This is a genomic window from Streptomyces sp. NPDC088762, assembly GCF_044750905.1.
Classification (GTDB): domain Bacteria; phylum Actinomycetota; class Actinomycetes; order Streptomycetales; family Streptomycetaceae; genus Streptomyces.
Genome location: NZ_JBIVKT010000001.1, coordinates 337968 through 565716, shown reverse-complemented (window position 1 = coordinate 565716; position 227749 = coordinate 337968). Strand labels below are relative to the sequence as shown.

Sequence of the window (227749 nt, the reverse complement as noted above, 5' to 3'; positions counted from 1 at the left end):
GGCCTTGGCAGACCGCCGAAGTTGGCCGCCAGCGCGGATCGCAGACGTGTTGAACTGCTCATTTCGCATCCTTGGGTGGAGTGACCGAGTCCGCCTCGCCACAGTGCCCCAGCCGTTCGGGCCGGGGCCAGGCACGGCCCGGTGGGGAGAAGTGCGATCCGACTTGTCCGCAGTGGCCGGCTGCAACCGCCACCGCGTGCCCGCCGGGACTCGGCACGGGCACGCGGTGGCAGGGCACGCGGTGGCAGGGCACGCGGTGGCAGGGCACGCGGGAGGGGCGGGTCGCGGCGGGCCGGGCCGGGCGGGGATCAGTAGTGCAGCACGCCCGCGGTGCGGGTGTTCTTGTACGCGGTGACCCCGATGACCGGGCTCTCGAAGGCCGGCACGGCCCGCGCGTACGCGCCCGCGTAGCCGCCCGGCGTGTAGAAGAGCCCCCAGGCCGCCTGCCAGGCCTCCTCCTCGCCCGTCTCCGGGTTGACCACCGGCTCCGAGCGGGGCACGACGCGCTCCTGCACGATGGCGCCCTCGGCGACCCCCCGCTCCAGGGCCGCCGCCCACTCCTCGTCCGTGCTGGTCCATCCGGCGATGACGCCGACCCCGCCGTAGAAGGCGTTCGGCTTGAGGATCAGCTGCTCGCGGTGCGCACGGGCGTGGGCGAGCAGTTCCTCGTGCTCGGGCGAGGGATCGGCCTTCAGCGAGCGGGTCCACGGGAGCACCCGGTCGATGAGTTCCAGCTCGGCCTCCGTGAAGCTCGAGCGGTGCGCCGGGTCGGACAGCAGCGCCAGGCACGCCTTGTTGGCGAAGAGGTTGCTCTCCATCGGGGTGAAGAGGAAGACCGTGCCCGCCTCGTGGGCCTTGAAGATCGGCTCGACCAGGTCGGAGCCGTCCTCGGCCTCGATGATCTCCTCGACGGTGAAGCAGCGCAGGATCACGTCGACCGGAAGCTCACCGAGGTGCAGCTTGCCGTCCCGGTCCTCGACGTCGCCGACCTCCGCGACGTGGAAGTCCACGTCGAAGCCCCGCATCACGTCACGGAAGGTGTTCCAGTGGCTCGCGTAGTTGGCCAGCCCGCCCGGGCCTTCGAGCAGCGCCACCACGGGCCGGCGACCGGGCGCGGCGATCCCCTCGCCGGCCGCGACCAGGGTCTTGGCCACCTCGGCGCCGGTGTGGGTGTAGCCGAGGCCGTGCTCGCGGGCGAAGGCCGCGAAGGGCGCGGAGTCCAGCAGCGCCCGGGGGATCTCGCCCGCCCGGTCGGCGCCGCCGACCTCGCTGGCGATCCCGATCTCCAGCAGTTTGAAGGACGTGCCGTTGTGGTACATGTCGGCGCGTCCGTACCGGGGCGGGGTGATCCCGCCGAGGCGGATGATCAGCTTCTTGCGCTGCTCGTCGATGCCCAGCGCGTCGCAGTAGCGGTCGAGGTCACCGTCGAAGAGCCGCTGCGGCAGCGAGGTGATCACGTCGAAGAGGGCGAGGACGTCGTCCGCGAACGCCTCGATCTGTGCCTTCTCGATGAACAGCGGCCGCGACAGGTACGAGCCGGTCCAGTTGGCGAGGGCCGGGTCGCGCTCGACCTCGGTGATGATCCCGGGGAGCGGGCTGCCCTGCGTCAGGCTCTCCTTGTTGTACAGCTCCGTGATGCGATCCGTCATGGCGGACCTCCCTTGTCTGCTCGGTCGTCGGCTGGGGTGCGGTGCGGCTGGTCGTCAGTCGACGACGTGCATGCGGGTGAGGTTCGGGACGAAGTACTGCGCGCTCAGGAACAGGCCGCCCACACGGGGGCCGAAGAGCGTGAACTGGCGCTTGTAGTAGACGGGGACGACCGGCGCGTGCTCCTCCATGAGGCGGCGGTCGAGCTCCGCGTACCCCTCGGCGACGGCCGCGCGGTCCGGCTCCTGGCCGAGCCGGGCGATCTCCCGGGTGATCTCGGGGTCGTCGAAGTACGAGAGGTTCATGTTGCCGCCGCCGGTGATCCGGTCACCGCGGAAGAGCACGTCGAAGACTCCGGAGGCGTCCGGGAAGTCCGGCCCCCAGACCCCGTAGATCAGGTCGCAGTCGTTGTCCGGGTCGCCCATGAGGCTGTAGAAGGCGCCCTTGTCGACCGGGCGCAGCACGATCTCGAAGCCGGCCTTCTCCAGGGCCTCCTTGACCGCCGGGGCCACCGGGGCGTTCGGGGCGGTGTCCGGGTAGGCGAAGACCAGCGGACGCAGCTCGGTGTCCTTGAGCAGTTCCTTGGCCTTGACCGGGTCGCCGTGCGGGCCCGAGGGGAAGACGTCGTGGTGGCGGTAGCCGGGGACCATCGGCGCCAGGATGGTGGTGGCGGGTTCGGCGGCCGCCCGGCCGCCCGCCAGCTCGACCAGCGTGGCGCGGTCGAAGGCGTGGTTCAGGGCGCGGCGCACGTTCAGGTCGGTGACCCGGCGGGTGTTGATGTAGGTGTACTGGAGGTAGGCGGTCGGGCCGGCGATGACCCGGGCCAGCAGCGCCGGGTCGGATTCCACCTGCCCCACCCGGTCCTCGGCGACGTCGAAGGTCGCCACCGACAGGGCGTCGTCCCCGGTGGGCTCCAGCAGCCGCTCGGTCTGCTCGTCGCGGGCGACGCCGAACTGCCAGAGGATCTCGTCGGGGTACTGGCTGCGGATCGGGTCGGTCGCCGGGTCCCAGTGCGGGTTGCGCTCCAGCAGGTAGTGATCGCCGGGCACGAACTCCTTGACCCGGTAGGGGCCGGTGGCCAGCCACGAGGTCTCGTACGCCTCCCGGGTGTCACGGTCGGCGGGGACGGGCGTGGTCGTGGTCGTCGTCGCGAGGAAGGGGAAGCCGGGCTGCGGCTCCGGCAGCGAGAAGACGATGGTGCGGTCGTCGGGGGTGGTGACGCCGGGAGCCGGCGTGCCGTCCTCGTAGGGGCCCTTGTACGTCCGCTGCGGGTCGAGGGCCTGCTGGATGAACTGGGGCCCGTAGACGCCGTTGGAGGAGAAGGACCGGGCCACGGCGTGCGCCACGTCGTGGGAGGTGATCGGGGTGCCGTCCTCGAAGCGGAGCCCTTCGCGCAGGGTGTACGTCCAGGTCAGACCGCCGTCTGTGGTCCGGCCGGTGTCGGTGGCGAGGTCACCGACCAGCTTGCGGGGGCCGCCGTCGTGGCTCTCGATGTAGCCGGTGAGGGTGCGGTGGAAGATCCCGGTGGCCACGCCCAGCGTGGTGCCGATGTACATCTGCGTGGGGTCCACGTGCTCCGGCGGCGCGTCGGCGAGCAGGATCACGCGGCCGCCGCGGCGGGCCCCGGGGACCGCGGGGGCCGGGGTGGGCGTCTGGCCCAGGTGGTCGATCTCGAACTGGTGGGACACGTCGGAACTCCCGTTGTGGGTAGGGCAATGAGGCAAAGGACAGGGGGTGGAGGGGGCCGTGCGGTACGGCGTACGGCGCTCAGGCCTTGAGGCACTCAGGCCTTGAGGCGCTCGGGCCTTGAGGCGCTCGGGCCTTGAGGCGCCCGGGCCTTGAGGCGCTCAGGCCGACAGCGCCGCATGGAGGTTCAGGGCGGACAGCACCGCCGGGAGGTCCAGGCCGAGTTGGCCCATCACCTCGTGGTGGTCACCGCCCTGGACGGGCCAGTCGTGGCCCGTGTTGACCCCGGTGACCCGGCACTGCGGCAGGAGCAGGGCGAGCGCCTCGGCGACCCCGCCCTCGGCCCGGTGCTCCTCCACGACCACGAAGTGCGAGTGCCGCTGCGCCAGTTCGGCGGCGGCCAGGGCCAGGTGCGCGTGGTCCAGGCGGACCAGGTGCGCGTGGGCCGTCTCCGGCCGCACCTCGCGGGCCGCCAGCGCGAGCCGGGTGCCCTCCTCGCCGACCGACACCAGGCAGGGTCCCCCCGGCTCGCCGGGGTGGTCCCAGTTGACGAGCGGGGGTTCCTCGCCGTCCCAGGGCAGGCTCGTGTAACCCGCGTTGCGCCCGGTGCGGATGTAGTGCGGCCGTCCGGACTCCACCGCGGTCCGGATGACCGCCCGCATCTCCGCCTCGCCGTACGGGGCCGCGATCGTGACGCCGGGGATGCTCCGCAGGACCGCGAGGTCCTCCAGACAGTGGTGCGTGGTGCCGAACCAGGCGCCGGACACCCCGGCGTACGGGGCCACCACCGTCACGCCCGCGCCGAGGTAGCCGAGCGTGAGCTTGAGGCTCTCGGCCGCCCGCAGCGCGGCGAAGGGGGCGAAGGTGCTGACGAAGGGCTTGTAGCCGGCGGCCGCCAGCCCGGTCGCCATGTCGACCATGGCGCCCTCGGCGATGCCGATGTTGAAGAACCGGTCGGGGTGCGCCGTCTGGAACGGATGCCCCTTGCCGCCCAGGTCCGCTTCGAGGCACACGATGGCGGGGTCGGTCTCGGCCAGCCGGGTCAGCTCGTCCCGGTAGGCGTCGCGCCCGGAGAGAACGGTCATCGGATCATCCGCTTCCACTTGGCGGCGCGCGCGGCGTCGATGCTGACGTAATGGGATCCGGCCTTCCCCTCCACCGGGGGTACGCCCTTGCCCTTGACGGTGTCGGCGATGACGGCCAGCGGCCGCGCGGCCCCCGCCCGGTCACCGCCCAGCACCTCGCCGAGCGCGGTCAGGTCGTGCCCGTCCACCTCGGCCGTCTCGAAGCCGAAGGCGGCGAACCGTTCGGCGAGGTTCGGCAGCGGCGAGATGTCCCGCACCAGGCCGTCGTTCTGGCCTCCGTTGCGGTCGACGACCAGGACGAAGTTGCCCAGCCGCTGCGCCGCCGCGACCTGGCAGGTCTCCCAGACCAGGCCCTCCTGGAGCTCGCCGTCCCCGGCGATCGCGATGCCCAGGCCGCCCTGCCCGCCGATCCGCCGGGCGAGCGCCCAGCCGGCCGCGTAGGGCACACCGTGCCCGAGGCTCCCGGTGGGAAAGCGCACACCGGGCACCTTCGGCCCGGGGTGACCGGTGTACGGGTGCCCGGGCTGCCCGTAGAAGGGCGCCGGGTTCTCCGCGAGGATGCCGCTGACGTGCAGGGCCGCGTACAGGCCGGCGGCGGCGTGGCCCTTGCTGAGGACCACTTCCGTACCGTCGTCCAGCGAGGCCCGGTGCAGGGCGGCGATCAGGATGTCGAGGACCGAGAGGCTGCCGCCGAGGTGGCAGCCGCGCGGGCTCGCGGCCATGTCGACGACGAGCTTGCGGGCCTCCACGGCCCGCCCGGCGAGGTCCGGGGCGGTCTCCAGCAGCGCGGTCACGACCGGCTCCCTTCGGTGAGCGCGAACCAGCGGGCGACGGCCTGCGCCAGCACGGCGCGGGCGGTGCGGTGGTCCTCGGCGCCGATCCGCTCCACGTCCGTGTGGTCGAGGGTGGAGTCGCCCGGTCCGTAGGCCACCATCGGGACGTCGCGCCAGGTGGTGGCGAGGGTGTTCATGTCCGAGGTGCCCTTCTTCACGACGTGGGTGGGACGGATACCCGCCTGCCCGAAGGCGCGGGTGAAGGCCTTCACCAGCGGACCGGTGCGCCCGCCGGCGTGGCCGGGGGTGGCGCGCAGCACCTCGATGGCGACCCCGGGGCCCGCCTGTGCGAGCGCGGCCCGGCGCAGGGCGTCCAGGTCGGCCAGGGGCGGGATGCGGAAGTTGAGGATGCCGGTCGCGCTCTGGGTCTCGCGGCCCGCCGCGCAGTGGATGTCGATGACCGCGCTGAGGGCGTCGGAGGCCTCCTTCAGGACCGCGCCGCGGATCTCCTCCAGGGTGCGGATCAGCGCGTCGGGCGCCGAGACGGCGTCCATGCCGGCCGAGTGTCCGCTGCTCACCGAGGCCGTCACCCGCAGTTTGAAGAGCCCGAAGTAGCCGAGCGTCAGCTTGTGCGAGCCGCTGGGCTCGCCGATCACGACGGCGTCGGCCGGGTAGTGGTCCCGGGCGTGGAAGGCGCCCTTGGAGGAGGAGATCTCCTCCTCCACCGCGCCGACCACCCGCAGTTGTCCGTCGGCGGGGATCTCCGCCGCGGCCAGGACCTCCAGGAAGTTCACCAGGCTGCCCTTGGCGTCCACGCTGCCGCGGCCGTGCAGTTCGCCGTCCCGCCACTCCGACGGCCAGCGGTGGGGCACGGTGTCCAGGTGGCCGAGGAGCAGCAGCCGGCGCCCACCCGTCCCGCGGGTGGCGACCAGATTGCCGGCTTCGTCGATCTCCGCGTCGATGCCGCGCTCCGCGCACCACTGCCGCAGGTACGCGGCGAGCTCGTGCTCGTCCCCGGAGACCGAGGGGATCGCGACCGCGCGGCCCAGCAGTTCCAGGTCCGGCGCGGGGGCCTCGGTGCGCCAGAAGCGCGTCCAGCCGTCGGGGTCCGCCATGGTGTGCGGCCCGGTGATCGCCACGTCCGCGGCGCCGTCCAGGGCCAGTTCGGCCGCCCGCACCTTCTGGCGCATCCTGCCGCCCGCGTACGCGGCCGCCTCGCCCCGGTGCGCGTGGCGCAGGGTCGAGCCGGGGACCCGCGGGTCGGTGAGGAGACCGGCGGTGCCGGTGACCAGCCGCAGGTGGTCGGCGTCCAGGGCGTTGGAGAGTGCCGCCGCCAGGACATCGGCGTCGACGTTGAGCGGGGAGCCGCCGTCCCGGTCGCGGACCGGCGGGGACAGGCACACCACGTCGTAGGCGTCGAGCAGCGCCGTCAGCCGTACGGTGTCCACCTCGTCGGGGGTCCCGGCCCGGTGGTCGCGGACCACCGTGGCCTTGCCCGTCGCGGAGACCGCCTTGAGCGGCCGGTTGGCCGTGCCGGTGACCAGGCCGCCGCGCGCCGCGACCGCCGTGAAGACCGTCAGGCCCAGCGCGCGCAGGCCCTCCTCCACCGCCGGGAGCGTCACCTTCTCGTACGCGTCCACGAGGTGCGGCATCTCCTCGGGCGGGCAGTAGCGCACCGCGTCCCCGTTGGCGAGCCGCAGTTCGGGCATCGGGCGGCCGATCGCGCCGTAGTGCCTCTCGATGCCGACCGCTCCGCCGGCGACCAGCAGCACCCGGGCGCCGCGCCGGACCAGCCCGGCCAGTTCGGCGTGGATCGCGCCCCGGTCCAGGGTGGCGCTGCCGACCTTGACCACGTACAGCGGCTTCACGGCGACACCGCCGTCCGCGGCAGGCCCGCGCTCTCGTCGAAGCCGCTGACCAGGTTCATCGCCTGGATCGCCTGCCCGGCCGCGCCCTTGATCAGGTTGTCGAGCGCGGTCACGGAGACGCACTGGTCGCCCTTGACGGCGATCGCCACCTCGGCGACGTTCGAGCCGACCACGGCCTTGAGCATCGGGAAGTCCTGCGGGGCCTTCGGCGCCGGGCGGACCCGTACGAAGGTCTTGCCGACGTAGGACTTGGCGAAGGCCCGCTTCACGTCCAGGGAGCCGACGCCCTCGCGCAGCGTGCTGTACGCGGTGACCATGATGCCCCGCGGCACGTCCAGGCTGTGGGTGGAGAACCGCAGGTCCGGGGCGGCTCCGGCGTACTCGGCCAGCGCCTGCCGGATCTCCGGGGTGTGCCGGTGGCCGTGCAGCTTGTGGACCCGGAAGTTCCCGGACCGCTCGGCGGGCTGCTCGCTGCCGCCGCGCCCGCCACCCGTCGAGCCGGTCTTGGCGTCCACCACCACGGCCGGATCCACCAGCCCGTGGGCGAACAGCGGGTACAGGGCGTAGACGGTGGCCACCGCCATGCAGCCGGGCAGGCTGATGAAGCGGCTCTCGGGCACGGTCGGCGACAACTCGGGTATGTAGTAGGCGAACTCGTCGGCCGGCGGGTTCGCCGCCGTCTTCGGGTAGTACTCCGCGAGTTCCCGGGCGTCCTTGAGCCGGAAGTCCCCGGCCAGGTTCAGCACCCGCTTGGCGCGCTCGGCCAGCAGCGGCATCTGCGCCGGCAGGGTGCCGGTGGGCAGGCAGCCGAAGGCGACGTCCACTTCCTCCAGCTCGGCCAGCGGACGGAACTTCAGCCCCGCCGCCCCCGGGTGGTTGCGCAGCCAGGGGTGGACGGCGCCGACCGGCGTACCGGCGCTGCGCTCGGCGGACAGGAAGGCCAGTTCCACCTGCGGGTGGTCCAGCAGCAGCCGGATCACCTCGCCGCCGGTGTAGCCGCTGGCCCCCGCGACCGCGACTCGGATCTTCTGCTCAGCCAAGGCGGGCCGCCTTCTCGTACGGGCGGCGGTACGAGCCGTCCGTGACCAGCTTGCGGATCGCGTCGGGCCGCCGGGCCACCTTCGTGAAGGCGTCGGCGTAGCGCAGCGCCCGCTCGTACTCGACGGGCGCGCGCAGCTCGCGGCAGAGCACCAGGGTGCTGTCCAGCATGCCGAGCGTGACCGGGAAGTCCTCGGGCCGGTGGTCGCGCGCCGCCTCCGGGTTGAGGGTGAAGGGGTAGCCGTTGCCGAAGCCGCCGCGGTGGCGGAAGGGCAGGTGGCAGGGGATCGGGGTGTTCTGCCACTCGCGGGCGGGGACGCCCTCGGCGACGAGCAGCTCGTGCACGGCCTCCTTGACCGCCCACACCGGAAGGTCGCCCAGGCCGATGGCCTCGGGGGTCAGGGTGATCCGGTACATGTTGTAGGCGTGGGTGTGCCCCTGCGGCACGTACGGCGCGTGGAAGAGGCCGGTCCCTTCCAGGGCCTCGCCGAGCAGCTTGGCGTTGCGGGCGCGGATCTCGTCGTAGTACGGGAGCCTCTTGAGCTGGCTCGCGCCGAACGCGGCGGCGACCCAGGACATCCCGTAGTCGATGCCGTGCCGCTCCAGGTAGTCGACGGCACGCTGGTACGACGCGCCGTCCTTGAAGAACGCGATGCCGCCCTCGCCGCCGAGTGGGAAGTTCTTGTCGGCCATCAGGCTCTGGCCGGCCGCGTCGCCGAAGGAGCCGGCGACCTGGTCGCCGATCTTCGCCGAGTGGGCGTGGGAGGCGTCCTCGACGAGCGCGATGCCGTGGCTGTCGGCCAGGGCCCGCAGGGCGGGGACGTCGGCGGGCAGGCCGTGCACGTGGACCGGCATGATCGCCCGGGTGCGGTCGGTGATCGCGGCGGCCGCGGCCGCCGGGTCCATGCAGTACGTCTTCGGGTCGATGTCGACGAAGACGGGGATGGCGTGGGCCGCGACGACGGCCTGCGCGGTGGCGATGAAGGTGAAGGCGGGCACGATGACCTCGTCGCCCGGCTGCACGCCCGCCCCGACCAGCGCCAGGTGCAGGCTGGAGGTCCCGCTCGCGGTGGGCAGCGCGTGGCCGGCGCCCACGTAGGAGCGGTACGCCTCGGCGAAGTCGGCCACGACCCGCTCGGGCTTCGCCCGCTGGGCGAGCATCAGGTTGAAGACGTCCTCCTTGGTGATGACGGGGAAGACGGTGCGGCGCAGTTCCTTCGGGATGAGCGCCCCGCCGCCGAACGCGGCGAGCTCGGCGCCGGTGTCGGCCGGGTCGGGCAGGGGCAGGGGCTTCGCGGGAAAGTCGGTGATCACGTCGTCGCTCCGGAAGGGGTGAGGGGCGGTGCCGCCTGGCTGAGCGCCATCCGGGCGCAGGCCGCCACCAGCGGGCTCAGCCGGTAGTTGAACTGGACGCCGGGCACCAGGTCGGCGGACTCTTCCTCCTGGGTCCACATGGTCCGCAGGTCGTAGGCGCCGAAGATCTTCAGCCGCTCGGCGCGGGCCCAGACGGCCGGGTCGTCGGTCAGTACGGCCGCGGCCGGTCCGAAGCCGAGCCCGGTGAGGTCCACGACGAGCGCGGGGGCCTGCGCGGCGCGGGCGAGTTCGCCCAGCCGGTGGGCGTTCTGCGCGTCGAGCGCGATGTGGTCGAAGGCGGCCGGGCCGTCCCCGTCCACGGTGATGCCCAGCCAGGCGAGGAACGCGAGGTCCCGCTCGCCCAGGCCCGGCCGGCTGATCCGGTCGCCGTGCCCGATGCCCTGGCCGGCCAGGGCGGCGTGCACCGCCGCGCTGCGGCTGTTGAGCAGGACCGCCTTGGCGTATCCGCTCCGCTTGGTCAGGAGCCGCTCCAGGCCGGGCAGTTCGCGGTCGCTCTTCTCGATGCTCATGACCACGCCGGAGGTCATGACCCGGGTGAGCACAGTGGCGGTGTCGAACAGTTCCATAGGTTTCCCTCCGTTTCACACGGTCTGCCGGGCGGTGATCCGCCCGTACTTCTCCGCCGCGTACGCCGCCAGCCGGCCGGCCACGTCCACTCCGTGCTTCGCCGAGGAACGGGCGAACTCCGGATTGGCGTTGACCTCCAGGACCATCAGCTCGCCGGTGGAGCGGTCCTCGATCAGGTCGACCCCGTAGAAGCCGTCACCCAGCGCGTCGACGACCTGTGCGCAGCGCTTCTCGATCTCGTCGGTGATCTCCACGCGGACGACCTCGGCCCCGAGGTGGGTGTTGGTGCGCCAGTCCGCGGAGACCCGCTGGATCGCGACGACCGGGGTCCGGCCCACGACCACGACCCGCAGGTCGTGGCCGGGCTTGTCGACGTAGGCCTGCACCAGCACCGGGAAGAGCTTGCCCGCCGCGTCGGCGGACTCGCGGCCGCCGACCCAGGCATCCACGCACTCCTCGTCCGTCATCCGGGTGACGCCCCGGCCCCAGGAGCCGCTGACCGGCTTGATCACCGCGGGCCAGCCGAGCTCCGAGACCGCCTCGCGGACCTGCTCGTAGCTGTACGCGTGCCGGGAAACCGGGTGCGGGATGCCGTGCTGGGCGAACAGCAGGGCCTGGAGGCCCTTGTCGTTGCAGGTCTCGATGGTCGCGGCCCGGTTGAGCGTCTCGACGCCCACGTACTCCAGGCGCCTGGCCACGCCGATGGCCTCGCGGTGGGACAGGTTCCTGATCAGGGCGAGGGCGGGCGGGGCCGTGCGCCCCGCCACCACCCGCCCCACGTCCTCCAGCAGGGCCGTACGGACGTTCAGGCCTTCGGCGCGCAGCGCCTCCAGCAGGAGCTTCTCGTCCGGCCGCAGCATGGTGACGCCGAGCAGTACCTCGGGTTCGGGGAGGGTCACTCGCCCCAGTCCTCTTCGACCTCGGGTGCGAGCTCGACCCGCACGGTCGCGTCGGTCTTCTCGACCACCTCGTGCTCCTGGCCGCAGGCCCCGCACTCGGCGATCTCGCCCTTCTCCCAGTCCTCCTGGACCTCGAACTCGGTGTCGCACACCAGGCACTTGGGCGCTTCGACGGCAGTGGTCATCTCTGTCTCTTCCTCTCTCGGTGGGTTCTGTGCCCTCGTCGCGGAACCGGGTTCACACCGGGTCCACGTCGAAGGTCACGAGCTCGACGGCCCGCTTGGTCACCAGGTCCGCATCGGTGTCCAGGGGGGCGTCGACGATCACGGACGCCGACCGGTGGCCGGAGTCCCGCTGGTCGCCCAGCAGGTCGCCGGGGAGCCGGCCGACCAGGACGGCGCGCGGCTGCGCCGGGGCCGCGGGTCCGACCGGGGCCAGCAGGGGCCAGCGGTCGTCGCGGCTGGGCCAGGACACCTCCACTCCGTCCGCGGTGACGTCCCGCAGGACGCCGTGCGGGTGGTCCAGGAAGTGCTGGCGGGCGCGGCGCCTCGGGGCGGGGTAGGAGGCCGGTACGCCGAGCGCGAGGTCGAGCATCACCGGCTCGAACGGCTCGCCGGTGGCCAGCTCCCACAGGAAGGTGATGGCGTCGCCGGGCAGCCGCGCGGCCACCTCCATCAGCACGACCCCGTCCGTCGTCAGCCGGTACTCGGCGTGCGTGATGCCGTCCCGTACGCCGACCCGGCGCAGGACCTCGGTGTTCGCCGCGATCAGCGCGGCCTCCTCCTCGGGCCCGATGGGCGCGGGGCTGGTGTGGGAGAGCTCGGTGAAGAAGTCGCTCTCGTGCTCGTTGGTCTCCTTGCCGGTGACCCCGGACCAGAAGACCTCGCCGCCCTGGACGAGGGCCTCGACGGAGAACTCCCGGCCCACCACCCGCGCTTCGACCAGGGAGATCTCCTCGTCGCCGAACACGCCCAGGGCTTCGGTCAGTTCGGCCTGGTCGTACACCTGGCGCACGCCCGAGCTGTAGAAGCGGCCGGCGGGCTTGACGACGGCCGGGAAGTGCTCGGCCGGCAGGGTGAAGCCGGCGCGCTCGGCGACCGGTACCACCTGCCAGCGCGGCGAGAACTCGGGGACGGCGGTGCGCTGGAGCAGCTTGTTGCGGCAGATCACGGCCGCGGCGGAGCCGGTGCCGGGCAGGCCGAGGCAGTCGGCGAGCACGCCCACCGGTTCCACGAACACCTCGCCGACCGAGATCACGCCCTGCACGTCGTAGGTGCGCAGCAGCGGCTGCACGGCCGGGATCACGGTGGCGATCCTGGCGTCGGTCACCTGGACCACGTCGGTCAGCCCGCTCAGCGCGTGGGAGGAATCGGCGCGGGCCGCGGCCAGCCGCTCGAGGTCGGTGTCGGTGCTGACCACGGCGAGGGCCGCGAGGCCGCGGCTCCTGGCCTCCTGGATCAGCCGGCCCTGGCGGGCGAGGACGACGAGGTCGCCCATGAAGAGGACGGCTCCGGGCAAAGGGGACGGTTCTGAGGGCACGTGCGGGCACTCCTTGGGTTCGTGGGCCGGTCCGGGGCATGGCGGAGCCCGTCGGCACGGCGGGGTGGTGGGGCCGCCCGGGGCAGTCGGGTCCGGCGGTCGGTCCGGGGTCAGCAGAAGGGCGCGTAGAGGTCGTGTTCCAGCGCCTTGGAGACCGCCGGGGAGAGGGCGGAGAGCCGGCTCAACTCGGCGGCGTTGTAGGCGCGGACCTCGTCGTCGCGGCCGAGCAGGACGCTCCGCTCCGACAGGTCGAGCAGCCACAGCGGGCGCAGCCGCGCCCCGCGCAGCGCCTTGGCGTCGGCGGATTCGATTCCCGGGGCCAGCCACCGCAGGCCATTCTCGGCGGCTATGCGGACGGCGGCGTAGTACACGAGGTTGAAATACTCCGCGGCACCGCGGATCAACCGTTCGTAGTCGAAGCCGACCGCTCGGACGAACAGCGCGTCGCCGTGGATATAGAAGAGACAGAAACCGACCGGAGGCTCACCGGAGCGGGCACAGAAGAGCACCTGCGCCTTGGCTCCCATGGCGGCGCCCTGAAGGCGGAAGGACTCGCTGAGCACATGCAAGTCGTAGGAATGCCCGTATCGCTTCTGCGTGCCGGCGAGCAAATCCGCGGCCTGCCGGTAGCAGTCCTCCAGCGGTTCTCGAGTGATGTCGTAGCCCGCCGCGGCGAACGCCTTGACCTCCTGCTTGACGGAGTCCCTGCGGCCCTTCGAGGGCAGCTGCCGGAGCCACTCCTCCCAGCCTCCCTCGGGGATGGAGACCCAGGCGTCCGTCGTGAGGAGGACCGGCAGGGTCCGTACGCCGGCCGCGCGGAGGGACCGGACGTCGGGGGTGCCGACGAAGCTCGCGACGCACGGGAGGGGGCCGTCAGCCCCGGCGGGACCGCCGAAGGCGCCGTCGAGCAGTTCACTTCCGGCCAGTTCGGCGGCGAGTGAGCGGACCCCGTCGAGCAGGGCCGGCGCCGCGCTGTCCGCGGTGACTCCGCCGGGGGTGAGCAGGTGGGTCTGGTAACCCCGGCGCTGGCCGACGAGCAGGCCGGCCGCATCGGGCGCGGGCAGTCCCCGCGCCGTGAGCTGGGTGTTCCACTGGTAGAAGGGGTTGGGCTCCTGCGCGACGGCGGTGACGCTGACGGCCGCGCCGGCCGCGTGCACCGCACCGGTGGCCGTCCGGCCGCCGATGTCGGTGGCGCAGAACCGCAGCCAGTCGTAGGAGGAGTAGAGCCGGTTTCCGGCCAGGGCGTCCCAGTCCTCGCGGGGCAGGCCGCCGCTGAGGCTGTCGAAGGCGGAGAGGGCGCTCACGGTCTGTCTCCACCACCGAGAAGCCGGGGTCCAGATCTTGAAACACCCTCGACTTTGTCCAGATATTGGGACAGACTTCCCCACGCGATCGAGCCGAAACGCTTATTCATCTCCCCGTCACTTTCTCTAGCCGGACTCTGCTATTCCCCTCCGTTGCGGACCCCGGGGCTAGTGCCAAATGATGTCGTCCGCGCCGGTCGTGACCGTCGCCCCCGTGTCCGCCGGAACGGCGGCGGAGGCGGGCGATGCGGTGAAGCCGAGGCCACCGACGGAAAGGAGCGAAATGAGCGACAGTGCGACGAACTTGAGCTTCACGGACGAACCCCTTTTAGTCTGCTGTAGCTTTCGGCGGCGCCCGTTTCCGGCCGCTGGTGCAACCGTGCCGGACTCGACGTACTACGCGCCAGGCAACCCCTGGTGACGAGAAGTGGTAAGTGACTAGCACTCACCCGCGAAGGGTACGAAGATGGACAAATCAACCTCGGAGGTAAGTGGCACCCCACCCCTCGGAGACCTGCACGTCGCCCTCTACCAATGGGCACTCGAGCAGGGCCGCCTGGACCCGGCCAAGGCCGCCATGCGCATGGGCGTCCCCCTGGCCGACGTCGACGCAGCCGTACGGGACTTGGCCCAACTCCACCTGTTGCGGCCGGAGTGGGTCGATCGGCAACCGGCCGAAGACCCCGCCGCGCCGGCCGGCCGGGACCACCCCGAGGGGCCCGACGCCCCCGGGTACCTGCCCGCGAGCCCGGACGCGGCGGCGGCCCACCTGGTCGGCCCGATCGAGGCCGACATCCAGAAGCGCCACCGGGAGGCCGAGCGGCTGCGCAACCATGTAATGACCATGAAGTCGGTATTCGAGGAATCCTGGCAGAGTCATTTCATGCGGAATCCGATCGAGCACCTCACTCTTCTGGACACCGTCCGCTCCACTTTGGAGCGGCTTTCCGCAGGAGTCCGCACGGAGGTCGCGGCCGCACATCCCCGGCTTCCCCCTCAGGAAGCACTCGAGGAGGGATTGGCGCGAACGGCGGAGGTAATAGACCGGGGAATTGTGATGCGCACGCTCTATCCGCATTCCGTGCTCGCCCACCAATACATGCAGCAGCACCTGACGAAAATGGTGGCCCTCGGGGCACAGGTCCGCACCACCGGTCACATCCCGGACCGAATTATTTTCTTCGACTGGGAGACCGCCATCATCGCGGACCGCCGCAATTCCGGGGGCGAGGCCGCCGTGGCCATTCGCGACCCCTCGCTGGTCGACCACCTCTACCGGGCCTGGGAGAGCACCTGGGACTCGGCCCGCCCCTTCACCTCCGCGCCGAGCGGCGTGGGCTACGGCTCCGCCAAGGACGAGCTGCGGCGCTCCATCGTCCGGCTGCTGGAGTCGGGGATGAAGGACGAGATGGCGGCCCGCCGGCTCTCCATGTCCACCAGCACCTACCGCCGGCACGTCACCGACCTGATGAACGAGCTGGGTGCGGAGAGCCGCTTCCAGGCCGGCAGCTACGCCCGCCGCTGCGGCTGGCTGGACGGCTGACGGGAGGCCCGTGCACACCCCCCTGCCCGCGTAGGCCGGTACCGGTCACGGCACCGGGTCAGGGGGGAAGACCCGGCTGTTATCGTCCGCACCATGCCCGAGCTCCTCACGCCCACCCCCCGCCTGCACGCCTCCTGGCTCGCGGCCCGGGCCGAATGGGGCGACGACGCGCACATGGACGGGGCCGGCCTCGGCTCCGACGACGACGTGGAGAGCCCCGGCGGGTTCGCGGCGTGGGTGGAGCGGCTCCACCGGTACGCCGACCGCACGGTGCCGGTCGAGCAGGGCCGCGTGCACGCGACGTACTGGTGGATCGCGGAGGACGACACCTTCCTCGGCGCCATCGACCTGCGCCACCACCTGAACGCCTTCCTGCTCGACGCGGGCGGCCACATCGGCTACAGCGTCCGCCCCTCGGCACGAGGGCACGGGCTGGCCACCTGGGCGCTGGGCGCGGTGCTCCACGAGGCACGGATCATGGGCATGGACCGGGTCCTGCTGACCTGCGACCCCGGCAACGCCGCGTCCGTGCGCACGATCGAGCGCAACGGCGGCGTCCTCGAGGACGTCCGCGACACCCTCATCGGTCCCAAGCGCCGCTACTGGATCGCCCTCTGAGACCACCGGAGCCGGGTCCCGCCGCGGCCGGCCCGGACCACCGGGACCACGAAAGAACCCCTCTGCCCTGCGTTTCCGCAGTTCAGAGGGGTTCATCTGTGGAGCCTAGGAGATTCGAACTCCTGACATCTGCCTTGCAAAGGCAGCGCTCTACCAACTGAGCTAAGGCCCCGTGGATCCGGACACGCCTGTCCCCCGTGCAGGGAACGGCCGTTCCGCAGAACAGAGTACCGGGTGTACCCCCTCATCCCGCAAAATGATAGGGACTCCCGCCCCGCGACCACTCTCCGTAAGATGCTCGCGAGGTTCGCACCAGCGAAGGGGAGTAGGAAGAGTGGACGCAGTACAACAAGAGGCCACGGCCAGAGCCAGAGAGCTTCAGCGCAGCTGGTACGGGGAGCCGCTGGGCGCGCTCTTCCGCCGGCTCATAGATGACCTCGGCTTGAACCAGGCTCGCCTCGCTGCCGTCCTCGGACTGTCGGCGCCCATGCTGTCCCAGCTGATGAGCGGCCAGCGCGCCAAGATCGGGAACCCGGCCGTGGTGCAGCGGGTCCAGGCCCTCCAGGACCTCGCCGGCCAGGTGGCCGACGGCAGCGTCAGCGCCGCGGAGGCCACCGACCGGATGGACGAGATCAAGAGGACCCAGGGAGGCTCCGTCCTCAGCAACAGCGGCCAGACCGCCACCGGCTCGGGCGCTCCCACCGTCAAGCGGGTCGTCCGCGAGATCCAGTCGCTGCTGCGCTCGGTCTCCGCTGCCGGCGACATCATCGACGCGGCGGACAGCCTCGCCCCCAGCCATCCGGAACTGGCAGAGTTCCTCCGGGTCTACGGCGCGGGCCGCACCGCCGAAGCGGTCGCCCACTACGAAGCCCACCAGAACTGACGCGCACGACACGGACAACGGGTGACGGGGGACGGGCACAGCGATGGGTGAGGTCTTCGCCGGTCGGTACGAGTTGATCGACCCGATCGGGCGCGGGGGCGCCGGCGCGGTGTGGCGCGCCTGGGACCACCGGCGCCGCCGTTACGTGGCGGCCAAGGTCCTCCTCCAGAGCGACGCCCACACGCTCCTGCGGTTCGTACGGGAACAGGCGCTGCGGATCGATCACCCGCACGTACTGGCCCCCGCCAGCTGGGCGGCCGACGACGACAAGGTCCTGTTCACCATGGACCTGGTCAGCGGCGGCTCCCTCGGCCACGTGATCGGGGACTACGGTCCCCTCCCGCCCCGCTTCGTCTGCACCCTGCTCGACCAGCTCCTGTCGGGCTTGGCGGCGGTGCACGCGGAAGGCGTCGTCCACCGCGACATCAAACCGGCCAACATCCTGATGGAGGCCACCGGAACCGGGCGGCCGCACCTGCGGCTGTCCGACTTCGGGATCTCCATGCGCAAGGGCGAGCCCCGGCTGACGGAGACCAACTACGTCGTCGGCACGCCCGGTTACTTCGCCCCCGAGCAACTGCTGGGCGCCGAGCCCGACTTCCCCGCCGACCTCTTCGCCGTCGGGCTGGTCGCCCTGTACCTCCTCCAGGGCCGCAAGCCCGACTCGCAGGCCCTCGTGGAGCACTTCCTCGCCCACGGCACCCCCGGCGCCCCCGAGGGCGTTCCCGCGCCGCTGTGGGACGTCATCGCGGGCCTGCTGCTGCCCGATCCCCAGAGCCGGTTCAAGACGGCCACAGGGGCGCGCAAGGCGCTCGCCGAGGCCGTGGAACTGCTGCCGCCGCCCGCCCCGGACGAGGATCCGGTGGAGGTGTTCGACCAACTCGGTCCGCTCCCGCCCGGCTTCGGCCCCCAGGGACCCCTGACGGCCGCCGCCGGGCTGCCGGACGGCAGTGCTCCGATCGGTTCCACGGCCCTCTCCGCCTCCGCCGCCGCCCCTCCCACGGTGGCGGTGTCGGCGGAGCCCACCCGCACCGACCCCCGCGGCCCGGCGGGCGCGGTGGCGGCTCCCGGCCACGGCGCCCCGGCCGCACCGCCCGCCCCGGCGGGCGCGCCGGCCCCGTACGGGACGGTCCCGGCCCAGGCGTCCCCGTACGGTCCCTCGTACGGGCCCTCGGAGACGGGCAGCTTCCACCTGCCGCCCCCCGTCGTGCCCGAGCAGGCGACGGCCGCGCTCCCCGCGGCCCGCGGCGGCGGACTGGCCCCGCCGCCCCCGAAGGTCACGGCCGGGATCCTCGCCGCGGCACTGCTCTGCTTCGCGGTCGGCGTCTGGGCCCTCACCCAGCTGTAGCCGCGCGGCCCCGCCGGGACGGCACCGGCGTTCCCGCCGGCGTCGGGGCCCTCAGCCGGCCGTGGCCCCGCGGCTGCGCCGGGCCAGCAGGAACCATCCGCCCAGCACGAGCAGCAGCAGCGTCCCGGTGCCGAAGCCGGCGCCCGCCACCACCCGCATCGCGGAGTGCCTCCCGGCCGCCTCCGCGGCCTCGGGGGCGGTGAGCCCCTGCTCGGCCGCGGCCCGGTCACCGTCCCCGACCCCGAAGCCGCCCGCGGCCAGGCCCTCCGCGTACGCGGGCGCCTTGGCCGGGGTGCCGGTGATCGCCATGCGCAGGGTCAGCGGCACGGGAGTCGCGTCCTCGGTGAACTCGGCGACCTTGCCGCCCATGGTCACGGCGATGTAGTACCAGCCGGCGATCCCGACGGGCTGCACGTCGCGGTCGCTCGCGTAGCGGTTCTCGTAGGCCACCGGCGGGGTCTTCTCCAGCGTGACCGCGGCCTGCTGCCCGTCGTAGGAGGTGTCCTTGGCCGCGACCGGACCGCGGTACGGGCTGTAGAGCGTGACCGCGAGACCGCCCGAGGCGGAGCCGAACTGCTTGGTCATCCTGGCCTTGGCCAGCTCCGCGCTGAGGCCCAGCTGCTGTCCCCAGTCCAGCGGCACCCGGTAGAACCGGGTCTGCCCGGGCCGCAGTTCGTCCCGCCACACGCCCGCGCCCAGCGCCCGGGCGTCGTTGAAGCCGGTCCCGCCGGCGCGGCCGACCGCCTCGGAGCCGGGAAGGGCGGCCGGGGTGCCCGAGGGCCAGGCGCTGGGCGCGGTGGTCGGGCCTCCCGTGGCACGGCCGGGTTCGCGCTGGACCCGAAGTTCGAGCGGCCAGGGGCTCTGGTCGGAGCCCTTGGCCGACGTACGGGTCACCTTGGCGTAGTAGACGCCGGCCGCGGCGCAGTCGTGGTCCTCGTCGCCCCGCCGGACGCCGGCGGCGCTGACGGGTGCCGGGTCGTAGCCGAGGCTCGCACGGCCGGCGCTGTCCGGGCAGGACTTGCCGGCGGTGGTCATGATCTCCACCTCGATGCCGTCGCCGTAGGAGACCTTGGTGCCCGGGCCGGGTCGGGCCACGGCGGAGACGTAGACGTGGGACCGGTCGTTCTTCAGGTTGAGCCGGTACACGCGCTCCCCGGGCGCCAGCGTGTCCTCGTAGGTGTTCCCCGCCTCCAGCAGCGGGGCGTCCGCCGTGGACTGCTTGCCCTCGACGGCCTTGGCGCCCGTGGCCGCTTGGTACGTCGGCACCGGCTGCGGCGCCGTCGGTCCGGCGTGAGCCACTGCCGGCAGCGCGGCGGCCGCCAGCGCGAGGGCCGCCGCCCCCGCGAGCGAAGTTCTCCGTACCCGACCCATTACGCCCACCCCGAGTTTGCTAGCGCAAGCCAAATCTTTGCATACCGTAAGTTTTTGTCACAGAACAGCACAAAGCCCCGACCGCAGCGGCAGCCGGGGCTCCATGTGATCAGCCTTCGGGTCTCACACGCCGGAACCAGAGGGCACGGAGTCGGTTGCCTCCGTCCACAGGTCCTGCTCGGCGCGGTCCGCCTGGATCTGGCGGTACACGAGGAGCCCGCCGATGGCGGCCAGTGCGACCAGGAGCAGCTTCTTCACCGCGCGACCTCGTCTTTCGTTGACGTAGGGGACTTCTGGCGCCCAACAATACACACCGACCGATACCGATCGGTGACCTGGCGACCCACCAACTGGCCCAACGGCGAAGACCCCCAGGCCTTGGGCCTGGGGGTCTTCGACACTGTGGGGCTAACAGGATTTGAACCTGTGGCCTCATCCTTATCAGGGATGCGCTCTAACCAACTGAGCTATAGCCCCATCCGCGCTGCGCGCTGACTCCTGAAGGTTAGCGCACAGACCCGGGAGGTCCAAAATCCGTTCCTGCCGAGCGTCTGCGCAGGTCACTCGTCCTCGGCGAGCGTCAGCTCCACACCGCCGACGAAGCCCGCCGACAGGTTGTAGATGAACGCGCCGAGCGTGGCCAGAGCGGTCGCCAGCACCACGTCGATCACGGCGATGACCGACGTGAAGATCAGGACGCGCGGCAGCGACAGGAACGACTGGAGGTCGAAGCCGTTGCTCTCGTTCGAGCCGGTCGCCTCGCTGATCGTGCCGCCGACGGTCGAGAAGACGCCCATCGCGTCCATGACCATCCACAGCACCGCCGCCGCCACGATCGTGCAGATGCCCAGCGCGATCGACAGCAGGAAGCTGACCTTCATCACCGACCACGGGTCGGCCTTGGCCACCCGCAGCCGCGCCTTGCGCGTCCTGGGGGTCATACGGGCCCCCGTACGCGGCTTGCGCTGGCCGGCAGCCTGTCCGCCGCCCCGGGGGGCCGCCGGGCCCGAGGGCGCCGGGTAGGCCTGCGGCGCTTGGTACGGCTGCGCGGGCGGCTGCGCCTGCGGGCCTCGGGTATCCGTCACGATTCCCCCTTGGGAGTCCGCGGCGGGGCCACGGGCACCGTTCTCTCCAGTCTCGGCCGGTCCGGCGCCCGTGGCTCCACTCACGACTTACTCCTCGTGCTCCCCAGCCGAGGGCTCGGTGCCCTCGGCGGCCTCGGCGGCCTGTCCCTCGGCTGCCTCGATCTCGTCGACCTCGTCAGCTTCCTGACCGGCCTCGGCGTTGCGGGCGATGCCGACCACGGCATCGCGCTTGCCCAGGTTGATCAGCTGGACGCCCATGGTGTCACGGCCGGTCTCCCTGACTTCGTTGACGCGCGTACGAATCACACCACCGCTGAGCGTGATGGCGAGAATCTCGTCCGTTTCGTCCACCACGAGCGCCCCGACGAGGGACCCGCGGTCCTCCACGATCTTGGCGGCCTTGATGCCCAGACCGCCGCGACCCTGGACGCGGTACTCGTCGACCGGCGTCCGCTTGGCGTAGCCGCCGTCGGTCGCGGTGAAGACGAACGTACCCGGCCGCACAACGCTCATGGAGAGCAGTTCGTCACCTTCGCGGAAACTCATGCCCTTCACGCCCGAGGTGGCGCGGCCCATCGGGCGCAGCGCGTCGTCGGTCGCCGTGAAGCGGATCGACTGCGCCTTCTTGCTGATCAGCAGCAGGTCGTCCTCGGCGGACACCAGCTCGGCGCCGATCAGCTCGTCGTCGCCGCCATCCTCGGTCTCCCGGAGGTTGATCGCGATGACGCCACCCGAACGGGGCGAGTCGTAGTCCTTGAGCGCCGTCTTCTTCACCAGGCCGCCCTTGGTGGCCAGGATCAGGTAGGGCGCCGCCTCGTAGTCGCGGATCGCGAGGATCTGGGCGATCTTCTCGTCCGGCTGGAAGGCCAGCAGGTTCGCCACGTGCTGCCCGCGTGCGTCCCGGCCGGCGTCCGGCAGCTCGTACGCCTTGGAGCGGTAGACCCGGCCCTTGTTCGTGAAGAACAGCAGCCAGTGGTGCGTGGTGGAGACGAAGAAGTGGTCGACCAGGTCGTCCTGCTTCAGCTTCGTGCCGCGCACGCCCTTGCCGCCGCGCTTCTGCGAGCGGTAGTCCTCGGTCTTGGTCCGCTTGACGTAGCCGCCGTGCGTGATCGTGACGACGATGTCCTCTTCGGCGATCAGGTCCTCGATGGACATGTCCCCGTCGAAGGGAACCAGCTTGGAACGCCGGTCGTCGCCGAACTTCTCGACGATCGCCGCCAGTTCCTCGCTCACGATGGAGCGCTGACGGTCCTCCGAGGCCAGGATCGCGTTGTACTCGTTGATCTTGGCCTGGAGCTCGTCGTGCTCGGCGACGATCTTCTGCCGCTCCAGGGCCGCGAGGCGGCGGAGCTGCATCTCGAGGATGGCGTTCGCCTGGATCTCGTCGATCTCCAGCAGGCCCATCAGGCCCTCGCGCGCGATCTCGACGGTGTTGCTGCGCCGGATCAGCGCGATGACCTCGTCGATCGCGTCCAGGGCCTTGAGCAGACCGCGCAGGATGTGGGCGCGCTCCTCCGCCTTGCGCAGGCGGAAGCGCGTGCGCCGGACGATGACCTCGATCTGGTGCTGTACCCAGTGGCGGATGAAGGCGTCGATCGACAGCGTGCGCGGCACGCCGTCCACCAGGGCCAGCATGTTCGCGCCGAAGTTCGTCTGCAGGTCGGTGTGCTTGTACAGGTTGTTCAGCACGACCTTGGCGACCGCGTCGCGCTTGAGGACGATCACCAGGCGCTGGCCGGTCCGCGACGAGGTCTCGTCGCGGACGTCGGCGATGCCGCCGATCTTGCCGTCCTTCACCAGGTCGGCGATCTTCTGCGCGAGGTTGTCCGGGTTGGTCTGGTACGGGAGTTCCGTGACCACCAGGCACTGGCGGTTCTGGATCTCCTCGACCTCCACCACCGCGCGCATCGTGATGGAGCCGCGACCGGTCCGGTACGCCTCCTCGATGCCCTTGCGGCCCACGACCAGGGCGCCCGAGGGGAAGTCCGGGCCCTTGATCCGCTCCAGGAGCGCGTCCAGCAGCTCCTCGTGCGTGGCCTCCGGGTGCTCCAGCGCCCACTGGGCGCCGGCCGCGACCTCGCGCAGGTTGTGCGGCGGGATGTTGGTGGCCATGCCGACGGCGATGCCGGCGGAGCCGTTGACGAGCAGGTTCGGGAAGCGCGCCGGCAGGACCGTCGGCTCCTGGTTGCGGCCGTCGTAGTTGTCCGTGAAGTCGACGGTCTCCTCGTCGATGTCCCGGAGCATCTCCATGGCCTGCGGCATGAGCTTGCACTCGGTGTAGCGCATCGCGGCCGCCGGGTCGTTGCCCGGAGAGCCGAAGTTGCCGTTCGAGTCCACCAGCGGCATGCGCATCGACCACGGCTGGGCCAGGCGGACCAGCGCGTCGTAGATCGAGGAGTCACCGTGCGGGTGGTAGGTGCCCATGACGTCGCCGACGACGCGGGCGCACTTGTAGAAGCCCTTCTCGGGCCGGTAGCCGCCGTCGTACATCGCGTACAGCACGCGGCGGTGCACCGGCTTGAGGCCGTCGCGCACGTCGGGCAGCGCACGCGAGACGATGACGGACATCGCGTAGTCGAGGTAGGAGCGCTGCATCTCCGTCTCGAGCCCGACGGGCTCGATGCGCAGCACGGGCTGCTCCTCCGCGGGGGTCTCTGCGGTGGGGGTGGTTTCGTCGGCCATTGCTGGTCAGAAGTCCTTTCAGGCGGCGGTCAGCGGAGCCGACTCAGATGTCGAGGAAGCGGACGTCCTTGGCGTTGCGCTGGATGAAGGAGCGACGTGCCTCGACGTCCTCGCCCATCAGCACCGAGAACAGGTCGTCGGCCTGCGCCGCGTCGTCCAGCGTGACCTGGCCGAGGACGCGGTGGTCCACGTCCATGGTGGTGACGCGCAGCTCCTCGGCGTTCATCTCGCCCAGACCCTTGAAGCGCTGGATCGAGTCTTCCTTGATCCGCTTGCCGTTCTGCTTGCCGAGCTCGACCAGGGCATCGCGCTCGCGGTCCGAGTACGCGTACTCGAAGTCGTCCCGGCCCCACTTGATCTTGTAGAGCGGCGGACGCGAGAGGTACACGTGCCCGGCCTCGACCAGCGGCCGCATGAAGCGGAAGAGGAAGGTCAGCAGCAGGGTGTTGATGTGCTGGCCGTCGACGTCGGCGTCCGCCATCAGGATGATCTTGTGATAGCGGAGCTTCTCGATGTCGAAGTCCTCGTGCACGCCGGTGCCGAAGGCGCTGATCAGCGCCTGGACCTCGGTGTTCTGGAGGATCTTGTCGATACGGGCCTTCTCGACGTTCAGGATCTTGCCGCGGATGGGCAGGATGGCCTGGTACATCGGGTTGCGGCCGGACTTCGCGCTGCCGCCGGCGGAGTCACCCTCGACGATGAAGATCTCGCACTTGGTCGGGTCGTTCGACTGGCAGTCGGACAGCTTGCCCGGCAGCGAGGCGCTCTCCAGCAGGCCCTTGCGGCGGGTCAGGTCGCGGGCCTTGCGGGCCGCGACGCGCGCCGTGGCGGCCTGGATGGCCTTGCGCACGATGTCCGCGGCCTCGACCGGGTTGCGGTCGAACCAGTCGTTGAGGTGCTCATGGACGACCTTCTGCACGAAGGTCTTGGCCTCCGTGTTGCCCAGCTTGGTCTTCGTCTGGCCCTCGAACTGCGGCTCGCCCAGCTTGACCGAGATGATCGCCGTCAGGCCCTCGCGGATGTCCTCGCCGGCGAGGTTGTCGTCCTTCTCGCGGAGCAGCTTCTTGTCGCGCGCGTAGCGGTTGACCAGACCGGTCAGCGCCGCGCGGAAGCCCTCCTCGTGGGTGCCGCCCTCGTGCGTGTGGATCGTGTTCGCGAAGGAGTAGACGCCCTCGGTGTACTGCGAGTTCCACTGCATCGCGATCTCGACCGAGAGCATGCGCTCCTTGTCCTCGGCCTCGACGTCGATGACGGTCGGGTGGATCAGCTCGCCCTTGCGCGAGTTGAGGTACTTCACGAAGTCGACGATGCCGCCCTCGTAGTAGTACTTCACCGTGCGGGCCGTGGGCTCGGCCACGTCCGCGTCGGGGTCGTCCGCGCCCACGGTGGCCTTCGCCGACTCGCGCTCGTCCGTCAGCGAGATCGTCAGGCCCTTGTTGAGGAAGGCCATCTCCTGGAAGCGCCGCGACAGCGTCTCGAAGGAGTACTCGGTCGTCTCGAAGATGTCCGGGTCGGCCCAGAACGTCACCGACGTGCCGTGCTCGTCGGTCTCCTCGTTCCGCGCCAGCGCCGCGGTCGGGACACCGAGCTTGTAGTCCTGGGTCCAGCGGTAGCCGTCGGTCTTGACCTCGACCGCGACCTTGGTCGACAGGGCGTTGACGACGGACACACCCACACCGTGCAGACCGCCGGAGACGGCGTAGCCGCCGCCGCCGAACTTGCCGCCCGCGTGCAGGACGGTCAGGACGACCTCGACGGCCGGCTTGCCCTCGGAGGGCACGATGCCGACCGGGATGCCGCGACCGTTGTCGACGACGCGGACGCCGCCGTCGGCGAGGATCGTGACGTCGATGGTGTCCGCGTGCCCGGCCATGGCCTCGTCGACGGAGTTGTCGACGACTTCCTGGACGAGGTGGTGCAGACCTCGCTCACCGGTCGAGCCGATGTACATGCCGGGCCGCTTGCGGACCGCGTCCAGGCCCTCGAGGACCTGGATCGCACTGGCGTCGTAATTCTTCTCGTTGGAGTCGCCGGAATCGGCCACGAAGCGCCCTTTCTGGCACAGCGCAGCCCGTACTCCCGGACCAGCGTGTGCGCCGGAGGAGCGGCCGCGTCGATCTGCGTTGTCTGCGTGATCCCGCGAACGGGCGGGATTTCCTCCAGTCTACCGGTACCACGGACATGAATGGGGGTTTGCCGGTACCTGAGTCCGCATGTGCCGCCCTGAACCGCCACTCTCCGACTCCCCATATCCGGGAAGGGGCTCAAAGAGGCTCACACGGGCACCCAGCCCCTCGGCCTGTCAACCTCCGACTACCGTGAGGGACACCACCCGCCCCACCCCCGCCGACAGGACCGAACGAGCCCCCCGGGACCGAACCACCCCAGTGAGACCAAGCCCACCCACGACGGCCCCAAACCCAGCCACGGCGGGGCCAAACCCAGCCACGACGGACCCCAACCCAGCCACGTCGCGGCCAACCCAGCCCCGCCGGCGCTTGAGGCGCGGGGCCCGGGGCGGAGCCCCGAATCCCTGAGCCGCACCAAACCAGCCAGACCGGCCACATCCAGCCCACCGCCCGACCCTCCCGGCTCCCCCCAAACCCAGATCCGGGCTCAGGGGGCCGAACCCAGCCACAGCAGGCCCCAACCCAGCCACGACGGGACCAAATCCAGCCTCGCCGGCGCTTGAGGCGCGGGGCCCGGGGCGGAGCCCCGAATCCTGGACCCGCACCAACCCAGCCAGACCGGCCCCATCCAGCCACGGCACGGCCAAACCCAGCCTCGCCGGCGCTTGAGGCGCGGGGCCCGGGGCGGAGCCCCGAATCCTGGACCCGCACCAACCCAGCCAGACCGGCCCCATCCAGCCCCTCCGGCGCTTGAGGAGCGGGGTCCGGGGCAGCCCCCGGGACCGGCACCGCCGGGGGCTACCCGTACGTGTCGCCCGGCCCCGAACCCCCCGGCGCCCGCCAGGGCCCGTACGGCTTGGGCCGCCCCCCAGGCCCCCGCACCTGGATCATCCGCACCGTCCCCTGCCCCAGCTCCGCGTTCAGCCGCGCCACCAACTGCGGAGCCAACAGCTTCAGCTGCGCCGCCCACGCCGAAGAGTCACACCGCACCACCAGCTCCCGGTCCTCGTACCGCTCCGGTACGCAGTGCGCCGCGATCTCCGGCCCCACGATCTCCGGCCAGCGCTCCATCACGCCCGCCACCGCCATCGGCATCTCCCAGCCGCGCTCCGTGCGCAACCGGTCCAGCGCCGCCATCAACGGCATCGGGTCCCGCCCGTCCGCCCGCGCCCCCGACCGCAGCCCGGGCTGCTGCTGCCGCCTGCGCCCGGCGCCCGCCGCGTTCCCCCGGGCCCGCGCCTGCTCCCGCGCCGCGGCCAGCGCCTGCCGCGCCAGGTCCACCCCCGAGGCCTCCGGCACCTTCCGGGGTTCCTTGCCCGGGCCGACGCCCTGACCCGCACCCTGGCCGCCGCCGCGACCGCCGCCACCCTGCTCGCTCACCGCCGGGTCACCTCACCGCCGGACACCCCGAACCGCGCCCCCACCAGCACACCCGGAACGTCATCGTCCACCGCCGCCGTCACCAGCACCTGCTCCGCCGGAGCCACCAGCTCGGCCAGCCGCTCCCGGCGCCGCGCGTCCAGCTCCGCGAACACGTCGTCCAGGATCAGCACCGGCTCGTTCCCCTCCGACCGCAGCAGCTCGTACGACGCCAGCCGCAGGGCCAGCGCGTACGACCACGACTCCCCGTGGCTCGCGTACCCCTTGGCCGGCAGCTCGCCCAGCCGCAGCAGCAGATCGTCCCGGTGCGGACCGACCAGGGTCACGCCCCGCTCGATCTCCTGCTTGCGCACCTCCGACAGCGCCGCCAGCAGCACCTCGTAGATCGCCTCGCGGCTGCGCGCCGCCCCGCTGTCCACCGGCTCGCCCGCGGAGGACTTGTACGAGAGCCCCAGCGGGCCGCCGCCCGGCGCGAGCTGCTCGTACGCCTTGTCCGCCAGCGGCAGCAGCGTCGCGATCAGATCCAGCCGCTGCGCCAGCAGCTCCGCGCCCGCGCGCGCGAGGTGCTGGTCCCACACGTCCAGGGTCGACAGGTCCATCGACCGCCCCCCGTGCCGGCGCGCCATCGCCGCCGACTTCAGCAGCGTGTTCCGCTGCTTCAGCACCCGCTCGTAGTCCGACCGGACCCCCGCCATCCGCGGCGACCGCGCCGTGACGAGCTCGTCCAGGAACCGCCGCCGCTCCCCCGGGTCCCCCTTCACCAGCGCCAGGTCCTCCGGTGCGAACAGCACCGTCCGTACGATCCCCAGCACATCCCGCGGTCTGACCTGCGAGGACCGGTTTATCCGGGCCCGGTTCGCCCGCCCGGGATTCAGCTCCAGCTCGACCAGCTGCTGCCGCTCGCCCTGGGTGACGGCCGCCCGGATGATCGCCCGGTCCGCCCCCATCCGTACGAGGGGGGCGTCCGAGGAAACCCGGTGGCTGCCCAGCGTCGCGAGGTATCCGATCGCCTCGACCAGGTTCGTCTTGCCCTGGCCGTTGGGGCCCACGAAAGCCGTGACGCCCGGGTCGAGGGGGACCTCGGCCCGGGTGTACGAGCGGAAGTCGGCCAATGAGAGATGCGAGACATGCATACGGCGCCGACCTCCCCCGGCTTCCTGCTGCTGTACTGCTCTACCGCTGTGCTGCTCTGTGTCGCCGTGAGGACGGCGAAGACCGCGCCGGAGCTACTTCTTCTCCACCGCGTGCCCGCCGAACTGGTTGCGCAGCGCGGCGATCATCTTCATCTGGGGGGAGTCCTCCTGACGGGACGCGAACCGCGCGAACAGCGAGGCCGTGATCGCGGGCAGCGGAACGGCGTTGTCGATCGCCGCCTCCACCGTCCAGCGGCCCTCGCCCGAGTCCTGGGCGAAGCCGCGCAGCTGCTCGAGGTGCTCGTCCTCGTCCAGCGCGTTCACGGCCAGGTCCAGCAGCCAGGAACGGATGACCGTGCCCTCCTGCCAGGAACGGAAGACCTCGCGGACGTCGGTGACCGAGTCCACCTTCTCCAGGAGCTCCCAGCCCTCGGCGTAGGCCTGCATCATGGCGTACTCGATGCCGTTGTGGACCATCTTCGCGAAGTGGCCCGCGCCGACCTTGCCGGCGTGCACGGCGCCGAACTCGCCCTCCGGCTTGAGGGCGTCGAAGACCGGCTGTACCGCAGCGACGTGCTCCTTGTCGCCGCCGTACATGAGGGCGTAGCCGTTCTCCAGGCCCCACACGCCGCCGGAGACACCGCAGTCGACGAAGCCGATGCCCTTGGCCTTCAGCTCCTCGGCGTGCTTCTCGTCGTCGGTCCAGCGCGAGTTGCCGCCGTCGACGACGATGTCGCCGGGCGAGAGCAGCTCCGCCAGTTCGTCGACGGTGGACTGCGTCGCCGCACCCGCCGGGACCATCACCCACACCACGCGGGGGGCCTGCAGGCTGTCCACAAGCTCCTGCAGGCTGTGGACATCGGCGAGGTCCGGGTTGCGGTCGTATCCGATGACGGTGTGGCCTGCGCGGCGGATGCGCTCGCGCATGTTGCCGCCCATCTTGCCGAGACCGACGAGACCAAGCTCCATCAGGTGGTTCCTTAAGCGTTGTGACCGTCTGTGCCGGATTCCCCGGTTCCGGGGGCACCCAGGCTCCGAGCCTACGCCGGGCGGCCCCCGCGGGCCCCACGGGCGCTCCCGCGGCAGGCCGTCGGCGTGGCCCGGCGCGGCGGGGAAAGCCGTCGGGCCCGGCCCGCAGCCTGCGAGACCGGGCCCGACGTACGAGGGCGTCAGCCGGACAGGCGGACCGGCATGATCAGGTACTTGTACGCCTCGTCGGCTTCCGCGTCGACGGCCGGGCGGCCGCTGAGCAGCGCCGGCTTGGTGGACGTGGTGAAGCTCAGCTGCGCGGCGGGCGAGTCGATCGCGCTCAGGCCGTCGAGCAGGAAGGTCGGGTTGAAGGCGATCGAGATGTCGTCGCCCTCCAGCTTGGCGTCCACACGCTCCACAGCCTGTGCATCGTCGCTGGAACCGGCCTCGAGGATCAGCACGCCCTGCTCGAAGCTGAGGCGGACCGGGGTGTTGCGCTCGGCGACGAGGGCCACGCGCTTGACGGCCTCGACGAACGGGGCGGTCTCGATCACGGCGATGGAGTTGAACTCCGTCGGGAAGAGCGTGCGGTACTTCGGCAGGTCGCCCTCGAGGAGGCGGGTGGTGGTGCGGCGGCCGGCGCCCTCGAAGCCGATGAGGCCCTCACCGGCGCCGGAGCCCGACAGCGCCAGGGTGACGGTGTCACCGCTGGTCAGGGACTTGGCGGTGTCCAGGAGCGTCTTCGCGGGCACCAGGGCCACGGCGGACGCGTCCGGGTTCTCCGGCTTCCACAGGAACTCGCGGACCGCGAAGCGGTAGCGGTCGGTGGAGGCGAGGGTGACGCGGTCGCCCTCGATCTCGATGCGGACACCGGTCAGCACGGGCAGCGTGTCGTCGCGGCCGGCGGCGATGGCGACCTGGGCGGCGGCGGAGGCGAAGACCTCACCGGGGACGGTGCCGGTCGCGGTCGGCATCTGCGGCAGCGCCGGGTATTCCTCCACAGGCAGGGTGTGGAGTGTGAACCGCGAGGAGCCGCAGACCACGACCGCCCGTACACCGTCTGTGGAAATCTCCACGGGGCGGTTGGGGAGGGCGCGGCAGATGTCGGCGAGCAGGCGGCCGGAGACGAGGACGGTGCCGTCCTCCTCGACGTCCGCCTCGACGGAGACGCGGGCCGAGACCTCGTAGTCGAAGCCGGAGAGGCTCAGCGTGCCGTCCTCGGCCTTGAGCAGCAGGCCCGCGAGAACGGGCACGGGCGGCCGGGCCGGGAGGCTGCGGGCAGCCCAGGCCACCGCCTCCGCGAGTACGTCGCGCTCCACCCGGATCTTCACCGGAACCGCCTCCTGCTGTTGCTCGCTCGTCTGCCGGCCTTCGTCGTCGGCTCGTCGATGCCTCGACCGATGCCGGGGACCAGTCTGACGTACGGCGCCGACAGTCGTGGCTGCCGGCGGTCAAGTCGGGAGCGAGGAGCCGGGGCGGCCGACCGACGAGTTGTGCACAGGGCCTGCTTGAAAACCGAAACCGGCCTAACTCTCCATAGGGGTAGTAGTAGGGCCTGTGGAAACGGTGGATAAGCCCGTTCTCGCAGGTCATCCCGCGTTTTTTATCCCCACACCCTGTGGGTGGCACCGGTGGACAACACGGTGTCCCTGTGGAGAACGAAAAGTTCTGCACAGGTCGTCCCCAGGAGGCCCCGACTACTCCACAGGTGTGTCCCCAGCTTTCCCCCGGTACTCCACAAGCCAAACGTCCACCTTGGTGTGACGGCTTTCACTCCGGGCGGTGAGGAGGGGTGGCGCGTTGCCGAACAGTGGACAACGGTGTGGAGAAGGGATCGGATCCTGTGCACAGGGTGCGGAAAACTGTGGGCAGCCGGTGGACAACGCGGTGGACAGTCCTGTGGACGAATTCTCTGTCCACAGCCTGTGGATGACGGTCGCGCACAATTCCACAGGGGGCTGACCTGCCCTGATGGTGCCTCACCCCGTACCCCTGTGGACAGATTGTGGGTGACGGATCGCGTCCCCAGGGTGTGGACGGAAGAAAGTCGGTGAATCTGTGGATGACTTGCCCATCAGGGGGCGTATTCGAACAGGTCAGGGGCGCGCGCATGAAGAAGGGCGCCCCCGTCATGACCCGGGAGCGCCCTCGGCGAGCGTGTGAAGGGGCTCTGGCGCAGCCGCCGAGCCCCCCGCTCAGGCGTTCTTGATGCGGTTGGTGAGCTCCGTGACCTGGTTGTAGATGGAGCGGCGCTCGGCCATCAGCGCGCGGATCTTGCGGTCCGCGTGCATGACGGTGGTGTGGTCGCGGCCGCCGAACTGCGCCCCGATCTTGGGCAGTGAGAGGTCGGTGAGCTCCCTGCACAGATACATGGCGATCTGGCGGGCGGTGACCAGCACCCGGCTGCGCGAGGAACCGCACAGGTCGTCCACCGTGAGGCCGAAGTAGTCGGCGGTGGCCGCCATGATGTCGCCGGCGGTGATCTCGGGCGCGCTGTCCTCGCCGCCGGGGATCAGGTTCTTGAGGACGTCCTCGGTCAAGCCCAGGTCGACCGGCTGCCGGTTGAGGCTCGCGAAGGCCGTGACGCGGATCAGCGCCCCCTCCAGCTCGCGGATGTTTCGCGAGATGCGGGAGGCGATGAACTCCAGTACCTCCGGCGGGGCGTTGAGCTGCTCCTGGACGGCCTTCTTGCGCAGGATCGCGATACGGGTCTCCAGCTCGGGCGGCTGGACGTCGGTGATCAGGCCCCACTCGAAGCGGTTGCGGAGCCGGTCCTCGAGGGTGACGAGCTGCTTGGGCGGCCGGTCGGAGGAGAGGACGATCTGCTTGTTGGCGTTGTGGAGCGTGTTGAAGGTGTGGAAGAACTCCTCCTGCGTCGACTCCTTGCTCGCGAGGAACTGGATGTCGTCGACGAGCAGGATGTCCATCTCGCGGTAGCGCTTGCGGAACGCGTCGCCCTTGCCGTCGCGGATGGAGTTGATGAACTCGTTGGTGAACTCCTCGGAGCTCACGTACCGCACGCGGGTGCCGGGGTAGAGGCTCCGCGCGTAGTGCCCGATGGCGTGCAGCAGGTGGGTCTTGCCCAGACCTGACTCCCCATAGATGAAGAGGGGGTTGTACGCCTTCGCGGGCGCCTCGGCGACGGCCACCGCTGCGGCGTGCGCGAAGCGGTTGGAGGCGCCGATGACGAAGGTGTCGAAGAGGTACTTGGGGTTCAGCCTCGCGGTCGGCTCGAGCGGCCCGGAGGTGGAGCCGCCGGAGGGGGCCGGGGGCGCTGCGGGCCGGCCGGGGGCCTGGCGCGGCGAGGGCTGCTCGTACTGCTGCTGCTCGTACTGGTGCTGATTGTGCTGCTGGTGCGACTGCTGGGAGTCGTACGGGGAGGGTTCGTACGGCTGCTCGTAGGACCCCTGCTCGTAGGCGGAGGGCTCGGACTGCTGGAGGTAGCCCGGCTGCGGGGAGGCGTAGGGGTCGCGCTCGGGGAAGCCGCCGAGGCGGGGCTGCTGCCAGCCGTAGTCGTCCTGCTGCCCGCCGCGGGGCCAGGCGCCGGGCTCGGGGCGCTGCTGCTGGTAGTCCGGATAGGCGGGACGCGCGGTGGGCAGCTGGTCGTCGGAGGACTGGCCCGGTCCGCCGGGACCGCCGCCGGTGCGCTGGCCGGCGTAGGGCTCGTAGTCACCGCGCTGCTGGACGGGCGGGGCGGGCGGTGCGGGCTCGCCGGCGGAGTCGTCCACGGTGATGGCGATCCGGATGGGGCGGCCGCACTCCCGGCTCAGGGCGTCGCTGATGAGGGGGGCGAGGCGGCCTTCGAGGACGCGCTTGCCCCATTCGTTGGGGACGGCCAGCAGCGCGGTGTCGGCGACGAGTGCCAGGGGCTGGCACCGCTCGACCCACTGCTTGTCCTTGGGTTCGACCCCGGGCTGTCCCTCCCCGAGGAGCTTTTCGAGCACCCTTGGCCACACTGCGGCAAGATCGGCAGGTACGTCAGCCACAGAGCACGCTCTCTCACAGGAGTCCCACGAATGTGTGGTTCTTTGGGACGGTCGGGACGAAAAATCCGGGATCAGACAACGGTAGTCAGGCCAGCGGGTACGGTTCAAGTCGTTGTCCACAGGCTGTGCACAGTGTGGGGCAGCCTCGGCTCGGTTTGACCGGATGGCGTAGCCGCGCGTACCGTAACGAGGTCGAGTTGTCGATGGCTGCTGCCGCCTGCCTACCGATGGGCGAAGATCACTTTTTGTGATCGTTTAGCGGTGCCACTCGGGCGAACACGCGAGTTTCCTCGTGGGCGCACGGTGACAGCCAGGCGATGTCCCGCCACAACGATTCATTCTCTGGAGCCCCCGAGTGAGCAAGCGCACCTTCCAGCCGAACAACCGCCGTCGTGCCAAGACCCACGGCTTCCGCCTGCGGATGCGTACCCGTGCCGGTCGCGCGATCCTCGCGAACCGCCGTGGCAAGGGCCGCGCCGCCCTTTCCGCGTAACAACACGCAGGTCGTGACGTCGTGCTGTCTCCCGAAAATCGGCTGAGGCGGCGCGAGGACTTCGCGAGCGCGGTACGCCGAGGGCGTCGGGCTGGTCGCCCGCTCCTCGTCGTCCACCTACGTACAAGCGGTGCAACGGACCCGCACGAGCCGGGGGAGATCGATCCCTCGACGCGTGCGGGTTTCGTCGTCAGCAAGGCTGTCGGCGGTGCCGTCGTCCGTAACCGGGTCAAGCGCCGTTTGCGGCATCTCGTCCGCGAGCGGCTGCCCCAGCTGCCCGCCGGTAGCCTGGTGGTGGTACGTGCGTTGCCCGGAGCGGGTGACGCCCGCCCCGACGAACTGGCCCGGGACCTGGACGCCGCTCTGACGCGGCTCCTGGGAGGCGTGGCTCGATGAAGTACCCGCTGCTCGCTTTGATCAAGCTGTACCAGTGGACGATCAGTCCGCTGCTCGGGCCGGTGTGCCGGTATTACCCGTCGTGTTCGCGCTACGGGTACACGGCCATCGACCGGCATGGTGCGGTGAAGGGGACGTTCCTGACCGCCTGGCGGATCCTCCGGTGCAATCCGTGGTCCCCGGGCGGCGTGGACCACGTCCCACCCCGTAAACGCCCGCGTTGGCACGAGCAGCTGCGCAGTGCGTTGCGTAGATCTCGCAATGCTCAAGGAGCCTGATTAGTGGACACGATTGCCAGTCTGTTCAGCTTTATCACCACACCCGTCTCGTGGATCATCGTCCAGTTCCACACGCTGTACGGGGCGATCTTCGGTGCGGACAGTGGGTGGGCCTGGGGCCTGTCCATCGTGTCCCTGGTGATCTTGATCCGTATCTGTCTGATCCCGCTCTTCGTGAAGCAGATCAAGGCGACGCGCGGCATGCAGGCGCTCCAGCCGAAGATGAAGGCGATCCAGGAGCGCTACAAGAACGACAAGCAGCGTCAGTCCGAAGAGATGATGAAGCTGTACAAGGAGACGGGTACCAACCCGCTCTCCTCGTGCCTTCCCATCCTGGCGCAGTCCCCGTTCTTCTTCGCGCTCTACCACGTGCTCGCGAGCATCGCCAACGGCAAGACCATCGGCGTGATCAACCAGTCGCTGCTGGAGAGTGCTCGTCAGGCGCACATCTTCGGGGCCCCTCTGGCGGCCAAGTTCACGGACAGCGCCGACAAGGTCGCAAGCCTCAACGCCTCGATCACCGACGTCCGCATCGTGACGGCGGTCATGATCGTCCTGATGTCGCTGTCGCAGTTCTACACCCAGCGTCAGCTGATGCAGAAGAACGTCGACCTCTCGGTCAAGACGCCGTTCATGCAGCAGCAGAAGATGCTGATGTACATCTTCCCGCTGATCTTCGCGGTCATGGGCATCAACTTCCCCGTCGGTGTCCTCGTCTACTGGCTGACCACGAACGTGTGGACCATGGGTCAGCAGATGTACGTGATCAACCAGAACCCGACGCCGGGCAGCAAGGCGCAGGACCAGTACCTGACCCGTCTGCTGAAGCACATCAGCTCGCACGGTGAGGTCAAGGGCCGGGGCAAGAAGAAGATCGTCGCGGCGATCGTGGCCAAGGGTCCGGACCGCAACGACAACGAGCGCAAGTTCATCACCGCCCTGACCAAGCAGGGGATGGCCGCCCAGGCGGACGGCTCCGTGATCAAGAGTTCCGAGGCCACGGCAGACGCGGATGCGGCGAGCGGCGGTGCCGCCAAGCGGCAGCAGCCGAAGCGGCAGACGAAGTCGAAGCGCCAGACGCCCAGCAAGCCCTCTCCCAAGAAGTAAGAAGGAGTCCCTCCCGTGACGGAAGGCACCACCACCGCCGCCGCTGAGGGCGGCGACACCCTGACCCGCCTCGAGCAGGAGGGTGAGATCGCGGCCGACTACCTCGAGGGTCTGCTGGACATCGCCGACCTGGACGGCGACATCGACATGGACGTCGAGGCCGACCGGGCCGCGGTGTCGATCGTCAGTGACTCGGCCAGCCGTGACCTGCAGAAGCTCGTGGGCCGCGACGGTGAGGTCCTGGAGGCTCTCCAGGAGCTGACCCGCCTCGCCGTGCACCGGGAGACCGGGGACCGGAGCCGGCTGATGCTGGACATCGCCGGGTTCCGCGCCAAGAAGCGCGAGGAGCTGGCGGCGCTGGGCGCCAAGGCCGCCGCGGACGTGAAGGCGTCCGGCGAGCCGCTGAAGCTGGCCCCGATGACTCCGTTCGAGCGCAAGGTCGTCCACGACGCCGTGGCGGCCGCGGGTCTGCGGAGCGAGTCCGAGGGCGAGGAGCCGCAGCGCTTCGTCGTTGTGCTTCCGGCCTGATCGGTAGCGTGAGTGTTCGGCCCCGTCTGTCTCGCAGGCGGGGCCGATGTTTGTCAGCCTGGCATGTGAACAACCATGCGGTACGGAAGGACGGTCCCCGTGACGGAGGCAGCTGAGCTTCCCCCGGCGCCTGAAGAGGCGCGCGCGGTGTTCGGTGAGTTTTTCCCGGAAGCTGTGCGGTACGCGGAGCTGCTCGCGGACGCGGGAGTCAAGCGGGGCCTGATCGGGCCGCGTGAGGTGCCGCGGCTGTGGGAGCGGCACCTGCTGAACTGCGCCGTGCTCTCGGAGGTGGTGCCCCAGGGCGTCACCGTGTGCGACGTGGGGTCGGGCGCGGGTCTGCCCGGGATCCCGCTGGCCCTGGTGCGTCGTGATCTCAAGATCACGCTGCTGGAGCCGCTGCTGCGGCGGACGACCTTCCTCCAGGAGGTCGTGGAGCTCCTGGGCCTGGACCACGTCACGGTGGTGCGCGGGCGGGCCGAGGAGGTCCTCGGCAAGCTGCAGCCGGTGCACGTGGTGACGGCGCGAGCGGTGGCTCCGCTGGACCGGCTGGCCGGCTGGGGTGTGCCCCTGCTGCGTCCGTACGGGGAGATGCTGGCGCTGAAGGGCGATACCGCGGAGGAAGAGCTGGTATCGGCCAAGACGGCGCTGACGAAGCTCGGTGTGGTGAAGACCTCAGTGCTGCAGGTCGGCGAGGGTGTGGTGGAACCGCTGTCGACGGTGGTGCGGGTCGAGGTCGGAGAAAGCCCCGGTGGGGTGAGATTCGCGGCCAAGCGGGCTAAGGCCGCCCGGGTGGGACGGACTCGACGGCGGCGCTGAGTCTCCTGATACTCGGGGTTCCCAAAGAGGTGAGGCCTGTGTCGGGCCCTCGTTGGGCCCTATAGGTATGGATTTCGGAGTGTCGTAGCGGCCGGAAGTCTCCCTCCGGGCATCGTGTTTCACGTGAAACATCGCTCCCTGCTGCACGGAATCATCGGCCGCGGTCGTGCGGCTGCGTCCCCTCGCTCCCGCAAGGATGCGAGGGGGACGGAGTTGTCCACATCGGTGGATTCATCCACAGGAGTACAGGCCCCGCTGGTTCGCGACCCCGGTGGCATGGCAGGCTCTGTGCATCGCGAGCCTGATGTCGAGGAGAGTGACACCGTGCGGTCCGACGCCAACCTCGCGGGGCCGATGGCCGACCCGGTCCCCGGTCCCCGCTCTGAATCGGCGGGCGAGGATGTTTCACGTGAAACATCGCCTCCGCCCCTTGTAGACAACGACACCCCCATCGGCCGAGCCGCCCAGCTGGCGGTCCAGGCGCTGGGGCGCGCCGGCGAGGGGCTGCCCCGACCGGAGCAGACCCGGGTCATCGTCGTCGCCAACCAGAAGGGCGGCGTCGGCAAGACCACGACGACCGTGAACCTGGCGGCCTCGCTGGCACTGCACGGTGCCCGAGTCCTGGTGGTCGACCTCGACCCGCAGGGCAATGCCTCCACGGCCCTGGGCATCGACCACCACGCGGACGTGCCCTCGATCTACGACGTGCTCGTCGACAGTCGGCCCCTCCTGGAGGTCGTCCAGCCCGTGGTGGACGTGGAGGGCCTCTTCTGTGCCCCGGCCACGATCGACCTGGCCGGTGCAGAGATCGAGCTGGTATCGCTGGTGGCCCGCGAGAGCCGGCTGCAGCGGGCGATCCAGGCGTACGAGCAGCCGCTCGACTACATCCTGATCGACTGCCCGCCCTCCCTGGGTCTGCTGACGGTCAACGCCCTGGTGGCCGGCGCGGAGGTGCTGATCCCGATCCAGTGCGAGTACTACGCGCTGGAGGGCCTCGGTCAGCTGCTGCGCAATGTCGATCTGGTGCGGGCCCACCTGAATCCGGCGCTGCATGTGTCGACGATCCTGCTGACGATGTACGACGGCAGGACCCGGCTGGCCTCGCAGGTGGCGGAGGAGGTGCGCAGTCACTTCGGCAAGGAGGTGCTGCGGACGAGCATCCCGCGGTCGGTGCGTATTTCCGAGGCACCGAGCTACGGGCAGACGGTGCTCACGTACGACCCGGGTTCCAGTGGTTCCCTCTCCTATCTGGAGGCTGCGCGGGAGATCGCGTATCGCGGGGTCGGAATGCAGTACGAGGCCCAGCACGCCCATCTGGGCGCGGGCATGAACAGCACGCAGAATGCGGCGGAGGGGATCCAGTGAGCGAGCGACGTAGGGGTCTGGGGCGGGGACTCGGTGCGCTGATTCCCGCAGCTCCTCAGGAGAAGACGCCGCCGGTGATCGGTGCCGGGTCGACGTCCCCGTCGGCGGTGCCGGTGCTGACGCCGGAGCGAGGGGTCGCGGCGGCGAAGCTTGCTTCGCTGGCGCAGGCCGATGTTTCACGTGAAACATCGCGTGTGGTGGCAGTCGGCCAGCCCGTGCCGGCAGCGCCCGAAGCTCAGGTGGTGGCGGGAGCGACCTTCGCGGAGCTTCCGATGGACGCGATCACGCCGAACCCGCGGCAGCCGCGTGAGGTGTTCGACGAGGACGCGCTCGCCGAGCTGGTGACCTCCATCCAGGAGGTGGGTCTGCTCCAGCCGGTGGTGGTGCGGCAGTCGAACCCGGGTCGCTATGAGCTCATCATGGGCGAGCGGCGCTGGCGGGCCTGCCGGGAGGCCGGTCTGGAGAGCATTCCGGCGATCATCCGGGCCACGGACGACGAGAAGCTTCTGCTGGACGCGCTCCTGGAGAACCTTCACCGGGCCCAGCTGAATCCGCTGGAGGAGGCTGCGGCGTACGACCAGCTGCTCCAGGACTTCAAGTGCACCCATGACCAACTGGCGGACCGTATCGGCCGGTCGCGTCCCCAGGTGTCGAACACGCTGCGACTGCTGAAGCTGTCGCCGTCGGTTCAGCGCCGTGTGGCCGCCGGTGTGCTGTCGGCGGGGCACGCGCGGGCGCTGCTGTCGGTCGAGGATTCCGAGGAGCAGGACCGTCTGGCCCACCGGATCGTGGCCGAGGGTCTGTCGGTGCGTGCGGTCGAGGAGATCGTGACGCTGATGGGGTCGGAGCCCACGAGCGCGGTGAAGCCGAAGGGTCCGCGTGCGGGTGCCCGGGTGGCTCCCGCGCTCAGCGAACTGGCGACGCGGCTGTCGGACCGGTTCGAGACGCGGGTGAAGGTGGACCTGGGCCAGAAGAAGGGCAAGATCACCGTCGAGTTCGCCTCGATGGAGGATCTGGAGCGGATTCTGGGGACGCTGGCACCGGGCGAGGGCCGGGTGCTGGAGCAGGGCCTTTCCGGGGAGTGATCCCCTTCCCCTGAAGGGCGGATCGTGCTGGTGCGAACCGGTATGGTCCGCCCTTTTGCTGTCGAAAGAGCGAGGGGCAGTGGATACGATGCGTTCATGGGTCGTCGGCTGGTACCGCTCACGCTGGACAACCTCCAGGACCTGCCCCGTCGTTGCCGGTCCTGTGTGTTCTGGGAACTGGACCCGGTCAGCGGTGAGGCTGCGGTGAAAGCGGGTACGCCCGCGCTGGAGAAGGAAGCCTGGATCTCCGCCGTCCTCTTGGAGTGGGGATCGTGCGGCCGCGTGGTCTACGTGGATGAGGTTCCGGTGGGGTTCGTGCTGTACGCGCCGCCGGCGTACGTGCCGCGTGCGACCGCCTTTCCGACCAGTCCCGTTTCACCCGATGCCGTCCAGCTGATCACCGCCTGGATCATGCCGGGGTATCAGGGGCAGGGTCTGGGGCGGGTGATGGTCCAGACGGTGGCGAAGGATCTGCTCCGGCGCGGGTTCCGTGCCATCGAGGCGTTCGGGGACGCGCGGTGGGAGGGACCGGCGTGCCTCCTGCCGGCGGACCACTTGCTGGCGGTGGGCTTCAAGACGGTGCGTCCCCACCCGGTGCATCCGAGGCTGCGGCTGGAGCTCCGGTCGACGCTGTCGTGGAAGGAAGACGTGGAGCTGGCGCTGGACCGGCTGTTGGGTGCGGCGCGAAAGGAGCCCGCCCTGCGCCCGCTGTGAGCCGGAACGGTGATTCACCCGCAACGTGAAACGGGGCCGCCCTCCAAGGGGCGGCCCCGTTTCACGTGAAACATCGAACGGGTCAGGCGGTCTTGACCTCGACGAAGTCCGCGAGGTCGCGCAGGATGGCGGCCTTGGGCTTGGCACCGACGATGGTCTTGGCGACCTCGCCGCCCTGGTAGACGTTCAGGGTCGGGATGGACATGACGCCGTACTTGGCAGCCGTCGCCGGGTTCTCGTCGATGTTCAGCTTGACGATTTCGATCTGGTCGCCGTACTCGGCGGCGATGGCCTCGAGGGACGGCGCGATCTGGCGGCACGGTCCGCACCAGGCGGCCCAGAAGTCCACCAGTACGGGCTTGTCGCTCCTGAGGACCTCGGCATCGAAGTCAGCGTCGGTCACGTTCTTGAGGGTGCCGGCCACAGCGGCCTCCTTCTTCTTCCTACGGGGTGTGGGCTGGGGGGCTGGTGCGAGGGTCAGACGGGTCAGACCGCTGCGTGGGCCTTCTCGGCGTCCGCGAGGGCGGCGAGGAAGCGCTCGGCGTCGAGGGCGGCGGAGCAGCCGGTGCCGGCGGCGGTGATGGCCTGACGGTAGGTGTGGTCCACGACGTCGCCGGCGCCGAACACACCGGGCACGTTGGTCCGGGTGGAGGGGGCGTCGACCTTGAGGTAGCCCTCGGCGTCGAGTTCCAGCTGGTCCTTGAACAGCTCGGTGCGCGGGTCGTGGCCGACGGCGATGAAGAGGCCGGTCACGGGCAGCTCGGAGGTCTCACCGGTCTTGGTGTTGCGCAGGGTGAGGCCCGAGAGCTTCTGGTCGCCGTGGATCTCGGCGACCTCGCTGTCCCAGGCGAACTTGATCTTCGGGTCGGCGAAGGCGCGGTCCTGCATGGCCTTCGAGGCGCGCAGGGTGTCACGGCGGTGGACGATCGTGACGGACTTGGCGAACCGGGAGAGGAAGGTGGCCTCCTCGATCGCGGTGTCGCCGCCGCCGACGACGGCGATGTCGTGGTCCTTGAAGAAGAACCCGTCGCACGTGGCGCACCAGGAGACACCGCGGCCGGACAGGGCGTCCTCGTTGGGCAGACCGAGCTTGCGGTGCTGGGAGCCGGTGGTGACGATGACGGCCTTGGCGCGGTGGACCGTGCCGGCGGTGTCGGTGACGGTCTTGATCTCACCGGTGAGGTCGACGGCGACCACGTCGTCCGGGACGAGCTCGGCACCGAAGCGCTCGGCCTGGCCACGCATGTTGTCCATCAGGTCCGGGCCCATGATGCCGTCCTGGAAGCCGGGGAAGTTCTCCACCTCGGTGGTGTTCATCAGGGCGCCACCGGCGGTGACGGCACCTTCGAAGACCAGCGGCTTGAGCGAAGCGCGTGCGGTGTACAGGGCGGCGGTGTAACCGGCCGGCCCGGAGCCGATGATGATCACGTTTCGGACGTCGCTCACGGGTTTCTTCCTCGTCTCTGCGGACTGCGTGCTGCCTACCGGGGGCCGGTGCGGACTCTCACCCCACCCAACGGATCCTACGGCGCCTGCATTCCCCGCCCGTCCCGGTGCCGCTCCCCACGGGTCAGCTCCGGGGGTAGGTGCTCGTCAGCAGGGGCTTTCCGGGGGCTCCCGAAGCGTCGTTCTCACAGCCGGTGTCGACCACATAGGCATCCACGCGGGAGGAGTCGCCGGGGTGCGGCAGGACGAGGAGGTAGACGGCCGCGCCCTGGTAGCGGCCGCGCTCGGTGGCGAGCGGGGCGTCGGGCCGCCCGGTTGCGGCCTGGACGCAGGACGGCACGGCGGCTGCCCGCCGGTCGCCGGGGGCGATCCCCTGGGCGGGAGGGGTGTTCTCCACCCCATAGGTGTTGTTCAGTTCTCCGGAGTCGGTCCCGCTGGTCTGCGCGGAGGACAGCAGCTGCTGGACGTTCTTCTGGAGGCCCTGCGCGGTGTAGGCACCGGCTTCGACGGAAGGCTGAGCCGCGGAACTCGGAGCCTCGCTGCGGGCCGTGGTCCGGGTGGCGGTGCCGGACAGGTCGCTGAACAGGAAGATCCCGAGCGCGCAGGCCGCGGCCCCGGCCAGGCCCGTGAGGACGGCGATCCGGCGGCGGGCGCGGCGACGGCCGGGTCCGCTTGGGCCGGTCGGGTGACCGGAGGGCCGGTGGACGCCGGATCCGCCGACTGCGGCCGGCTGGGGGCGGCCCGTTTCACGTGAAACATCGCCCTCGGCCGCGGGCGTCCGAGGAGCCGCCACGGCCGGGGCCCGGGGACTGGTGGAGTCGAGGAGTGCTTCCGCCGCCAGGGCCGCGTCGATGCGGCCCGCGATGTCGGCGGGCATGCGGGCCGGTCCGGGGAGGGTGCCCAGCAGGGAGCGGATCTCCTCCAGGGAGGCGCGGACGTCGGCGCACAGCGGGCACTCGCCGAGGTGGCGGCGGATTTCGGCGGTCCGGGACGGGGAGAGGAGTCCTTCGGTCAGGTCGGAGATCTCCGAGACGTCCGGGTGCCGGATCGTGCCGGTCGTGCCGGTTGTGGGGCTCACGGTCGTCCACCTCCGCCCTTCACTGCGTCTGGGTCTGGATGCCTGTCGGCTGCCGCTGGTGGGACGGCTGTGCCCGGCGTCCGGTTCCTTCCCCGCTCGGCGGCGGTGTTATCCCCGGCATTCGTGCGCAGATGAGTGAGCAGCGGGAGCAGTTTCGCCCGGCCACGTGCGCAGCGGCTCTTCACGGTCCCGGCGGGGACATCGAGGATCTGCGCGGCCTCGGCGACGGGGTACCCCTGCATGTCGACGAGGACCAGAGCGGCCCGCTGATCGGCAGGGAGGGTCCTGAGGGCGGCCAGGAGCTGGCGGTGGAGGTCCTGGCGCTCCGCGGGGGCCTCGGCGGACTCGTGGGGCTCCAGGAGGCGCTCCAGGCGGTCCGTGTCATCGAGGGGCGCGGTCCTGCGGGAGGCGGCCTTGCGGGCCCGGTCGAGGCAGGCGTTGACGGTGATGCGGTGCAGCCAGGTGGTGACGGCGGAGTCCCCGCGGAAGGTGTGGGCGGCCCGGTAGGCGGAGACGAGGGCGTCCTGCACCGCGTCGGCGGCCTCCTCGCGATCGCCCAGCGTCCGCAGCGCCACGGCCCACAGCCGGTCCCGGTGCCGCCGCACGACCTCACCGAAGGCATCGGGGTCCCCGGCGACGTGCCGGGCCAGGAGCTCTTGGTCCTTTGCCGCGCGGGGGTCGTCGGCCGCAGGGCTCATGATTCCCCTCCTGGGTGGAAGCCGTGCACGTACTGAACCGGGTTCATCCCAGAGCTGGACCGTGCGGCCCGGTCCGTGGGGCTGTGAGCATTCTGTCCCCACAGCCCCGCCGTCCTGGCATGCCCGGAGCGGGAAGTGCTAGGAGTTCCGGGAGAAGACCACGTTCGAGACGCCCTGCTTGTAGCCGGCGCCGCTGTACTCGGAGGGACCGGACTTCGGCATGGCGGTAAGCCAAAGGACCACGTAGCGCGTCTTGACCGGAGCCGGCGCGACGAGCTCGAGCTGCTTGTCGGAGGTGGAACCGGAAGCGATCTTCTGCATGCTGCCGACGTGGGTCGACGACGACATGCTGGGTGCTGCGTAGATCGTCGCGGTCGTGTGGTCACCGCTGTACTTGAGCGCTATCGAGGCGGCGCTCACGTCTTGCTCCGAGCCGAGATCGAATACGAGGCCCAGACCCTCCTTGTAAGCGCCCAAGTCGGGACCGTCGTCGAAGGCATAGGTCCGCCAGAACGTGTTCGGGTCGTCGTCGTGGCTGTTCGAGGCGCCGTCGGTGTTCTGGGGCCTGCCGTCCGGGTAGTACTCCTCCGCCTTCTTGATGGACAGAGGGACACGCTCCGGCTTCTTCGGGGCGTCGTTGTTCTTGGGCTGGGAGTGGTTGGGGCCGTTGTCGCCCTGGGTGCCGTGGTCCAGGAGGGTGTCGGCCAGCTGCCAGCTGCCGAGGCCGAGGGCGGCGATCAGCAGGGCGGCGACGCCCCACTTCAGGGCCCGGCCGGTGCGGCTCTGGAGCGGAGGCGGCGGGGGCACGACCGAGACGGTCTGGGAGGAGGGCACACCGGGGGGCGTGGGGCGGCCGTAGCTGCCCTGCTGGTAGGTGGTGTGCTGGTATTCCGGCGGGGCGGTGAAGGCGGGCTCCGGCGGCCGGATGCGCGGCATCGCGGCGACGGCCTTGGCCAGCTCCTCCGGGGTGGTGCAGGCGGGCTCCTGACGGGACGCCGTGGCCCCGTCGTTGGCGAGGGCGCGCATGGCGAGCTCGCCCAGGCCCCGGTGGACGCCGGCGCGCACCTGGTCGGGGGCGATCAGACCGACTCCCTTGGGCAGGCCGGTGAGGCCGTAGGCGTCGTTCTCGTACGGCCAGCGCTGGGTCAGGGCGGCGTACAGGAGTGCGCCGATGGCCTCGGTGTCGGCGCGCTGCGGCGTGTCACTGGTGATCCCGCGCAGGGCGGCGTTCACGGCGAGGCCGCGGATGCGGTACTGGCCGGTGGAGGTGCGCAGTATCGCGCTGGGTGTCAGGCGCAGGTGGGCGAGGCCCTCGCGGTGGGCGGCGGTCATGGCCTGGGAGACCTGGCTGACGAGCTGGTAGGCCTCGTGGGCCTCCAGCGGCCCCGCGGCGAGGAGCGCGGTGAGCTCGGTGGCGTCGGGCAGCCATTCGTGGACGACGTAGACGAGGTCGTTCTCCTCGACGGCGTCGAGGACCTGGACGAACCGGGGGTCGCCGAGCAGGGCGGAGGAGCGGGCCGCCGCCAGCACGGAGCGGGCCCGCGGGTGGTCGGCGGGCAGCAGGTGGACGCCCACGGCCCGGCGCAGCTTCTCGTCCATCGCGCGCCAGCTGCTGAATCCGTCCACACGGGTGACGCACTCTTCGAGCCGGTAGCGTCTGGCGAGCTTGTGGCCGCTGTGGAGCTCGGGTGCGGCCGAGGGGGCCGCTGTCGTGCGCTCGCCGTCCTTGTCGGGCATGGGTCCGTCCGCGGCTCGTCCGTTCTGGGTGTCCACCCCGTCGGCCGTGACCTTGTCCGCTTCTGCGGCCAGCGGCTGGTCGCCGCTGTTGTCGGCCACGTCGACGGCAGCCGTGCTACGTTCCGCCACCGTCGTTCCCGCCTCCCCATCCGTTGCGCGCTGTCGGCCAGTCTGCGAAGCCATGCCAATTGTGCCCACAGTCCGGCGCTATGCACGACACGCGAAGGGGGGTGACGGTTGTGCGCATCAGCGCCCCAGACGTCCGCGGACCATTCCGACCATCGAGTTGAGTTCCTCGATCCGCATCCGCTTGGCGGCGATGAGGAACACGGCGGCCAGGGCGATGCCGCCGGCGACGAGGGCGGCGGCGGAGCCGGCAACTCCGCTGCCCAGCCACTGGGTGACAGCGTAGGCGGCGCCACCGCCCACGGCGGCCGCGGGGACGCAGGCCCCGGTGAGGCGGGCGTAGGTCCGCATCACGTGTGCGCCGTCGAGGTCGCCGCCCAGGCGGGTGCGCAGGCGCCGCCAGGCGACGCCGACGCCGACGGTGTAGCCCAGGCCGTAGGCGGCTGCCATGCCCACCACGGCCCAGCGGGCGGGGAGCACGAAGAAGGAGCCCGCGGACACCGCCGCGTTGACGGCGGCGACGATGACGGTGTTGTAGAAGGGCGTGCGGGTGTCCTCGTAGGCGTAGAAGCCGCGCAGGACGACGTACTGCACCGAGTACGGGATGAGTCCGAGGCCGAAGGCCATCAGGACGTAGCCGATGTTCTGGGCGCCGGCGCCGGATCCGGCGTACAGCAGGGTGGCCATGGGGACGCCGAGCGCGAGGAACGCGAAGGCGCAGGGCACGATCGCCACGGCCGAGGTGCGCAGGCCGTAGGAGATGTCGTCCCGGACGGCGGCCGCGTCCCCGTCGTGCGCGGAGCGCGAGATGCGCGGCAGGACGGCCGTCATGACGGAGACGGTGATGATCGCCTGGGGCATCTGCCACAGCAGCAGCGCGTAGTTGTAGGCGGTGATGCCGGTGCCGGGGTGGCCCTGCTTCTCGGCGATGGAGCCGGCCCAGGTGGCGAACTGGGTGACGACGACGAGCCCGATCTGGTTGGCGAGGACGAAGAAGAACGTCCACTTGGCCAGGCGGGCGGCCTTGCCGAGGCCGTGGCCCTTCCAGTCGAAACGCAGGCGGGGCTTGAAGCCCGCGTCGCGCAGGTAGGGCAGCATCGCGAGGGCCTGGACGGTGAGGCCGAGAAGGGTGCCCACACCCAGCAGGCGGATGCCGTCGGCGGTGACGGTGGTGGCGTTGACGCCCGAGGTGGTGAAGCCGCCGAAGGCCCAGATGAAGGCGCCGAAGGTGGCGATGACGACGATGTTGTTGAGGACCGGGGTCCACATCATGGCGCCGAAACGGCCGCGGGCGTTGAGGATCTGACCCAGGACCACGTGCACGCCCATGAAGAACATGGTGGGCAGGCAGTAGCGGGCGAAGGCGACCGCGACGTCCATCTGGTGCGGGTCCGAGGCGATCTTCGGCGACATCATCGTGATGAACACCGGTGCGGCGAGCACACAGATGGTGGTGATGGCGGCCAGCAGCACCACGACGAGCGTCAGCAGCCGGTTGGCGTAGGCCTCTCCCCCGTCGCTGTCGTTCTTCATGGCCCGGACCAGCTGCGGGATGAAGACCGCGTTGAGGGCGCCGCCACCGACCAGCACGTAGATCATCGTGGGGAGCGTGTTGGCGATCTGGTACGTGTCGTTGAAGGTGCCGACGCCGATGGCACCGGCGATGACGAGGGTCCGCAGGAAGCCGGTGATGCGGGAGACGATCGTGCCGGCCGCCATCAGAGCGCTGGACTTCAGGAGGCTGGAGGCGCGGCCGGCCGGCTTGCTCGGCGCCGGGGCGGCGACGGGGGCTTCCTCGGCCGGGGTGCGGGGCGCCGCTTCCTGGTCCCGGTAGAGGTGGGCGAAGGCGTCGGGTTCGGGCTGTTCGTCCGCGGCCTTGGTGACGAGGGAGTCCACGCCGACGAACTCGGTGGTGGCGGCCTGGTCGCCGTACGGCAGGTGGCGGGACGGGCCGTCCGGCTCGGGCGGCGGGGTCTGGGCCCAGACCCGGGGGTCGGGGGAGTACGCGGGAGCGGCCGGGGCCCCGTAGAGCGGGCCGGGCTCCCGGAAGGTGCCGGGCGGCGGCGGGGGGTGCGCGGCCCGGTCGTAGAGGACCTCGGCTACGGGATCCTGCGCGGACAGGTCCTGCGACCGGTACGGGTCGTGGTCGTAGGCGTCCTGGACGTACGGGTCGTGGTCCGGCGCGGGCGCAGGCGCGGGGACCTGCCCGGGCACCGGGGTGCCCGGGGCAGTGCCCTGGGAGGGCGCGGGCCCACCAGTGCCCTGCGCGCGGTCACCCTCGTACGGCGCGTTCATCGAAACCCCACCTCATCGTCCCCAGGCCGGCCGGCCACGGCATCGCTCAACGGTCCACTGTCTCACCCGTGCCGGACCCCTCGGTGCTTTGCGGTCCGGTGTCCGGGGACTCGTCACTCTGCTGCGTGCCCTCCTCGGCGGCGGCGCGGGCCGCGACCCGCTTGCGGCTGGCGTACATCTTGATGCCCGCGAGCACGAGCAGGAGCACACCGCCGGCGATGACGAGCATGACGGTGGGGGTGATCTCGGTGGCCTCGACGGTGAACGTGCGGGGCTTGCCGTAGGCGACGCCGTCCTTGGTGAAGAGCTGGGCGGTGACCTCGACGGGGCCGCTCGCGGTGGCGTTCGCCGTGAACTTGACCGTCTGGGTGTGGTCGCCCTGGACGGTGACCTGCTGCTCGGCCTGGCCGCTGTCACCGAACATCAGGCGGGTCGGGTTGGCCGACCGTACCCGCAGGACCAGGTCGTGGACGTCCTGGACGAGGCTGTTCTGGACGCTGACCGGGATAGTGGCGCTGTGTCCCGACAGCGTGGCGTCGGACTTCGGGATGACCTTGACCTTCTCGGTGAGGTCGATCAGGTATTCCTGGACCTGGTCCCGGTAGACCCGGCCCTCGTCCGGGCGGCCGCGCCAGGACGCGGACATCTCCCGGTTGGTCGCGTTGCCGAAGGGGATCTCGACGCGGTCGGGTGCCGCGAGGATCACCTTGAAGTGGTCGAGGGTGTTCTGGGTGGTGCGGATCTTCTCGAAGGCTGCCACCGGCAGCTCCTGCTTGCGCAGCGCCTCGGGGTACAGCCCGGCGCCGGGGACCTGGGTGGCCGCCCGCGGGTCGGGCTTGGCCGCGGCCGCGGCTTCGAGGTCGCCGGGCTGGGTCCAGCGGCCGGCCTGGAGGGCGCGCAGGGCGGTGGCCATGGTGGTCGCCTGGCTGAGGGACGGCATCCGCTGCGGGGCCACGACGAAGCTGCGCTGCTCGTCGGTCTTCTGGAGGTTCAGGGCCAGGCTGTGCGCGAGGAACTGCTGGACCGCGAGGGTCGAGGTCCCGGCACTGAGCATGTCGCCCTCGAAGGCGGTGGAGAGTTCCTCGTCGGCGACGACGGCCGTGACGCCCGCGCCGATGGGGCGGGCCGCCGAGGGGGTGTAGCCGAGGCTTCCGGTCTCGCTCAGGCTGTCGCTCCGGGTGAGCACGTTGTGCGCGCCGGCCGAGGTGGCGACGTTGACGATCGAGGGGTCGATGGCACCGTCCACGGGCCAGGAGAAGTCGGTGGACGCCGGGACGTGCAGCACCGTCTCGACGGCCTGCTTCGCCTTGTCGGTGGCGGGCCGCAGCTGGCCGAGGGTGCCCGAGACGTCCTTGCCGTGGTGGGCGAGGGAGGCGAGATCGGGGTCGGCGAAGGGCAGCGCGACGACCTTCTTGCCCTGCACGGCCGTTTCGAGGGAGCTCAGCCACTGCTCCGCGACGGCCTTGTTCTTGCCTTGGACGGACTTCCCGTCCGGAGTGCGGACCCGGTAGCCCTTCGTCATGGCGTCCACGGTGTAGAGCAGGTCGGGGTCGATGACCCAGGTGATCGGAAGTTCCTTGCCGAGCGAGACCATCTGCCCGAGGCGGCCCTGTGGCTTGAGCTCCTCGGCGAGGGAGTCGTCGAGGAAGACGGGGGTCTGGGTCTCGTCCGAGCCGGTCTCGGCGGTCACGTGGGTGGTGGAGATCAGCGGCCACACGTAGGTGAGCTGGGCGCGCTTGGAGGCGGCTTCCGGCTGCCAGGGCAGGAAGGTCCGCTCGATGCCCAGGACCTGCTCGACGGGCCGGCTCTCGGTCGCCCCCGACAGGGAGACGCCGAGCTGGTAGACGCCGTCCTTGTCCAGCTCCAGCTTGTTCACCGGGACGGTCAGGGTGAACTCCTGGCGGACCTTCGACGGCAGCGAGGCGATCTTCACGGCGTAGGCCGGATCGATCTCGCCCGGGTCGGCGCCGGCGCGGAAGCCGCTGCGGTCGGCCACCTCGTCGATGGAGGACCGGTCCGCGAGCGCGGGCCCGACCCGCAGACCCACGTGCGCGTCGTTGATCGTCTCCGAGCCGGTGTTCACCACGGTGCCGGAGATGGTCAGGGTGTCGCCCTTGACCGGGGCGGCGGGGGTCATGGAGGTCAGCTGGACGTCCACGGCGGTCGCCTGGGCGGCCCGGGCCTCGGGGGCGGGAGAGTAGACCAGAGCGGCGAGCACGGGCGTCCCGGCCAGCAGGACCACCGCCCTCCGCAGCCATCGGCGCCGGACAGGGGCGGGGGACGCCCCCAGGATGTCTGCCGCCTCGGCCACGCGCTAGCCCGTCCCTCGAAGTGTCAGTGGTCGTCGTCTGTGCGTCCACGCATGGTAACGAGGCCCGCTGTGCGCGAGTGCCGCGCCTTGCTCCACATGATCGGCTCGGCCCCGGGGTGCCGGTGTACCGGGGTCGCCGGGAAACGGGGAAGCTCCGGCCGGGCGGGACACGTACCCTTTTCTGTTGTGCCGAACGCCAATGAAGACAATCCCAGTGCCCTGAGTCAGGTGCAGCGCCGCGCGGTCAGTGAACTGCTGCGGGTCGCACCCGTCGCCGACGAGCTCGGCCGCCGGTTCCAGGAGGCGGGCTTCCGCCTCGCCCTGGTCGGCGGGTCCGTCCGCGACGCGCTGCTCGGGCGTCTCGGCAACGACCTCGACTTCACCACCGATGCCCGGCCTGAGGAGGTCCTGAAGATCATCCGCCCGTGGGCGGACTCCGTGTGGGACATCGGGATCGCTTTCGGCACGGTCGGCGCGCAGAAGGCGGCCCGCGTCGCAGACGCCGACCGGACCTTCCAGATCGAGGTGACGACGTACCGCTCGGAGGCCTACGACCGTACGTCCCGCAAGCCCGAGGTCTCCTACGGCGACTCCATCGACGAGGACCTGGTCCGTCGTGACTTCACGGTCAACGCCATGGCGCTGGCCCTCCCGGAGCAGGAGTTCATCGACCCGCACGGCGGTCTGGAGGACCTGGCCGCCGGCGTCCTGCGCACGCCCGGCACACCGGAGGACTCCTTCTCCGACGATCCGCTGCGCATGATGCGGGCGGCGCGGTTCGCCGCGCAGCTGGACTTCGAGGTCGCCCCGGAGGTCGTGGCGGCCATGAAGGCCATGTCCGACCGGATCGAGATCGTCTCGGCGGAACGGGTCCAGGGCGAGCTGAACAAACTGATCCTCTCGGCCAACCCGCGCAAGGGCCTGGGCCTGCTCGTGGACACCGGGCTGGCCGACCGGGTCCTGCCCGAGCTGCCCGCGCTGCGGCTGGAGAGCGATGAGCACCACCGGCACAAGGACGTCTACGACCACTCGCTGATCGTGCTGGAGCAGGCCATCGCCCTGGAGGAGGAGGGCCCCGATCTGGTGCTGCGCCTCGCGGCCCTGCTGCACGACATCGGCAAGCCGCGCACCCGCCGCTTCGAGAGCGACGGACGGGTCTCCTTCCACCATCACGAGGTGGTGGGCGCGAAGATGACCAAGAAGCGGCTGACGGCCCTGAAGTACTCCAATGACATCGTCAAGGACGTGTCCCGGCTGGTGGAGCTGCACCTGCGCTTCCACGGCTACGGGGACGGGGAATGGACCGACTCCGCGGTGCGGCGTTACGTCCGTGACGCCGGGCCGCTGCTGGAGCGCCTGCACAAGCTGACCCGGTCCGACTGCACCACGCGCAACAAGCGCAAGGCCAACGCCCTCTCCCGTACGTATGACGGTCTTGAGGAGCGCATCGCCCAGCTCCAGCAGCAGGAGGAGCTGGACGCCATCCGGCCTGACCTGGACGGCAACGAGATCATGCAGGTTCTGGGCGTGGGCCCCGGCCCGGTGATCGGCAAGGCGTACGCGTTCCTGCTGGAGCTGCGGCTCGAGAACGGCCCCATGGGGCGCGACGCGGCTGTCGCCGCTCTCAAGGAGTGGTGGGCCGCTCAGGCCTGACGCGCGGGTGGCCGGGGCGATGTTTCACGTGAAACATCGCCCTTGCCGGCCCAGGAGCGCCGCGGTCGCGGCGTAGAGGGCGGCGACGCAGAGGATCAGGGTCACGGAGCGCCCGTCGGTGGGGAGCATGAGCGAGGCCACGGCCGCCGCGCCGACGAACGCGACGTTGAACAGCACGTCGTAGACGGAGAAGACGCGTCCGCGGTAGTCGTCTTCCACCCGGGACTGCACCACCGTGTCGGTGGAGATCTTGGCGCCCTGGGTGGCGAGCCCGAGGACGAATGCGGCGACCAGCATCGGTTCCGGTGCGAAGGACAGGCCGAGCGCCGGGACCAGGACGGCGGCGCCCGCAGAGCAGGCGGTGATCCAGCCCAGCCTGCCCAGCCGTCCCACCATCCAGGGTGTGACGACGGCGGCCGTGAAGAAGCCGGCCCCGGAGACCCCGACCGCGACGCCCAGGAGGGCCAGGCCGTCGGCCTCGTTGTCCGACCAGGCGTAGCGGCACAGCATGAGCAGGGTGACGAAGAGCGCCCCGTAGCAGAAGCGCATCGCGGTCATCGCGGTGAGCGCCCGGGCGGCCTCCCGGCGTGCGGCCAGGTGGCGCAGGCCTTCGGCCATGCCACGGACGGTGAGGGCGATCCCCTCGCCGACCGACGGGTGGATCACTCCGGGCGGATGGTCGGGCCCGAGGCGGCCGGGGGCCAGACGCAGCGAGACCAGCGCCGCGCACAGGTAGAGCCCCGCCCCGAGCAGGACGACGAGGGCGTCGGAGTCGGAGGCGAGCAGCCGGACCAGGAAGGCCAGACCTCCGCCGGCGGTCGCCGCGAGGGTTCCGGCGGTGGGAGACAGCGCGTTCGCGGTGACCAGCTGCCCGGGGTCGACCACGCGGGGCAGGGAGGCGGCCAGCCCGGCGAGGACGAAGCGGTTGACGGCGGTCACGGACAGCGCCGAGGCGTAGAAGAGCCAGTCGGGGACGTGCGCGACGATCAGCATGCCGGTGACGCAGGCGAGGAAGGCCCGCAGCAGGTTGCCGTAGAGGAAGACCTGGCGGCGGCGCCAGCGGTCGAGCAGCACGCCGGCGAAGGGGCCGATCGCCGAGTAGGGCAGCAGCAGGACCGCCATGGCCGAGGCGATCGCCGCGGGCGAGGTCTGCTTCTCCGGGGAGAAGACGACGTAGGTGGCGAGCGCGACCTGGTAGACGCCGTCAGCCGCCTGGGAGAGCAGCCGTACGGCGAGCAGGTTGCGGAAGTCCCGCAGGCGCAGGAGTACGCGCAGATCACGTACGACAGGCATGTGGGCAAGGGTCACATACGCGGAGGGTCCCCGGGCACATTGCCCGGGGACCCTCCGCGGAAGAACAGCCGAAGTCCCGGTGAAGCCGGGACCCTTGGGGTTCGGCTAGCGCTCGACCTCGCCCTTGATGAACTTCTCGACGTTCGCGTAGGCCTCGTCGTCGAAGTACTGGACCGGCGGGGACTTCATGAAGTAGCTGGACGCCGACAGGATCGGACCGCCGATGCCGCGGTCCTTGGCGATCTTCGCGGCGCGCAGGGCGTCGATGATGACACCGGCGGAGTTCGGGGAGTCCCACACCTCGAGCTTGTACTCGAGGTTCAGCGGGACGTCGCCGAAGGCGCGGCCTTCGAGGCGGACGTAGGCCCACTTGCGGTCGTCGAGCCACGCGACGTAGTCGGACGGGCCGATGTGGACGTTCTTCTCGCCGAGCTCCCGGTCGGGGATCTGCGAGGTGACGGCCTGCGTCTTGGAGATCTTCTTCGACTCGAGGCGGTCGCGCTCGAGCATGTTCTTGAAGTCCATGTTGCCGCCGACGTTGAGCTGCATGGTGCGCTCAAGACGGACACCGCGGTCCTCGAACAGCTTCGCCATCACGCGGTGCGTGATGGTGGCGCCGACCTGGGACTTGATGTCGTCGCCGACGATCGGGACACCGGCCTCGGTGAACTTGTCCGCCCACTCCTTGGTGCCGGCGATGAAGACCGGGAGGGCGTTGACGAAGGCGACCTTGGCGTCGATGGCGCACTGGGCGTAGAACTTCGCCGCGTCCTCGGAGCCGACGGGCAGGTAGCAGATCAGGACGTCGACCTGGCGGTCCTTGAGGACCTGCACCACGTCGACCGGAGCCTCGGCGGACTCCTCGATGGTCATGCGGTAGTACTTGCCCAGGCCGTCCAGGGTGTGGCCGCGCTGCACGGTCACGCCGGTGTTCGGGACGTCGCAGATCTTGATGGTGTTGTTCTCGCTGGCGCCGATGGCGTCCGAAAGGTCGAGGCCGACCTTCTTCGCGTCGACGTCGAACGCGGCGACGAACTCGATGTCACGCACGTGGTAGTCGCCGAACTGGACGTGCATCAGACCGGGGACCTTGGACGCCGGGTCGGCGTCCTTGTAGTACTCGACGCCCTGCACCAGCGAGGCGGCGCAGTTGCCCACGCCGACGATGGCTACGCGAACCGAACCCATTCCGGTTGCTCCCTGTTTGTTCTCGGACGAGGCATGCGAGATGCAGGCCTCATTTTGCGGTGTCGTCGGATGGGCCGGATCGTCTCTGATCCCTTCCCGCCCGCTCGCTCTCGATGAGCTCGTTCAGCCAGCGCACTTCGCGCTCCACGGACTCCATGCCGTGGCGCTGCAGCTCGAGCGTGTAGTCGTCCAGGCGCTCCCGCGTGCGGGCCAGTGAGGCGCGCATCTTCTCCAGGCGCTCCTCCAGCCGGCTGCGGCGGCCCTCCAGTACTCGCATGCGCACTTCTCGCTCGGTCTGACCGAAGAAGGCGAAGCGGGCGGCGAAGGACTCGTCCTCCCAGGTCTCGGGGCCCGTGTGGGAGAGGAGCTCCTCGAAGTGCTCCTTGCCCGCGGCCGTCAACCGGTAGACGATCTTGGCGCGGCGCCCTGCGAGTGAAGCGGCGAGGGCGTCTTCCGGGGCGTTGCCCGGCTCTTCGATCAACCAGCCGTTGGCGACCAGCGTCTTGAGGCAGGGGTAGAGCGTCCCGTAGCTGAAGGCCCTGAACACCCCCAGTGACGTGTTGAGCCGCTTGCGCAGCTCGTAGCCGTGCATGGGGGATTCGCGAAGCAGGCCGAGGACGGCGAATTCGAGGATGCCTGAGCGTCTGCTCATCCGCCTGCCTCTCCTCCGACTCTGTGTCTTTATACCGAGCTGATGTATCGGCTCGATACATCCAGACGATAGAACGGGCTGGGTCCGCCGACAAGTGGAGACGTGGTGACCGGCGTCACATCACCAATTCGTACGAGGCAAGTTGCCTGATTTGGGGTGAACTTCGGCACTGTTCGGGTTTTGACCGTGCGTAGTCTGTGCGCCATGACACCGGGGGAACCGGAATTCATCTGCCGCTTCCAGGCCACTCGCCTGCCCGAGGAGTAGTCGTTCGATGAGCGAGCACCGCCGTAAACCGCCGCAGCCCCAGGGTGGTGGGCGAGCCTCGGCCCGCCGGGCCGCCCAGCAGCGCCCCGGCCGGGGCGCCCAGGCCGGACGTGACGTCCCCACCGCGTCACCCAGCGGCCCCCATGCGGAACGTTCCGCGCAGGGGAGCAGAGCCGGGGCCCGCCGGGCCGCCCAGAGAGGTTCCACGGGCCGCGGACGCGGTTCCGCGAAGGCCGGCCGCGGCTCGGGCCGCCCGGACAAGCGGCTCATCAACTACCCGCGGTCCGACAGGGACGGCTGGAAGCGCTTCGTGCCGTCCTGGAAGTTCGTCGGCGGTACGGTCCTGGGCTTCTTCGCGATCATCACGGCCGGCACCGGTATCGGCATCGCCATGGTGAACACGCCCGACCCGAACAAGGCGGCCCAGGCGCAGAACAACGTCTTCTTCTGGGCGGACGGCAGCCAGATGGTCGCGACCGGCGGTTCGATGAACCGGCAGATCGTGACCATCGACAAGATCCCCCGGTCGATGAGGGACGCCGTGATCGCCGCGGAGAACCAGTCCTTCGAGACGGACAAGGGCGTCGACCCGATGGGCATCGCCCGCGCCGTGTGGAACATGGCCACGGGCGGCTCCACCCAGGGCGGCTCGACGATCACCCAGCAGTACGTGAAGAACAACTTCCTCGACTCGGACCAGACGCTCAAGCGCAAGGTCACCGAGCTCTTCATCGCGATCAAGCTGGGCGTGTCGGAAGAGAAGGACACGGTCCTCGCGGGCTACCTGAACACCGCCTACTACGGCCGTGACGCCTACGGGATCCAGGCCGCGGCCCGCGCCTACTTCGGCAAGGACTCCCAGGACCTGAACCCGTCCGAGTGCGCCTTCCTGGCGTCCGTGCTCAAGGGCCCCAACCTGTACAACCCGGACGGCGGCATCGGCGCGGCGGCCACCCCGGCCCTCAACGAGGACCGGGCCCGCAAGCGCTGGGCCTGGGTGCTGGACCGCGAGGTCGAGGTCGGCCGGATGTCCAAGGAGGAGCGGGCCAAGTACCAGCCCGGCGACTTCCCGGCCCGGGTGGAATCCGAGCAGGCCCGCGGTATGTCCGGCCAGATCGGCTACCTGGTCGAGACGGCCAAGCAGTACGTGATGAAGACCAAGAACATCACCGCCGAGCAGATGGCCCTGGGCGGATACCAGGTCCACACCACCTTCCAGAAGCCGAAGGTGGACGCGCTGGTCAAGGCCGTCGAAGACACCCGCAACGACTTCCTCGACGAGAAGAAGCGCCCCGACCTCGACACCTTCGTGCAGTTCGGCGCCGCCTCCGTCGACGTGAAGAGCGGCGCGATCGTCGCCCTGTACGGCGGGCCCGGCTGGGACAAGAAGCACTTCACCAACAACGCCAACACCATCGGCGTCCCGGTCGGCTCGACCTGGAAGCCGTACGTCCTGGCGGCGGCGATGCAGTACGGCACCCAGAACTCCAAGGGCCGGGGCATCTCGCCCGACAGCAAGTACATGGCCGACGACCTCACGGTGATCAAGAACCGTCAGGGCCAGCCGCTGATGGACAAGGACGGCAAGCCCTTCCGGCAGAAGAACGAGAGCCCGACGGCCTACGGCTACGTGACCCTCACCGAGGCGATGGAGAAGTCCATCAACGTCCCGTTCGCCCAGCTCGTCTTCGACGTCGGCCACGCCAAGGTGCGCGAGGTTGCCAAGTCCACCGGCATCCTCGAAGACTCGATGGACAAGGACAACACCGCCTCGTTCGCGCTGGGCACCTCGACCCCCAGTGCCATCCGCATGGCCGACTCGTACGCCACCTTCGCCGCGTCCGGTACGCACCGCGAGCCCTTCTCCGTGACCAAGGTCGAGAAGGACGGCGAGGCCCTCAGCGGCTTCGAGGCGCCCAAGGACGAGCGGGCCATGGACAGGTCCATCGCCGACAACGTCACCAAGGTCCTGGAGAACGTGGTCCAGAACGGCACCGGCACCAAGGTCAAGAAGCTGGGCCGGCCCGCCGCGGGCAAGACCGGTACCACCGACCAGAACAAGTCCGCCTGGTTCGTCGGCTACACCCCGGAGCTGGCCACCTCCGTCACCCTCTTCCGTACCGACCCCAACTCGGCGGACAAGAAGCTGATGTCCATGAACGGCGTGGGCGGCACCGACTCCATCCACGGTGGTGACATCCCGGCCGTGATCTGGACGGAATACATGAGCGAGGCGCTCAAGGGCGCCCCGGCCAAGAAGTTCCCGGAGGCCGAGGACATCGGCGTCACCGCCGACTCCGCCGGAGCGCCCTCCCCCACGCCCTCGGCGGTCGCACCGCCGTCCCCCACTCCCTCGATGCCCCCGACGAGCTCCGCCCCGCCGTCCCCGAGCCCGTCCAAGGGCGGCAAGCCGACGTGCAAGCCGTGGAACCTGTACTGCGACCCCGACACCACGGGGGGGACGACCGAGGGCACGACCAACGGCGGCCCCAGCGGTGGAGCCAGCGGATCGCCGTCCCCGTCGACCAGCGGCAAACCGGGCCGCCCGACCGGCTGGCCCACCTTGTCATCGAGTCAGTAGCCGCACCGCCGCCCGCTGGGGGAAGGCCGTCGCACCCGGTGCGACGGCCTTCCCCCATGTCCGGCCCCGTACGGCAGGATGAGCCCATGACCAAGGTGCACGAGGACCGCCCCGTACTGCCCACCCGGCAGGACGAGGTCGCGGCGGCCGGCAGTGAGTTCATCGGCGGCCCGCTCGGCCGCTACGCCCGGCTGGGCGGCCACTGGCTCGGGCCCGTCCGCATGGTGGCGCTCGTCGCCATCGGCATGTTCGCCCTGGGCATGGTGCAGAAGCTGCCCTGCTACGACTGGGCGTGGTTCCGGGGAGCGGGCTCGCAGTACACCCACGCCTGCTACTCCGACATCCCGCACCTCTACGCGGTACGAGGCTTCGCCGACAACCTCACGCCTTACTTCGACCGGCTGCCCGGCGACATGGAGTACCTGGAGTACCCGGTGCTGACCGGGCTCTTCATGGAGGTCGCCTCCTGGCTGACCCCCGGCAGCGGCTCCATGCAGCACCGCGAACAGATGTACTGGATGGTCAACGCGGGCATGCTGATGGCCTGCGCGTCGATCATCGCCGTGTGCGTGGCCCGCACCCACCGCCGCCGCCCCTGGGACGCCCTGCTCTTCGCCCTCGCGCCGGCCTTCGCGCTCACCGCGACGATCAACTGGGACCTGCTGGCCATCGCGCTGACCGCCGCCGGGATGCTCATGTGGTCGCGCGGCCGGACGGTCCTGTTCGGTGTCCTCATCGGCCTGGCGACCGCCGCGAAGCTCTATCCCGTCCTGCTCCTCGGGGTGCTGTTCGTGCTGTGCTGGCGGGCCGGCAAGTGGCGGGACTTCGGCGCGGCCGTCCTCGGCGCGACCGGCTCGTGGCTGGTGGTGAACCTGCCCGTCATGATCCTCGCCTGGGAGGGCTGGACGAAGTTCTACACCTTCAGCCAGGAACGCCCCATCGACTTCGGCTCCGTGTGGCTGCTGATCTCCCAGCGCTCCGGCAACCCCCTGGAAGACGCCAACACGTACGCGACGGGGCTGACGCTCCTGCTGTGCGGGGCGATCGGACTGCTCACCCTGACCGCCCCCCGGCGGCCCCGCTTCGCGCAGCTGGCCTTCCTGGTCGTCGCCGTCTTCATCCTGGCGAACAAGGTCTACTCGCCGCAGTACGTGCTGTGGCTCATCCCGCTCGCCGCGCTGGCCCGGCCGCGCTGGCGGGACTTCCTGATCTGGCAGGCCGGTGAGGTCCTGTACTTCCTCGGGATCTGGTTCTACCTGGCCTACACGACCAGCGGGGACAAGCACCAGGGACTGCCCGTGGAGGGCTACCAGCTGGCGATCACCGCCCACCTGCTGGCCACCGTCTACCTGTGCGCGGTCATCGTCCGGGACATCCTGATGCCCGAGCGGGACGTCGTACGCCGGGACGGATCGGACGACCCGTCCGGCGGTGTCCTGGACGGGGCCGAGGACGTGTTCGTGCTGTCGGACGCGGCGAGGGCGCCGCGGTACGCGGCGCCCTCGGACGGACAGCGGGTCGAATGGGGCACGAGCCCCAGGGACTGACCGGGCCGGCCGGTCGCGGACCGGCACGCGAGCGGCTCAGGCGTCGAGCACCCGGTCGAACTGCGTCGTCGTGTGGCGCAGGTGCGCCACGAGCTCGTCGCCGACCTTCGGCTCGGGCGAGTCCGACGGCACGAACAGGATCGACACCTGCATGTGCGGCGGCTCCGCGAACCAGCGCTGCTTGCCCGCCCACACGAACGGCGACAGGTTCCGGTTCACCGTGGCCAAGCCCGCCCGGGCGACGCCCTTGGCGCGCGGCATGACGCCGTGGAGGGCCTTGGGAGCCTCCAGACCCACCCCGTGCGACGTACCGCCGGCCACCACCACCAGCCAGCCGTCGGAGGCGGCCTTCTGCTGGCGGTAGCCGAAGCGGTCGCCCTTGGCCACGCGCGTGACGTCGAGGACCGCGCCGCGGTACTCGGTGGCCTCGTGGTCGCCCAGCCACAGCCGCGTGCCGATGCGGGCACGGAAGCGGGTCTGCGGGAACTGCTGCTGGAGACGGGCCAGTTCCTCGGCCCGGAGGTGGCTGACGAACATGGTGTGCAGCGGCAGCCGGGCCGCGCGCAGCCGGTCCATCCAGCCGATGACCTCCTCGACGGCGTCCGAGCCGTCCGGGCGGTCCAGCGGCAGGTGCAGGGCGAAGCCCTCCAGCCGGACGTCCTCGATCGCCGAGTGGAGCTGCCCCAGGTCCTGCTCGGAAATGCCGTGGCGGCGCATCGAGCTCATGCACTCGATGACCACGCGGGCGCCGACCAGGCCGCGGACCCCGTCCAGCGAGGACACCGAGCGGATCACCCGGTCCGGCAGGGGCACCGGGTCCTCGCCCCGCCGGAACGGGGTGAGGACGAGCAGGTCGCCGCCGAACCAGTCCTTGATGCTCGCCGCCTCGTAGGTGGTGCCGACGGCCAGCACGTCGGCACCCAGCCGGGTCGCCTCCTCGCACAGCCGCTCGTGGCCGAAGCCGTAGCCGTTGCCCTTGCAGACCGGGATCATCCCGGGGAACCGGTCCTGGATCTGCTTCTGGTGCGCACGCCAGCGCGCGGTGTCGACGTAGAGCGTGAGCGCCATGCCCGTCCGGAACCTCTCCTGAAAAGCTGCGGTGCAGCGGTGCGTGGGGTGGGTGGAGGTGGGTCAGCGCCGCGACATGTAGATGTCGAGCGCCTTGTGCAGCACCTTGTTGAGCGGGAAGTCCCACTCGCCGACGTACTCGACGGCCTCGCCGCCCGTGCCGACCTTGAACTGGATCAGGCCGAACAGGTGGTCGTTCTCGTCCAGCGTGTCAGAGATGCCGCGCAGGTCGTAGACCCCTGCGCCCAGGGCGTAGGAGTCGCGCAGCATGCGCCACTGCATGGCGTTCGACGGCCGTACCTCGCGCTTGTGGTTGGCGGAGGCGCCGTACGAGTACCAGACGTGCTGGCCGACGGTGAGCATCGTGGCGGCGGCCAGCGGCTCCCCCTCGTGCTTGGCGATGTAGAGGCGCATCCGGTTGGGGTCCTCGGAGTTGAGGGCCGTCCACTGGCGCTGGAAGTAGCTGAGCGGGCGCGGGCGGAACTTGTCGCGCTCGGCCGTGATCTCGTACAGGTGCTGCCAGGTCGGCAGGTCCTCGTAGCCGCCCTGGACGACCTCGACGCCGGCCTTCTCGGCCTTCTTGATGTTGCGGCGCCACAGCTGGTTGAAGCCCTTGAGGACGTCGTCCAGTGAGCGGTTCGCCAGCGGGACCTGGAAGACGTAGCGGGGCTGGACGTCGCCGAACCCGGCGCCCCCGTCCTCCGCCTGCTGCCAGCCCATGCGGCGCAGCTTGTCGGACACCTCGAAGGCGCGGGGCTCGATGACCGAGGCCTCTACGTCGCGCAGGCGCTTGACCTCGGGGTCCTGGATGCCGGCCTTGATGGCGGCCGCGTTCCAGCGGCGGATGACGACCGGCGGCCCCATCTTCACGGTGAAGGCGCCCTGGTTCTTGAGGTGGGCCAGCATCGGCTGGATCCACTCCTCCAGATTCGGGGCGTACCAGTTGATGACCGGGCCCTCGGGGAGGTACGCGAGGTACCGCTTCACCTTGGGCAGCTGGCGGTACAGCACGAGCGCGACACCGACGAGTTCACCGGACTTGTCGAACCACCCGAGGTTCTCCGAGCGCCACTCGTTCTTGACGTCGGCCCATGCCGGGACCTGGCAGTGGCTAGCCGAAGGCAGGCTCTGGAGGTATGCCAGATGCTGCTCTCGGCTGATGGTGCTCAGGGACAGGCTCATGCGGGGTGTCTCCTCCGGCGGCTTCGCTGGCTATGGCGCGAAGCCTACTGCGACAGGGGCGCCACCCATCTGGGGGACGGGCCGGAGCCCGGGCCGGTGGGAGGCCGGCGCCCCGTCGCGGAGGTTCCCCCGGTCAGCCCAGCCAGCCGCCGAAGAGGCCGCCGTGCGCCATTCCGAGGAAGAAGCCGATGGCAGCAGCGCCAAGGCCGATGATCAACGCGAAGCGCTCGCGTGTCGTGACGGAGATGAACTGTCCGTACGCGCCGGTCAGGATCCCGATGAGCCCTGTCCACGAGCTGAGCAGGTGCAGGTTGTGGAAGAACCCCGTGACGAACGCCACGGCGCCGAGGACCAGGGTGATCGTGAGCAGGGTGTCCTGGAGCGGGTGGGGCTTGCCGTCCGTCGCGAAGAGCGAGATGTCGGACTGGCGTCGCATGGCCTGTGCCATCGGAAGGCACCTCCTGGCTGAAGCAGAGCGGTGCTGCGGGGCCGCCTCCCGAGGGGCCGGAAGGTCCTAGCACCGAGCACACCCGATGGATACAGATTGTGTCCCCCTGCCGCCGGATTTCAACCGGAAGGAGTCGAGCAGGTAGTCTGTACGGTCTGCGCGGTGTCTGCTCTGCGGACGCCGTGCTCACGCATCACGACCCTCCTGCCACGGAACGACCGTGGCCGCTGAGTCCAAAGGAGGTGGGTTCCACATGCGTCACTACGAAGTGATGGTCATCCTCGACCCCGATCTCGAGGAGCGCGCTGTCTCCCCGCTGATCGAGAACTTCCTCTCCGTCGTCCGTGAGGGCAACGGAAAGGTCGAGAAGGTCGACACCTGGGGCCGTCGTCGTCTCGCTTACGAGATCAAGAAGAAGCCCGAGGGCATCTACTCGGTCATCGACCTTCAGGCCGAGCCTGCGGTCGTCAAGGAGCTTGACCGACAGATGAACCTGAACGAGTCGGTTCTCCGGACCAAGGTCCTTCGCCCCGAGACCCACTGAACTTCGGTTCAGCGGTAATCGGGATCGAGTAGCACAGCAGCCCAGCAGCAAATCCCCGCCGAGAGGTTCATCCATGGCAGGCGAGACCGTCATCACGGTCGTCGGCAATCTCGTCGACGACCCCGAGCTGCGCTTCACCCCCTCGGGTGCGGCGGTCGCGAAGTTCCGTGTCGCGTCCACCCCCCGCACCTTCGACCGTCAGACCAACGAGTGGAAGGACGGCGAGAGCCTGTTCCTGACCTGCTCGGTGTGGCGGCAGGCGGCGGAGAACGTCGCCGAGTCCCTCCAGCGAGGCATGCGCGTCATCGTGCAGGGCCGGCTGAGGCAGCGGTCGTACGAGGACCGTGAGGGTGTCAAGCGCACGGTCTACGAGCTGGACGTCGAGGAAGTCGGCCCCAGCCTGAAGAACGCCACGGCCAAGGTCGCCAAGACCACCGGTCGCGGTGGCCAGGGTGGGTACGGCGGCGGTCAGCAGCAGCAGGGTGGCGGCGGCGGTGGCTGGGGCGGAGCCCCCAGCGGCGGCGCACCTCAGGGCGGCGGAGCTCCCTCCGACGACCCGTGGGCGTCCAGCGCGCCGGCCGGCGGCCAGCAGCAGGGCGGCGGCGGGGGCGGTTGGGGCGGAAGCTCCGGCGGCTCCGGTGGTGGCTACTCGGACGAGCCGCCCTTCTAGGGCAGCTCGCAACCCCACTTCTTGATCACACAGGAGAGACACAATGGCGAAGCCGCCTGTGCGCAAGCCTAAGAAGAAGGTCTGCGCGTTCTGCAAGGACAAGACCGCGTACGTGGACTACAAGGACACGAACATGCTGCGGAAGTTCATTTCCGACCGCGGCAAGATCCGTGCCCGCCGCGTTACCGGCAACTGCACGCAGCACCAGCGTGACGTCGCCACGGCCGTCAAGAACAGCCGTGAGATGGCGCTGCTGCCCTACACGTCCACCGCGCGATAAGGAAAGGGTGACCGACTAATGAAGATCATCCTGACCCACGAGGTTTCTGGCCTCGGTGCCGCCGGCGATGTCGTCGACGTCAAGGACGGTTACGCTCGCAACTACCTGGTCCCGCGTGGTTTCGCGATCCGCTGGACCAAGGGTGGCGAGAAGGACGTGGCGCAGATCCGCCGCGCCCGCAAGATCCACGAGATCGCGACCATCGAGCAGGCCAACGAGGTCAAGGCCAAGCTCGAGGGCGTGAAGGTCCGTCTGGCCACCCGCGCGGGTGACGCCGGTCGTCTCTTCGGTTCCGTGACCCCGGCCGACATCGCCACGGCGATCGAGGCTTCCGGTGGCCCGAAGGTCGACAAGCGCCGCGTTGAGCTGGGCTCCCCGATCAAGACCCTCGGTTCGCACCAGGTCTCCGTGCGTCTGCACGGAGAGGTGTCCGCGAACGTGGGCATCGAGGTCGTCGCCGCCTAAGGGCAGCACGTGAAGGGCCGCACCCCACCGGGTGCGGCCCTTCGTCGTTCTCGGCTGCGGGCGATGTTTCACGTGAAACATGCGGGCCGGGCCGTGGGGATGTTTCACGTGAAACGTGCCTCTGGTCGGGGCACGGTTCAGCGGGTGGCTCCCGCGACCAGCCAGCGGCCCGAGCGGGCCCGCAGCTGGAGGGTGACCATCCGGACCAGCATCATGAGGGTCATCGCCCACCAGAGCGTCGTCAGGCCGCCCCCCAGGGTCGGGACGAGGAGCGCCGCCGGGGTGAAGACGGCCAGCGTCAGCAACATCGCCCGGGCCAGGTAGCTGCCGTCGCCAGCGCCCATCAGGACCCCGTCGAGCACGAAGACGATGCCGCAGACGGGCTGGCCGAGGGCCACGACGAGCAGGGCGGGCAGCAGGGCTTCCTCCACCGCCGGATCTCCGGTGAACAGCGGAATGAACACCGGGCGCGCGAGGACGACCAGCAGGCCGAGCACGATGCCCGCGGCGATCCCCCACTGCACCATGCGGCGGCAGACCGCCTTGGCGCCCGCGGTGTCGCCGGCTCCCAGATAGCGCCCGATGATCGCCTGTCCAGCGATCGCGATGGCGTCCAGGGCGAAGGCGAGCAGGCTCCACAGGGACAGCAGTATCTGGTGGGCCGCGATGTCGGCGTCGCCGAGCCGGGCCGCCACGGCCGTCGCGATCATCAGGATGGCGCGCAGCGACAGGGTCCGGACCAGCAGCGGTGCGCCGGCCTGCGCACAGGCCCGGATCCCCGCGAGGTCGGGCCGTAGCGAGGCCCCGTGCCGCCGGGCCCCGCGGACGACGACGACCAGGTAGGCGGCGGCCATGGCGCACTGGGCGATGACCGTGCCCCAGGCTGAGCCGGCGATCCCCAGGCCGGCGCCGTAGACCAGGAGGGCGTTCAGGCCGGCGTTGAGGGCGAAGCCGCCTACGGCGACGTAAAGCGGCGTACGGGTGTCCTGGAGCCCGCGGATGACACCGGTGGCGGCCAGGACCATGAGCATGGCCGGGATGCCGAGCGCGGAGATCCGCAAGTACGTGATCGCGTACGGGGCGACGGTGTCGGAGGCCCCGAAGAGTGAGATCAGCGCGGGGGCGGTGGGCAGCACGACGGCGATGACGGCCGCGCCGAGCAGCAGGGCGAGCCAGATGCCGTCCATGCCCTGCCGGATCGCGGCCTGGAGATCGCCCGCTCCGACCCGGCGGGCAACGGCCGCGGTGGTGGCGTAGGCGAGGAAGACGAAGACGCTGACGGCGGTGGTGAGGAGAGCGGCTGCGATGCCGAGGCCCGCGAGCTGGGGGGTGCCGAGGTGACCCACGATGGCGCTGTCGGCCATCACGAAGAGGGGTTCGGCGACGAGTGCGCCGAAGGCGGGGACGGCGAGGGCGAATATCTCGCGGTCGTGCCGTCTCGGGGCAGCCTTCGGTGCTGCGGGGGCCTGTGTCATGTGCTCAATCTAATCTTCCACAGGTAATGGACGCAAGACCCTTTGGATCCTTACTAAGGTCCTGACTTGGGCGTTCCCGGCGACCCGTTGGAGGTGATCTTGAGACAGTGGCCAAGATTTTTCCGACGCGCTGGCTCGGGGAAGGGAAACTGCAGGTCAGGAGGGGTGTGAGGGTGGGTCGGGTGATTTTGTCCACAGCGTCGTCCCCCGGTCCGTGCACAGCTTCCGGGGACTTACCCACAGCATTGGCGCCGTCGTCCACATCTCATCCACACAGCCTGTGGATAACAAGATTGGCTGACGCCGCTCGCGGCCCTACCGTGGTGCGTTGCCCGACTCCGGCGCGAGCCGATTCGGGTGCCCCACATGTCAGAGCCGTGCCGTAGAAACAGCGCCATGGCGAGGTCCGCGTTGCGGACGGGAGGAGGCGGCCCGGTGAGCATCCCCGAGCCCATGGACGACCCCTGGGCCGACAGCGGTCCCGGTGACCGTCTGCCCGCCCGTCCGCGCCGAAACGGCGAGGGCCGGGGCCGCGGGGACGAGCAGCACGACCGGGGTCGCGAGGGCGGCTCCTGGGACGGCGGCGGTGGCGGGTTCGAGCGCGTCCCCCCGCAGGACCTCGACGCCGAGCAGTCGGTCCTCGGCGGCATGCTCCTGTCCAAGGACGCGATCGCCGATGTGGTCGAGGTGCTCAAGGGACACGACTTCTACCGGCCTTCGCACGAAACGATCTTCCAGGCCATCCTCGACCTGTACGCGAAGGGCGAGCCGGCCGACCCGATCACCGTCGGAGCTGAACTCACCCGGCGCGGCGAGATCGGCAAGGTGGGCGGGGCCTCGTACCTGCACACCCTGGTGCAGTCCGTCCCGACCGCCGCGAACGCCGAGTACTACGCGGAGATCGTCCACGAGCGAGCCGTCCTGCGCCGCCTCGTCGCCGCCGGTACGAAGATCACGCAGATGGGCTACGCCGCCGACGGCGACGTCGACGAGATCGTCAACAGCGCCCAGGCGGAGATCTACGCCGTCACCGAGCAGCGGACCTCCGAGGACTACCTGCCGCTGGGCGACATCATGGAGGGCGCCCTCGACGAGATCGAGGCGATCGGCTCGCGCAGCGGCCAGATGTCGGGCGTGCCGACCGGTTTCACGGACCTCGACTCCCTGACGAACGGCCTGCACCCGGGCCAGATGATCGTCATCGCCGCCCGTCCCGCGATGGGCAAGTCCACCCTCGCGCTGGACTTCGCCCGGGCCTGCTCCATCAAGAGCAACCTGCCGAGCGTGATCTTCTCCCTCGAAATGGGGCGCAACGAGATCGCGATGCGCCTGCTGTCGGCGGAGGCCCGCGTGGCGCTGCACCACATGCGCTCGGGGACGATGACGGACGACGACTGGACCCGGCTGGCCCGCCGGATGCCGGACGTCTCCGCCGCCCCCCTGTACATCGACGACTCCCCCAACCTGTCGATGATGGAGATCCGGGCCAAGTGCCGCCGCCTCAAGCAGCGCAACGACCTCTCGCTCGTGGTCATCGACTACCTCCAGCTGATGCAGTCGGGCGGCTCCCGCCGTCCCGAGAGCCGCCAGCAGGAGGTCTCGGACATGTCCCGAAACCTCAAGCTGCTGGCGAAGGAGCTCGAGGTCCCCGTGATCGCGCTCTCCCAGCTGAACCGTGGTCCGGAACAGCGCACCGACAAGAAGCCGATGGTCTCCGACCTGCGTGAGTCGGGCTCCATCGAGCAGGACGCCGACATGGTGATCCTGCTGCACCGCGAGGACGCGTACGAGAAGGAGTCCCCGCGCGCGGGCGAGGCCGACCTGATCGTGGCGAAGCACCGTAACGGCCCGACGGCGACGATCACCGTGGCCTTCCAGGGCCATTATTCGCGCTTCGTGGACATGGCCAACACGTAGCATCCGATCATGGATGAGCTCTCTGAAGACCTGGAACTTCTCCCTGCCACCCGGCGTGCGCTGAGGCATCGGATCGCCGTCGCGCAGAGCGAAGGGCGGGCGCCGTCCGTGGTGGCGGCCGTCGTGCGGGGCGGCGAAGTGGTCTGGGAGGGCTCGCGGACCTCAGTGGAGGGGCACGGCCCGGACGGGAACGTCCAGTACCGGATCGGTTCGATCAGCAAGACCTTCACCGCCGTCCTCGTGATGCGGCTGCGGGAGGAGGGGCTGCTGGGGCTCGCCGATCCGCTGGAGAAGCACCTGCCGGGCACCGGCGTCGGCGAGGTGACCATCGCTCAGTTGCTGGCCCACACCGCCGGGCTGGGGGCGGAGACGCCGGGCGAGTGGTGGGAGCGCACTCCGGGCGCGCTGCGGCCCGGGCTTGCCGACGTCCTGGGCGACGACCCGTTCCGGCACGCGCCCGGAAGCAGGCACCACTACTCGAACCCGGGTTACACGCTGCTGGGCTCGCTCGTCGAGGCCTTGCGCGGCAAGCCGTGGGAAGAGGTGCTGCGGGCCGAGGTGCTGGAGCCGCTGGGTCTGGACCGTACGAGCGGGCTGCCGCAGGCCCCGCACGCGGGCGGCTGGGCGGTGCACCCGTGGGCGGACGTGATGCTGCCCGAGCCGCTGGAGGACCTGGGCCTGATGGCGCCCGCCGGGCAGTTGTGGTCCACGACAGGGGACTTGGCGCGGTTCGCCGCCTTCCTGCTGCGCGGGGACGAGCGGGTGCTGAGCGCGGAGTCCGTACGGGAGATGCGGACCTCGGCGGCGCCGCCGGAACCGGGTTTCGCCGAGTTCGGCTACGGGCTGGGGATGCAGCTGACGGCGCAGGGCGAGCGCCGGCTCGCGGGGCACAGCGGCTCGCTGCCGGGGTTCGTCGCGGGGCTCTGGCTGAGCGAGGCGGACGACGTGGCGGCCGTGGTGCTCGCCAACTGCACCTCGGGACTGCCGGCTTCCTCGGTGGCCGCGGACCTGGTGGCGATCGTTGCGGACGCCGAGCCCCGGTTCCCGCAGCCGTGGCGGCCCTTCCGGGAATCCGATCCGGTCCCGCTGGAGGTGTGCGGCCCCTGGTACTGGGGCACCTCGCCGCACGTGGTGCGGCTGAAGGCGGACGGGTCGCTGGAGCTCGGTCCGGTGGGCACGACCGGGCGCACCGCCCGTTTCCGGGCGGAGCCGGACGGCTCGTGGACGGGCCTGTCCGGTTACTACGCGGGGGAGACGCTCCGGGCGGTACGCCGCGCGGACGGCTCGGTGAGCCACCTCGATCTGGCGTCCTTCGTGTTCACGCGGGAGCCCTACGACGCCGAGGCCCCGGTGCCCGGCGGGGTGGACCCGCAGGGCTGGCGCGGCATCGGCTGACGCTGTTGCTCAGGCGACGAGTTCGCGTTCCAGAGGGGTGCGGAAGCGCGGTGTGATGCGCGCGTCACCCACCCAGGCGGCGAGGCGCTCGGCCTCGGCGGTGATCGCCTCTTCGGCGGCGCGGCCGGGGCTGTCCAGCAGCCGCCAGACGATCTCGCCGTCGGTGCGCTGGGCCCAGCCGCCGACGATCCGGCCGTTCCACCACACGGTGGGGCCGATGTTGCCGGCGTAGTCGAAGAGGGCGGGCCGGTGCGCTGGGTCGAGGTGGAAACCGCGATCGGCCCATCCCATGCCGCTGGGGTCGAGCCCCGGCAGCAGGGCCGCCCAGGGCTCCGGCGCCGGTTCGGCCCCGGTGTCGCCGGGGCTGACGAAGGCCGTGGTCCCGGTGTCGAGGAGCACCTGGTCGGGGCCTACGGCTGCGAGGGCCTTGCGGACGTCGGTGAGCGTCCAGCCGGTCCACCACTTGAGGTCGGCTTCGGTCGCAGGACCGTACGAGTGGAGCCAGCGGCGGGCGATCTCGGCGCGTGCCTCGGCGACGGGTACGGCGGGCCACGGTTCGGTGTGGACCCAGCGGAACTGGCTGGAGGTCCAGGAGCCCCGCGGCCGGTCGCGCCGGATCCGCCCGTCGGCGGCCAGCAGGCGGATGACGCGGGTGGCGACACCGGTCTGCGCCTCGTACTTCTTGCCTCTGCCGATGGTGATCTTCCGGCGCAGGGCGGGTACGGCCGAGGACAACTGGCTGCCGGTGCGGGGGCCGTCGCGGTCGAGGGCGTCGAGCGCCGCGCTCTCGGCCTGGGCCAGCCAGGCGGCGTCCAGCCCCTGGCCGTCCTCTTCGAGGTGCTTGAGGAGGGCGCGGCGCTCCTTGGTGGCGATGGCCCGGGCGGTGGAGGAGTCGACGTGGGGAGCGAGGTCCCTGGAGACCGCGAAGAGCGTGTTGCGCATGCTCAGCAGCCGGACGAGGCTCACGTCCTCGTAGAGCGCCTGTTCGATGGCCTCGGGCCCGCCCGCGCTGAGCCGGGCGCGGGCGGAGAGGAAGAGGGTCGCCGCGTCGGTGGCGTGCAGCGCGACGACGGCGTCCGCCGCCTGGGGAACGGTGGCGGCGCGGGCCGAGGGAGCCAGGCGATGGCGGCGGCCGAGCCGGTGGCGGCGTTCGGCGGTGGTGATGAGGGGAAGGCGGCGGCTCATCCTCCCGATCGTAGGCGGGACCGCCGACAAGACGGCCCGCCTACGGCAACCCGCTCAGAGCTGGAGCTTGAATCCGATGTGCGAGGCGGCGAAGCCAAGCCGTTCGTAGAACCGGTGCGCGTCGGTCCGGGTCGCGTCCGAGGTCAGCTGCACCAGGTCGCAGTGTTCCTCGCGCGACTTTTCGATGGCCCATTCGACGAAGCGGGTGCCGAGGCCGCTGCCCCGTTCGCCGGCGTGGACGCGGACCCCTTCGATGATGGAACGGGTGGATCCCTTGCGGGAGAGGCCCGGGACGATGGTGAGCTGCAGCGTGCCCACGACGCGGTCCTCGCGGACGGCCACGACCAGGTGCTGGTTCGGGTCTTCGGTCAGGCGCTTGAATGCCGCGAGGTAGGGGGTGAGGTCGTCGGGGGATTCCCGCGTGGCTCCGAGGGGGTCGTCGGCCAGCAGGGCGACGATGGCGGGGAGATCGGTCTCGGTGGCGGGGCGGATGGCCAGGGCGGGGGTCTCGGGCATGGTGTGGTCCTTCCCTTTCAGCCTGCGGCCACGGTGAGCGGTGCCCAGCGGCGGGTCCAGTCGCCGGGCAGCTCCGGGATGTCCCGCGTCATGACGGCGTTGAAGGCCACGGAGGCCAGGCCGCGGTCCTTGAGCCAGGCCAGGAGCGCCTCGTGGCGTACATCGACATCGGTGCGGAGCGGGCGGTCGGTGGTGGCGGCGAGGGCGGTGACGAGCACCTGGGCTCCGGCCGTGTCGCGGGCGATCAGCGGGCCGATGACATGGGTGTCCATGTTGGGCCAGATGGCGGCGTAGCCGGTGAGTTCGCCCTCGTGGTCCTCGGCGACGAACAGCCGGTCCGTGAAGGCGGGGAGCCTGGTGATCATGTGGGTCCGGTCGGTGCCGAAGACCTCGGTGTCCAGGCGGACGATCCGGGGGAGGTCCTCGGCGGTGGCCGGCCGTACGCGGCCCGTGTCCGACCCTTCCGAGGCGGTGAGTGCGGTGGGGTCCGGGCGGAAGAAGCCCCTGAGCATCTCCGCCCGGCCCGTGGTCCGGAAGCCCAGCTCCTCATAGAGGGGGCGGCCATAGGGGGTGGCGTGCAGGGTGAGGGGGACTCCCTTGAGCACGTCGTCGCAGATGAACGTCATCAGACGACGACCCAGGCCCTGACGGGCGAATCGGTCGGCCACGAGGACCATTCCGATGGCCGCGAGGTCCGGCTCGGCGGGGGAGTAGCCGTACCGGGTGACGATGCAGGCGGCGGCGAGTCCGTTGCCGTCCGGAGCGGTGACCCCGTACCCGTTCCCGGCGGCCAGGAGCAGCCCCCACTTGTGCTCCTCGCGGGGCCAGCCGCGATCCTCGGACAGGTCGGCGCAGTGGCGGAGATCGTCCGCGGTCAGCGCCCGGATCGGCAGATCATTGAGGTGTGGTGGTGTCACCGGCCCAGACTGGATCATCACCCCGGGGCCGTCCAGAGGATTTGGGAGGACGAGGGTGTTTCACGTGAAACATGGAGCGATGTTTCACGTGAAACACGGTGTTTCACGTGAAACAGAGCAGCTAGCCTCGACGGCTATGACCCTCCTGCACCTCTTTGACCTCGACGGGACGCTGATGTTCGGCTCGGCGGCGCCGGTCGAGATCTCCCGACAGCTCGGGCTGAGCGCCGAGATCGCCGAGCTGGAGAGGTCCTTCGGCGCGCAGGAGATCGGACCGCAGGAGTTCTCGGTGGCGGCGCACGCGCTGTGGGCCGACCTGACCCCCGCGCATGTGCGAGCTGCCTTCGAAGGCTCACCCTGGCTCAGGGGCATCCAAGAGGTGTGGCGGGAGATCCGCGAGCGCGGGGACTACTGCGCGGTGATCTCCCTGTCGCCGTCCTTCTTCGTGGAACTGCTGCTGGACTGGGGCGCGCATGCCGCGCACGGGTCGGTCTATCCGGAGGTGCCGTTCACGCGACCGGTAGAGGTCTCCGGCATCCTGACGCCCGCGGGCAAGGTCACGGTGGCGGACCGGCTGTGCGCACAGTTCGGGGTGAGCCGGGAGGACTGTGTCGCGTATGGGGATTCGATGACAGACGCGGTGCTCTTTGAGACGGTGCCGGTCTCGGTGGCGGTCAATGCGCGGCCCTATCTGGCGGCGCGCGCCACGCACGTATACGAGGGCAGGGACCTGCGGGAGGCATACCAGCTCGTGGGGGCGGCACGCCCGGGAGTTGAGGCATCTTAAGAGGAAGGTGGGTTCGAAACGCGGTTTTTCCGCATTTCCCCACAGCCCTCTGGGCGGGCTGGCACGCTGTAGAACCCGGAACCACGGATTCACAGACCGTGGCGTGTGCAGACCGACCGAGTTGCTCGAAGCGAGGCACCGCATGGACGCTCCGCCCACCAGATCGGCCAGACGGGATACGACCCGGATACCCGGCGGGGGCGGCACCACGGAGCCTTCACCGGACGCCGTGCTCATCCGCCGGACGCTCGCGGAGATCGCACCGGTTGCCGACAAGGTGACCTCGTACTTCTACGCCCTGGTCTTCAGCCGGCACCCGGATGTCCGGGGGATGTTTCCAGCGGCCATGGACGCGCAGCGCGACCGGCTGCTGAAGGCGCTGCTGACCGCCGCCGAGCACATCGACAATCCGGCGGTGCTCATCCCCTACCTGCGCCGGCTGGGCACCGGCCACCGCAAGTACGGCACCGTGGCCGGCCACTACCCGGTGGTGGGCGAAGCCCTCCTCGGTGCGCTGGCCCGCTACGCGGAGAAGTCCTGGGGGCCGGAGGCCGAGGCCGCGTGGGTACGGGCCTACACCGCGATCTCCCAGACGATGATCGACGCGGCGGCCGAGGACGAGGTGAAGGCCCCGGCCTGGTGGCACGCGGAGGTGGTCTCCCACGATCTGCGCACCTCGGACATCGTGGTCCTGACGGTCCGGCCCGACCAGCCGTACGCCTTCCTGGCCGGCCAGTACGCCAGTCTGGAAACCCCGTGGTGGCCCCGTGTGTGGCGGCACTACTCCTTCGCCTCGGCCCCGCGCGCCGACGGGTTGCTGTCCTTCCACATCAAGGCCGTTCCCGCAGGCTGGGTTTCCAACGCGCTGGTGCGCCACGCCCGCCCGGGAGACGTGCTGCGCCTGGGCCCGCCGGCAGGGTCGATGGTGGTGGATCACACGACGGACAACGGGATGCTGTGCCTGGGCGGGGGCACCGGAATCGCGCCGATCAAGGCATTGATCGAGGATGTGGCCGAGCACGGTGAGCGGCGCCCGGTGGAGGTGTTCTTCGGGGCGCGCAGCGACAACGACCTGTACGACAAGGACACCCTGCTGGGCCTCCAGCGCTCCCACCCGTGGCTGTCGGTGCGCCCGGTGGTCGGCGACGGGCTGGCGGGGCAGTTGCCGCAGGCGATCGGCGAGCACGGGCCGTGGAGTTCGTACGACGCGTTCATCTCCGGGCCGCCCGCGATGATCCGCAGCGGGGTGGACGAGCTCAAGAGGATCGGGATCCCCGGCGAGCGGATCCGCCACGACGCCGTGGAGGAGCTGGCGGGCATCGCCGGCTGAGACCGGCGGCGGCCCGCCGGTCTCGTACGGGATCCTCAGCCCAGGTCGGGGGCGTGCATGGCGCGGACTCCCTCGATGTTCCCGTCGAGGTAGTGCCGGAGGGACAGCGGGACGAGGTGAACCGCCGCGATTCCGACGCGGCTGAAGGGCACGCGGACGATCTCGTACTCCCCTTCGGGGTGATCGACTTCGGGGCCGTGCCGTTGGCTGGGGTCCATCGATTCGAGGTGGCAGACGAAGAAGTGCTGCACCTTCACACCGGTCACTCCCCCGTCCGCGATGTGCTCGACGGTGTCGACGAAGCACGGGACCACATCGGTGATCTTCGCGCCGAGTTCTTCGTGGAGTTCCCGGTGGAGGGCGTCGACGACGGTGGCGTCCGTGGCCTCCACTCCTCCTCCGGGGGTGAGCCAGTAGGGATCGACGCCGGGCTTGGTGCGCTTGATGAGGATCAGGTCGTCACCGTCGAGCAGGATCGCGCGGGCGGTGCGTTTGACCACGGGACGTTCGGTCATGGGAGAAGAGTGGCCCACGGCTCCGCTTCTGAAACGCGCCACGGGCCGGAACTGCGTGCCGAAACCGGCGGCTCACCAGAGCGCCGCCGCCTGCAGCAGCGCTTCATGGGCGCGGGCGAGGTGGGCGAGGGCGAGGCTGCCGGTCCGTACGACGGCGAACCAGGTGCGCAAGGGCGGTACGGAGGGATCCGTCAGGGCCACGACCCGGCCTTCGGCGAGCGCGTCCTGGCAGAGGTAGCGGGGCAGGACGGCGAGCCCGGCACCGGCCTGGACGCACTCCAGGACGGCCCGCAGGTCGGGGGCGACCACGGTGGCGGTGGCGCGCCCGGCGTCGGGCCGGGCGTCGAAGACGGTGGCCCAGTAGCGGGTGACGAGCGGAAGGCTTTCGTGGACCTCGACGAGCGGGATGCCGTCGAGGGCGGCGGGCCCCTCCTCGCGCAGCTGGTCCTGGTCGACGAGGGCGGCCCAGTAGGGCGCGGCGACCAGGACGTGCTCCTCGTCGCACAGCGCGGTGGCGGTGAACAGGCCGCCCCGGGGCCGGGCGGTGGTGACGACGAGGTCGTGGTGGCCCGCGGCGAGCCCGTCGAGGGTCTCCTCGGCGTCGGCCTGCAGCGCCACGCGTAGGGTGTGGCCCTGCCCGACGAGGGTGGCGAGAGCGGGAAGCACGCGCAGGCACAGGAACTCGGGAGGCCCGGCGACATGGAGGGTGCGTAACGCGCCGGAGGCCTCCCGCCCGGTCTCGGTGATCAGCAGCAGGGCGTCGAGGTGCGGGGCGGCCTTGTGGGCGAGCTCGTCGCCGACGGCGGTGGGGGTCACCCCGCGGGCCCGGCGGTGGAAGAGCGGCCGGCCCAACTGGCGTTCGAGCGTGCGGATCTGCGAGGTCACGGCCGGCTGGGAGAGCCCCAGGAGTGCGGCGGCCCGGGTGAAGGAGCCGGCCCGGTGAACGGCGACGAAGGTGCGCAGCAGGGCCAGGTCCATGGAGGCCCCTCTCGGTGGGGGCCTTCAACTATAAATTTGCCGATACCCCTCTGTCGTTACCGTGATTGGACTCTGACGCAGAGTCAACTAGCCTTGTCGCGTGGTTCTTCTTGCGCGGAACCCGGGGCGGTCCGAGCCACGAGGGGGGAGGCTCGGACCGCTTTCCACAGCCTGTTCAGCCGCCGGCACCAGCGCGGTCGAGGGCTCGCAGGACGTCTGCCACCAGGTCCTCGGTGTCCTCGGCCCCCGCGGAGAACCGGATGAAGCCCTCCGGCACGGCGTCGCCGCCCCACCGGCCGCGGCGCTCGGCGGTGGACCGTACTCCACCGAAGCTCGTGGCGTCCTCGACCAGGCGCAGGGCCGCCATGAAGCGCTCGGCGTGCCCGCGGTCGGGCAGGGTGAAGGAGACCACCGACCCGAAGCCCCGCATCTGGCGGGCTGCCGTCTTGTGCGACGGATCCGAGGCCAGGCCCGGATAGCGCAGACCGGTCACCTCGGCGCGGTCGGTCAGCGCCTCGGCGACGGCCAGCGCGTTGGCCCACTGGCGCTGCGCGCGCAGCTGGATGGTGGCCAGCGAGCGGTGGGCGAGCCAGGCCTCCATCGGGCCGGGAATGGCGCCGACGATCTTGCGCCACTGCCGGACGCGGGCGGCGAGTGCGGCGTCGCGGCAGACGACGTATCCGAGCAGCAGGTCGCCGTGGCCGGTCAGGCCCTTGGTGCCGCTGGCGACGGAGAAGTCGGCGCCGAGTTCGAGGGGCCGCTGCCCGAGCGGGGTGGCGAGGGTGTTGTCGACGGCGACGAGGGTCCCGTCGGCGTGCGCGGCGTCCACGAGGCGCCGTACGTCGCATACGTCGAGGCCTGGGTTGGAGGGGGTCTCGATCCACAGCAGCTTGGCTCCGCCGAGGACCGTGAGCTGGGCGTCGTCTCCGGTCGGGGCGGTGCGTACGTGGATCCCGTACGCCTGGAGCTGCTCCCGCACCAGGGGCAGCGCCTGGTAGCCGTCGTCGGGCAGGACCACGGTGTCGCCGGTGCGCGCCTGGGAGAGCAGGACCGCGGAGATGGCCGCCATGCCGGAGGCGAAGACGATGGTGTGCACGTCCTGGCCCGGGGCCTCCAGTTCCCCGATGGCCGCTTCGAGCAGGGTCCAGGTGGGGTTGGTGTCGCGGCCGTAGGTGTACGGGCCCTCGACGTCTCCGGGGAGGTGGAAGTGGGCGGCGAACACCGGTCCGGGCAGGTGCGGCTCGTTCTTGACGGGTTCGGGGAGTCCGGCGCGCACGGCCCGGGTGCCGTCGCCGAGGGAGCCCGCTGCTGCGTCGGGTTCGCGGTCGTCGTGGTTCACGCGGTGTGCTCCTTGATGGCGTGGCGGACGGCGTCCAGCAGGCCGGGGCTTGCCGCCTCGACCAGTTCCAGGCATTCCTCGAATCCGTCGAGCGAGCCGTAGTAGGGATCCGGTACGTCGGTCTCCCAGGCCGTGGCCGCCGGATCGTAGGACCGCAGCAGCCGGACCTTCGCGGCGTCATGCGGGGTGGGCGCAAGGGCCTTCAGGTCCCGCAGGTGCCCGGCGTCGAGCGCGATGACCAGGTCGAGGCCGGCGAACCAGGACGCCTTGAACTGCCGGGCCCGGTGTTCCTGCGCGTATCCCGCGCCCTCCAGGACGGAGACGGCACGCGGGTCGGCGCCGTCGCCCTCGTGCCAGCCGCCGGTTCCGGCGCTGTCCACCTCGACCAGGCCGTCGAGCCCGGCCTCGGTGACGTGGGCACGGAAGACGGACTCGGCCATGGGCGAGCGGCATATGTTGCCCGTGCAGACGAAGCACACGCGGTACATGGGCGGCCCGTTCAGTTCTTGTCGGGCAGGACGAGGTTCACGGCCCACGAGACGATGGAGATGATCAGGCCGCCGAGGACGGCGGTCCAGAAGCCGTCGACGTGGAAGCTGAGGTCGAGCTGCTTGGCCAGCCAGGAGGTCAGCAGCAGCATCAGGGCGTTCACGACGAGGGTGAAGAGGCCGAGGGTGAGGATGAACAGCGGCAGCGAGAGCAGCTTCACCACGGGCTTGACGATGAAGTTCACCAGGCCGAACACCAGGGCGACCAGGATGAGGGTCAGCGTCCGGCGGCCCATGCTGCTGCCGTCGTCCAGGGTGATGCCGGCGAGGAGCCAGATGGCGACGGCCAGGGCCGCCGCGTTGGCGAGCGTCTTGACTACGAAATTCGTCATGTGTCTGATCGTGGCAGAGAAGATCCCGGTGGGACATCCGCAGATGAGCGGATGCGAGGGCACGATCGAGTACAAGGGGCACAAGGACGATGAAAGCCTTCCGGCTTGACGAACTCGAAGCGGAGCGGGCCGCCAACGAGGGCGCCTATCTGCAGTTCGTGCGGGAGCGGAACATGTCGGTCGGGCTGTACGCGCTCGACGCCGGACAGAGCGACCCCCAGCAGCCGCACGGCCAGGACGAGGTCTACTTCGTCGTGAGCGGCCGGGCCTCGATCACGGTCGGGGAGGAGACCACCACGGTGGCGCGGGGCAGCGTGGTCTACGTCCCGGCGGGGGTGGCGCACAAGTTCCACCACATCAGTGAGGACCTGCGGGTGCTGGTGGTGTTCTCCCCGCCGGAGGGCTGAGCGGCGCACACGGGCGGGCAGGGGTGGGCGGCGGCCGGCTGAGGGTCGCGGGCCCGGTCCCCCTAGGGGGCGGATCAGGGGACTGCGGGGGCTCGCGGGTCACCGCCGGAGACGGCGGACTCCTAGCATCGGGAGCAGGAAGTCACGCACGATGACGAGGAAGAGGTCGAGGACATGGACGGCATCCGAGGGATATTCGCGGGCATGCCCTGGTGGGTCAAGTGGGTCGCCGTTCCGCTGCTGGCGCTGTTCGTCTTCGGCGGTGTGATCACGAGCATCCTGGGCGCCCTGATCGGGTTCGTCTTCAAGCTGCTCCTCTTCGTCGGTCTCGTCGGCGGGCTCATCTTCGTCGTGAAGAAGGTGACCGGCGGAGCCTCGAAGTCCTCCGCCGGTGAGTGGTAAGGAAATCGGAGCGGGCGGTTCCGTGATTGCGCCAGGAGGGGGAACATGACGGGCGAAACCCCTCACATCCCGGGAATCGGCGGATAGAGTGGCAATCTGTGCCGTTCCCTGGGCACCGAAAGTCGGTTTCGCGCCGCTCTGACCCGCGGTCACCCGAACCAGCCGCCGTGCACGACCCCCAGGAGCGACGGCATGCGCGGGGGCGGCCCCCGCAGGGCGGGCCGCCCAAGGCCCGCCGCCACGCCTGGGGGTGAGCTTTGTCTCCGGTTCACAACGCCGGTGTGCCGACTCTGATCGGCTCGGTGCAGCGGGCGCTGAGGCTGCTCGAAGCGGTGGGCTCCCACAGCGAGGGAGCCCCGGCGAAACAGCTGGCGCGAGAGGCGGGGCTGCCGCTCCCCACCGCCTACCACCTGCTCCGCACCCTGACCCACGAGGGCTACCTGCGCCGGGAGAACGGCGTGTTCGTGCTGGGCGACGCAGCCCTGCGGCTCGCAGGCGGCGGGCTCCAGCAGAAACGTCGCAGCATGATCCTCGACTCCCTCGCGCACTTCCGTGACGCGGTCGGGGCCCCCGTCTACTTCGCGGTCTACCGCGAGGGTGAAATCGAGCTCGTGGGCGTCTCGGACACCCCTGCCCACCCAGCCTGCGAGGAATGGGCGGACTTCAGGGAGACCGGGCACGCGCACGCCATCGGTCAGTGCCTGCTGGGACAACTCGACGCCAAGGCCCGCAGGGACCACTACGACCGGCATCCGGTCGAGGCCATCACCGCTCATACCGTGCGGGATCTGCGGTCCCTGGAAGAACGGATCGGATCCCTCGAGCGAATGCAGCCTGTAACCGAACGCCAGGAATATGCCCTCGGCACAGTTTGCGCCGCGATCCCCATTACAGCGGGCGATACCGCCGCAACCATGGCGATTTCGCTTCCCGTGCACCAGGAAAATCGATTGCTGTGTGTGGTCGACCGACTACGGAGTGAAGTAGGCGCGCTGTTGAGCACCCTCTCCTTCTCTATCAGTATCTGAAAACTCACTCCTTGTGATCTGCTAGCGCTTCCACCACTCTTGTCAAGAGGCCTCGGGGGACCATTCCTGGCCACTTCCACTACAGCGGGGTAGGCAATGCGCGAGTCGGTACAGGCAGAGGTCATGATGAGCTTCCTCGTTTCCGAGGAGCTCTCGTTCCGGATCCCGGTGGAACTCCGGTACGACGCTCGTGACCCCTACGCAGTCCGCCTTACCTTCCACCTTCCCGGAGACGCGCCCGTGACCTGGGCGTTCGGCCGGGAACTCCTCCTCGACGGCATCAACAAGCCGTGCGGTGATGGTGATGTGCACATCGCGCCCACCGATCCCGAGGAGCTGTCCGATGTCCACATCCGTCTCCAGGTCGGTGGCGACCGGGCCCTGTTCCGCGCCGGCGCGGCGCCGCTCGTCGCGTTCCTCGACCGGACCGACCGGCTCGTTCCGCTCGGTCAGGAGCGCAACCTGGGTGACTTCGAGGGGAACCTCGACGACGCGCTCGGCAAGATCCTGGCCGACTCGCAGCAGAACGAGCGGAACGCGGGCTGAGCACCGCGGCACCACCGCGTCATCGCGCCGGCTCAGCGCTTGCGCCGCCGGCCCCGGCCGCGGACCGGTCCCGAGGCCGGAGCCGCGGCCGGGGATCCCGGCCGGTCGGCTGAGACGACCAGGGCGGCCAGTGCCGTCGTCACCGGCACCGAGGCGACCAGTCCGATCGAGCCCACGAGCGTCCGTACGATCTCCTCCGCCACCAGCTCGCTGTTGGCCACCGAACCCATACTGCTGTTCGCGATCGAGAACAGCAGGAGCAGGGGCAGCGCCGCACCCGCGTAGGCCAGCACCAGGGTGTTGACCACCGATGCGATGTGGTCGCGGCCGATCCGGATGGCCGCCCTGTACAGGTGCCGAGGCCCCATGGAGGGGTCGGCCTGGTGAAGTTCCCAGACCGCCGAGGTCTGGGTGACCGTCACGTCGTCGAGTACGCCCAGCGATCCGATGATCACACCCGCGAGCAGCAAACCGCTCATGTCGATGTCCGGGTAGAGCCCGTGGATCAGTCCGGTGTTGTCGTCGGTGTTGCCGCTGAGGAACGCCCAGTCGATGAACAGCGAGCCCAGCAGCCCGATCAGCAGCAGCGAGACGAGCGTGCCGAGGACGGCGACCGAGGTACGTGCGGTCAGGCCATGGCACATGTACAGGGCGATCAGCATGATGGCGCTCGCGCCGACGACCGCGACGACCAGCGGGTTCGAACCCTGGAGGATGGCCGGGAGGATGAAGAGGGTCAGTACGCCGAAGCTGACGATCAGCGCGATCAGCGCGAACAGGCCCCGCATCCGGCCGACGACGACGACCGCGACCGCGAAGATGCCGGCCAGCAGGGCCATCGGGAACTTGCGGTTCACGTCGATCACCGAGTACTGGAGGTCCCGGGGGGCGTCCGGCGCGTACGCGACCACCACCTCCTGACCCTTCGCCAACTGCCGTGGTGCGCCCGGCTGGACGATCTCCACGAACGTGCGGCCCTTGTCCGGCCCGGTGCCCACCTCGACGGTGGCCTTCTTGCACTCGCCGGTCTGTGCGGCCTGGGCCTCGCGGCCCTCGGGGGTGGACGTGTCGCCGGTGGGCGGTACCTGTGAGGCGTTCACCGATTTGCAGTCGACACGCTCCAGTGAGGTGACCGTGCCCTGCTGCGTCTGCCGGTCGAAGCCCACGCCCGTGCGCTCGTGGGCCGGGGCGCCGCCCGGCCAGAGCACCGCCATGCCGATGAACACGGCGGCGGCGAAGGGGATCAGTACGGCCGCGATGACCTTGCGCAGGTGCTGGGAGACGGGGGCCGCGGGGCCGTGGCCATGGCTGTGACCGTGGGAATGGCCGGAGGCGTGACCGTGGCCTGCGTGCTCGTGGCCCGTGGGGCCGGTGGGTTCACCGGGGACATGGGGGTCGTTGGGGGGCTGCGGCGAGGACATCACCGGCAGATCATCGCAAGAGATGAGGGGGCCCACTGTTCAGCACGCCATAAATGACGCTAGCGTGGGGGCACCTTTGCACAACGCGGGAGCTCGGAGCACCGGGCTGAGAGGGCGCTGATCACCGTACGCGCAAGTAATGCGTACGGGAAGAGGCTGCGTCGACCGCCGAACCTGTTACCGGGTAATGCCGGCGTAGGGAGATCAGGTCTCATGACCATTCAGGACGCACGCACGCCTGCCGTCAGCCAGAACGCCGACGGCCAGACCGAGCGCCAGCCGGGCTGGCACAAGGGGTACGTGGCGGGCTCCCGCCCCGACATCCGGGTGCCGGTCCGCCAGGTCCACCTCACCAACGGCAAGGACGTGACGCTCTACGACACGTCCGGGCCGTACACCGATCCGCAGATCGAGACCGACGTCCGCCGGGGCCTCGCGCCGCTGCGCGAGAACTGGATCATCGGCCGCGGCGACACCGAGGAGTACGCGGGCCGTCCCGTGCGCCCCGAGGACGACGGCATCAAGCACACCTCGCCGCGCGGCGGTCTCAAGAACCTCGACGCGGTCTTCCCGGGCCGCCCCCGCCAGCCCCGCCGGGGCCGTGACGGCGCCGCCGTCACGCAGCTCGCGTACGCCCGCCGGGGCGAGATCACCCCGGAGATGGAGTACGTCGCGATCCGCGAGAACGTCTCCCCGGAGGTCGTCCGCGAGGAGATCGCCGCAGGTCGCGCCGTACTGCCGGCCAACGTGAACCACCCCGAGATCGAGCCGATGATCATCGGCAAGCGGTTCCTGGTGAAGGTCAACGCCAACATCGGCAACTCCGCCGTCACCTCCTCCATCGAGGAGGAGGTCGACAAGATGACCTGGGCGACCAAGTGGGGCGCCGACACGGTCATGGACCTCTCGACCGGCCGCAACATCCACACCACCCGCGAGTGGGTGCTGCGCAACTCCCCCGTCCCGATCGGCACCGTCCCGCTCTACCAGGCGCTGGAGAAGGTCGACGGCCGCGCCGAGGACCTGACCTGGGAGATCTACAAGGACACGGTCATCGAGCAGGCCGAGCAGGGCGTCGACTACATGACGGTCCACGCCGGCGTGCTGCTGCCGTACGTGCCGCTGACCGCCCGCCGCAAGACGGGCATCGTCTCCCGCGGCGGCTCGATCATGGCCGCGTGGTGCCTCGCGCACCACAAGGAGAACTTCCTCTACACGAACTTCGAGGAGCTCTGCGACATCCTCGCGACGTACGACGTCACGTACTCGCTGGGCGACGGCCTGCGCCCCGGTTCCATCGCCGACGCCAACGACGCGGCGCAGTTCGCGGAGCTCAAGACGCTGGGCGAGCTGAACACGATCGCCAAGCGCCACAACGTCCAGACCATGATCGAGGGTCCGGGCCACGTCCCGATGCACAAGATCAAGGAGAACATCGACCTCCAGCAGGAGATCTGCGAGGAGGCGCCGTTCTACACGCTGGGCCCGCTGACCACGGACGTCGCGCCCGCCTACGACCACATCACCTCGGGCATCGGCGCCGCGATGATCGCCTGGTGGGGCACCGCGATGCTCTGCTACGTCACGCCCAAGGAGCACCTGGGCCTGCCCAACCGGGACGACGTGAAGACCGGCGTCATCACCTACAAGATCGCGGCGCACGCCGCCGACCTGGCCAAGGGGCACCCCGGCGCCCAGGAGTGGGACGACGCGCTGTCGGACGCGCGGTTCGAGTTCCGCTGGGAGGACCAGTTCAACCTGGCCCTCGACCCGGACACGGCCCGTGAGTTCCACGACGAGACGCTCCCGGCCGAGCCGGCCAAGACCGCGCACTTCTGCTCCATGTGCGGTCCGAAGTTCTGCTCGATGAAGATCTCGCAGGACATCCGCCGTGAGCACGGCGGTGACCTGAAGGCCGAGGAGATCGAGGCGGGCATGGCGGAGAAGTCCGCCGAGTTCGCCGCCCAGGGCAACCGCGTGTACCTGCCGCTGGCCGACTGACGCACGTTGACGGCTCACGCCTCACGCCTGGACACCTGACGTCGCACGGTTCACCCGTCACGTCACACGTCCCGCGGCGCACGGACCGGAGTGCCGGCCGGAGCGCGGACCGCCGTCCTCGGTCCGTCAGTCCGGCTGGTGTTCCGGGCTGCCGAAGTCCGGACCGGTGAAGTCCGGAGGCGTGTAGCCGGGCCGGGAACGGGGCCGGGGTCCCTCCGAAGGGGACCCCGGGCTGGTGAAATCCGGTGCGGTGTACCCCAGGTTGGGCATCCGGCCCCCGCGTCCGCGCGGGGGCGGCAGGCCCGGACCCGCGTTCGGATCGGCCAGGGCGGCCCGCAGGAACGGCATGATCCCGCGCTCCAGCAGGGCGTGCCGCCAGGCCTCCCGGGCCTGCGCGACCTCGTCGGGTATCGCCCCGTCTGCGTCCTCGTCCGCCGTCACCTCGGTCGCGCTGTTGCGTACGGCCGCCACCAGCAGGCCCACCACCGCGCAGAGCAGGGCCACCGCGGTGAGCGCGCCGAAGAGCCAGCCCGCCGTCAGCATGGTCTCGGCGAAGGCCGGCTCGGGCTCGATCATCTTCAGGACGTAGCCCACCAGCAGGAAGATCAGCATGGCGGTGCCCGCCAGGACGGGCGCGAGGACCGCGACCACGGCGCTGACGCCCGCGCCGGGGACGTCGCCCCGGCCGTCGTCGTCTTCCTCCGCCGCGGTCCCGGGCGTGGAGAGGACCTCGTCGCGCCGTTCCTCGCGGAGCTTCACGTAGTGGTCGTACTCGGCGGCGGCCGCTGCCGTCAGCAGTGCGCCGGCGCCCAGGGCCATGGTGCGCAGTTGTTCGGCGTTCAGGCGTTCGCCGAGGGCGGCGAGTTCCGGCCGTTCGTGTGCGGTGCGCAGTGCCTCGTCGAGGAGCCGCTCGAACTCGGGTCGGTCTTCGGTCAGCAGGTGCGGAGCGCTGGTCATGTGCATCCCCCGATGCTCCGTAGAAGCCGGTTTGCCCGCGTAGACCCGGGCGCCGGCACAAACGGAGGAGAGCCTGCTACGGATAGAGCGATGGTAGAGGGCACGGACCACCGGTTGACAGGGGCTTTGCCGAAATAGCCCTGTGCGGGAACCGTCAGTCGTTGAGGGGAAGTTGCACCACGAGCAGCTTGCCGGCCATCGTCACTCCGCCGTCCATCGCGATGGCGAGCCCGTCCGCGTACACGTGGGGACCGTCCACGGCCTCCGGGCCGCGTGCCTCGTCGCCGTCCTCGGTGCCCACTTCGCCGAGCAGGTACGGGATGGGGCTGTGCCCGTGCACGACGCGGTGGCCGCCGTAGGTGCCGAGCAGTTCGCGTACGGCCTGCGGGCCGGTCTCCTCGTCGCGGAAGGCGAACCGCTTGGTGAACTTGCGGAAGAGGTCCCAGGTGATGTCGGCGTCGTTGCGGTTGAGCAGCTCGTGGATGGTGTCGTTGACGTCCTCGATGGAGTCGCCGTAGTCGAGGTAGGCCGTGGTGTCCGAGTGGAGCAGCAGGTGGCCCTCCTCCAGGACGGCCGCGTCCAGGCGCGACATCCACTGCAGGTGGACGTCCTGGAGCCGCTCCATGTCGGTGCGCTGGCCGCCGTTGAGGAGCCAGGCCGCCTGGAAGGTGGCGGTTCCGGCCCCGGAGGAGACGGGGGTGTCGCCGAACCGCTTGGCGCCGATGAGCAGCAGCTCGTGGTTGCCCATGAGCGCCTTGCAGTAGCCGCCGGCGGCCGCGGCCTCGGCGGACAGGCGCATGACGAGGTCGATCACGCCGATGCCGTCGGGGCCGCGGTCGGTGAAGTCGCCGAGGAACCAGAGGCGGGCGTTGCCGGCGGACCAGCGGCGCTCGGCGTCGATCAGGCCCTGGGCGTGGAGTTCGGTGACGAGCTCGTCGAGGTAGCCGTGGACGTCGCCGACCACGTAGAGCGGGCCCGGGCCGCCGGCCGCCGGTTCCTGGGGGACGTACTGGACCTGCACGGTGTCGCCCGGGCCGCCGAGCGCGCCGCGGCCGATGACGGGCAGGTCGCGCTGGGTCGGCGTGTAGCCGTCGAGGTCGTCGTCGGGTGCGGAGGGGACGGGACCCGGCTCGGGTGCGGGTTCGGCGAGCGGAGGCGTGCCCGCCTGGGGCGCGTAGCCGGGCTGCTGGGGCACGGTCGTCGCGCCTTCCTCGTAGTACGCGGGGTACTCGCCGTACACGGGGGCGTCACCGGGAAGCCCGGTGGATACGGAGTGCGGGGCGGGTTCGGTGACCGGAACCCGGAAGTCCCGCAGCGTGTCCGTCCGCATCGCGGGTCCCTGACCGGCCCCCTGAGTCATCGACCCCTCCACCACCGTCGCGCTGCCGTACACCTGCGGACCCTCCTGACCTCCGGGGAGGAGGGTCCGTGATGTCGTGCGCCCATCATAGGAATGCGGCTCGCGCTCTGTGACGCACCAGGGGTGGTGAATCCTGTCCGGAGCCGATCGTTCCTGCCGCTTTCTCCCGATATCGGTGTTGCTGAAATCCCCGGCGGCGCCTGCGGCTCCGCCGGCGGGACGGTGCGGGGCGTCAGTCCTGGGCCGGGGACCGGGGTGGACTGACGGTCGTACGGGGCTGCCTGCGCTGTGACGAGGTGCGGATGATGAGTTCGGTCGGGACGACCTGTTCGACGGGGCGCCCGGTGTCCACGCCCTCGATCGCGTCGATGAGCAGCTGTACGACGGCCGTCCCGATGCGGCGCGGTTTGAGGGAGAGCGTGGTGATGGGCGGCTCGGTGTTGGCGTACACGGTGGACTCGCTGCAGCACACGAGCAACAGGTCCTCGGGGACGCGCAGGCCGTAGCGTCGGGCGGCGGCGAGCAGGTCGGTGCCGTTGGGGTCGAAGAGCCCGTAGACGGCGTCGGGCCGGTCGGGGCGGGCGAGGAGCCGGTCGGCGGCGACGGCGCCCGCGCAGGGGTCGTGGGCGGGGTAGGACTCGTAGACGGGGTCCTGGCCGACGCGCTCGCACCAGTTGAGGTAGGCGGTGGTGGAGAGCCGGGTGTAGGTGTCGGTGGTGGTGCCGGTCAGCAGCCCGATCCGGCGGGCGCCGGCGGCCGCGAGGTGGTCGAGGAGGCCGAGTACGGCGGCCTCGTGGTCGTTGTCGACCCAGGCGGTGACGGGGAGGGAGCCTGCGGGGCGGCCGTCGGAGACCACGGGCAGGCCTTGGCGGACCAGTTCGGTGACGACGGGATCGTGGTCGGAGGGGTCGATGACGACGGTGCCGTCGAGGGCGACGTTGGACCACACGTCGTGTCGGGAGGTGGCGGGGAGGATGACGAGGGCGTAGCCGCGGGCGAGCGCGGCGGAGGTGGCGGCCCTGGCCATCTCGGCGAAGTAGGCGAATTCGGTGAAGGTGAAAGGTTCATCCCCGTACGTCGTCACGGTCAGGCCGATGAGGCCCGACTTGCCGGTACGGAGGGTGCGGGCGGCGGCGGAGGGGCGGTAGCCCAGCCGGTCGGCGACCTCGCGAACGTGGCGGCGGGTGGCGTCCGGCAGCCGTCCCTTGCCATTGAGCGCGTCGGAGACGGTTGTGATGGAGACGCCCGCCGCGGCGGCCACGTCCCTGATGCCTGCCCGGCCCTGTCGGCCGGCGGCCCGCCGGGTGGTCTCGGTCCGGCTCACCTGATGCTTCCCTGCTGCTGTCATGGCGAGCCGATAGTAGGGCTCGGTGGGGTGGGTGGTCCGTGTGCATATGCACGCGTTGACAGGCACGATTCTGCATGATTCGCCACCCCCAATGACCTTGGAATCAAAGGGATTTGAGGTCACAGCCCGGTCAGGGCGCTTGTCGGCGGGTCCGGGCATGCCAAAGCGGTGTCGGATCGGGCCGGTCCCAACTCACCTGTACGAGGGATGCGCGCCACGGCGCAGGCCACCAGCGCGCGCATATATGCGCGCGCTCCCCCGCATTCCAGGCGCCCCCATTCTCGGGAAGGCGGAATCCTCATAAGGTGAGCAGTATTGAGTCGACGGCGACGTCGTACGGGACGGTCGAGGAGGACCTGCGGTGAGCGAGAAGAGCCCGAAGCTGCGCGCCGAGCTGGACGGCATTCCCACATACAAGCCCGGCAAGCCGGCTGCCGCGGGCGGGCCCGTCGCGTACAAGCTGTCCTCGAACGAGAACCCGTACCCGCCGCTGCCGGGCGTGCTGGAGAGCGCGGTCTCTGCGGCCGGCGCCTTCAACCGGTACCCGGACATGGCCTGCACCGGCCTCGTGAACGAGCTCGCGGAGCGGTTCGGTGTGCCGGTCGAGCACATCGCCACCGGCACCGGCTCGGTCGGCGTGGCCCAGTCGCTGATCCAGTCGACGGCCGGGCCGGGCGACGAGGTCATCTACGCCTGGCGCTCTTTCGAGGCTTACCCGATCATCACGCAGATCTCGGGTGCGACCTCCGTGCAGGTCCCGCTCACCGAGGGCGACGTGCACGACCTGGACGCGATGGCGGAGGCGATCACCGAGCGGACCCGGCTGATCTTCGTCTGCAACCCCAACAACCCCACGGGCACCGCCGTGCGCCGCGCCGAGCTGGAGCGGTTCCTGGACCGGGTGCCCTCGGACGTCCTGGTGGTGCTCGACGAGGCCTACCGCGAGTTCGTCCGCGACACGGACGTACCGGACGGCACCGAGCTCTACCGCAACCGCCCGAACGTCGCGGTGCTGCGTACGTTCTCCAAGGCGTACGGGCTCGCCGGCCTGCGCGTCGGCTTCGCGGTGGCGCACGAGCCGGTGGCCGCGGCGCTGCGCAAGACGGCGGTGCCCTTCGGCGTCAGCCAGCTCGCCCAGGACGCGGCGGTGGCCTCGCTGCGCGCCGAGGACGAGCTGATGGGGCGGGTCGGGGCGCTGGTGTGCGAGCGGGAGCGGGTCCACGAGACGCTGCGCGCGCAGGGCTGGACGGTTCCGGACACGCAGGCGAACTTCGTGTGGATGCGGCTGGGGGAGCGCACCGCCGAGTTCGCGGCGGCCTGCGAGAAGGCCGGTGTGGTGGTCCGGCCCTTCGCGGGCGAGGGCCTGCGGGTCACGATCGGTGAGACCGAGGCGAACGACCTCTTCCTGCACACGGCGGAGGCCTTCTTCAAGGAGCTGTAGTTCCCGCGGGCGGGCCCGGCGAGCCGCGTGATCGCGCGGGTCGGCCGGGTTACGCGAGTTCCACGCGGATGGGGTCGCCGTCGCGCACGGTGGCCAGCAGGCGGGGGTCGCCGTCGAACGAGCCGAGCACGTTGCACGGGCTCGCCAGGCGGCTCTCGCCTCCGCGCGAGATGGGCGTGGGGCCGTAGGGCAGCGCGAGCGCGTCGCCCTCGGTCCAGAACGCGACCGTGCCGGGGTCGACGACCTGCCGGGCGTCGTGCTCGAGGGCCACGGAGACGCCGGTGTCGAAGTAGACCTCCTCGCCCCAGGTGTTGGCACTGGCGGAGATCGGGAGCGCGTCGGCCAGGGCCTTGGCGGTCGGAGTTTCGTCAAGGGTCGCGGTGAGCTGGCCGGCGGGCCAGGAGATTCGAATCTTCATGCCCCACATTCAACAATCTGTTGAATTTCTTGGCTAGGGGGACCCCGCTTGAAGCGGCCGAAAAGGTGTGCGCCATAATGCTTGTGAATGTGAACGCGTTCACAAGCGTGTCCTGCTTCCTCCCGGTACGGGAGGGAACCCGCCAGGCAGACTGCCCGCTGTGACCACGGCGACGACAAGGAGAAGACGACGTGGACCTAGCTTTGGCGCCTGAAACATTGGCGCGCTGGCAGTTCGGCATCACCACCGTCTACCACTTCCTGTTCGTTCCCCTGACGATCTCGCTGGCGGCCCTTACCGCCGGCCTGCAGACGGCGTGGGTCCGGACGGAGAAGGAGAAGTACCTCAGGGCCACGAAGTTCTGGGGCAAGCTTTTCTTGATCAATATCGCGATGGGTGTCGTCACCGGCATCGTCCAGGAGTTCCAGTTCGGCATGAACTGGTCCGACTACTCGCGATTCGTCGGCGACATCTTCGGAGCGCCGCTGGCCTTCGAAGCGCTGATCGCCTTCTTCTTCGAATCGACCTTCATCGGTCTGTGGATCTTCGGCTGGGACAAGCTGCCGAAGAAGATCCACCTGGCCTGCATCTGGATGGTCTCCCTCGGCACCGTCCTGTCCGCCTACTTCATCCTGGCGGCCAATTCCTGGATGCAGCACCCAGTCGGGTACCGCATCAACGAGGAGCGGGGCCGGGCCGAGCTCACCGACTTCTGGCGCGTGCTCACCCAGAACACCGCGCTCACCCAGTTCTTCCACACCATCACGGCCGCCTTCCTGGTCGGCGGTGCCTTCATGGTCGGCATCGCCGCCTTCCACCTGGCGCGCAAGAAGCACATCCCGGTGATGCGCAGCTCGCTGCGGCTGGGTCTGGTCGTCATGATCATCGCCGGTCTCGGCACCGCCATCAGCGGTGACCTGCTCGGCAAGGTGATGTTCAAGCAGCAGCCCATGAAGATGGCCGCCGCCGAGGCGCTCTGGGACGGCGAGGCGCCGGCCCCGTTCTCCGTCTTCGCCTACGGCGACGTCGAGAAGGGCCACAACAAGGTCGCCATCGAGATCCCGGGAGTGCTGTCGTTCCTGGCCAACGACGACTTCACCTCGTTCGTCCCGGGCATCAACGACGTCAACAAGGCGGAGCAGGAGAAGTTCGGCCCCGGCGACTACCGGCCCAACATCCCGGTCGCCTACTGGGGCTTCCGCTGGATGATCGGCTTCGGTATGGCCTCGCTCGGCGTGGGCGTGCTGGGGCTGTGGCTGACCCGCAAGAAGTTCATGCTGCCGCCGGGCCTGCGGACCTCGGAGGAAGAGGTGCCGAACCTGGTCCTCTTCAAGCAGGCGCTGAGCCCCAAGTTCGGGCAGCTGTACTGGATCGTCGCCCTGTGGACCATGGGCTTCCCGCTCATCGCCAACTCCTGGGGCTGGATCTTCACCGAGATGGGCCGCCAGCCCTGGGTGGTCTACGGAGTCCTGCGCACCCGGGACGCGGTCTCGCCGAACGTCTCCCAGGGCGAGGTCCTCACCTCGATGATCGGCTTCACGCTGCTCTACGCCGTGCTCGCCGTGATCGAGGTCAAGCTCCTCGTCAAGTACGTCAAGGCCGGCCCGCCCGAGCTCACCGAGGCCGACCTCAACCCGCCCACCCGGATCGGCGGGGACGACAAGAACCCCGACCGGCCGATGGCCTTCTCGTACTGAGGCTGAGGAGACCACACCATGCAACTTCACGACGTCTGGTTCGTACTCATCGCCGTCCTGTGGACCGGCTACTTCTTCCTGGAGGGCTTCGACTTCGGAGTCGGCGTACTGACCAAGCTGCTCGCCCGCGACCGCACCGAGAAGAGGGTCCTGATCAACACGATCGGACCCGTGTGGGACGGCAACGAGGTCTGGCTGCTCACCGCGGGCGGGGCGACCTTCGCCGCCTTCCCCGATTGGTACGCCACCCTCTTCTCGGGCTTCTACCTGCCCCTGCTCCTCATCCTGGTCTGCCTGATCATCCGCGGCGTCGCCTTCGAGTACCGGCACAAGCGGGACGAGGACGCGTGGCAGACCAACTGGGAACACGCGATCTTCTGGACCTCGCTGATCCCGGCGTTCCTCTGGGGCGTGGCCTTCGCCAACATCGTGCGCGGGGTGAAGATCGATCAGAACAAGGAGTACGTCGGCACCTTCCTCGACCTGCTCAACGTCTACTCGATCCTCGGCGGCCTGGTCACCCTCACCCTGTTCACCTTCCACGGCGCGGTCTTCACCTCGCTCAAGACGGTCGGTGACATCCGGGACCGCTCGCGCAGGCTCGCGGCCCGGCTGGGCGTGGTCACCGCCGTACTGGCCCTGGTCTTCCTGACCTGGACCCAGTTCAGGAGCGGCGACGCCAAGAGCCTGGTCGCGATGGCCATCGCGGTGATCTCGCTGGTCGGGGCGCTCGGGTGCAACCGTGCGGGCCGCGAGGGCTGGTCGTTCGCCCTGTCCGGGATCACCATCGCGGCAGCCGTCGCGATGCTCTTCCTGACGCTCTTCCCGAACGTCATGCCGTCCTCGCTGGACGGGGCGTGGAGCCTCACGGTCACCAACGCGTCGTCCAGCCCGTACACCTTGAAGATCATGACCTGGTGTGCGGCCGTGGCCACCCCGCTCGTCCTGCTCTACCAGGGCTGGACGTACTGGGTCTTCCGCAAGCGCATCGGCACGCAGCACATCGTCGACGCGCACTGACACCTGGGGGATGTTTCACGTGAAACCGATCGACCCGCGCCTGCTTCGGTACGCCCGCTCCACCCGCCTCTTCCTGGGGGCGGTGGTGGCGTTGGGTCTTGCCGGGGCGGGGCTGGTCGTCGGCCAGGCGATGCTCATCGCCGAGATCGTGGTCGGCGCCTTCGAGGAAGGGCTGGACGCTGCGGCGCTCCGGACGCCACTGCTGCTGCTCGCGGCGGTGGCGCTGGGGCGCGGCCTGCTGGCCTGGCTGACGGAGCTCGCCGCGCACCGGGCCGGCGCGGCGGTCAAGTCGGAACTGCGTCGCCGGCTGCTGGACCGGGCCGCGGACCTGGGCCCGGGCCGGCTGACCGGACAGCGCACGGGGTCGCTGGTGGCGCTGGCCACCCGGGGCGTGGACGCGCTCGACGACTACTTCTCGCGGTACCTGCCGCAGCTGGGCCTCGCCGTGGTGGTACCGGCGGCGGTCCTGGCCCGGATCGTCACCGAGGACTGGGTCTCGGCGGCCATCATCGTGGTCACCCTGCCGCTGATCCCCCTGTTCATGATTCTGATCGGCATGGCCACGCAGTCGCGGATGGAACGCCAGTGGCGGCTGTTGTCCCGGCTGTCGGGGCACTTCCTGGACGTGGTGGCCGGACTCCCGACGCTGAAGGTCTTCGGGCGCGCCAAGGCGCAGGCCGAGTCCATCCGCAAGATCACCGATGACTACCGGCGCGCGACGATGCGGACCCTGCGCATCGCCTTCCTCTCCTCCTTCGCGCTGGAACTGCTGGCGACCCTGTCCGTGGCTCTGGTGGCCGTGACCATCGGCATGCGGCTGGTCCACGGTGACCTGGACCTCTACACGGGGCTGGTCATCCTGATCCTGGCCCCCGAGGCCTATCTGCCGCTGCGGCAGGTGGGCGCGCAGTACCACGCGGCCGCCGAGGGGCTGGCGGCCGCCGAGGAGATCTTCGGCGTACTGGAGACCCCCGTCGCGGACCCGACCGCCGGGACCGCGCTGCCCGCGGGCGCTCCCCTGCGGATCGAGATCGACGGCGTCGCCGTCCGGTACGAAGGCCGGGGTGAGGACTCGCCCGGGCCCGTGTCGCTGACCGTCGAGCCTGGGGAGTGCGTGGCCCTCACCGGCCCCAGCGGGGCGGGGAAGTCCACCCTCCTGCAGGTACTGCTCGGGTTCGTGACACCGACCGGCGGCCGGGTACGGGTCGCGGGTGTGGACCTCGCCGAGCTGTCACCTGCGCAGTGGCGGGAGCGGATCGCGTGGGTTCCGCAGCGGCCGCACCTGTTCGCCGGGACGATCGCCGAGAACGTACGGCTGGCCCGGCCGGAGGCGTCCGAGGCCGAGGTGGTCGCGGCGCTGCGGGACGCGGGGGCCTGGGAGTTCGTGTCCGCTCTGCCGTACGGGGTGCTGACCCCGCTGGGCGAGGGTGGCGTTGGCCTGTCCGCCGGCCAGCGGCAGCGGCTGGCGCTGGCCCGGGCCTTCCTGGCCGACCGGCCCGTCCTCCTGCTCGACGAGCCGACGGCGGCGCTGGACGGCGAGACCGAGGCGGCCGTGGTCGAGGCCGTACGCCGCCTGGCGGCGGGCCGCACCGTACTGCTGGTCGTGCACCGCCCGGCGCTCCTGGCCATCGCCGACCGGGTGGTCGAGGTGCGTCCCGCCGGGCAGTCCCCCGAACCCTCGGGACTTCGGCCCCGAGACGCCCACCGGGGTTCGGTCCCCGGCGGAGATGCCACGGCGGAGCCTGCCCTGGAGGCGGAGCCGGGAGCGGCGCAGTCCACCGCCTCGTGGAGCAGGTTCTCGGGGGAGCACCCGCTGTCCCGGGTACGGGCCGTGGCCAAGGCCTGGCGGGGGCGGTTCAGGCTCGGCCTGTTCCTGGGGGCCCTCGCCGTGGGGTGCAGCGTCGGACTGATGGCCGTGTCCGGCTGGCTGATCTCGCGGGCGTCCGAACAGCCGCCCGTGCTCTACCTGATGGTGGCCGTCACCGCCACCCGGGCCTTCGGCATGGGGCGGGCCGTCTTCCGCTATGCCGAGCGGCTCGTCTCCCACGACGCCGTGCTGCGGATGCTCGCCGATCTGCGGGTCTCCGTCTACCGGCGGCTGGAGCGCATCGCCCCCGCCGGGCTGCGCGAGCACCGGCGCGGGGATCTGCTGGCCCGGCTGGTGGCCGATGCCGACGCGCTCCAGGACTACTGGCTGCGCTGGCTGCTGCCGGTCGGCACCGCGGTCCTGGTCGGCACCGGCTCGGTCGCCTTCACCACCTGGCTGCTGCCCGAGGCCGGGGCCGCGCTCGCCGTCGGGCTGCTCGCCGCAGGCGTCGGAGTGCCGCTGGTCAGCGGCGCCTGCGCGCGGCGTGCCGAACGCCGGCTCGCCCCCGCCCGCGGTGAGCTCGCCACCCGGGTGGCCGATCTCCTCACCGGTACCGCGGAGCTCACCGTTGCCGGCGCGCTGGAAGACCGCAAGCGCCGCACGCGGGAGAGCGACGGCCTGCTGACGGGCATCGCCGCGCGGGGCGCCGCCGCCAACGGCCTGGGCAGCGGACTGTCGGCGCTGGTGTGCGTGCTGACCGTCGTGGCGGCCGCCGCCGCCGCGGCGAACGCGGTCCACGACGGACGGCTGTCCGGCGTGGCCGTGGCGGTTGCCGTGCTGACCCCCCTCGCCGCGTTCGAGGCGGTCACCGGCCTTCCGCTCGCCGTGCAGTACCGCCAGCGGGTGCGCCGCAGCGCCGAGCGGGTCTACGAGGTCATCGACGCGCCGGTTCCGGTCGTCGAGCCCGAGCGGCCCGGCACGGCCCCCGCCTCGCCCTTCCCGCTGCGGCTGACGGGGCTGACCGCCCGGCACCCGGGTCAGGAGCGCGACGCGCTCCGCGGCCTGGACCTCACCCTGGAGGCCGGCCGTCGCATCGCGGTCGTCGGCCCCTCAGGCTCCGGCAAGACCACGCTGGCCCAGATCCTGCTCCGGTTCCTGGACCTGCGCGAAGGCGCGTACACGCTGGGCGGGATGGACGCCCGCACGCTCGACGGCGACCACGTACGGGCGCTCGTGGGCCTGTGCGCGCAGGACGCGCACCTCTTCGACAGTTCGGTACGGGAGAACCTGCGGCTCGCCCGGCCCGGGGCGAGCGAGGTCGAGCTGCGCCAGGCGCTGGCCTCGGCCCGGCTGCTGGAATGGGCCGACGGGCTTCCGGACGGGCTGGACACGCTGGTCGGCGAGCACGGCGAACGGATCTCGGGCGGTCAGCGGCAGCGCCTGGCCCTGGCCCGCGCCCTGCTGGCCGGCTTCCCCGTCCTGGTCCTGGACGAACCGGCCGAGCACCTGGACCTCGCCACGGCGGACGAGCTGACGGCGGACCTGCTGGCTGCGACCGAGGGCCGCACCACCGTGCTGATCACCCACCGGCTGGCCGGGCTGGAGGCCGTCGACGACGTGCTGGTGCTGGACCGGGGAGAGCTCGTACAGCGCGGACCGTACGCGGAGCTGGCGGCTGCCGATGGACCGCTGCGCCGACTGCTGGAGCGGGAACGGGAAGCGGACGCGCTCGGCCGACTGTCGGCAAGCCGCAACTTTCCCAGCTAAACGGTACTAACTAGTCTCAAGGGCATGTCAGTGCAGGAGTCGCCGCAACCGCCGGACCCGTCATCGGACACCTCGGACCCGCTGGAGGCGGCCACCCAGGCCACCCGGAGTCTGCAAGGACTCTCCACCGAGCTCACGGCCCGGGTTCCGCAACTGCTGGAAGCCATGAGGTCGGTCGGGACCGGCCTTGAGCTGCACTCCACGCTGGACCGGATCTGCGAGACCGCGGCCGAGCTCGCGGACGCCCGCTACGCGGCGATCGGTGTCGTCGACACGGAGGGCCGCGGGCTCTCCGACTTCGTCACCTACGGGATCAGCGCCGAGCTGGCCCGCAAGATCGGGCACCGCCCGGACGGCAAGCGGGGCCTGCTCGGAGCGTTGATCTCGCACCCCGACACCGTGCAGCTCGCCGACCTGGCGAAGGATCCGCGCGCGGCCGGATTCCCCCCGCACCACCCGCCCATGAAGACCTTCCTCGGGGTCCCCATCCGGGTCCAGGGGGAGATCTTCGGCAACCTGTACCTCGCCGAGAAGCACGGCGGCGGCGAGTTCAACGACTACGACCTCCACATGGTCCGGGTACTGGCCACCGAGGCGGGCATCGCCATCGGCAACGCCCGCCTGTACGAGGCGGCCACCCAGCGCGAACGCTGGATCGACGGTTCGGTCGCCGTCACCACCGCCCTGCTGTCCGGCGGGGACGCGGACGACGCCCTGGCGGTGGTGGCCGAGCAGGCCCGCCACCTGGCCGACTCCGCCGCCGGGATCGTGATGCTCCCGGCCGAGGAGGGCGGAATGGAGATCGTCGCCGTCTCCGCCGAAGACGCGGCGACCTCGCTGGGCCTGGTGATCCCCGCGGAGAGCCCGGTCGTGGAACGGCTGCTCCAGGGCGAGCCGGTCTTCGTGGACGACGCCGCCACCGACCCCCGCATGATCAGCAAGCTCACCAGCCGGTACGGGCCCTGCATGATGCTGCCGCTGCACAGCGGCGGACGGGTCCTGGGCGCCCTGGTCACCCCCCGGGGCCGCGGCAAGCGCCCCTTCAGCGAGGACGAGCGGACCCTGGCCACGCAGTTCGCCTCGCAGGCGGCGCTCGCCCTGATGATGGCCGAGGCGCAGCGCGACCGGGAGCGGCTCGCCGTGTTCGAGGACCGTGACCGGATCGCCCGCGACCTGCACGACCTGGTCATCCAACGGCTGTTCGCCACCGGGATGATGCTGGAGGGCGCGCAGCGCAGGTCCATCGTCCCCGAGGTCCGCGACGGGGTCGGCAAGGCCGTGGACGAGCTGGACGTGACGATCCAGGAGATCCGCACCGCGATCTTCGCCCTCCAGCAGGGACCGGCGGAGGCGCCGTCGGGGCTGCGCACCAGGGTGCTGCGGGAGATCAACATGGCCGCCGTGCCGTTGGGCTTCAAGCCCGCGCACCGCTTCCTCGGCCCGATCGACACGGCCGTCGGCGAACTGGTGGGCAAGAACCTGATCGCCGCGCTGCGCGAGGCCCTGTCCAACGCGTTCCGGCACGCCGACGCGTCCCGGATCGAGGTGGTCGTGGACTCCACCGTCACGCTGGCGGACGGCCGTCCCGGGGTCCGGCTGGAGGTCGCCGACGACGGGGTGGGCATCCCCGAGGGCGGACGGCGCAGCGGCCTGCGGAACCTTCGCCGCCGCGCCGAGGCCCTGGGCGGCTCCAGCTCCTACGGTCCGGGCCTCGGAGAAGACGGCGGCGGGACCACCCTGGTGTGGGAGGCGCCGCTCTAAGAGGTGTCAGTCGGCGGGCCGACGGGATCCGGGACGCACGCTCCCTAGGGGACGTCGTGGGACTGCCGGCGGGCGATGCGCTCGGCCAGGATGCGCTCGATGACGACGGCGACCCCGTCCTCGTTGTTCGCGGTCGTGCGGCCGGACGCGGCCGCGATCACATCCGGGTGGGCGTTGCCCATCGCATAGGAGGTGCCCGCCCAGCTGAGCATCTCCACGTCGTTCGGCATGTCGCCGAAGGCGACGACCTCGGCGGGGGTGATCCCCCGCTCGGCGCAGCACAGCGCCAGAGTGCTCGCCTTGGAGACACCGTGCCCGCTGATCTCCAGCAGGGCGGTCGGACTGGAGCGGGTGATCGAGGCGAGCGCACCGGCAGCGGACCGGGCCAGGGCCAGGAACTCGTCCGGGGCCAGCTCGGCATGGTGCGCGAGCAGCTTGAGCACGGGCGCCGCGCTCTCGTCCGTGTCCTCCGACAGCAGCTTCTCGGCCGTGGCGACGTTGGCGCCCGGGTCCTGGAAGAACGGCGGATACGTCGGCTCGTAGTTGATGCCGGTGGTCAGCTCGACCGCGAACGACGTGCCGGGTGCCGCAGCCCGCAGCGCGTTGACGACGTCCAGGGCGGCCGTTCGCGGAAGGGCTCTGACCTGGACGAATTCCCGCCCGGCGTGCAGGTCGACGACAGCCGCGCCGTTCGCGCAGATCGCCAGGCCGTGGCCGTGGACGTGATCGCTGACCACGTCCATCCAGCGGGCCGGGCGTCCTGTGACGAAGAAGACCTCGATCCCTGCCTCCTCGGCGGCGGCGAGCGCGGCGACGGTGCGCAGTGAGACGGACTTGTCGTCGCGCAGGAGGGTGCCGTCGAGGTCGGTGGCGATGAGCCGGGGTGCGGGGGTTGGCCCGTCCGGGCACTGGGGAGCCGAGGTCACGGCTCCATCTTCGCCCATGGCCCCCCGGGGGCCGGCCACGGGCCGGTGGCGATGTTTCACGTGAAACATCGCCACCCCCGTACGCTCGAAGCCATGAGTCTGCGTCTGAGCACGGTGATACTTCCGGTACGTCGATGGCACAAGGGAGGTCGCGACCAGTGGCTGCGGGCCGAGCTGCTCGGTTTCCACACGGCCTACACCTACGACCACCTGTCCTGGCGGTCCTTCCGTGACGGGCCCTGGTTCGGTGCGCTGCCCACCCTGACCGCGGCGGCCGCGGCCACCGAGCGGCTGCGCCTGGGGACCCTCGTCACCTCGCCCAACTTCCGTCACCCGGTGACGCTCGCCAAGGAGCTCATCACCCTGGACGACATCTCGGGCGGGCGCCTCACCCTCGGTATCGGCGCGGGCGGCAACGGCTTCGACGCGACCGCGCTGGGCCAGGAGCCCTGGACCCCGCGCGAACGGGCGGACCGCTTCGCCGAGTTCGTGCCGCTGCTGGACCAGCTGCTGACCGAAGGTGCGGTGAGCCACCGCGGCACCTTCTACTCCGCCGAGGAGGCCCGCAACATCCCCGGCTGTGTCCAGCGCCCGCGACTGCCGTTCGCGGTCGCCGCGACCGGGCCGCGCGGCCTGAAGCTCGCGGCGCGGCACGGCCAGGCCTGGGTCACCACAGGTGACCCGAAGCTGTTCGAGGAGGGCACGCCCGAGCAGTCGCTCGACGCCATGCGCGGGCAGCTCGGCCGGCTGGAGGCAGCCTGCGCGGAGATCGGCCGGGACTTCGGGCCGATGGAGAAGATCCTGCTGACCGGCTTCACGCCCGAGCGCAGCACCCTGCTGGAGTCGGTGGACGCGTTCGTCGACTTCGCTGGCCGTCACCGCGAGCTCGGCTTCACCGAGCTGGTGATCCATGCGCCGATTCCGGACTCGGACTTCGCCGCGGACGAGGCGGTCTTCGAGAAGATCGCCGGCGAGGCCCTGGCCCAGCTGGACGACTGATCCCGCCGGGCCGTCCCCCCTCCCGTGGGGAGCGACGGCCCGGACGCAGCGGGTCAGGCCGTCAGCTGCTTGATCAGCCGTTCGGCGGCCGGAGGCAGCCAGTCGGGCACGGCCTCCTCGGGCAGCGCCCGGACCTCGTCGAGCAGGGCGGAGATCCGTTCGGCGCCCGCCGCTCCGCGGCCCCGCTCGTGCTCGGTCCACGCGGCGTTGTTCAGGCACTGGAAGCGGTCCTGGAGGTGGCCGGGGCCGAGTTCCGCATAGGTCGCGGCAGCCCGGTCCCAGAGTGCGATCTCCTCCAGCCGCAGCGCCTCGATCTCGGCCTGGCCGAGCCGCTCCCCCACCGGGAGCGAGCCGCCCTCGCCGACGCCCTCGGCGGCCTCGTCATCCCCGACGCCCTCGGCGCCCGCGCCGTCCGCCTCGTCCTCGTGTTCCTGCTCCTGCTGCGCGCCGACGCGGCGGTCGAGCACCTGCGCCAGCTGGTGCCAGGTCTGGGCGAGCTCGGAGCGCAGCTCGACCGAGCCGGGCTCCGCTGCCAGGGCGTCCTCCAGTACCCCGGCGGCCTCGTCCATCAGGGCCCGGGCCCGGCTCACCGCAGTATCGTCGGCGCCCGCGCGCAGCCCCAGCCAGGCCAGGGAGCGCAGGATGCGCACCTCGGCAACCGGCGCCTCGCCCGTCAGGCGGTGCAGCTCCAGAGCCCGCTCGTAGGCGGCGACCGCCTCCACGACCAGCCCGGCGTCGGACAGGGAGTCGGCCGCCGACTGCGCGAAGCCCGCCTGAGGCCGCGGATCCTCCCAGCCCTTGGCCGTTTCCGCCGCCATCAGGTACTGCTCGGCCGCCTGGCGGGGCTCGTTCAGCCGGCGCAGCAGATCGCCCAGGAATTCCCGTACGAACACCGCCTGCTGGTCGCCGTGCTCCACCAGGTCGGGCAGCGCAGACTGCAGCACCTCGGCAGCCTCGGCGACACGGTCGTCCTGGACGTAGGCCCGGGCCAGCACCAGCCGGGCCTGCGCCCCTCCGTCCGCCGTGAGACCGGCCAGGTCGAACCAGTGGGCTGCCTCCAGCGCGTGCCCGGCTGCCTCCGCGGCCGCGTCACCCCGCCGCAGCAGGATGTCCGCGAGGGTCAGCCGTACGACGCCCTGTGCCTCGGAGTCGGTGACCTCGGAGGCGTGCTCCAGCGCGGACCGTCCGGCCGCTTCCGCCTCCGCGGGCCTGTCCAGGGACATCAGCACCCCCGCCCGCAGCACCAGCGCGTCCACCGCCTGCCAGGGCCGGCCCGCCGCGACCGCCCGTACGGCGGATCCGGCCAGCAGTGCCACGGCCCGCTCCTGATCCCCCTGCGAGAGGGCCACCCTGCCCAGCATCTCCTCGGCCTCCGCAGCCAGATCCGGCAGCGTGTCCGCGTAGGAGGCGACGAAGGAGGTCAACTCGGCGGCGAACTCACCGTGGCCGTGGTCCCCGGCGTGGCTGTGGTCGTGGCCGTGGTCGTGCTCGTGCCGGGCGTCGGAGGCCGCCTCGACCGAGCGCAGGTACGACTCCATCCGGATCGCCGACAGTTCCGCGAGCGCGATCCGCCGCATCCGCAGCGGTTCGGCGGGATCGAGTCCCTCGGCGGCCCGTACGGCAGCCCCCAACAACCTCCTGACCTCGGCGGGCGAAGCCCCGGACTGCGCGGCCAGCGTCGCCAGCCGCAACTCGGCGAGCGCCGCGCGCTGCGCCTGCCCGAGCGCCCGGTAGCCGTCCCGGACCGCCATCAGCAGCTCGGAAGCCTCCTCGGCCCCGCGGCGGGCCGCGGCCAGGGCCCGCTGGTCCGCCAGATCGGCCGCGACGAGCGGATCGGGCTCCGGCTGGGCGTCCGCCCGTACGGCCACCTCGGCCCACAGCGCGTCCGCGCTCGGATGCCCCTGGTCGCGCGCCTGCCGGGCCCGCTCCACCCACTCGGCGAACCCCGTCGACGCGGCCGGCTCCGTCGGGGGCACCGGGACGGCGTGCGCCGGGACGACCTGTGCCGCCCCCGCGAGGGCGGTGCTGCGCACCCCGAGCGGCAGCCGGCCGGTCAGCGGCTGGCGCCCGATCCGGGCCAGGAACCGCTCCGAGACGCGGGTGGTTCCGTTGCGCGCGTCGAACTGCCGGGCGATGTCGAGCGCGGCCGCGTACAGCACCTCGTACAACTCGGAGACGGTGCGCGGCGTGCCCTCGTAGGGGACGGCCGGGCTCCCGCCGTGCCCCAGCTCCGCCAGCCGGCGCAGCAGGACGAGGATGCCGCCGTGGAACGCCAGCTGGTCGTCGACGTTGGCGAGCGGGGCCACGTGGGCCGCGTGGTCGGCCAGGATCTCCAGGCCCCGTGATTCGTTGCCGGTGAGCGCGCAGAACTCGATGTGCTTGCCGATCGAAGGCAGCAGGCTCTCGTTGCCGCGGGCCATGCGGTAGCCGCGCAGGTGGTGCGAACGGGCCTCGTCGGCCCGGCCGAGCCGCAACAGCGGCAGCAAGGAGGTGGCCAGGACCCGGTGCGGCTCCTCGGCGCAGGTCTTCTCACCCGCCAGCACCGGCGTCCACAGCTCCAGGGCGCGTGCGTCGTTCCCCCGGAGGACGGCGTACTGGCCCTGGCTGTTGAGCTCACAGGCACGGCAGTCGCTCATGTCGTCGCGCTCGGCCGCCAGCCAGCGCTCGAAGGCGCGGTCGGCCCGCTCGTCATCGCCCATCGCGTCGGCGAGCCACAGCTCGGCCTCGCGTACGGGACGTTCGCTGTAGCCCGCGAGCCGGTAGCGGCGCTCCATCTCGTCCAGCCAGCCGGTGGCCGACTCCAGCGGGATGCCGGGGGAGTCGGAGATTGCCGTGGTCACCCACTTGAACTGCCAGAACAACGAGTGCGCGTCCCACTCGGAGAAGGCGCCGGGGTCCTTGTCGTACTCCTGGAGCAGCCGGGCGAAGGGCACGAGCAGCTTCGACGACTCCGAGCTGAACAGGTAGGCGCCGACCAGGTTGTCCAGTGCCGCGCGGAACAGGGCCCGGTCGCCGCTCGCCTCGGCGGCGCCGACGAGGGCCTCGGCGTGCGCGTTGCGCGCGGCGCCGTTCGGCGACTCGCGGTTCTCCGCCAGCCCGAGCTCGATCTCCTGGCGCGTCAGCATCGTCACTTGCGGTCCTCCTGGGCCTCGGTGGGGTGGGTCGCCCATTCCAGGAGCCCGAGGAAGGCCCGGTTGAGCAGGGTGGAGTCGGCGGGGCGCAGCGGCCGCTGGGACATCAGCAGGGCCTGCCCGTACAGCGACTCGACGGCGGTGCCGGTCAGGGCCTCGTCGGGGAGCCCGGCGATCCGGCGGATCAGCGGGTTGTTGTGGTTGAGGACCAGGCGGGCGCGCGGCGCGGAGCCGCGCAGCGCGCCGAGGATGCCGCTCCACAGGGAGTCGGCGCTCTCCAGCGCGGCGGTCCGGTCCCGTTCCTGCCGGGCCTGGCGGTCGTCGAGGTAGAGCGCGGGGACGGCGACGGGCTGGAAGGCACGCAGCACCACATCGCAGCCCTGGGGTTCCAGGCGGGTGCGTGCGGTGGCGAGGAAGGGGGCGAGTTCCAGTTCCGCGGCGGTGGGCACCGGGTCGAGCCGTTCGGTGACGGCTCCGGCGTCGAGTTCGCCGACCTTCAGATCGGGCCGTACGGACGGCAGCAGGGCCAGCAGATCCGCGTCGTAGGTGTAACCGGCGTTGATGACGCCGAGACCGTGGGCGGCGGCGATCGGCGCGATCTGGCGGAACTCCTCGACCGTGCGCGTGAAGTGGACGTCCGTGTGGGCGGCCGTGAACTCCTCCAGGCTCATCGGGCCGTCGCTGGTCTCGAAGGGCAGCCACGGCAGCATCAGCCCGAGCAGCTCGGAGTCGTGGCGCGCCATGGACTTCACTCCGAGGTGGTGGACACTCAGGAAGGCGGCCAAGCGCTCCGGTTCGCTCGCCGCGAGCTCGGCGAGCCAGCCCCGTATGCGGGCGCCGAGGGCTTCCCGTACGGCGGACAGGGTCTCGTCGTCGTACAGGTTCTCGCGGGAGGCGGTGGGCCGCAGCGTGTCCGTGTCGAGGACGACGCGGACGAAGAACGCCCAGTCCGGCAGCAGGTTGTCGGCGCGGTCGGTCAACAGCATGCCCTTGAGGTGGACGCGGTGTCCGGCTCGGTGGGCGGGGCTGGTCGGTTCGGGCAGGACGTACGCGACCCCGCGCACTCCGGCGACCGGCAGGTCGAGGTCGATGGTGTCGAGCGGGGTGAAGCCGAAGACCTGGGCGCAGTGCCCGGCGAGGGCGACGCGGCGTGCGGTGGGCGTGGGGAACGGCCGGTCCCACACGGCGGGCCGGTCGGTGACCGGGCGGGGCCCGCCGCCCTCGCCGTCGTCGAAGGTGATGTCGTAGGGCAGCAGGGAGCCGTAGTCGCGGGCCAGCTCCTCCACCTTGGCCGGGACGGCCCATTCGGCGGCGCCGGGGCGGGCTTCGAGGACGACGGTGGTGCCGGGCTCCGGACGTGCTTCGTGGGGCAGTTCGCGGACGGTGTACGAACCGTCGTCGGTGGCCAGCCATTCGACGGGCGCGGCCTGCGGGTCGCGGGCGGAGCGGGTGACGACGCGGATCTGGCGGGCCACGACGAAGCACGCGAGCAGACCGATGCCGAACTGGCCGAGGAACTCCCGGCGGGTGGACTCCAGGCTGTGCTCGTCGCCGCGCTTCGAGCTGCGGCCGATGGTGGCGAGGAGGGAGTGCGCCTCCGCGGTGGTCAGGCCGATGCCGCTGTCCTCTATGGTCACCCGGCCGTCGGCGGCGGAGAGCCGGATGCGGATCTCCGCATCCGGCTCGAGGCTCTGGCGGGCGGTGACGGCGTCCACCGCGTTCTGGAGGAGTTCGCGGACGTAGACGCGCGGGCTGGAGTACAGGTGGTGGGAGAGCAGGTCGACCAGGCCGCGCAGATCTACCTGAAAACTGTGGGGTGTGGACGTCATGGGGCGTCACCTCGCGTACGTACGGGGATGGTTCGGCGATCGCGAGGTGCCCCCCTCACAGATCCCGGAGTGGGGAACAGATTAGGGGGATGGTCCGACAATCCCTGAGTGAATTCTCGCGCCCGGAAGCGGACGCGGACGGCACGTGCCGGGGACGCGGACGGGACGTGCCGGGGACGCGGACGGGACGTGCCGGGGAAGGGCCGGGAGGGGCCGGAAGGGGTAAAGCGCCGGGAAAGTCCAGGTGAAGGGCTGCTACCGGAAGCGAAGGAACTCCGGCGGTACGGCGTCCACCAGCCACACCCCGTTGGCGCTGATCCGGAACACGTGCCCGGCGGCGCGCATCGCCCCCGCGTCGACGGCGAGCACGACCGGCCGGCCGCGCCGTGCGCCGACCCGGGTCGCGGTCTCCCGGTCCGGGGACAGGTGTACGTGGTGGCGGGCCATCGGGCGCAGACCCTCGGAGCGGATCGCGTCCAGGGCCGCGGCGACGGTGCCGTGGAAGAGGTACGCGGGCGGCTCGGCCTCGGGGAGATCCAGGTCGACGGCGACGGTGTGCCCCTGGCTGGCCCGGATGCGGGTCCCCTCCACGGCGAAGCGCTGCTTGTCGTTGGTGGCGACGACATGGTCGAGCTCGGCGCGGCTGAAGGGGAAGCCGTGCGCGGCGGCCGCGGAGAGAAGATCGTCGATCTCCACCCAGCCCTGGGGATCGAGCACCAGTCCGATCCGTTCCGGCTGATGTCGGAGGTGTTTCGAGACGTATTTGGACACCTTGACGGTGCGTCTTTGGTCCATGGTCCCAGCGTGCCGGGTCGGGCGGTGTTCCGGCAGGGATTTTCGGGCGTGTGAGGGCGTGGACGCCCTCTATCGTTATTCCAAGATACGGAATACATTTTCCGCTGCCACTTCTGCCCAGGGGGAGAAACCATGACAGCCCATACCTCTCTGCCACGCCGTGCGGCTGCCGAACTGATCGGGACCGCCGGCCTCCTCGTGTTCGTGATCGGCTCCGGAATCAAGGCCGCCGAACTCAGCCGTGACACCGGCGTTGCCCTGATCGCCAACTCGCTGGCCTCGGCCATCGGCCTCGTGCTGATCATCACCCTCTTCGGGCCGCTGTCCGGCGGTCACCTAAACCCGGTGGTCACCCTGACCGCCTGGTGGTCGCGGCGCACCGGCGGCGACGGCCTCGACGGCCGGGAGGCGCTGGTCTACACGCTGGCCCAGACGGCCGGAGCCATCAGCGGAGCCCTCGTCACGGAGGCCATGTTCGGCCGGGTCCCGGGCACCTTCGCCACGCACGTACGCGAGGGCGGCCACCTGCTCGTCGGCGAGGTCGTGGCCACCGCCGGACTCGTCGTTCTCATCCAGGGCCTCGACCGCATCGGACGCCCGAAGCTGATCCCCGCCGCGGTCGGGGCGTACTTCCTGGCCGCCATCTGGTTCACCTCGTCCGGCTCCTTCGGCAACCCGGCCGGCACCGTCGCGCGCTCCTTCAGCGATTCCTTCACCGGGATCGCCCCCGAGTCCCTGCCCGGGTTCGTCGCCGCCCAACTGGCCGGCGCGATACTCGGCCTGGTTCTGGCCCGCGTGCTGTACGGGACCGCCCGCCCCCCGAAGACGGTGACGACGGAGGTGCTGCCGACTGCCCTGCCGGAGCCCACCTCGGAAGCGCTGCCCGTGTCCGACAAGGAGGCGTACGAGACCATAGGTTGAGACGCCGACCCCGTTACCCACAGGCAGGCGGGACTTGTCCACAGCCGTTTGGGCGGGTTTTGACGGCAAACGCGTGATCCGCCCTGTGGACTACCGCCCGAAGGACCCCGGGAAGGACCCGCGGGGATGCCCCCCCGGGAACGACCCCTGGAAGAACCCCCGGGGCTACCGCTCGCCCCGGCGGGCCAGATCGTTCATGGTCCGGGCCTGGAGCTCCCGCTCCGTCGCGGCACGCACGAACTCCGCCACGTGATCGGCGCCGACGAGGTCCTCCACCGCCCGTACCGTCCCGGCCGGCAGCGCCACCGGGGCCGGCCCCGACGGCTGCGCGCCCCCGGCCGCCCCCAGGTGCCGCTGCAGATGCCGGGTCGCGAACAGCCGCATCGCCCGCGCCAGCTCGGCGTCCACGGTCTGCTGGGCCAGCGGCCGCAGCCTGCGCACCATCGTCGCCGCCTCCGCCGCGTCCGCGTCGGTGGGCGGCACGTGCCCGAGGTAGCGCGCGAAAACGTGCTCGGTGGTGAACTCCAGGAACCGCGAGGCGATGTGTTCCACCTGCCCGCGCAGCTCCCGCAGATGACCGGTGATCGCCGACAACGGCACCCCGGCCGCGTACAGCTCGGCGGCCACGGCCAGCTCCTGCGGTGAGGGCACGAGGAACTGGTCCGGGCGCCCGGGGATCCGCTCCAGCACCCCCAGCTCGCACGCCTCGCTCACCGCTTCGTCGTCGGGCAGGCCGCCGAACCGCTCGTTCAGCTCCTCCCGGCTGATCCGGGCCGCCTCCTCGTCGGTCCACGGCCCGTGCACCTCGGCGACCAGCCCCAGTACCCCGCCGAGTCCGCGACCCGCGTCCCAGGCCTCCAGCAGCTCCTTGATGGAGGCCAGCGTGTAGCCGCGGTCCAGCAGGTCCGCGATCTGGCGCAGCCGCGCCAGATGCGTGTCCCGGTAGACGTTGGAGCGGCCGCGCCGTTCCGGCTTCGGCAGCAGACCGCGGTCCTGGTACGCACGGATGGTGCGCACCGTCGCCCCGCTGTGGTGCGCCAGATCCTCGATCCGGTACTCGGCTACCGCCTGCTCGGACAATCCCGGCTCCCTACGACATCGCGGCTCGGCCGACCGCGCCCGCCGCGGCCCGGGCGGCAGGTGACGCCGCAAGGTACTCGACCGCCCTGCGCAGCGAGCCCTCCTGCGAGGGATGGTACGACCGCCGGAAGGAGCGGGGTATGGCCGTGCCGAGCTCTCTCCACGTGGGCAGCAGGCCCTTGGCCACCGCCCGGTTGTGAGCGCGCAGCGCAGAGCGCGACCGGCCACCCGATTCGGGGTCGTTGCCCCGCTCCCCGGCGGGCATCAGCGGCGTGGTCTTCCAGTCGAAGGCCACCCGGCGAGGGCTGATCGCGTACGGGGCCCCGGTCCCGGGCCCGGTCCCCGTCGCGGTGGCAGCCCCGGTGCCGGTCACAGCCTGGGCTCCAGTTTCGCGATGCGCCGCAGGGTGCGCGGCGCGAAGCGGGACATCCACAGGGCACCTTTGGACTCGGGAGTCACCGGCACGACGGCCTCGTTGCGCACCACGGCCCGCAGGATCGCTTCGGCGACCTTCTCCGGCGGGAAGTTGCGCAGTCCGTACAGCCGGGAGGAGCGCTCCTGGCGGCGCTTCTCCTCGGCCTCGTCCACCCCGGCGAAGCGCGAGGTGGCCGTGATGTTGGTGTTCACGATGCCGGGGCAGATCGCGGAGACGCCGATCGACTTCGATGCCAGCTCCGCGCGCAGGCACTCCGACAGCATCAGCACCGCGGCCTTCGACGTGCTGTAGGCGGGCAGGGTCTTGGAAGGCAGGTAGGCGGCGGCGGAGGCGGTGTTGACGATGTGCCCGCCCTGGCCGCGCTCGGCCATCTGCTTCCCGAAGATCCGGCAGCCGTGGATGACGCCCCACAGGTTCACGTCGAGGACCTTCTTCCAGTCCTCGGCGGTGGTGTCGAGGAAGGCGCCGGACAGGCCGATCCCGGCGTTGTTGACCAGTACGTCCACGATTCCGTACTCGGCGGCCACCTTCGCGGCGAGCTTCTCCATCGCCTGCTCGTCGCTGACGTCCACGCACTCGCCCCAGGCCTCGGGGGCGCCGATCAGACGGGCCATGTCGGCCGTGCGCGCCGCGCCCTCGGCGTCCCGGTCCACGGCCACCACCCGGGCCCCGGCCTCGGCGAACGCGAAGGCGGTGGCCCGGCCGATGCCGCTGGCCGCGCCGGTGACCAGCACCAGCTGACCGCCGAAGCGGTCGGCGTACCGGCCCGGAGCCTTCTGCTCCGGTGCCCGGGTGGCCGGCTCCTCCCGGGCGGTGACGAACTCGCCGATCCACGCGGCCAGCTGGTCGGGCCGGGTCCGGGGCACCCAGTGCTTGGCGGGCAGCGTGCGGCGCACGAGATCGGGCGCCCACAGCTCCAGCTCGTCGTAGAGCCGCTCGGACAGGAAGGCGTCCCCGGTCGGGGTGATCAGCTGCACGGGTACGTGGGCGTAGGCGTCGGTGCGGGGCCGGCGCAGGCGGGGCCGCACGTTGTCGCGGTAGAGCCAGGCGCCGTGCGCCGCGTCCGACGGCAGGGAGGCCGTCGGGTAGGAGCCGGCCGGAACCTTCTCGACGCGCTGGAGGATCGCGGGCCACCGCTTGCCGAGCGGCCCGCGCCAGGCGAGCTCCGGCAGCACGGGCGTGTGCAGCATGTAGACGTACCAGGACTTGGCGCCCTGGCTCAGCAGCTGTGCGGCCCGGCGCGGGGTGGGCCGCGCCATCCGCTTCTTGATCCAGTGCCCGAAGTGGTCCAGGGATGGCCCCGACATCGACGTGAAGGAGGCGATCCGGCCCTCGGTGCGGGCGACGGTGGCGAACTCCCAGCCCTGCACGGAGCCCCAGTCGTGGCCGACGAGGTGCACCGGCCGGTCCGGGCTGACCGCGTCCGCCACGGCCAGGAAGTCGTCGGTCAGCTTCTCCAGCGTGAAGCCGCCCCGCAGCGGCTGCGGAGCGGTCGAGCGCCCGTGGCCGCGCACGTCGTAGAGCACCACGTGGAAGCGCTCCGCCAGCCGCTCGGCGACCTCCGACCAGACCTCCTTGCTGTCCGGGTAGCCGTGCACCAGCAGCACGGTCGGCCGGTCCGCCTCGCCGAGCTCGACGACGCACAGCTCGACCCCGCCGGTGCTCACCCAGCGCTCTCGCGCGCCCGCCGGTACCACCGCGCCCGCTCCGTCCATGCCGCTCATGCCGCCTTCTCCTCAGCCCAGCGCCGCACGTGCGGCAGATCCTCGTCCAGCCAGAATGCGCTCTCCAGGGGGTCCCGGGAGTCGGTGACCACCAGGATCTCCTCGAACTTGGCGCCCGTGCCGCGGAAGCCCAGATGCGGCTCCACCGCCCACAAGCCGGGCTGCGGCGGATGGTCGGAGAAGTGGTAGGGGCTCCACAACGGGGACCAGCCCTCCCGGTGCCCGTGCAGGGCATCGGAGGCGAGCCCCTTCAGGGACTGGGTGCCGAATCCGAACGCGGTCGGCGACCAGCGCCGCTCCTTGACGCGGTCGATCTTGTGCGCGATCACGCCGAAGGGGTAGGCGCGGTGCCGGTTGGCGTACCCCTGCCGGTTCATCAGCCGCTCGACGTTCTCGTAGATCTCGCGCAGCGAGCGCCGCTCGCGCACCTGGTCCAGGATCAGCTCGCGGTGGGCCTGCAGATCGGACATGAGCCGGTCCTGCACCGGATTGAGCCCGAGGCTGCCCGAGTATCCGATGTCGGCCGCGTACCCCTTGTAGACCGGTGCCATGTCGAGGATGAACGGCATCCCTGGTTCCAGCTTCCGGTTGGTCGGGAAGAACTGGAGCGGGATCTTGAAGTTCACGAAGGCGGTGCGGTCCCCGAACCAGGCGAAGGGCAGGTGGAACCAGTCGCGCACGCCGCGCTCGCGCAGCCAGTCGCGCTGCATCCGGGCCGCCTCACGCTCGGTCACGCCGGGCCTCAGCTGTGCGGCGACGGTCTCCGCGCATGCGTAGGAGAGCCGTTGTACTTCCCTGAACCCGCGCAGGTCGGCCGTGAGTTGCGCGGTGCGTTGCTTGGTGTCCCCAGCCATGCCAGCCGTCCGTCCGTGTAGCCGTACGCGCTCGTAACTTGACACTGATGAATGTGACAATGACTGGAGATCACGTCAAGGGTCGTGCACAGACCTGTGGACAACTTGTCCGGCCCGCACCGGCCGGCCCGCATCCGCCCGGTTCACATCAGCCTTGTGTCAGGGTCCGTAGTCCTGAAGGCGGAGACAGGTTCCCGCTCCAAGTCTGACGATCGGCCCGGCCCGCGCCACTAACGTCGGGCCTGTGACTGTCATCGCGACCGAAAGCCTGAGCAAGCGGTACCCCCGAGTGACCGCCCTCGACCGGCTCTCCCTGGACATCGGGCCTGGTGTGACCGGCCTCGTGGGTGCCAACGGAGCCGGCAAGTCCACGCTGATCAAGATCCTGCTGGGACTGTCCCCCGCCACCGAGGGCAGTGCCGCCGTGCTCGGCCTCGACGTCGCCACGCATGGCAGCGCCATCCGTGAACGCGTCGGATACATGCCCGAGCACGACTGCCTGCCGCCCGACGTCTCGGCCACCGAGTTCGTCGTCCACATGGCCCGCATGTCCGGCCTGCCACCGACGGCGGCCCGCGAGCGCACCGCCGACACCCTGCGCCACGTGGGTCTGTACGAGGAGCGCTACCGTCCCATCGGCGGCTACTCCACGGGCATGAAGCAGCGCGTCAAGCTCGCCCAGGCCCTCGTCCACGACCCGCAGCTGGTCCTCCTCGACGAGCCGACCAACGGTCTGGACCCGGTCGGCCGCGACGAGATGCTCGGCCTGATCCGCCGTATCCACACGGACTTCGGCATCTCCGTCCTGGTCACCTCCCACCTCCTCGGAGAGCTGGAGCGGACCTGCGACCACGTCGTGGTCGTCGACGGCGGCAAGCTGCTGCGCTCCAGCTCGACCAGCGACTTCACCCAGACCACCACGACCCTCGCGGTCGAGGTCACCGACTCCGACGCCCACCCGGACGGCAGCGCCGCCCTGCGCAAGGCGCTCACCGAGGCGGGCATCGCCCTCCACGCGGCGGAGGAGCAGGGCCTGCCCGGCGCCGGACACATCCTGCTGGTCGAGGCCACGGGCGAGGAGACCTACGACACCGTCCGCGACACCGTCGCCGACCTGGGCATCGGCCTGGTCCGCATGGAGCAGCGCCGCCACCACATCGCGGAGGTCTTCCGCGACAACGACCAGCCCTCGCGGGCCGCCCAGCAGAAGGGAGCCGGTTCCCATGGCGCCTGACACCTCGACCCAGATCCACAACATCGGTTACCGGTCCTACGACGGCCCCCGGCTCGGCCGTGCCTACGCCCGCAAGTCGCTGTTCTCGCAGTCCCTGCGCGGCGCCTACGGACTCGGCCGCTCCGCCAAGTCCAAGGTCCTGCCGATGATCCTCTTCGCGGTGATGTGCGTGCCCGCGCTGATCCTCGTCGCGGTGGCCATCGCCGTTCCCGGCACCACCGAACTGCCGATCAAGTACACGACGTACGCCCTGACCACGCAGGTGGTCATCGGCCTCTACCTCGCCTCCCAGGCGCCCCAGTCGGTCTCCCGGGACCTGCGCTTCAAGACCGTGCCGCTCTACTTCTCGCGGCCCATCGAGCGGGTCGACTACGTCATCGCCAAGTACGCGGCCATGGCCTCGGCCCTGTTCATCCTCACCGCCACCCCGCTGCTGATCATGTGGATCGGCTCGCTGCTGGCGAAGTTCGACTTCGGCGACCAGACCAAGGGATTCGGGCAGGGACTCGTGTCGGTGCTGCTGCTGTCGCTGCTCTTCGCCGGACTGGGCCTGGTCATGGCGGCGCTCACCCCGCGCCGCGGGTTCGGTGTCGCCGCGATCATCGCCGTGCTGCTCATCCCGTTCGGTGCGGTGACCGCGGTCCAGGGCATCTCGTACAACACCGGCAACGCCGGAGCCATCGACTGGCTGGGCCTGTTCTCCCCGATCACCCTGATCGACGGCTTCCAGACGGCGTTCCTCGGCGCGACCTCCGCCTTCCCCGGCGGCGAGGGTCCCTCGGCCGGCACCGGCTTCGTCTACCTGCTCGTCATCCTCGGCCTCATCGCCGGCTCCTACGCCGCCCTGATGGCCCGCTACCGGAAGGCCGGGCTGTGACCATCATCGACATCGACCACACCTCCCGCTGGTTCGGGAACGTCGTCGCCGTCAACGACGTGACCATGCGCATCGGTCCGGGGGTCACCGGACTCCTCGGCCCCAACGGCGCGGGCAAGTCCACGCTGATCAACATGATGGGCGGCTTCCTGGCCCCCTCCACGGGCACCGTCACGCTCGACGGGGCGCCGATCTGGCGCAACGAAGAGGTCTACACGCAGATCGGCGTCGTGCCGGAGCGCGAGGCGATGTACGACTTCCTCACCGGCCGGGAGTTCGTCGTGGCCAATGCCGAGCTGCACGGGCTCGACGACGCGGCGGCCCAGCGGGCGCTCGCCACCGTCGAGATGGAGTACGCCCAGGACCGCAAGATCTCCACGTACTCCAAGGGCATGCGCCAGCGCGTGAAGATGGCCTCCGCGCTGGTCCACGAGCCGTCCGTCCTGCTCCTGGACGAGCCCTTCAACGGCATGGACCCGCGCCAGCGCATGCAGCTGATGGACCTGCTGCGGCGCATGGGCGACGAGGGCCGCACCGTCCTGTTCTCCTCCCACATCCTGGAGGAGGTCGAGCAGCTCGCCTCACACATCGAGGTGGTCGTCGCCGGCCGGCACGCCGCCTCCGGCGACTTCCGCAAGATCCGCCGGCTGATGACGGACCGCCCGCACCGCTACCTCATCCGCTCCTCGGACGACCGGGCCCTCGCCGCGGCCCTGATCGCCGACCCGTCCACAGCCGGTATCGAGGTCGACCTCAAGGAAGGCGCCCTGCGCATCCAGGCCGTCGACTTCGGGCGCTTCACCGAGCTGCTGCCGCGGGTCGCCCGCGCGCACGGCATCCGCCTGCTGACGGTCTCGCCCTCCGACGAGTCCCTCGAGTCGGTCTTCTCCTACCTCGTCGCGGCCTGAAGGAGCTGGCACCCATGTACAACCCCACCGTTGCCCGGCTCACCTACCGGGCCCTGCTCGGCCGGCGCCGGGCGCTGATCCTCTTCCTGCTGCCCGCCCTGCTGATCCTCATCTCCATCGCCGTGCGCGCGCTCACGGGCGTCGACGACAAGGTCGCCGCCGACCTGCTCGGTGGCTTCGCCCTCGCCACGATGGTCCCGCTGATCGGTGTCATCGCCGGCACCGGAGCCATCGGCCCTGAGATCGACGACGGATCGATCGTCTACCTGCTCTCCAAGCCGGTGAAGCGGCCGACGATCATCATGACCAAGCTGATCGTCGCGATCGCCGTCACCATGGCGTTCTCCGCGATCCCGACCCTGATCGCCGGGTTCATCCTCAACGGCAACGGCCAGCAGATCGCCGTCGCCTACACGGTCGCCGCCCTCGTCGCCTCGATCGCCTACAGCGCCCTCTTCCTGCTGCTGGGCACCGTCAGCCGGCACGCGGTCGTCTTCGGCCTGGTCTACGCCCTGATCTGGGAGTCGCTCTTCGGCAGCCTGGTTTCCGGCGCCAAGACCCTCAGCGTCCAGCAGTGGGCCCTCTCCCTCGCGGAGAAGGTGGCGGGCGACGGGTACGTCGACGCCACCGTCGGACTGCCCACCGCCGTGGTCCTGCTCTCCGCGGTCACCGTCGGAGCCACCGCCTACGCGGGCCAGAAGCTGCGCCGCCTCACCCTGGCCGGGGAGGAGTAGGCCCCGCTCCCGCCCCGACGCACCCCGCTCGAAGCTGTGCCCCGCCCGGCCCACCGGCCAGGCGGGGCACAGCTTCGCGGGGCATCATCGGGGCATGATCGAGCACTCCGAGCCCGAGCCGTCCAGGCCCCTGCGGTCCTGGATACGCTCCTCGCCCGGAACGCACATCTGGCTGCTGATCATCGCCGTCACCAGCGTCATCGTCGTGATCGCGCCCGACCAGGTCGAACGCGTCCTGCTCCACCGCAACAGCAGCAACATCCACCAACTCGACCAGCACCCCGTCCGGGCACTCCTCAGCAGCGCCTTCTGGATCGAGAACCCGGCCTCGCTCGCCCTGTACGCCGTGCTCTTCGAGCTCTTCCACGCGCCCGTCGAACGCTGGCTCGGCACCCTGCGCTGGCTCGTGATCGTCGCGACCGCCCACGTCGTGGCCACCCTGGTCAGCCAGAAGGTCCTGCTGACGGCCATTCAGGACAACCGCGCTCCGCGCAGCATGACCCACGTGGTCGACATCGGCGTCAGCTACGGACTGGCAGCCGCCGTAGGAGTCCTCACCTACCGCCTCCCCAACCCCTGGAGATGGTTCTACCTGGCGGGTGCGGTGGCCTTCTTCGGTCTGCCCCTGGCCACCGGCGGAACCTTCACCGACCTCGGCCACGCCATCTCGCTGGCGGTCGGCCTGCTCGCGTGGCCGCTCACCCGCCACGATGTTTCACGTGAAACACACGCCCTGTTTCACGTGAAACATCGCTAGCGTCCTCGCGCCTTCGCCACGGCCGATGCACGGAAATTCGCTGGTACGGGACGTTGGCGCGGGGCAGAGTGAGTCGTGCGGGGAGCAACAAAAGGTCCGGGGCAGCCACTTCGAGCGCGCCTTCTGGCGCGGGCTGCCCCGGACCTCTCGTACGTCGTACCGCTACCCGGCGCCCAGCAGACGCTCCAGCACCACCGCGATGCCGTCCTCCTCGTTGGAGGCCGTCACCTCGTCGGCCACCGCCTTCAGCTCCGCGTGCGCGTTCGCCATCGCCACGCCGTGGGCGGCCCAGCCGAACATCGGGATGTCATTGGGCATGTCGCCGAAGGCGATGGTCTCCGCGGCCTTCACACCGAGCCGGCGCGCGGCAAGCGACAGGCCGGTGGCCTTGGTCAGCCCGAGCGGCAGGATCTCCACTATGCCGGGACCGGCCATCACGATGTCGACCAGATTGCCCACGGTCTCCCGGGCCACCTTGACGAGCGTGTCGTCGTCCAGCTCGGGGTGCTGGATGTAGAGCTTGTTCAGCGGAGCCGTCCACACCGCGGCCGTGTCCTCCAGGTAGACGGCCGGGAGGCCCTCCTGCACCTGGTAACCGGGCCCGAACAGGACGTCGCCGTCCACCCCGTCCCGGCTGGCCGCCAGGGCCAGCGGCCCCACTTCGGCCTCGATCTTCGACAGCGCCAGGCCGGCGAGCTGCCGGTCCAGCGTGACCGAGGTCAGGAGCCGGTGTGCGCCCGCGTCGTAGACCTGTGCGCCCTGTCCGCACACGGCGATCCCTTGGTAGCCGAGATCGTCCAGCACGCTCCGCGTCCACGGCACGGCTCGGCCGGTGACGATGATGTGCACCGCGCCCGCCGCGGTGGCCGCGACGAGCGCTTCACGGGTGCGTTCCGAGACGGTGTCGTCGCCACGCAGCAGCGTGCCGTCGAGATCGGTCGCGACGAGCTTGTACGGGAACGGGGCCGGGCTCACTTGGTGATCGGCTCCAGGACCTCGCGGCCACCGAGGTACGGACGGAGCACCTCGGGCACCCGCACCGTACCGTCGGCCTGCTGGTGGTTCTCCAGGATCGCGACGATCGTGCGCGGTACGGCGCACAGCGTGCCGTTCAGCGTGGACAGCGGCTGGGTCTTCTTGCCGTCGCGGTAGCGGATCGACAGACGGCGGGCCTGGAAGCCGTCACAGTTCGAGGCCGAGGTCAGCTCGCGGTACTTGCCCTGGGTCGGGATCCAGGCCTCGCAGTCGAACTTGCGCGAGGCGGAGGCGCCCAGGTCACCGGTGGCGACATCGATCACCTGGAACGGCAGCTCCAGGCTGGTCAGCCACTGCTTCTCCCACTCCAGGAGACGCTGGTGCTCGGCCTCGGCGTCCTCCGGTGCGACGTACGAGAACATCTCGACCTTGTCGAACTGGTGGACGCGGAAGATGCCGCGGGTGTCCTTGCCGTACGTACCCGCTTCGCGGCGGAAGCAGGGCGAGAAGCCGGCGTACCGCAGCGGCAGCTTCTCGGCGTCGATGATCTCGTCCATGTGGTACGCGGCGAGCGGGACCTCGGAGGTGCCGACCAGGTAGTAGTCGTCCTTCTCCAGGTGGTACACGTTCTCCGCGGCCTGACCGAGGAAGCCGGTGCCCTCCATGGCGCGCGGGCGGACCAGCGCGGGGGTGAGCATCGGGATGAACCCTGCTTCCGTGGCCTGCGCGATGGCCGCGTTGACCAGGGCCAGCTCCAGCAGGGCGCCCACACCGGTGAGGTAGTAGAAGCGCGAGCCCGACACCTTGGCGCCGCGCTCCACGTCGATGGCGCCCAGCGACTCGCCGAGTTCCAGGTGGTCCTTGGGCTCGAAGCCCTCAGCGGCGAAGTCGCGGATCGTGCCGTGCGTCTCCAGGACGGTGAAGTCCTCCTCACCGCCGACCGGGACGTCCTCGTGGACGATGTTGCCCAGCTGGAGCAGGAGCTTCTTGGCGGCTTCGTCGGCGTCGTTCTGCTCGGCCTCGGCGGCCTTGACGTTCTGCTTGAGCTGCTCGGCCCGCTTCAGCAGCTCGGCGCGCTCCTCTGGGGAGGCCTTGGGAATGAGCTTGCCCAGGGACCTCTGCTCATTGCGCAGTTCGTCGAAGCGCATGCCTGAGGACCTGCGGCGCTCGTCGGCGGAGAGCAGTGCGTCGACGAGTTCGACGTCCTCTCCACGGGCGCGCTGCGAGGCGCGGACACGGTCAGGGTCTTCACGGAGCAGCCGGAGGTCAATCACCCCTCCAGGCTACCGGGCTGGGCTTCCGGGGATCACACCGATATCACGCTGCGTGTCGCTATGTCCTAATTGCCGTGAATGGATAAGTGGTGGCGGTCGGCCGGAAGTGATCCCTCTCGGGTGGTCAATAAAAGCGGCCCATTCCCCGAAAAGGGGCACGGCGTTGTCGGCCGGTAAGCCCTGAGCAGGGCCGCAGTGCGTTCCTTGTCCACAGGAATTCCCGCTACCCCCACCTTATCCACAGGCTGTGGGCCGGATCTGTGGACACGGGAATAGATCATTCCCCGTCGCCGAGCCCTCAGTGCGAATCAAGGTTCAAACCACCCTCACACACTCATTCGGGTGGGAATGACTCGCCCCAAAGAGTTGATCGGTGATACGGAGGTGACGCCGTTCACCTTCCGCTCTCCAGCGCGAAACCTGCGCCACCCGACCGATATGTCGACCTTGTCGGGCCGCTGTGTCGACTTGTCCCCAGGTCCCCATCTCGGCCTGTGGATAACTCTGTGGACAGCGGACGACGTCCTACGCCCGCCCGTCGAGGCAACGCGTCAGCCAGTCGGAGGCCGCTGTGAAGTCGCCGTCGGAGGTTCCCGGCCGGGGAGCGCGTACGTCACCCTGAGCGACGCCCGCACGCGGGTAGGAGCCCAGGAAGCGGACCTGCGGGCACGTCCGTTTCAGGCCCATGAGCGCCTCACTGACCCGACGGTCGGAGATGTGGCCCTCGGCGTCGACCGCGAAGCAGTAATTGCCGATGCCCTGACCCGTCGGCCGCGACTGGATCAGCATCAGGTTGACCCCGCGCACGGCGAACTCCTGGAGGAGCTCCAGCAGCGCACCGGGATGGTCGTCGCCGAGCCACAGCACGACCGAGGTCTTGTCCGCGCCGGTGGGAGCCGCCGGCCGGGCAGGCCGCCCGACCAGTACGAACCGGGTCTCGGCGTTCTCCGCGTCGTGGATCTCGGTGACCAGCGGGACCAGCCCGTAGGTGGTGGCGGCGAACTCGCCCGCGAAGGCGGCGTCGAACCGGCCCTCCTGCACCAGCCGGGCGCCGTCTGCGTTCGAGGCGGCCGACTCCCACACCGCGTCGGGCAGATGCGCCCGCAGCCAGTTGCGCACCTGAGGCTGGGCCACCGGGTGCCCGGTGACGGTCTTGACGTCGGACAGGGCGGTGCCGGGCCGGACGAGCAGTGCGAAGGCGATGGGCAGCAGCACCTCGCGGTAGATCATCAGGGGCTCGCCGGAAGCCAGCTCGTCGAGGGTGGCGGTGACCCCGCCCTCCACCGAGTTCTCGATCGGTACGAGGGCGGCCGCGGCCTCGCCGTTGCGCACGGCGTCCAACGCGGCCGGCACCGACACCATCGGGACGAGCTCCCGGGTGGCGGCTTCCGGCAGCGTGCGCAGGGCGGCTTCGGTGAAAGTGCCCTCGGGTCCGAGATACGTGAAGCGGGTGGCCGACATGCGATCAGCCTAATGCCGGGGCACTGCCCCCACAGGCGCTTGTTCACCCTTCGAGCAGGCGTTGCCCCACGTACTCCCCGGTGCGCGGGCCGGGCGGAACCGCGTACAGGCCACTCGACTCGTGCCTGATGAACTGCGACAGCGCGTCCCCGCGGTCCAGCTTGCGCTGGACGGGGACGAATCCGCGCAAGGGGTCGGCCTGCCAGCAGACGAAGAGGAGGCCGGCGTCGGGAGCCCCGTCGGCGCCGATCCCGTCGTGGAAGGAGAAGGGACGCCGGAGCATCGAGGCCCCGCCGTTCTGCTCGGGGGCGGAGATCCGGGCGTGGGCATTGGACGGGATGACCGGCTTGCCGTCGGGGCCGATCTTGTCGAGTGCCGGCTCCGACGTCTCGCTGCCGCCGGTCAGGGGCGCGCCCGTGGCCTTGGTACGGCCGATGACCTGCTCCTGCTGGGCGAGCGACTGCTTGTCCCAGTCGTCGAGGAGCATCCGGATGCGCCGCACCACCGCGTACGAGCCCCCGGCCATCCAGGAGTGCTCGGCCGGCCCGGGGCCCGCGCCGGGGACGAAGATCCGCTTGTCGAAGTCGGGTTCCGAGGGCTTCGGGTTGCCGGTGCCGTCGATCTGGCCCATCAGGTTGCGGGCGGTCATCGGGGTGGCGGTGACCCCCGGGGACCGGTTGAAGCCGTTCATCTGCCAGCGGACACGGGCGGCGTCCCCGGCGTCCTTCTGGAGGGCGCGCAGCGCATGGAAGGCGACGAGCCCGTCGTTCGCGCCGATCTGCACCCACAGGTCGCCGTTGCTGCGCTGCGGGTCGAGCCGGTCGGACGAGAAGTCCGGCAACGGGTCCAGGGCCACCGGCCGACGGGCGGTGAGGCCGGTGCGCTCGAAGAAGGAATGCCCGAAACCGAAGGTGACGGTGAGGGAGGACGGACCGGCATCGAGGGCGATACCGGTGTCGGAAGGTCCGGCGGTCTCGCCCGCCATGAGCAGCCGCGCGGTGTCCGACCAGCGCCGCATCAGCGCGGCGGCCTCCCTGCGGCCCGCGCCGCCCACGAGGTCGAAGGCGACGAGGTGGCCCTTGGCCTGCAGGGGCGTGGTGATACCGGCCTGGTGATCGCCGTGGAAGGCGACCTGGGTGGCACCGACGGAGGTCAGGCCACCGGGGGCCCCTGAGCCCGAGCCGCTCCCGGAGTCGGCGAGCGCGGAGTGCGCCAGGGCGCCGCCCGCGGCGCCGAGCGCGAGCCCGGCGGCCCCCGCGGCGCCGACGGTGCCCAGCAGCCTGCGCCGGGAGATCTCGATGTCGGGGTTGGTCTCGGTCACGCTGTTCAGCCGATCTTCACGGTCTTCTGGACGGTCGTCTGGTCGATGTCGGAGGTACGGAGGGTCACGTCGATGCGCCAGTCGCCGGCGAGCGGCAACTGCACCCCGGACGCGGTCCAGTGCCCGGGTGCGGCCTGCTCGGGCACGAGGGGCAGGGGGCCGATGTCCTTCGCGGGCAGGGTGAACGCCACCTTTACCTCGGGGAGGTCGAAGGGCTTGCCGTCACCGGTCTCGGCCCAGAGGTGCAGGGTGTTGGCCCCTACCCGGCCCGGGTCGAGCTCGAGCCGGATGTTCCCCTTGCCGTTCCGGCCGCCCGTGTCGAAGGGCAGGGTGATCTTGACGGCACGGTCGGGAACGGCGGTGGTGGCCCCGGCGCGGCCCGTTTCCCGTTCCACGGTGCGCCCCGGTTCGGTGCTGGTGAGGACCGTGGTGACAGCGAGCAGGACCACGGCGATGCCCGCCTCGGCGAGGACGGAGCGGCGCAGGCCGGCACGGTCCGGGTCGGCGTTGCGGACCTGCTTCTGACGCGCGGCCTCGCGGGCGGCCTGCTGCCGGGCGAGCTGCGCGGCGCGCTCGGGGTCGGCGGGCACGGTGACGGGCTGTGTTTCACGTGAAACATCGCGCTGCACGACGAGCCGGGCGGACCGCTCGCCGTCGGCCTCGTCGGCCTCGGCGGCCTTCTCGGGCTCGCGGGCGCCGCCATCACCGAGCCGCGCGGTCCACCTCCGCGACACGGAGGCGATCCCGACGAGAACGGCGACCAGGCCGACCTTCACGAGCAGCAGCCGTCCGTAGTCGGTGCCGGTGAGTGCGGACCAGCTGCCGAGCTGGCGCCAGGACTGGTAGACGCCGGTGACGGCGAGCACCAGGACGCTGACGAAGGCCACCCGGGAGAAGCGCCGGACAGCAGCCCGCTCGATACCGGGGATCCGGTGCAGGGCGACGAGCAGAGCCGTGAGCCCGCCCAGCCAGGTGGCGACGGCCAACAGGTGCAGGATGTCCGCAGGCATGGCGATCGCGGGCTGGATACCGGTGGAGGCGTGCTCGGACAGCGCCCAGGTGGCCGCGATGCCGCCGGACACGACGGCGCCGCCGATGGCCAGGCCGAAGGCGAGGTCACTGGTGTCCTTGGCCTCCTGGACGTCGGGCTCTGAGTCGGCAGCAGTCACGGAGCCCTGTACGCGCCGTGCGTAGACGCCGAAGAGGACCGCGATGAAGAGGGCCGCAGCGCCGAGCAGGAGCAGCCGGGAAACCAGGGAGGCGCCCGCCTTCGTCTCCAGGACGGTCTTCAGGGCATCGAGGTCGAAGGCGTCGGCGAACTTCCCGGACCTGGTGTACGGCCCGCGGAGCACCAGCATCGCCAGGGTGGCCGCGGTCAAGGTGACCCAGGCGCGCACGACCAGCTTCTGGAGCGGCCGCTCGGCGGCGCCCCGCCGCCAGCACAGCAGGATGAAGGCGGCGCCGCCGACCAGTACGGTGAAACCGGCGTAGGACAGGTACCGGGCGATCCCGTAGGCGATGCCGACGGGACCGCCACCCGCCTGCCGCTTCGGGAGGGCGACCTCCGTGGCCGAGGGCGCGCCGACGGAGAAGGTGAAGGCGCCGGAGATCGGGTGGCTGTCGGCGGAGACGGCCTGCCAGGCAACGGTGTAGGTGCCGTTGGGCAGGCCGGACTGCAGTGCGGTGCCGTATCGGACGGTGCTCCCGCTGCACATGTCGCGCAGTTCCCCGGTGTCCACGCGCTTGCCCCGGGGGTCCAGGACGCGGATGGAGTCGTCGCCCATCGCCACCTGCTCCGAGAACGAGAGCGTGACCTGGGCGGGCGCCGTGGCGACCACCGCCCCGTCCTTGGGGTCGCTCGCGGTGAGTGCGGCGTGCGCCGAGGCCGGGGAGGCCGCGGTGAACAGGGTTGCCAGCAGGGCTGCGAGGACCAGCGCGAGCCGCGGCAGGAGTGCCGTGGCGCGGGCGCGGGCCAGGGAGGAGGCGGGAGCGGTGGCCGTCATGGCGTGTCGGTTCCTCGGTCCGTCAGTGGGCGTCGCCGGCTGTGGATGCCGGAGCCTGCGCGGTGTACGTCCGTTCCTTCACGTCGAGCTCGACCTTCACGGGGTCGGCCTTCTCGAAACGCAGCTCGACGGTGACCTTGTCGCCGACCTTGGGAGTGCTCTTGAGCCCCATGAACATGACGTGGTTGCCGCCGCGCTCGAGCCTGAGCTCGCCGTTGGCGGGCACGTCCAAGGACGGGACCTGCTGCATCTTCTGGTCCTTGGTCTCGTGGATCTGGAGATCGTCGGAGAGCGTGGAGGTGACGCCGGTGAGCTTGTCGGCGGTCTTGGAGTCGTTCTCGATGACCATGAAGGCGCCGGCCATCTTGTCGTTGACGGGCTGGGGCATGAAGGCGCCACTGACCTTCATCGAGGGCTTGGCCGGCCCCTCCGAGGAGTCGGAGCAGCCGGATATGGCGAGGGCTGCCGTCAGGGTCAGGACGGCGGCCATGGCGCTGGTGCGGGTGGTGCGGGTGGTGCGGGCGGTCACGGGTTCTCCCCCTTGATGATCTTCGGCAGGTCCTTGGCGTAGTCGTCGACGGTGGCGCCCTCGCCGTAGAGGACGTAGCCCTCGTCGGTCTTGGGTGAGAACGCGATGACCTGGGCGCCGTGCATGGAGACGACGCTGCCGTCGGCCTCCTTCTTGGCGGCCTCGATGCCGATGCCGAGCGAGCGCGCGGCGGCCTGGATGGTGGCGAAGTCCCCGGTCAGTCCGGTGAAGGACGGGTCCTGGGCCTTGAGCCACGCGCCGAGGGAGGCGGGGGTGTCCCTTTCGGGGTCGGTGGTGACGAAGACGACCCGGAGGTTGTCCTGGTCCGCCTTCGGGAGTGACTTCTTGGCGACGGCGATGTTGCTCATCGTCAGCGGGCACACGTCGGGGCAGTTGGTGTAGCCGAAGTAGATGAGCGTCGGCTTGCCCTTGGTCTGCTCGCGCAGGTTCCACGGGTTGCCGGTGGTGTCCGTCAGGACCAGCTCCGGCTTGGTGAACGGGCGGTCCAGGACGGTTCCGGCCTTGGCGTTGTTCTGGCCCCCGCTGATCTGGGTGACCGAGCCGGTCTTGGCGGCCTCGCCGCCGCAGGCGGTGAGGGTGAGCGCGGCCGCCGCGAGGAGAGCGGCGACCGTCACACGTGTGGTGCGCATGGAGATGTCCCTGGGATCGGGGCTGTTACGGATGGTCCTTGAGCACCTGGTCCACGGGCGCGCCAGGTCGACGGGCGCGGCGGGCCAGGCGGATCAGGGAGTCGTCAGGCAGGTCGGGCAGATCAGGCGGAGCGGCGGCGCGAGGCGATGCCGAAGGCGACACCGCCCAGTCCGATGACGATGCCGGCGATGCCGAGGGCGCGCGCGGTCGTGTCGGAGCCCTGCTTGCCGGTGGCCTCGTCGTGGCCGTGCCCGGCGTCCGCGCCCGTGCCGGAGTTCTTGGCGTCGGCCTTCTTGTCACCGGCGTCGTGGTGGCCGTCGGCGCCCTTGGCGGCGGTCAGCTTCAGGACGGGAGCCGGGGTCTGCGGTTCCGCGGCGCCCTCCTTGGCCTCCTCGATCCAGCGGACGACCTCGTTGTTGTCGTAGGTCTGGATCGCCTTGAAGACCATCTGGTCGGCGTTCTCGGGGAGCTTGCCGACGGAGACCGGGAACTGCTGGAACTTGCCGGGCTCGATCTTGCCGCCGGTCCAGGTCACCTTGGTGACGGCCTCGTTGACCTGCTTGCCGTGCACGGTGAGCGGCTTGTCGAGCTTGCTCTTCTCGATGGTCACCGTCCAGCCGGGGACGTCCTGCGGCATGACGGACGTGAGCGGCTGGTCGATCGGGAAGTTGACCTCGAGCTGCGTCGTCGAGGCGTTGTCGCGCTCGTTGGGCACCTTGAAGTTGATCGTCGCGTAGCCGCCCTTGGTGGCCTCGCCGGGCTGCACGCTGACGTGCGCGAAGGCAGGACCGGACAGGACGAGGACGGCACCGGCGGCGAGGGCGGCGGCGAAGGAGATGCGAGAGGTCTTCATGGCGGAAACGCTCCAGGGAAGCAGGGTGACGGTGGCTCCGCGCACGGGCGCGCGGAGTTCGCGGCACCGGTGCTCCCACCGTGTGTCCCGGAGAAGAGGGTGCCGCGTCAGGCTGCGAGGGCGAGCGCCGTGGGCGGCCCGCGCCTGATCACCGTGTGCTGGAGCGCCTCACGGCCGGTCGCGGCCGGCGATGCCGCATCGGCCCGCGCGGACCGCGGCGTACGGACGGGCGCGCCCGGGAGCCCGGCGCCGAGGGCCCGTACGAAGGCCAGTGCGGCGCGCAGCGGCCGTACGGGATCGGCTTCGGCGGACAGCCGGGACAGTTCGACGAGCCGGAAGAGCGCGGCGTCGCCCCGGCCGAGCAGCCAGCCGGCGGCGAGCGCGGCCAGCAGGTGGCCCAGCAGCATGGCCGGGCTGAAGAGGCCGGTCGTCGCGGGCAGGGTGGTGGCCTGTGCGAGGTGGGCGTGGGCGCCGTGCCCCTGGGCGGCCATTCCTCCCGCCTGGGTGAGCTGTCCGGCCTGTGCGGCCAGGGCGGCCGGGTCCAGGCCGGCGGTCTCCAGGACCTGCCGGGCGTCGGCCGGGCTGAGCGGTACGGAGTTGCCCCCGCACACCAGCCGGGCGGCGAGCTCCGCGAGCGAGCCGTCGGAGGTCGCGGCCGGGACCTGGGCCTGGGACGTTGCTGCGCCGTGCTGGCCGAGGCCGAACAGCACGTGCAGGGTGAGCTGTCCGGCGGTGAGCCCCGCGGCGATGCCGGGCAGCGTCCGCCGGCGTCCCGCGAGCGGGGCCGCGACCGCGAAGACGGCGAGGAAGCCGAGGGACAGGGACCACCAGGGCACGGTGGCGCAGGATGCCAGGGCGTGCCCCGCGGCGGACAGCACTACACAGACCGCGGTGAACACCGCGGCCCGGATCAGCCGGAGGCCGGCTCCGGCGTGCGTCGCGTGGGGGGCAGTCATGGCCGGGCCATCATCGCACTGCGCTCGGGCCTTTCATACGGCAGGTCCGGAAGGTCCCTTGAGTCCGGCTGGAACGCCCCCCGAAGGCGCCCGCGCCGGCCCTCCTGGCCCGCATACACCGGTGCCCGGGAGAGTCGCATCGGCCGAACGAGGGCAAAGGGGGCTCCGACGGCCGCCCGGGCGCTTACGGTGCGCCACGGGCGGCAATACGTAACCGTATGAGCATCTGGTGGTCTCTCCACTTGAGGCGCGAAGCCGCGAGCGTGCCGCTCGCCAGGCGACTGCTGCTGGGGACGATGGAGACCGCGGGGGTGGACCCGGACATCTCCTACGATCTGTCGGTGGCGCTGAGCGAGGCGTGCGCGAACGCGGTGGAGCACGGCGGGTGCGGCGGCACCACGGACGAGACCGAGGCGTACCACGTCACGGCCTACCTGGACGGGGACCGCTGCCACATCGAGGTGACCGATTCGGGGCCGGGATTCCCGCCCGCGACAGTGGCCCGCCTCAGACCCTCGCTCGCCGAACACGGCCGGGGACTGCACCTGATCGCGGAACTCGCCGACCACGTCCGCTTGCGCAACCGGCCGGGCCGCGGCGCGGTGGTGAGCTTCGACAAGATGCTCAAGTGGCGCGACGGCGCGCTGCTGAAGGTGTCCTAGGAACGCCGGAGGGCGGGCCCCCAGCCGGGAACCCGCCCTCCGTCACGCGCGACCGGTGTGGTCACCCCGCGTCGGTGCTGCGTCAGCCCTTGAGCCGCGCCATCCAGGCCTCGACCTCGACCGAGGTGCGCGGCAGCCCGGCCGACAGGTTCCGGTTGCCGTCCTCGGTGACGAGGATGTCGTCCTCGATCCGGACGCCGATGCCGCGGTACTCCTCGGGCACGGTCAGGTCGTCGGCCTGGAAGTACAGACCCGGCTCGACGGTGAGGCACATGCCCGGCTCCAGCGTGCCGTCGACGTACGCCTCGGTGCGCGCGGCGGCGCAGTCGTGGACGTCCATGCCGAGCATGTGACCGGTGCCGTGCAGGGTCCAGCGGCGCTGCAGGCCGAGCTCCAGGACGCGCTCGACCGGGCCCTCCAGCAGGCCCCACTCGACGAGCTTCTCGGCGAGCACGTGCTGGGAGGCGTCGTGGAAGTCGCGGAACTTCGCACCCGGCTTGACGGCGGCGATGCCGGCTTCCTGGGACTCGTAGACCGCGTCGTAGATCTTGCGCTGGATGTCGGTGTACGTGCCGTTGATCGGCAGCGTGCGCGTGACGTCCGCGGTGTAGAGGGAGTGGGTCTCCACGCCGGCGTCGAGCAGCAGCAGGTCGCCGGAGCGGACGTCGCCGTCGTTGCGGACCCAGTGCAGGGTGCAGGCGTGCGGGCCGGCGGCGCAGATCGAGCCGTAGCCGACGTCGTTGCCCTCGACGCGGGCGCGCAGGAAGAAGGTGCCCTCGATGTAGCGCTCGGAGGTGGCCTCCGCCTTGTCGAGGACCTTCACGACGTCCTCGAAGCCGCGGACGGTGGAGTCGACGGCCTTCTGCAGCTCGCCGATCTCGAAATCGTCCTTCACGGCGCGGGCCTCGGAGAGGTAGACGCGCAGCTCCTCGTCGCGCTCCTTGGTCACCTTGTCGGTGAGGGCGGCCTCGATGACGGAGTCGTGGCCGCGGACGTTGCGGACCGGGCCTTCGGCCTCGGCCAGGGCCTCGGCGAGCTCGCGCACGTCCTTGGCCGGGATGCCCAGGAGCTGCTCGGCCTCGGCGAGGGAGTGGCGGCGGCCGACCCACAGCTCGCCCTGGCCCGACAGCCAGAACTCGCCGTTCTCACGGTTGGAGCGGGGCAGCAGGTAGACGGTGGCGGTGTGGCCGGTCTCCCCGGTGGGTTCCAGGACGAGAACGCCGTTCTCGGTCTGGTCGCCGGTGAGGTACGCGTACTCGGTCGAGGCGCGGAAGGGGTACTCCGTGTCGTTCGAGCGGGTCTTCAGGCGGCCGGCGGGGATGACGAGGCGGTCGCCGGGGAAGCGCGCGGACAGCGCGGCGCGGCGGGCGGCGGTGTGCGCGGCCTGCGCGATGGGCTCCAGCCCGTGCAGCTCGGTGTCCGCCCAGCCCGATCGCATGTTCTCGGCGAGTTCGTCGCTGACGCCCGGGTACAGCCCGTTCTTGCGCTGCTTGTGCGTCTTCTTGGGCTGCTCTTCTTCCGGGGTCTCCGGGGTGAGCTCGTCAGCCACGTCTTCTCCTCAGCTACGACAGACACGGACCTGGGTGTGGACCTCGTCCATCGTATGTGCGAACGGGCGGGGCCCGGCGGGCCTTGTGCCCTATTGCACAAATAGCGACCAACGCCGCAAAAGGGTGTCGATCACTCGAATCGGGCGGCGAGCAGCACGATGTCCTCGGGAAGGTCGGCAGGCTCCTCTTCGGGCAGCACGGTTCGCAGGACGTGGTCGCAGAGGGCGGCCGGGTCGTCCCGGGCGCTACGGGGCACCCCCGCGGCCGCCGCGTGCAGCCGGGCGTAGGCGCGGTCCATCGGGTCGCCGGTACGGCGCAGCAGCCCGTCCGTGTACAGCAGCACCGTTTCTCCGGGTGCGGGCTCGAGCTCCACGCTCGGCGCCTCCCAGCAGGACAGCATCCCCAGAGGCGCGGAGAGCGAGGTTTCCACGTACTCGGTACGGCGCTCCCCGATCAGCAGCGGCGGGGTGTGCCCGGCCCCGGCCAGGAGGATCTTGCGCTGGGCGGGCTCGCAGTACGCGAAGAGCGCGGTGGCCGAGCGGGCCGGCTCGGTGAGGCGCAGGAGCAGCTCCAGATCCGACAGGACGGCGACCGGATCCTCCCCTTCCATGACGGCATAGGCGCGCAGGGAGGCGCGCAGCCGGCCCATCGCGGCGACGGCGCTCGGCCCCGATCCGGTGACGGAGCCGACGGCCAGCCCCAGGGCGCCCTCGGGCAGCGGCAGGGCGTCGTACCAGTCGCCCCCGCCGAGGGGCCCGGTGTGGTGGCGGGCGGCGAGCTGCACCCCGGGGACCCGGGGGAGCCGGCTGGGCAGCAGCTCCTCGGCGACGGTGGCCAGGCGCGAGCGGGAGCGCTCCACCTCCACCATGCGGGCCACGTGCTCGGCGGCGTGGCGCACGTACAGGCCCACGAGGTCGCGCTGGCGGTCGCCCGGTTCGGCCTGTTCGTCGTACAGCCAGACGGCCGCGCCGAGCCGGCCGGTGGCCTCCGCGGTGAGCGGCAGCGCGTAGCTGGCGGCGTAGCCGAGACGCGCGGCCACCTCTCGGTGGCGGGGATCGACGGGGGCGGCGAACCCCCCGACGCCGGCGGGGGCGTCCGGCTCGGGGAGCACCTCCGAGCCGCCGTGGGCGTCGGGGAGGCCGTCGAGGATGCGGCCGTACGAGGTCGCGCTGCGCGGGACGGTCTCGATGTGGCCGAGGTCGGAGTGGCCGAGGCCGAGGCCGATGGTGCTGGTGGGGCCGAGCCCGTCGGAGGGCTCCAGGACGATCAGGCCGCGGCGGGCACCGACGAGGGCGGCGCCGGCGCGCAGGAATTCGTGGAGAGAGGAGTCGAGATCGCCGGTGCGGGCCAGGCGTTCGGTGAGTTCGTGGAGGGTGGTGAGGTCCGAGACCATGCCGGCGAGCCGGTCCTGGATGAGACTGCCCGGGCCGGGTGCGGGGGCCTGGGCGGGAGCAGTCCGTGCGGGCGTGGGCGCCGCAGTGTGCGGTGACGCCGTAACTGCTGGATCGATTCCAGCCACTTTCGGCAGATGCGGGGCGCTCATGGCGTCCGCCTTTCCACCTGGTGCGATTCGCCAAATAGCATCGCAAACCCCCAGATCGTGCTGCGCCGCCATCAAGGAATCCACATCTACACGCACACATGGATGCATGTCCAGCATTGCCCAGGTGGGAATCCTGGTGTCCGTGAGGCGGCAACTCACTGTCGGGCCAAGGCTAGAACTTGGCCGGAAAAAGCTGGAAGCAGACGGTTTTTGAGGTCGACTGGGCGGGCTCCACAAGGGGTTCGGGTACGTAATCGGTAGTGCCCGGGGCCAGTTGGCTCTCCCTTGCCCGGTCCCTGCCCGCCCCGACGCCCCTTCGGCACGATTCCGGTACCGCCCGGGAACCGTCCGGCACGGGCCGTCGTCCTTAGCGGCGGCAGCCGGTCTGGGCACCGGTGCGGGTCGCGCTTCGCCCCCGCCGGACGTTTGATGGACCCGTAAGAAAACTGCACGAACCGTGTGAACCTGCTTATAGCGGACAGTGACGCGAAACGTGTACGTGTGGTGAGACACCGGTTACATGGTGTGATGTGGCCCTCGGCGTTCAACGGAAAGGAACGAGCGCTCATGCGCGAGATCCTCGGAAGGCGTCTCCAGCGGCTCCGCGATCGCTTTCAATCCCTGCGCCCCACCCCGGGACGGAGCGGCGGCACGCCGGCTCTCCTCGACGCGGCGCTCACCTGCGCCACCGCATGGCAGTGGCCCGTACTGCCCGGTGTCGGCCGGTCCGCCGCGGACGCTTCGCGCTGCGCCTGCCCCGACCCCGACTGCGTCGTCCCCGGCGCCCATCCCTTCGACCCCGGACTGCTCGCGGCCACCACCGACCCCCGGATGGTGACCTGGTGGTGGACCAACCGGCCCAGCGCCCCCGTTCTGATGGCCACCGGCGGGGCGGCCCCGTGCGCGGTGAGCCTCCCGGCCGGCGCGGCGTCGCGTGCCCTCGTACGGCTCGACGCGCAGGGCATGCGGCTCGGGCCGGTCGTGGCCACTCCCACCCGCTGGTCGCTGCTGGTGGCGCCGTATTCGCTGGAGCGGCTCGGCGAACTCCTCTACGCCAAGGACCAGGTGCCCTCCTCGCTGCGCTTCCACGGCGAGGGCGGCTATCTGCTCCTGCCGCCCTCCGCCGCGTCCAGTGGCGGCCAGGTGCGCTGGGAGCGGGAGCCGCGGCCGGGGCCGGGACGGCCCGGAGCGGCACGTCTCTGGCTGCCCGAGGTCGAGGCGGTCGTGGACGCGCTGGTCGAGGCGAGCAGCGGCGCGCCCGGCGGCGGCAGCAGCAGGCTCGCGTACTGACCCGCCCGCACCCGGTGCATCACTCGTACGGGTGCCGGCGGCACGGGTTTCCAAGGGAATTGGGCGCGGGCATCTCCGTGCCCCATTCCCGCCTCGCTATCTTCGGCGAATGAATCTCCGCCTGATCGGTATCGGCGCCGGTGTGCTGATCATCTTGTCGCTCCCCCTGGCCGGAGCGATCGCGGGGCCGGATTTTGCCGGTCAAGATGACGGAAAAGGCGGCGGCCTGATCTCGGCGCTCGGGCTTTCGGACGCCTCGCGCTCCTCGGGATCCCCGCAGCCCCCGGACTCCGCGCGTTCCGCACCACAGCGGTCTCCGGGCTCGCCGGCCGAGGCCGGGCCCCCGCAGCCCGGTCCGGCGGAGCAGCCCCGTACGGATTCCACCTGCGGACCCGAGGTGTCCTCGCCGCACGGAGTGGAGGCGCAGACCTGCGTCCTGGTGGCCGAAGGCCGGACGTGGGGCCGCAGTTACTACCGGAACACCAGTGGCCGCGCGCTGGACGCCGTACTGACGGTGATGGGGCCGGCCGGCCGGACGGTGCAGATCCGGTGCGCGGTCGGCCCGGGCGACGAGCCGGGGCTGTGCGAGACGCCGAGGGAGGAGTCGAACGGTGATCCGGACGGCTACTCGGCAGTTGCGGAATTTGCAATTCCGGATGATGAAGGGCAGCTGCTGCTGCGGTCCGGTAGCAACTCACCGGCTCCGGGTGACGGTTGAGCACCGCCGAAATGGAAGCGCCCGGTCGCTGGCGACGGGGGATGCACCAGCGACCGGGCTACAAGAACGGTAACAAGAGATCGCCTGTTCGCAAATTCGATCTCCGATATTCAGACACCGATTTGCAGACGATTAGCGGGAGTTGTGACTCCGGTCACCGACTCTGCGCGGGCGCGCGGGTCAGCTGAGGGTCACCTGGCGGTTGGTGAGTCCGCCGCGCGCCCGGCGCTCCTCCGTGGTCAGCGGTTCCGCCGAGGCCAGGGCCCCGGCCAGCCGCTCCGCGAACTCCGCCGCCGGCTTCTCGACATCGTCCGCCGTGACCCCGGTGGGCAGGTCCCAGACCGGGACCATGAGGCCGTGCGCGCGGAAGGAACCGACGAGCTTCGTGCCCTCGCCGAGCGAGGAGGTGCCCGCCGCGTGGAGCCTCGCGAGGGCGTCGAGCAGCTTCTCCTCGGGGTGCGGCATGACCCAGCGCAGGTGGTTCTTCTCGGGCGTCTCGCACCAGTAGGCCGCGTCCACGCCGGCCAGCTTGACGGTGGGGATGGCGGCCGCGTTGGCACGCTCGAGCGAGGCGGCGATCTCCGGAGAAGCGCTCTGGGCGCTCTCCGATTCCGGAATCCAGAATTCGAAGCCGGTGTGCACAACCGGCTCGAAACCGCCGTCGGTGTCCAGGAGATCCTGAAGTCGCGGCCCGTCGGCCGGAACCCGGTGGGCCGGAACCGGGGTGCCGGGCTCCGCCACGAGGGCGCGCTCCAGCGTGTCGGCCATGTCGCGGCTGAGGTCCCCCGTGGAGGACTCGTTCTGCAGGCCGAGCAGGACGGATCCGTCCTCGCGACGCAGCGCGGGCCAGGCCAGGGGAAGGACGGTCACCAGCGTGACGGAGGGGACGCCCTGCGGCAGCCCGCCCTTGAGGGACAGCGGTACGGTCGCCGCGGGCACGAGCTCGCGCAGCGCGACCCAGTCGCATTCGCCCGGCAGACCCTCGAAGGGACGCCGCACGTGCTCGGTGACGGCGTGCGCGGCGGCCGCGCCGTGGCAGGCCTTGTAGCGGCGCCCGGAGCCGCAGGGGCAGGGCTCGCGGGCGCCCACCACCGGGATTTCACCGTTCTTGAGCTGCGGCTTTGCAGTCTTCGCTGCGGGGCGCTTCTTGGCCATCGTGGGTGTCTCCCGGTTGCGGCGGTACGGCGTCGTGTCTGGGCGCGAGCCTAGCCGTTCGTACCGCCGGAACCGGGCGGGTGCGGCCGGGAGCACGGTCGGCGTGCGCTCCCGGACGGCCGCGCGTACGGATGACCGGTTTTTGTGTCGGGGATCCCGGTGTCAGGGATCCCGGTGTCACGGATCCCGGTGTCACGGATCCAGATCGTCGAAGGCCGTACTGAAGTCGATCGCCGGGGGCGCAACGCGCGTAGCGAAATCGTCGTGCCGGGCCCCACCAGCGATGATCACCCAGACGGTGACCTCGCCTGACGCTCCATCCCGGACACCCCAGTCCTGGGCAAGGGCACTGATGATGTTCAGCCCCCGGCCGCCGCGGGCGGTGACCGAGGGCGTCGCGGGAACGGGGCGAGTGGGCCCGCCCCCGTCCGTGACCTCGACCGTCAGCCGGCCCGCATGATCGATGCGCCATGCGGCGCGTATCTCCCCGTCCCCGACTTCCCGTGAGCCCAGTGGCCTGCCGTGTCGACAGGCGTTGCTGAGCAGTTCGGAAAGGATCAGTACGGCATCGTCCACGACCGATTCGGACACCCCGCTGATACGCAATTGCTCACGCATCCGGTGTCTCGCCTCGCCCACGCCCGCAGGACCATGGCGTACGTCCATGCACGACGACGTGGGCACTTCCTGTGCCACCACCAACGCCACCCCCGGAACCTCCTTAGCCCCACGCATGGTCTGGATGCCCCAATGGCCTGGACCGGAAACCGCCGCGGCGGAGCCCTCTGACGCATTGGCGACGGCCGAATGCGGAGCGGATGCGCCGGGGCACACCCTGTGAGGGAAGTGGTGGAGGTGACGGGTGCGCAAAACGGGACGTCAGCGCCCCAGTTGGGACAGAACCTGACGGGGTCTGTTCGTGATGATCGCTTCCACGCCGAGATCAGCGCACAGCTGAACGTCTTCTGGATCGTTCACTGTCCATACGTGTACGGAGTGACCCGCTCCCTGGAGCTTGCGGATGAAGCCGGGGTGGTTGCGCACGATCCGCATCCCGGGGCCGGCGATCTTCACGCCCGCGGGCAGCCGGCCGTCGCGCATCCGGGGCGAGATGAACTGCATGAGGTACACGGTCGGGATGGTCGGGGCGGCCGCCCGTACGCGGTGCAGGGAGCGGGCGGAGAAGCTCATCACGCGCACGGGGTGCGGGCCCTCGGGGGGCGGGGCGTCCAGGCCGAAGCGCTTGAGGAGGAACAGGAGGCGTTCCTCCACCTGTCCGGCCCAGCGGGTCGGGTGCTTCGTCTCGATGGCGAGCTGCACCGGACGCCCGGCGTCGGCGACCAGCTCCAGCAGGCGTTCGAGGGTGAGGACCGACGTGCGCTCGGGGTCCGCGTCCCAGTCGGGGGACTCCTCGCGGTCCTTCCAGGATCCGAAGTCGAGAGCGGCGAGATCGGCGAGCTCGAGGGCGGAGACGGCGCCGCGGCCGTTGGAGGTGCGGTTCACCCGGCGGTCGTGGACCAGGACCAGATGGCCGTCGGCGGTGAGCCGGATATCGCACTCCAGGGCGTCGGCCCCGGCCTCGATGGCCTTCCGGTACGCGGCCAGGGTGTGCTCGGGGGCATCCTCCGAGGCGCCGCGGTGGGCGACGACCTGGATGGTGCGCGGCGTTGCGTGGGTCACCGGGTCATGGTGCCACCGACAGGCCCCCCGGCGTCGAGGCCGCCTCCTGGGGATGCGCCCGGAATGCCGGATATAAAGAATGTCGGGAGATGCACAGGTCCGGCTTACAGTGCTCTGACGGGGCATGGGAAAGGCTTTGCCCAGGAACTTGTGCGGCACGTCGAACGTTCAGCCGGACCGATCGCCAGAGATTTCCGAAGCCGTGTGTGACGAGGAGAGAGCGCTGTGAGCACCGAGAACGAGGGCACCGCGGCCCCCGCAACCCCCGCGGCCCCGTCCGCACCCCCTGCTCCGCAGCCGGCCGACGCACCCCAGGCCGCGGCGCCTGCCGCCCCTGAGGTCCCGGCCGCCCCGGCGCCCGTGACCGGAGCCGCCGAGCCGGTGACCCGGCAGCTTCCGCCGACTCCCGCAGCCGGTACCGAGCCGACCGCGCAGATCCCGCCCGTCCCGGAGCCCCCTTACGCGGCTCCGGCCGCTCCCCCTCCCTCTCCGGCCGCCCACGGCGCCGAGGCCTGGCCGCCTCCGCCGCCCGCCGTACCCGCGTACGGCCACGGCGGTGGACACGGCGGCGGTGGCTGGGGTGCTCCCCTGACCGTGAACGGCGCCCCGCAGCCCAAGCCGAAGGGCAAGGGCGGCCTCATCGCGGGCGTGCTCGCGGCGGCCCTCATCGCGGGCGGCATCGGCGGTGGTGTCGGCTACTGGGCCGCCGACCGCAGCAACAACGGCACCGGCTCGACCACCATCAGCGCGGGCAGCACTCCCAAGGAACTCAAGCGCGACGCCGGCTCCATCGCCGGCCTGGCCGCGGGCGCCCTGCCCAGCGTGGTCACCATCGAGGCCTCGGCCGGGGACGGCGAGGGGGGCACCGGCACCGGATTCGTCTACGACCAGCAGGGCCACATCCTCACCAACAACCACGTCGTGGCCTCCGCCGCGAACGGCGGCAAGCTCACCGCCACCTTCTCCGACGGAAAGAAGTACGAGGCCGAGGTCGTGGGCCGGGCCCAGGGCTATGACGTCGCCGTCCTGAAGCTGAAGAACCCTCCGGCCGGCCTCAAGCCACTGCCGCTCGGCGACTCCGAGAAGGTCGCGGTCGGCGACCCGACCATCGCGATCGGCGCCCCCTTCGGCCTGTCCAACACCGTCACCACCGGCATCGTCAGTGCGAAGAACCGCCCGGTCGCCTCAGGTGACGGCTCCGGCGGCAAGAACTCGTACATGAGCGCACTCCAGACGGACGCCTCGATCAACCCCGGCAACTCGGGCGGCCCGCTGCTCGACGGGCGCGGCGCCGTCATCGGCATCAACTCCGCGATCCAGTCGGCCGGAAACGGCGGTTTCGGCGGCGGCCAGGCCGGTTCGATCGGCCTCGGCTTCGCCATCCCGATCAACCAGGCGAAGAACGTCGCCGAGCAGCTGATCAAGACGGGCAAGCCGGTGTACCCGGTCATCTCCGTCTCCGTGGACCTCCAGGCCAAGTCCGAGGGCGCCAAGATCTCCGAGCAGGGTGCGCCCGCCAGTGACCTGGTCGACCCGAACGGCCCGGCGGGCAAGGCGGGCCTCAAGCCCGGCGACGTCATCACCGAGCTCGGCGGCAAGCCGGTCGACAGCGGCCCGACCCTGATCAGCCTGATCTGGACCTACAAGCCGGGCGACACGGTCAAGCTGACGTACCTGCGCGGCGGCAAGCCGACCACGGTCGACATCACCCTCGGCTCGCGGGTCGGAGACAAGTAGCCGCCACGCTGCCGGCCGTCCGGCCGGAAACAGTGGCTTGATGGTGAGGGGCCGTGGGCGGGATTCCGCCTACGGCCCCTCCCAACGTCCGCTTATGCTTCACGGGTGTTCGATTCCCGGCACATACGGACGTTCCACGCGGTGGTCGCCTCCGGGTCCTACTCGGCGGCCGCCCGCGTGCTCGGGTACACCCAACCCGCGATCACCCAGCAGATGAAGGCGCTCGAACGCGCCGTCGGAACCCCGCTGTTCACCCGAGTGGGCCGGAAGATGCAGCTCACCGAGGCCGGAGAGTCCCTCTCCCGGCACTCCGAGACCATCCTCGGCAGCCTCTCCGCCGCCGAGGCCCAGCTGAAGGCGTATGCGCGGCTGCGCACCGGCCGGGTCCGGCTGTGCGGCTTTCCCAGCGCGAACGTCACCCTCGTCCCCGAAGCCCTGAGCGGCCTGGCCAAGGACCATCCGGGCATCCAGGTCGAGCTGCTGGAGGGGGAACCCCCGGATTCCCTGCGCCGGCTGGAGCGCGGGGAGTGCGACATCACCCTCGCCTTCACGTATCCCGGGCTCCACGAGGAGATCCCGGAGGAGGTCGCCGAGGTCAGGCTGCTGGAGGACCAGCTGACGGTGCTGCTCCCGACCGGGCATCCGCTGGCCCGGCGGCGCGCCGTGCACCTGGCGGACCTCGCCGAGGAGCGGTGGATCGCGGGCTGTCCGCGGTGCCGGGCCAACCTGCTGCACGAGTGTGCCGAGCTGGGCTTCGTACCCGACATCCGCTTCGCCACCGACGACAACCTGGTGGTGCAGAGCCTGGTGGCACAGGGCCTGGGCGTGGCGATGATGCCCGCTCTGGTGCTGCCCTCCCTCTCGCTGACCCGGGTCTGCGGGCGGGCGCTGCAACCCGCAGCGCGCCGCCACATCGCCGCCTACGTCTACCGCGACCACCTGCGGATCCCGGCGACGGCCGTGGTGCTCGACGCGCTGAAGCGGGTGGCGGCGAACCGGGTCGGCTGCTGACCGATCGGCCCGCGCCAGTCCATAAGCGGTGCTTGGGATTTCGGGTCACAACTGTCGTTGGACGTGATGGAAACGGTGGCAGCACGCTGCCGGTATGACCACCACCACGCCGGCCCGTACGACCACGAGGATGGCCGCCCTCGTCAGTGAGATCCGCACGGTCGTGGACCGGGGGCTGGCCCCCGACCTGACCGCCTACCTCGTGGGTGAACTGCTCGGCCCGCACCTCGGCGCCCAGGACCTCCTGACGCCGGCGCAGCAGGAAGGCGATCCGGAGCGGTACCGGCAGCACATCCTGCACGCCGAGTCGGACGGCAGCTTCTCGGTGGTGGCGCTGGTGTGGCTGCCCGGGCAGGAGACCTGTATCCACGACCACGTCGCGTGGTGCGTCGCGGGGGTGCACCAGGGAGAGGAGAGCGAGCGCCGCTACCGGCTCGCGCCCGGCTCCGGGCCCGCCCGGCTGGTGCCCACCGAGGACGTGGTCAACGGGCAGGGAGAGGTGTGCGGCTTCGCTCCGCCCGGAGACATCCACAAGGTACGCAACTCCTGTGGCACGAAGGCGATATCGGTCCACGTGTACGGAGCGGACGTGTCCCGGCTGGGCACCAGCATCCGGCGCGTCTACACCCAACCAGTCGACTGATGGCCCTCCTCCACCGCCCCCACGGTGGGGCGGTCCGGCATGTTTCACGTGAAACACCGGCCACCTGGCCCGGGTTGGCGGGCGCCGCGTGCGGGGCGCTCGTGGCCTGGTGCATCCACCGAGTCGTGCCCGCCGTTCCCCTGCTGACCGCCTCGGTGGTGCTGGGCATCGCCGTGGCGCACCTCCCCGGCCTGCGGACCTTCGTCCGCGGAACCGCACGCCCCGGCCTCTCCCTGGCCGGCAGGCGGCTGATGCGGATCGGCATCGTGCTGCTCGGGCTCGGTCTGGGGCTGGAGCAGGTCCTGGGGCTGGGATGGGCGACCGTCGCGATGGTGGCCGGGGTGGTCGCGGCCACCTTCTTCGGCACCGTGTGGCTGGGTCGACGCCTGGGACTGCCGGGCGACCAGCCGCTGTTGATCGCCACCGGCTACTCGATCTGCGGGGCCTCGGCGATCGGTGCGGTGAGCGAGGTGTCCGGCAGCGACGAGGAGGACGTAGCCGCCTCGGTGGCGCTGGTGACGCTGTGCGGGACGCTCGCCATCGCGGTACTCCCTCTTCTGCAGGGGCCGTTGGGGCTCTCCGACCCGGCCTTCGGGCGCTGGGTCGGCGCCGGCGTGCACGACGTCGGTCAGGTGGTGGCGACCGCGCAGACGGCGGGTCCCGATGCGCTCGGCGAGGCGGTGCTGGTCAAGCTGATGCGGGTGGCGCTGCTCGCACCCCTGGTCGCGGCGGTCGCCTTCTCCGTGCGGTCCCGGCGACGCGGGGTGCGCACCGCTTCGGGGCGCCGACCGGCACCGGTGCCGCTGTTCGTGGCCGGGTTCCTGGCCGCGGCCGCGCTGCGCGCCACGGGCGTACTGCCCGACGTAGCGCTGGAATGGGCGCACACCGCGCAGGAGGCGTTGCTCGCGGCGGCCCTCTTCGGTCTGGGGAGCGCGGTGCACCTGCCGACGCTCGCGCGCACCGGCGGGCGGGCCGCGGCGCTGGGTCTCGGGGCCTGGGTGGTCGTGGCGGGCGTCTCGTACGCGGGTGTTCTGCTCACCGGATGAGGCGCCGACGGAAGGGAGTTGGCCAAATCATGGCCGGAACCGACCGAACGTTCTGACCGGCCGCTGACATCGTCGCGCGGCCGTGCCACTCTGCCCCGGCAAGCCGCACAGCGCACCGCCGATCCGCACCGACCGTTCTTCACCCCCCACCTTGCCCTGGTCCGGGCACGGCAGAAGGAGTCATGCGTGAATCGTCATCGCACAGCCTTGTCGGCCCTCTTGTCGGCAGGCGCCCTCATCACGGGTGTCCTGACGGCGGCCACCCCCTCGATCGCGGCGGACGCCCCCTCGTCCTTCCGGCAACAGCACACGAAGGGCTTCTGGACCGCCGAGCGGATGCGGGGAGCCACTCCGCTCGACGTCACGGCGGTCCCCGGCGGGGCCCGGATCCAGGCCACCGCAGCCGCTGCGCCCACGAGCATCCCCCCGACGGCGGCCTCGGCCGCCTCCCCCACGGCGTTCCCGCAGGCGGGGGGTGCCTGGACGGGTGGCGGAGCGGTCGTGAAGACCTCCGGCCGGGTCTTCTTCACCATGGGAGACCGGACCGCCTCCTGCTCCGGCGACTCGATCACGAGCGCCAACGGCAGCACGGTGATCACGGCCGGCCACTGCGTGAAGTACCAGGGCGCCTGGCACACGAACTGGGTCTTCGTCCCCGCCTACAACAACGGCAACGCGCCCTACGGCCAGTGGTCGGCCACCAAGACCTTCGCCACCGACCAGTGGGCCGCGAGTGAGGACATGAACATGGACGTCGGCCTCGCCGTCGTCGCCCCGCTGAACGGGCAGACGCTGAGCCAGGCCGTCGGTGCCCAGGGCATCCTCTTCAACGGTGGCTACAACAAGAAGATGTACTCCTTCGGCTTCCCCGCGGCAGCCCCGTACGACGGGACCAAGCTGGTCTACTGCAGCGGCAACAGCGGCAAGGACTTCCTGCTGACCAAGGACCACAGCTTGGCCTGCAACATGACGGGCGGTTCCAGCGGTGGCCCCTGGTTCCAGGACTTCAACGAGGCCACGGGCCTCGGCACCCAGGTCTCGGTGAACAGCTTCGGCTACACCTTCCTGCCGAACCGCATGTACGGCCCGTACTTCGGCAACGAGGCGAAGGCCGCCTACGACAAGGCGCAGACCGCCTGACCCACAGCCGCCCCACCGGCCCCGCCTGCCCGGTACTCTGTACCGGCCAGGTGGGTTGCCCGAGCGGCCTAAGGGAACGGTCTTGAAAACCGTCGTGGCGCGAGTCACCGTGGGTTCAAATCCCACACCCACCGCCAGGTCAGTGAAGTAGCAGGTCAGAGGGCGGGCACCCGATGGGGGTGCCCGCCCTCTCCAGGATCACGGTGCTAGATCTGCGCACCACTGGCTTCGCGCCGGCGCGCAACGTAGCGGAGCAGGGCCCAGATCGCCGCGGCGTTGACGAGGGCGCTGACCAGGACCGCACCGTAGAAGCCGAACTCGGACCCCATGTCGAACTTGGTATCGATGGATGTGTCCGGTGCCACCCAGTCCGAGGGGCGCGGGTCGGGCTCCGGCATGAACTCCGTGGGCAGCGGCTCGGGAGGTGGCTGCGAGCCTTCGTAGATGGGCCCGGTGACGGGGGCCGACTCGTCCGGGGCGGCCACGGCGGGTCCGAAGGTGCTCAGCAGGAGGAGGCTGACCGGCGCGGTGGCGAGGACCGGCCAGACTGCGAAGAGCCCGATGTCGCCCGTCCGGCTGCCGACCGCGACGTAGACGAGCATCGCGACCACCAGTGCCAGGTATCCACAGGGCACCCACACCTCGGCCTTCGACCAGCGCCGCACCATGTCGTTCCTCGTTCCTGTTCCGCTTCGTTCGACCTGCGCCCAGTCTCGAAGCTGCCGAGGACCGCCACCTGAGTACGCCTACTCATCCCGCTCGGCCCGGCGTACCTGGTCAGAGCCGTGCACGGGAAGCACGGCGGGGCCGTTCGCGTATGCGCTCCGGGGTGGTTGGTTCATCCGAGTGGTGTTTGTCGGAAGATCGGCGCGCGTTGCGGAGGCGCTGCGGTTGCGGCCACATCATGACGAATGTATTCAGATCCGCCCGTCGGAACATCGCGAAACGAGGCATTCGTCATGGCTCAGCGCAGCACCCTCACCTCGATCTGGACCTCGGTCCTCACCGCCCTGGTGGCCCTGCTCGCCGCCCTCGGTCTCGGCCGGAAGGCCGCCCCGGCCGCCACCTCCCCCGCGGCCTCCGGCGTGCCGGCCTCCCCCTCCGCCGCCGTGTGCCGGCCGGCGTTCGCGGCCCGGCGGACCTGGCGGGCGATGATGCGGGGCGGTTCGCTGCCGCCGACCATCAAGCAGCGGATCCGCGCCGAGGCGCACGGAAAGTCCCCGTCCGTCCGCCGTTCGACCACTGCCGCGTCCATGGGCGCCGGACCGGATGCCGCCGTACGGGCACTGGCGCCGGTCGGAGCCCCCGGTGGAGCCGCCGAAGCCGTTGTCGGACCCGCGGGAGCCGTCGCCGGAGCCGGGCGGGACGCGCTCGCGCTCGCCGCGTAGACCCGTACGCCTGTCAGACGTGTAGAGCCCAGTAGGTTCGCAAAGACGAGGAGAGCAGGCGCTGGAGCCCGGTCGTCGCGACCGTGGATCGCGCCGCGCGAGGTGCCCCGGGAGTGGGGCACGGAGGGATTGCCCCGGCGGGCGCCGGGGGCGTGCAGGGGGCGCGAAGCTTTGTATTGCAGGGCCGCAGGCCCGGGAGACGGTGGGGTTCCCGGACGGCGCGGCCCTTTTCGGCATGTCCGGGAGCCGTCGATCTGGTGGAACGCTTCAGCCCTTGTGGGGCGGGGGTTTCAGCAGGTTCCCGAGTGCTGACCTGGGGCTTAGGGGGCGCAAATGAGGTTTATCCGATGTTGGTCATGCTTGCGGGGGAATCGTGGGCTCCGGGGTGGTTCGCCGGGGATTCGGTGGGCAACTCTGATCTCGCGACGTCGTCACACAAGCAACGACCGAGGCGGTCGGCCAACTGCCTTGGAAAAAGCCACACTTCGGTTTTCTGGAGGATCAAGACATGGCAAGCATCCGTACCGCCCGCGTCATCGCCGCCGTCGCCGCTCTCCCCCTCGCCGTCGCCTTGTTCGGCGGGGCTGCCTCGGCCGACAACGGCTCCTTCGCGAACGACGGATCGAATGCGAGCGTCGCCAGCATCATCGGCAGTGGTGTGGCCGGGGCCAATCTCGGCAACTCCTCCACCTCGCAGCAGGTGGCCACCGGCTCCGGGGCGTCCAACCAGAACAACACCGCGCAGGTGAACGGCTCGGCCTTCACCGCGATCGACCAGGACAACTCGAACGTCGCGGTCAACTTCTACCCCTGGTGGTGATCGCGGTCTGAGCCGCTCGGACTGTTGAGGGCGCCTGTGCGACCGGACCGGCTGGGGTCCGGTAGCGCGGGCGCCCTCGCGCATGCCACGGGCTTCCCGTGCCTCGCCGGGTCCTCCCGACCTTGACACCACCGGTGAATCTGACGGACAGTCAGCTCACTTGCCGATGTGATGCCGGGAGGCCAGCGCCGTGCACCTCGCCCCGACCGAAGGACAGTTGCGGCTACGCGCCGAACTGCGCGCCTACTTCCGGGAACTTCTGCCGGACGGTGTCCCCGAGGAGCCGGCCCGCCAGCGCGAACTGCTGCGCCGCATAGGCGCCGACGGGCTGCTCGGCCTCGGCTGGCCCGTCGAGTACGGCGGCCAGGGCCGAGGTGCCGACGAGCAGTTCGTCTTCTTCGACGAGGCCTACCGGGCCGGTGCACCCGTCTCGATGGTCACGCTCAACACCGTCGGCCCGACCCTGATGAAGTACGGGACCCAGGAGCAGAAGGACTACTTCCTGCCCCGGATCCTCAAAGGCGACATCGTCTTCGCGATCGGCTACTCGGAACCCGAGGCCGGCACCGACCTCGCCTCGCTGCGCACCCGCGCCGTCCGCGCCGTCCCATCCGTGCACGACGGCGGAACCGCCGAAGGCGCCGGCGACTGGTTGATCGACGGCCAGAAGATCTTCACTTCCAACGCCCAGAACGCGGACTGGATCTGGCTCGCCTGCCGGACCGACCCGGAGGCCCCCAAGCACAAGGGCATCTCGATCATCCTGGTGCCGACCGACGCCCCGGGCTTCTCCTGGACCCCGATCGAGACGGTCGGCGGGCTCACCACCACGGCGACGTACTACGACTCCATCCGCGTGCCCGCCGGCAACCTCGTCGGCCCCGAGCACGGCGGCTGGGGCCTGATCACCAACCAGCTCAACCACGAGCGCGTGGCCCTCGCCGCGATCGGCATGCAGGCGGAGGACTTCTACGAAGCCGCCCTCGCCCACGCCCGCACCCCCGACCCCGACACCGGAGACCGCCCCGGCGACCTTCCCTGGGTGCAGTCCCGGCTCGCCGAGGCACACGCGCGGCTGGCCGCCGTACGCCTCCTCAACTGGCGGCTCGTCCAAGACGTGGGCGGCGGCACCCTGGCGCCCGGCGACGCGAGCGGCGTGAAGTTCCTTGGAACCGAATCCACCGTCGAGGTCTACCGGATGTGCCAGGAGGTGGTCGGCGAGCGGGCCCTGATCCGGGGGCCGGGTGCCAAGGCCTTCGAGGGAGGCGCGCTGGAGCGGATGAACCGGGCCGCCCAGATCAACACCTTCGGCGGCGGAGTCAGCGAGGTCCAGCGGGAGATCGTCGCCATGATGCGGCTCGGCATGAAGGGAAGGAAGCGATGACGGCAGACGCGGCCAGGGCCACCCGGCAGGCGGCCGAGGAGGCCGGGTCCGACGAGGCAAACCGGTTCCACGCACTGCTGACGGCCTTCGAGGGCAGGCCGGCCGCCACCGCCGGCCGGGGCAAGGACCCGATCAACGAGCCGATGATCCGGCACTGGTGCGAGGCCATGGGCGATGCCAACCCCGCCTACACCGGGCCGGACGCGATAGCCCCGCCCACGATGCTCCAGGCCTGGACGATGGGCGGGCTCTCCGGCCACACGGACCGCTCCTCCGCCTACGACGAGCTCTTCGCGCTCCTCGACGGCGCGGGCTTCACCTCCGTCGTGGCCACCGACTGCGAGCAGGAGTACCTGCGCCCACTGCGACCCGGTGACGCGATCACCTTCGACGCCGTCATCGAGTCCGTGTCACCCCGCAAGACGACCAAGCTGGGCACCGGCCACTTCGTCACCACCCGCATGGACGTCCGGGTCGACGGCGAGGTCGCCGGGACCCACCGCTTCCGCATCCTCAAGTTCGCCCCTGCGGCCAAGCCGGAGAAGAAGCCCGGCGCACGACGCCCCCGCCCGGTGATCAACCGCGACAACCAGGGCTTCTGGGACGGGGTACGGGACCACAAGCTGCTGATCCAGCGCTGCACCGCCTGCGCCACCCTCCGTTTTCCCTGGCTCCCCGGCTGCAACGCCTGCGCCTCCCCCGACTGGGACACCGTCGAGGCATCCGGAGCAGGCACCGTGTTCAGCTACGTCGTCATGCACCACCCGCCCTTCCCCGCCTTCGACCCTCCCTACGCCGTCGCGCTCGTCGAGCTCGCCGAAGGCGTCCGCATGATCAGCAACATCACCGGCGTCCCGTACGACAAGGTGCGCATCGGGCTTCCCGTCCAGCTGGAGTTCGTGCGCGTCGACGACGACCTCGAACTCCCCGTCTTCCGCGGGAGTGCGGCCTGATGGACTTCCACCCGACCGAGGAGCAGGCCGCCGCGGCCGGGCTCGCCGCCCGGATCTTCAACGACCTCGCCACCCACGAACGCCTCGCCGCCGCCGGTACCGGCACCGACGGCGAGCTGTGGAAAGCCCTCGCCGCCTCCGGGCTGATCGCCGCCGTCCCGGACATCGGGCTGCTCGGCCTGGTCCTGCTGCTGGAGGAACAGGGCCGCACCACCGCCCAGGTGCCCTACGCCGCCACCTGCGCGTACGGGATGCTCCCCCTCGCGGCCCACGGCACAGCCGACCAGCGCGCCCGCCTGCTGCCCGCCCTGGGGACGGGCGAGGCCGTCGCCACCGGGGCCTTCCCCGCCCGCGGCGGCCGGATCACCGCGTCACCGGACGGCCGGCTCACCGGCACCGCCCCCGCCGTGCCCTGGCTGCGCGACGCCACCCACGTCCTGGTCCCGGACGCGGACCGGGCACTGTGGCTCGTACGGACCGACGCGCCCGGCGTACGGACCTCCCCGGTGCAGACCACCGCACCCTGGTCGGCCGGGCGGCTGACCCTGACCGGTGCCCGGGCGGAGCGCGTCGGGGCGGGCCCGGCCGCGTACGAGGACACGCTCGCCGCCGCCCGCACCGCCTTCGCCGGGCTCCAGGCGGGAGTCTGCGCGGGCTCACTCGCACGGGCGGTCGAGTACACGTCCACGCGCGAGCAGTTCGGCCGCCCCCTCTCCACCAACCAGGGCGTGATGCTGCGCGCGGCGGACGCGTACATGGACACCGAGGCGATCCGGGTCACCGCCTACGAGGCCGCCTGGCGCATCGACGAGGGGCTCCCGGCGCGCGAGCACGCGCTGACGGCGGCCTGGTGGGCCTCCGAGGCGGGCAAACGGGTCGTGCACGCGGGCCAGCACCTGCACGGCGGCATGGGAGCCGATCTCGATCACCCGGTCCACCGGCACTTCCTGTGGGGGCGCCAGCTGGACGCGTACCTGGGCTGCGGCAGCGAGCTGCTGGCCGAACTGGGCGCCGTACTGGCGCAGGAGGGCTGAGGCATGGTCGGTGCACTGAGAGTCGGCGGGGAACTGCCGCCGCTGGACATCCCGGTCACCCGCACGCTGATCGTCTCGGGCGCGATCGCCTCCCGCGACTACCAGGACGTGCACCACGACGCGTCGCTCGCGCGGGAGAAGGGCTCCCCGGACATCTTCATGAACATCCTGACCACGAACGGACTGGTCGGCCGCTACATCACCGACCACCTCGGGCCGCACGCCGTCCTGCGCAAGGTGGCCATCCGCCTCGGCGCCCCCAACTATCCGGGCGACACCATGACCCTCACCGGCACCATCACCGCCCTGGACGGGGACACCGCCGAGATACGCGTCGTCGGCGCCAACGGCATCGGCCACCACGTCACCGGCACGGTCACCGTGACCCTCGCCCAGGGGGGTGCGGCATGAGCGTCCGTACCCGCGACGAACTCGGCGGCCGGGCCGCCATCGCCGGCATCGGTGCGACCGAGTTCTCCAAGGACTCCGGCCGCAGCGAGCTCAAGCTCGCCGTCGAGGCCGTGCACGCCGCCCTCGATGACGCCGGGCTCACCCCCGCCGACGTCGACGGCATGGTCACCTTCACGATGGACACCAGCCCCGAGATCACCGTCGCCCAGGCGGCCGGTATCGGGGACCTCTCCTTCTTCTCCCGCATCCACTACGGCGGCGGCGCGGCCTGCGCCACCGTCCAGCAGGCCGCCCTCGCGGTCGCCACCGGGGTCGCCGAGGTCGTGGTCTGCTACCGCGCCTTCAACGAGCGCTCCGGGCGCCGCTTCGGCTCCGGCGTGCAACAGCGCGAGCCCTCGGCGGAGGGGGCGGCGCTCGGCTGGTCGCTCCCTTGGGGACTACTGACACCCGCCTCCTGGGTGGCGATGACCGCCCAGCGCTACCTGCACGCCTACCACCTCACCCCCGAAGCCTTCGGGCACGTCGCGGTCACCGACCGCCGACACGCCGCGAACAACCCCGCCGCGTACTTCCACGGCAAACCCATCACACTGGCCGACCACGCCGCGTCGCGCTGGATCGTGGAGCCGCTGCGGCTGCTCGACTGCTGCCAGGAGACCGACGGCGGTCAGGCCCTCGTCGTCACCACGACCGAGCGGGCACGCGACCTGCGCCACGCGCCCGCCGTGATCACCGCGGCCGCCCAGGGAGCCGGCCGGCGGCAGGAGGGCATGACCTCCTTCTACCGCGACGACCTCACCGGGCTGCCGGAGATGGACGTGGTCGCCCGCCAGCTGTGGCGCACCAGCGGTCTGCGGCCCTCCGACATCGACGTCGGCATCCTCTACGACCACTTCACCCCCTTCGTCCTCATGCAGCTGGAGGAGTTCGGCTTCTGCGGGCCGGGTGAGGCCGCCGATTTCGTGGCCGCCGACGCGCTGCCGCTCAACACCCACGGCGGCCAGCTGGGGGAGGCGTACCTGCACGGCATGAACGGCATCGCCGAGGCCGTGCGCCAGCTGCGCGGCACCTCCGTCAACCAGGCCGCGGGCGCGGAGCACGTACTGGTCACCGCCGGTACCGGGGTACCGACATCCGGGCTGATCCTCGGCGCCGACCACTGAGGTCCTTGGGCCCGGGGGCTGTCCCTCCTCCACCTTCAGGAGGTGGAGCAGCTCCCGGCCCTACAACCTGAGGTGGACCCTGCTTCGGCACCTGCGGCCGATCCCAGGGCGGGCCGGCGCTCCTAGCGTGGAGCCATGACCACGCCTGTGTGCACCCTCGCCTCGAATCCGACGCCGTACCCGTCGTTCTCGGCGTACGTCCGGACCCGCGGCTCGGTCCTGATGCGCACTGCGCGCTCCCTCACCGCCAACCCCTGCGATGCCGAGGACCTGCTCCAGACGGCCCTGGCCAAGACGTACGTGGCTTGGGACCGCATTGAGGACCACCGGGCCCTGGACGGCTACGTCCGGCGGACCCTGGTCAACACCCGCACCTCCCAGTGGCGCAAGCGCAAGGTCGACGAGTTCGCCTGCGACGAGCTCCCGGAGACCGAGGAGACCCCCGCGGCGGACCCCGCCGAGGCGCAGGCGCTGCGCGACGCGATGTGGCGCGCGGTCACCCGGCTGCCCGACCGGCAGCGGGCCATGGTCGTCCTGCGCTACTACGAGGACCTCAGCGAGGTGCAGACCGCCGAGCTGCTGGGGGTTTCCGTCGGCACGGTCAAGAGCGCCGTCTCCCGCGCGCTGGTCAAACTCCGAGAGGATCCGGAGCTCACTCCGGTCAGGTGAGCCGGGGCACGTTTCACGTGAAACACCGCTTCGGACCTCGCCGTGCGGGATGTTTCACGTGAAACACGGCCCGGTTTCTACCCCCGGGTAGTGACATGCCGACCGGTACGTGCGCAGAATCGGCAGCATCCGTAGCCGCCGCAGCGCCGCAGCGCTCACCGGGAGGACGCTTTGCTGAGCACCATGCAGGACGTACCACTCCTCGTCACCCGCATACTCCAGCACGGGATGACGATCCACGGGAAGTCCCAGGTCACGACCTGGACCGGGGAGGCTGAGCCGCACCGCCGCAGCTTCGCCGAGATCGGTACCCGCGCCACCCGGCTCGCCAACGCCCTGCGCGACGAGCTCGGGGTGCAGCAGGACGAACGTGTTGCCACTCTCATGTGGAACAACTCCGAGCACGTCGAGGCGTACTTCGCGATCCCCTCCATGGGCGCCGTCCTGCACACCCTCAACCTGCGGCTCCCTCCCGAGCAGCTGGTCTTCATCGTCAACCACGCCGCCGACCGCGTGGTCCTGGTCAATGGAACGCTGCTGCCGCTGCTCGCGCCGCTGCTGCCGCACCTGCCGACCGTCGAGCACGTCGTGGTCTCCGGCATCGGCGACCGCTCCGCCCTGGAAGGCCTCGACGTGCGCGTGCACGAGTACGAGGAACTCCTGGCGGGCCGTCCCGACAGCTACGACTGGCCCGAGCTGGACGAGCGACAGGCCGCGGCCATGTGCTACACCTCCGGCACCACCGGGGACCCCAAGGGCGTCATCTACTCGCACCGCTCGATCTACCTGCACTCCATGCAGGTCAACATGACCGAGTCGATGGGGCTGACCGACAAGGACACCAGCCTCGTGGTGGTTCCCCAGTTCCACGTGAACGCCTGGGGGCTTCCGCACGCCACCTTCATGACCGGCATCAACATGCTGATGCCGGACCGGTTCCTGCAGCCCGCCCCGCTCGCCGAGATGATCGAGCGGGAGAAGCCCACGCATGCCGCTGCCGTGCCCACCATCTGGCAGGGGCTCCTGGCGGAGGTCACCGCCAACCCGCGCGATCTGACGTCGATGAAGCAGGTCACCATCGGCGGCGCGGCCTGTCCGCCCTCCCTGATGGAGGCCTACGACAAGCTCGGCGTCCGGCTCTGCCATGCCTGGGGGATGACCGAGACCTCTCCGCTGGGCACCATGGCACACCCGCCGGCCGGGCTCAGCGCGGAGGAGGAGTGGCCCTACCGGATCACGCAGGGCCGCTTCCCGGCGGGCGTCGAGGCCCGCCTGGTCGGCCCCGCCGGCGACGTCCTGCCCTGGGACGGAGAGTCGGCGGGCGAGCTGGAGGTACGCGGCAACTGGATCGCGGCCGCCTACTACGGCGGCGCGTCCGGCGAACCCCTCCGCCCCGAGGACAAGTTCAGCCCCGACGGCTGGCTCAAGACCGGCGACGTCGGCGTCATCACCTCGGAGGGTTTCCTCACCCTCACCGACCGCGCCAAGGACGTCATCAAGTCCGGTGGCGAGTGGATCTCCAGCGTGGAGCTCGAGAACGCGCTGATGGCGCACCCCGAGGTCGCCGAGGCCGCGGTCGTCGCCGTCCCGGACGACAAGTGGGGCGAACGCCCGCTGGCCACCGTCGTCCTCAAAGAGGGCGCGACCGTGGACTACGCGGGCCTGCGCGCGTTCCTCGGCCAGTCCATCGCCAGGTGGCAGCTCCCCGAGCGGTGGACGCTCGTCGAGTCCGTCCCGAAGACCAGCGTCGGCAAGTTCGACAAGAAGGTGATCCGCAAGCAGTACGCCGACGGCGAGCTGGACGTCACGAAGCTGGACTGACCTGCCCTCAGCCCCTGGTGAGCCATGGCCGCAGCAGCTTGCTGACGGCGGGCATGGCCACGTAGGTCATCAGGGTGCTGAAGACGACGGCGAAGACAGCGGTCCGCACGACGAAGTTCAGATCCACCAGGTACGGCCCGAGCACCGCGTTGCCGACGAGCGAGATCGGGAAGATGGCCAGCCCCGAGCTGATGGCCATCTTCCACCGCGGCGGTGCGGGCCGGGTCGTACCCGGCTTGGCGAACCACGTCTCCATGCCCTGCAGTTCCCGGCGCGCTATCTCCGTGTGGTGGTGACCGAGGCAGTTGGAGAACCACTGCGCCCGCTCCGGAGAGTCCTGCCAGCGCTGGAAGGCCGCCTGATTGCGGAAACGGTGGACCAGGAACCACGGCCCGCCCTCGGCCGCCGGACGGAAGAGCCCGTACCCCAGGTGGCCCGGGAAGCTCGCGGCCGTCTCCAGGATGCCGTGGGCCCAGGCCTCGAAGGTCTCCTCGTGACCCGGCTCCACCTGCCGTGCGATGAGCAGGTTCACTTCTCCGTTGTCGGCGGGGACGGTGTGCTCGGTCGTGTCGATGATGGCCATCGGCCCAGGATTACTAGTTGGTGCCGATCTTGGCGAGCAGGTCCACGATGCGGCCCTGGACGTCGGCGGTCGTGGCCCGCTCGGCGAGGAAGAGCACGCTCTCGCCGGAGGCCAGCCGCGGCAGCTCGGACGGGTCGATGCCGGTCGTCGTGTAGACCACCAGCGGGGTGCGGTTCAGCTGCCCGTTGGCGCGCAGCCAGTCCACGATCCCGGCCCGCCGGCGCCGGACCTGCATCAGGTCCATGACGACGAGGTTGGGGCGCATCCGCGTCGCCAGTTCCACGGCGTCGGTGTCGGCGCCCGCGCGTGCGACCTGCATCCCGCGCCGCTCCAGGGCCGCGGTCAGCGCGATGGCGATCTCGTCGTGCTCTTCGATCAGCAGCACCCGGGAGGGGTGCTGCTCGCTGTCGCGCGGCGCGAGCGCCTTCAGCAGGACCGCCGGATCGGCGCCGTACGCCGCCTCCCGCGTGGCGTGCCCCAGCCCGGCCGTGACCAGTACGGGCACCTCGGCGGCCACTGCTGCCTGGCGCAGGGACTGCAGGGCGGTCCGGGTGATGGGCCCGGTCAGCGGGTCCACGAACAGGGCGGCGGGGAACGCGGCGATCTGCGCGTCCACTTCTTCACGGGAGTGCACGATCACCGGGCGGTAGCCGCGGTCGCTGAGCGCCTGCTGCGTCTGCACGTCGGGCGCGGGCCACACGAGCAGGCGGCGCGGATTGTCCAAGGGCTCGGGCGGCAGCTCGTCGTCGACGGGCCGCGGTACGGGACGGTTGACGACCTCCACGGCGCCGCCCGGACCGTCCAGCGGCTCGGGCCCCTCGTCGGAACCCGCCTCGGGGGCCCCTATGGCGAAGGCCCGGCCCTGGGGCGCGGGCTCGGAGAGCCGGCGACGGCGGCCGGAGCCCGACCCGGCGGGGTCCACGGAGATGCCCTGACCGAGGGTGCCCAGAGCGCGCACGTTGATCGGCTGCGAGGCCTGTCCCTCCGCCGCGGTGTCCTGCGGCTGCCGGGCGCCGGGAACGGCCACCTGGCCGGAGGCCTGGTCGTCCTCGGGAGCGGTCCGGGCCGCGGGGACGGGCCATGCCGGGGTCGCGGGCAGGGCCCGCCGCCGCCCGGTGGGCGGTGCCGGCTCTGCGGGGTCCGCCGCGGCCGGCGGCGCGAGCGGCGCCTCGGCCTCGGCTACGGGAGCGCCCAGCACGCGGCGTCCACGCCGGCCGGACGGGGCGTCGGTGTCGGCTTCGGCCGGAGCGGGGGCCGACCCCACCATCGCCGGTGTCTGTGGAGCGGGAGGGGCCGGGGTCGGCCCCGCGGGCAGTGCGAAGCCGCCCTCGGGCGCGATGGGCCGCGCCGGAGCCTGGGCCGGAGCGGGCGTCGGCCCGAGCCCGGTCGCCGGTACGGGAGCACCGGGCACGGGGCCACCTGGTACGGGACCACCGGGCACGGGACCACCGGGCTGAGCGGGAGAGGCCGGACCGGCAGGACCGGAGGGCCCGGCCGGGCCCAGGGCCCGCCGCCGCCCGGCCGGATGCTCGGTCAGCGGGACCGGAGGCACCGCCGGTACGGGCGGCAGCACCGGCATGCCGGTGCCCTGCGGGGGTACCGGCCGCCCGGGGCCGCCATGTCCGCCGGGACCGTCCTGGGCCCCGAAGGCACCGATGCCGCCCGGCCCGCCGGTCGCGCCGGCCTCGCCGCTGCCGTCGCCGGCCCGGCCGCGCCTGCGCCCGGTTCCCAGGCCCGCCGGGTCCACCGGGGACTGTGCGAGTTCCAGGCCCGCGTCGGGGGCGCCGGCCTCGCCCGCCCGCCGGCGCCCGGACGGCAGCGCCAGCGCGCCCCCGCCCTGGCCCGCTTCAGGGCCGGTGGCTCCGTCGTCCAGGAAGGCATCCACACCGCGCCGGCCCCGGCGGCCGCCGGAGACCTTGCCGGGGGCCGCGCCACCGGCCGTGCCCGCGGCGTCGGCCGGTCCGGCCGGGGCTTCCTCGGCCGGTTCCGGCAGGGTCACCGTCCCGGCTCCCGAGCCCAGCGGCAGTTCCAGTACGTACGCCCCGCCGGGTGCGCCCGGCACTTCCACCGTCTGGAGCACGCCCCCGTGCGCCGCCACGATCCCGCGCACGATCGGCTCGTGCACCGGGTTCCCGCCCTCGTACGGCCCGCGCACCTCGATCCGTACGACATCACCGCGCTGCGCGGCGGCCACCACGATCGTCGAGTCGCTGTACCCGCTGCCCTGGCGGGTCTTGCCGGTGGCGTCCACCCCGGCGACGTCCGCGACGAGGTGTGCGAGCGCGGTCGCGATCCGGCCCGCGTCCACCTCGGCCTCGATCGTCGGCGCGTGGACGGCGAACTGGACACGGCCCGGTCCGATCAGCTCGACCGCTCCGTCGACACCGGCCGCGACGACGCCGTTGATGAGGACCTTCTTCTTGCTGAGCCGGTCGGTGCCGGCGTCCAGGCGCTGGAAGCCGATCACGTTGTCCAGCAGCGTGGTCATCCGGGAGTACCCGGCGGCCAGATGGTGCAGCAGCTGGTTGGCCTCGGGCCAGAGCTGTCCCGCGTCGTCGGCGGCCAGCGTCGCCAGTTCCCCGCGGAGCTCGTCCAGCGGCCCGCGCAGTGACTCGCCGAGGACGGCCAGCAGCTGCGCGTGGCGGGCTGCCAGGGCGTCGTAGGGCCTCCGGTCGGTGAAGGTCATGACGGCGCCGACGAGCTGATCCCCGTCCCGTACGGGCGAGGTCGTCAGGTCGACGGAGACCGGCTGCCCGGCCTTGTTCCACAGCACCTGTCCGCGTACGCGGTGCTTGCGGCCGCTGCGCAGGGTGTCGGCGAGCGGGGACTCGTCGAAGGGGAAGGGGGAGCCGTCGGCCCGCGAGTGGAGGACCAGCCCGTGCAGTTCGCGGTTGCCGAGATCGGTGGCGCGGTAGCCGAGGATCTGGGCGGCGGCCGGATTGACCAGCACCACCCGTCCGTCGGTGTCGGTGCCGACGACGCCCTCCGCGGCGGCGCGCAGGATCATCTCGGTCTGCCGCTGGGAGCGGGCCAGCTCGGCCTCGGTGTCCACGGTTTGCGACAGGTCCCGCACGACGAGCATCAGCAGCTCGTCACCGGTGTAGGCGGGTTGCGGCTCGCGGTAGGCGTCGCGCCCGTCGAGATGGGCGCTGGTGACCTCGACGGGGAACTCGCTGCCGTCGGTGCGGCGCGCGATCATGCGCTTGGGCTTGGACCGTCCGCCTTCCTCCTCGCCGGGCCGGCGCATGGAGCCGGGGATCAGCTTGGAGTCGAACTCGGGCAGAAGGTCGAGCACGCCGCGGCCCACGAGCCCGGTGCCCGGGCTCTCCATGACCTCGAGAGCGATCGAATTGGCATTGACGACAGTGCCGTTGGCGTTGACGAGCAACAGCGCGTCGGGAAGAGCGTCGAGTATTGCTGCGAGGCGAGCAGCGCCTCGGGATGGCCTGCTGCTCACGACGAGCTTCCTCCCTGACCACAACTACCGGCATGTCACGGGAGGAGTCTAAGGCCACAGCCCCCCGGCGGGGTGGCCGATGTGGAGTGGATACCGCCCGTTCCGCGCATCCTCCCAGGTCAGGAACGCCCACTCGGAAGCAGAGGTTCCAACTGGTCCCAGCGGTCGATTTCGCAGCCGTTCGTCCGGCGGAAGCGCGCGTCCACTTTGTGCCCGTGCCAGGTTCCCGTGATCCGTGCGGTGGCCGGGCCGCCGTGTTCCGTGGTGCAGATCTGGCGATCGGAGACGGGGGCGAAGGGGTCCTTGCCCTCCGCGGCGAGCCGCTCCAGCGTTGCGCACGACTCCCGGGCCCAGGGGTGGTTGCCCCCCACGGGGTCGCATTCGAGTTGGTACTCGTGGTCCATCTGCCGGTTGCCGGTGTGGGCCATGGTGATCGTGAGGCGGTCGGGACCCGACGACAGCAGCCCGCCCAGCGGCTCGGGGAGCGGGGGCAGCGGTCCGGCGGCCGCGGCGGCCAGGGCGGAGGTGACGGCGAAGGCGGCGAGACGCAGCATGGGGCACTCCAGGTCGTCCGTACGTCGTACGCCTGACCAACGACGGGGGTGCGCCGATGTTGCGTGCTGCGGGGCTTTTAAGGCTTTGCCCTCCGCCCGTCCCTGCTAGTACCGTGGGAGCGGATTGGTGAGGGGCCCTGCGCCTGTGTCATCATCTGCACGCACCCTCGTACGCGAGGGTGTGCTGGAGGCGTCGCCTAGTCCGGTCTATGGCGCCGCACTGCTAATGCGGTTTGGGGCTTACACCCCATCGAGGGTTCAAATCCCTCCGCCTCCGCGCTTCACGAAGCCCCGGTCCATACGGACCGGGGCTTCGGTGCGTTCGGGGACGGCTGCTCCGCAGGAGCCGGCCGCTGTGAAGCGCTCAGGCTCCCGGGTGAACCCGCGGGATGCGGGCCCGTTCAAACCGGATGATCTTCTTCCAGGGGTGTTTTCGCAGGTCAGAGCCGGTTTGCCTAATGGATTTCGCGTCCCGGCAAGGTCCATGTATTGTTGTTCTCGCAAGGCCAACGGGGCGCAAAACCCCAGCAAGCCAAGCACTCGTAGCTTAACGGATAGAGCATCTGACTACGGATCAGAAGGTTGCAGGTTCGAATCCTGCCGAGTGCACAGCAGGACGAAGGCCCCCAGGAGAAATCCTGGGGGCCTTCGTCGTATGTACCGTCCCCGGATCCTCCTTGGTGGGGAGGGGATACCCCGGAGGTAGTCAGGGGTGGGATGGCTCTGGCGGGGGACGCGGGTTACGGACGGCCGTCGGTACGGTCTTTTGAGATCGTTCGAGCGTGATCGTTCGAACCTGACGGGCGGGGGCTCTCATGGGACTGTTCGGAAACGCGCACAGCATCGACCACGCGTCGGCGCAGCGGGACTACGCGCGGCTGCTGGGGCAGGGCGAGCAGGTGCATGCCGCCTATCTGCTGATCCGGGACACGATCCTGTTCACCGACCGGCGGCTGGTGCTCGTCGACAAGCAGGGGCTCACGGGCAAGAAGGTCGAGTACCACTCGATCCCGTACCGGAGCATCACGCACTTCTCCGTGGAGACGGCCGGCCACTTCGATCTCGACGCCGAGCTCAAGATCTGGATATCCGGGAGCCCGGCGCCGATCGAGAAGACGTTCACCAAGGGGGTCGACATCTACGAGGTGCAGGCGATACTCACGCAGTTCGTCGCCCGGTAGGAGGGGCACGGCGCTGCTCTCACAGGACGCGGGGGAGGCCGGTCACCGACATCACCAGGGAGTAGAGGGAGGTGGTGGCGGTGATGAAGAGTCGGTTGTTCTTGGGGCCGCCGAAGGCGATGTTCGATACGGGCTCGGGGACGCGGAGACGGCCGAGCAGGGTGCCGTCCGGGTCGTAGCAGTGAACGCCCGAGAACATCGAGGCCGCCCACAGCCGGCCCTCGTCGTCGAAGCGGATGTTGTCGACGGAGGGGCAGGCCGTGAAGACCCGGTCGCCGATGAGGGTGCCGTCATCGGTCACCTTGAAGGCGCGGATGTGGCCGGCCCGGGTGTCGGCGGCGTACAGCTCGCTCTCGTCGGGGGAGAAGGCCAGTCCGTTGGGGCCGAGGAAGCCGTCGGCCACCATCCGGACCTCGCCGGTCGACGGATCGGCCCGGTAGAGGTTGCAGGCGCCGATCTCGCTGGGTGCACGCCGGCCCTCGTAGTCGTTGGTGATGCCGAAGTCGGGGTCGGAGAACCAGATCGATCCGTCCGAGCGGACGACCGCGTCGTTCGGGCTGTTGAGCCGCTTGCCGTCGAAGCGGTCGGCGATGACGGTGAGGGTGCCGTCGGGTTCGGTGCGGGTGACGCGGCGGTTGCCCTGCTCACAGGTGATCAGGCGGCCCTCGCGGTCGAGGGTGTTGCCGTTGGAGTGGCCGGCCGGTGAGCGGAACACGGACACGGCGCCGGTCGCCTCGTCCCATCGGAGCATCCGGTCGTTGGGGATGTCGCTCCAGACCAGTTGTCGCCAGGCCGGCAGGTACAGCGGGCCTTCCGCCCAGCGGCAGTCGTCGTAGAGCCGTTCCAGTCGGGCGTCGCCGTTGGCGCAGCGGCCGGTCTGGAAACGCTCGTCCAGGATCTCGTACAAGGTGAGGTCGGCTATGGCAGACATGATTCCCCCTGAGAGAAGTAGGCCGAATTTTGTTCGGTTCCAGGGTGAGATTGCAGGATCCGGTACCGTCTTCGCAAGGGCCGACGGGCCCATGGGAGGAAAAACGCGTGGACGACATCGACCGGGCGCTCGTCCTGCGCCTGCAGGAGGACGCCACCCAGTCGTACGCCGCTCTCGGCGCTGCAGTCGGGCTCTCGGCCGGGGCCACCCACGAGCGTGTGAGGAAGCTCCGCGAGCGCGGGGTGATCCGGCGGACCACCATCGAGGTCGACCCGGCCTCGGTCGGCAGCGGTGTCCTCGCCTACGTGATGGTCGACTCCAATGCCTGGATGGGTGAGTCCGGCGCCGCCTTCGCCGCCATCCCCGAGGTACAGGAGGCGCACATCATCGCGGGGAGCGCATCGGTGCTGGTCAAGGTGCGCACGGCCTCGACCGGGCAGTTGCAGGACGTCCTGCGCCGCCTCTACGCCATCGACGGGGTCAGCGGTACCCAGGCCACCGTCGTCCTGGACACCTTCTTCGAGCGGCCGCTCCCGCTGTGACCTGGTGGTGCACGGGGATCCGGTGGAGCGCGGGCCGGCCCGCCATCGGGTGGTACGGGCCGGGGCGCGGCGAGCGGGCGAGCGTGCTCGCCTACGGGCAGCGGCTGGCCTTCGTGGCGCGCGGAGAGCGGCACTGCCTCGGAGTGCGGCGGGCCGGGAAGCGGACGCCCTGCCCCACCGTAGCCACCGTGCCCGGCCGTGCGGGGAGTGCCCAGTGCGCCGGATGCGCGCGTCTCGACCGGTCGTTCTCGGTGGCCGCCGACACCAACGTGGCCGATCCGCGCACCTACCGGGTCTATCTGGCCTGGTTCGGGCCCGGGATGGTCAAGGTCGGCATCACCGCCGAGGAGCGCGGCCCGGCCCGGCTGCTGGAGCAGGGGGCGGTCGCCTGGGCGTGGCTGGGGCGCGGGCCGCTGATGGCCAGTCGGCGTACGGAGGAGCTGCTGCGGGCGGCCCTCGGGGTGCCGGACCGGATCGCGTACGCGCGCAAGCAGGCCGTACGGGGGCGTCTGCCGGCCGCGGCCGAGCGGGCTCGGGAAGTTGCCGAGCTGCATGCCCGGGCGGCCGCGCTTCCCGGGTGGCCGGAGTCCCTCGAGTGGGTGGAGTGCGAAGTCGTCGACCATGCGGAGGTGTTCGGGCTGGACGGGCTGCCCGCGCCGGCGGGTGTGATCACCGGGATGGTTCCCGGCGGAGCGGTCGTGGGCCTCCTGGCGGGTGCCGCAGGGCCCGATCTGCACCTCGCGGACGGGCTGGTGGTGGACACGCGGCTGCTCGCGGGCTGGGAGTTCGCGGCTCCGGCGGACGAGGCCGTGACCAGCGTGCCGGTGGTGCGGGTTCCGGCCGCCGGCGCCGGTCCCGCCGAGCAGGACGGGCTGTTCTGAGCGGTCCGCCGGTGGGGGGGGGGCATGGTCAAGGCTTGGATCCCTTGGTCAAGTCTTGGATCCCTTTGGTCTTCCGGGGCGGATTCTGGTGGACATGACAGGGCCCGCCACAGAGGGTGGTGGACATGACCACTCAGCCGGTACCGGCCTTCGAACCGCCTTACGTGATGGCCGTCTTCAGCAATGTCCGCACCGCCGACGACAGCGGATACCCCGAGACCCTCGCCCGGATGAACGAGATCGTCGCGGAGAATCCTGGCTTCCTCGGCTACGAGTCCGCCCGCACCCCTGGGGGCCTCGGCATCACCGTCGCCTACTTCCGCGATCACGAGTCGCTCACCGCCTGGCGCGAGGACCTGGAGCACCGGGCGGCCATGAAGCAGGGCCGCGCCGACTGGTACGAGAGCTACACCCTGCACGTCGCCACCGTCGAGCGGAGCCACGGCTTTGTCCGCAACGGCTGAGGCGGTCCGAGCCTTCCGGGAGCGGCTCGGACTGCCCGGACTGGTGGACGTCCACACGCACTTCATGCCCGCCCGGGTGATGGACAAGGTGTGGGACTACTTCGACGCGGTCGGGCCGCTGACCGGTGTCGCGTGGCCCATCACCTACCGGCACGAGGAGGAACAACGCGTCGCGCTCCTGCGTGAGTTCGGCGTCCGGGCCTTCACGTCCCTGCTCTACGCGCACAAGCCGGCGATGGCCGCTTGGCTCAACGCCTGGTCCGCCGATTTCGCCGCCCGGACCCCCGACTGCCTGCACACCGCCACCTTCTTCCCGGAGGAGGGCGCGGCAGCGTACGTCCGGCAGGCCGTCGAGTCCGGGGCTCGCATCTTCAAGGCGCACATCCAGGTCGGCGGCTACGACCCCAACGACGACCGGCTGGACGCGGTGTGGGGCCTGCTGGCCGAGGCCGGGATCCCCATCGTGATCCACTGCGGCTCCGGACCCGCACCCGGGAAGCACACCGGGCCCGAGCCGATCGCCCGGCTGCTGTCGCGGCACCCGCGGCTGCCGCTGATCGTCGCCCACATGGGCATGCCCGAGTACGCCGACTTCCTCGACCTCGCCGACCGGTACGGCGAGGTGCGCCTGGACACCACCATGGCCTTCACCGACTTCTCCGAGCAGTTCAGCGGCTTCCCGTCCCGGGACCTGGGCCGTCTCGCGGACCTCGGGGACCGGATCCTGCTCGGCACCGACTTCCCGAACATCCCCCACCCGTACGAGCACCAGCTCGAGGCCCTGGAGCGGCTGGGTCTGGGGGACGACTGGCTGCGGGCCGTCTGCCACGACAACGGCGCCCGTCTGTTCCGCCTCCCCGGCTGAGCGACCCCGGGTGGGCCCCCGGTGGGGCCTGGGCAGGACCCCGGCAGGCCTTCCTCCGTTTCTCAGCCAATTCACAGGGAGGGACAAGAACGCTCTCAGAGGCGCCGGTCAGCTTGGTCGCATGACTGCGACGACCACCTCCCACGCGTCCACGTCCACCGGCAACCCGACGGCCCTCGTGCGGCCCGACGGCGGCCCCTGCCGGGTTCTCGTCGTCGACGACGAGGCCTCGCTCTCCGAACTGCTCTCCATGGCCCTGCGCTACGAGGGCTGCGAGGTCCGCAGCGCCGGCGACGGGGCGGGGGCGGTACGGGCGGCGCGGGAGTTCCGGCCGGACGTGGTGGTCCTCGACATCATGCTCCCCGACATGGACGGGCTGGCCGTCCTCGGGCAGCTGCGCCGCGAGCTCCCTCAGATCCCGGTGCTGTTCCTGACGGCCAAGGACTCCGTGGAGGACCGGATCGCAGGCCTCACGGCGGGCGGCGACGACTACGTCACCAAGCCGTTCAGCCTGGAGGAGGTCGTGGCCCGGCTGCGCGGACTGGTGCGCCGTTCGGGCGCCGCCCAGGCGGCGCGCGGCGGCTCGGTGCTGGCCGTCGGCGACCTGCGACTCGACGAGGACAGCCACGAGGTGGTCCGGGGCGGGCGGGAGATCCATCTGACCGCCACCGAGTTCGAGCTGTTGCGCTACCTGATGCGCAACCCGCGGCGGGTGCTGAGCAAGGCGCAGATCCTGGACCGGGTGTGGTCGTACGACTTCGGCGGCCAGGCGAACGTGGTCGAGCTGTACATCTCCTACCTGCGCCGGAAGCTGGAGAGCGGGCCCGGCATGGCCCCGATGATCCACACTCGGCGCGGCGCCGGCTACCTGATCAAGCCGGCCGAGTAGTGGCGCTGCGCACACCCCGGCGGACGTCCCGGCGGACGTCCCGACTGCTGCCGGCGCGGCTGTACTCGGGGTGGCCCCGGCGACCGCGTGCCCGTCGGCTCCGGTCCCGAAGACCGCGTGCCCGTCGGCCCTGGTCCTTGCGGACCCGGCTCGTCGTCTCGGCCGTGGCGCTGATCGCCGTGGTGGGCGCCGCCATCGGGGCCGTCACCACCCTCGCGCTGCGCTCGTACCTGGTCGGCCGGCTCGACGAGCAGCTGACCACCTCGGTGGGGATGGCCGGCCGGCCGGGCCCGGGATCGGGGAAAGCGGCCCGCGAGAACATCGCCGGCTTCGTGCTCGCCCCCGGCAACCCGACGGGCACCGCCGGGATCCGCCTCGACTCCGACGGCAAGGTCTACGTCACCGCCCTCACCTCACGCGCCGAAGGGCCGGCACTCGACCATGTCCGCCCCCTCGCCGAGGCCCAGACCCTGGCGCTCGCCGAGGTGGCCCGCAAGGCCGCGCACGGCCGGACCGGACCGTGGGACCTGGAGCTGCCGGGGCTCGGTGCCTACCGGGTGCTGGCCGCCCCCGATGGAAGCCTCGTCCTCGGCTTCCCGCTCCGCGAGGTCGACTCCACCGTCAACACTTTGATCGCGGTCGAGGTGTGCGTCACCCTCGCGGGCCTGATCGCGGCCTCCCTGGCCGGACAGGCCCTGGTCGGTGTCGCCCTGCGCCCGTTGCGCCGGGTGGCCGCCACCGCCACCCGGGTCTCCGAACTTCCCCTGCACAGTGGCGAGCCCGCCCTCCACGAGCGGGTCCCGGACGCCGAGGCCGACCCCCGCACCGAAGTCGGTCAGGTCGGCGCGGCCCTCAACCGGATGCTGGGCCACGTGTCTTCCGCCCTCACGGCCCGCCAGCAGAGCGAGATGCGGGTCCGCCAGTTCGTCGCCGACGCCAGCCATGAACTGCGCACCCCCCTGGCCTCCATCCGCGGCTACGCGGAACTGACCCGCCGCGGGCGGGAGGAGCCCGGCCCCGATACCCGGCACGCCCTGGGCCGGATCGAGTCCGAGGCCACGCGGATGACCGGGCTGGTCGAGGACCTGCTGCTGCTCGCCCGGCTCGACGCCGGGCGCCCGCCCTCCGCCGGCCACACCGACACCGATCTGGCCCCCCTCGTGGTCGATGCCGTCAGCGATGCCCGGGCCGCCGGCCCCGAGCACCACTGGCGCCTGCACCTGCCCGACGAGCCCGCGCTCGTCCGCGCCGATCCGGCCCGGATTCAGCAGGTGCTGGTCAACCTCCTGGCCAACGCCCGCACCCACACCCCGCCCGGCACCACCGTCACCGCCCATGTTTCACGTGAAACATCCCGTGTCCGGCTGCGGATCGAGGACGACGGGCCCGGAATCCCGCCCGCCCTCCTCCCCCACGTCTTCGAACGCTTCGCCCGCGGCGACGCCTCACGCTCCCGGGCCGCCGGTTCCACCGGACTCGGACTCGCCATCGTGCACGCCGTCGTCACCGCCCACAGCGGGCAGGTCGGCGTGAGGAGCGAGCCGGGGCGGACCTGCTTCGAGGTCCTGCTGCCCCTCGCACCGGACACGGCGGCGGCCGGGGAACCAGCGGACTCACAGACGGGGCACAGGCTCACCACACAGCGGTGACAGGCCGTCCCACGAGGGTCGGAGCATGCCAACCGACACCTCACCCGGGGCCCTTCCGGCACGAGCGCCGCTCGCGCCCGTGCCCGGCGAGCCCGTCCTCGACGTGGTGATCCCGGTCTTCAACGAGGAGAAAGACCTCGGCCCCTGCGTGCGCAGGCTTCACGACCACCTCACCCGTACCTTTCCCTACCCCTTCCGGATCACCGTCGCCGACAACGCCAGCACCGACCGCACCCCCGAGGTCGCGGGTGAGCTCGCCGCCTCCCTGGACGGGGTCCGCAGCACGCGGCTGGAGGAGAAGGGCCGGGGCAGGGCCCTGCGGACCGTGTGGTCCGACTCCGAAGCGCCCGTCCTCGCCTACATGGACGTGGACCTCTCCACCGACCTCAACGCCCTGCTCCCCCTGGTCGCCCCGCTGATCTCCGGGCATTCCGACCTCGCCATCGGCACCCGGCTGGCCCGCTCCTCCCGGGTGGTGCGAGGAGCGAAGCGGGAGTTCGTCTCCCGTGCCTACAACCTCATCCTGCGCTCCTCCCTCGCCGCCCGGTTCAGCGATGCCCAGTGCGGGTTCAAGGCCATCCGGCGCGAGGTCGCCGAGCGGCTGCTGCCGCTCGTGGAGGACTCCGGCTGGTTCTTCGACACCGAACTGCTCGTGCTCGCCGAGCGGGCCGGACTGCGGATCCACGAGGTGCCGGTGGACTGGGTCGACGACCCCGACTCGACCGTCCACCTCGTCAGGACCGCCACCGAGGACCTCAAGGGCGTCTGGCGGGTGGGCAGGGCCCTGGCCGTCGGCGCGCTCCCCCTCGACCGGCTCGCCCGCCCCTTCGGGGACGACCCCCGCGACCGCTCCGCGCTGCCCGGCGTGCCGGGCGGGCTGGCCCGCCAGCTCCTCGGTTTCTGCGCCGTCGGAGCGCTGTCCACCCTCCTCTACCTGTTGCTGTACTCCGCCTTCCGCACCACAACGGGACCGCAGCTCGCCAACGGGGCCGCGCTGCTGCTCTCCGCCGTGACCAACACCGCCGCCAACCGGCGGCTCACCTTCGGCGTGCGCGGCCGGCACCGGGCCGTGCGCCACCAGGCCCAGGGGCTTGTGGTGTTCGCCATCGGGCTGGCGCTGACCAGCGGCTCCCTGGCCGCCCTCGGGGCGGCTGCGGCCCATCCCGCGCACAGCACCGAGCTGGCCGTCCTGATCACCGCCAACCTTGCCGCCACCGTGCTGCGGTTCCTGCTCTTCCGCGCCTGGGTCTTCCCCGAGCGGCGCGGCCCCGAGATCCCTACGTCCGAGGACGGCCGATGACCACCGCAGCAATTCCCCTCTTCCCGGCCGCCGAGCCCCGGGACCGTACCGGCCGGCCGCGCCGGGAGGGTCCCGCCCTCGCCGGACTCCTGATCGCCACCGCCGCCCTGCTGCTGTGGGACCTGGGCTCCTCCGGCTACGCCAACTCCTTCTACTCCGCGGCCGTACAGGCCGGCAGCGAGAGCTGGAAGGCCTTCTTCTTCGGATCGTCGGACGCCGGCAACTCCATCACCGTCGACAAGCCCCCGGCCGCCCTGTGGCCGATGATGCTGTCGGTCCGGCTCTTCGGGCTCGGCTCCTGGCAGATCCTCGTACCGCAGGCCCTGATGGGCGTGGCGACGACCGCGGTGCTGTATGCCGCCGTACGACGCCACTTCGGGCCGGGGGCCGCGCTGCTGAGCGGCGCCGTCTTCGCGCTCACGCCCGTCGCCGCGCTGATGTTCCGCTTCAACAACCCCGATGCGCTGCTGACCCTGTTGCTGACGGTCACCGTGTACTGCCTGCTGCGCGCCCTGGACGGGGCGCACACCCGGTGGCTGGTGTGGGCGGGAGTCGCGGTCGGCTTCGCCTTCCTCACCAAGACCCTGCAGGCGTTCGTCATCCTGCCGCCGCTCGCCGTGCTGTACGCCGTCTGCGCGCCCACCCGGCTGCGCAGGCGGCTGGGCCAGCTGCTGCTGGCCGGGCTCGCGATGGTGCTGGCCGGCGGCTGGTGGGTGGCCGTCGTCGAGCTGTGGCCCGCCGCCTCCCGCCCGTACATCGGCGGCTCGCAGAACAACTCCTTCCTGGAACTGACCCTCGGCTACAACGGCCTGGGGCGCATCAACGGCAACGAGACCGGCAGCGTCGGCGGCGGCATGCGGACCGGCGGACCCGCGGCCTACGGCATGCCGGAAGGCGGCCCCGGGCTCAGGGGCGGGGGCTGGGGGGAGACCGGCGTCGACCGGCTCTTCTCGGCGAACATCGGGGGTCAGATCTCCTGGCTGCTGCCGGCCGCGTTGATCCTGCTCGTGGCCGGACTGGTGGTCACCTGGCGGGCCCGTCGGGCGGCGGACTCGCTGGAGGGCATGGCCCGTGCGGCCTTCCTGGCCTGGGGAGGCGGGCTGCTGATCACCGGGGTCGTCTTCAGCTGGATGCAGGGGATCTTCCACGAGTACTACACCGTGGCGCTGGCGCCGTTCGTGGCGGCGCTGGTCGGCATGGGTGTGGCCGTGCTGTGGGAGGAGCGGGGCAGCCGGGCCGCCGCGCTGACGCTGTCCGGCACGCTCGCCGTGACCGCCCTCTGGTCGTACGTCCTGCTCGGCCGCGCCACGGACTACCTGCCCTGGCTGCGGTGGGCGGTGCTGGTGGGCGGGCTGCTCGCCGCGGCCGTACTGCCGTTCGCGGCCGGGGCCGGGCGCCGGGCGCTGCTGGCCACGGCGGTGCTGGGGCTGGGCGCGGCGCTGGCCGGCCCGCTCGCCTACTGCCTGACCACCGTGAACACCGGGCACACCGGTTCCATCGTGACGGCCGGACCTGCGGTGGCGGGGGGCCGGGGCGGGCCGGGCGCGATGCGGTTCGGCCCCGGCGCGGAGCCGGGGCAGGGCGGGCCGGGCGGCGCCCCGCAGGGCGGGCCCCGGGGCGGCCGGCAGGGCGGCCTCCCGGGGGGTCCCGGTCCGATGACGCCGAACGGGCAGGGCGGCCCGGCTGGTCAGGGCGTGCCCGGCGGCCAGGCGGGGCGCGGCTTCGAGCGGTTCGGCGGGGGCCCGGGCGGGCCCGGGGGCCTGCTGAACGGCACCCCGGTCGGCGCCGAGGCGAAGGCGGCCCTCCGCGCCGACGCCGCCGACTACACCTGGGCGGCCGCTGCCATCGGCTCCCAGAACGCGGCCGGTTACCAGCTCGCCTCGGGTGCGCCCGTGATGGCGATCGGCGGCTTCAACGGCAGCGACCCCTCGCCGACCCTGGAGCAGTTCCGGCAATACGTACGGGACGGCAAGATCCACTGGTTCATCGGCCAGGGAGGCGGGGGTACGGCCGCCGGCACCGGCGAAGCCGCGCCGGGCGCGACCCGGGCGGGCGGCGGCCCCGGCGGCGCCACCGGCACGGCCATCGAGACCTGGATCAAGGCCACCTTCAAGGCCACCACGGTCGGCGGAGCCGCCTTCTACGACCTGACGGCCCCCACGGGAGGAGCCGCGTCCTGATCCGGCCTGATCCGTAGGACACCCCCTAGCATCAAGGGGGCGGACCGGGCATTCCGGGCTGACCACCTGGCGTGAGGAGGGTGCCTCCATGGTGACCGCGGGCGATCCCGGTGAGGTCCGGACCAGTGTGTGGCTGGCCGCCAGGCCGGCCGCTCCCGCCAGACGCCGCAGCGAGGCTCCCTCAGGGCTCGACCGGGAGCGGATCACCGCCGCCACCGTGCGGCTGCTCGACGCCGAGGGGCTGGGCCGGTTCTCGATGCGGCGGCTCGCCGCCGGGCTCGGGGTCACGGCGATGTCGCTGTACTGGTACGTGGACACCAAGCACGACCTGCTCGAACTCGCCCTGGACAGTGCCCTGGGCGAGCTGGCCCTCGCCACCGGATCGGCGCCGGACGGCTGGCCGGGCCGGCTGCGGGCGCTCGCCCGGGGCTACCGGCGGATGTTGGCGGACCACCCCTGGGTGTCCCCGCTCGCCGCCGCCTACCCGAACATCGGCCCGCACGCACGGGCCTTCGACACCGCCCTCCAGCGGCTGCTGGACGCCACCGGCCTGGCGGACGCCGCACGTACCGGGGCGCACCTGGCCCTCTCGCAGTTCCTGCACGGCTGCGGGGGTGCGGCGCGCCGCGCACCCGAAGGCGACTTCTGCCTCGCGCTCGACGTGCTGATCGCGGGGATCGAGGCGAAGGCCACCGCTTAGTGAGGCGAAGGCCACCGCTGGTGCGGGGCAAGGTCACCGTCTGGTGCGGCGAAGGCCACCGCCCGGTCCGGGTGGTGGCCTTCGTGGCCTTCGTACGCGTTCGCTGCCGGACCGGGCTCAGGCCTTGGCCGGCACCTCGGCGGGGGCGGCGTCCGCGGGGTCGGAGGCCGCCGCCGGGGCGTGGGCGGCCGCCTTGGACTTCAGCGCGACCTCCTTGATGAACAGGCAGAGCAGCAGGGCCAGCAACGCGGTGGGCGCCGCGTAGAGGAAGACGTCCCCGACGCCGTGCCCGTACGCCGACTCGACGACCGTACGGATCGGCGCCGGCAGCTTGTCGAGGTCCGGGATGCCGCCGCCGCCCGTGCCGCCGTGGCCCAGCGCCGCCGCCTTCGGGCCGAGCGCGGTCAGGCCGTCCTTCACGTACCCGGTGACCTGGTGCGCCATGACCGCGCCCAGCGCCGAGACGCCCATGGCGCCGCCCAGCGAGCGGAAGAAGGTGACGACGGAGCTGGCCGCGCCCAGGTCCTCGGGGGCCACCTGGTTCTGGGTCGCGAGGACCAGGTTCTGCATCATCATGCCGAGACCGAGGCCGGTCAGCGCCATGTAGATCGCGATGTGCCAGTACGGGGTGTCGTAGCGCAGGGTGCCCAGCAGGCCCAGTCCGGCCGTCAGGAGCACACCGCCGACGACGAGCCAGGCCTTCCACTTGCCGGTCTTGGTGATCACCTGACCGGAAACGGTGGAGGAGACGAAGAGCCCGCCGATCATCGGGATCGTGAGGATTCCGGACATCGTGGGGGACTCGCCGCGGGCCAACTGGAAGAACTGGCTGAAAAACACGGTGCCCGAGAACATCGCGATGCCGACGAACAGCGAGGCCGCGGAGGCGAGGGAGATGGTCTTGTTGCGGAACAGCCGCAGCGGGATGATCGGGTCGCTCGCCCGGGCCTCCACGAGGACGAAGAGCAGGCCCAGCACCAGCGCGCCGCCGGTCATCGCCCAGGTCCGCCAGGAGATCCACTCGTAGGAGTCGCCGGCCTGCGTGACCCAGATCAGCAGCAGCGAGACGGCGCCGCTGATCAGGAAGGCGCCCAGCCAGTCGACCTTGACGTCACGGCGGACGACCGGGAGGTGCAGGGTGCGCTGGAGCACGATCAGCGCGATGATCGCGAAGGGCACGCCGACGTAGAAGCACCAGCGCCAGCCCAGCCACTCGGTGTCGGTGATGACACCGCCCAGCAGCGGGCCGCCGACCGTGGCGACGGCGAAGACGGCGCCGAGGTAGCCGCTGTAGCGGCCGCGCTCGCGCGGGGAGATCATCGCGGCCATCACGATCTGCGCGAGGGCGGACAGACCGCCGACGCCGATGCCCTGGACCACGCGGCAGGCGATCAGCGTGCCGGTGTTCTGGGACATGCCCGCGACGACGGAGCCGAGGACGTAGATCACGAGCGATATCTGGACCAGCAGCTTCTTGCTGAAGAGGTCGGACAGCTTGCCCCACAGCGGGGTGGCGGCCGTCATCGACAGCAGGGCCGCGGTCACCACCCAGGTGTAGGAGGACTGGGTGCCGCCGAGGTCGCTGATGATCTGGGGCAGGGCGTTCGAGACGATCGTGGAGGACAGGATCGCGACGAACATGCCGAGCATCAGCCCGGACAGTGCCTTCATGATCTGTGGATGGGTCATGGACGTGCCGTCGGACGTCGCGGACGTCGTCTCCGACCTGGTCATGTTTTTCCTTTGGCTAGAAGCTCGATCGGAGTCGGGCCAGCAGGGTGTTGAGTACGTCGATGTCTTCGGGGGACCAGTCGGCCAGCGCTCTTTGCAGCGCGGCCGTGTGGCGGGCTCCCAGCTCGGCCAGCAGGGCCCGCCCGGACGGGGTGAGCCGCAGGATCCGGCAGCGGCCGTCGCCCGGGTCGGGCTCGCGCTCGATCCACCCGCGCTCGGCCACGTGAGTGACGTGGCGGCTGGTGACCGAGATGTCGACGGCCATGAACTCGGACAGCCGGCTCAGCCGCATCTCGCCGTGCCGGTCGAGCACGGTGAGGACCACGGCGGCGCCGGGCGGGCAGTCCGGGGGCAGGAGTCGGGCCAGGTCGCGCTTGACCGCGCCGATGCCGGTGAGCTGGCGGGCCAGCTCCTCGTGCCGGGCGGCCGGCGCGGCGTGGCCGATCGGCGCGGCCTGGCTGACCGGATCCGCCTGACCGACCGTGGCCGCCTGACCGACCGGAGCCGCCGGACTGACCGAAGCCGCCTGGGTCCGGCCGGGCCGTCTCGTCCGGGTCGTCCCCGTGGGTTCCGTCGTCTGTGTGGTCACCGGGCCGCCCCCTCATCTTGTTGCTTAGAGCAACCATAGAAGCAGATGGTTGCTACAGGCAAATTAACCCTGGGGGTGGGGCGGTAAAGGAATCGGAAAACCGGCTAGGGTCCTGCTCCATGGCTGACAACCACAACACCCAGGGCCCCGAGGGCAACTGCGACCCCGCGGGCAGCACCCAGATGTTCCGGGCGTTCGTCGAGGAGGCCGCGCCGGCCCGGCAGGCGCCCACCGCTTCCCGCCGCCAGCGCCGCGAGGAGGAGCAGCAGGCCGCCGGCTCCAAGCGGGGCGCGTGGCTCGGGGTCGCCGTCGCCCTCGTACTCGCCGTCGGCGCCGCGCTGTGGGTCGTCCTGCACTGAGCGCGGCCCCGCCGCGGCCCGGACTCAGCTCCAGGTGGCCGTGACCTGACGGGTCTCCACCCGCATGCCCAACGGAACCCGCCAGGCCTCCACGCACACCGTGTAGGTCTGGGTCTTCGCGGCTCCGCCCGCTACGGGCGCGGGGAGCGGCTGGGTGGTGGTGATCGTGGCCCAGTCGATGCCGAGCGCGCCGATGATGTGCGTCGCGAAGGTGACCGTGCCCGAACGGGCTGCGGTGGTGCCGGTGTTGGTGAACGTGACGGTGACGCGCTCGCACCAGCGGTCGGCCGCGGCCGCCCGGACCGGCGTGGACAGCGTCAGCCGCGCCGGTGTGGCCGGGGGCGCCGGCGGGGTCGTTCCGGGCTGTGTCCCCGGGGCCGTCGGGCCGCCGGGAGTCCCCGGGGCGGTCCCGGGGGCGGTGGGTACGCCCGGGGTACTGGAGCTGCCGGGTCGTGTGGTGGCGGGGCCGGCTCCCGGTGGGGTGCCCGGGGCGGTATCGCCGGGGACGGGGGGTGTGGCTCCGCCCTGGGCGGAGCCGCCGGGTGGCTGGGACCCCGGAGCACCGGTCGGCGTACTGGACGAGGAGTCGGAGGAGCCGCCCGCCGCGGACGCGCCGCCGAGCCGCTGGAACTCCACCTGGCCCTGGGGCGCCACGTTCTCCCCCGGCCCCCGCTCGGGGCCCGGGGCCGCGGCGCCCACGGCGAGGTAGCCGTCCCGTGCCGGGCCGCCGCAGCCGGTGAGGGCGGCGACGGCCGTGCAGCACAGGGCGAGGAGGGCGGCCGGGGCGGCCGTACGGGATCCCGTTCGCATCGCGCCAGTTTTGCTGACGCTCCGTCAATTGGGAACCCCGCGGCGTCCCGTCACTCCCCGATGAGTCCGGCGCGCAGCTGCGCGAGCGTGCGGGTCAGCAGCCGGGAGACGTGCATCTGGGAGATGCCCACCTCCTCGCCGATCTGCGACTGGGTCATGTTCGCGAAGAACCGCAGCATGATGATCTGCCGCTCCCGGGGCGGGAGTTTGGCCAGCAGCGGCTTCAGCGACTCGCGGTACTCGACGCCCTCGAGCGCGGTGTCCTCGTAGCCGAGGCGGTCCGCGAGCGAGCCCTCGCCGCCCTCGTCCTCGGGTGAGGGCGAGTCGAGCGAGGAGGCGGTGTACGCGTTGCCCACGGCGAGGCCGTCGACGACGTCCTCCTCCGAGACGCCGAGTACGGCGGCGAGCTCCGGGACGGTCGGCGAGCGGTCCAGTTTCTGGGCGAGCTCGTCGCTGGCCTTGGTCAGCGCGAGGCGCAGCTCCTGGAGCCGGCGCGGGACGCGGACGGACCAGGAGGTGTCCCTAAAGAATCGTTTGATCTCGCCCACGACGGTCGGCATCGCGAACGTCGGGAACTCGACGCCCCGTTCGCAGTCGAACCGGTCGATCGCCTTGATCAGGCCGATCGTGCCGACCTGGACGATGTCCTCCATCGGCTCGTTGCGGCTGCGGAAGCGCGCGGCCGCGTACCGGACCAGGGGCAGGTTCAGCTCGATCAGGGTGTCGCGTACGTACGCCCGGTCGGGGCTGTCCGCGTCCAGGGCGGCAAGTCGCTGGAAGAGGGAGCGGGACAGGGTGCGGGTGTCGATGGCTTCCGAGCGGTCGGACGCTGCCGGTGCTGCCGGCGCAGCGCTCTTGACGAGCGTGAGCACCTTGGAGCTGCCCTGGTCTACGGACATGCCACCCCCTTGAGGTCGCGGACGGTCGCGTACGGTGCGCCCGTCGGAGGAACGCAGCCTCCACCTGAATACCGGAGGCGGGGCTGCGGCAAACGCGGTTCCAGCAGAATGTCACATGTCGGCAACGCGCTGTAGCGCCATGTCGACATATATCTCCAGCGACAGACGCGATCAGACGGGTGGTCAGCCCGTTCTGTCGGGAAACGCGTGGATGATCTCCACTCGATCCGGTTACGCCTCGATCCTGTTTGCGGATCGCAGTCGGGCGAAGCTCCGGGCGAGCAGCCGGGAGACGTGCATCTGGGATACGCCCAGTTCGGCGCTGATCTGCGACTGCGTCAGATTGTTGTAGTACCGCAGGAGCAGGATCCGCTGTTCGCGCTCGGGCAGTTGTACGAGGAGGTGGCGGACGAGGTCGCGGTGTTCGACCCCGGCCAGCTCCGGGTCCTCGTAGCCGAGCCGGTCGAGCAGCCCGGGCATTCCGTCGCCCTCCTGGGCGGCTTCGAGGGAGGTCGCGTGGTAGCTCCGGCCCGCCTCGATGCAGGACAGCACCTCGTCCTCGGTGATGCGCAGCCGTTCGGCGATCTCGGCGGTGGTCGGGGTGCGGCCGTGGAGGGTGGTGAGGTCCTCGGTGGCGGCGTTGACCTGCACCCAGAGCTCGTGGAGCCGGCGCGGTACGTGGACGGTGCGGACGTTGTCGCGGAAGTAGCGCTTGATCTCGCCCACGACGGTCGGCATCGCGAACGTCGGGAACTGCACGCCGCGGTCGGGGTCGAACCGGTCGATCGCGTTGATCAGGCCGATGGTGCCGACCTGGACCACGTCCTCCATCGGCTCGTTGCGGCTGCGGAAGCGGGCGGCCGCGTAGCGGACGAGGGGGAGGTTGGCCTCGATGAGGGCCCCGCGCACCCGGTTGTGCTCGCTGGTGCCCGGCTCCAGCCCTTTCAGCTGCCCGAAGAGGACCTGCGTCAGGGCCCGGGTGTCCGCGCCCCGGCTCGGCGGTCTCGGGGGCGCGGGGGCGAGGGCGGGGGCGGGGCCGGTCGTCGGTGCGGCGGTCGGTGCGACGGTCGGGACGGAGGCCGGTGCGGAGGCCGCGGGCTCTTCGGACGGTTGCTGCCGGAGCTCCTGCCGCGGTTCCGGCGGCGGCTCGTGCCGGGGCGGTACCTGCGGGTCCTGCTGGGGTGGCACCTGAGGCGCTGTACTGGCCGGCACGGTCACGCCACCCCTTCAGTCAACTCATCCGTCAAAAGCGGTCATAGCATCACAAGAGATGTGCACTGTGTGCAAGCACCGGATATCACCGTGTTGAGGGCAAGTTGGGCATATCAGGGCAATGTGCCCGGTGGTGGGTATCAAAAAGCCCCCCACCCGTCGGAGTGGGGGGCCGGGAAGTCCGGGAACCGGTTCAGCGTACGGGGTCAGCGCACCAGTTCGGTCATGAACTCGCCGATACCGGAGGCGGCATCCGATATGCCTTGGAAACCGATTCCCACCATTTCGGCTGCCCGCTTGGGCTGGGTGATGATCACGAAGAGGACGAACACCGTGAGGGCGCCGGTGATGAGCTTCTTGGTGTCCATGAGCGGTGATGGCCTCCCCAACCGGTCCTGCACGGTCGGGTGAGTCTAACCGGTCAAGTTCGGACACTCACCCGGCCTTTAAGGACCAATGACCCGCCACTCCGGGCCCTTTGCCGCCGCGTCCCCGGACGTGGCGGGCGCAGGATGGATGTGAGCCCACCGGTTCTGGCAGGAAACCGGTGGCTGAGGGACAGGACCCCACTGCGGGGTCCGAGCCGCGATCTTCCCCCTGACTGCGGTTCGGACCGACGGGTCCCGTCCTCATCGGGGGAAGTGGCTTTGTCCCCCCGACGCCACTTCCCCCGTCCCACACGTCGAAGGTCCCGGCTCCGGCCGGGGCCTTCTCCGCGTTTCCGTCTTCCGCTACTCGATGGCGCCGGCCAGGTCGAGGACCGGCTGTACGGGCGCGATCACGGGCGCCAGCTGGTCGGGCAGTGTCGTCAGCTGGTTGAGCTGGTTGGCCCCCTCGCTGACCTTCGCGCCGATCTCCTGCACGGAGGCGGGCTGGGACCCCGCGGGCATGCCCGGCGCCGCCGTCGGCAGGTCCGGGAGGGTGAGCGGGGAGAGGGGTGCGGCCGAGGCGGCGGGTGCGGCGAAGCCCGCGGCGGCCCCCGCGAGTGCGAAGGCGGCGAGCATGCGCTGGGTCTTGGTCATGCCGTGACAACGGCCGAGGGGGCGGGCGGTCACGCGGGCGTCATCCGTAGAGACGCAGAGCCCGGAGACGAAGAGGGGCGCGGGAAACGACGAGAGCCCCGACCCTTGCGGGGCGGAGCTCTCGATCGGAGCGGTAGTGGAGGGATTTGAACCCCCGATGGGTTGCCCCATACTCGCTTTCGAGGCGAGCTCCTTCGGCCACTCGGACACACTACCGAGATGGATCCTAGCCTAAGGAGCCTCATTCGCTGAAATCGGAATCCGCCCGCCCGGTCACAGGCCCCGGAAGAAGTCCGTCAGCTGTCGTGCGCACTCTTCGGCGAGTACGCCGCGCACCACCTCGGGCCGGTGGTTGAGCCGGCGGTCCCGTACGAGGTCCCACAGCGAGCCGGCCGCACCCGCCTTCTCGTCGTCCGCGCCGTAGACGACCCGGGCGACGCGCGACTGCACGAGCGCGCCTGCGCACATCACGCACGGCTCCAGGGTCACCACGAGGGTGCACCCGGGGAGCCGCCACTCCCCGAGCCGGGCGGCCGCCCGGCGCAGCGCCAGCACCTCGGCGTGCGCCGTGGGGTCGCCGGTCGCCTCGCGCTCGTTGTACCCGGTGGCCAGGATCTCGCCGTCCGGGCCGAGCACGACGGCGCCGACCGGTACGTCACCGGCCGGCACCGCCCGGGCGGCCTCCGTGAGCGCGAGGCGCATGGAGGCCTGCCACGGGTCCCTCACGGGATCGGGACCGGGATCCGGCTCGGGCCGGGACTCCGGTTCCGGCCCGGAATCCGGTTCGGAGCCGGAGTCCGGTCCGGGGTGGGGAGCAGGGTCGATGCCGGGATGGGGATGGGGATGGGGATGTGGATGGGGATCGGGGTCGAGGTGGTGCGTGTGGTGCGGGTGGGTCACTAGCGGACGGCCTCCAGGACCTCGGTGGCGCCGAGCGACTCGGCGATCTCCGAGAGGGCGTCCCCGTCCAGGCCCATGAGCTGCTTGTGGGACACCCCGAGGTCGTCGAGCAGCCGGGGGTCGCCGAGCGGCCCTGACGGCACCGGCTCCGCGCCGGTCCCGACCACCCCGTCCTCGTCGTCGTCCTTGTCGGCGAAGGCGGTGATGGCGTCCTCCTCGCCGTCCTCGGTTCCGTCCAGGTCCAGCTCGTCGAGTTCGTCGTCCTCCTCGTCGCTGCCCAGCAGCTCTTTGGTCAGCATCGAGCCGTAGGAGCTGCGGGCGGCCGCGGAAGCGTTCGATACGAAGTACCGCGGGTCCTCCTCGCCGTCCACGCGGACGACGCCGAACCAGGCGTCCTCCTGCTCGATGAGGGCGACCACCGTGTCGTCGTCGACAGCGGCGGAACGGGCGAGATCGATCAGATCACTGAGGGACTCGACGTCGTCGAGTTCCATGTCGCTCGCTTCCCACCCGTCTTCGGTGCGCGCGAGCAGTGCGGCGAAATACACCGTGACTCTCCCACTGGTCGTAGGCGTGCCGGTTGGAGGTCCCCCCGGCCGGAGGTTGGGGCGGAACGGCTGTGGTGCGCGCCGTCCTGCCCCGCCCAATCGGCATCGTGGCAGAAATGGCGGCTTTGCGAGAGGTCTTCCGCGCTTGCGTCGTGCCGTGCCGTGCGCGGCGCGGGCTGGGCGGGGGGTGTGGGGCGGCGGTGCCGTACGGGTCCGGGGCCGGCCGGGGGGTGTCCCGGCGCCCCTCACGGTCGGGCGCGGCCCGGCCGTGTCGCGTACGGCTCCGTTGCCGGGGCTCGGGCCCGGGGCCCGCGTCTCACACGCCGGCGGGGCCGGACGTGCTCCCGTGGTCCGGCGGGGGCGGCGCCGTTGCCGAAGGGGTCACCACCGGAAGGTGCGCATGCGCATCTGCTGGCGCATTCGGGCTGCGCGGGCGCGGCGGGGCTGGACTCGGTCGCGGAGTTCGCGGGCCTCCATCAGGTCGCGTAGGAACTGCGCGCGGCGCGCTCGCCGCTGGGCGGCGGTTTCCGGCGACGCGTCGTCGCTTGGGTCTGTGTCGGGCATCGGCCACCACCCCGGGCTGGTCGGTCGTCCCCCTCGGCTCCCAGCCTTCCCCCGGACGGGCCGTTTGATGCCACCCCCGTGCAGGTCAGGCGTCGTCCGTGAGGGTCGGGACCACCGCCACCGGGCCGTGGGCGTGCTGGAGGACCGCGTGCGCCACCGAGCCCATCAGCAGCGACCTGGCCGTGCGCCGCGGGTGGTGGCGGCCCACCACCACCAGGGCCGCCGACCGGGAGGCGTCGACCAGCCGGCCCGCCGCGTCGCCGGGTACGGCGGCCTGCTCCACCGGGACGTCCGGGTGGCGGGTGCGGAAGGGCGCCAGGCGTTCCGTCTGGGCGCGCAGCATCTCCCGTTCGGCCGGGACCCCTTCGCCGTCGTCCGCCAACCCCTCCGGCGGGATCACCGCGAACGGGCTGTCGATCACCATGGTCGGCGCCGGCGGGACCTCGTACGCCGACACCACCTGGACGGTGGTCCCCCGCACGGCCGCCTCCGCGAAGGCGAAGGCCAGTACGTCGTCGGGCGTCTCCGCGGCGTGCAGCCCGAGCACCACCCGCCCGGCGGAAGCCCCCGTCTCGGCGTCCGCGCTCCGCTCCGCGTGCGGAACCACCACCACCGGGCACGGCGCCGTGGTGGCGACGGCCCTGCTGTTCGAGCCCAGCAGCAGGCTGGCGAAGCCGCCGCGCCCCCGGGAGCCCATCACCAGCATCCGGGCCTCCTCCCCGATGACCCGCAGCGCCTCCGGAACGGAGCCCTCCAGCGATGCGTACCGCACCCCCTCCGGCAGCTCGGAGCCCCCGCCCAGCAGGGCCCGTATCCGGTCGTTCACCGGATCGGGATACTCCGCCGGTTCCGAGGCGTCGTGCAGCGCCGCCCGGCGTCCCGCATACAACTGGGCGTGGTCGGGCAGTACATGGGCGATCAGCAGCCCCGCGCGGTGGCGCAGGGCCGCGGCCCTGGCCCACTCCAGGGCCTTCAGACTGTGGTCGGATCCGTCGACGGCTGCGATCACCGGTGCGTCAGTCATCTGTCCAGCCTGCTCGGCACGCGCGCGGCCCGCATCCCCACCCGGTCCCGGGCGTGGCCCGGCCTGTGGACACGAAGGGCCCGCGCCAGCGCGTAGCCTTTTGGGTGTGGGTCGCGTCTCGCGGCCGTTTTTGCTGGTCGCAGGCCGAGTTTTGGAGGATGTTGTGCGTTTGCAGGTCGTCGATCACCCCTTGGTGGCGCACAAACTCACCACCCTGCGCGACAAGCGCACCGACTCCCCCACCTTCCGGCGGCTCGCCGACGAGCTGGTGACGCTGCTCGCGTACGAGGCCACCCGGGACGTGCGCACCGAGCAGGCCGACATCGACACCCCGGTCGGCCCGACCACCGGCGTCAAGCTCTCCTACCCGCGCCCCTTGGTCGTGCCGATCCTGCGCGCCGGCCTCGGGATGCTCGACGGCATGGTGCGGCTCCTGCCCACCGCCGAGGTGGGCTTCCTGGGCATGGTCCGCAACGAGGAGACCCTGGAGGCCTCCACGTACGCGACGCGCATGCCCGAGGACCTCTCGGGCCGGCAGGTCTACGTCGTCGACCCGATGCTCGCCACCGGCGGCACGCTCGTCGCGGCGATCCAGGAGCTGATCAAGCGCGGCGCCGACGACGTCACCGCCGTGGTGCTGCTGGCCGCGCCCGAGGGCGTCGAGGTCATGGAGCGCGAGCTCGCCGGTACGCCGGTCACGGTCGTGACCGCCGCGGTCGACGAGCGGCTCAACGAGCACGGCTACATCGTGCCGGGCCTGGGCGACGCGGGCGACCGCATGTACGGCTCCGCGGAATAGCGCGGGAGACCCGGCAGACCAGGGAGACCCGGCAGGCCTGACCGGCCTGCCGGACCGGGGCCGGTCAGCAGGTCTTGGCGGGCGCGGGCTCGGGGTTGGCCAGCAGGGCCAGTGCCTTGTCCGCGTCCGCCTTCGTGCTGAGCTCCTTGAAGGCGTCGCCGAGGATCAGGTCGATGTCGGCGGTCTCACGGGCGTCGGTCTGCTGCGTGACTCCGGCGAGCTGGGTGCCCAGGACGGCGAAGGCTGCCTTGTCGGTGGCGGGGGAGCCGAGCAGTATCCCGGTCCCGGGGACCTTCTTGTCGAAGTCGGCCGGGGCGTTTCCGACGTGGCCGATGATGAAGCCGCGCTTCTTCAGCTCGTCTCCGACGGCCTTGGCCAGGCCCGCCCGCGGGGTCGCGTTGTAGACGTTGACGGTGATGTCGCCGGGCTTGGGGAGGACGACCGCCGGTTTCGCGGCGGCCGGGGACGCGGCGGCGGGTGCGCCGCCCTGGGCGGCGGCCTTGGGGGAGGCGGTCGGGCAGTCCCTGCCGCCAGCGGCCGTGTTCCGTTTGGAGCTGTCGCCCCGGAACACGTCGATGAGCTGCAGTGCCCCGTAGCCGACCAGGGCGAGGGCGAGGACCGAGCCGAGTACGGCGAGGACGATGCGGCGGCGGCTCCGCTTACGGCTCATCCGCGGGTAGGCGGCTCCCGTGACGCGGTACTTTCCGCCCATGCCGGGGGGAGTGAGCATGCTCATGGGCGCAGCGTAGTGCGGCCCGGGAGCGATGCCTACTAAATGATCTGCTGATAGGTCAATACTGACCCGAAAGGCGCAATCTACGCGAAGCGTCGCCCGGTCCCGGGGGACCGGGCGACGCTCCGGTCAGCCCCGTCAGTCCATTTCGAGGACGCGCGCGTGCAGGACCTGACGCTGCTGGAGGGCCGCGCGGACGGCGCGGTGCAGCCCGTCCTCCAGGTAGAGGTCGCCCCGCCACTTCACGACGTGCGCGAAGAGGTCGCCGTAGAAGGTCGAGTCCTCGGCGAGCAGCGTTTCGAGGTCCAGCTGGCCCTTGGTCGTCACCAGCTGGTCGAGCCGGACCGGGCGCGGCGCGACGTCCGCCCACTGCCGGGTGCTTTCCCGGCCGTGGTCGGGGTACGGCTTTCCGTTACCGATGCGCTTGAAGATCACACGGAAAGCCTACCGGGCCGGTGCCTGCGGGCGCAGCCTCGCGACGTTGGTGCAAAAGTGTCAAACAGTGCCAATTGGGGAGTGATGCATGAGCGAGAGCACCGACCCCGCCGTCCCGGCGGGCCCGGCGGACGAGATCGCCACCGGATACGCCTTCCCCGGACCGGCGCTCGAACTGGGAGCCCTCCTGTGGGACGGCCGCTGCCTGCCCGACCGCCAGATCCGCATCCCCCTGTCGATGCTCAACCGGCACGGCCTGGTCGCGGGCGCCACCGGCACCGGCAAGACCAAGACCCTCCAGCTCATCGCCGAGCAGCTGTCCGCCCACGGCGTCCCGGTGTTCCTCGCCGACATGAAGGGCGACGTCTCGGGCATCTCGGCGCCCGGCACGGCCGGCGAGAGGATCGCGGAGCGGGCCGCGGACGTGGCCCAGCAGTGGGAGGCCACCGGATTCCCGGGCGAGTTCTACTCCCTGGGCGGGCTCGGCCCCGGCATCCCGGTCCGGTCGACCGTGACGAGCTTCGGCCCAGTGCTCATGTCGAAGGTGCTGCAGCTCAACCAGACGCAGGAGCAGTCCCTCGGGCTGATCTTCCACTACGCCGACGCCAAGGGCCTGGAGCTGATCGACCTCAAGGACCTGCGCGCCGTGGTCGCCTTCCTCGTGTCCGACCGGGGAAAAGCGGAGCTCAAGGGCATCGGCGGGCTGTCCACGGTGACGGCCGGGGTGATCCTGCGGGCGCTGACCGCCTTCGAGCAGCAGGGGGCCTCGGAGTTCTTCGGCGAGCCGGAGTTCGACACGAGCGAGTTCCTCCGTACGGCCGCGGACGGACGCGGAGTCGTCTCCGTACTGGAGCTCCCCGCGGTCCAGGACAAACCGCAGCTCTTCTCCACCTTCCTGATGTGGCTGCTGGCCGACCTCTTCCACCACCTGCCGGAGGTCGGCGACGTGGAGCGGCCCAAGCTCGTCTTCTTCTTCGACGAGGCCCACCTGCTCTTCAACGGCGCCTCGAAGGCCTTCCTGGACTCCATCACCCAGACGGTGCGGCTGATCCGCTCCAAGGGCGTTGGCGTCTTCTTCGTGACCCAGACCCCCAAGGACGTACCGGCGGACGTGCTCGCCCAGCTCGGCAACCGGGTGCAGCACGCGCTGCGGGCCTTCACGCCCGAGGACGCGAAGGCGCTGAAGGCGACCGTGAAGACCTTCCCGAACTCCCCGTACGACCTGGAGGAGCTGCTCACCGGGCTGGGGACCGGCGAGGCGGTGATCACCGTGCTCAGCCAGCGGGGCGCTCCGACGCCGGTCGCGGCGACCCGGCTGCGCGCCCCGCAGTCGCTGATGGGCCCGATCGAGGCGGCGGCACTGGACCGGGCGGTGAAGTCCTCGCCGCTGTACCCGCGCTACGCGGAGCCGGTCGACCGCGAGTCGGCGTACGAGAAGATCAGCGCCGAGCAGGCCGCCGCCGAGGCGGACGCGGAGGCCGCCGCGGCCGCGGCCGAGGCGGAGAAGCAGGCCAAGGCGGCGGAGAGGGAGGCGGAGAAGGAGGCCGCGAGGGCGGCGCGCGGCACCTCCCGGCCGAAGCCGGATCCCTCGCTGGCCGAACAGGTGGTGGGGAGCGGGCTGTTCCGCTCGCTGGCACGGTCGATCGGGACGCAGGTGGGGCGGGAGATCACCCGCTCGATCTTCGGAACGGCCCGCAAGCGGCGCTGACCGGGGGGCCGGCCGGTGCGGAGCCCCCGCCGCCGGGTCCAGAGGAAATCGAGGCAACCTGGTGCCGCGATCCGGGCGGGCGCTGACAGACTCGGAGTATGCGGACCGAACTCACCGACACCACGTCCAGCAAGGTCAACCGGGCCCTGCTCGCCGCCCGCCGGGCCATAGGCAGCCCCACCATGGGCCTGGTCCTGACGCTCGTCATAGCCACCGACGAGGAGAACGCCTACGACGCCGTCCGCGCGGCCTCCGAGGCCTCGCGCCAGCACCCGTGCCGCATCATCGGGGTGATCAAGCGGACCGCGCGGGGCCCGCACAGCCTGCGCACGAGCCGGCTGGACGCAGAGCTGCGGGTCGGCTCGGACGCCGGGGCCGGCGAGATCGTGCTGCTGCGCCTGCACGGGGCGCTGACCGAGCAGGCCGGCTCGGTCGTCCTGCCGCTGCTCGTGCCGGACGCGCCGGTGGTGGTCTGGTGGCCGGCCGACGCCCCCGCCGATCCGGCCCGGGACCCCCTGGGCGCCCTGGCGCAGCGCCGGATCACGGATGCGGCCGCCGCCTACGACCCCGTCGGCGTACTCGACGAGCGGGCCGCCGCCTACGAGCCCGGCGACACCGACCTGGCCTGGACGCGGCTCACAGCGTGGCGGGCCCTGCTCGCCGCCGCCCTGGACCAGAAGCCGCTGCCGGTGACCGGCGGGACGGTGGAGAGCGAGGCGGACAACGTGAGCGCCGAGCTGCTGGCGCGCTGGCTGGAGGACCGTCTCGGGGTGCCCGTCGTCCGGCTGGAGAGCGCGGGTCCGGTGATCACCCGGGTCAGCCTCCAGACCACGGGCGGGGAGATCCGGGTGGACCGGCCGGCCGGGAAGCTGGCCACCCTGATCGTGCCGGGCAGCCCCGACCGCAAGGTGGCGCTGAAGATCCGCAGCGAGGCGGAGCTGATCGCGGAGGAGCTGCGCCGCCTGGACGCGGACGTGGTCTACGGCTCCGCGCTGCGGCGGCGGCCGCTCCAGGCGGGACTCTCCGCGTAGTGGTTGTCGTAGGTGGATGAGCTGTCCTTGATGTCCTGCACGGTGGCCTCGCCCGCGTGGACGCGGCCGAGGAGCCGGTAGTAGTCGAAGCGGCCCATGCCGGGCGTGAAGCCGACGAAGACAGCGGCCGTGTGGCCTGCGGCGGGGGCGAACGCGTGCTTGACCCCCGGCGGGACCGCGATGAAGTCACCGGCGCCGAGGGTGTGGATCTCCTCGCCGACGAGGACGTCGAGACGGCCGGCCGTCACGTGGAAGAACTCGGTGGCCTTGGTGTGGAAGTGCACCGGGGCCCCGGCCGCTCCCTCGTCGAAGGTGGCGGTGTTGCAGGTGAGTTCAGCGGTGTCCGTGAGCAGGGTGATGAGGCTGCCGGGGGCGTCGTTGATGGCTTCGGCGGTGGCGGCGCGAGTCGCGATCTCGGTCATGTCCTCAACCTACGGGCCGGATAGACCGGCGACAGGGGTCAATCCGGGGTCCATCAGACCGGTCAATCAGACCGGTCAATCAGGGTCAGGACGTCTTCGCGGCCTTCGCGGCGGCCTTCATCTCCTGCTTGTGGGCCCGCACTTTCGCCAGCGACTCCGGCCCGGTGATGTCGGCGGCCGAGCGGTAGACGTTCGCCTGCCCGTAGCCGCCTGCGGCCTCCCGCCAGCCCTGGGGGCGCACCCCGAACCGCTTGCCGAGCAGGGCGAGGAAGATCTGGGCCTTCTGCTCGCCGAAGCCCGGGAGCGCCTTGAGCCGCTTCAGCAGCTCCGCCCCGGTCGGGGCATCGGCCCAGACGGCCTCGGCCTCGCCCCCGTAGTGCTCCACGAGGTACGCGCACAGCTGCTGGATCCGCTTCGCCATCGACCCCGGGTAGCGGTGGACGGCGGGCTTCTCGGAGAGCAGCGCGGCGAAGGCCTCCGGGTCGTGGGCGGCGATGGCGTGCGCGTCGAGGTCGTCGGAGCCGAGCCGCTGGGCAATCGTCCACGGGCCCGAGAACGCCCATTCCATCGGCACCTGCTGGTCGAGCAGCATGCCGACGAGGGCGGCGAGCGGGCTGCGGCCGAGCAGCGCGTCGGCCTCGGGCTGCTGCGCGAGCCGGATGGTGACGTCCTTGTTGTCCTTGTCGTCCATGGCTCCAGGTTCCCGCGCGGCGGGGGACCGCGCGCGGCCGACGCGCGATTGTCAGAGGCCCCGCCTAGCGTGGATCCGTACTGTCGTCAAAGAAGACACAGGAGACGATCATGACCGAGTTCCCCGAAGGCGCCCCGTGCTGGGTGGACGCCATGTTCGCGGACGTGGAGGGCGCGAAGAGCTTCTACTCCGAGGTGCTGGGCTGGACCTTCGGCGAGGCGGCGAGCGAGTACGGCAACTACACGCAGGCCTATTCGGACGGCAAGGCGGTGGCGGCGGTGGTCCCGCCGATGCCGGGGGCCGACGCCCCGTCGCAGTGGTGCCTGTACCTCGCCTCCTCCGACGTGGCGGCCACGGCGGAGAAGATCAAGGCGGCGGGCGGCGAGCTGCTGATGGAGCCGATGCAGGTCGGCAGCTTCGGTTCGATGGCGATCGCCAAGGAGCCGAGCGGCGCCGTCTTCGGCGTCTGGCAGCCGGGGGAGCACAAGGGCTTCGAGAAGCTCGGAGAGTCGGGCTCCTACGCCTGGGCCGAGTTCTTCAGCCGGGACGTGAAGAAGGTGGACGACTTCCTGCCCAAGGTCTTCCCGTACGCCACCCAGCAGATGGAGGTGGGTGACGGTCCGGAGGCGGAGGGCATGGACTACAAGATCTACAGCCTGGGCGGCAAGGAGAACCCGGTGCTGGGGCGGATGAACATGGGCACCGATTTCCCGCCGGAGATCCCCTCCTACATCCAGGTGTTCTTCGGCGTGGACAACTGCGACGAGGCGGTCGCCAAGGCGAAGAAGCTCGGCGGAGCGCTCCACTTCGGGCCGATGGACAGCCCCTTCGGCCGCTTCGCCGCGCTGACCGACCAGCAGGGCGCGGCCTTCGCCGTGATCGACATGTCGACGACGGTCGGGGAGGTTCCGAAGTTCGGCTGACGGGCTTGGGTTTGGTTTGCCCGTGCCCCTGCCGGTGATTCACGGCAGGGGCACGGGGTTCGAGGGAACTCAGTACACGCGGTGCACGACCAGCGGGGCGTGCCCGTAGACGACGTGCGCGGGGTGGCCCAGCAGGAGGGCGGGCCCTCCCAGCGGGCCGGGGAGGATGCTGACGAAGCCGTAGGGCGGCAGCGGGAAGGACGCCGGCGCGGCGGGTGCGGCCTGGGCGGGGGCGCAGGCGAGCAGGACGGTGCCGAAAGCGAGCGCCGCGGCGGCGGCGATGTTCTTGATCATGGCTGGAGGAATAGCGCCCTCCTGCCCCGCCCCGCCAGGGCGGGTTACTCATGATCACCCGTATGTCGCAGCCGATTCACCGCATCGATCTGCCGAGTCGCCGGTGCAGCCGCGGCACGTGCCGGGGACGGGGCTGCGGAAGGCGAGGCCGCAGCCGTCGCAGGTCTGGAAGGGGTCCGGCGGTACGTAGGCGGCTCTGCGGAGGACGGGTCCGAGCTCTGGCGGTACCTGTTCCTTGAGGCGGTGTGCGATCAGCCCGGCCGGGCTGCGGAGCGGGTCGGGCACGTTCGCCGTCAGCACGGCGGCCACCGCGTCGGGCGTCGCACCGCGCTCCAGCCAGGTTTCGACGCCGGGGGCCAGCCGTTCGATGTCCCGTGTGCCGAGGAGCAGCCGGTGATCGGTCCGCCGCAGCCGGCCGAGGAGGGCGGTGGCCGCCGTGCGGGCAGCCGAGAGCTCCTCCGGTGCGGGTGCGGGTGCGGGTGCGGGGGCCGGGGCCGGGGGTTCAACCGGTTCCGGTTCCGGTTCCGGATGCATGGCAGGGGCCGGCAACGCCTCGGGAGCGGGCTCCGGTTGTGGCTCGACGGGCGGCGGTGGTGGAGGAGTGGCGGCGCGGGCCATGGCGGCGGCCTTGGGGTGGTTGTAGGACACCGTGCGGGTGACGATCCGTCCGTTGGGGAGCCGCTCCCTGACGCGCTCCAGGTACCCGTGCGCCTCCAGCTCCCGCAGTGCGCGCGCGATCCGCGTTTCGCCCTCGGGCAGCCGCCTGGCCAGGTCCTTGATGCCGATGCGGGTACCGGTCGGCACGGATTGGATGTACGCGCCCAGTCCCCGGGCGATCAGCGTCAAGTGGGGGTTCTGGAGCAGGTGATTGCCGACGACGGTGTACCGGGTCGAGTGCCGGACGTTGGAGTGATGAACGCCGTACGTCGCGCGCGAGGGCGCGCTATGGTGCTGAAGAGCCATCGGGAAGGGGGTTACTTCCTGTTGGTGAGCCATGGGGAAGCCGGTTACTTCCTACTTGGTCAGGCCCTCGCCCGGGATTGCCGTCCCGACGGGGGCCGTCTCATTTCTGGAGTTGTCGGGGCGAGCATATGCCCCGCAACCAGTCGGAAATCCAGTCCAGTTGGCTCCGTTCACCCGTCCGAGTGAGACGGTCGCCCGGGGAGGCTGGAGGGGTTGGGCAGGGTCCTTTTCCTCGGTACTGCGAAGCAAAAGAAACGTACGGTCGCACCGGGTCGCGGCGCCCCTGAACCCGGCAGACGGTCCGCCTCGGCACGTCAACCTCGACGCGCGGGTCTTCTCGCCGTGACCGGATCACCAGGCCACGGCGGTGGGGTGGTCGCCGTGGGTGCCCAGGGCCGCGCCGAGGAGGGTGCGGAGGTGGTCGGCTTCCGGGATCAGCATGGCCTCGATCTGGTCGTCGGTGCGTCCGGCCAGGGTGAGCTCCTGGATGCGCCGGAACAGCAGGCGGTCCGCCGCGGCGATCAGGGCGGCGGCGGCCCGGGGCGCGATGGGCGGCTCGGCGTCCGGGGCGGCGGCGGCCAGGGCCTCGGCGAGTGCTTCCTCGCGCCGGTCGTGCAGTTCGCGCAGGCGGGCGGTGAGGGTGGAGCTGTCGGCGACCATGCGGGCGAAGGCGGGTCCGGTGAAGCCGACGACCGGGTCGTGCGCCAGCAGGGCGCCGCGGAACGTCCGTCCCAGGGCCGTGAGCGGCTCTTCGCCCGCCGCGCGCTCGGCGACCGCTCGCGCCAGTCCCTCGGTGAAGGCGTCGTGGTGGTCGAGGGCCAGGTCTTCCTTGCGGGGGAAGTAGTTGGTCACCGTCTTCTTGGCCACGCGCGCCGCGGCGGCGATCTCGGCGATGGTCGTCTGCTCGAATCCCTGCTCGATGAAGAGCCGGGTCGCGCAGTCGGAGATCAGCTGCCGGGTCTCCTGCTTCTTGGACTCGCGGAGCCCCATCTCGGTAGTCATGGAGCAATCTTACATCCGTGGCAAAAATACGCTTGACCGATCAAGATCGCTCCACCTAAAGTTACGTCCGTCGCAAAGTTCTCCCCAGTGAACGGAACCGGATGCGCAAGCTCACCTACTTCATCGGCACCTCCATCGACGGCTTCATCGCCGCCCCCGACGGGGACTTCGAGTTCTTGATGGCGCACCTCACCGAGGACTACCTCCCGCACCTGACCGGCGAGTACCCGGAGACCATCCCGACCCCGGCCCGCGCCGCCTTCGGCATCGCGGACGCGCCCAACTCCCGCTTCGACACGGTGCTGATGGGCCGGACCACGTACGCCGCGGGGCTGCCCGCCGGCATCACCAGCCCCTACGCCCACCTGCGGCAGATCGTGCTCTCGCGCTCGCTCGCCACCAGCCCGGACCCGGCCGTCGAGGTCACGGACGAGGACCCGGTCGCCCTGGTCCGCAAGCTCAAGCAGGAGGACGGGCTCGGGATCTGGCTCTGCGGCGGGAGCGACCTGGCGGGCCAACTGCTCCCGGAGATCGACGAGCTGATCGTCAAGCAGTACCCGGTCGTGGCCGGCACCGGCATCCCGCTCTTCCGCACCGGTTTCTCGCCGTGCACCTTCCGGCTCACGGACAGCCGGGTGTTCGACGGCGGCAACGTCGTCCTCACCTACGCCAGGGCCTCCGCATAGGCGCCGGCGCGGCACCGGATCCGCACCGCCGCCGCAGGCGATCCAGGGGCCGCCCCGGCCGCCCTCACCGAACCCGCCCCGACCGAACCCGTCAGGAGACGCCTTGAACGTCACCACCTCCACCCTGTCCCTCACCGTCGCCGACGTGGACGCCTCGCGCGAGTTCTTCCGTACCCACCTCGGCTACGAAGTGGCCGTGGAAGCCGACGGCTTCGCGTCCCTGAGCCGCGGTGACGCCGCCGCCGACATCGTGCTGCTGCGGCGCGGCATCGAGGTGCTGCCGCCCGAGCAGCGGGACCAGCAGGCCACCGGGCTGATCTTCGCGCTCACGGTCACCGACATCGAGGCCGAGGAGCTGCGACTGCGCGCAGCCGGCGCCCCGATCACGATGGCACTGCGCGAAGAAGCCTGGGGCGAGCGGCTGTTCCAGCTGACCGACCCGAACGGAATCGTCGTCCAGCTCGTCGAATGGGCCACCCCCGACGGGCCCGCACGGACCGAGGACCCCGCCATGCTCGTGATCACCCCCACCGACGAGAACGTCACCGAGTCTCCGAACGCCCGCATGACCGGCCTGGCCGCTCCCAGCCGGGGCAGCACGGAACTCAGCACCTGGACCGTCACCATGCAGTCCGGCCAGACCGGCCCCGAACACTGCGTCAGCCGCGAACAGGTCTGGACGGTGACCGCTGGCGCCCTGGAGGTCACCTGCGCGGGCCGTACCGAGAAGGTCACCGCCGGACAGACCCTCGTCCTCCCCCCGGACGTGCTCCGCCAGGTCCACGCCCCGCAGCCGGCCGAGGCCCACGTCGCCATGCGCTCGGACGGCGTGGCCTCCGTTCCCGGCACCGAGGGCACCCGCGTCCTGCCCTGGGCCGAGTGACCCCGCACAGCCGACCGCCCCTTCCCTCCATGGAGACCGCTTGTCCGTCCACGTCACCGCCCTGACCGACCCCGAGGAGACCTCCGCCGGCCGCCGCCTGGCCTGGCTGGCCTCCGGATCTGACGGCAGGCCCGTCGGGCACGCCTTCCTGCGCCTGTTCACCGGTGAGGGCCGGCTCCACCTCGCCGAACTGGACGTCCGGGTCCACCCCGCCGAACGGCGCAGGCGGGCCGGATCCCTCCTGCTCGACGCGGCCGTCGCCGCCGCCCGCAAGGACGGCCGGCGCGCCCTCATCGCCCAGGCCGACGCAGGCTCCCCCGGCGCCGCCTTCCTCACCGCCGGCGGTTTCCGCACCGCGCTCACCCTGACCTACGCCCGGCTGCCGCTGGCCGACGCGGACCTCCCCGCGCTCACCGCCCTGGCAGAGGAGCCGCATGCCGGCTACCGGCTGGAGGCGTGGGACGGGATGGTGCCCGAGCCGCTCGCCGACACGTACGTGGCGTCGCGCCGCGCCATGGACGACATGCCGATGGGCGCCGTCAGCTACGGCCGGGTGGTCTGGGACCTTGCTCGGGTACGGGCGGCGGCCGCGGCCGTCGCCGCACGCGGGGACCTCCTCCACACCGTGGCGGCCGTAGACCGGTCGGACGGCTCCATCGCCGGTTTCACCGAACTCGTGGTCCCCGGCGATGGGACGGGTGACGCCCAGCACTACGGCACGGCCGTGCTGCCCGAGCACCGCGGCCGCGGTCTCGCCCGCTGGATGAAGGCAGCCTCGATCGTCCGGGCCCGGGCACGGCACCCCCGCCTCGACGGCCTGCTGACCGACACCGCCGACAACAACCCGTACATGCGGCGCGTCAACGACGAGCTCGGCTACCTTCCGACGCACACGGCCTACGAGTACCAGCTGGACCTGTAGCCGAAGTGTCAGCCGTTTTCCCCGGCCTTGACCAGGCCGCTTTCGTACGCGAACACGATCGCCTGGGCCCGGTCGCCCGCATCCCCACCAGCCCGTGCACCCGGCCCGCACCGGCTCCCCCTGGCTCAGCCCGTGGGAGTACGGGGGCTGAGCTGAGGGCGGCTGTGCGAACCCTCCCGAGGTCTGGCCCGGGGAAGATCCGCGCCGGGGCGCGGGGCACCGCGGAAGACCTGGCCGGTGTGCCAGGCGCGGTGGTTCCCCGCCACCGGGCGGACACCCGGCTGTGGGCCGATGAGGGGACGGCCCGCGAGCGCTATGACGTGCTCGCGGGCCATGGGGCTGCGGCCGACGAACTGCTGCGAGACGAGAATGCGGTGGCCGTCACCGACACCGAGCACACCCTTGTCGAAGAGCTTGTGGTGCAGCGAGCACAGGCAAAGGCCGTTGTCGACGTCATCCGGGCCGCCGAACGCCCACCAGCGCACGTGCGCGGCTTCCAGCCCGACCGGCACCGCCCCGATCCGCCCGTCGTATCCGCAGAACGCGCACTGGTACTCGTAAGCCGTCAGCACCAGCTCCCGCATCCGCCGGTCCCTCTGGCGTTGCGCGGACGACAGCCGCCCGGTCTCCGCCGGCTCCAGCTCCAGGCCGATCGCCTCGCACAGTTCGCCGTGGAGGGAGGGCGGAAAGTGCAGGTCGAGCAGTACGTGCGCCATCCGGCCCAACAGCGACGGCTCCCGCCGCAGGGCCGCCCGAAGCCCTGGCGCAAGCCGCCCGGCAGCCCCGGCCGCCCGCAGCTCCCGTACCGCGCTCCCGGGACTGCCGGGTCCCCGGTCGGTGTGCACTTCCCACACCCCGTCGCTGACCAGGTGGTGGAAGGGGTAGGCGGGCGTCGTCCGATGGGGCGGACCGTACTCGGCCAGCAGCCGCGTCAGCTCCTCCTCCACCGCGCTGTAGATCAGCTCGCCGTCGGCGTCCTGCTGAAACCGGCTGAGGGCGTACAGCAAGAGCAGCGGCTTGTGCGGAGCGCGAGCCCCGCCCTTGGTCCACTGCCGCAACGTGGCGGTCCGCTCCAGCCAGTCCATGACCGGCGATCGTAGTGATCGCCGCCCGGGACGTGCACGCACAGGCGTCTGAAGGCGCAGAACGCAGAAGGCCCCGGCCGGTTTCCCGGTCGGGGCCTTCAAGTGCCCGGTGAGGCACTGGCGGAGGATACGAGATTCGAACTCGTGAGGGGTTGCCCCCAACACGCTTTCCAAGCGTGCGCCCTAGGCCACTAGGCGAATCCTCCGCCGCAAACAATACAAGACGTTGAGGGGTGCTAGCGAACGTGATCGTCTGCCGGGGTCCAGGTCGGGGGTCGGGTGGGGTCGCGGCGGGCGGTTCATGAGGAGCGGACTCGATTCCGGGGGCGGGGATCCGCTAGGGTGGGGGCCAGCCCCTCACGTGGCGCTATCTCACCCAACTCCCCCAGGGCCGGAAGGCAGCAAGGGTAAGTGGGCTCTGGCGGGTGCGTGGGGGGCCCTTTGCGTTCCGGGGGGTCCGAGGGGCGCCGACCGGCCGCTGTTGTCGGTGGGCCCGGATAACCTCGTATACGTGTCGTCCCTTGCGCTGTACCGCCGCTATCGTCCCGAGTCGTTCGCCGAGGTCATCGGGCAGGAGCATGTCACTGCACCGCTGATGCAGGCCCTGCGGAACAACCGGGTCAATCACGCGTACCTGTTCAGCGGGCCGCGCGGATGTGGAAAGACGACCAGCGCGCGGATCCTGGCGCGGTGCCTGAACTGTGAGCAGGGTCCCACTCCCGACCCCTGCGGGGAGTGCCAGTCCTGTCGCGACCTCGCGCGCAACGGGCCGGGGTCCATCGACGTCATCGAGATCGACGCCGCCTCGCACGGTGGTGTCGACGATGCCCGTGACCTGCGGGAGAAGGCCTTCTTCGGGCCCGCGTCGAGCCGGTACAAGATCTACATCATCGACGAGGCGCACATGGTCACCTCGGCGGGCTTCAACGCCCTGCTGAAGGTGGTCGAGGAGCCGCCGGAGCACCTCAAGTTCATCTTTGCCACGACCGAGCCCGAGAAGGTCATCGGGACGATCCGGTCCAGGACGCACCACTATCCCTTCCGCCTGGTCCCGCCCGGGACGCTGCGGGACTACCTGGGCGAGGTCTGCGGGCGCGAGGGCGCCCGTGTCGAGGACGGCGTGCTGCCGCTCGTCGTGCGCGCCGGCGCCGGATCCGTGCGTGACTCGATGTCCGTCATGGACCAGCTGCTCGCCGGTGCGGGTGATGACGGTGTGACGTATGCCATGGCGACCTCCCTCCTCGGGTACACGGAGGGGTCCCTGCTGGACTCCGTCATCGACGCCTTCGCCGCCGGGGACGGGGCCGCCGCCTTCGAGGTCGTCGACCGGGTGGTGGAAGGCGGCAACGACCCGCGCCGCTTCGTCGCCGACCTGCTGGAGCGGCTGCGGGACCTGGTCATCCTGGCCGCCGTGCCCGACGCCGGGGAGAAGGGGCTGATCGACGCCCCCGCCGATGTCGTGGAGCGGATGCAGGCCCAGGCCTCCGTCTTCGGCGCCGCCGAGCTGTCGCGCGCCGCCGACCTCGTCAACACCGGGCTCACCGAGATGCGGGGCGCGACCTCGCCGCGGCTCCAGCTGGAGCTGATCTGCGCCCGCGTGCTGCTGCCCGCCGCCTTCGACGACGAGCGGTCCTTCCAGGCGCGGCTCGACCGGCTGGAGCGCAGCGGCGGCGCCGCTGCCTTCCACGCCGCCGGGTCCGCGCCCGCCATGGGTTACGTGCCCGCCCCCGAGGCGCATGCCATGGCGCCGGCCGGCCCCGGTGGCGGTGCCGCCGCCGCACGTGCCGCCGTGCAGGCCCCCGCTCCCGTGCAGGCGCCCGCTCCCGTGCACGCACCGGCTCCCGAACCGGTGCGGGCTCCCGAAGCCGTACGGCCCCCCGCGCCGCCGGAGCCCGCGGTGCAGGCCGCGCCGCCGGCCTCCGCTCCCGGCGCCTGGCCCGGAGCCGCACAGCCCGGCTCGGGAGCCCCCGGTTCCGGGGCCCCCGCCGCCGGAGCCCCCGGTGCCTGGCCGGGAGCCGCCGCCCCGGCAGCCCCGGCTCCGGCCCCGTCCGCGCCCGCCGCCGGTGCCTGGCCCAGCGCGGCCGCGCCCGGCCAGGGGATCCCGGCGCCCGCGCCCACCGCCGCTCCCGCGGCGTCCGCCCCCACCCCGGCCGCCGCGCCCTCCCCCGGCATGGCCGCAGGCGCCGGGCAGGTCCAGGCGATGTGGCCGAACGTCCTGGAGGCCGTCAAGAACCGCCGCCGCTTCACCTGGATCCTGCTCAGCCAGAACGCCCAGGTCACCGGCTTCGACGGCACCACCCTCCAGCTCGGCTTCCCCAACGCCGGAGCCCGCGACAACTTCGCGAGCAGCGGCAGCGAGGACGTGCTGAAGGCGGTCCTGGCCGAGCAGTTCCAGGTCAACTGGAAGATCGACGCGGTGGTGGGCGGAGGTGGCGGAGGCCCGGCCCCGGCCGCCCAGAGCTCCTACGGGGCCCCGGCCGCCCCCGCCTACAGCCCGCCTCCGGCGGCCCCGGCCGCGCCCGCCGCCCCGCAGTACCAGCCGCAGCAGGCCCAGCCGCCGCAGCAGTCCCAGCAGCCGCACCAGCCCCAGCAGTCGGCTTCCGCCCCGCAGCCCTCCGTACAGCAGGCGCCCCCGCCGGTCGCGCCCGAGGACGACTTCGCGGAGGAGGACGATCCCGACCTCGTCGAGAGCGCCCTCACCGGACACGACCTGATCGTGCGCGAGCTCGGAGCCACCGTTGTGGAGGAATACACGAACGAGTAGCCCGCCCACATTCGGTGGCCGCACGAAACGCGCCACCCCGGCCGGGCTACCCTGGGCGGCGTGAAGGTCCTCGTCATCGGCGGCGGCGCCCGCGAACACGCCCTGTGCCGCTCTCTGTCCCTCGACCCCGACGTCTCCGCGCTCTACTGCGCTCCCGGCAACGCCGGCATCGCCGAGGTGGCGGAGCTCCGCCCGGTCGACGCCCTCGACGGCGGTGCCGTCGCCGCTCTCGCCACCGAACTCGGGGCCGACCTCGTCGTCGTCGGCCCCGAAGCGCCGCTGGTCGCCGGAGTCGGCGACGCCGTACGGGCCGCCGGCATCCCCGTCTTCGGCCCGTCGGCCGAGGCGGCGCAGCTGGAGGGCTCCAAGGCCTTCGCCAAGGACGTGATGGCCGCGGCCGGGGTCCCGACCGCGCGCAGCTACGTCTGCACCACCCCCGAGGAGGTGGACGCGGCCCTCGACGCCTTCGGCGCCCCGTACGTCGTCAAGGACGACGGCCTGGCCGCCGGCAAGGGCGTCGTGGTCACCGAGGACCGGGCGGCCGCCCGCGACCACGCCCTCGCCTGCGACCGCGTGGTCATCGAGGAGTACCTCGACGGCCCCGAGGTCTCCCTCTTCGCCATCACCGACGGCGTCACCGTCCTCCCGCTGCAGCCCGCGCAGGACTTCAAGCGCGCGCTCGACGGCGACCAGGGCCCCAATACCGGCGGCATGGGCGCCTACTCCCCGCTCCCCTGGGCCGACCCGAAGCTGGTCGACGAGGTCATGGCGAGCGTGCTCCAGCCGACCGTCGACGAACTGCGCCACCGCGGCGCGCCCTTCTCCGGGCTGCTCTACGCCGGCCTCGCGATCACCTCGCGCGGTGTGCGGGTCATCGAGTTCAACGCCCGCTTCGGCGACCCCGAGACCCAGGTGGTCCTGGCCCGGCTGCGCACCCCGCTCGCGAGCGTGCTGCTCAATGCCGCCCGCGGGACCCTGGACGCCGAGCCCCCGCTCAAGTGGCGCGACGACGCGGCCGTCACCGTGGTCATCGCCTCCCACAACTACCCGGAGACCCCGCGGACCGGGGACCCGATCGAGGGTCTGGCCGAGGTGGCCGCCGAGGACGGACCCGACGCGTACGTGCTGCACGCCGGGACCCGGCGCGAGGGCGATTCCGTCGTCAGCGCGGGCGGCCGCGTGCTGTCCGTGACGGCGACCGGTTCCGATCTGGCGCAGGCCCGCGAGAAGGCGTATAAGGCGGTCGCGCGCATCCGGCTGGACGGCTCGCAGCACCGTACGGACATCGCGGCAAAGGCGGCCGAGGGTCGCTGAACTGCGGCTCCGCAGATCCCGCGGGCCCGGTGCGCACGAGGTGCGCCCGGGCCCGCGGGCGTGTTCGCGTGCGAGTGCATCCAGCCGCCTTCGAACGCACCCAGCTTTACCCAAAGCCATTCCATCGGGTGATCGTCACCCGGTCTGCCTGACGGCCGGGCGCGCCCCAACTAGGGTGCGTTGCCAAGCATTCCGGCACTTGGCCCACCGGCATTGCGATGTCAGTGGCGGGTGTCACAGTGGGGGAGTGAGCAAAGCCGTCGCAGGGCAGAGGGGGTGAGGTCCGGCCGTGTCCGGAACCGGTTCGATCATGGAAGTGGGCGTGCCGTCCGCGCGGTCCCGCGCCCTGGCCGTGCTGCGCGTGCGCAGCAGGGCCCTGGCCCTCGGGCTGCTGCCCGCCGCCCTCGCGGTGGTGCTGGTGGCCGCCCGGATGACGGGCCGGCTCGCCGGTGACCCCTGGCCCACGGTGACCCTTGCCGTGTGCGCGGTCGCCGCGCTGGTGCTGCTCGTCGGCGGGATATTCGCCGCGGTGGTCGCGCGGGCCGGCCCCGCCGTGACCCCGACCGTCCCGCTGACCGAGACCGCCGCGCCCGACCTCTACCGGCTGGTGCGGGACCTGGCCGACCGGATGGACGTCCCGGCCCCCTCCGCGATAGCCCTGACGCCGGACTGCGACAGCTGGCTGGAGGACCGCACCCACGCCGCCCACCGCCGCGGCGGCGCGCGGACATCCGCCGGCATAGCCGGACCTACCGGCCCGGAGTCCGAGCCCGGTGCGGCTCCCGTCCTCGTGATCGGCTCGCCGTTCCTGTGGTGGATGCGGGTCGCGGAGCTGCGGGCGGTGCTGGCGCCGGTCGTCGCCGGTACGGGCCCTTCCGCCCATCCCGACATAGCCGACGCCCGCGGCTTCGTCAGGGGCCTGGACGCCGCCGTGGACGTGGGCAACCGGCCCGGCCTCGGCTGGATCGCCGGGCCCGCCCGGCTGCTGCTGCGGCTGTGCCGGGTCGACGCCGCCGAGATGGAGCGCGGGGTGGCCGCGGCCGCCTCGGAGCGCGCACAGGATGTGGACTACGGGCTGCGCATCGTCGCCCAGGAGCAGGTCGGCCTCGCCTACGCGGGCTGGGACCGGCTGCTGACCCGGGTCGCACTGCCCGCCTGGCGGATGGGGCGCTGGCCGGCGCACCTGGACGCCGGGGTGGTCTCCGCGCTGACCGAGCTGTCCCGGCGGGACCGGCTGGCCGAGGGGTACGCCTCGCGGCTCGGCGAGCGCCCCGCGTGTGATCTGCTCGAGCAGCCCGGGGTCATCGACGAGGCGGCCTCGCTGCTGGCCGCCCGGCTCTTCCACGGCGGTCCGGCCGAGACCGGGCCCGACTGGTCCCCCGTGGACTGGACGGCGTATCCGGAGGAGGTCGTGGACCGCAAGTGGCGTACGGAGGCGGCCCGACTGCACCACGCGCTGGACGCGCTCGCCGTCCCGGGGGGTCTGCCGCCCGCCGCCGGCCCTGCCGGGTCCGCGGCTCCGGGCGTCTCCGCCGCCCCGGCCGCTCCGGCCGGATCCGCCACGATCGCGGGCGCGGGCACCGCGCCACACCCGGCAGACGGCTTCGCCGGGCCCACGCTGGAGCGGGTGCTGGGCTACCTCACCGATCCCCTGGGCGACGGCACGGCCGGGGAGGCCCTGGCCGGACGGCTCACCGGGGACCTGGCGCGCGAGGAGCGGGCCGCGGGCCCGGCCGGCGGGTCAGGGAAGGCGCGCGGCGCGGATGCCGTGCCGCTGTTCCCGCTGCAGCCGCCGCGCACCGGCCGGGACCTGCTCGCCGATCACGTGACGGCGATGGTGTGCTGCGCGGCCGTGGACTCCGCGGGCGCCGCCCCCGGCCTGGACTGGCTCGACGGTCCGATCCTGCTGGTCGGCGGCGAGCGCCGCTCCGACCTGGCGCCGCGCGTGCTGTCGCTGGTCGAGGACGGAGACCCGGAGCCCCTGCGCGACTGGCTCGCAGACCTCGGCGTACGCCCCGAAAAGCCGGTCCGCCTGGTCTGACCGCGCCGAGGGCCGCACCGGCCCCGAACCCGACCGCCGCCCACCCCGGCCCCTGAGTGCCCCTGCAAGCCGCGCGACCCCCTCCGGCAGGAGGGCTTCGTACCGTCCCGGGAGCCGGTGGAGGCCTCCCCGAGCCGCGCAGAGCCGCTGAGAGCCGGTGGGAGTCCTAAAAGCCCGCAGAAGCCGGTGGGGAAGCCGCCCCCGTGCCCGCACACCACCCACCGGCCCCGAGACCGCCCGTGACCGCCGCGGCGCGCCGCCCCAACGGGCCACTTCTCGCACAAACAACCGGATGCCAATGTTCCGGTCACGTCAATTCGCGACGAACGGTGACGGACTGCGTGCGTTATGTGATGTGCTGGGGTCCGAATGAATGCCCGTTCGGGGGAACCGAGGGAGGGGAGCGATCATGAGTGCGGACCAGATCCGGCGTTGGGAGTCAGGTGCGCTCGCGCACGCGGTCACCGACCCCTTCGGGCAGGGCCCCCTGCCCTGGTTCCGGGGGAGCGAGCTCTACTTCGACGACACCGGCCAGGTCGTCCCCTGGTACGTGGACCCGGCCGCCGCGGCCGCCGGCACCGGCCAGATCCCCCGCGCCCGCGGCAACGGCGGCCCCCGCACCGCCGACGACGTGCACCGCCAGATCAAGGGCTTCAGCTCCACCGGAGCCGTCGCCCCCGGCGAGGCCATCGACTTCCACATCACCGTCGACCCGCCCCAGCAGTTCTCCGTCGACGTCTACCGGATCGGCCACTACGGCGGCGACGGCGCCTCCAAGATCACCACCAGCCCCCGCCTCTCCGGCATCGTCCAGCCGGCCCCCCTCGCCGCCGACCGGACGGTCTCCTGCCACCACTGGTGGCTGTCGTGGCGCCTCCAGGTCCCGTCCTACTGGAGCGTCGGCGCGTACGTCGCCGTCCTCACCACCGCCGACGGCTACCGCTCCCACATCCCCTTCACCGTCCGCGACGACCACCCCGCGGACCTCCTGCTCCTGCTCCCCGACATCACCTGGCAGGCCTACAACCTCTATCCGGAGGACGGCCGCACCGGCGCCAGCCTCTACCACGCCTGGGACGAGGAGGGCCGCCTCCTCGGCGAGCAGGACGCGGCCATCACCGTCTCCTTCGACCGGCCCTACGCCGGCGCCGGCCTGCCCCTCCACGTCGGCCACGCCTACGACTTCATCCGCTGGGCCGAGCGCTACGGCTACGACCTCGCCTACGCCGATGCCCGCGACCTGCACGCCGGCCGCGTCGACCCCACCCGGTACCGCGGACTCGTCTTCCCCGGCCACGACGAGTACTGGTCCGCCCCCATGCGCCGCACCGCCGAACGCGCCCGCGACCAGGGCACCTCGCTCGTCTTCCTCTCCGCCAACACCATGTACTGGCAGGTCGAGCTCGCGGCCTCCCCCTCCGGCGTCGAGGACCGGCTCCTCACCTGCCGAAAACGCCGCGGCCCCGGCCGCCCCAGCCTCTGGCGCGAGGTGGACCGTCCGGAGCAGCAGCTGCTCGGCATCCAGTACGCGGGACGGGTCCCCGAGCCGGCGCCCCTGATCGTGCGCAATGCCACGCACTGGCTCTGGGACTCCACCGGCGCCGGCGAGAACGACGAGCTGCCCGGCCTGGTCGCCGGCGAGGCCGACCGGTACTTCCCGCGCACCCAGCTCCCCGAGCACCAGGACCGGATCCTGCTCGCCCACTCCCCGTACCTCGACAGCGAGAACCACCGCCGCCACCAGGAGACGTCCCTCTACCGGGCGCCCAGCGGCGCCCTGGTCTTCGCGTCCGGCACCTTCGCCTGGTCCCCCGCGCTCGACCGCCCCGGCCACGTCGACGAGCGGGTCCAGCGGGCCACCGCGAACCTCCTCGACCGGATCTGCAAGAGGGACTGAGACCCCCTGACCGGGGCAGGGGCGCTCGTACGGGAGAATGGTTCCGCTCGTACAGAACCACAGGGAGACCCCGTGTCCGGATTCGTCGAAAAGCCCGAGCCGGTTCAGGTGCCCGGCCTCGTCCACCTCCACACCGGCAAGGTGCGCGACCTCTACCGCGACGAGGACGACCGCCTCGTCATGGTCGCCAGCGACCGCATGTCCGCCTACGACTGGGTCCTCCCCACCGAGATCCCGGACAAGGGCCGCGTCCTGACCCAGCTCTCCCTGTGGTGGTTCGACCAGCTCGCGGACCTCGTCCCGAACCACGTCATCTCCACCGACCTTCCCGCCGGCGCCCCCGCCGACTGGGCCGGCCGCACCCTGATCTGCCGGAACCTCGACATGGTCCCGGTCGAGTGCGTGGCCCGCGGCTACCTGACCGGCTCCGGCCTCGCCGAGTACGAGCAGACCCGCACCGTCTGCGGACTCGCCCTCCCCGAGGGGCTCGTCGACGGCTCCGAACTGCCGGCCCCGATCTTCACCCCGGCCGCCAAGGCCGCGGTCGGCGAGCACGACGAGAACGTCTCCTACGAGGAGGTCGCGCGCACCACCGGTCCCGAGACCGCCGCGATGCTGCGCCAGGTCACCCTGGCCGTCTACAGCCGCGCCCGGGACATCGCCCGTGAGCGCGGGATCATCCTGGCGGACACCAAGTTCGAGTTCGGCTTCGACCCGAAGGACGGCACGCTGGTCGCCGCCGACGAGGTGCTGACCCCCGACTCCTCCCGCTTCTGGCCCGCCGACCAGTGGGAGCCGGGCCGCACCCAGCCCTCCTTCGACAAGCAGTTCGTCCGCAACTGGCTGACCTCCCCGGCCTCCGGCTGGAACGCGAAGGGCGAACTCCCGCCGCCCGCACTGCCCCAGGACGTCGTCGCGCAGACCCGCGCCAAGTACATCGAGGCCTACGAGCGCCTCACCGGGCTGACCTGGAGCTGAGCCGGACGGCACACGACGAAGGCCCCGATCGGTGATCGGGGCCTTCGCGTTCTGAGCGGACAACGAGACTCGAACTCGCGACATCCACCTTGGCAAGGTGGTGCTCTACCAACTGAGCTATGTCCGCATGCGCCGTGGCGCGGGAACCACTATACCCAACCTCGCTCCCGTGCGAGACGCACCGCCGTGTGCCGGTTCTCGGCGCCCAGCTTCGTCGCCGCCGAGGACAGGTAGTTCCGTACGGTCCCCTGCGAGAGCGAGGCCCGGTCCGCGATCTCCGCGACCGGCGCCCCGTCCGCCGCCAGTTCCAGCACCTCCGTCTCCCGGGCGGTCAGCGGCGAATCCCCCGCGCTGATGGCGTCGGCCGCCAACTCCGGGTCCACGTAGCGGCCGCCCGCGTGCACGGTCCGGATCAGCTCGGCCAGCCGCTGCGCCGAGACGGTCTTCGGGGCGAAGGCCCGGACCCCCGCCGCCAGGGCCCGCTTCAGGTGTCCCGGCCGGCCGTGACTCGTCACGATCATGGCCTTGCAGTCGGGGAGCTCGGCCCGCAGGGATGTGGCGACACTCACACCGTCCGCGCCCGGCATCTGGAGGTCCAGCACCGCCACGTCCGGCCGGTGCGCCCGCGCCATGGCCAGGGCCTCCGGCCCGGACGCCGCCTGGGCGACGACCACCAGATCGTCCTCCAGGGCCAGAAGCGCGGCCAGCGCGCCCCGGATCAGGTGCTCGTCGTCGGCCAGCAGTACCCGTACGAGGCTCACGCCCCCACCTCCAGTCGTCGTGTCCGCGGGCCGGGGATCTCGGCCCGCAGCCGGAACCGGCCGCCCTCGGCCGGGCCCGCCAGCAAGGTCCCCTCCACCGCCGCGAGCCGTTCCCGCAGCCCCGCCAGCCCGGAGCCGGGCGGCCCGGCCGGGGTGCCGGGCGCCCCGTCGTTCTCCACCAGCAGCGTCACCGCGCCCTCCGCAGGCGCGGTCAGCCGGATCAGGCAGGTCTGCGCGTCCCCGTGCCGCAGGACGTTCGTCGTCGCCTCGCGCACCACCCAGCCGAGCGCCGACTGCACCTCGGAGGGCAGCCGGTGCACGGCCTCCTCGTACTCGACCCGGCAGTGCATCCCGGCTGCGCTCAGCACCCCGCGGGCGCCCTCCAGCTCCACCGCGAGATCCGCTTCCCGGTAGCCGCGCACGACGTCCCGTACCTCCCGCTGTGACTCGCGCGCGATCCGCTGCACCTCGACCATCTGGTCGACCGCCTCCGGGCGTTCGCGGCGCGCCAGCTGTACCGCCAGCTCGCTCTTGAGCGCGATCACCGCCAGGTTGCGGCCCATCACGTCGTGCAGGTCCCGTCCGAACCGCAGCCGCTCCTCGGCCACTGCCAGCTGTGCCTGGAGCTCCCGGGCGCGGTCCAGCTCGTGGACGGTGTTCAGCAGCCACCCGGAGAACCCGTAGGCCAGGCTCATGAACAGGCCGGTCAGCAGCACTGCGACCGCGTAGCCGGCGACCTCGCCCGGGGGCAGGCCGAGGGCGACCGTCGCGGCGGCCGCGGCGACCGTCGCACCCGGGGCGACGCACCACATGTGCCGGACCTTCTTCAGGCACAGCACCACCGATCCCGTACCGAAGGAACTCATGCCGATCACCAGGGACGGGGCGACCGACGCGTCGATGTGCCCGCTCTTGCGGAGGGAGAGCGTGGCGACGCACGCAACGGCCGTCAGGACCGCCGTGGCCGCCGCGAGCCGCACCGGACGGTCCCGGCGCCCCACCACCCGGTCCAGCGCCCTGGAGGAGAGGAATCCGACCAGCACCGAGTGCGCGCACAGGGCAAGGAAGACCGCGACGGAGACGGGACGCGAGGACGACCTCATCGCCGCCGAGCCCACCAGGGGCAATCCGAACGACCCGATCTCGATCAGTACGAAGAAGTGGAACGAGCAGCGTGTGTACAGCTCGACCTTCGCCGCGCTGCTGCGGTTCTTCCACCACCCGGTCAGTCTCGACACGGCCCGGCCCCCGAAGTTGTTCTAGCGGCGCGGTTCCCACCGGAACCGCCTCTGGACAGCAAACACCGTGATCATGACCCAGACCGGCGCGGTACCCAGCCTCGCGGCTCCCCGGCCGGGCCGGCAGTGCGCGGTGTCATGCGCCGCGATGACATTTGTCAGGGGATTCGTCCCTGGCGGGAAGCCCCGGGAAACACGAAGAAGGCCCCGGTCGTAATGACCGGGGCCTTCTCCTTATGGAGCGGACGACGCGACTCGAACGCGCGACATCCACCTTGGCAAGGTGGTGCTCTACCAACTGAGCTACGTCCGCATGTACTGCGTGCACTGCCGGGGCAATGCGTGCATCACTCTACCTGATCCACGGCAGTGGTCGGTAAACCGATGCAGAGCGGGTGACAGGGATCGCACACTGCGCCTTCCTCCTGGAAGGAGGATGTTCTGCTACTGAACTACACCCGCACGACCTTCGGGGCTTGACCTTGCGGTCTGGCCCCTCGGCGTGATCCACACACTAGCCGACCCATGGGGGTGGATGGCAAATCGGCCCTCAGTGAGCCGCGTTGTAGGCCTCGTAGATCTTCTTGGGGATGCGGCCGCGCGGCGGCACCTCGTACTGGTTCGACCGGGCCCAGGCGCGGACGACCGCCGGGTCCGGCGCGATGGACGTGTGCTTGAAGGTCTTCCCCGAGCGCGACTGCCGGCGGCCGGCGGCCACGAAGGGGGCCAGACTCTTCCGCAGTTTCTTTGCGTTCGCCACATTGAGGTCGATCTCGTACGACTTACCGTCCAGAGCGAACACGACCGTTTCCGCCGCTTCCCCGCCGTCGATGTCATCGGAGAGCGTGACCACTACGCGCTGCGCCACGGATATCGGTCCCTTCGTGCGACGCGCCGCCACCTGCTGACGTGCGGCGATGTCGCCTGTGTGGATGTTTCGGGGCAATGCATCTTTCCACGGGAATCCCGGGTGATTCCTTTGTACCCCGATTCTCATTGCATTGCGAAGCCCAGTTAATTCTCTCCGCGTGTCCCGCCGCAATCCCGGGCGCGTGGTTTTCCGGGGGATTTTGCGAAGCGTTGGTGAAGCCGAAACCGCTCGGCGATCAGGACCGAAGGATATCTACCCGCGTAGAAATTTCGGCCGGGTACGCTGAGGGAACCGCCTTCGCACCAACCACCTCATCGGGAGTGCCAGTGGCACGCGTCGTAGTCGACGTCATGCTCAAGCCGGAGATCCTCGACCCCCAGGGCCAGGCGGTGCAGCGTGCACTGCCGCGCCTGGGCTTCGAGGGCATCGCCGACGTCCGCCAGGGGAAGCGTTTCGAGCTGGAAGTGGAGGGACCGGTCGACCAGGCCGCCCTCGACCGCATCCACAAGATGGCCGAAACGTTCCTCGCCAACACCGTCATCGAAGACTTCACCGTGCGGGTCGAGACCGCGAAGGTCGAGGCCTGACGGTGACCACACGCATCGGAGTCGTCACGTTCCCCGGAACGCTCGACGACCGTGACTCGCTGCGCGCCGTCCGCCTCGCGGGGGCCGAGCCGGTCTCGCTCTGGCACCGCGACAAGGACCTGCACCAGGTCGACGCGGTCGTCCTCGCGGGCGGCTTCTCCTACGGGGACTACCTGCGCGCCGGAGCCATCTCCCGCTTCTCGCCGGTGATGGAGACCATCATCGAGCAGGCCAGGGCGGGCATGCCCGTCCTCGGCATCTGCAACGGCTTCCAGGTCCTCACCGAGGCCCACCTGCTGCCGGGGGCGATGCTCCGCAACAACCACCTGCACTTCATCTGCCGCGACCAGAAGCTGCGGGTGGAGAACGCGGAGACCTCGTGGACCGGCGACTACGACGCCGGCCAGGAGATCTCCGTACCGCTCAAGAACATGGACGGCCGGTACGTCGCCGACGAGCGCGTGCTCGACGAACTGGAGGCCGAAGGCCGCGTGGCCTTCCGGTACGTCGACGTGAACCCGAACGGGTCGCTGCGCGACATCGCCGGCATCACCAACGCCGCGGGCAACGTCGTCGGCCTCATGCCGCACCCCGAGCACGCGGTCGAGCCGCTGATCGGGACGGGCCGCACCGACGGCCTCCCGTTCTTCACCTCGGTCCTGAAGAAGCTGGTCTCCGCATGAGCCTCGACACCGTCAAGAACGCCACCGAGACGCCGGACGCCTCCCAGCCGTGGAAGGAACTCGGCCTCAAGGAGGACGAGTACGCCCGCATCCGCGAGATCCTCGGCCGCCGCCCCACCGGCGCGGAGCTCGCCATGTACTCCGTCATGTGGTCCGAGCACTGCTCGTACAAGAGCAGCAAGGTCCACCTGAAGCAGTTCGGCGAGAAGGCCCCGCAGAACGACGCCATGCTCGTCGGCATCGGCGAGAACGCCGGCGTCGTCGACGTCGGCCAGGGCTACGCGGTCACCTTCAAGGTCGAGTCGCACAACCACCCGAGCTACATCGAGCCCTACCAGGGCGCGGCCACCGGCGTCGGCGGCATCGTCCGCGACATCCTCGCCATGGGCGCCCGCCCGGTCGCGGTCGTGGACCCGCTGCGCTTCGGCGCGGCCGACCACCCCGACACCAAGCGCGTCCTGCCGGGCGTCGTCGCGGGCATCGGCGGCTACGGCAACTGCCTGGGCCTGCCGAACATCGGCGGCGAGGTCGTCTTCGACGCCTGCTACCAGGGCAACCCGCTGGTCAACGCCGGCTGCATCGGCGTGATGAAGCACGAGGACATCCACCTCGCCAAGGCCTCCGGCCCCGGCAACAAGGTCATCCTCTACGGCGCCCGCACCGGCGGCGACGGCATCGGCGGCGTGTCCGTACTGGCCTCCGAGACCTTCGACGACACGAAGCCGACCAAGCGCCCCGCCGTCCAGGTCGGCGACCCCTTCCAGGAGAAGCTCCTCATCGAGTGCACCCTGGAGATCTTCAAGGAGAAGCTGGTCGCGGGCATCCAGGACCTCGGCGGCGCCGGGCTCTCCTGCGCCACCTCCGAGCTGGCCTCCGCCGGCTCCGGCGGCATGCGCGTCGAGCTGGACACCGTCCCGCTGCGCGACGCGACCCTCTCGCCCGAGGAAATCCTCATGAGCGAGTCGCAGGAGCGGATGTGCGCGATCGTCGAGCCGCAGCACGTCGAACGCTTCATGGAGATCTGCGAGAAGTGGGACGTCATCGCCACCGTCATCGGTGAGGTGACCGACGGCGAGCGCCTGGAGATCTTCTGGCACGGCGAGCAGATCGTGGACGTGCCCCCGGGCACCGTCGCCCACGAGGGCCCGGTCTACCACCGCCCCTACGCCCGCCCCTCCTGGCAGGACGCCCTCCAGGCCGACGACGCGGGCAGGCTGCCGCGGCCGCAGACCTCCGAGGAGCTCCGCGCGCAGGTCCTGGCCCTGGTCTCCTCCCCGAACCAGGCCTCCAAGTCGTGGGTCACCGACCAGTACGACCGCTTCGTGCAGGGCAACACCGTCCTCGCGCAGCCCGAGGACGCGGGCATGGTCCGCATCGACGAGGAGTCCAACCTCGGCGTGGCCATGGCGACCGACGGCAACGGCCGCTACGCCAAGCTCGACCCGTACACGGGCGCGCAGCTGGCGCTCGCGGAGTCGTACCGCAACGTGGCCGCGACCGGCGCCAAGCCGCTCGCGATCTCCGACTGCCTCAACTTCGGTTCGCCGGAGGACCCGGACGTCATGTGGCAGTTCGCCGAGGCCTGCCGCGGTCTGGCGGACGGCTGCCTGGAGCTGGGCACCCCGGTGACCGGCGGCAACGTCTCGCTCTACAACCAGACGGGCGAGACCGCGATCCACCCGACCCCCGTCGTGGCGGTCCTCGGAGTCATCGACGACGTCAACCGCCGTACGCCGATGGCGTTCTCGGAGGCCGGCCAGCTGCTGTACCTGCTGGGTGACACGGCCGAGGAGTTCGGCGGCTCGGCCTGGTCCCAGGTCGTCCACGACCACCTGGGCGGCATGCCCCCGAAGGTGGACCTGGGCCGCGAGAAGCTGCTCGCCGAGATCCTGATCTCCGCCTCGCGCGACGGCATGATCGACGCCGCGCACGACCTGTCCGACGGCGGTGTGATCCAGGCGCTCGCCGAGTCCTGCCTCAAGGGCGGCAACGGCGCGCGCGTCGTGGTCCCCGAGGGCCTGGACGCCTTCACCTTCCTGTTCTCCGAGTCCGCGGGCCGGGCCATCGTGGCCGTCCCGCGCAGCGAGGAGCTCCGCTTCACCGACATGTGCGGTGCGCGGGGTCTGCCGGTCACCCGCATCGGCGTGGTGGACGGCGAGGAGATCGAGGTCCAGGGCGAGTTCACCCTTCCCCTCGCGGAGCTCCGCGAGGCCCACGAGGCGACGATCCCGGCCCTGCTGTCCTGATCCCCGCCCCTCGCGTACGAGCCCCCGGCCGGTTTCCTCCGGCCGGGGGCTCGGCCGTTCCCGGCGGGGGCCCCGGTTGGTACCGTCACCGCGTCGTCGCAGTTGCAAGAGTGGGGGGCGGGGGATGTTCGAACCGATGGGACCGTCCAGCGGGGGACCACTGCCGGACCGAGGCCGATGGCGCAATGCGGTCAATTTGCTGCTGTGCATCGCCGGTGTGGGCGGAATCGTCTTCGGCGGCTGGGCCCTGTACGGCTCGTACCAGTCGTGGCAGTACCGCGGGGAGAGCCGCACCGCGGTCCGGGCGGCGTGCGCGGACCTGGTCGACGCCGACGCGGTGATGGGGCTGAACGGCGGCCGCGACCGGCTGAGGGCGAGCGAGGTCAGGGACAGGAGCAGGCTCGACCTCGATCAGTTGCCGGACGAGTGCGTCCTGACGGCCGCCCAGGAGGAGCACGGCAAGACCGTGTGGTTGGTTCACTTCGGCCTCAAGGTGCACTCGCTCCCGCAGCAGGGCCTGCATGTGATCGATCCCGACGACGGCCCGTTCCCTTCGGGGCGCGTCCGGGGCGCCGTCGAGGACGTCACCGACCAGGTGAGCGATCCCCTGCCCGCGCCCCTGGGCGACGGAAGCGCGGGGACCTACACCGCCCGGACCGTCTCGGTGACAGCCGTCTGTGCGCGGCCCGCTGCCGGTGTGACCTCCTACCGGGCCTCGGCGACCGCCCGGTACGGCGACCCGGACGACAAGGAACGCAAGACCCTCGCCTCGCTCGCCCGGACCGCGGCGGTGAAGGCCGCGGAGCGCGGCGGCTGCGCCGTCACCCCGCCCGAACTGCCCGCCGCGCTGCCCGCGCCGGGGCGCATTCTCGGTCCCGCCGAGCAGGGCACCGGCAGCTGCGCGTGGTACGCGGGTTTCCTGCGCGGCCGCCAGGACCGGGAGCGGCTCCCGGACAAGGCGCTCGGCGTGCCGGTGCCGGAGCACGGCGCGACCGAGTCCTGCGTGCTGGCGCTGGACACGCAGACCCGAGAGGGCATCCATGCCCGGCTCCTGGCGGCCGGGGTGAAAGCCGGGGGCCCCAGCGACCGCTGGACCAACCCCTGGTGGCTGCAGACCTTCTCGTACTTCGGCGACGACGCGGCCGGGACCAAGGTGGAGCCCTTCACCAAGAAGCCCACCGCCATCGCCGCCGGCCAGGCAGGGCGGGACTACCTGGTCCTGTACGCCTCGGCCACCTGCCAGGGCCGCCCCGCCGTCCTCGGCATGACCACGGCCTACCGGTACGACGTGGTGCTCGGCCCGCGTCTCGACGAGGTCTTCGCGGCCTACGCCACCGAGACGGCGACGCGGCGCGGGTGTACCGGACTCGTGCTGCCCGGGCCCCAGTAGGGTCGGGGCATGCCGCCCGGGAAGAAGAAGCCGCGTACCTACGACCCCGCCAGGATCCGAGCCGCCGTCACCGCGCAGTTCGGGCATGTAGCGCGGGCCGTCCGGGAGTTGGGCCCCGAGCAGCTGGCGGTGCCCAGCGGCGTCGGGGAGTGGAGCGTGGCCGAGCTCGCCGCGCACGTCGCGTGGATCGCGGACTCCCTCGCCGGCGGCCTCGCCCGGCCGCCCGGCGCCGTCGCCGAGCTGACGGCCGTCGAATGGCCCTCCGTCACCGCCTCCCTCGCGGGGAAGATCTCCGAGGCCGCCCGGGAGACCCTCGACGGGGCCCCGCTGCCCGAGCTGTTCGACCGTGCGGCCGACCGCATGGCGGAGGCGCTCGCGGCCAACCCGGGCGGACGCGTGCTGCACCTGTGGATCGGCGACATGACCCTGGCCGACTTCCTGGTCACGCGGACCGTGGAGCTGGTGGTCCACACCGACGACCTCAACCGGGCCGCCGGACTGGACATCCCGCTCGAACGGCAGGCCCTGGCCGCCGCCACCCGGCTGCTCGCCGACGCCCTCGCGCTCAAGGCGCCGGGCGGTTCGGTCGAGGTACGGATCCCGCCCTTCGCGGTGGTCCAGTGCATCGAGGGCCCCCGCCACACGCGCGGCACCCCGCCGAACGTGGTGGAGACCGACCCGCTGACCTGGCTCCGGCTCGCCACGGGCCGTACGGGATGGGCCGAGATGCTGGACGCGGCGCAGGTCAGCGCGAGCGGCGAGCGGGCCGACCTGTCGGCGCTGCTGCCGCTGATGAGCTGAGGGGGCGCAACCGGTGGAACCGCCTGCCGTTCCGGCCCGTCCCAGGAGCATGCGTACCTTCCGGCACGTCCCGATCGGCCTGGCCGCCGTCGTCCCGGTGCTCGCACTCGCCCTCACCGCATGCGGCCGGACCGAGGAGGGAGCGTCCGCCACGCTCCCCGACCTCACCGGCCCCTGGGCCGTCGAGTCCCTGACCACCGGCGGCCGCACCCTGCACGCGCCCGACCGTGCCCGCGTCGACCTCGCGGAGAAGGAGGCCACGGGCAACTACGGGTGCAATGGCTTCACCGCCGCGGTCGACTTCTCCGGGACGTCCGCGGTGACGGTCACCCCGGGGGCCACGACCGAGATGGCCTGCGCGGACATGGAGTTCGAGACCCAGTTCGCCAAGCTCTTCAAGGGCCGGCTGACCATCGACCGCGGGCCCGACCGGCTCACCCTGAAGACCGCCGACGGGAGCACGATCGCGATGACCCCGAGGCCCCCGGACGCGGACGCCCCGCTGATCGTGACCCAGTGGACGGTCGACTCGCTGATCAGCGGAGCGACGGTTGCCTCGGTCCCCGCCGAGGCGGCCGGCAAGGCCCGGTTCACCGTGGGCGCCGACGGCAGCGCGAGCGGCGTCCTCGGCTGCAACCGGTTCAGCGCCAAGGCCACCGTCGAGGGGTCCACGCTCACCTTCGGGCCGGTGACCTCCACCCGTATGGCGTGCGAGGGCCCGGCGGGGGAGGTGGAGCGGGCGCTGACCGAGCTGTTCGGCAGCGGTCCGCTGACCTGGAAGATCCAGGACCGGGCACTGACCCTCACCGCTCCCGACGGCAAGGGCCTGACCGCCCGGGCGGCCTCCGCCGCCGAATAGCCCGCGCCGAAGCCGCCGACCGGCCGAGCGGCCGGGCCGCCGAGCGGCCCGGCCCCGGCTCAGCCCGGGTACGGCAGCAGCCCCGCGTCCACCGCCTCCCAGGCCGCCCGCAGCTCCGCCAGCCGGGCCGGCTCGGCCGCCGCCTTGTCGGCCTGCTCGCGGACGTCCCCGGCCAGGTGGAACAGCTGGTCCCTGCCCGCCTTGCCCCGGTAGTACTTCCAGTCGCCGCGCCGCAGCGCCCGCTCCCCGCGGACCCGCCAGAACAGATTCCGCTCGGCGAGCCCCTCCCCGCGCAGCAGGTACCCGGCCAGGCTCACCCCGTCCAGCGGGTACGCCGGGTGCGGGCGGGTCCCGGCCACCTCCAGCAGCGTCGCCGTCCAGTCCGGGCTGAAGACCGGGACGCGGCTGACCTGGCCGCCGTCCAGCCGCGCGGGCCAGCGCACGATGTTCGGCACCCGGATCCCGCCCTCCTGGAGGGAGGCCTTGTTGCCCGACAGCGGCCAGTTGTACGAGAAGCGCTCGCCGCCGTTGTCGCTGGAGAAGACGACCAGGGTGTTCTCCTCCTGGCCCGAGCGCGCCAGCGCCTTCAGCACCTCGCCGACCGACCGGTCCAGGTCCTCGACCATCTGCTTGTACTTCGCGACGGAACCGCCGTCCTGGTGCCACAGGGCGCGTCCGTCGCCCGCCTTGATCCGCCGGACGATCTCGGCGCTCTGCTCCGTGTCCCCGTCGGCGATCCACGGCCAGTGCGGGGTGGTGTAGTTCAGGTTCAGCAGCCACGGCTTGCCGCCGTGGTCGCGGGAGACGTACTCGCTCGCCCGCTCGGTGATGATCCGCGTGTAGTAGCGCAGGTCCTTGTACTCGGCGTCGCCCTCGTAGAGGTCGTACTCCCCGCCCAGGCCGAGCTTGGAGTAGTACTCCAGCGCCCCGCCGAAGTTGCCGAAGAACTCGTCCCAGCCGGACTTCGTCGGGCTGTAGTCGGGCAGGTATCCGGCGTGCCACTTGCCGATCAGCGCGGTGGCGTAGCCGGCCCCCTTCAGCAGCGAGGCCAGCGTCGGATGGGTGGGATCCAGGCCCGCGGACTTGTCGGCGATGGGCTCGGCCAGGCCGCCCTTGGTACGGCCCGGGTAGCGGCCGGTGTACAGGCTGAACCGGGTCGGCGAGCAGGTCGCGGAGCCCGCGTAGGCGTCGGTGAACCGCACGCCCTGACGGGCCAGGCGGTCCAGGTTCGGGGTCTTGATGTGCGGGGACCCGTAGGAGGACAGGTCCGCCCAGCCCAGGTCGTCACCCAGGATGAACAGGATGTTCGGCCGGCGCGACTGCCGGCCGCGCGCGGCCCGGAACTCGCGTTCCGCACGCCCCGCCTCCGGGGCGTCGGCCGCGGCCGCGGGGGCGGCGCCGAGTCCTACCGCGGCGGCGGCCGCGGTCGCTCCGACGGCACCTCCGAAGGCGCGGCGGGACAGCTTGCTGTCGTACGAAGACACAGGTACTCCAAGGCACGGCTCACCCACCCGTCCCCGGCGGGGCGCGGCACGGCGCGCGGCACGGCAGGACAGGACTGGGCTGAGCGGAAATGTGAAAAGGGGGAAAAGAGTTGTGGCTACGCGGAACAGCGACAGATGGCGCTCGCGACACGGACCAGGTCCACGTGCCGGCGCTCGACGAGGGTGACGGAACGGTCACCGAGGGGCTGCATGGGGCGAGAGCCTGTACGAATGCGCTTGTAGCTGTCAACAAGCCCATCCGCATACCGAGACAGGGGCACGCAGTCACCCTCTGTGCTGTGAGATTTCCCGGGTATCCCGAATTCGGACCAGTGGTCGATCTCGCCTACACTCGGAGATGTGCCTCGTGGTGATGGACGACTCAACCACGACCTGCTCCCCGGTGAGAAAGGCCCCCAGGACGCTTGCGGCGTCTTCGGTGTCTGGGCTCCGGGTGAAGAGGTCGCCAAGCTCACCTACTTCGGACTGTATGCCCTGCAGCACCGTGGACAAGAGTCCGCGGGAATCGCTGTGAGCAACGGTTCCCAGATCCTCGTCTTCAAGGACATGGGCCTCGTTTCCCAGGTCTTCGACGAAACCTCTCTCGGCTCGCTCCAGGGTCATATCGCGGTCGGTCACGCCCGCTACTCGACCACCGGAGCCTCCGTCTGGGAGAACGCTCAGCCCACTTTCCGCGCGACCGCCCACGGCTCCATCGCCCTGGGTCACAACGGCAACCTGGTGAACACCGCCGAGCTCGCCGAGATGGTCGCCGACCTCCCCCGTCAGGACGGTCGTGCCACCCAGGTGGCCGCCACCAACGACACCGACCTGGTCACCGCCCTGCTCGCGGGGCAGACCGACGAGGACGGCAAGCCCCTGACCATCGAGGAGTCGGCCGCCCGGGTCCTCCCGCAGGTCAAGGGTGCGTTCTCGCTGGTCTTCATGGACGAGGGAACCCTCTACACCGCCCGTGACCCGCAGGGCATCCGCCCGCTGGTCCTCGGCCGCCTGGAGCGCGGCTGGGTGGTCGCGAGCGAGACCGCCGCCCTCGACATCTGCGGCGCCAGCTTCGTCCGCGAGGTCGAGCCGGGCGAGCTCATCGCGATCGACGAGAACGGCCTGCGCACCTCCCGCTTCGCAGAAGCGAAGCCCAAGGGCTGCGTGTTCGAGTACGTCTACCTGGCGCGCCCGGACACCGACATCGCCGGCCGGAACGTGTACCTCTCGCGCGTCGAGATGGGCCGGCGCCTGGCCAAGGAGGCCCCGGTCGAGGCCGACCTGGTGATAGCGACGCCGGAGTCCGGCACGCCCGCCGCGGTCGGATACGCCGAGGCCAGCGGGATCCCGTACGGCTCCGGCCTGGTCAAGAACGCCTACGTCGGCCGGACCTTCATCCAGCCCTCGCAGACGATCCGCCAGCTCGGCATCCGCCTGAAGCTCAACCCCCTCAAGGAAGTCATCCGGGGCAAGCGCCTCGTGGTCGTCGACGACTCGATCGTCCGCGGCAACACCCAGCGCGCGCTGGTCAAGATGCTCCGCGAGGCCGGCGCCGCCGAGGTCCACATCCGGATCTCCTCGCCGCCGGTGAAGTGGCCGTGCTTCTTCGGCATCGACTTCGCCACCCGGGCCGAGCTGATCGCCAACGGCATGACGGTCGACGAGATCGCCACGTCGCTGGGCGCGGACTCGCTCTCGTACATCTCGCTGGACGCGATGATCGAGGCCACGACCATCCAGAAGCCCAACCTCTGCCGTGCCTGCTTCGACGGCGAGTACCCGATGGAGCTGCCCGACCCGCAGCTCCTGGGCAAGCAGCTCCTGGAGAACGAGCTCGCCGGCGGCACGGACGCCGCCGACGCGCTGCGCCGCCCGTAGGGCCCGCGCCTCCCGCTCAACCTGCGCCGGGCCCCTCCTTTGAAGCTTTTCCGGGGGCCCGGCACCACAGCAGTAACGACACGAAAGCTCTCTCCTGTCATGACAGAGAAGACCACCGGTGCCAGCTACGCAGCAGCAGGTGTCGACATCGAAGCGGGAGACCGCGCCGTCGAGCTGATGAAGGAGTGGGTGAAGAAGACGCAGCGTCCCGAGGTCCTCGGCGGCCTCGGCGGTTTCGCCGGCCTCTTCGACGCCTCCGCCCTCAAGCGCTACGAGCGCCCGCTGCTCGCCTCAGCCACCGACGGAGTCGGCACGAAGGTGGACATCGCCCGCCAGATGGGCGTGTACGACACCATCGGCCACGACCTGGTCGCCATGGTCATGGACGACATCGTCGTCTGCGGGGCCGAGCCGCTCTTCATGACCGACTACATCTGCGTCGGCAAGGTGCACCCCGAGCGGGTCGCCGCCATCGTCAAGGGCATCGCCGAGGGCTGTGTCCTCGCCGGCTGCGCCCTCGTCGGCGGCGAGACCGCCGAGCACCCGGGGCTCCTGGGCCCGGACGACTTCGACGTGGCGGGCGCCGGCACCGGTGTCGTCGAGTACGACCGCCTGCTCGGCGCCGATCGCATCCGTACGGGGGACGCCGTCATCGCGATGGCTTCGTCCGGCCTTCACTCGAACGGGTACTCGCTCGTCCGGCACGTCCTCTTCGACCGGGCCAAGATGTCCCTGGAGCAGGAGGTCGCCGAGCTCGGCCGCACCCTCGGCGAGGAGCTGCTGGAGCCCACCAAGATCTACTCGCTGGACTGCCTGGCCCTCACCCGTACGGCCGAGGTCCACGCGTACTCGCACATCACCGGCGGCGGACTCGCGGCGAACCTGGCCCGGGTCATCCCGGACCACCTGCACGCCACGGTCGACCGCTCCACCTGGACTCCCGGAGCCGTCTTCGACCTGGTCGGCAAGGCCGGCAGCGTCGAGCAGCTGGAGCTGGAGAAGACCCTGAACATGGGCGTCGGCATGATGGCCGTGGTCCCGCAGGAGTCGGTGGACGTGGCCCTGACCGTGCTGGCCGACCGGGGCGTCGACGCCTGGGTCGCGGGAGAGATCCTCGACCGGGGTGACCACACCGAGGGCGCGACCCTCACGGGTGCCTACGCGAGCTGAGCAGCACTGAAACCCGGCCCGGGGCAATGCCCTGGACCGGGTTTCAGCTATATGACCTGCTGTGCAGACGCCCTAGGGCGTCAAGCGCCGCGACGCTGTGCCGACGGGCCGGACTCTTCGTCCTCATCGTCGTCGTTGTAGAGAGCCGCGTACTTGGCGTACGGGTCGTCGTCGTCCAGATCGTCATCGACTTCGACCGGCTCGCTGACAGGCAGCGGCTCCGTCGGCGATGCGCCCAGCTCATTGGCCAGACGCGAGAGGTCAGTCCCGCCGCTGTTGTACTTCAGCTGGCGGGCGACCTTTGTCTGCTTGGCCTTGGCCCGGCCGCGCCCCATGGCTCGACCCCCTCGGTGACGGGGCTCGACGGCCCCAGAGTCTGACACGCGTTCATGGTTCGGAGCGGGCTCTCCGTGAAGAGACCGTCCGTAGGGGTTTAACGGTACCTGCTTCCGCGGCCATACGGTACGCCGCCCGCATGACGCGCCCCGGTGCAGAACCAACAAGGCGCCCCGTCCTCGCTGGTCAACCGCGATTTTAACCCTTTCCTGGCGAGCGACCCGCCGAAGCGCAGTGAGTTCCGTCTCGCCGCGCCCCGGCGGGCCGCCCAAGGGTCCCCCGGAAGGGTCAGACCGCGCGGGCGGCGCGGGCGTCCGCCATCCGCTGCTCGGCGATCCGGTCGGCCGCCGCGGCCGGCGGGATGCCGTCCGTCTTCGCGCGAGCAAAGATCTCCAGGGTGGTGTCGAAGATCTTCGTGGCCTTGGCCTTGCAGCGGTCGAAGTCGAAACCGACCAGCTCGTCGGCGACCTGGATCACGCCGCCCGCGTTGACCACGTAGTCCGGGGCGTAGAGGATCCCGCGGTCTTCGAGGTCCTTCTCGATGCCCGGGTGGGCGAGCTGGTTGTTGGCCGCGCCGCAGACGATCCGGGCGGTCAGGGCCGGCACCGACTCGTCGTTCAGGGCGCCGCCCAGCGCGCAGGGGGCGTAGATGTCCAGGCCGGGAACGCGGATCAGCGCGTCCGTGTCGAGGACCGCCGTGACCTTGCCCGGGTGCTTCTCGAGGATCCGGCGTACGGATTCTTCCCGTACGTCCGTGATCACGACCTCGGCGCCGTCCGCCAGCAGGTGCTCGACCAGGTAGTGGCCGACCTTGCCGACACCCGCCACGCCGACCTTGCGGCCGCGCAGGGTCGGGTCGCCCCACAGGTGCTGGGCGCTGGCGCGCATGCCCTGGAAGACACCGAAGGCGGTGAGCACCGAGGAGTCGCCCGCGCCGCCGTTCTCGGGGGAGCGGCCGGTGGCCCACCGGGTCTCGCGGGCCACGATGTCCATGTCGGCGACGTAGGTGCCGACGTCGCAGGCGGTGACGTACCGACCGCCGAGGGACTCCACGAACCGGCCGTAGGCCAGGAGCAGTTCCTCGGACTTGATGACGTCAGGGTCGCCGATGATCACGGCCTTGCCGCCGCCGAGGTCGAGACCGGCGAGGGCGTTCTTGTACGACATGCCGCGCGAGAGGTTGAGCGCGTCCATGACGGCCTCCTCGTCGGAGGCGTACGCGTGGAAGCGCGTACCGCCGAGGGCGGGGCCCAGAGCGGTGGAGTGGATCGCGATGACGGCCTTGAGGCCTGTGGCTCGGTCCTGGCACAGCACGACTTGCTCGTGGCCGCCCTGCTCCGTACGGAACAGGGTGTGCAGGACGCCGTCGGTCATTTCGGTCACGGTGGTGACTCCCATGGAAGAGATGCGGCGGAATGACGCCCGCCCTGCGGGTGGGGGAGGGCGTGCTGGGAGCAGAGTAAGACCTGCGGGGCGTGCGTAGGTGACCTGTCCGGAGATCGGAACACTCCCGGGGGACGGGCGGCCCCGGCCGGCCCGGCAACAGGGGTCCCGGAGGTGAGCCGGGCCGCCGGGAGGGGCAGTACGAGAGCGTGAGCGAATCCCCTCCTTCCGCGCGCTCGGCGCCGACCGTTCCGTACGCCTCCTACCTGCGCGTCTACGAGCCACTGGCGGCTTTCCCCGAGGCGGAGCGCGCGCACTGGGCCGACTACGCCCGGCGCGGGCCCGCCCCGACCGCGCAGGACGAACTGCGCAGGTCCCTCACGGACTTGGTACGGGTGCCCGTGGTGGGGGTGCCGGCGCACGAGAGCGCGGACGCCTTCACCGCCGAGGTCGACGGGGTGCTGCTGGTCTGCCCGTGGCGGACCAGGCTGCGCGGCTGGCTGGCGCTCCAGGAGCTGGTCGAGTCGTTCCCGGGCCCGGTGCTGGACGCGGCGCTCCCGCCGGGCGAGCGCCGGCGGGCGGCGGAGGAGTACGAGCGCTGGCGCGAGCGGAACCCGGACGCCCGCCCCTGGATCCGTACCGGGGTGTGGCAGGTGCCCCTGCGCTGGTTCGTCCTGGTGGCCGAGGAGGAGCGGGAGTACCTGCCGGGCGAGCGGCTGCGCTACCGGACGCCGATGGTGCAGGCGCGGCGACGCCTCGCGCGGGCGCTGCGGACGCTGCGGGAGGCGGAGGGCTACGGGGCGCTCGCGGACGGTCTGGTGGAGGTGGGGAGCTGGCTGGAGGAGTTCCACCCGCGGTCGATGGTCGAACTGGATTACGGCGGACTGCTGCACGCACTGCCGGCGGCCGGGCTGGCGGAGGACCGGTCGGCCGGGGAACTGGCGGCCGGCATCGCCGCCTTGCGGGCGGGCGATGCCCGCGGGGCGGCCGAGGCGTACGGGGTGCTGGCGGACCGGTGGCGGTCGGTCCGGGAGAGGCTGTTCGCGAATTAGTCCGAGAGAGCGGATCATGCTGCGACGGGTCGCGGGGGATCCGTCCGTACCCCTGCGTATCGGCCGATCGGTCATAAATCGCTGATCAGAGGCCTGAAGATGGCATTTGGGACGTAGTTCCAGGACCTTCGTCCCGATACGGGCCATTGGCCCAAGGGTGACGGACCGCACTATCTACACCCTTGCGCCCTTCCCCTACCCTCGTGCCAAAATAGGACAAGGAGTCCGGGGAGGGTTCCTTCCGTCCAACTAAGGGCGGAATGCTCGGCATTGCGCTCTACGGGGGGTCTGACGACTCCTGATCGCTCTGTGACTGATCGTTACAGTGGGGTGACTGTCCGTTATGGGACGGTCCATCGGCTTCCGCCGCTGATGAACACCTCGGAGGGCAATTCCGTCGGTTTGGCCCTTGGGGCTGGACAGATGGTGTAGTTGTAGTGCCGAGGACAAGCCGTTCGTCCTATAACCGACTCGGCCCGCGTGTGTCCATTTCGGGCAACGCGGGCCAAGGTGCAGAATTTAGAGGAAAGAACCGAGATGGTTCGGTTCTCCCGAGGAGGCCGCTCATGACCGCTCGCACCCCTGATGCCGAGCCGCTGCTGACCCCGGCTGAGGTTGCCACGATGTTCCGCGTGGACCCGAAGACGGTCACCCGTTGGGCCAAGGCTGGCAAGCTCACGTCCATCCGCACCCTGGGTGGACACCGCCGTTACCGCGAGGCCGAGGTTCGCGCCCTGCTTGCGGGAATTCCGCAGCAGCGCAGCGAGGCCTGAGGTTTCGCGACACCCCGCTTTAACGGGTTTGTCGGGTCCCCCAATCCGATGAAACCCACATAGCTTCAAACGACCGGACCTGCCCCAACAGGTTCTCGGTCGTTCGATCGCGCTGGACTCCGCCGGGTCCAGCGCGATCTTTTTTATGCCCAGGCCGGGGCGGTTCGGACAGGTGCGCGGGCTACTGGCGAGTTGGGTGCCATTGCACATATTAAATCGACCGCGCGTAGGGGTGCGATAAATGTGCGCGTCTCAAAAACTCATACGGTGACTCCCGTCACAGATGATCACTCTTGTATTTCCGGCAATGCACCCCGTATGGGGACGCGCGCGGTCGGGCGCATCATGCGAAAGGGGGATTCTCGGGACGGCCGCCGACGGCTCACGAGGACGTGAGGAGCCGGGAAGGACACCCCGGAGCCCCCAGGGGTGCCCGAGGACCCTCAACAGCCCCTGAGGGGCCCTGGGAGCCCGCGCCCCGCCCCGCGCTCGGCCCTGCGCCCCGCCCTGCGCCCCGCTCCGTGGGGCGGTGCCGGGCCGCCCCACGGTTGTCTGCCAACGCGTCAGGGCCCGTATCCCTTGCGGGATACGGGCCCTGACGTTGTTGCGATCCTGACGGGACTTGAACCCGCGACCTCCACCTTGACAGGGTGGCGAGCTAACCAACTGCTCCACAGGACCTTGATGCGCAGCCTTTCGGCGTGCTGCGAATCAGACTGTACAGCAGCTCAGGGGGTGCGGTCGAACCCGCTCAGGGGGCGGCCGCGTCCACCGCCTTCACGATCCGCTTGTCCGAGATCGGGTAGGCCGTCCCGAGGGCGTGCGCGAAGTAGCTGACGCGCAGCTCCTCGATCATCCAGCGGATGTCCGTGACCGCGGCCGGCACCGGCCGCCCCTTGGGCAACTGCTCCAGCAGCCAGGCGTACTCGTCCTGCATCTCGTGGACCTTTTCCATGCGCGTGGTGTCGCGCTGGACGCCCGTCGGCATCTGCTGCAGGCGCCGGTCCGCCGCCACCAGGTAGCGCATCAGGTCCGGCAGCCTGCGCAGCCCGGTGAGCGTGACGAAGCCGGCCGGCATGAGGGCCGCCAGCTGCGTCTTCACGTCCTGGATGTTGGCGACCAGCGCCAGGCTGTTCGTGGCCTTCAGGCGGCGCTCACAGGCCTGCCAGGCCGCCAGTACCTGCTGCACCTGGCCGACGGTGCGCACGGTCGTGTCCACCAGGTCCGCGCGGACGGCCTCGTAGAGCGTGCGGAAGCCCGCCTCGTCCCAGGCCGGCCCGCCGTGGTCGGCGATCAGCTTGTCGGTCGCCGCCGTCGCGCAGTCGTCGAACAGCGCCTGGATGGAACCGTGCGGGTTCCTGGACAGGGCCAGCTTCTGCTGGTTGGTGAGGTGGTCCGAGGCGAACTTCGCCGGATTCACGGGGATGTTCAGCAGGATCAGGCGCCGGGTGCCCAGCCACATCGCCTGCTGCTGCTCGGCCTCCGTGTCGAAGAGCCGTACGGAGACACTGGTGCCCTCGTCCACGAGCGCCGGGTAGGCCTTCACCGGCTGGCCGGCCCGCCGGGTCTCGAAGACCTTGGTCAGCGTCCCGATGGTCCAGTCGGTCAGCCCGGTGCGCTCCACCGACTCCCCGCCCGCCCGCTCGGCGGTGGCCGCGGCGGCCTTGGACAGCGCCTGGCGGGCCTTGGGCTTCAGCTTCAGCCGCAGGGCCTCCAGGTCCTTGTCCTCGGCGATCTTCTTGCGGCGCTCGTCGACGATCCGGAAGGTGATCTTCAGGTGGTCCGGGATCCGGGTCAGGTCGAAGTCCTCGGCCGAGACCGGCACCCCCACCATCCGCTGCAGCTCGCGCGCCAGCGTGACGGGCAGCGGCTCCTGCAGGGGCGTCGCCGTCGCGAGGAAGCGCGTCGCGAAGTTCGGCGCGGGCACGTAGTGCCGGCGGATCGGCTTCGGGAGGGACCGGATGAGCTCGGTGACGACCTCCTCCCGCAGGCCCGGGATCTGCCAGTCGAAGCCCTCTTCGGTGACCTGGTTCAGCACCTGGAGCGGGATGTGCACGGTCACGCCGTCCGCGTCCGCGCCCGGCTCGAACTGGTAGGTCACCCGGAACTTCAGCTGCCCCTGGCGCCAGGTGTCCGGGTAGTCGGCCTTGGTGACCCCGGCCGCCTTCTCGGTCAGCAGCATCTCGCGCTCGAAGTCGAGGAGTTCGGGCTCCTCGCGCTTCTTGTGCTTCCACCAGGAGTCGAAGTGGGCCCCGGACACGACGTGTTCGGGAATCCGCTGGTCGTAGAAGTCGAAGAGGGTCTCGTCGTCCACCACGATGTCGCGGCGCCGCGCCCGGTTCTCCAGCTCCTCCACCTCGGTGAGGAGCTTGCGGTTGTCGGCGTAGAACTTGTGGTGCGTCCGCCAGTCACCCTCGACCAGCGCGTTGCGGATGAACAGCTCGCGCGAGACCTCGGGGTCGATCCGGCCGTAGTTGATCTTCCGCTGCGCCACGATCGGCACGCCGTACAGCGTGACCTTCTCGTACGCCATCACGGCCGCCTGGTCCTTCTCCCAGTGCGGCTCGCTGTACGTGCGCTTGATCAGGTGCTGAGCCAGCGGCTCGACCCACTCGGCCTCCACCTTGGCGTTGACCCGCGCCCACAGCCGCGAGGTCTCCACCAGCTCCGCCGACATCAGGAACCTCGGCTGCTTCTTGAAGAGCGCCGAGCCCGGGAAGATCGCGAACTTGGCGCCGCGGGCTCCCAGGTACTCGTTCTTGTCCGTGTCCTTCAGGCCGATGTGCGAGAGCAGACCGGCCAGGAGGGAGATGTGGACGCTGGTCTCCGGGGCGTCCGCCTCGTTGACGTGGATGCCCATCGTCTTGGCGACCGTACGCAGCTGGGAGTAGATGTCCTGCCATTCGCGGATGCGCAGGAAGTTGAGGTACTCCTGCTTGCACATCCGGCGGAAGGAAGAGGAGCCGCGCTCCTTCTGCTGCTCGCGGATGTAGCGCCACATGTTCAGGAACGACAGGAAGTCGCTGGTCTCGTCCTTGAAGCGGGCGTGCTGCTGGTCCGCCTGGGTCTGCTTGTCCGAGGGGCGCTCGCGCGGGTCCTGGATGGACAGGGCCGCCGCGATGACCATGACCTCGCGGACGCAGTTGTTCTTGTCGGCCTCCACGACCATGCGGGCCAGGCGCGGGTCGACGGGCAGCTGGGAGAGTTTGCGGCCCATCTGCGTCAGCCGCTTCTTCGGGTCCTTCTCCGACGGGTCCAGGGCCCCGAGCTCCTGGAGGAGCTGGACGCCGTCGCGGATGTTGCGGTGGTCCGGCGGGTCGATGAAGGGGAACTTCTCGATCTCGCCGAGGCCGGCCGCGGTCATCTGGAGGATGACGGAGGCCAGGTTCGTGCGCAGGATCTCGGCGTCCGTGAACTCCGGGCGGGCGTTGAAGTCGTCCTCGGAGTAGAGCCGGATGCAGATGCCGTCGCTGGTACGGCCACAGCGGCCCTTGCGCTGGTTGGCGCTGGCCTGCGAGATCCGCTCGATCGGCAGCCGCTGGACCTTGGTGCGGTGGCTGTAGCGGGAGATCCGGGCGTTGCCCGGGTCGATCACGTACTTGATGCCGGGGACGGTCAGGGAGGTCTCGGCGACGTTGGTCGCGAGAACGATCCTTCGGCCCGTGTGCTGCTGGAAGACGCGGTGCTGCTCGGCGTGCGAGAGGCGGGCGTAGAGCGGGAGCACCTCGGTGAAGCGGAGCTTCTTCTTGATCAGGGCGTCCGCCGTGTCGCGGATCTCGCGCTCTCCCGAGAGGAAGACCAGGATGTCGCCCGGCCCCTCGGCCTGGAGCTCGTCGACGGCGTCGCAGATCGCGGTGATCTGGTCACGGTCGCTGTCGTCGCCCTCCTCCTCGAGGAGCGGGCGGTAGCGGACCTCCACCGGATAGGTGCGTCCGCTGACCTCGACGATCGGGGCGTTGCCGAAGTGCCGGGAGAAACGCTCCGGGTCGATGGTCGCCGAGGTGATCACGACCTTCAGGTCGGGACGCTTCGGCAGCAGCTGGGAGAGGTAGCCCAGCAGGAAGTCGATGTTCAGGGACCGCTCGTGCGCCTCGTCGATGATGATCGTGTCGTACGCACGCAGCTCGCGGTCCGTCTGGATCTCGGCGAGCAGGATGCCGTCGGTCATCAGCTTCACGAAGGTCGCGTCCTGGTCCACCTGGTCGGTGAAGCGGACCTTCCAGCCGACCGTCCGGCCGATCTCGGACTTCAGCTCCTCGGCGATGCGTTCCGCGACCGTGCGGGCGGCGATCCGGCGCGGCTGGGTGTGCCCGATCATCCCCCGGACGCCGCGGCCCAGCTCCATACAGATCTTGGGGATCTGCGTGGTCTTGCCCGAGCCGGTCTCGCCCGCGACGATCACGACCTGGTGGTCGCGTATCGCCTCGGCGATCTCGTCCTTCTTCTGGCTGACGGGCAGGTTCTCGGGATACGTGACCTCCGGCATCCGCGAGGCACGGCCGGCCAGTCGCGCGGCGGCCTTCTCGGCCTCCGCGGCGATCTCGTCGAGCACGGCCTGCTGGGCCTCGGGCTTGCGGATGCGGCGGGCGCCTTCGAGGCGGCGGCCGAGGCGGTGCGCGTCACGGAGGGAGATCTCACCGAGAAGCGTCTGCAGGGCGGCGAAGGAAGTAGACATACCTGGTCGAGGATCTCACCTGGTCCCGCCGGGTGGCGAACGCATTTGTGCCCCTCCCCGTACCATTTCGGGACGAGTCCCCCAGTCGTGCGAGTGAGAGGCAGCCCACCGTGTCCCGCCGCCGCCGTACGTGGTGCCTGCTGGCAGCCGTACTCGCGATCCTGCTGGGCACCGCCGCCCCTGCCACCGCACTGGCCGGACCGGCCGGCGCCGGCCCCGGCGCGCGGCCGGCTGCCGCTCCGGCCCGGGTGATCGCCTCGGACGCGCAGCAGGGGCCCGCCTGTGCCCCCGGCGCCCCGGACCGCGGGGGCGTGCCCGCCGTGCCCGTGCGCGCCGTCGGGGACCAGGCACAGCTTCCGCCGGGTGCGCCGGCGCCCGAGGGGACGCGCCCGTACCGGCCGATACCCGTACGGATCCTCGTACGCGGGCCCGACCGGGCGGCGCCCGGGCCGGTGGAGCTGTCCGTGATGCGGGTCTAGGAGGACCGGTCCCCCGCGCCGGTCCCGCCTCGTCACCCGTAGCCCTGGAGCACCCGTATGTCTTCTTCCCCTTCCTCCCGTCCTTCCCGTTCCTCCCGCCGGCCCCTGCTGATCTCCGCCGGGGTCGCCCTCGCCGCCGTCACCCTCGGGGTCGTGTCGTGGCAGGCCACCGCGCCCGCGGACAAGCCCGCCCGGTCCGTCTCGGCGTCCGCGCCCCAGGCGGATCCCGCAGCGGAGCTGAAGGCGCTCGCCCGCCGCGAAGCCGGCGACAAGCTCGCGCTCGGCCGCGCCGACGCGCCCGTCGTCCTGATCGAGTACTCCGACTTCAAGTGCGGCTACTGCGGGAAGTTCGCCCGGGACACCGAGCCCGAGCTGGTGAAGAAGTACGTCCAGGACGGCACCCTGCGCATCGAGTGGCGCAACTTCCCGATCTTCGGGGCGGACTCCGAGACCGCCGCGAAGGCCGCCTGGGCGGCGGGGCAGCAGGACCGGTTCGAGCAGTTCCACGCGGCCGCGTACGCCGAGGGCGCCAAGGAGAAGGGCTTCGGCGAGGCGCGCCTCGCGGAGCTGGCCGAGCAGGCCGGGGTCCCCGACCTGGAGCGCTTCAAGAAGGACATGGCCGGCGAGGAGGCCGCCGCGGCGCTGCGCAAGGACCAGGACGAGGGCTACCGCATCGGCGTCAGCTCCACCCCGTCCTTCCTCGTCAACGGTCAGCCGATCGCCGGAGCCCAGCCCCTCGCCGCCTTCACGGCCGCCATCGCCAAGGCCAAGGCAGCCGCGGCGGCGCAGCGATGACCGACATCGGCTACCTGGCCGCCCTGCTCGGCGGGCTCCTCGCCCTGCTCAGCCCGTGCAGCGCCCTGCTGCTCCCGGCCTTCTTCGCCTATTCCATCGACTCGGCCTCCCGGCTGCTGGCACGGACCGGCATCTTCTACGCGGGCCTCGCGACCACCCTCGTCCCGCTGGGGGCGGCCTCCTCGACCGCCGGCCGGTTCTTCCACGGCAACCGCGACACGCTGGTCCTCGCCGGCGGCTGGCTGATCATCGCGCTCGGCCTCGCCCAGATCCTCGGCCTCGGCTTCGCCTCCCGGCGCATCTCCGAGCTGTCGGGGCGGATCCGCCCGACGACCGCCGTGTCGGTGTACGCCCTCGGCGCGGTCTACGGCCTCGCCGGCTTCTGCGCCGGCCCGATCCTGGGCAGCGTCCTGACCGTGGCGGCGGTCAGCGGCAGCCCGGTCTACGGAGGCCTGCTGCTGGCCGTGTACGCGCTCGGGATGGCCGTACCGCTCTTCGTGCTGGCCCTGCTGTGGGAACGCTTCGAGCTGGGCGGGCGCCGCTGGCTGCGCGGCCGGGCCTTCACGCTGGGCCGCTTCGAGCTGCACACCACGTCCGCCCTGTCCGGGCTGTTCTTCATCGCGCTCGGCGCGCTGTTCCTCGTCTTCGACGGGGCGAGCGCGCTGCCGGGGCTGCTCGACGTGGACGATTCGTTCGCGGTGGAGCAGTGGGTCCGCTCCCTGACGGGCGGGGTCCCGGACTGGGCGCTGCTCGGGCTGGTCGCGGCGGGAGCGGCGGCCTTCGGCCTGGTGCAGTGGCGCCGCCGGTCCAGCCCCACCGGTGAGGCCGGGTAACGCAGGAAGGCCCCGTCCGATGGACGGGGCCTTCCGTTTGTGGCTGGGGCCGGGGTCGAACCGGCGACCTATCGCTTTTCAGGCGATCGCTCGTACCAACTGAGCTACCCAGCCACGAAACCGTTTCCGGCTTCAGCGATCCTGACGGGACTTGAACCCGCGACCTCCACCTTGACAGGGTGGCGAGCTAACCAACTGCTCCACAGGACCTTGCAGTGTGCGAGACCAAGTCTTGCACACGGTAATGCGTACCCCCAACGGGATTCGAACCCGTGCTACCGCCTTGAAAGGGCGGCGTCCTGGGCCACTAGACGATGAGGGCTAAAGGCCCGCCGGGCACTTTCCAGCGCGTCGGGGACGTGAGAAGCATATGGGATCCGGGGAGCTATCGCCAAAACGGTTTCTCCCCCGCCAGGGGGAGGGGCCCCCACCGGAGGGACAATGACCGCGTGCTGGAGATGACGCGCGAGGAGTTCGAAGAGCTCGTCGCAGAGGCCCTGGACCGGATTCCGCCGGAGCTGACGCGGCTGATGGACAACGTGGCGGTGTTCGTCGAGGACGAGCCGCCCGCCGACGACCCCGAGCTGCTCGGCTTCTACGAGGGGACCCCGCTGACCGACCGCGGCGAGTGGTACGCCGGGGTGCTGCCGGACCGGATCACCATCTACCGGAACCCCACCTTGCGGATGTGCGAGGACCGGGAGAGCGTGGTCGCCGAGACGGAGGTCACCGTGGTGCACGAGATCGCCCACCACTTCGGGATCGACGACGAGCGGCTGCACGCGCTGGGCTACGGATGACCCGGCCGGTCGAGGGTTCCGAGGCGATCGACCCGGACGTCGACCTCCACGTCCCCGCGCAGGCGGCCGAGCCGCAGGGCCGGGTGCTCGCGGCGGTGGCGGCCGGCGGGGCGATCGGGGCATCGGCCCGGTACGGGGTCTCCCTGCTGTGGCCGGCCGCCGGGCCCGGGGCCTTCCCGTGGGCGATCTTCTGGATCAACACGGGCGGGTGCGCGCTGATCGGCGTGCTGATGGTGCTGATCGGCGAGGGCGGGCGCCGGGCGCACCCGCTGGTGCGGCCCTTCGCCGGGACCGGGGTGCTCGGCGGGTTCACCACCTTCTCGGCCTACGCCGTGGACTCCTCGCGGCTCCTGGACGAGGGGGAGGCGGGGGTCGCGCTGGCGTACGCCGGGCTCACGGTGGTGGCGGCGCTGGGCGCGGTGTGGGCGGCCGTCTCGGTGACGCGGTGGGCGGTCCGCGGCCCTTCCCGGGGGCGGGCGGGCCGCCGGTGAACTGGCTGATCGTGGTCGCGGGGGCAGCCGTCGGCGCCCCGCTGCGCTACCTGACGGACCGTGCGGTGCAGGCCCGGCACGACGCCGTCTTCCCCTGGGGCACGCTCGTGGTCAACGCGGCCGCCTGCCTGGCGCTCGGCGCGCTGGCCGGCGCGGCCCTGGCCGGTGCCTCCTCCGCGCGGCTGGACCTGCTGCTGGGGACCGGGCTGTGCGGGGCGCTGAGCACGTACTCGACGTTCTCGTACGAGACCCTGCGGCTGGCCGAGAGCGGCCGGGCCTTCCTGGCGGGGGCGAACGTGGCGGTATCGGTGCTGGTTGGGCTGGGCGCCGTACACCTCGGGTCACAGGTGGCGCGGCAGCTGTTCGGCTGAGGGCGTGTCTCTTACGGGTCAAAGGGAGTTGGGCACATTGACCCGCTCATGCGGACCCTCACCCCTCAGGCTCCGGAGGTGCCCCCGTGCGCCATTTGTCCGCTTCCCTCCGACTGGCCGTCACCGCGCTCGCGGTCGCGGCGACGGCCGGCTGCATGAGCGTCGGCGAGGACGCGGCGAAGCCCGGGCCCTCCTCCTCCGCTGACCGCAAGGGCGGCCCCGGAGCGGCGGGAGGCGCGGCCGCCGGGCGGGGCTCCGGGATCCACGGCAACGGGCACGGCACGAAGGACGGTACGGGGAGCCCCGACGGCGCGCCCAAGGAGGACGGCAAGGTCTCCGGCGCGACCGGGGGCTCGCCCAGCCCGGGCGCGCCGAGCGCCGGTCCGGGAGCGCCGTCCCCGTCGGCGGGACCGGGCGGCGGGGCGGGCGGACAGGGCCCGCAGCAGCCGCCCGCGGGGGGCTCGGGCGGAGCGGGTGGCTCCGGTTCCGGGGGTTCGGGAGGCTCGGGCGGCTCCGGCGGATCGGGCGGTGGGCAGCAGACGACCGGGCCGATCCCGGAACCGTCCCCTTCTGCGACCCCGCCTGTGACGGAAACCACTCCCCCGGTGCCCCCGCAGCCGGACCCGTCCACCTCGCCCGCACCGCAGTCGTAACCCGGCCGCGGCCGCCTCCCGCCGAGGTTCCCTCCCCTTCGCGCCTGCCGACCGGTCGGGTGTCCTCGCAGGTCAGAGCCACTTCGGGTGGGACGACTTGCCAGACCCGGGGGAGGGTGCGTATGGTTATAGATCGTTTGATCCCATTGCCCGGCGCCGAATCCGAAGAGCGCCGTGTGGCGCGTACTCTCCCTAGCCGTGGCTGACCGCATTGAGGCGGTCGATTTGCGATTCACGGAGTTTGGGCGCGTGCCGAGACTCCGGAAGGTTTCGCATTTCGCATGTCCATTTCCAGTTCTGACCGTTCCGTCATGCCCGAGAACGACTCCCGCGAGATCGTCGACGCTGCCCCGGCCTTCGTGGCCGACGAGGCCGTCGAGACCATCGAGGCGGACGGGGCCATCGAGTCCCTCGAGGACTCCAACGACTTCGACGAGGACGGCGACTCCGACGTCGACGCCGAGCCCTCCGTCACCTTCGGCGACCTCGGTCTGCCGGAGGGCGTCGTGCGCAAGCTCGCGCAGAACGGCGTCACCACGCCCTTCCCGATCCAGGCCGCGACCATCCCGGACGCCCTGGCCGGCAAGGACATCCTCGGCCGTGGCCGCACCGGCTCCGGCAAGACCCTCTCCTTCGGTCTGCCGACCCTGGCCTCGCTGGCCGGCGGCTTCACCGAGAAGAAGAAGCCCCGCGCGATCATCCTCACGCCGACCCGTGAGCTCGCGATGCAGGTCGCGGACGCCCTCCAGCCCTACGGCGACGTGCTCGGCCTGAAGATGAAGGTCGTCTGCGGCGGCACCTCCATGAGCAACCAGATCTACGCCCTGGAGCGCGGGGTCGACGTCCTCGTCGCCACGCCGGGCCGTCTGCGCGACATCATCAACCGCGGCGCCTGCTCCCTCGAGAACGTCAAGATCGCCGTCCTCGACGAGGCCGACCAGATGGCCGACCTGGGCTTCCTGCCCGAGGTCACCGAGCTGCTCGACCAGATCCCCGGCGGCGGCCAGCGCATGCTCTTCTCCGCCACCATGGAGAACGAGATCGGCACCCTGGTCAAGCGCTACCTGTCCAACCCCGTCACGCACGAGGTCGACAGCGCGCAGGGCAACGTCACGACCATGACGCACCACGTCCTCGTCGTGAAGCCGAAGGACAAGGCGCCGGTCACGGCCGCCATCGCCGCCCGCAAGGGCCGCACCATCATCTTCGTCCGCACCCAGCTGGGCGCCGACCGCATCGCCGAGCAGCTCGTCGAGGCCGGCGTGAAGGCCGACGCGCTGCACGGCGGCATGACGCAGGGTGCCCGTACCCGCGTCCTCGCCGACTTCAAGGACGGCTACGTCAACGCGCTCGTCGCCACCGACGTCGCCGCCCGCGGCATCCACGTCGACGGCATCGACCTGGTGCTGAACGTGGACCCGGCCGGCGACCACAAGGACTACCTGCACCGCTCGGGCCGTACCGCCCGCGCCGGCAAGTCGGGTGTCGTGGTCTCCCTGGCCCTGCCGCACCAGCGCCGCCAGATCTTCCGCCTGATGGAGGACGCGGGCGTGGACGCCTCGCGCCACATCGTCCAGGGCGCCGGCGCCTTCGAGCCCGAGGTCGCCGAGATCACCGGTGCGCGTTCGCTGACCGAGGTCCAGGCCGATTCCGCGAACAACGCCGCCAAGCAGGCCGAGCGCGAGGTCGCCGAGCTCACCAAGCAGCTGGAGCGCCTGTCGCGCCGTGCCGTGGAGCTGCGCGAGGAGGCCGACCGCCTGGTCGCCCGCTCCGCGCGTGAGCGTGGCGAGGACCCCGAGGCCGCTGTCGCCGAGGTGGCCGAGGCCGCCGAGGCCGAGGTCGCGGCTGCCGCCGCTGCCGCTGCCGCCGAGCTGGCCGCGCAGGAGCGCCGCGAGGAGCAGCGCGCCCAGCGCGACGACCGCGGCAACTTCGAGCGCCGCGACAACCGCGGCGGCGACCGTGGCGGTGACCGTGGTGGCTTCCGCCGCGACGACCGTGGCGACCGCGGTGGCGACCGTGGCGGCTTCCGCCGCGACGACCGTGGTGACCGTGGTGGCGACCGTGGCGGCTTCCGCCGTGACGACCGTCCGTCGGGCGGTTTCCGTTCCGGTGGTGACCGTCCGTCGGGTGGTGGTTTCCGCCGTGACGACCGTCCCTCGGGTGGCTTCAACCGCGACGACCGTGGTGGCGACCGTGGCGGCTTCCGCCGTGACGACCGTCCGTCCGGTGGTTTCCGTTCCGGTGGTGACCGTCCGTCGGGTGGTGGTTTCCGTCGTGACGACCGTCCCTCGGGTGGCTTCAACCGCGATGACCGTGGTGGCGACCGTGGCGGCTTCCGCCGCGACGACCGCCCGTCCGGTGGCTTCAACCGTGACGACCGCCCCTCCGGCGGCTTCCGCTCCGGTGGCGGCGACCGTCCGTTCAACCGCGACCGTCGTGACGACCGTCCCTCCGGTGGCTTCCGCTCCGGCGGCGCCGGCGACCGCCCGTACGGCCGCCGCGACGACCACCGCCCGTCGGGCTCCGGTTCCACCGGCTCCTTCGGCGGCCGCCGCGACGACAAGCCGCGCTGGAAGCGCAACGGCTGATCCAGGCCTGAGCTGAACCACTGACAGGGCCCCCACGACACCGTCGTGGGGGCCCTGTTGCGTCTCCGGCCGACGGACGACAGGCCGGTAGCGGGATACCCGATCGGCTGACCGGCGCTGTCCGGCTATGCTCTGGGGTGAGCACCTGGAGGGCCATTAGCTCAATTGGCAGAGCAGCGGACTTTTAATCCGTTGGTTGTCGGTTCGAGTCCGACATGGCCTACCGCTCAGAACGAAGCGCCCCACCCGGAGTTGCCGGGTGGGGCGCTTCGTCGTGCGCGGGGTGATCAGGCCGAGGTGGCACGGCGGCGGCGGGCGCCGAGCCAGGCGGCGGCCGCGCCGAGGGCCACCAGGGCGGCGGCCAGGCCCGCGTAGAGGCCCGTGGCCGAGCCGGCCCCGGTGGAGGCCAGGGAGCCGGTGGCCGAGCCCGTGGTGGTGGTCAGGCTGGTGTTGCCCGTGGCGGCGGCGGCCGAGGAGGAGGTGGCCGCGGCCGGCTGCACCGAGGTGGTGGAAGACGGGACCTTGGAGGGCGTGGGGGACGGCGTCGAGGACGGCGCAGGCTCCACGATCGGCTTGAGCGGGAACGTCATCTCATTGCCCTCGAACGGGTAGGTGTTGCCCTCCGCGAGGCTGACCGCCGACTCCATCGTGATCATGGTCTTCTTCGTGAGCTGCGTGTCCTTGCCCAGGCTGACCCGCAGCGGGAGGGTCCGGATGCCGGCTGCGGCGCCGAAGCCCTTGGGGATCCGGGGGAGCTCGTAGCGGTTGGACTCACCCTTCAGGTCCTGCCAGCGGCCGTCGATCAGGGCCTGGGGCCGGAAGTCGGCCTTTTCGGTGCCCGGGTGCGTCAGGGTGAGCGAGGTCGCGAGGGCGCTGCCGAAGGTGCCGTCGCCCGTGGCCTGGTAGTTCAGGTCCAGGTACGCGCGCTGGTCCTGGCCGTCCTTGCCGGAGTCGACCTGCTTGAACCAGGTCTTCAGCTCGCCCGACTTGATCTGCGGGTCGACCTTGAAGACGTGCGAGTCCATGGCGCCGGGCGCCACCGAGGAGTTGGAGCTGGCGGCGGTGAACTTGAAGTCGCCGTCGTTGGTCGGGTAGTTCGCGCCGAGGCCGACGGTGACCTTCCAGGTCATCTTGCCGTTCGCGGGGATGTCGAAGCCGGCCCCCTGGTCCGCGCCGGAGACCGGGTAGAACAGGCCCTGCCAGCCGCCGTCCTGCTGGCCGACCGAGTACGTGGTCGCCGGCGCGTCCACCGCGTCGACCTTGAAGACGACGTCGCCGCGGTTCAGCGGGCTCGCACCGGTCGGGTCCACCAGCATCCACGGCTTGTACGTGACGGGCTTGCCGGTCGGGTTCTTCACCGTCAGCTCGAAGGCCTCGGCGGTCCCGCCGCGGGTCAGCGGACCGCTGGGAACGGGGGCACTCATCTCCGTACGCAGCACGGGCTGGGCCTCGGCGGCGGTCGCGGCAGTAGTGGAAAGCGGCAGCAGAGTGGTGACGACGCCGGCGACGACTGCGATGGCGGCTGCGGTGCGAACGGACATGGTGGACTCCCCCCAGGAATCACAAGGGCAACGGCAGAGCGCCGGGCCGGAAGGTGTGGTCGGTGCCGCCCGGCCGGTTCGTGTTCCCCCTGGCCTTGGCGACAGGTGAATCTTCACCCGGGGGTGGTCCGGGAACCATCCCCGTTGTGTCACCGCCGCGCAACAGAGATGATCTTGGCTCGCCGGCGCTCTGTCCGGGGTGGGTTTTAAGGCTCTGACCTGCGGTGATGGTGGTACAGGGGGTGGGCCGGCGGTTAATTGGCGGAAGGCTGTCCCCGGATGGCGTAGAGTTGGGTTTACCGACGCGGGGTGGAGCAGCTCGGTAGCTCGCTGGGCTCATAACCCAGAGGTCGTAGGTTCAAATCCTGCCCCCGCTACTCAGTACGAAGGCCCGGTTCCCTTGGGGGAACCGGGCCTTCGTCGTGTTTCGCCTGCGGCGGCGCGTCCCCAGAGGATGCGTGACGGTGTGTGAGGCACAGTGCGCTCTGCGCAAGGGATATGACGAGTCGTCACCTTGCTTGTGTGGCCGACGGGATGGCTGAGACTGGCGATTTTTGCCCCGGTTCATTCCTTTTTGATGGTAAAAGCGCAGGCCGGAGGTCATCGGGGAGTGGCCGATTGGTGTGAACGATCAATCGCAACAGCTTGGAATCACTCCCCCGCGTCTATTACCTTTCGATAACGCAGCGCGGTCGTCCCAGCCGTCGCAAGTGGCGGCGCCGTGCGCGTGCGTGTCCATGAGGAGTGTGCCCCGGTGGCCTCCAACTTGCCTGCCCCCGAAGGCATCGAGACCGAGGAGCCGCCAACCGCGGGTGCCTGGGGCGAGTGGAATCCCACCGAGGATTCGGTCCGCCCGGTCCGCGGCAAGCACCGAGTGGCCAAGCAGCGCGGGGGACTTGCCCGCAGCTCCACCGTGCTCGGGGTCGGCGTGATCGCGGCCGTCGGCGCGGGGGGCATCGCCTCGGCGCAGGACCGGCCGCAGATCGCGATATCCCTGCCCTCCTTGCCCGACCTGATGACGGGCGACGCCTCCGGTGGCGGGGGCGCCGCCGACAACGGCGGGTACGCGGAGGGCGGTTCCGGGGCGGCCGACGGGACGGCGGCGCGGACGGGGATCATTCCGCGGCAGTCCGACCGCCAGGCCGACGCCGGCGAGGCGCTGCGCAACCGCATCCTCCAGCAGGCCGAGTCCCAGCAGGGCGCCGCCGAGGCACAGGCCCAGGCGGAGGCCGAGCGGGTCGCCCGGGAAGCCGCGGCGCAGGAGGCCAAGGAGAAGGCGGAGGCCGCGCGCGAGGCGGCCGAGGCCGCCGCGAAGGCGGAGCAGGAGGCCAAGGAGGCCGCCGAAGCCAAGGAGGCCGCGGAGGCCAAGGCCGAGCAGGAGCGCCTCGCCAAACCGGCCGGGAGCTACTCCCTGCCCACCTCCGCCTACACCCTCACCTCGCACTACGGGGTCTCCGGCTCCATGTGGTCCTCCGGCTACCACACCGGCCTCGACTTCGCGGCTCCCACCGGTACCCCGGCCAAGGCCGTCGCCGCCGGGAAGATCACCTCGGCGGGCTGGTCCGGGGCGTACGGCTACCGCATCGTGCTCGAGCTCGAGGACGGTACGGAGATCTGGTACTGCCACCTCTCCTCCATGTCGGTGACCTCCGGCTCGGTGGCCCCGGGCGAGACCATCGGCCGGGTCGGTGCCACCGGCAACGTCACCGGACCCCATCTCCACCTGGAAGTGCGCAAGGGCGGTTCGACGATGGATCCGCTGGCCTGGCTGGAGTCCAAGGGGCTGAACGTCTAGCGTCCGTGCCGACGGGGTCCCGGCCGACGGGGTCCCGGCCTGCACGGTCCCGACCGACGGTGTCCCGGCTGATGGGAGCCCGCCCGGTGGGGTCCCATCGGCGCGGAGCCGGTACGCCGGCCGGCGTGGCCGGGGGGACGCGGCCGGGGGCCAGGGGGTCGAACCACGGGGGAAGCAGCTCCTCCATGACCGCCGCGCGGGCCAGCGCGGGACCCGCCGTCGCCCGGCGCATCCACAGGCTGTGGAGCAACTCGCGCTCCCGCCCCGCGAAATCCGGCTCCTCCACCGGACCGCGGCGCGCCCGGTTCCGCAGCAGGGCCAGCGCGGCCGCATCCGCCTCGTACAGGGCGACTGCCCGCCCGGCGGCCCGGCCGCCGCTGCGCCGGGCCAGGCTGCGCGCCAGCGACCGCGCCGGCATCGACGCGAGGGCCGGTACCTCCGCCGAGCCGAGCCAGCCGGCGGCCGCGTATACCGACAGCTCGGCGGACACGGCCCGCAGCCTGCGGCGCCGTATCCGTACGGCCAGCCCCACCAGCAGCCCGAACACCGGGACCATCACGGAGCCGTAGACCACGTAGAACCCGTACGCCCCCAACTGCGAGGAGCTGTTCCACAGCGCGTGCAGGCCCATGGCGAGCGCGAGGCCCAGCAGCGGCAGGCCGGTCCTGCGCGCGCGGCGGGCACTGACCGCGGCCGCTCCGAAACCGAGCCCGGTGAGCACGGTGAACAGCGGGTGCGCGAACGGCGAGAGCACTATGCGCACGAAGAAGGTCGCCGCCGTCACCGAGTCGAGGACGCCCGTGCCCGCGGTGACGTCCTCACCGAAAGCGTTGCCGAGGTAGAGGATGTTCTCGGTGAAGGCGAAGCCGGTGGCGGTGAAGCCGGCCACCACGAAACCGTCGGCGGGACCGGTGAACTGCCGTCTTCGGAAC

The 227749-nt window shown here is 71.2% G+C and carries 205 protein-coding genes, 16 tRNA genes, 1 other RNA gene, 2 pseudogenes and 1 riboswitch (2 of these 225 only partly in view); of the genes and pseudogenes, 106 read left to right on the top strand and 118 right to left on the bottom strand.

Annotated features, from left to right (window positions below; translation table 11 throughout):
• The 14 genes from ACIP5M_RS02645 to ACIP5M_RS02580 all read right to left on the bottom strand — a co-directional run.
• A protein-coding gene (locus ACIP5M_RS02645; RefSeq protein ID WP_401191024.1) for an MFS transporter crosses the window boundary here: on the bottom strand, positions 1 to 62 show its beginning. The gene continues 1189 nt to the left of window position 1, outside the view; only the first 62 of its 1251 coding nucleotides appear in the window; the start codon lies at positions 60 to 62; the stop codon falls past the left edge of the window.
• 246 nt (positions 63 to 308) lie between these two features.
• Positions 309 to 1649, bottom strand: a complete 1341-nt coding sequence (locus ACIP5M_RS02640) for a hypothetical protein (protein ID WP_401191023.1) — start codon at positions 1647 to 1649, stop codon at positions 309 to 311.
• A gap of 54 nt (positions 1650 to 1703) precedes the next feature.
• Entirely contained in the window at positions 1704 to 3335 is a 1632-nt protein-coding gene (locus tag ACIP5M_RS02635; protein WP_401191021.1) for an ABC transporter substrate-binding protein, read from the bottom strand.
• A gap of 159 nt (positions 3336 to 3494) precedes the next feature.
• Positions 3495 to 4418, bottom strand: coding sequence for a transketolase family protein (locus ACIP5M_RS02630; RefSeq protein WP_401191019.1), 924 nt, complete (start codon positions 4416 to 4418; stop codon positions 3495 to 3497).
• Positions 4415 to 5212, bottom strand: coding sequence for a thiamine pyrophosphate-dependent enzyme (locus ACIP5M_RS02625; RefSeq protein ID WP_401191017.1), 798 nt, complete (start codon positions 5210 to 5212; stop codon positions 4415 to 4417). Before ACIP5M_RS02625 ends, ACIP5M_RS02630 begins: the two co-directional genes overlap by 4 nt.
• A complete protein-coding gene (locus ACIP5M_RS02620; RefSeq protein ID WP_401191015.1) occupies positions 5209 to 7059 on the bottom strand; it encodes a M20/M25/M40 family metallo-hydrolase in 1851 nt (616 codons plus the stop codon). The genes ACIP5M_RS02625 and ACIP5M_RS02620 overlap by 4 nt, the downstream gene beginning before the upstream one ends.
• A complete protein-coding gene (gene argC, locus ACIP5M_RS02615; protein WP_401191013.1) occupies positions 7056 to 8099 on the bottom strand; it encodes an N-acetyl-gamma-glutamyl-phosphate reductase in 1044 nt (347 codons plus the stop codon). The genes ACIP5M_RS02620 and argC overlap by 4 nt, the downstream gene beginning before the upstream one ends.
• Positions 8092 to 9411: a DegT/DnrJ/EryC1/StrS family aminotransferase gene (locus tag ACIP5M_RS02610; protein WP_401191012.1), complete on the bottom strand. Its 1320-nt coding sequence runs from the start codon at positions 9409 to 9411 to the stop codon at positions 8092 to 8094. The genes argC and ACIP5M_RS02610 overlap by 8 nt, the downstream gene beginning before the upstream one ends.
• Positions 9408 to 10037: a degT/DnrJ/EryC1/StrS aminotransferase gene (locus ACIP5M_RS02605; protein ID WP_401191010.1), complete on the bottom strand. Its 630-nt coding sequence runs from the start codon at positions 10035 to 10037 to the stop codon at positions 9408 to 9410. The genes ACIP5M_RS02610 and ACIP5M_RS02605 overlap by 4 nt, the downstream gene beginning before the upstream one ends.
• Positions 10038 to 10052: 15 nt before the next feature.
• Positions 10053 to 10937, bottom strand: coding sequence for a RimK family alpha-L-glutamate ligase (locus ACIP5M_RS02600; protein WP_401191008.1), 885 nt, complete (start codon positions 10935 to 10937; stop codon positions 10053 to 10055).
• On the bottom strand, positions 10934 to 11122 hold the full coding sequence (locus tag ACIP5M_RS02595; protein ID WP_385168570.1) for a lysine biosynthesis protein LysW: 189 nt from the start codon (positions 11120 to 11122) through the stop codon (positions 10934 to 10936). The genes ACIP5M_RS02600 and ACIP5M_RS02595 overlap by 4 nt, the downstream gene beginning before the upstream one ends.
• A 52-nt stretch (positions 11123 to 11174) precedes the next feature.
• Complete coding sequence (locus ACIP5M_RS02590) at positions 11175 to 12476, bottom strand: acetyl-CoA carboxylase biotin carboxylase subunit family protein (RefSeq protein ID WP_401191006.1); 1302 nt, start codon at positions 12474 to 12476, stop codon at positions 11175 to 11177.
• A 110-nt stretch (positions 12477 to 12586) separates the two neighbouring features.
• Positions 12587 to 13780 carry a peptidogalycan biosysnthesis protein gene (locus ACIP5M_RS02585; protein ID WP_401191004.1) on the bottom strand — a complete coding sequence of 398 codons (1194 nt, stop codon included), beginning with the start codon at positions 13778 to 13780 and terminating at the stop codon, positions 12587 to 12589.
• 168 nt (positions 13781 to 13948) lie between these two features.
• Positions 13949 to 14095 carry a hypothetical protein gene (locus ACIP5M_RS02580; protein ID WP_401191002.1) on the bottom strand — a complete coding sequence of 49 codons (147 nt, stop codon included), beginning with the start codon at positions 14093 to 14095 and terminating at the stop codon, positions 13949 to 13951.
• 151 nt (positions 14096 to 14246) lie between these two features.
• Between ACIP5M_RS02580 and ACIP5M_RS02575 the strand changes: the two genes are divergently transcribed.
• Together ACIP5M_RS02575 and ACIP5M_RS02570 are read left to right on the top strand one after the other, a co-directional pair.
• Positions 14247 to 15323 (top strand): hypothetical protein, encoded by a 1077-nt coding sequence (locus ACIP5M_RS02575; RefSeq protein ID WP_401191001.1) that lies wholly within the window; start codon positions 14247 to 14249, stop codon positions 15321 to 15323.
• A gap of 93 nt (positions 15324 to 15416) precedes the next feature.
• The gene (locus ACIP5M_RS02570) at positions 15417 to 15941 is read left to right on the top strand and encodes a GNAT family N-acetyltransferase (protein ID WP_401190999.1); all 525 of its coding nucleotides are present in this window, start codon (positions 15417 to 15419) and stop codon (positions 15939 to 15941) included.
• Positions 15942 to 16040: 99 nt separating this feature from the next.
• Here the strand turns inward: ACIP5M_RS02570 and ACIP5M_RS02565 are convergent.
• Positions 16041 to 16113 (bottom strand) — tRNA-Ala (locus ACIP5M_RS02565).
• Between the two features lie 162 nt (positions 16114 to 16275).
• Between ACIP5M_RS02565 and ACIP5M_RS02560 the strand changes: the two genes are divergently transcribed.
• Together ACIP5M_RS02560 and ACIP5M_RS02555 are read left to right on the top strand one after the other, a co-directional pair.
• Complete coding sequence (locus ACIP5M_RS02560) at positions 16276 to 16824, top strand: helix-turn-helix domain-containing protein (protein WP_401190997.1); 549 nt, start codon at positions 16276 to 16278, stop codon at positions 16822 to 16824.
• Positions 16825 to 16867: 43 nt separating this feature from the next.
• Entirely contained in the window at positions 16868 to 18172 is a 1305-nt protein-coding gene (locus ACIP5M_RS02555) for a serine/threonine-protein kinase (protein ID WP_401190995.1), read from the top strand.
• A gap of 51 nt (positions 18173 to 18223) precedes the next feature.
• On the opposite strand, the gene ACIP5M_RS02550 is transcribed toward ACIP5M_RS02555, so the two are convergent.
• From ACIP5M_RS02550 to dnaA, 11 genes are all read right to left on the bottom strand, one after another.
• Entirely contained in the window at positions 18224 to 19543 is a 1320-nt protein-coding gene (locus ACIP5M_RS02550; protein ID WP_401190993.1) for a hypothetical protein, read from the bottom strand.
• A 123-nt stretch (positions 19544 to 19666) separates the two neighbouring features.
• A complete protein-coding gene (locus ACIP5M_RS02545) occupies positions 19667 to 19801 on the bottom strand; it encodes a DLW-39 family protein (RefSeq protein WP_208809277.1) in 135 nt (44 codons plus the stop codon).
• Positions 19802 to 19946: 145 nt separating this feature from the next.
• Positions 19947 to 20020, bottom strand: a tRNA-Ile gene (locus tag ACIP5M_RS02540).
• Positions 20021 to 20103: 83 nt separating this feature from the next.
• Positions 20104 to 20712 carry a DUF3566 domain-containing protein gene (locus ACIP5M_RS02535; RefSeq protein ID WP_401190991.1) on the bottom strand — a complete coding sequence of 203 codons (609 nt, stop codon included), beginning with the start codon at positions 20710 to 20712 and terminating at the stop codon, positions 20104 to 20106.
• A 3-nt stretch (positions 20713 to 20715) separates the two neighbouring features.
• Entirely contained in the window at positions 20716 to 23310 is a 2595-nt protein-coding gene (gene gyrA / locus ACIP5M_RS02530) for a DNA gyrase subunit A (protein ID WP_401190990.1), read from the bottom strand.
• Between the two features lie 43 nt (positions 23311 to 23353).
• Positions 23354 to 25375, bottom strand: a complete 2022-nt coding sequence (gene gyrB / locus ACIP5M_RS02525) for a DNA topoisomerase (ATP-hydrolyzing) subunit B (RefSeq protein ID WP_401191845.1) — start codon at positions 25373 to 25375, stop codon at positions 23354 to 23356.
• 862 nt (positions 25376 to 26237) lie between these two features.
• The gene (locus tag ACIP5M_RS02520) at positions 26238 to 26819 is read right to left on the bottom strand and encodes a DUF721 domain-containing protein (protein ID WP_401190988.1); all 582 of its coding nucleotides are present in this window, start codon (positions 26817 to 26819) and stop codon (positions 26238 to 26240) included.
• Positions 26816 to 27952, bottom strand: coding sequence for a DNA replication/repair protein RecF (recF, locus tag ACIP5M_RS02515; RefSeq protein WP_401190986.1), 1137 nt, complete (start codon positions 27950 to 27952; stop codon positions 26816 to 26818). The genes ACIP5M_RS02520 and recF overlap by 4 nt, the downstream gene beginning before the upstream one ends.
• 93 nt (positions 27953 to 28045) lie before the next feature.
• Positions 28046 to 28921 carry a phosphogluconate dehydrogenase (NAD(+)-dependent, decarboxylating) gene (gene gnd, locus ACIP5M_RS02510; protein WP_401190984.1) on the bottom strand — a complete coding sequence of 292 codons (876 nt, stop codon included), beginning with the start codon at positions 28919 to 28921 and terminating at the stop codon, positions 28046 to 28048.
• A gap of 200 nt (positions 28922 to 29121) precedes the next feature.
• Positions 29122 to 30252, bottom strand: a complete 1131-nt coding sequence (gene dnaN, locus ACIP5M_RS02505; RefSeq protein ID WP_214930797.1) for a DNA polymerase III subunit beta — start codon at positions 30250 to 30252, stop codon at positions 29122 to 29124.
• Between the two features lie 864 nt (positions 30253 to 31116).
• Entirely contained in the window at positions 31117 to 32907 is a 1791-nt protein-coding gene (dnaA, locus tag ACIP5M_RS02500; RefSeq protein ID WP_401190982.1) for a chromosomal replication initiator protein DnaA, read from the bottom strand.
• 355 nt (positions 32908 to 33262) lie between these two features.
• On the opposite strand from dnaA, the gene rpmH reads away from it, so the two are divergent.
• The 9 genes from rpmH to ACIP5M_RS02455 all read left to right on the top strand — a co-directional run bounded on the left by rpmH (position 33263) and on the right by ACIP5M_RS02455 (position 39689).
• A complete protein-coding gene (gene rpmH, locus ACIP5M_RS02495) occupies positions 33263 to 33400 on the top strand; it encodes a 50S ribosomal protein L34 (protein ID WP_008741645.1) in 138 nt (45 codons plus the stop codon).
• A gap of 21 nt (positions 33401 to 33421) precedes the next feature.
• Positions 33422 to 33796 (top strand): ribonuclease P protein component, encoded by a 375-nt coding sequence (gene rnpA, locus ACIP5M_RS02490; protein ID WP_401190980.1) that lies wholly within the window; start codon positions 33422 to 33424, stop codon positions 33794 to 33796.
• Complete coding sequence (gene yidD, locus ACIP5M_RS02485; protein WP_215017859.1) at positions 33793 to 34074, top strand: membrane protein insertion efficiency factor YidD; 282 nt, start codon at positions 33793 to 33795, stop codon at positions 34072 to 34074. The genes rnpA and yidD overlap by 4 nt, the downstream gene beginning before the upstream one ends.
• 3 nt (positions 34075 to 34077) lie before the next feature.
• Positions 34078 to 35181 carry a membrane protein insertase YidC gene (yidC, locus tag ACIP5M_RS02480; protein ID WP_401190978.1) on the top strand — a complete coding sequence of 368 codons (1104 nt, stop codon included), beginning with the start codon at positions 34078 to 34080 and terminating at the stop codon, positions 35179 to 35181.
• Between the two features lie 15 nt (positions 35182 to 35196).
• Complete coding sequence (locus tag ACIP5M_RS02475) at positions 35197 to 35709, top strand: R3H domain-containing nucleic acid-binding protein (protein ID WP_365164382.1); 513 nt, start codon at positions 35197 to 35199, stop codon at positions 35707 to 35709.
• Between the two features lie 99 nt (positions 35710 to 35808).
• On the top strand, positions 35809 to 36525 hold the full coding sequence (gene rsmG / locus ACIP5M_RS02470; RefSeq protein ID WP_401190976.1) for a 16S rRNA (guanine(527)-N(7))-methyltransferase RsmG: 717 nt from the start codon (positions 35809 to 35811) through the stop codon (positions 36523 to 36525).
• A 276-nt stretch (positions 36526 to 36801) separates the two neighbouring features.
• Positions 36802 to 37890 (top strand): ParA family protein, encoded by a 1089-nt coding sequence (locus ACIP5M_RS02465; RefSeq protein WP_401190974.1) that lies wholly within the window; start codon positions 36802 to 36804, stop codon positions 37888 to 37890.
• Positions 37887 to 38975, top strand: a complete 1089-nt coding sequence (locus ACIP5M_RS02460; protein WP_401190972.1) for a ParB/RepB/Spo0J family partition protein — start codon at positions 37887 to 37889, stop codon at positions 38973 to 38975. Before ACIP5M_RS02465 ends, ACIP5M_RS02460 begins: the two co-directional genes overlap by 4 nt.
• Before the next feature lie 96 nt (positions 38976 to 39071).
• Positions 39072 to 39689 (top strand): GNAT family N-acetyltransferase, encoded by a 618-nt coding sequence (locus tag ACIP5M_RS02455; protein ID WP_030707724.1) that lies wholly within the window; start codon positions 39072 to 39074, stop codon positions 39687 to 39689.
• Between the two features lie 82 nt (positions 39690 to 39771).
• On the opposite strand, the gene trxA is transcribed toward ACIP5M_RS02455, so the two are convergent.
• The 7 genes from trxA to ACIP5M_RS02420 all read right to left on the bottom strand — a co-directional run bounded on the left by trxA (position 39772) and on the right by ACIP5M_RS02420 (position 49380).
• Positions 39772 to 40113: a thioredoxin gene (gene trxA / locus ACIP5M_RS02450; RefSeq protein WP_030839308.1), complete on the bottom strand. Its 342-nt coding sequence runs from the start codon at positions 40111 to 40113 to the stop codon at positions 39772 to 39774.
• Between the two features lie 62 nt (positions 40114 to 40175).
• Positions 40176 to 41135 (bottom strand): thioredoxin-disulfide reductase, encoded by a 960-nt coding sequence (gene trxB, locus ACIP5M_RS02445; protein WP_401190969.1) that lies wholly within the window; start codon positions 41133 to 41135, stop codon positions 40176 to 40178.
• A gap of 124 nt (positions 41136 to 41259) precedes the next feature.
• Positions 41260 to 42213, bottom strand: coding sequence for an anti-sigma factor family protein (locus ACIP5M_RS02440; protein WP_401190967.1), 954 nt, complete (start codon positions 42211 to 42213; stop codon positions 41260 to 41262).
• A complete protein-coding gene (gene sigM / locus ACIP5M_RS02435) occupies positions 42210 to 42911 on the bottom strand; it encodes an RNA polymerase sigma factor SigM (RefSeq protein ID WP_401190965.1) in 702 nt (233 codons plus the stop codon). The genes ACIP5M_RS02440 and sigM overlap by 4 nt, the downstream gene beginning before the upstream one ends.
• Positions 42912 to 43049: 138 nt before the next feature.
• Positions 43050 to 44777: a protein kinase family protein gene (locus ACIP5M_RS02430; RefSeq protein ID WP_401190963.1), complete on the bottom strand. Its 1728-nt coding sequence runs from the start codon at positions 44775 to 44777 to the stop codon at positions 43050 to 43052.
• Between the two features lie 117 nt (positions 44778 to 44894).
• Positions 44895 to 47069, bottom strand: coding sequence for a murein biosynthesis integral membrane protein MurJ (gene murJ / locus ACIP5M_RS02425; protein WP_401190961.1), 2175 nt, complete (start codon positions 47067 to 47069; stop codon positions 44895 to 44897).
• 46 nt (positions 47070 to 47115) lie between these two features.
• Positions 47116 to 49380: a DUF6049 family protein gene (locus ACIP5M_RS02420; protein WP_401190959.1), complete on the bottom strand. Its 2265-nt coding sequence runs from the start codon at positions 49378 to 49380 to the stop codon at positions 47116 to 47118.
• A 186-nt stretch (positions 49381 to 49566) separates the two neighbouring features.
• Between ACIP5M_RS02420 and ACIP5M_RS02415 the strand changes: the two genes are divergently transcribed.
• Positions 49567 to 51033, top strand: a complete 1467-nt coding sequence (locus ACIP5M_RS02415; protein ID WP_401190957.1) for a CCA tRNA nucleotidyltransferase — start codon at positions 49567 to 49569, stop codon at positions 51031 to 51033.
• A gap of 24 nt (positions 51034 to 51057) precedes the next feature.
• Here the strand turns inward: ACIP5M_RS02415 and ACIP5M_RS02410 are convergent, their stop codons facing one another.
• The 3 genes from ACIP5M_RS02410 to ACIP5M_RS02400 all read right to left on the bottom strand — a co-directional run bounded on the left by ACIP5M_RS02410 (position 51058) and on the right by ACIP5M_RS02400 (position 54166).
• Positions 51058 to 52326, bottom strand: a complete 1269-nt coding sequence (locus ACIP5M_RS02410; protein ID WP_401190955.1) for an MFS transporter — start codon at positions 52324 to 52326, stop codon at positions 51058 to 51060.
• 105 nt (positions 52327 to 52431) lie between these two features.
• Complete coding sequence (locus ACIP5M_RS02405) at positions 52432 to 53514, bottom strand: inositol-3-phosphate synthase (protein WP_401190953.1); 1083 nt, start codon at positions 53512 to 53514, stop codon at positions 52432 to 52434.
• A 49-nt stretch (positions 53515 to 53563) separates the two neighbouring features.
• Entirely contained in the window at positions 53564 to 54166 is a 603-nt protein-coding gene (locus tag ACIP5M_RS02400) for a helix-turn-helix transcriptional regulator (RefSeq protein WP_401190951.1), read from the bottom strand.
• A 274-nt stretch (positions 54167 to 54440) separates the two neighbouring features.
• Here ACIP5M_RS02400 and ACIP5M_RS02395 point away from each other — a divergent pair, with 274 nt between their 5' ends.
• Positions 54441 to 57014 (top strand): transglycosylase domain-containing protein, encoded by a 2574-nt coding sequence (locus ACIP5M_RS02395; RefSeq protein WP_401190949.1) that lies wholly within the window; start codon positions 54441 to 54443, stop codon positions 57012 to 57014.
• Positions 57015 to 57100: 86 nt separating this feature from the next.
• Positions 57101 to 58561, top strand: a complete 1461-nt coding sequence (locus tag ACIP5M_RS02390; protein ID WP_401190948.1) for a glycosyltransferase family 87 protein — start codon at positions 57101 to 57103, stop codon at positions 58559 to 58561.
• Between the two features lie 36 nt (positions 58562 to 58597).
• On the opposite strand, the gene ACIP5M_RS02385 is transcribed toward ACIP5M_RS02390, so the two are convergent.
• From ACIP5M_RS02385 to ACIP5M_RS02375, 3 genes are all read right to left on the bottom strand, one after another.
• Positions 58598 to 59629: an alanine racemase gene (locus tag ACIP5M_RS02385; RefSeq protein WP_401190946.1), complete on the bottom strand. Its 1032-nt coding sequence runs from the start codon at positions 59627 to 59629 to the stop codon at positions 58598 to 58600.
• 63 nt (positions 59630 to 59692) lie between these two features.
• The gene (locus tag ACIP5M_RS02380) at positions 59693 to 60811 is read right to left on the bottom strand and encodes a lipid II:glycine glycyltransferase FemX (protein ID WP_401190944.1); all 1119 of its coding nucleotides are present in this window, start codon (positions 60809 to 60811) and stop codon (positions 59693 to 59695) included.
• Positions 60812 to 60944: 133 nt separating this feature from the next.
• Positions 60945 to 61259: a hypothetical protein gene (locus tag ACIP5M_RS02375; RefSeq protein ID WP_401190942.1), complete on the bottom strand. Its 315-nt coding sequence runs from the start codon at positions 61257 to 61259 to the stop codon at positions 60945 to 60947.
• A 253-nt stretch (positions 61260 to 61512) separates the two neighbouring features.
• On the opposite strand from ACIP5M_RS02375, the gene rpsF reads away from it, so the two are divergent.
• The 4 genes from rpsF (at position 61513) to rplI (ending at position 63218) form a co-directional block, all read left to right on the top strand.
• Positions 61513 to 61803: a 30S ribosomal protein S6 gene (rpsF, locus tag ACIP5M_RS02370; protein WP_004950685.1), complete on the top strand. Its 291-nt coding sequence runs from the start codon at positions 61513 to 61515 to the stop codon at positions 61801 to 61803.
• A 73-nt stretch (positions 61804 to 61876) separates the two neighbouring features.
• On the top strand, positions 61877 to 62473 hold the full coding sequence (locus ACIP5M_RS02365; protein ID WP_401190939.1) for a single-stranded DNA-binding protein: 597 nt from the start codon (positions 61877 to 61879) through the stop codon (positions 62471 to 62473).
• A gap of 43 nt (positions 62474 to 62516) precedes the next feature.
• The gene (rpsR, locus tag ACIP5M_RS02360) at positions 62517 to 62753 is read left to right on the top strand and encodes a 30S ribosomal protein S18 (RefSeq protein ID WP_005315025.1); all 237 of its coding nucleotides are present in this window, start codon (positions 62517 to 62519) and stop codon (positions 62751 to 62753) included.
• An 18-nt stretch (positions 62754 to 62771) separates the two neighbouring features.
• On the top strand, positions 62772 to 63218 hold the full coding sequence (gene rplI, locus ACIP5M_RS02355; protein WP_401190937.1) for a 50S ribosomal protein L9: 447 nt from the start codon (positions 62772 to 62774) through the stop codon (positions 63216 to 63218).
• 137 nt (positions 63219 to 63355) lie between these two features.
• Here rplI and ACIP5M_RS02350 read toward each other — a convergent pair whose 3' ends face one another.
• A complete protein-coding gene (locus ACIP5M_RS02350; RefSeq protein ID WP_401190935.1) occupies positions 63356 to 64693 on the bottom strand; it encodes an MATE family efflux transporter in 1338 nt (445 codons plus the stop codon).
• Between the two features lie 453 nt (positions 64694 to 65146).
• On the opposite strand from ACIP5M_RS02350, the gene dnaB reads away from it, so the two are divergent.
• Entirely contained in the window at positions 65147 to 66610 is a 1464-nt protein-coding gene (gene dnaB / locus ACIP5M_RS02345; protein ID WP_401191842.1) for a replicative DNA helicase, read from the top strand.
• Between the two features lie 9 nt (positions 66611 to 66619).
• The gene (locus ACIP5M_RS02340; RefSeq protein WP_401190933.1) at positions 66620 to 68005 is read left to right on the top strand and encodes a serine hydrolase domain-containing protein; all 1386 of its coding nucleotides are present in this window, start codon (positions 66620 to 66622) and stop codon (positions 68003 to 68005) included.
• A 9-nt stretch (positions 68006 to 68014) separates the two neighbouring features.
• On the opposite strand, the gene ACIP5M_RS02335 is transcribed toward ACIP5M_RS02340, so the two are convergent.
• The 3 genes from ACIP5M_RS02335 to ACIP5M_RS02325 are packed head-to-tail and all read right to left on the bottom strand — an operon-like array spanning position 68015 to position 70623.
• The gene (locus tag ACIP5M_RS02335) at positions 68015 to 69190 is read right to left on the bottom strand and encodes a winged helix DNA-binding domain-containing protein (protein ID WP_401190931.1); all 1176 of its coding nucleotides are present in this window, start codon (positions 69188 to 69190) and stop codon (positions 68015 to 68017) included.
• A 54-nt stretch (positions 69191 to 69244) separates the two neighbouring features.
• Positions 69245 to 69706: a GNAT family N-acetyltransferase gene (locus ACIP5M_RS02330; RefSeq protein ID WP_401190929.1), complete on the bottom strand. Its 462-nt coding sequence runs from the start codon at positions 69704 to 69706 to the stop codon at positions 69245 to 69247.
• A 17-nt stretch (positions 69707 to 69723) separates the two neighbouring features.
• Positions 69724 to 70623, bottom strand: coding sequence for a GNAT family N-acetyltransferase (locus ACIP5M_RS02325; RefSeq protein WP_401190928.1), 900 nt, complete (start codon positions 70621 to 70623; stop codon positions 69724 to 69726).
• Between the two features lie 136 nt (positions 70624 to 70759).
• Between ACIP5M_RS02325 and ACIP5M_RS02320 the strand changes: the two genes are divergently transcribed.
• Both ACIP5M_RS02320 and ACIP5M_RS02315 read left to right on the top strand, forming a co-directional pair.
• The gene (locus tag ACIP5M_RS02320) at positions 70760 to 71410 is read left to right on the top strand and encodes an HAD family hydrolase (protein WP_401190926.1); all 651 of its coding nucleotides are present in this window, start codon (positions 70760 to 70762) and stop codon (positions 71408 to 71410) included.
• Between the two features lie 142 nt (positions 71411 to 71552).
• Positions 71553 to 72740, top strand: a complete 1188-nt coding sequence (locus tag ACIP5M_RS02315) for a globin domain-containing protein (RefSeq protein ID WP_401190925.1) — start codon at positions 71553 to 71555, stop codon at positions 72738 to 72740.
• Between the two features lie 35 nt (positions 72741 to 72775).
• Here ACIP5M_RS02315 and ACIP5M_RS02310 read toward each other — a convergent pair whose 3' ends face one another.
• From ACIP5M_RS02310 to ACIP5M_RS02290, 5 genes are all read right to left on the bottom strand, one after another.
• Entirely contained in the window at positions 72776 to 73255 is a 480-nt protein-coding gene (locus tag ACIP5M_RS02310; RefSeq protein WP_401190923.1) for an NUDIX domain-containing protein, read from the bottom strand.
• Positions 73256 to 73327: 72 nt separating this feature from the next.
• Positions 73328 to 74233: a LysR family transcriptional regulator gene (locus ACIP5M_RS02305; protein ID WP_401190921.1), complete on the bottom strand. Its 906-nt coding sequence runs from the start codon at positions 74231 to 74233 to the stop codon at positions 73328 to 73330.
• 175 nt (positions 74234 to 74408) lie between these two features.
• Positions 74409 to 75572: a cystathionine gamma-lyase gene (locus ACIP5M_RS02300; protein ID WP_401190919.1), complete on the bottom strand. Its 1164-nt coding sequence runs from the start codon at positions 75570 to 75572 to the stop codon at positions 74409 to 74411.
• Positions 75569 to 76060: a low molecular weight protein-tyrosine-phosphatase gene (locus ACIP5M_RS02295; protein WP_401190917.1), complete on the bottom strand. Its 492-nt coding sequence runs from the start codon at positions 76058 to 76060 to the stop codon at positions 75569 to 75571. The genes ACIP5M_RS02300 and ACIP5M_RS02295 overlap by 4 nt, the downstream gene beginning before the upstream one ends.
• 11 nt (positions 76061 to 76071) lie before the next feature.
• Positions 76072 to 76452 carry a phage holin family protein gene (locus ACIP5M_RS02290; RefSeq protein ID WP_401190915.1) on the bottom strand — a complete coding sequence of 127 codons (381 nt, stop codon included), beginning with the start codon at positions 76450 to 76452 and terminating at the stop codon, positions 76072 to 76074.
• An 89-nt stretch (positions 76453 to 76541) separates the two neighbouring features.
• Between ACIP5M_RS02290 and ACIP5M_RS02285 the strand changes: the two genes are divergently transcribed.
• The 4 genes from ACIP5M_RS02285 (at position 76542) to ACIP5M_RS02270 (ending at position 78835) form a co-directional block, all read left to right on the top strand.
• Positions 76542 to 76859, top strand: a complete 318-nt coding sequence (locus ACIP5M_RS02285) for a cupin domain-containing protein (RefSeq protein ID WP_401190913.1) — start codon at positions 76542 to 76544, stop codon at positions 76857 to 76859.
• 174 nt (positions 76860 to 77033) lie between these two features.
• Positions 77034 to 77261, top strand: a complete 228-nt coding sequence (locus tag ACIP5M_RS02280; RefSeq protein WP_401190911.1) for a DUF5326 family protein — start codon at positions 77034 to 77036, stop codon at positions 77259 to 77261.
• Between the two features lie 290 nt (positions 77262 to 77551).
• Complete coding sequence (locus ACIP5M_RS02275) at positions 77552 to 78289, top strand: IclR family transcriptional regulator (RefSeq protein ID WP_401191840.1); 738 nt, start codon at positions 77552 to 77554, stop codon at positions 78287 to 78289.
• Positions 78290 to 78385: 96 nt separating this feature from the next.
• On the top strand, positions 78386 to 78835 hold the full coding sequence (locus tag ACIP5M_RS02270) for an SsgA family sporulation/cell division regulator (RefSeq protein WP_401190909.1): 450 nt from the start codon (positions 78386 to 78388) through the stop codon (positions 78833 to 78835).
• 32 nt (positions 78836 to 78867) lie between these two features.
• On the opposite strand, the gene ACIP5M_RS02265 is transcribed toward ACIP5M_RS02270, so the two are convergent.
• The gene (locus ACIP5M_RS02265) at positions 78868 to 80256 is read right to left on the bottom strand and encodes a YibE/F family protein (protein WP_401190907.1); all 1389 of its coding nucleotides are present in this window, start codon (positions 80254 to 80256) and stop codon (positions 78868 to 78870) included.
• 75 nt (positions 80257 to 80331) lie between these two features.
• Positions 80332 to 80475: riboswitch (TPP riboswitch) on the top strand.
• Between ACIP5M_RS02265 and thiC the strand changes: the two genes are divergently transcribed.
• Positions 80470 to 82257, top strand: coding sequence for a phosphomethylpyrimidine synthase ThiC (thiC, locus tag ACIP5M_RS02260; protein ID WP_401190906.1), 1788 nt, complete (start codon positions 80470 to 80472; stop codon positions 82255 to 82257). It overlaps the preceding riboswitch by 6 nt.
• 126 nt (positions 82258 to 82383) lie before the next feature.
• Here thiC and ACIP5M_RS02255 read toward each other — a convergent pair whose 3' ends face one another.
• From ACIP5M_RS02255 to ACIP5M_RS02245, 3 genes are all read right to left on the bottom strand, one after another.
• Positions 82384 to 83220, bottom strand: a complete 837-nt coding sequence (locus tag ACIP5M_RS02255) for a hypothetical protein (RefSeq protein WP_401190904.1) — start codon at positions 83218 to 83220, stop codon at positions 82384 to 82386.
• Positions 83221 to 83368: 148 nt separating this feature from the next.
• Positions 83369 to 84589 (bottom strand): metallophosphoesterase, encoded by a 1221-nt coding sequence (locus ACIP5M_RS02250; RefSeq protein WP_401191838.1) that lies wholly within the window; start codon positions 84587 to 84589, stop codon positions 83369 to 83371.
• Between the two features lie 217 nt (positions 84590 to 84806).
• Positions 84807 to 85922, bottom strand: coding sequence for a LacI family DNA-binding transcriptional regulator (locus ACIP5M_RS02245; RefSeq protein WP_030028209.1), 1116 nt, complete (start codon positions 85920 to 85922; stop codon positions 84807 to 84809).
• Positions 85923 to 86283: 361 nt separating this feature from the next.
• On the opposite strand from ACIP5M_RS02245, the gene hisC reads away from it, so the two are divergent.
• Positions 86284 to 87363 (top strand): histidinol-phosphate transaminase, encoded by a 1080-nt coding sequence (hisC, locus tag ACIP5M_RS02240; RefSeq protein WP_401190902.1) that lies wholly within the window; start codon positions 86284 to 86286, stop codon positions 87361 to 87363.
• A 49-nt stretch (positions 87364 to 87412) separates the two neighbouring features.
• Here hisC and ACIP5M_RS02235 read toward each other — a convergent pair whose 3' ends face one another.
• Complete coding sequence (locus ACIP5M_RS02235; RefSeq protein WP_401190900.1) at positions 87413 to 87781, bottom strand: cyclophilin-like fold protein; 369 nt, start codon at positions 87779 to 87781, stop codon at positions 87413 to 87415.
• 191 nt (positions 87782 to 87972) lie between these two features.
• Here ACIP5M_RS02235 and ACIP5M_RS02230 point away from each other — a divergent pair, with 191 nt between their 5' ends.
• From ACIP5M_RS02230 to ACIP5M_RS02215, 4 genes are read left to right on the top strand one after another with little or no spacing between them, the layout of a single operon-like run.
• Positions 87973 to 89478, top strand: coding sequence for a cytochrome ubiquinol oxidase subunit I (locus ACIP5M_RS02230; RefSeq protein WP_401190898.1), 1506 nt, complete (start codon positions 87973 to 87975; stop codon positions 89476 to 89478).
• 18 nt (positions 89479 to 89496) lie between these two features.
• Complete coding sequence (cydB, locus tag ACIP5M_RS02225; protein ID WP_401190896.1) at positions 89497 to 90498, top strand: cytochrome d ubiquinol oxidase subunit II; 1002 nt, start codon at positions 89497 to 89499, stop codon at positions 90496 to 90498.
• Between the two features lie 10 nt (positions 90499 to 90508).
• Positions 90509 to 94072, top strand: coding sequence for a thiol reductant ABC exporter subunit CydD (gene cydD, locus ACIP5M_RS02220; RefSeq protein WP_401190894.1), 3564 nt, complete (start codon positions 90509 to 90511; stop codon positions 94070 to 94072).
• 24 nt (positions 94073 to 94096) lie between these two features.
• Positions 94097 to 95833 (top strand): GAF domain-containing sensor histidine kinase, encoded by a 1737-nt coding sequence (locus ACIP5M_RS02215; RefSeq protein WP_401190892.1) that lies wholly within the window; start codon positions 94097 to 94099, stop codon positions 95831 to 95833.
• Between the two features lie 44 nt (positions 95834 to 95877).
• Here the strand turns inward: ACIP5M_RS02215 and ACIP5M_RS02210 are convergent, their stop codons facing one another.
• Entirely contained in the window at positions 95878 to 96777 is a 900-nt protein-coding gene (locus ACIP5M_RS02210) for a Cof-type HAD-IIB family hydrolase (protein ID WP_401190890.1), read from the bottom strand.
• Between the two features lie 75 nt (positions 96778 to 96852).
• Here ACIP5M_RS02210 and ACIP5M_RS02205 point away from each other — a divergent pair, with 75 nt between their 5' ends.
• The gene (locus ACIP5M_RS02205) at positions 96853 to 97758 is read left to right on the top strand and encodes an LLM class flavin-dependent oxidoreductase (RefSeq protein WP_401190889.1); all 906 of its coding nucleotides are present in this window, start codon (positions 96853 to 96855) and stop codon (positions 97756 to 97758) included.
• A 53-nt stretch (positions 97759 to 97811) separates the two neighbouring features.
• On the opposite strand, the gene ACIP5M_RS02200 is transcribed toward ACIP5M_RS02205, so the two are convergent.
• The 3 genes from ACIP5M_RS02200 to ACIP5M_RS02190 all read right to left on the bottom strand — a co-directional run bounded on the left by ACIP5M_RS02200 (position 97812) and on the right by ACIP5M_RS02190 (position 103513).
• Entirely contained in the window at positions 97812 to 100889 is a 3078-nt protein-coding gene (locus ACIP5M_RS02200) for a tetratricopeptide repeat protein (RefSeq protein WP_401190887.1), read from the bottom strand.
• Positions 100886 to 102718, bottom strand: coding sequence for an HSP90 family protein (locus ACIP5M_RS02195; protein WP_401190885.1), 1833 nt, complete (start codon positions 102716 to 102718; stop codon positions 100886 to 100888). Before ACIP5M_RS02195 ends, ACIP5M_RS02200 begins: the two co-directional genes overlap by 4 nt.
• Positions 102719 to 102973: 255 nt before the next feature.
• Positions 102974 to 103513, bottom strand: coding sequence for an RNA 2'-phosphotransferase (locus ACIP5M_RS02190; RefSeq protein WP_401190883.1), 540 nt, complete (start codon positions 103511 to 103513; stop codon positions 102974 to 102976).
• Positions 103514 to 103645: 132 nt separating this feature from the next.
• Here ACIP5M_RS02190 and ACIP5M_RS02185 point away from each other — a divergent pair, with 132 nt between their 5' ends.
• Positions 103646 to 104434: an aquaporin gene (locus ACIP5M_RS02185; protein WP_401190881.1), complete on the top strand. Its 789-nt coding sequence runs from the start codon at positions 103646 to 103648 to the stop codon at positions 104432 to 104434.
• A 165-nt stretch (positions 104435 to 104599) separates the two neighbouring features.
• Here ACIP5M_RS02185 and ACIP5M_RS02180 read toward each other — a convergent pair whose 3' ends face one another.
• The 4 genes and pseudogenes from ACIP5M_RS02180 to ACIP5M_RS02165 form a co-directional block, all read right to left on the bottom strand.
• On the bottom strand, positions 104600 to 105514 hold the full coding sequence (locus ACIP5M_RS02180; RefSeq protein WP_401190879.1) for a MerR family transcriptional regulator: 915 nt from the start codon (positions 105512 to 105514) through the stop codon (positions 104600 to 104602).
• 10 nt (positions 105515 to 105524) lie between these two features.
• Positions 105525 to 105734: pseudogene (locus tag ACIP5M_RS02175) on the bottom strand (metal-dependent hydrolase); the annotation flags it as partial.
• A gap of 149 nt (positions 105735 to 105883) precedes the next feature.
• Positions 105884 to 107674 carry an SDR family oxidoreductase gene (locus ACIP5M_RS02170; protein WP_401190878.1) on the bottom strand — a complete coding sequence of 597 codons (1791 nt, stop codon included), beginning with the start codon at positions 107672 to 107674 and terminating at the stop codon, positions 105884 to 105886.
• A complete protein-coding gene (locus tag ACIP5M_RS02165; RefSeq protein WP_401190877.1) occupies positions 107671 to 108528 on the bottom strand; it encodes a M24 family metallopeptidase in 858 nt (285 codons plus the stop codon). The genes ACIP5M_RS02170 and ACIP5M_RS02165 overlap by 4 nt, the downstream gene beginning before the upstream one ends.
• A 244-nt stretch (positions 108529 to 108772) precedes the next feature.
• Between ACIP5M_RS02165 and ACIP5M_RS02160 the strand changes: the two genes are divergently transcribed.
• The 5 genes from ACIP5M_RS02160 (at position 108773) to ACIP5M_RS02140 (ending at position 113038) form a co-directional block, all read left to right on the top strand.
• Entirely contained in the window at positions 108773 to 109762 is a 990-nt protein-coding gene (locus ACIP5M_RS02160; RefSeq protein ID WP_401190876.1) for an ABC transporter ATP-binding protein, read from the top strand.
• Positions 109752 to 110639 carry an ABC transporter permease gene (locus tag ACIP5M_RS02155; RefSeq protein WP_401190874.1) on the top strand — a complete coding sequence of 296 codons (888 nt, stop codon included), beginning with the start codon at positions 109752 to 109754 and terminating at the stop codon, positions 110637 to 110639. The genes ACIP5M_RS02160 and ACIP5M_RS02155 overlap by 11 nt, the downstream gene beginning before the upstream one ends.
• Positions 110636 to 111547, top strand: coding sequence for an ABC transporter ATP-binding protein (locus ACIP5M_RS02150; protein WP_401190872.1), 912 nt, complete (start codon positions 110636 to 110638; stop codon positions 111545 to 111547). The genes ACIP5M_RS02155 and ACIP5M_RS02150 overlap by 4 nt, the downstream gene beginning before the upstream one ends.
• A gap of 14 nt (positions 111548 to 111561) precedes the next feature.
• Positions 111562 to 112281 (top strand): ABC transporter permease subunit, encoded by a 720-nt coding sequence (locus tag ACIP5M_RS02145; protein ID WP_401190870.1) that lies wholly within the window; start codon positions 111562 to 111564, stop codon positions 112279 to 112281.
• Positions 112282 to 112375: 94 nt separating this feature from the next.
• On the top strand, positions 112376 to 113038 hold the full coding sequence (locus ACIP5M_RS02140; RefSeq protein ID WP_401190868.1) for a rhomboid-like protein: 663 nt from the start codon (positions 112376 to 112378) through the stop codon (positions 113036 to 113038).
• 162 nt (positions 113039 to 113200) lie between these two features.
• On the opposite strand, the gene ACIP5M_RS02135 is transcribed toward ACIP5M_RS02140, so the two are convergent.
• The 9 genes from ACIP5M_RS02135 to ACIP5M_RS02095 all read right to left on the bottom strand — a co-directional run bounded on the left by ACIP5M_RS02135 (position 113201) and on the right by ACIP5M_RS02095 (position 123061).
• Positions 113201 to 114013 (bottom strand): HAD family hydrolase, encoded by an 813-nt coding sequence (locus ACIP5M_RS02135; protein ID WP_401190866.1) that lies wholly within the window; start codon positions 114011 to 114013, stop codon positions 113201 to 113203.
• Positions 114010 to 115287, bottom strand: a complete 1278-nt coding sequence (gene serS, locus ACIP5M_RS02130) for a serine--tRNA ligase (RefSeq protein ID WP_401190864.1) — start codon at positions 115285 to 115287, stop codon at positions 114010 to 114012. The genes ACIP5M_RS02135 and serS overlap by 4 nt, the downstream gene beginning before the upstream one ends.
• A 525-nt stretch (positions 115288 to 115812) precedes the next feature.
• Positions 115813 to 116748, bottom strand: coding sequence for a prephenate dehydratase (pheA, locus tag ACIP5M_RS02125; protein ID WP_401190862.1), 936 nt, complete (start codon positions 116746 to 116748; stop codon positions 115813 to 115815).
• Positions 116749 to 116791: 43 nt separating this feature from the next.
• A complete protein-coding gene (gene efeB / locus ACIP5M_RS02120) occupies positions 116792 to 118069 on the bottom strand; it encodes an iron uptake transporter deferrochelatase/peroxidase subunit (protein WP_401190860.1) in 1278 nt (425 codons plus the stop codon).
• 5 nt (positions 118070 to 118074) lie between these two features.
• Positions 118075 to 120072: a copper resistance CopC/CopD family protein gene (locus tag ACIP5M_RS02115; RefSeq protein WP_401190858.1), complete on the bottom strand. Its 1998-nt coding sequence runs from the start codon at positions 120070 to 120072 to the stop codon at positions 118075 to 118077.
• A 22-nt stretch (positions 120073 to 120094) separates the two neighbouring features.
• Positions 120095 to 120562 carry a copper chaperone PCu(A)C gene (locus tag ACIP5M_RS02110; RefSeq protein WP_401191836.1) on the bottom strand — a complete coding sequence of 156 codons (468 nt, stop codon included), beginning with the start codon at positions 120560 to 120562 and terminating at the stop codon, positions 120095 to 120097.
• Between the two features lie 35 nt (positions 120563 to 120597).
• Positions 120598 to 121251: an SCO family protein gene (locus tag ACIP5M_RS02105; RefSeq protein WP_401190856.1), complete on the bottom strand. Its 654-nt coding sequence runs from the start codon at positions 121249 to 121251 to the stop codon at positions 120598 to 120600.
• A 122-nt stretch (positions 121252 to 121373) separates the two neighbouring features.
• On the bottom strand, positions 121374 to 122105 hold the full coding sequence (locus ACIP5M_RS02100; RefSeq protein WP_401190855.1) for a YcnI family protein: 732 nt from the start codon (positions 122103 to 122105) through the stop codon (positions 121374 to 121376).
• Positions 122106 to 122212: 107 nt separating this feature from the next.
• Complete coding sequence (locus ACIP5M_RS02095) at positions 122213 to 123061, bottom strand: hypothetical protein (RefSeq protein WP_401190853.1); 849 nt, start codon at positions 123059 to 123061, stop codon at positions 122213 to 122215.
• 218 nt (positions 123062 to 123279) lie between these two features.
• Here ACIP5M_RS02095 and ACIP5M_RS02090 point away from each other — a divergent pair, with 218 nt between their 5' ends.
• A complete protein-coding gene (locus ACIP5M_RS02090; protein WP_401190852.1) occupies positions 123280 to 123723 on the top strand; it encodes an ATP-binding protein in 444 nt (147 codons plus the stop codon).
• A gap of 82 nt (positions 123724 to 123805) precedes the next feature.
• Here the strand turns inward: ACIP5M_RS02090 and ACIP5M_RS02085 are convergent, their stop codons facing one another.
• Together ACIP5M_RS02085 and ACIP5M_RS02080 are read right to left on the bottom strand one after the other, a co-directional pair.
• Positions 123806 to 125272, bottom strand: coding sequence for an aminopeptidase P family protein (locus tag ACIP5M_RS02085; RefSeq protein ID WP_401190850.1), 1467 nt, complete (start codon positions 125270 to 125272; stop codon positions 123806 to 123808).
• A 131-nt stretch (positions 125273 to 125403) separates the two neighbouring features.
• Positions 125404 to 126933, bottom strand: coding sequence for a PP2C family protein-serine/threonine phosphatase (locus tag ACIP5M_RS02080; RefSeq protein ID WP_401190848.1), 1530 nt, complete (start codon positions 126931 to 126933; stop codon positions 125404 to 125406).
• Positions 126934 to 127383: 450 nt separating this feature from the next.
• Between ACIP5M_RS02080 and ACIP5M_RS02075 the strand changes: the two genes are divergently transcribed.
• Both ACIP5M_RS02075 and ACIP5M_RS02070 read left to right on the top strand, forming a co-directional pair.
• Entirely contained in the window at positions 127384 to 128106 is a 723-nt protein-coding gene (locus tag ACIP5M_RS02075) for a bifunctional DNA primase/polymerase (protein WP_401190846.1), read from the top strand.
• Positions 128107 to 128215: 109 nt separating this feature from the next.
• Positions 128216 to 128824, top strand: coding sequence for a hypothetical protein (locus ACIP5M_RS02070; protein ID WP_401190844.1), 609 nt, complete (start codon positions 128216 to 128218; stop codon positions 128822 to 128824).
• 180 nt (positions 128825 to 129004) lie between these two features.
• Here ACIP5M_RS02070 and ACIP5M_RS02065 read toward each other — a convergent pair whose 3' ends face one another.
• The 3 genes and pseudogenes from ACIP5M_RS02065 to ACIP5M_RS02055 form a co-directional block, all read right to left on the bottom strand.
• Complete coding sequence (locus tag ACIP5M_RS02065) at positions 129005 to 129979, bottom strand: DUF5926 family protein (RefSeq protein WP_401190842.1); 975 nt, start codon at positions 129977 to 129979, stop codon at positions 129005 to 129007.
• Between the two features lie 192 nt (positions 129980 to 130171).
• Positions 130172 to 130773 (bottom strand): annotated as a pseudogene (locus ACIP5M_RS02060) (ATP-binding protein).
• An 85-nt stretch (positions 130774 to 130858) separates the two neighbouring features.
• Positions 130859 to 131659, bottom strand: coding sequence for a glycerophosphodiester phosphodiesterase (locus tag ACIP5M_RS02055; protein ID WP_401190840.1), 801 nt, complete (start codon positions 131657 to 131659; stop codon positions 130859 to 130861).
• A 225-nt stretch (positions 131660 to 131884) separates the two neighbouring features.
• On the opposite strand from ACIP5M_RS02055, the gene ACIP5M_RS02050 reads away from it, so the two are divergent.
• From ACIP5M_RS02050 to ACIP5M_RS02025, 6 genes are all read left to right on the top strand, one after another.
• Positions 131885 to 133396 carry a S1C family serine protease gene (locus ACIP5M_RS02050; protein WP_401190838.1) on the top strand — a complete coding sequence of 504 codons (1512 nt, stop codon included), beginning with the start codon at positions 131885 to 131887 and terminating at the stop codon, positions 133394 to 133396.
• Between the two features lie 105 nt (positions 133397 to 133501).
• The gene (locus tag ACIP5M_RS02045) at positions 133502 to 134407 is read left to right on the top strand and encodes a LysR family transcriptional regulator (RefSeq protein WP_401190836.1); all 906 of its coding nucleotides are present in this window, start codon (positions 133502 to 133504) and stop codon (positions 134405 to 134407) included.
• A 94-nt stretch (positions 134408 to 134501) separates the two neighbouring features.
• Positions 134502 to 135050: a cysteine dioxygenase gene (locus ACIP5M_RS02040; RefSeq protein ID WP_401190834.1), complete on the top strand. Its 549-nt coding sequence runs from the start codon at positions 134502 to 134504 to the stop codon at positions 135048 to 135050.
• The gene (locus ACIP5M_RS02035; protein ID WP_401190832.1) at positions 135050 to 136096 is read left to right on the top strand and encodes a YeiH family protein; all 1047 of its coding nucleotides are present in this window, start codon (positions 135050 to 135052) and stop codon (positions 136094 to 136096) included. Before ACIP5M_RS02040 ends, ACIP5M_RS02035 begins: the two co-directional genes overlap by 1 nt.
• Positions 136097 to 136282: 186 nt before the next feature.
• Entirely contained in the window at positions 136283 to 137236 is a 954-nt protein-coding gene (locus ACIP5M_RS02030; RefSeq protein WP_401190830.1) for a trypsin-like serine peptidase, read from the top strand.
• A 49-nt stretch (positions 137237 to 137285) separates the two neighbouring features.
• Positions 137286 to 137373, top strand: a tRNA-Ser gene (locus tag ACIP5M_RS02025).
• Between the two features lie 69 nt (positions 137374 to 137442).
• Here ACIP5M_RS02025 and ACIP5M_RS02020 read toward each other — a convergent pair.
• Positions 137443 to 137904, bottom strand: coding sequence for an SCO4225 family membrane protein (locus ACIP5M_RS02020; protein ID WP_401190828.1), 462 nt, complete (start codon positions 137902 to 137904; stop codon positions 137443 to 137445).
• A 291-nt stretch (positions 137905 to 138195) separates the two neighbouring features.
• On the opposite strand from ACIP5M_RS02020, the gene ACIP5M_RS02015 reads away from it, so the two are divergent.
• The 9 genes from ACIP5M_RS02015 (at position 138196) to ACIP5M_RS01975 (ending at position 146879) form a co-directional block, all read left to right on the top strand.
• A complete protein-coding gene (locus tag ACIP5M_RS02015) occupies positions 138196 to 138624 on the top strand; it encodes a DUF6344 domain-containing protein (RefSeq protein WP_401190826.1) in 429 nt (142 codons plus the stop codon).
• Positions 138625 to 139132: 508 nt separating this feature from the next.
• The gene (locus tag ACIP5M_RS02010) at positions 139133 to 139444 is read left to right on the top strand and encodes a hypothetical protein (protein ID WP_401190825.1); all 312 of its coding nucleotides are present in this window, start codon (positions 139133 to 139135) and stop codon (positions 139442 to 139444) included.
• A gap of 190 nt (positions 139445 to 139634) precedes the next feature.
• Positions 139635 to 140828 (top strand): acyl-CoA dehydrogenase family protein, encoded by a 1194-nt coding sequence (locus ACIP5M_RS02005; RefSeq protein ID WP_401190823.1) that lies wholly within the window; start codon positions 139635 to 139637, stop codon positions 140826 to 140828.
• A complete protein-coding gene (locus tag ACIP5M_RS02000) occupies positions 140825 to 141781 on the top strand; it encodes a bifunctional MaoC family dehydratase N-terminal/OB-fold nucleic acid binding domain-containing protein (protein WP_401190821.1) in 957 nt (318 codons plus the stop codon). Before ACIP5M_RS02005 ends, ACIP5M_RS02000 begins: the two co-directional genes overlap by 4 nt.
• Entirely contained in the window at positions 141781 to 142815 is a 1035-nt protein-coding gene (locus tag ACIP5M_RS01995; protein WP_401190819.1) for an acyl-CoA dehydrogenase family protein, read from the top strand. Before ACIP5M_RS02000 ends, ACIP5M_RS01995 begins: the two co-directional genes overlap by 1 nt.
• A gap of 15 nt (positions 142816 to 142830) precedes the next feature.
• Positions 142831 to 143226 (top strand): MaoC family dehydratase, encoded by a 396-nt coding sequence (locus ACIP5M_RS01990; protein ID WP_401191834.1) that lies wholly within the window; start codon positions 142831 to 142833, stop codon positions 143224 to 143226.
• Positions 143223 to 144389 (top strand): lipid-transfer protein, encoded by a 1167-nt coding sequence (locus ACIP5M_RS01985; RefSeq protein ID WP_401190817.1) that lies wholly within the window; start codon positions 143223 to 143225, stop codon positions 144387 to 144389. The genes ACIP5M_RS01990 and ACIP5M_RS01985 overlap by 4 nt, the downstream gene beginning before the upstream one ends.
• 135 nt (positions 144390 to 144524) lie before the next feature.
• Positions 144525 to 145058: a SigE family RNA polymerase sigma factor gene (locus tag ACIP5M_RS01980; protein ID WP_401190815.1), complete on the top strand. Its 534-nt coding sequence runs from the start codon at positions 144525 to 144527 to the stop codon at positions 145056 to 145058.
• Positions 145059 to 145229: 171 nt separating this feature from the next.
• A complete protein-coding gene (locus ACIP5M_RS01975) occupies positions 145230 to 146879 on the top strand; it encodes a long-chain fatty acid--CoA ligase (protein ID WP_401190813.1) in 1650 nt (549 codons plus the stop codon).
• A gap of 7 nt (positions 146880 to 146886) precedes the next feature.
• Here the strand turns inward: ACIP5M_RS01975 and ACIP5M_RS01970 are convergent, their stop codons facing one another.
• The 3 genes from ACIP5M_RS01970 to ACIP5M_RS01960 form a co-directional block, all read right to left on the bottom strand.
• Complete coding sequence (locus tag ACIP5M_RS01970) at positions 146887 to 147462, bottom strand: antibiotic biosynthesis monooxygenase (RefSeq protein ID WP_401190811.1); 576 nt, start codon at positions 147460 to 147462, stop codon at positions 146887 to 146889.
• 13 nt (positions 147463 to 147475) lie between these two features.
• A complete protein-coding gene (locus ACIP5M_RS01965) occupies positions 147476 to 150919 on the bottom strand; it encodes a PAS domain-containing protein (protein WP_401190810.1) in 3444 nt (1147 codons plus the stop codon).
• A gap of 119 nt (positions 150920 to 151038) precedes the next feature.
• The gene (locus ACIP5M_RS01960; protein ID WP_401190808.1) at positions 151039 to 151473 is read right to left on the bottom strand and encodes an SSI family serine proteinase inhibitor; all 435 of its coding nucleotides are present in this window, start codon (positions 151471 to 151473) and stop codon (positions 151039 to 151041) included.
• Positions 151474 to 151659: 186 nt separating this feature from the next.
• Between ACIP5M_RS01960 and ACIP5M_RS01955 the strand changes: the two genes are divergently transcribed.
• From ACIP5M_RS01955 to ACIP5M_RS01945, 3 genes are all read left to right on the top strand, one after another.
• Positions 151660 to 151750 (top strand) — tRNA-Ser (locus tag ACIP5M_RS01955).
• Positions 151751 to 152009: 259 nt separating this feature from the next.
• Positions 152010 to 152082, top strand: a tRNA-Arg gene (locus tag ACIP5M_RS01950).
• Positions 152083 to 152288: 206 nt separating this feature from the next.
• A complete protein-coding gene (locus ACIP5M_RS01945; RefSeq protein ID WP_401190806.1) occupies positions 152289 to 152654 on the top strand; it encodes a PH domain-containing protein in 366 nt (121 codons plus the stop codon).
• A 19-nt stretch (positions 152655 to 152673) separates the two neighbouring features.
• Here ACIP5M_RS01945 and ACIP5M_RS01940 read toward each other — a convergent pair whose 3' ends face one another.
• On the bottom strand, positions 152674 to 153585 hold the full coding sequence (locus ACIP5M_RS01940) for an SMP-30/gluconolactonase/LRE family protein (RefSeq protein WP_401190805.1): 912 nt from the start codon (positions 153583 to 153585) through the stop codon (positions 152674 to 152676).
• A gap of 107 nt (positions 153586 to 153692) precedes the next feature.
• Here ACIP5M_RS01940 and ACIP5M_RS01935 point away from each other — a divergent pair, with 107 nt between their 5' ends.
• The 9 genes from ACIP5M_RS01935 to ACIP5M_RS01895 all read left to right on the top strand — a co-directional run bounded on the left by ACIP5M_RS01935 (position 153693) and on the right by ACIP5M_RS01895 (position 163055).
• Complete coding sequence (locus tag ACIP5M_RS01935) at positions 153693 to 154127, top strand: Lrp/AsnC family transcriptional regulator (protein WP_401190803.1); 435 nt, start codon at positions 153693 to 153695, stop codon at positions 154125 to 154127.
• The gene (locus ACIP5M_RS01930) at positions 154124 to 155008 is read left to right on the top strand and encodes a DUF2797 domain-containing protein (RefSeq protein WP_401190801.1); all 885 of its coding nucleotides are present in this window, start codon (positions 154124 to 154126) and stop codon (positions 155006 to 155008) included. Before ACIP5M_RS01935 ends, ACIP5M_RS01930 begins: the two co-directional genes overlap by 4 nt.
• A gap of 125 nt (positions 155009 to 155133) precedes the next feature.
• Positions 155134 to 155472: an antibiotic biosynthesis monooxygenase family protein gene (locus tag ACIP5M_RS01925; protein WP_401190799.1), complete on the top strand. Its 339-nt coding sequence runs from the start codon at positions 155134 to 155136 to the stop codon at positions 155470 to 155472.
• Positions 155456 to 156337 carry an amidohydrolase family protein gene (locus tag ACIP5M_RS01920; RefSeq protein WP_401190797.1) on the top strand — a complete coding sequence of 294 codons (882 nt, stop codon included), beginning with the start codon at positions 155456 to 155458 and terminating at the stop codon, positions 156335 to 156337. Before ACIP5M_RS01925 ends, ACIP5M_RS01920 begins: the two co-directional genes overlap by 17 nt.
• 121 nt (positions 156338 to 156458) lie before the next feature.
• On the top strand, positions 156459 to 157226 hold the full coding sequence (locus ACIP5M_RS01915) for a response regulator transcription factor (protein ID WP_401190796.1): 768 nt from the start codon (positions 156459 to 156461) through the stop codon (positions 157224 to 157226).
• A gap of 137 nt (positions 157227 to 157363) precedes the next feature.
• A complete protein-coding gene (locus ACIP5M_RS01910; RefSeq protein ID WP_401190795.1) occupies positions 157364 to 158875 on the top strand; it encodes a sensor histidine kinase in 1512 nt (503 codons plus the stop codon).
• A gap of 25 nt (positions 158876 to 158900) precedes the next feature.
• Positions 158901 to 160175: a glycosyltransferase gene (locus ACIP5M_RS01905; protein WP_401190793.1), complete on the top strand. Its 1275-nt coding sequence runs from the start codon at positions 158901 to 158903 to the stop codon at positions 160173 to 160175.
• Complete coding sequence (locus ACIP5M_RS01900; RefSeq protein ID WP_401190791.1) at positions 160172 to 162355, top strand: glycosyltransferase family 39 protein; 2184 nt, start codon at positions 160172 to 160174, stop codon at positions 162353 to 162355. Before ACIP5M_RS01905 ends, ACIP5M_RS01900 begins: the two co-directional genes overlap by 4 nt.
• 88 nt (positions 162356 to 162443) lie before the next feature.
• Complete coding sequence (locus ACIP5M_RS01895) at positions 162444 to 163055, top strand: TetR/AcrR family transcriptional regulator (protein WP_401190789.1); 612 nt, start codon at positions 162444 to 162446, stop codon at positions 163053 to 163055.
• Between the two features lie 117 nt (positions 163056 to 163172).
• Here ACIP5M_RS01895 and ACIP5M_RS01890 read toward each other — a convergent pair whose 3' ends face one another.
• Together ACIP5M_RS01890 and ACIP5M_RS01885 are read right to left on the bottom strand one after the other, a co-directional pair.
• Positions 163173 to 164789, bottom strand: coding sequence for an MDR family MFS transporter (locus tag ACIP5M_RS01890; protein ID WP_401190787.1), 1617 nt, complete (start codon positions 164787 to 164789; stop codon positions 163173 to 163175).
• Between the two features lie 13 nt (positions 164790 to 164802).
• The gene (locus tag ACIP5M_RS01885) at positions 164803 to 165231 is read right to left on the bottom strand and encodes a MarR family winged helix-turn-helix transcriptional regulator (RefSeq protein ID WP_401191831.1); all 429 of its coding nucleotides are present in this window, start codon (positions 165229 to 165231) and stop codon (positions 164803 to 164805) included.
• Positions 165232 to 165494: 263 nt separating this feature from the next.
• Here ACIP5M_RS01885 and ACIP5M_RS01880 point away from each other — a divergent pair, with 263 nt between their 5' ends.
• A complete protein-coding gene (locus tag ACIP5M_RS01880) occupies positions 165495 to 165734 on the top strand; it encodes a hypothetical protein (RefSeq protein ID WP_401190786.1) in 240 nt (79 codons plus the stop codon).
• 24 nt (positions 165735 to 165758) lie between these two features.
• Here the strand turns inward: ACIP5M_RS01880 and ACIP5M_RS01875 are convergent, their stop codons facing one another.
• The 10 genes from ACIP5M_RS01875 to ACIP5M_RS01830 form a co-directional block, all read right to left on the bottom strand.
• Positions 165759 to 166544, bottom strand: coding sequence for a hypothetical protein (locus ACIP5M_RS01875; RefSeq protein WP_401190784.1), 786 nt, complete (start codon positions 166542 to 166544; stop codon positions 165759 to 165761).
• Positions 166545 to 166594: 50 nt separating this feature from the next.
• Positions 166595 to 167443: an RNA polymerase sigma factor SigF gene (locus ACIP5M_RS01870; protein ID WP_401190783.1), complete on the bottom strand. Its 849-nt coding sequence runs from the start codon at positions 167441 to 167443 to the stop codon at positions 166595 to 166597.
• A 231-nt stretch (positions 167444 to 167674) separates the two neighbouring features.
• Entirely contained in the window at positions 167675 to 168631 is a 957-nt protein-coding gene (locus tag ACIP5M_RS01865; RefSeq protein WP_401190781.1) for an RNA polymerase sigma factor SigF, read from the bottom strand.
• 230 nt (positions 168632 to 168861) lie between these two features.
• Positions 168862 to 169023, bottom strand: a complete 162-nt coding sequence (locus ACIP5M_RS01860) for a hypothetical protein (protein WP_215014193.1) — start codon at positions 169021 to 169023, stop codon at positions 168862 to 168864.
• A gap of 363 nt (positions 169024 to 169386) precedes the next feature.
• Complete coding sequence (locus ACIP5M_RS01855) at positions 169387 to 169677, bottom strand: hypothetical protein (protein ID WP_401190780.1); 291 nt, start codon at positions 169675 to 169677, stop codon at positions 169387 to 169389.
• Between the two features lie 131 nt (positions 169678 to 169808).
• Positions 169809 to 169893 (bottom strand) — tRNA-Ser (locus tag ACIP5M_RS01850).
• Between the two features lie 57 nt (positions 169894 to 169950).
• On the bottom strand, positions 169951 to 170379 hold the full coding sequence (tadA, locus tag ACIP5M_RS01845) for a tRNA adenosine(34) deaminase TadA (RefSeq protein ID WP_401190778.1): 429 nt from the start codon (positions 170377 to 170379) through the stop codon (positions 169951 to 169953).
• Between the two features lie 197 nt (positions 170380 to 170576).
• Positions 170577 to 171125 carry a hypothetical protein gene (locus ACIP5M_RS01840; protein ID WP_401190777.1) on the bottom strand — a complete coding sequence of 183 codons (549 nt, stop codon included), beginning with the start codon at positions 171123 to 171125 and terminating at the stop codon, positions 170577 to 170579.
• A gap of 381 nt (positions 171126 to 171506) precedes the next feature.
• Positions 171507 to 171689 (bottom strand): hypothetical protein, encoded by a 183-nt coding sequence (locus tag ACIP5M_RS01835; protein ID WP_401190776.1) that lies wholly within the window; start codon positions 171687 to 171689, stop codon positions 171507 to 171509.
• Between the two features lie 85 nt (positions 171690 to 171774).
• Positions 171775 to 172713: a universal stress protein gene (locus ACIP5M_RS01830; RefSeq protein ID WP_401190774.1), complete on the bottom strand. Its 939-nt coding sequence runs from the start codon at positions 172711 to 172713 to the stop codon at positions 171775 to 171777.
• 163 nt (positions 172714 to 172876) lie between these two features.
• Here ACIP5M_RS01830 and upp point away from each other — a divergent pair, with 163 nt between their 5' ends.
• Positions 172877 to 173512, top strand: coding sequence for a uracil phosphoribosyltransferase (gene upp / locus ACIP5M_RS01825; protein WP_280919497.1), 636 nt, complete (start codon positions 172877 to 172879; stop codon positions 173510 to 173512).
• A gap of 64 nt (positions 173513 to 173576) precedes the next feature.
• Here upp and ACIP5M_RS01820 read toward each other — a convergent pair whose 3' ends face one another.
• Both ACIP5M_RS01820 and ACIP5M_RS01815 read right to left on the bottom strand, forming a co-directional pair.
• Positions 173577 to 174248, bottom strand: coding sequence for a LytR C-terminal domain-containing protein (locus ACIP5M_RS01820; RefSeq protein WP_401190773.1), 672 nt, complete (start codon positions 174246 to 174248; stop codon positions 173577 to 173579).
• A gap of 135 nt (positions 174249 to 174383) precedes the next feature.
• Positions 174384 to 174680, bottom strand: a complete 297-nt coding sequence (locus tag ACIP5M_RS01815) for a type II toxin-antitoxin system VapB family antitoxin (protein WP_017240525.1) — start codon at positions 174678 to 174680, stop codon at positions 174384 to 174386.
• Between the two features lie 88 nt (positions 174681 to 174768).
• On the opposite strand from ACIP5M_RS01815, the gene ACIP5M_RS01810 reads away from it, so the two are divergent.
• The gene (locus tag ACIP5M_RS01810) at positions 174769 to 176388 is read left to right on the top strand and encodes a helicase HerA-like domain-containing protein (protein WP_401190772.1); all 1620 of its coding nucleotides are present in this window, start codon (positions 174769 to 174771) and stop codon (positions 176386 to 176388) included.
• Positions 176389 to 176486: 98 nt separating this feature from the next.
• Positions 176487 to 177419, top strand: coding sequence for a glucose-6-phosphate dehydrogenase assembly protein OpcA (opcA, locus tag ACIP5M_RS01805; RefSeq protein ID WP_401190770.1), 933 nt, complete (start codon positions 176487 to 176489; stop codon positions 177417 to 177419).
• Here opcA and ACIP5M_RS01800 read toward each other — a convergent pair.
• Complete coding sequence (locus ACIP5M_RS01800; protein WP_401190768.1) at positions 177368 to 177841, bottom strand: cupin domain-containing protein; 474 nt, start codon at positions 177839 to 177841, stop codon at positions 177368 to 177370. The genes opcA and ACIP5M_RS01800 overlap by 52 nt on opposite strands.
• Positions 177842 to 177926: 85 nt before the next feature.
• Positions 177927 to 178532: an HhH-GPD-type base excision DNA repair protein gene (locus tag ACIP5M_RS01795; RefSeq protein WP_401190767.1), complete on the bottom strand. Its 606-nt coding sequence runs from the start codon at positions 178530 to 178532 to the stop codon at positions 177927 to 177929.
• A gap of 110 nt (positions 178533 to 178642) precedes the next feature.
• Between ACIP5M_RS01795 and ACIP5M_RS01790 the strand changes: the two genes are divergently transcribed.
• Complete coding sequence (locus ACIP5M_RS01790; protein WP_401190766.1) at positions 178643 to 179455, top strand: VOC family protein; 813 nt, start codon at positions 178643 to 178645, stop codon at positions 179453 to 179455.
• A gap of 69 nt (positions 179456 to 179524) precedes the next feature.
• Here ACIP5M_RS01790 and ACIP5M_RS01785 read toward each other — a convergent pair whose 3' ends face one another.
• From ACIP5M_RS01785 to ACIP5M_RS01775, 3 genes are all read right to left on the bottom strand, one after another.
• Positions 179525 to 179749, bottom strand: coding sequence for a hypothetical protein (locus tag ACIP5M_RS01785; RefSeq protein ID WP_401190764.1), 225 nt, complete (start codon positions 179747 to 179749; stop codon positions 179525 to 179527).
• A gap of 54 nt (positions 179750 to 179803) precedes the next feature.
• On the bottom strand, positions 179804 to 180712 hold the full coding sequence (locus tag ACIP5M_RS01780) for a helix-turn-helix domain-containing protein (protein ID WP_401190762.1): 909 nt from the start codon (positions 180710 to 180712) through the stop codon (positions 179804 to 179806).
• 351 nt (positions 180713 to 181063) lie between these two features.
• Positions 181064 to 181702, bottom strand: a complete 639-nt coding sequence (locus ACIP5M_RS01775; protein ID WP_401191829.1) for a TetR/AcrR family transcriptional regulator — start codon at positions 181700 to 181702, stop codon at positions 181064 to 181066.
• A 113-nt stretch (positions 181703 to 181815) separates the two neighbouring features.
• Here ACIP5M_RS01775 and ACIP5M_RS01770 point away from each other — a divergent pair, with 113 nt between their 5' ends.
• The 3 genes from ACIP5M_RS01770 to ACIP5M_RS01760 all read left to right on the top strand — a co-directional run bounded on the left by ACIP5M_RS01770 (position 181816) and on the right by ACIP5M_RS01760 (position 184205).
• The gene (locus ACIP5M_RS01770; protein WP_401190760.1) at positions 181816 to 182400 is read left to right on the top strand and encodes a dihydrofolate reductase family protein; all 585 of its coding nucleotides are present in this window, start codon (positions 181816 to 181818) and stop codon (positions 182398 to 182400) included.
• Between the two features lie 103 nt (positions 182401 to 182503).
• Complete coding sequence (locus tag ACIP5M_RS01765; protein ID WP_401190759.1) at positions 182504 to 183283, top strand: VOC family protein; 780 nt, start codon at positions 182504 to 182506, stop codon at positions 183281 to 183283.
• A 40-nt stretch (positions 183284 to 183323) separates the two neighbouring features.
• The gene (locus tag ACIP5M_RS01760; RefSeq protein WP_401190757.1) at positions 183324 to 184205 is read left to right on the top strand and encodes a GNAT family N-acetyltransferase; all 882 of its coding nucleotides are present in this window, start codon (positions 183324 to 183326) and stop codon (positions 184203 to 184205) included.
• A 125-nt stretch (positions 184206 to 184330) separates the two neighbouring features.
• On the opposite strand, the gene ACIP5M_RS01755 is transcribed toward ACIP5M_RS01760, so the two are convergent.
• The gene (locus tag ACIP5M_RS01755; RefSeq protein ID WP_401190755.1) at positions 184331 to 185290 is read right to left on the bottom strand and encodes a phosphorothioated DNA-binding restriction endonuclease; all 960 of its coding nucleotides are present in this window, start codon (positions 185288 to 185290) and stop codon (positions 184331 to 184333) included.
• A gap of 118 nt (positions 185291 to 185408) precedes the next feature.
• Positions 185409 to 185496: transfer RNA gene (locus tag ACIP5M_RS01750), tRNA-Ser, on the bottom strand.
• Positions 185497 to 185639: 143 nt separating this feature from the next.
• Between ACIP5M_RS01750 and ffs the strand changes: the two genes are divergently transcribed.
• From ffs to ACIP5M_RS01720, 6 genes are all read left to right on the top strand, one after another.
• An RNA gene (ffs, locus tag ACIP5M_RS01745) (signal recognition particle sRNA small type) lies at positions 185640 to 185734 on the top strand.
• Between the two features lie 67 nt (positions 185735 to 185801).
• Entirely contained in the window at positions 185802 to 188054 is a 2253-nt protein-coding gene (locus tag ACIP5M_RS01740; protein WP_401190754.1) for a DNA polymerase III subunit gamma and tau, read from the top strand.
• A 60-nt stretch (positions 188055 to 188114) separates the two neighbouring features.
• Complete coding sequence (gene purD / locus ACIP5M_RS01735) at positions 188115 to 189368, top strand: phosphoribosylamine--glycine ligase (protein ID WP_401190753.1); 1254 nt, start codon at positions 188115 to 188117, stop codon at positions 189366 to 189368.
• 289 nt (positions 189369 to 189657) lie between these two features.
• Entirely contained in the window at positions 189658 to 191409 is a 1752-nt protein-coding gene (locus ACIP5M_RS01730; protein ID WP_401190751.1) for a hypothetical protein, read from the top strand.
• A 409-nt stretch (positions 191410 to 191818) separates the two neighbouring features.
• Complete coding sequence (locus tag ACIP5M_RS01725; protein WP_401190749.1) at positions 191819 to 193306, top strand: N,N-dimethylformamidase beta subunit family domain-containing protein; 1488 nt, start codon at positions 191819 to 191821, stop codon at positions 193304 to 193306.
• A gap of 72 nt (positions 193307 to 193378) precedes the next feature.
• Positions 193379 to 194284, top strand: coding sequence for a phosphoribosylaminoimidazolesuccinocarboxamide synthase (locus tag ACIP5M_RS01720; protein ID WP_401190747.1), 906 nt, complete (start codon positions 193379 to 193381; stop codon positions 194282 to 194284).
• Between the two features lie 54 nt (positions 194285 to 194338).
• Here ACIP5M_RS01720 and ACIP5M_RS01715 read toward each other — a convergent pair.
• From ACIP5M_RS01715 to ACIP5M_RS01690, 6 genes are all read right to left on the bottom strand, one after another.
• Positions 194339 to 194411, bottom strand: a tRNA-Gly gene (locus ACIP5M_RS01715).
• A gap of 22 nt (positions 194412 to 194433) precedes the next feature.
• Entirely contained in the window at positions 194434 to 195045 is a 612-nt protein-coding gene (locus ACIP5M_RS01710) for a response regulator (RefSeq protein ID WP_401190745.1), read from the bottom strand.
• Positions 195042 to 196283: a sensor histidine kinase gene (locus ACIP5M_RS01705; RefSeq protein ID WP_401190743.1), complete on the bottom strand. Its 1242-nt coding sequence runs from the start codon at positions 196281 to 196283 to the stop codon at positions 195042 to 195044. The genes ACIP5M_RS01710 and ACIP5M_RS01705 overlap by 4 nt, the downstream gene beginning before the upstream one ends.
• 237 nt (positions 196284 to 196520) lie before the next feature.
• Positions 196521 to 196596: transfer RNA gene (locus ACIP5M_RS01700), tRNA-Gly, on the bottom strand.
• Between the two features lie 77 nt (positions 196597 to 196673).
• Positions 196674 to 196745 (bottom strand) — tRNA-Gly (locus ACIP5M_RS01695).
• A gap of 88 nt (positions 196746 to 196833) precedes the next feature.
• Entirely contained in the window at positions 196834 to 197151 is a 318-nt protein-coding gene (locus ACIP5M_RS01690; RefSeq protein WP_401190742.1) for an Lsr2 family protein, read from the bottom strand.
• Between the two features lie 329 nt (positions 197152 to 197480).
• Between ACIP5M_RS01690 and purS the strand changes: the two genes are divergently transcribed.
• The 6 genes from purS to ACIP5M_RS01660 all read left to right on the top strand — a co-directional run bounded on the left by purS (position 197481) and on the right by ACIP5M_RS01660 (position 203720).
• Positions 197481 to 197741: a phosphoribosylformylglycinamidine synthase subunit PurS gene (gene purS / locus ACIP5M_RS01685; RefSeq protein WP_214942389.1), complete on the top strand. Its 261-nt coding sequence runs from the start codon at positions 197481 to 197483 to the stop codon at positions 197739 to 197741.
• Positions 197742 to 197743: 2 nt separating this feature from the next.
• On the top strand, positions 197744 to 198424 hold the full coding sequence (purQ, locus tag ACIP5M_RS01680) for a phosphoribosylformylglycinamidine synthase subunit PurQ (protein WP_401190740.1): 681 nt from the start codon (positions 197744 to 197746) through the stop codon (positions 198422 to 198424).
• Positions 198421 to 200670 (top strand): phosphoribosylformylglycinamidine synthase subunit PurL, encoded by a 2250-nt coding sequence (purL, locus tag ACIP5M_RS01675; RefSeq protein WP_401190738.1) that lies wholly within the window; start codon positions 198421 to 198423, stop codon positions 200668 to 200670. Before purQ ends, purL begins: the two co-directional genes overlap by 4 nt.
• A gap of 136 nt (positions 200671 to 200806) precedes the next feature.
• Positions 200807 to 202060, top strand: coding sequence for a hypothetical protein (locus ACIP5M_RS01670; RefSeq protein ID WP_401190736.1), 1254 nt, complete (start codon positions 200807 to 200809; stop codon positions 202058 to 202060).
• 9 nt (positions 202061 to 202069) lie between these two features.
• Complete coding sequence (locus tag ACIP5M_RS01665) at positions 202070 to 202861, top strand: sterol carrier family protein (protein WP_401190734.1); 792 nt, start codon at positions 202070 to 202072, stop codon at positions 202859 to 202861.
• Between the two features lie 49 nt (positions 202862 to 202910).
• Positions 202911 to 203720, top strand: coding sequence for an META domain-containing protein (locus ACIP5M_RS01660; RefSeq protein ID WP_401190732.1), 810 nt, complete (start codon positions 202911 to 202913; stop codon positions 203718 to 203720).
• 59 nt (positions 203721 to 203779) lie between these two features.
• Here the strand turns inward: ACIP5M_RS01660 and ACIP5M_RS01655 are convergent, their stop codons facing one another.
• Together ACIP5M_RS01655 and ACIP5M_RS01650 are read right to left on the bottom strand one after the other, a co-directional pair.
• Positions 203780 to 205204 (bottom strand): sulfatase-like hydrolase/transferase, encoded by a 1425-nt coding sequence (locus ACIP5M_RS01655; RefSeq protein WP_401190730.1) that lies wholly within the window; start codon positions 205202 to 205204, stop codon positions 203780 to 203782.
• 116 nt (positions 205205 to 205320) lie between these two features.
• Entirely contained in the window at positions 205321 to 205416 is a 96-nt protein-coding gene (locus tag ACIP5M_RS01650; protein WP_350325720.1) for a putative leader peptide, read from the bottom strand.
• A 148-nt stretch (positions 205417 to 205564) separates the two neighbouring features.
• Here ACIP5M_RS01650 and purF point away from each other — a divergent pair, with 148 nt between their 5' ends.
• Together purF and purM are read left to right on the top strand one after the other, a co-directional pair.
• On the top strand, positions 205565 to 207082 hold the full coding sequence (gene purF, locus ACIP5M_RS01645) for an amidophosphoribosyltransferase (protein ID WP_401190728.1): 1518 nt from the start codon (positions 205565 to 205567) through the stop codon (positions 207080 to 207082).
• A gap of 99 nt (positions 207083 to 207181) precedes the next feature.
• Positions 207182 to 208252, top strand: a complete 1071-nt coding sequence (gene purM, locus ACIP5M_RS01640) for a phosphoribosylformylglycinamidine cyclo-ligase (RefSeq protein WP_401190726.1) — start codon at positions 207182 to 207184, stop codon at positions 208250 to 208252.
• Between the two features lie 80 nt (positions 208253 to 208332).
• Here purM and ACIP5M_RS01635 read toward each other — a convergent pair whose 3' ends face one another.
• Positions 208333 to 208587: a DUF3073 domain-containing protein gene (locus ACIP5M_RS01635; RefSeq protein ID WP_215014111.1), complete on the bottom strand. Its 255-nt coding sequence runs from the start codon at positions 208585 to 208587 to the stop codon at positions 208333 to 208335.
• Between the two features lie 289 nt (positions 208588 to 208876).
• Positions 208877 to 209971 carry a Leu/Phe/Val dehydrogenase gene (locus tag ACIP5M_RS01630; RefSeq protein ID WP_401190724.1) on the bottom strand — a complete coding sequence of 365 codons (1095 nt, stop codon included), beginning with the start codon at positions 209969 to 209971 and terminating at the stop codon, positions 208877 to 208879.
• A 209-nt stretch (positions 209972 to 210180) separates the two neighbouring features.
• Between ACIP5M_RS01630 and ACIP5M_RS01625 the strand changes: the two genes are divergently transcribed.
• On the top strand, positions 210181 to 211023 hold the full coding sequence (locus ACIP5M_RS01625; protein ID WP_401190722.1) for a hypothetical protein: 843 nt from the start codon (positions 210181 to 210183) through the stop codon (positions 211021 to 211023).
• A gap of 566 nt (positions 211024 to 211589) precedes the next feature.
• On the top strand, positions 211590 to 211796 hold the full coding sequence (bldC, locus tag ACIP5M_RS01620) for a developmental transcriptional regulator BldC (protein ID WP_003949541.1): 207 nt from the start codon (positions 211590 to 211592) through the stop codon (positions 211794 to 211796).
• 607 nt (positions 211797 to 212403) lie between these two features.
• Here the strand turns inward: bldC and ACIP5M_RS01615 are convergent.
• Together ACIP5M_RS01615 and hrpA are read right to left on the bottom strand one after the other, a co-directional pair.
• Positions 212404 to 212477: transfer RNA gene (locus ACIP5M_RS01615), tRNA-Asp, on the bottom strand.
• Between the two features lie 70 nt (positions 212478 to 212547).
• Positions 212548 to 216471, bottom strand: a complete 3924-nt coding sequence (gene hrpA / locus ACIP5M_RS01610; RefSeq protein ID WP_401190721.1) for an ATP-dependent RNA helicase HrpA — start codon at positions 216469 to 216471, stop codon at positions 212548 to 212550.
• A 110-nt stretch (positions 216472 to 216581) separates the two neighbouring features.
• Between hrpA and ACIP5M_RS01605 the strand changes: the two genes are divergently transcribed.
• The 3 genes from ACIP5M_RS01605 to ACIP5M_RS01595 are packed head-to-tail and all read left to right on the top strand — an operon-like array spanning position 216582 to position 218578.
• Positions 216582 to 216950 (top strand): hypothetical protein, encoded by a 369-nt coding sequence (locus ACIP5M_RS01605; protein WP_401190720.1) that lies wholly within the window; start codon positions 216582 to 216584, stop codon positions 216948 to 216950.
• Between the two features lie 57 nt (positions 216951 to 217007).
• The gene (locus tag ACIP5M_RS01600) at positions 217008 to 217745 is read left to right on the top strand and encodes a thioredoxin domain-containing protein (protein WP_401190718.1); all 738 of its coding nucleotides are present in this window, start codon (positions 217008 to 217010) and stop codon (positions 217743 to 217745) included.
• On the top strand, positions 217742 to 218578 hold the full coding sequence (locus ACIP5M_RS01595) for a cytochrome c biogenesis CcdA family protein (protein WP_401190717.1): 837 nt from the start codon (positions 217742 to 217744) through the stop codon (positions 218576 to 218578). Before ACIP5M_RS01600 ends, ACIP5M_RS01595 begins: the two co-directional genes overlap by 4 nt.
• A 40-nt stretch (positions 218579 to 218618) precedes the next feature.
• On the opposite strand, the gene ACIP5M_RS01590 is transcribed toward ACIP5M_RS01595, so the two are convergent.
• From ACIP5M_RS01590 to ACIP5M_RS01580, 3 genes are all read right to left on the bottom strand, one after another.
• Positions 218619 to 218692: transfer RNA gene (locus tag ACIP5M_RS01590), tRNA-Phe, on the bottom strand.
• A gap of 22 nt (positions 218693 to 218714) precedes the next feature.
• Positions 218715 to 218788 (bottom strand) — tRNA-Asp (locus ACIP5M_RS01585).
• Between the two features lie 39 nt (positions 218789 to 218827).
• A tRNA-Glu gene (locus ACIP5M_RS01580) sits at positions 218828 to 218900 on the bottom strand.
• 127 nt (positions 218901 to 219027) lie between these two features.
• Here ACIP5M_RS01580 and ACIP5M_RS01575 point away from each other — a divergent pair.
• From ACIP5M_RS01575 to ACIP5M_RS01550, 6 genes are all read left to right on the top strand, one after another.
• Positions 219028 to 219378, top strand: a complete 351-nt coding sequence (locus ACIP5M_RS01575) for a metallopeptidase family protein (RefSeq protein WP_401190715.1) — start codon at positions 219028 to 219030, stop codon at positions 219376 to 219378.
• Positions 219375 to 219869: a fluoride efflux transporter FluC gene (locus tag ACIP5M_RS01570; RefSeq protein ID WP_401190714.1), complete on the top strand. Its 495-nt coding sequence runs from the start codon at positions 219375 to 219377 to the stop codon at positions 219867 to 219869. Before ACIP5M_RS01575 ends, ACIP5M_RS01570 begins: the two co-directional genes overlap by 4 nt.
• Positions 219866 to 220240, top strand: coding sequence for a fluoride efflux transporter CrcB (gene crcB, locus ACIP5M_RS01565; protein WP_401190712.1), 375 nt, complete (start codon positions 219866 to 219868; stop codon positions 220238 to 220240). Before ACIP5M_RS01570 ends, crcB begins: the two co-directional genes overlap by 4 nt.
• A gap of 86 nt (positions 220241 to 220326) precedes the next feature.
• Positions 220327 to 220893, top strand: coding sequence for a hypothetical protein (locus ACIP5M_RS01560; RefSeq protein ID WP_401190711.1), 567 nt, complete (start codon positions 220327 to 220329; stop codon positions 220891 to 220893).
• 281 nt (positions 220894 to 221174) lie between these two features.
• Positions 221175 to 223481 carry a DEAD/DEAH box helicase gene (locus ACIP5M_RS01555; protein WP_401190709.1) on the top strand — a complete coding sequence of 769 codons (2307 nt, stop codon included), beginning with the start codon at positions 221175 to 221177 and terminating at the stop codon, positions 223479 to 223481.
• 150 nt (positions 223482 to 223631) lie between these two features.
• A tRNA-Lys gene (locus ACIP5M_RS01550) sits at positions 223632 to 223704 on the top strand.
• Positions 223705 to 223768: 64 nt separating this feature from the next.
• Here ACIP5M_RS01550 and ACIP5M_RS01545 read toward each other — a convergent pair.
• Positions 223769 to 225022: a hypothetical protein gene (locus ACIP5M_RS01545; protein ID WP_401190708.1), complete on the bottom strand. Its 1254-nt coding sequence runs from the start codon at positions 225020 to 225022 to the stop codon at positions 223769 to 223771.
• Positions 225023 to 225325: 303 nt separating this feature from the next.
• Here ACIP5M_RS01545 and ACIP5M_RS01540 point away from each other — a divergent pair.
• Together ACIP5M_RS01540 and ACIP5M_RS01535 are read left to right on the top strand one after the other, a co-directional pair.
• A tRNA-Met gene (locus ACIP5M_RS01540) sits at positions 225326 to 225399 on the top strand.
• 377 nt (positions 225400 to 225776) lie between these two features.
• Positions 225777 to 226817, top strand: a complete 1041-nt coding sequence (locus tag ACIP5M_RS01535; RefSeq protein WP_401190706.1) for a M23 family metallopeptidase — start codon at positions 225777 to 225779, stop codon at positions 226815 to 226817.
• Here ACIP5M_RS01535 and ACIP5M_RS01530 read toward each other — a convergent pair.
• Positions 226726 to 227749 carry the 3' portion of a PrsW family glutamic-type intramembrane protease gene (locus ACIP5M_RS01530; protein ID WP_401191826.1) on the bottom strand. 365 nt of this gene lie beyond the right edge of the window, so only the last 1024 of its 1389 coding nucleotides appear in the window; the start codon falls outside the window, past its right edge — the gene reads right to left on this strand; its stop codon occupies positions 226726 to 226728. The genes ACIP5M_RS01535 and ACIP5M_RS01530 overlap by 92 nt on opposite strands.

Coding starts and splice junctions, on each gene's coding strand:
- ACIP5M_RS01875 (WP_401190784.1), bottom strand. CDS start 166,544: ATGCGAACGGGATCCCGTACGGCCGCCCCGGCCGCCCTCCTCGCCCTG.
- ACIP5M_RS01925 (WP_401190799.1), top strand. CDS start 155,134: ATGACCACTCAGCCGGTACCGGCCTTCGAACCGCCTTACGTGATGGCC.
- ACIP5M_RS02410 (WP_401190955.1), bottom strand. CDS start 52,326: ATGCCTGTCGTACGTGATCTGCGCGTACTCCTGCGCCTGCGGGACTTC.
- ACIP5M_RS01660 (WP_401190732.1), top strand. CDS start 202,911: ATGCGTACCTTCCGGCACGTCCCGATCGGCCTGGCCGCCGTCGTCCCG.
- ACIP5M_RS02255 (WP_401190904.1), bottom strand. CDS start 83,220: ATGCACATGACCAGCGCTCCGCACCTGCTGACCGAAGACCGACCCGAG.
- ACIP5M_RS01780 (WP_401190762.1), bottom strand. CDS start 180,712: ATGGCTCTTCAGCACCATAGCGCGCCCTCGCGCGCGACGTACGGCGTT.
- ACIP5M_RS02390 (WP_401190948.1), top strand. CDS start 57,101: ATGACCAAGGTGCACGAGGACCGCCCCGTACTGCCCACCCGGCAGGAC.
- ACIP5M_RS01915 (WP_401190796.1), top strand. CDS start 156,459: ATGACTGCGACGACCACCTCCCACGCGTCCACGTCCACCGGCAACCCG.
- purL (WP_401190738.1), top strand. CDS start 198,421: ATGAGCCTCGACACCGTCAAGAACGCCACCGAGACGCCGGACGCCTCC.
- ACIP5M_RS01940 (WP_401190805.1), bottom strand. CDS start 153,585: ATGTCTGCCATAGCCGACCTCACCTTGTACGAGATCCTGGACGAGCGT.
- ACIP5M_RS01970 (WP_401190811.1), bottom strand. CDS start 147,462: ATGGCCATCATCGACACGACCGAGCACACCGTCCCCGCCGACAACGGA.
- recF (WP_401190986.1), bottom strand. CDS start 27,952: ATGCATGTCTCGCATCTCTCATTGGCCGACTTCCGCTCGTACACCCGG.
- ACIP5M_RS02215 (WP_401190892.1), top strand. CDS start 94,097: ATGTCAGTGCAGGAGTCGCCGCAACCGCCGGACCCGTCATCGGACACC.
- ACIP5M_RS02315 (WP_401190925.1), top strand. CDS start 71,553: ATGGACGCTCCGCCCACCAGATCGGCCAGACGGGATACGACCCGGATA.
- ACIP5M_RS02455 (WP_030707724.1), top strand. CDS start 39,072: ATGGGTCGTCGGCTGGTACCGCTCACGCTGGACAACCTCCAGGACCTG.
- ACIP5M_RS02290 (WP_401190915.1), bottom strand. CDS start 76,452: ATGACGAATTTCGTAGTCAAGACGCTCGCCAACGCGGCGGCCCTGGCC.
- ACIP5M_RS02380 (WP_401190944.1), bottom strand. CDS start 60,811: ATGAGCCTGTCCCTGAGCACCATCAGCCGAGAGCAGCATCTGGCATAC.
- ACIP5M_RS01960 (WP_401190808.1), bottom strand. CDS start 151,473: ATGCTGCGTCTCGCCGCCTTCGCCGTCACCTCCGCCCTGGCCGCCGCG.
- ACIP5M_RS01665 (WP_401190734.1), top strand. CDS start 202,070: ATGCCGCCCGGGAAGAAGAAGCCGCGTACCTACGACCCCGCCAGGATC.
- ACIP5M_RS02105 (WP_401190856.1), bottom strand. CDS start 121,251: ATGCGCACCACACGTGTGACGGTCGCCGCTCTCCTCGCGGCGGCCGCG.
- ACIP5M_RS02140 (WP_401190868.1), top strand. CDS start 112,376: ATGATCGAGCACTCCGAGCCCGAGCCGTCCAGGCCCCTGCGGTCCTGG.
- ACIP5M_RS01800 (WP_401190768.1), bottom strand. CDS start 177,841: ATGACCGAGATCGCGACTCGCGCCGCCACCGCCGAAGCCATCAACGAC.
- ACIP5M_RS02350 (WP_401190935.1), bottom strand. CDS start 64,693: ATGACACAGGCCCCCGCAGCACCGAAGGCTGCCCCGAGACGGCACGAC.
- dnaB (WP_401191842.1), top strand. CDS start 65,147: ATGGACGACCCCTGGGCCGACAGCGGTCCCGGTGACCGTCTGCCCGCC.
- ACIP5M_RS02555 (WP_401190995.1), top strand. CDS start 16,868: ATGGGTGAGGTCTTCGCCGGTCGGTACGAGTTGATCGACCCGATCGGG.
- ACIP5M_RS02070 (WP_401190844.1), top strand. CDS start 128,216: ATGAATCTCCGCCTGATCGGTATCGGCGCCGGTGTGCTGATCATCTTG.
- ACIP5M_RS02400 (WP_401190951.1), bottom strand. CDS start 54,166: ATGAGCAGACGCTCAGGCATCCTCGAATTCGCCGTCCTCGGCCTGCTT.
- ACIP5M_RS02340 (WP_401190933.1), top strand. CDS start 66,620: ATGGATGAGCTCTCTGAAGACCTGGAACTTCTCCCTGCCACCCGGCGT.
- ACIP5M_RS02115 (WP_401190858.1), bottom strand. CDS start 120,072: ATGACGGCCACCGCTCCCGCCTCCTCCCTGGCCCGCGCCCGCGCCACG.
- ACIP5M_RS02100 (WP_401190855.1), bottom strand. CDS start 122,105: ATGAAGACCTCTCGCATCTCCTTCGCCGCCGCCCTCGCCGCCGGTGCC.
- ACIP5M_RS01860 (WP_215014193.1), bottom strand. CDS start 169,023: ATGGACACCAAGAAGCTCATCACCGGCGCCCTCACGGTGTTCGTCCTC.
- ACIP5M_RS02280 (WP_401190911.1), top strand. CDS start 77,034: ATGGACGGCATCCGAGGGATATTCGCGGGCATGCCCTGGTGGGTCAAG.
- ACIP5M_RS02375 (WP_401190942.1), bottom strand. CDS start 61,259: ATGGCACAGGCCATGCGACGCCAGTCCGACATCTCGCTCTTCGCGACG.
- yidD (WP_215017859.1), top strand. CDS start 33,793: ATGAAGTACCCGCTGCTCGCTTTGATCAAGCTGTACCAGTGGACGATC.
- ACIP5M_RS02640 (WP_401191023.1), bottom strand. CDS start 1,649: ATGACGGATCGCATCACGGAGCTGTACAACAAGGAGAGCCTGACGCAG.
- ACIP5M_RS01820 (WP_401190773.1), bottom strand. CDS start 174,248: ATGAGCATGCTCACTCCCCCCGGCATGGGCGGAAAGTACCGCGTCACG.
- ACIP5M_RS01570 (WP_401190714.1), top strand. CDS start 219,375: ATGACCCGGCCGGTCGAGGGTTCCGAGGCGATCGACCCGGACGTCGAC.
- ACIP5M_RS01880 (WP_401190786.1), top strand. CDS start 165,495: ATGGCTGACAACCACAACACCCAGGGCCCCGAGGGCAACTGCGACCCC.
- ACIP5M_RS02395 (WP_401190949.1), top strand. CDS start 54,441: ATGAGCGAGCACCGCCGTAAACCGCCGCAGCCCCAGGGTGGTGGGCGA.
- ACIP5M_RS01870 (WP_401190783.1), bottom strand. CDS start 167,443: ATGTCCGTAGACCAGGGCAGCTCCAAGGTGCTCACGCTCGTCAAGAGC.
- ACIP5M_RS01830 (WP_401190774.1), bottom strand. CDS start 172,713: ATGACTGACGCACCGGTGATCGCAGCCGTCGACGGATCCGACCACAGT.
- ACIP5M_RS02595 (WP_385168570.1), bottom strand. CDS start 11,122: ATGACCACTGCCGTCGAAGCGCCCAAGTGCCTGGTGTGCGACACCGAG.
- bldC (WP_003949541.1), top strand. CDS start 211,590: ATGACCGCTCGCACCCCTGATGCCGAGCCGCTGCTGACCCCGGCTGAG.
- ACIP5M_RS01795 (WP_401190767.1), bottom strand. CDS start 178,532: ATGGACGACAAGGACAACAAGGACGTCACCATCCGGCTCGCGCAGCAG.
- purM (WP_401190726.1), top strand. CDS start 207,182: ATGACAGAGAAGACCACCGGTGCCAGCTACGCAGCAGCAGGTGTCGAC.
- ACIP5M_RS01945 (WP_401190806.1), top strand. CDS start 152,289: ATGGGACTGTTCGGAAACGCGCACAGCATCGACCACGCGTCGGCGCAG.
- murJ (WP_401190961.1), bottom strand. CDS start 47,069: ATGAACGCGCCGTACGAGGGTGACCGCGCGCAGGGCACTGGTGGGCCC.
- gnd (WP_401190984.1), bottom strand. CDS start 28,921: ATGGAGCTTGGTCTCGTCGGTCTCGGCAAGATGGGCGGCAACATGCGC.
- ACIP5M_RS02075 (WP_401190846.1), top strand. CDS start 127,384: ATGCGCGAGATCCTCGGAAGGCGTCTCCAGCGGCTCCGCGATCGCTTT.
- ACIP5M_RS01595 (WP_401190717.1), top strand. CDS start 217,742: ATGACCGACATCGGCTACCTGGCCGCCCTGCTCGGCGGGCTCCTCGCC.
- ACIP5M_RS02245 (WP_030028209.1), bottom strand. CDS start 85,922: ATGACAGCAGCAGGGAAGCATCAGGTGAGCCGGACCGAGACCACCCGG.
- rplI (WP_401190937.1), top strand. CDS start 62,772: ATGAAGATCATCCTGACCCACGAGGTTTCTGGCCTCGGTGCCGCCGGC.
- ACIP5M_RS01995 (WP_401190819.1), top strand. CDS start 141,781: ATGGACTTCCACCCGACCGAGGAGCAGGCCGCCGCGGCCGGGCTCGCC.
- ACIP5M_RS02015 (WP_401190826.1), top strand. CDS start 138,196: ATGGCTCAGCGCAGCACCCTCACCTCGATCTGGACCTCGGTCCTCACC.
- ACIP5M_RS02110 (WP_401191836.1), bottom strand. CDS start 120,562: ATGGCCGCCGTCCTGACCCTGACGGCAGCCCTCGCCATATCCGGCTGC.
- ACIP5M_RS02365 (WP_401190939.1), top strand. CDS start 61,877: ATGGCAGGCGAGACCGTCATCACGGTCGTCGGCAATCTCGTCGACGAC.
- ACIP5M_RS02320 (WP_401190926.1), top strand. CDS start 70,760: ATGACCCTCCTGCACCTCTTTGACCTCGACGGGACGCTGATGTTCGGC.
- ACIP5M_RS01895 (WP_401190789.1), top strand. CDS start 162,444: ATGGTGACCGCGGGCGATCCCGGTGAGGTCCGGACCAGTGTGTGGCTG.
- ACIP5M_RS02550 (WP_401190993.1), bottom strand. CDS start 19,543: ATGGGTCGGGTACGGAGAACTTCGCTCGCGGGGGCGGCGGCCCTCGCG.
- cydD (WP_401190894.1), top strand. CDS start 90,509: ATGTTTCACGTGAAACCGATCGACCCGCGCCTGCTTCGGTACGCCCGC.
- ACIP5M_RS02385 (WP_401190946.1), bottom strand. CDS start 59,629: ATGGCGCTCACGCTCTACGTCGACACCGCGCGCTGGCGTGCGCACCAG.
- ACIP5M_RS02405 (WP_401190953.1), bottom strand. CDS start 53,514: ATGGGTTCGGTTCGCGTAGCCATCGTCGGCGTGGGCAACTGCGCCGCC.
- ACIP5M_RS02285 (WP_401190913.1), top strand. CDS start 76,542: ATGAAAGCCTTCCGGCTTGACGAACTCGAAGCGGAGCGGGCCGCCAAC.
- ACIP5M_RS02090 (WP_401190852.1), top strand. CDS start 123,280: ATGAGCATCTGGTGGTCTCTCCACTTGAGGCGCGAAGCCGCGAGCGTG.
- tadA (WP_401190778.1), bottom strand. CDS start 170,379: ATGCGCCTCGCGCTCACGGAGGCCGCCCGGGCGGTGCCGGCCGGTGAC.
- ACIP5M_RS02575 (WP_401191001.1), top strand. CDS start 14,247: ATGGACAAATCAACCTCGGAGGTAAGTGGCACCCCACCCCTCGGAGAC.
- ACIP5M_RS02295 (WP_401190917.1), bottom strand. CDS start 76,060: ATGTACCGCGTGTGCTTCGTCTGCACGGGCAACATATGCCGCTCGCCC.
- ACIP5M_RS01985 (WP_401190817.1), top strand. CDS start 143,223: ATGAGCGTCCGTACCCGCGACGAACTCGGCGGCCGGGCCGCCATCGCC.
- ACIP5M_RS02465 (WP_401190974.1), top strand. CDS start 36,802: ATGGCAGGCTCTGTGCATCGCGAGCCTGATGTCGAGGAGAGTGACACC.
- ACIP5M_RS02145 (WP_401190870.1), top strand. CDS start 111,562: ATGTACAACCCCACCGTTGCCCGGCTCACCTACCGGGCCCTGCTCGGC.
- ACIP5M_RS01785 (WP_401190764.1), bottom strand. CDS start 179,749: ATGATCAAGAACATCGCCGCCGCCGCGGCGCTCGCTTTCGGCACCGTC.
- rpsF (WP_004950685.1), top strand. CDS start 61,513: ATGCGTCACTACGAAGTGATGGTCATCCTCGACCCCGATCTCGAGGAG.
- ACIP5M_RS02040 (WP_401190834.1), top strand. CDS start 134,502: ATGACCACCACCACGCCGGCCCGTACGACCACGAGGATGGCCGCCCTC.
- ACIP5M_RS01650 (WP_350325720.1), bottom strand. CDS start 205,416: ATGCAGCCCCTCGGTGACCGTTCCGTCACCCTCGTCGAGCGCCGGCAC.
- ACIP5M_RS01775 (WP_401191829.1), bottom strand. CDS start 181,702: ATGGGGCTCCGCGAGTCCAAGAAGCAGGAGACCCGGCAGCTGATCTCC.
- ACIP5M_RS02155 (WP_401190874.1), top strand. CDS start 109,752: ATGGCGCCTGACACCTCGACCCAGATCCACAACATCGGTTACCGGTCC.
- ACIP5M_RS02035 (WP_401190832.1), top strand. CDS start 135,050: ATGGCCCTCCTCCACCGCCCCCACGGTGGGGCGGTCCGGCATGTTTCA.
- ACIP5M_RS02020 (WP_401190828.1), bottom strand. CDS start 137,904: ATGGTGCGGCGCTGGTCGAAGGCCGAGGTGTGGGTGCCCTGTGGATAC.
- hrpA (WP_401190721.1), bottom strand. CDS start 216,471: ATGTCTACTTCCTTCGCCGCCCTGCAGACGCTTCTCGGTGAGATCTCC.
- ACIP5M_RS02570 (WP_401190999.1), top strand. CDS start 15,417: ATGCCCGAGCTCCTCACGCCCACCCCCCGCCTGCACGCCTCCTGGCTC.
- ACIP5M_RS01670 (WP_401190736.1), top strand. CDS start 200,807: ATGGGACCGTCCAGCGGGGGACCACTGCCGGACCGAGGCCGATGGCGC.
- ACIP5M_RS02065 (WP_401190842.1), bottom strand. CDS start 129,979: ATGGCCAAGAAGCGCCCCGCAGCGAAGACTGCAAAGCCGCAGCTCAAG.
- ACIP5M_RS01725 (WP_401190749.1), top strand. CDS start 191,819: ATGAGTGCGGACCAGATCCGGCGTTGGGAGTCAGGTGCGCTCGCGCAC.
- ACIP5M_RS02270 (WP_401190909.1), top strand. CDS start 78,386: ATGCGCGAGTCGGTACAGGCAGAGGTCATGATGAGCTTCCTCGTTTCC.
- ACIP5M_RS02305 (WP_401190921.1), bottom strand. CDS start 74,233: ATGGACCTGGCCCTGCTGCGCACCTTCGTCGCCGTTCACCGGGCCGGC.
- ACIP5M_RS01545 (WP_401190708.1), bottom strand. CDS start 225,022: ATGTCCGTTCGCACCGCAGCCGCCATCGCAGTCGTCGCCGGCGTCGTC.
- ACIP5M_RS02205 (WP_401190889.1), top strand. CDS start 96,853: ATGAGTCTGCGTCTGAGCACGGTGATACTTCCGGTACGTCGATGGCAC.
- ACIP5M_RS01890 (WP_401190787.1), bottom strand. CDS start 164,789: ATGACCAGGTCGGAGACGACGTCCGCGACGTCCGACGGCACGTCCATG.
- ACIP5M_RS01635 (WP_215014111.1), bottom strand. CDS start 208,587: ATGGGGCGCGGCCGGGCCAAGGCCAAGCAGACAAAGGTCGCCCGCCAG.
- ACIP5M_RS02605 (WP_401191010.1), bottom strand. CDS start 10,037: ATGGAACTGTTCGACACCGCCACTGTGCTCACCCGGGTCATGACCTCC.
- opcA (WP_401190770.1), top strand. CDS start 176,487: ATGCGGACCGAACTCACCGACACCACGTCCAGCAAGGTCAACCGGGCC.
- gyrA (WP_401190990.1), bottom strand. CDS start 23,310: ATGGCCGACGAAACCACCCCCACCGCAGAGACCCCCGCGGAGGAGCAG.
- ACIP5M_RS02335 (WP_401190931.1), bottom strand. CDS start 69,190: ATGAGCCGCCGCCTTCCCCTCATCACCACCGCCGAACGCCGCCACCGG.
- ACIP5M_RS01810 (WP_401190772.1), top strand. CDS start 174,769: ATGAGCGAGAGCACCGACCCCGCCGTCCCGGCGGGCCCGGCGGACGAG.
- ACIP5M_RS02210 (WP_401190890.1), bottom strand. CDS start 96,777: ATGGGCGAAGATGGAGCCGTGACCTCGGCTCCCCAGTGCCCGGACGGG.
- ACIP5M_RS02630 (WP_401191019.1), bottom strand. CDS start 4,418: ATGACCGTTCTCTCCGGGCGCGACGCCTACCGGGACGAGCTGACCCGG.
- ACIP5M_RS02000 (WP_401190821.1), top strand. CDS start 140,825: ATGACGGCAGACGCGGCCAGGGCCACCCGGCAGGCGGCCGAGGAGGCC.
- sigM (WP_401190965.1), bottom strand. CDS start 42,911: ATGAGCCCTGCGGCCGACGACCCCCGCGCGGCAAAGGACCAAGAGCTC.
- ACIP5M_RS02170 (WP_401190878.1), bottom strand. CDS start 107,674: ATGAGCGGCATGGACGGAGCGGGCGCGGTGGTACCGGCGGGCGCGCGA.
- ACIP5M_RS01980 (WP_401190815.1), top strand. CDS start 144,525: ATGACCACGCCTGTGTGCACCCTCGCCTCGAATCCGACGCCGTACCCG.
- ACIP5M_RS02190 (WP_401190883.1), bottom strand. CDS start 103,513: ATGGACCAAAGACGCACCGTCAAGGTGTCCAAATACGTCTCGAAACAC.
- ACIP5M_RS02310 (WP_401190923.1), bottom strand. CDS start 73,255: ATGACCGAACGTCCCGTGGTCAAACGCACCGCCCGCGCGATCCTGCTC.
- ACIP5M_RS01835 (WP_401190776.1), bottom strand. CDS start 171,689: ATGCCCGACACAGACCCAAGCGACGACGCGTCGCCGGAAACCGCCGCC.
- ACIP5M_RS01855 (WP_401190780.1), bottom strand. CDS start 169,677: ATGACCAAGACCCAGCGCATGCTCGCCGCCTTCGCACTCGCGGGGGCC.
- ACIP5M_RS01790 (WP_401190766.1), top strand. CDS start 178,643: ATGACCGAGTTCCCCGAAGGCGCCCCGTGCTGGGTGGACGCCATGTTC.
- pheA (WP_401190862.1), bottom strand. CDS start 116,748: ATGTCGGCCACCCGCTTCACGTATCTCGGACCCGAGGGCACTTTCACC.
- ACIP5M_RS01900 (WP_401190791.1), top strand. CDS start 160,172: ATGACCACCGCAGCAATTCCCCTCTTCCCGGCCGCCGAGCCCCGGGAC.
- ACIP5M_RS02185 (WP_401190881.1), top strand. CDS start 103,646: ATGACAGCCCATACCTCTCTGCCACGCCGTGCGGCTGCCGAACTGATC.
- ACIP5M_RS01770 (WP_401190760.1), top strand. CDS start 181,816: ATGCGCAAGCTCACCTACTTCATCGGCACCTCCATCGACGGCTTCATC.
- ACIP5M_RS02010 (WP_401190825.1), top strand. CDS start 139,133: ATGGCAAGCATCCGTACCGCCCGCGTCATCGCCGCCGTCGCCGCTCTC.
- ACIP5M_RS01555 (WP_401190709.1), top strand. CDS start 221,175: ATGTCCATTTCCAGTTCTGACCGTTCCGTCATGCCCGAGAACGACTCC.
- ACIP5M_RS01755 (WP_401190755.1), bottom strand. CDS start 185,290: ATGGACTGGCTGGAGCGGACCGCCACGTTGCGGCAGTGGACCAAGGGC.
- ACIP5M_RS02330 (WP_401190929.1), bottom strand. CDS start 69,706: ATGCCCGAGACCCCCGCCCTGGCCATCCGCCCCGCCACCGAGACCGAT.
- thiC (WP_401190906.1), top strand. CDS start 80,470: ATGACCATTCAGGACGCACGCACGCCTGCCGTCAGCCAGAACGCCGAC.
- cydB (WP_401190896.1), top strand. CDS start 89,497: ATGCAACTTCACGACGTCTGGTTCGTACTCATCGCCGTCCTGTGGACC.
- ACIP5M_RS02265 (WP_401190907.1), bottom strand. CDS start 80,256: ATGTCCTCGCCGCAGCCCCCCAACGACCCCCATGTCCCCGGTGAACCC.
- ACIP5M_RS01600 (WP_401190718.1), top strand. CDS start 217,008: ATGTCTTCTTCCCCTTCCTCCCGTCCTTCCCGTTCCTCCCGCCGGCCC.
- ACIP5M_RS02195 (WP_401190885.1), bottom strand. CDS start 102,718: ATGACGTCCACACCCCACAGTTTTCAGGTAGATCTGCGCGGCCTGGTC.
- ACIP5M_RS01905 (WP_401190793.1), top strand. CDS start 158,901: ATGCCAACCGACACCTCACCCGGGGCCCTTCCGGCACGAGCGCCGCTC.
- ACIP5M_RS02095 (WP_401190853.1), bottom strand. CDS start 123,061: ATGACTGCCCCCCACGCGACGCACGCCGGAGCCGGCCTCCGGCTGATC.
- rpsR (WP_005315025.1), top strand. CDS start 62,517: ATGGCGAAGCCGCCTGTGCGCAAGCCTAAGAAGAAGGTCTGCGCGTTC.
- ACIP5M_RS02080 (WP_401190848.1), bottom strand. CDS start 126,933: ATGCTGGACATGCATCCATGTGTGCGTGTAGATGTGGATTCCTTGATG.
- ACIP5M_RS02235 (WP_401190900.1), bottom strand. CDS start 87,781: ATGAAGATTCGAATCTCCTGGCCCGCCGGCCAGCTCACCGCGACCCTT.
- ACIP5M_RS02165 (WP_401190877.1), bottom strand. CDS start 108,528: ATGGCTGGGGACACCAAGCAACGCACCGCGCAACTCACGGCCGACCTG.